The following is a 230686-nucleotide window of genomic DNA, read 5'->3' on the forward strand; positions in this document are numbered from 1 at the left end:
ATGCCGTGTGGCCGGCTCGCGCTCGCCGGCTCAGTCGTCGGTGAGCGTGAGCTGCACGCCGCCGACGAGGGCGGAGCAGATGTTGTAGAGGAAGGCCATGACCGTCGCGATGGCCGTCATCAGGATGATGTCGATGACGCCGATGACGATCGAGAGGGAGACAACCCGACCGAAGCCGACGTAGTCCTTGATGGAGAACGGGTCGGAGGTCGTCGACTGCAGCGACTGCAGCACGCCCTCGATGTCGGTGAAGACGTTCATCGTCGAGAGGATCATCCACAGCACGGCGGTCAGGACGACGCCGGCGATGCCGATGGCCACCGAGAGCAGGAAGCTCATCTTCATGACCGACCACGGGTCGACCCGAGCGACCGCCAGGCGCACCCGACGCGGCCCCTTGTGCTTGCGAGGCGCGGTGGTGGTCCGGGCAGCGGTCCCGGTGGCACTCGCGGCACCGGCACCGGACTGACCCGTCTGGCCGGTCTGGCCCGATGGACTGGACTGCCCCGTCTGGTTCGGCTGTCCGGGATTCACCCGCTGCGTCGGGGCGGTGCGGTTGGTGACCGCCCCGCGGGAGAGCGCCGTGCCCTTGTCGCCGCTGGTGGCGCCGGACGTGCTGCCGGACGCGTTGGCGGGGCTGTAGTACGAGCCGTTCTGGCCGCTGCCCTCGGGCTGGGACCCGGAGCTCGTGCGCGTCGACGTGCCGGACCCGCTCAGGGAGCCCTCGGGGCTGGTCGCGCTCATTCGTCACCTCCGTTGTCGGACTCCGACGAGCTCGCCTCGTCGGCCGACGTCTGCTCCGACGGTACGCCATCGGCGGCAGGAACCGCAGCCGGCGCTCCAGTACCGGACGGCTGGTCGACGGGGTGGCCCTCCTCGATCTCGGCCACGGCGATGGCGGACTCGGCGTTGCGGGCCACTGCGACGATCGAGTCGCCCTTGTCGGGGGTCGCGAACTTCACGCCCTGCGAGGAGCGGCCGGTGTGGCGCACCTCGTCGACGCGCGAGCGCACGATCTTGCCCTTCTCCATGACGACCATGACCTCGTCGGTGTCGATCACGGTCAGGGCGCCGACGAGGTCGCCGCCCTTGTCGGAGAGCTTGGCGACCTTGATGCCGAGGCCGCCGCGGCCCTGGAGGCGGTACTCCGAGACAGGGGTGCGCTTGGCGAGGCCGTTCTCGAAGACGACGAAGACGTCGGGGCTCTCGCCCTCCTCGACCACCGACATGGCGAGGAGGTCGTCGCCGTCGCGGAACTTCATGCCGGTGACGCCCGAGGTCGAGCGGCCCATCGGGCGCAGCGCCTCGTCGGTCGCGGTGAAGCGCACCGACTGTCCCTTGCGCGAGACGAGGAGCAGGTCGTCGCGGTTCGAGGCCAGGCCGGCCCCGACGAGCTCGTCGCCGTCGCGCAGGTTGATCGCGATGAGACCGCCGGACCGGTTGGAGTCGTAGTCGGCCAGGCGGGTCTTCTTGACCAGCCCGGCGCGGGTGGCGAGGACGAGGTAGTCGGCCGACTCGTAGTCGCGGATGGCGAGCACCTGGGCGATCTGCTCCCCGGGCTGGAAGGCCATCAGGTTGGCCACGTGCTGGCCCTTGCTGTCCCGCGAGCCCTCGGGCAGCTCGTAGGCCTTGGCACGGTAGACCCGGCCGAGGTTGGTGAAGAAGAGCAGCCAGTGGTGGGTCGTCGTGGTGAAGAAGTGCTCGACGACGTCCTCCCCGCGAAGGGTGGCACCGCGTACGCCCTTGCCGCCGCGCTTCTGCGAGCGGTACTGGTCGACCCGCGTGCGCTTGGCGTAGCCGCCCCGGGTGATCGTGACGACGACGTCCTCCTCGGGGATGAGGTCCTCCATCGACATGTCGCCGTCGAAGGGCACGATCGTCGTGCGGCGTTCGTCGCCGTAGCGTTCGACGATGTCGGCGAGCTCCTCGCTGACGATGCGGCGCTGGCGCTCCGGCGAGGCGAGGATCGCGTGGTACTCGTCGATGAGGGCCTGCAGCTCGTCGTGCGCCTCGATGAGCTTCTCCCGCTCGAGGGCGGCCAGGCGACGCAGCTGCATGTTGAGGATCGCGTTGGCCTGGATCTCGTCGATCTCGAGGAGCTCGATCAGGCCCTCGCGGGCGATGTCGACGGTGCGCGACCCGCGGATGAGGGCGATCACCTCGTCGAGCCGGTCGAGCGCCTTGAGCAGGCCGCGCAGGATGTGGATGTCGGCCTCGGCCTTGTTGAGGCGGAAGGTCGTGCGCCGGACGATGACCTCGATCTGGTGGTCTACCCAGTGCCGGATGAAGCCGTCGAGCGGCAGCGTGCGCGGCACCTCGTCGACCAGGGCGAGCATGTTGGCGCCGAACGTCGTCTGCAGCTGGGTGTGCTTGTAGAGGTTGTTGAGCACGACCTTGGCGACGGCGTCGCGCTTGAGCACGATGACGAGTCGCTGCCCCGTGCGGCCCGAGGTCTCGTCACGGATGTCGGCGATGCCCGAGATCTTGCCGTCCTTGACGAGGTCGGCGATCTTGAGCGCGAGCATGTCGGGGTTGACCTGGTAGGGCAGCTCGGTGACGACGAGGCACTGGCGGTTCTGGATCTCCTCGACCTCGACGACCGCCCGCATGATGATCGAGCCCCGGCCCGTGCGGTAGGCCTCCTCGATGCCCTTGTGCCCCATGATGAGCGCGCCGGTGGGGAAGTCCGGGCCCTTGATGATGCCGAGCAGCGCCTCGAGCAGGTCCTCGCGCGAGATCTCGGGGTGGTCGAGGTAGTACTGCGCACCGGCCGCGACCTCGCGCAGGTTGTGCGCCGGGATCTGCGTGGCCATGCCGACGGCGATGCCGGCCGAGCCGTTGACGAGCAGGTTGGGGAAGCGGCTCGGCAGCACGGCCGGCTGCATCGTCTTGCCGTCGTAGTTGGGGACGAAGTCGACGGTGTCCTGCTCGATGTCGCGGACCATCTCCATCGCGATCGAGGCCATCCGGCACTCGGTGTATCGCGGAGCGGCGGCCCCGTCGTTGCCGCGGGAGCCGAAGTTGCCCTGGCCGTCGACGAGCGGGTAGCGCAGCGACCAGTCCTGCACGAGGCGCACCAGGGCGTCGTAGATCGCCGAGTCGCCGTGCGGGTGGTAGTGGCCCATGACGTCGCCGACGACGCGCGCGCACTTGTTGTAGCCGCGGTCGGGACGGTAGCCGCCGTCGTACATCGCGTAGACGATGCGCCGGTGCACCGGCTTGAGACCGTCGCGCACGTCGGGCAGGGCACGGCTGACGATGACCGACATCGCGTACTCGATGTAGCTGCGCTGCATCTCGGTGTTGAGGTCGATCGGCTCGACCCGGTCGTGCTGGCCGATGTCGGCCGGCACGACGACCGCGGTCGCGTCGGGGTTGCCCTCGTCGTCACCGTCGTCGTCGGTGGCGGCCGGGTCGGGGCCGAGGATGTCGTCGATGCTCGGTTCGGGCGTCTCGCCGCCGCCGCCGGGCACCTCGTTGACGTCGTCTCCGTCGTTGGGAGGCAGGTCGCTCACGTCAGATCCCTTTGTCTCTCAGTCACGTTCAGGCAGTCAGGGGGCGTATGCCGGGTGGTGACGTTTCACGTGGAACGCCCGGGACGGCATACGGCAGCGGTCAGATGTCGAGGAACTTCACGTCGCGGGCGTTCTTCTGGATGAACGACCGGCGGGACTCGACGTCCTCGCCCATGAGGACGGCGAAGACCTCGTCGGCCTTGGCCGCGTCGTCGAGCGTCACCTGCAGCAGCGTGCGGCTGTTCTGGTCCATCGTCGTCTCGCCGAGCTCCTGGTAGTTCATCTCGCCGAGGCCCTTGTAGCGCTGGATCGGGTTGTCCTTCGGCAGGCGCCAGCCCTTGCTCTCACCGAGCAGCTTGAGGCCGTCGCGCTCGCGGTCGCTGTAGGCGAACTGGTGCTCGGCGTTGGACCAGCGCAGCCGGAACAGCGGCGGCTGGGCGAGGTAGACGTAGCCGGCCTCGATGAGCGGGCGCATGAAGCGGAAGAGCAGCGTCAGCAGCAGGGTGCGGATGTGCATGCCGTCGACGTCGGCGTCGGCCATCAGCACGATCTTGTGGTAGCGGGCCTTGTCGATGTCGAAGTCCTCGCCGATGCCCGTGCCGAACGCGGAGATCAGCGCCTGGACCTCGTTGTTGGCGAGGATCTTGTCGATGCGCGCCTTCTCGACGTTGAGGATCTTGCCGCGGATCGGCAGGATCGCCTGGGTGTAGGGGTCGCGGGCCTGCGTCGCGGAGCCGCCGGCGCTGTCGCCCTCGACGATGAAGACCTCGGAGATCGCGGGGTTTTTGCTCTGGCAGTCCTTGAGCTTGCCCGGCAGGCCGCCCGACTCGAGCAGGCCCTTGCGACGCGTGGCCTCGCGGGCCTTGCGCGCCGCCATGCGCGCGGCCGCGGCCTGCACCGACTTGCGGACGATGTCCTTGCCCTCGTTGGGGTGCGCCTCGAGCCAGTGGCCGAACTCGTCGGTCATGGCGCGCTGGACGAAGCCCTTGACCTCGGAGTTGCCGAGCTTGGTCTTGGTCTGGCCCTCGAACTGCGGCTCGGCGAGCTTGACCGAGATGACGGCGGTCAGGCCCTCGCGGATGTCGTCGCCGGTGAGGTTCTCGTCCTTGTCCTTGAGGAGGTTCTGCTTGCGCGCGAACTCGTTGACGAGCTTGGTCATCGCCGCGCGGAAACCCTCCTCGTGCGTGCCGCCCTCGTGGGTGTTGATCGCGTTGGCGTAGGTGTGCACGGACTCGCTGTAGGCGCTGGTCCACTGCATCGCGAGCTCGAGGCTCAGCGACTTCGCCTCGTCCTCGACCTCGATGCTGATCACCTCGGGGTGCACCGGCTCACTGCGCTTGGAGCCGTTGAGGTGGTTGACGTAGTCGATGAGGCCGTTGTCGTAGCGGTAGCTGACCTTCTTGGCCGTGACCGTCTTCTTCTCGCCGGCCTCGGCGCTCGGGTCCTGCTCGTCCTCGTCCTGCTCGACCTCGGTGAGGTCGGAGTCCATGTCGTCGAGGTCGAGGTCACCGGCCGCCTCCTCGGCGGGGGCGACCCGCTCGTCGACGAGGTTGATGGTCAGGCCCTTGTTGAGGAAGGCCATCTGCTGGAACCGGGCCCGCAGCGTCTCGAAGTCGTACTCGACCGTCTCGAAGATGCCGGGGTTGGCCCAGAAGGTGATCGTGGTGCCGGTCTCGTCGGTGGCCTCCTGCTGCTCGAGGGGCCCGTCGGGCACGCCGTCGGTGAAGCTCATCCGGAAGACGTGGCCCTTCTGGCGGACCGCGGCCTTCAGGCGCGTGGAGAGGGCGTTGACGACCGAGCTGCCGACGCCGTGCAGGCCGCCGGAGACCTTGTAGCCGCCGCCGCCGAACTTGCCGCCGGCGTGCAGCTGGGTGAGCACGAGCTCGACGGCGCTGATCTTCTCGACCGGGTGGATGTCGGTGGGGATGCCGCGACCGTTGTCCTTGACCCGCACCCCGCCGTCGGCCAGGAGCGTGACGTCGATGGTGTCGGCGTAGCCGGCGAGGGCCTCGTCGACGGCGTTGTCGACGATCTCGTAGACGAGGTGGTGCAGGCCACGCGGGCCCGTGGACCCGATGTACATGCCCGGGCGCTTGCGAACCGCCTCGAGGCCCTCGAGCACGGTGATCTGGCTGGCGTCGTAGTCGACCCCGTTGGGACGCGTGTCGGCCGGGGGAGCCAGGACCGGCGGGACGGTGTCGTTGGCCGGGGCCTCGCTCGCGGGGATCTCGACGGACGAACCGTCGGCGGTGCCCGGCTCGCTGCCCGGGGAGAGGTCGGCTGCTGCGGCGGAGTCGGGTCCGGTGGAACTGGCGGTGGTGCTGGTGGTGATCGGCTCGTCAGCGTCGGACACGTCTCTCCTCGGTGGTCAGACCTCATGCGGGCGGCTCGACGTGGACGTCGAGCCGCAACCACCACAGTCTAGCGGTCCGGCGAGCAGAACCCTGCCCCCAGACGCGCGGAACGGCCATTTTGCGGGCCGGGAACCCGTGGATCCGAGGGGAGGATCACGACCCGGGTCCCCAGCGCGCCTCAGGCGCCCTCACCCATCGCGTCCTGCGGCCGGCCGGCAGGGCCCTCGCGTGCTGCCCATTCTCCTCGTTCCGGACGCCTCGGGCGAGGCCCGTCCACAGGCGGGTCCGCACCAGCGAGTCGGCCGTCAGGGGCTCTCCCGACTCGGCAGAATCGCGCCAGCGCCGACGACAACCTTCGGGGGCACCCCGGCGTCTGGAGGGGTGCCGGCACGGACGGCCGAGCCGACGCTCGCTGGGACGCCGGGACGGGACAGGGGACGGACAGGGGACACGGCCATGGACGACGCGCAACGCAGGGCCGACTTCACGGCATACGTGATGGCACGCGAGCAGGCGCTGGCCCGACTCGCCTACCTGCTCACCGGCAACCGCGACGCCGCCGAGGACCTGGTGCAGAACGCGCTCGCGAAGGTCTACCGCAGCTGGCACCGGGTGCAGGCCAGCGAGCTGCCCGACGCCTACGTGCGCCGGATCATGGTCAACGAGAACAACTCGCGGTGGCGCAGCCTCCTGCGCCGGCACGAGAGCCCGAGCAGCCACGTGCTCGAGGTGCTCGACCCGCCGGTGGCTGCCGGCCTGGACCACGCCGCGTCCATGGATCTGTGGAACCACGTGCAGAGCCTCCCCGGACGGCAGCGGGCGGCGATCGTGCTCCGCTACTACGAGGATCTCTCCGAGGCGCAGACCGCCGAGGTCCTCGGCTGCTCCGTCGGCACCGTCAAGAGCCACACCAGCCGCGCGATCTCCGCGCTGCGCACCCGGATGAGCGAGGCCACCGCATGAGCGACGTCGACCCGAACCTCAGGGACCTGCTGGGCGAGCGTGCCGCGGGCGTACGCGTCGTCGCGGGCCTCGCCGAGCGGGCGATCGAGCGGGACCGGTCCAACCGGCGTCGCGAGCTCGGCGTCGCTGCCCTGGCCGCCGGACTGGTGCTCGCTGTGGCGGTGCCTGTCGGCTGGGCCTCGATGGGCTCGGGCGGCAACCGGCCTGTCCCCGCGGGACCCACCCTCTCCACCCGCATGCCGACCAGCGCACCGACGAGCACGCCGGGACAACCCACCACCCCACCGCGCCGGAGTGTGACGACGTCCACCACGCCGACGTCGATCCCGACCCTCCGGCCGACGGGCGCAGCGGATGCCGCCCAGTTGGCTCCCGCGACCGGCGCGCCGACGACCGCAACCGACGCCGGCTACGTCGCCGACGGGGTGTTCCACCGCGGCACGACGACGATCCAGCTCCCACAGGACCTGCGCACTCCGTCATTCGTCGCTCGGTTGGGGGACGGGCTCCTGGTGTCCGGTCCACAGGGCTGGACCGTCGTCAGGCGGGACGGTCGCAGGGGCCCGGTGATCACGGCGTCCCAGCAGTCGCCGCACGTTGCCGCCGACCTGCAGCACGTGCTGCTCAACGACCCGGGTGGGACGCTCATCTACGCGGACAGCACCGGCAAGACGCTCGCCACGCTCGCCCCGCGGTCGACCGACACCGGCTACTACGCCGCCGGCCTGGTCGGCACCACTGCGTATGCCGCACGACCCGACACCGGGACGTCCATCGCCTGGGACGTCGCGACGGGACGGGTCACGCCGGTCACCGGGGAGCTCTCGGCGGTGAACGCGGTCACGTCGACCGGTATCGCGTACCAGAAGACAGACGCGCGGCCCGACGGGTCCAACAGCTGCAGCGCCCTGGTCGACCTCGCCTCGGGCCGAGACCTGTGGCGGATGTGCGCGCCCCTGCGGTTCCTCGGCTTCTCGGACGACGGCGCCTACCTGATCGCGACCGGGCACGTCGATGGGCTCTCGCCCTGGCGCTTCCCGAGCCTGGTCGTCATCCGGGCCTCGGACGGAGCGATCGTCCTACAAGGGGACCCAGCGAAGGCGGATCCCGCCAACGGTGGCGTCGGCGCCCACCTGGGGGGCGACGAACGCCTCACCCTGCAGGTCGGGAACGGGCAGTCGGGCACCCTCCAGAGCTGCGGGCTCGACGGGAAGTGCGCAGTGGTCGGCAAAGCGCAGCAGCTGCCGACCGACCCCGCAACCCCCGGCCCGTACGTCGTCTCGACGAACTGAGCGCGGGGTTCAGCCCTCGCTGAGAGTGCGCTCGAAGAGGGAGTGGATGGCCTCGGGCAGGTGCGGCTCCTGGACGGTGATGTCGCAGCCGACCTCGTCGCACACGACCGAGTAGACGTAGGCGTCGGGGTGGGTGCGCTCGGTGGAGGCGGCGATGCGCTGCAGCGTGGGCGCGGCCAGCAGGTGCTGCCAGTCCTTCGCATCGCGCTCGGGCAGCTCGCCGATGGCTACACGTCGCTCACGGACCAGCCCGGCGAACCCGCCGGAGCGCCGGAGGACCACCTGCGTGTCGGCGCCTGGGGTGCTGCCGCTCCGACCCTCGGAGGAGGGCGCCGAGACACCACCAGCGGGCGACGTGCTGCCGCCAGCGCCGGCAGTCAGCACCCCCACCTGCTCCCAGGCGGTCTGCACGGCCGACTGCTCCTTGGACCCGTCACCGTGGAGGCGGCCCGCAGCCTCGACCGTGAGGCCGGCGAAGGTCGCGAAGTCGCAGTCCGCCTTGATCCCGTCGCCGGACACGACGGCGTACCAGATCGCGCCGGCGCCCTCCCAGGCGTTGCCGCCGATGGCCAGGGCGGCGAGCACGAACGCACGGTTGGGGATGCCGGAGTTGGTGTGCACCCCGCCGTTGTCGTCGGAGGTGTCGACGTAGTGAGCCATGTCGGCCGGCTGCGGGTCCTTGCCCAGGCGCGGGTCGTCGTAGGCGGTGCCGGGGTTGCGCATGTCGCGCAGCGCCCGGCCCTTGACCGTCGGGGCGAGCAGGTCGGCGCCGACCAGCCAGTCGGCCTCGGCCGCGCTCTGCCCGAGGTGCTTCTGCTTGACGAGCACCCCGAAGACGTCGGAGATCGACTCGTTCAGCGCACCTGACTGCCCCTGGTAGAGCAGGCCGGCGGTGTGCTCGGTGACGCCGTGGGCGAGCTCGTGGCCGATGACGTCGAGGCTCTTGGTGAAGCGCTGGAAGATGACGCCGTCACCGTCGCCGAAGACCATCTGCGAGCCGTCCCAGAAGGCGTTGTCGTAGTTCTGGCCGTAGTGGACGGTCGCCAGCAGCGGCATCCCCTTGCCGTCGAGCGAGTCGCGGGCGTATGCCGTCCACCACAGCTGCCAGGTCGCGCCGAGCCCGTCGTAGGCCTCGTCCGCCGCAGGGTCACCCGTGGCCTGCCCTCCCTCACGCCGCACCTCCGTGCCGGGGGTCGTCTGGCTGCCCTTGGTGTCGTAGATGGTGCGCTGCGGTCCGGCGCCGGACACCGACCCGGGCGCAGGAGTGTCTTCCCGCCGGGGTGCACGGCGACCCGTCGGGCGCGCCGTCGGGGTGCGGCGAGCGGCACGGAGGCGCTCGTCGTGGCGCAGGGCCGCGCGCGCCTGGGCAGCCAGGCCCGGCTCGTCGCTCGCCGCCAGCGCCTCGAGGATGTAGGGCGGCACGATCGTGCAGTGCGCCCCGTGGGACGCCGGTCCGGTGGTCGAGGTCTCGGTCGAGGTCATGAAGCCAGTCTGCGACCGGACACCGACACTCGCCCGCCGAGAGATTCCGGCCGGCTCGGTTGCCCTCGTGCCCATGCGCTACGAGCCACCCGACGTCGGGAGAGTGCACCTGGCCTGTGGATAAACGCACGAAACTGCCCACTCGACGTGGAGGGGGCGGGTGCGCGCCGGGGCGGGGAGGTGACGTGCGGCGTCAGCCGTAGGTGTCGCGCGGCCCGCGTGAGTCGGGGGAGCGCCGGCCGCCGCGGCTCCACGAGGGAGCACCGGGTCCTACCACCTTGAGCTCGGTGACCGCGCCGACGCCGATTTCCTCGTCGATCCGGGCCAGCAGCGACGACGCCAGCAGCCGCATCTGGGTGGCCCAGGCCGTGGAGTCGGCGCGCACGGTGAGGATGCCGTCGACGAAGGTGAGCGGCTCGACGTGTCCGGCGATGTCGGGCCCCACGATCTCGGGCCAGCGGCCCATGACCGAGCCGACGGCGACGTCGACCTTCCAGCCCCGGTCGATGAGCAGCCGGTCGAGCTGGTCACCGAGCAGCGCGGGGTCGCGCCCGTCCCGTGAGGAGCCGGACAGCACCGGGGCGTGGCCGATGGGGCGGCGGCGCTTCTTCGGCTTCATCCCCGGGCGCAGGCCCTTCTCGGCCGCGGCTGCCCTGGCTCGGGCGAGGGCCGACGCCGCCGCGTCGGCGATCCGGGTGTCCTCGTCGCTCGGCTCGGGCACCTCCGCCGGGTCGAGCTCCTCGTCAGCCACCGTCGGCCTCCTCGCTCACATCCTCACCCACATCCGCGGCGACCACCTCACCGGGCGCGGCCGGGTCGGCCTCGTCAGCGTGCCCTTCCGCGGCTGCGCCCCCGGGAAGGACGGGCGCAGGGCCGGCGAGGTGGACCTGGCCCAGCTCGACGGCATACGTGGTCCCGCTCTCCCGCAGCACGTCGGGGACGTCGGCGCCGACGGCCGCGGTGATGAGCACCTGCTCGCAGTCGGCGACGAGAGTCGCGAGGCGCTCGCGGCGGCCGGAGTCGAGCTCGGCGAAGACGTCGTCGAGCACGAGCACGGGGTCGTCGCCGAGGTCGCGACGCAGGAGGCGGTATGCCGCGAGCTTGAGTCCCAGCGCGAAGCTCCACGACTCACCGTGGCTGGCGTAGCCCTTGGCCGGGAGGTCGCCGAGCGAGAGCACGAGGTCGTCGCGGTGCGGACCTGCCAGGGAGACGCCGCGTTCGATCTCGTTGGACCGCACCTGCGCGAGCGTGTCGAGCATCCCGGCGCGGAGCTCGTCGATCTCGGGCACCTCACCGGCGGCGAGCCGCTTGGCGAGGTCCTCGTGCAGGGAGCTGCGGTAGGTGGCGCGGGCGTTGGACGACGCCGCACTCACGGCGTCGTAGCACTCCGCGAGGTCGGGGGCGAGGTCGCGCAGCAGCCGCAGGCGGGCGTAGAGGAGCTGCGCGCCGACGGTGGAGAGGTGGTCGTTCCACACGTCGAGCGTGTGCAACGCCGACTCACGCGCCTCGTCGAGCGGCAGGTCACCCTCACGTGGCCGCGGCGGGCGGCGGGCACCCTTGCGCAGCACCGGGGCGGCGGACTTCAGCAGGGCGTTGCGCTGCTTGAGGATCTTGTCGTAGTCCGAACGCACCCCAGACCAGCGCGGCTGGCGCTGTACCAGCAGCTCGTCGAGGAAACGGCGCCGCTCGGAGGGGTCACCCTTGACGAGGGCCAGGTCCTCCGGCGCGAAGAGCACCGTGCGCACCGTGCCGAGCACGTCGCGCGGGCGGGAGACCGGGGAACGCCCGAGCCGAGCCCGTTTGGCCCGGCCCGGGGTGATCTCGAGCTCGACCATGGTCTCGCGGTCGTCCCGCACGATCGCGCCGCGCACGATCGCCTGCGCGGCGCCGAACCGCACGAGCGGCTGGTCGGTGGCCACCCGGTGCGACCCCAGCGTCGCGAGGTAGCCCACCGCCTCCACGAGGTTGGTCTTGCCCTGCCCGTTGAGCCCCACGAGCGTGGTGACCCCCGGCGTCAACGCGAGCTCGGCGCTCGGGTAGCTCCGGAAGTCCTTGAGGGTCAGGTGGCGGACGTGCACGTCAGGGTTGCTGGTTCTCGAGAGGTCGACAACGGGGCGCGGCCGGCGGCTCGGCGCCGGCCGCAGGCGCCGGTGTCAGGACGAGGTGTCCTGGGTGCCGGACGTCGGCCCGCCACCGGGCGTGCCGCCGCCGGTGGAGCCGGTGCCGGAGGACGGGCCGGCGGTCGCGGCCGCGACGGCGGCCTGGCTCGGCTGGTCGGGGGTGGTGGCCTGCTCCTTGGCGGCGGCCGGAGCCGGGTGGGTGGACCCCTCGGCGCCGGTCTGGCGGCGCAGCTCCTCACCCTCGGCGATGGACATCACCTGGTGGCCGCCGAACTGGCCGCGCAGCGCCGCGACGGCCTGCATCGTGGGCGAGCTCTGCTGGCGCGAGGCGAACCGGGCGAAGAGGGAGGCCGAGATGACCGGCATCGGCACGCCGAGGGCGATGGCCTCCTCGACGGTCCAGCGGCCCTCGCCGGAGTCGTTGGTGTAGTCGGAGACGTCGTCGAGGTGCGGGTTCTCCTCGAGCGCCTTGACCATGAGGTCGAGCAGCCACGACCGGACGACGGTGCCGCGGCTCCACGCCTTGAAGGCGCCCGGGACGTCCTTGACGATGTCCTTCTTCTCGAGCAGCTCGTAGCCCTCGGCGTAGGCCGCCATCAGGCCGTACTCGATGCCGTTGTGGACCATCTTCGTGTAGTGCCCGGCGCCGACCTCGCCCGCGTGCACGAAGCCCTCCTCGCGCGGGCCCTCGGGGCGCAGCGCGTCGAAGATCGGCATGGCGCGCTCGACCCACTTCTCCTCGCCGCCGCACATCAGGCCGTAGCCGTTCTCGAGGCCCCAGATGCCTCCGCTGACGCCGCAGTCGACGTAGCCGATCTGCTTCGCGCCGAGCAGCTCGGCGTTCTCGAAGTCGTCGGTGAAGCGGGAGTTGCCGCCGTCGATGACGAGGTCGCCGGGCTCGAGCAGGTCGCCGAGCGCCTTGACGGTCTCTCGCGTGGGGTCGCCGGCCGGGACCATGACCCACACGACACGCGGTGCCTCGAGGGCCTGGACCAGCTCGGGGAGGGTGCCCACGTCCGCGACGTCGGGGTTGCGGTCGAAGCCGACGACCTCGTGTCCGGCGCGGCGCAACCGCTCGCGCATGTTGCCGCCCATCTTGCCGAGACCGATGAGACCGAGCTGCATGTCGCGTGCCTTTCTGCGGGGGAGCGTGCGGGGCTGTTCGAGGCTACGCCTGCCCGGCGGCATACGGCGCGGGCAGGGGTGCTGGCGGGTGGGGGCGCCCGCTGGGCTCAGCTGGCGAAGCGCACCGGCATGAGGACGTAGCGGTAGCTGCTGTCAGGCTGCGAGTCAGCCTCGGCCTGGCCGGTCAGCACGGCGGGGCGGCTCGGCTGCGTGAACGACAGGCGGCTCCACTGCGTGCCGACCGCGTGCAGGCCGTCGAGCAGGAACTGCGGGTTGAAGGCGATCTGGATCTCGGGGCCGTCGAGGGTCGCCTCGACCGCCTCGGAGGCCTGCGCGTCGTCGCCGGTGCCGGCCTCGATGGCGACCTGGCCGTCGGTGAACTTCAGCAGCACCGGGGTGTTGCGCTCGGCGACGAGCGCCACGCGCTTGACGGCCTCCTCGAGCGCCGCCGTCTCGACGACCGCCTCGGTGTCGACCGAGGTCGGGAAGATCGAGGTCACCTTGGGGTACTCCCCGTCGAGCAGTCGGGTGGTCGCGCGGCGGCGCCCCGCCTCGAAGCCGATGAGCCCGTCACCGCCCTGGCCGAGGGCGAGCTCGACGGAGCCGCTGGCGCCGAGCGCCCGGGCGGTGTCGGAGAGCTGGCGGGCCGGGATGAGGGCCACGTGGCTGGCGTCGGGCGCCGCGGGGCTCCACGTCAGCTCGCGCATCGCCAGGCGGTAGCGGTCGGTGGCAAGAAGGGTCACCTTGTCGCCGTCGATCTCCATGCGGACGCCCGTGAGGATGGGCAGCGTGTCGCCCTTGTCGGCGGCGACCGAGACCTGGGCGACCGCCTGCGTGAAGACGTCGCCGGCGATGGTTCCGCTCGCCTCGGGAGCGGCGGGGAGCGTCGGGTAGTCCGACACGGGCATCTCGCGCAGCGCGAACCGCGAGGACCCGCACGCCACGTTGACCTTCGTGCCGTCGGTGCTGACGTCGATCGGCTTGTTGGGCAGGTTGCGCGAGATGTCGGCGAGCAGGCGCCCGAGGACGAGCACCTGGCCGGCCTCGGCCACGTCGGCCGGGACGGTGATGCGCGCGGACATCTCGTAGTCGAACGCCGAGAGCGTCAGCGTGCCGTCCTCGTCGGCCTCGACGAGCACGCCCGCGAGGACCGGCACGGGCGGACGCGCCGGCAGGCCACGGGCCACCCAGGTCACGGCCTCGGCCAGGACGTCTCGCTCAACCCGAAACTTCACGGTGCACTCACTTCGACGGGGAAGGACATTGGGGATCAGACACTAGTGCCTGCCGGTGACCGGCACCACACACACTCCCGAATCGGGCAGGACGTCCCAATCGGCCTGAATCGGCCGTCGTCGGGCGGCCCGCGTCGTCCGGTCCCGCGAAGCCTCGTTGTCGGGGCTTCTCCCTGGTTAGAGGGTCTCGTCATAGTCATAGGTGCTGTGGATCCTGTGGACAACCCGCGTCGTCGCTGGTCACGCCCTCGATCGGCATGTGCACGACGTGTGGGGCGTGGACAGCCGCGACCCCGAGCGGCTGGGGACGGAGTTCCGGCGTGCACATCGTCCCCACAGCCGCGGCTCGGCTTGTCCGCAGCCTCCCGGTGCTCGTCCACAGATATCCACAGGCCGATGTGGAAACACGGAGGGCATATGCCCGCTTTGCCGTGCCAGCGGACTAGACAGCTGTGCAGAACCTGACGCCACGTTTTCCCCAGAGTTGTCCACAGCCGGTGGACAACCGGGGGGCCGGCGTCATCCCCGAGCGTCGCGGCCCCGTCGTCACGCGTGGGTCACGGTGTGCACACAGCTGTGGAGAAACCTGTGGACGGCTGTGGGCGCATGCCGCGGAGGCGCGGCCGCGTCCCGTCTGCCGGGCGGCGATGGACCAGCCCGCGACTAGTCACCGATCACGAAGGGGACTACGCCGGCGGCGCGATGATGCAGCGGCGCGAGACGCCGAGGAGGCACTCGAACAGTGCCGCGCCGTCGGGCAGCGGGCCGAGCTGAGCGAACACCTCGCTCGTGACGCCACCAAGGAGGAGCGTCCAGGCCGCCACACCCTGGGCGAGCGTTGCGGCGTCCAGACCCGTCTCGTCGAACATGGCGTCCTGCAGCAGGGGACCGGCCCCGGCGGCGGCGGCGTCCGGGTCAACCCCCAGGTGGCCTGCGTCGGCCAGGCGGCCGGCCGCCCGAATGTCGGCCAGCAGCCGCACGAGCAGCGCGAGCACTGCCGTGCCGGACTCGACGGTGCGCTCGGGAGGAGCCTCGTAGTCGGGAACGGGGGAGCCGTAGATCAGGGCGAAGTCGTGCGGACGCTCGAGCGCCCAGGTCCGGAGGGCGCGCCCGACTGCGTCCCACCGGGCCTCCAGTTCGTGGCGCGGCACGGCGTCGTGGGCGGTGCCCACGGCAGCAGCCAAGGAGGAGAAGGAGTCGACGATGAGCCGCGTCAAGAGCTCGTCCCGGCTGTCCACGTAGCGGTAGATGCCCGAGGAGACCATGCCGAGGTCGCGGGCGATGGCGCGCAGGCTCAGCGCCGCCGCTCCCTGGTGTGCGAGGTGCTCGCGGGCGACCCGGAGGATGTCTGCCTCGATGGCGCGCCGGTTCTGCGCCCGCTTTCCTCCAGGTCTCGGGACGCCGGCCCCGGGGGCTGTCGGTTCGGCGGCCGGCGGGGCACTCGATCTGTCCATGCCCCGAGCCTGCCACAGTTCGACGATCAAATGTGAGCAGTGCTCTTGTTTTTCTCGGGGGTCTCGTGCATGCTCGATATGTGAGCGGTGCTCACATCAGACCTCGATCCCAGGAGAGACCATGAGCCATCACCTCGTGCTCGGCGCCGGCGGCGTCGGCCGGTCCACCACCACCGAGCTCGTCGCGCTCGGTCACACCGTCACCGTGGCCTCACGCTCCGGACGCGTCACCGAGCGTCCGTGGGAGGCCCTGCACCCCGACGCCGTCGAGGTCGTCCGCGTCGACGCCGGTGACGCGTCCGCGGTGCGCGCGCTGGCCCGAGGCGCCACCAGCATCGTCAACGCCGTCAACCCGCCGAGCTACCTGACGTGGGACACCGACTGGCCGCCCGTGGCGGCCGCCACGCTCGCAGCAGCCGAGGCCACGGGCGCCGGCCTCGTCATCATCGGCAACCTCTACGGCTACGGCCGGGTGGACGGCCCGATGCACGAGGGCGACCCGATGCGGCCGGCCGGCCACAAGGGCGCGCTCCGCGCCGACATGTGGCACCAGGCCCTGGCCCGCCACGAGGCCGGGGCCCTTCGCGTCACCGAGCTGCGCTCGAGCGACTACTTCGGTCCGGGCACGACGCCGCGCACGAGCTACCTGAACGACATCGTCGTCGACGCGCTGCTCGCCGGGAGACCGCCGTTCGTCCCCGTGGGCCGACCGGACGCACCGCACTCGTGGACCTACGTCCCCGACGTCGGTCGGCTCGCCGCGCTGGTCGCGACCCGGGACGACGGGTGGGGCCGGCCCTGGCACGTGCCGACCGCGCCGGCGCGCACCTTCGAGGAGGCCGCCGCCGACGTCGCCCGCCTCGCCGGGGTCAAGGCCCGGCGGGTCCGGACGCTGCCCCGACCGATCGGCACCGCGGCCGGTCTCGTCGTGCCCTTCATGCGCGAGGTACGCGAGACCCGCCACCAGTTCGAGCGGCCGTTCGTGCTCGACTCGGACCTCACGCAGCGCACCTTCGACCTCGCGCCGACCCCGTGGGAGGAGGCGCTGGCGGTGACCATCGCAGCCCGGCGCCACGCGAAGCTCGCCACGACGGCCGCCGCCCTCTGAGTCCCACCCGGCCCCACGGCATACGGCAGGCCGAGAGGGAGAAGGCGGAGGCGCCGCTAGTGGGACTGCTGGCGGATCCGGTTGGTCAGCTCGGTGACCTGGTTGTAGATGGCGCGGCGCTCGCCCATCAGCTCACGGATCTTGCGGTCGGCGTGCATGACCGTGGTGTGGTCGCGGCCGCCGAAGTGCTGGCCGATCTTCGGCAGCGACAGGTCGGTCATCTCGCGGCACAGGTACATCGCGATCTGGCGGGCCGTGACGAGCTGCCGCGAGCGGGACGAGCCGCACAGGTCCTCGAGCGTCACCGCGTAGTACGCGGCCGTCACGGCCATGATGGTCGCCGCCGTCACCTGGTTGGGCGTCTCGTTGGGCAGCACGTCCTTGAGGACGATCTCGGCGAGCGGCAGGTCGACGGCCTGCCGGTTGAGGTTGCTGAACGCGGTGACGCGGATCAGCGCGCCCTCGAGCTCGCGGATGTTGGTGCTGAAGTTCGTCGCGATGTACTCGAGGACGTCGTCCGGCACCTTCATCCGGTCCTGGATCGCCTTCTTGCGCAGGATCGCGATGCGGGTCTCGAGGTCGGGCGGCTGCACGTCGGTCAGCAGGCCCGACTCGAAGCGCGTGCGCATCCGGTCCTCGAAGCCCGACAGCTCGCGCGGCGGCAGGTCGCTGGTGATGACGATCTGCTTGTTCGCGTTGTGCAGCGTGTTGAAGGTGTGGAAGAACTCCTCCTGGGTCTGCAGCTTGCCCTGGAGGAACTGGATGTCGTCGATGAGCAGCACGTCGACGCTGCGGTAGCGGTTCTGGAACGCGCTCGCCTTGTCGTCACGGATGCTGTTGATGAAGTCGTTGGTGAACTCCTCGGAGTTCACGTAGCGCACCCGGACGTTGGGGAACATCGTCCGGGCATAGTGCCCGATCGCGTGGAGCAGGTGCGTCTTGCCCAGTCCCGACTCGCCGTAGACGAAGAGCGGGTTGTACGCCTTGGCCGGGGCCTCGGCGACCGCGACGGCGGCCGCGTGGGCGAACCGGTTGCTCGCGCCGATGACGAAGGTGTCGAACGTGTACTTCGGGTTGAGGCGGGTGTCGCCGGGCGAGCTGGGCTCGGGGCGGTGCTGCAGGCGCAGCGGGCCGCTCTCGCCGCCGCTCAGCGGGTCGGGCCCGAGCTCCATCCGGGTCTGGCCCCCGGGGTATGCCGGCTGGCGCGGCTCGTCGAAGTCGGCACCGTTGAGCGCCGGTGCGCTCTCCTCCAGGTCGCGCAGCGGGTTGGCCACCGGGTTGGCCACCGGGTTGGACACCGGGGAGCCGTAGCCGCCATAACCGGCCGAGCCGTTGTGGGCCGGCGGCCTGGCCGGAACGCCGCGGGAGCCGTCGTGCACCGACGCCTGGCCGGTCGGCTCGTCGGTGACGAGGCCGAGGTCGGTCTCGAGGCTCTCGTCGACGGACACCGCCAGCTGGACCGGGTGCCCGAGCTCGCTGGCCAGGGCGGTGTGGATCTGCTCGCGGACGCGCTGCTCGAGGAAGTCCTTGGTGAAGGTGTTGGGGGCGCGCACCAGCGCGGTCTGGTCGAGCACCCCGACGAGACGGCACAGCCGGACGAACGCACGCTCCTGGTTGGACAGGCCGACCGAGTCGAGGGTGCCGAGCGTCTGTCGCCAGATCTGCGCGTAGTCGACGCCTGTCTCGCTCAACTGGACCCACCTACCCCTGATCTCTTCTGTGCACTTGCTGGCTTGTCGGCTCGACACGGGTCGAGCCGAGCTCGAAGCGTCGTGGTCCGTTCGATGTCGACGCCGAGGCCCCCATCGGTGTCCGCGGACTGGTGCCCGGCGAAACGATGCCCTGTTGTCCACACGTTTGTCCACAGCCTGTGCAGAAGGTGGCGAGGATCGTGAGAGTCGAAAACCTACAGTGACGACGGCGACAATGACAATCGAAGCGTCGACAGATCTTTCGCGGTTCCGGCGTGTCGGCTTGCAATCGTGCGCCGAGGTTCGAGGATTGGTGGTTTCGGCCGTCTCTCGCGCGGCCGCCTGCGCCGGTTTGACCCCCGTTCCGGCGCTCCCGTATCGTTGACCGAGCGTGTCTGCGACCTCTTTCGCATGCCCATGGCCCTTCGGGAGCCGGCCCGGCCGGATCCTGCCTCTCCATGGGCTTGCCGATTGCGGTCGCATCGGCCACCGCCAGCCCCACCCGGGCGCCGCGCCGACGTCCTGACGTCGAGCGGGCGCCGCAACCTACGGAGATCCACGTGAGCAAGCGCACCTTCCAGCCGAACAACCGTCGCCGCGCCAAGACGCACGGCTTCCGCCTGCGCATGCGCACGCGTGCCGGCCGTGCCATCCTCGCCGCCCGTCGTCGCAAGGGCCGCGCCGAGCTCTCGGCCTGAGCCGCCTGAGGCCGCGGCGTGCTGCCGGCACGTCACCGACTGCGTGAACGGTCGGACTTCACCTCGGCAGTACGCGGGCCTGGCGCCAGCAGAGCAGGCGGGCGACTCATCGTCGTGCATGCCAACCGGACCGATGCGCGTGCGGATCTTCCGCCGCGCGTCGGTTTTGTTGTGTCCAAGGCCGTCGGCAACGCCGTCGTGCGCAACCGCACCAAGCGCCGGCTGCGCGCCAGCGTCGCGAGCCGGCTGAACGGCATACCGACGGGTCTGGACCTCGTGGTCCGGGCCAACCCTGCGGCCGCCGACGCAGGTTGGGACGAGCTCGACCTCGCCGTGGCCCGCGGCCTCGAGAAGGCGTGCCGGCGATGAGCGCCACGCTGAACCAGGTGCTCGCCTCCCCGCTCGTGCTCGCCGTGCGCTTCTACCAGCGCTTCGTCTCCCCGCTCAGGCCACCGACCTGCCGCTTCTACCCCAGCTGTTCCGCGTATGCCGTCGAGGCGCTCACCCGGTTCGGTCCCGTGCGTGGGGGCTGGCTGACGATCCGCCGGCTCGGCCGGTGTCACCCCTGGACTCCCGGCGGCGTCGACCCCGTCCCGGAGACCTGGGCCTCGCGCGGCGACGTGCGACCCGAGGACTTCCGTCCCAACCCCTGACCCACCGGCATATCGTTGCCGACCAGTGGTGAGCGGCCCTCCAGCTCGAACACCCAGCTGGACCGGCCGGCCCACCAGACGACAGAGGAAACACGTTCATGGACTTCTTGCAGACCCTGCTCTACCCGATCAAGTTCGGTGAAGCGTGGGTCATGTACGCCTGGCACGGGCTCTTCGACGCGATCGGGATGTCCACCGGCTGGGCCTGGGCGATGTCGATCGTCGGCCTCACCGTCATCGTGCGCGTGATGCTCATCCCGCTCTTCGTGCGCCAGATCCACTCCTCCCGCCGGATGCAGCTCATCCAGCCGGAGATGCAGAAGATCCAGAAGAAGTACAAGGGCAAGCGCGACCCGGAGTCCCAGAAGGCGCAGCAGGCCGAGATCATGGATCTCTACCGGCGGACCGGGACCAACCCGTTCAGCAGCTGCCTGCCGATCCTGATCCAGAGCCCGTTCTTCTTCGCGCTCTTCCAGCTGCTCAACAACCTCAAGGCGCAGGCCGAGGGCAAGGCACCGCCCATCGGTCCGATCACCCAGCAGGTCGCCGGCCAGATCGAGAGCTCGACGATCTTCGGGGCCAAGCTCTCCGACAGCTTCACGCACGCGAACGGCAACCTGAACGTCCAGATCCTCACGGCGGTGCTCATCGTCCTGATGTCGGCGACGACCTTCACGACGCAGTACCAGCTGATGCGCAAGAACATGCCGGCCTCGGCGCTGGACAACCCCTTCGCCAAGCAGCAGAAGGTGCTGCTCTACCTGATGCCGATCTTCTTCGCGATCTCCGGCATCAACTTCCCCATCGGTGTGCTGCTCTACTGGCTGACCACCAACCTCTGGACCATGGGCCAGCAGTTCTACGTCATCCGCAACATGCCGGCCCCGGGCTCCGAGGCCGAGCGTGCACGCCGTGAGCGGCTCAAGCGCAGGGGCAAGGACGTCGAGGACTTCTCCGTGCCGGGGCTCGACGCGGGAGACGACACGGTGCCGGACGACGCCCCTAAGTCCGGACAGCGCCAGCAGCCCAAGGGCAAGAAGCGCGCCAAGACCCAGCCGAGCAAGAACCGCCGCTGAGGTTCGTCCACATACTTGTCCACACGTCTTCGGGCCGCTGACCTGCGCGGATGCACGTTGTCCACAGTTCGGCCCGGTGAACCTAGGAGTATCCATGAGCGACACGCAGTCCCCTGACATCGACACGACCACCACCGGCGAGCCCGTGGTCGCCACCACGGAGGGCGCCCTCGTTCCCGAGGTCGCCGAGGCGGCCGACGAGGCGCGGGCCGAGGCGTCCGGCGCCGGCGAGGCCGGCGAGGCCGATGCGGACGGGGCGGCCACGCACGCCGATTCCGGGAAGGCCGACAAGGGCACGCGCCTGCGCCAGCTCGAGCGTGAGGGCGAGGTCGCCGCCGACTTCCTCGAGACCCTGCTCGACATCGCCGACCTCGACGGGGACATCGACGTGGACGTCGACGGGGACCGCGCGGCCATCGCCATCGTCGACTCCGACGAGGGCCGCGTCCCCCGTCGCCTGGTGGGGACCGACGGCAAGGTGCTCGAGGCCCTGCAGGAGCTGACCCGGCTCGCGGTCCAGGTCCAGACCGGGGAGCGCAGCCGCCTGATGCTCGACATCGCCGGGCACCGTGCGCAGCGCCGGTCAGCCCTGGTCGAGCTCGCCCACGCCGCCATCGCGGAGGTCAAGGAGTCGGGGGAGAAGCGCTCGCTCGAGCCGATGTCGGCCTTCGAGCGCAAGGTCGTGCACGATGAGGTGTCGGCCGCGGGGCTCGTCTCGGAGTCCGAGGGCGTCGAGCCCAACCGCCACATCGTCATCCTCCCTGCCTGAAACGGCTCCCTCCGTTTCACGTGAAACGGCGCCAGCGCTGGTCGGCACTCGGCTGAGTGCCGCCCACGGCGCCACCGCAGTGACACGGGTCGCCGGCACACGGACTGTCTTCCGAGCTGACCGGAGGACGAGTCGGACCGCGGGCCGGCCGGGGTCGCCGGAGGGGCGGCTGCACCTGATGACTGCCACATCCAGAACGAGACCGAGGAGTGAGAGCGCGTGCCCGACGATGCTCTCGAGCCGTCTGCAGTCCCTACCACTCCCGTTGCGGCACAGGCTGTCTTCGGTGACCGCCTTCCGCTCGCCGAGGAGTTCGTCGCGATCCTCGCCGACACGGGCATCAGTCACGGGCTGATCGGCCCGCGGGAGGCGCCGCGCCTGTGGGGCCGGCACGTGCTCAACTGCGCCGTCGTCCACGAGCTGATTCCAGAGGCCGGCGACGGCCAGCAGGTGGTCGATGTCGGTTCAGGCGCAGGCCTACCCGGTCTGGCCCTGGCGATCGCTCGGCCGGACCTGCACCTGCACCTCGTCGAGCCACTGGCCCGACGCACCGGCTGGCTGAGCGGCTCCGTTGCGCAGCTCGGTCTCACCAATGTGACCGTCCACACCGCCCGGGCCGAAGCGTTGTGGGACCGCCTGCACGCCCCATGGGTCACGGCTCGGGCAGTGTCGCGCATCGTCCAGCTCGCCGAGTGGACTCTGCCGCTCCTCGAGTCGGGCGGAAGCCTCCTCGCGCTCAAGGGCAGCAGCGCCCAGGAGGAGCTCGACGAGGCGCGGACGGCGCTGGCGCGACTCGGGGTGGTGGACGCCGCGGTCGAGCGGGTGGGCGGCCATGCCCTGCCGGAGCCGACCATCGTGCTGCGGGCGACGATCGGCGAAGAGGTGGACCGCCGCAGGTTCCGCAGCCGTCAGCCGTCGAGCGCCGGATCCGCGCGCCGCCGTGCCGATCGGCCCCGAGGATCCCGACGCACCGGCACCGGTACGGGCGACCGTGGGCGTCGTCAGCCATGATCGTGTCCAGACCATTTCGCAGGACGGTCCACGCAGTGTCTCTCGTGGAGCCAGCCGCAACCCCGGAGGTGCACTCCCCGTGACGATGTCGACGAACCTGGGCTGGCCCAGTGACCCGGAGCCCGCCGCGGAGCACCGTCGTCTGGGGTGGCTTGGTCGCGCGCTTGCCGCCGTTTCACGTGAAACACCGTCCTCCGAGGTCGTGCGTCCGAGGCCCAGCGCAACCACGGCAGTCCCGGAGGCTCCCGGGGCTCGCCCCGATCCGGTGGAGTCCGCGCACGACGCCTTCACCGGCCTGACTCCGAGCCCACCGCCGACGGTCGCAGCCGCCGTGGCACAGCCGATCGGCGCTCCGTCCGTCGCGACAGCCGCTCCTGTGGACAAGGGGGTGGACAACGACGTGGTCGAGAGCCCCTCCGAACGGGAAACCGAGGCTGTTCCTCTTGGGGACAACGCTGTGGACAACTGGCAGCACGAGTCGCTCGCGGGCGCGAACGACGCGGACCGGGAGGCGCTCGCTGCCGCCATTCCCACTGCCGGCGAGGACACGCCGCTCGCCATGGAGCTGGCCGAGAACGCCCGCCGGCGGATCCAGCTCACCGGACGGAACTTCCCCAAGCCGGCGACCCCTCGGGTGCTCACCGTCGCCAACCAGAAGGGCGGAGTCGGGAAGACCACCACGACGGTCAACATCGCGGCGGCCCTGGCCCAGTCGGGGCTGCAGGTTCTCGTCATCGACCTCGACCCGCAGGGCAACGCGAGCACGGCGCTGGGCATCGACCACCACGCCGAGGTGCCCTCCATCTATGACGTCCTCGTGGACGGGACGCCGCTGCTCGACGTGGTGCAGCCGTGCCCGACCGTCGCCGACCTGCACTGCGCGCCCGCGACCATCGACCTCGCAGGCGCCGAGATCGAGCTGGTGTCACTCGTCGCCCGCGAGTCCCGTCTGCAGAAGGCCATCACGGCGGCCATCACGACCGGTCACTCCTTCGACTACATCCTCATCGACTGCCCGCCGAGCCTCGGACTGCTCACCGTGAACGCCATGGTGGCGGCGAGCGAGGTCTTCATCCCGATTCAGTGCGAGTACTACGCGCTCGAGGGGCTCTCGCAGCTGCTGAAGAACATCGAGCTCATCAAGCACCACCTCAACCCGTCGCTGCACGTCTCGACGATCCTGCTCACGATGTACGACGGACGCACGCGGCTCTCAGCCCAGGTCGCGGAGGAGGTCCGCGAGCACTTCCCCCAAGAGGTCCTGCGCACTTCCGTGCCGCGCTCCGTTCGCGTGTCAGAGGCCCCGAGCTTCGGTGAGACCGTGATGACCTACGACCCCGCGAGCAGTGGTGCCCTCGCGTACCTGGCGGCGGCGGGCGAGATCGCCGATCGCGGAGCCGCGCCCGTCGGGTAGTCGGCAACCCCGTCACGACCCGGCCCGTCCGCGATGTTCACGCCCGCCTGGCTGTCCTCGCGCCTGCTGGCCCGCGTGTTTCACGTGAAACACCGAACGGCAATGGGGACAGGAACGGCCTGGAGTGCGTGCACTCACCGTTTCACGTGAAACGTCGTACGTCGTCGATCGCGTTTCACGTGAAACCTCCGCAGGAGGGCGGCCTGGCGACACGCTGGGCGGCTGTCGGGGGACGCCGGCGGACCACCTAGACTGAGCGCCGGCGCGATGGCCGCGTCGCTTGGGAAAGGTTTGATGAATGGCGGAGAAGCGTCGCGCACTGGGTCGAGGCCTCGGAGCGCTCATCCCGAGCGCACCCAGCGGAGGGGCCGGGCGCCCGGTGGATGTCTTCTTCGCCGAGCAGAAGCAGCCGGAAGCGCCCTCTGCGGACGAGAGGGCCGACTCGCAGGACGCAGCGGCCCTGGCCGGCTCCGGCGACACAGGGACCCTCGCTGCTCCGGCCGCAGCACCCGCTGCGCTGGATGCGCCCGAAGAGGGCTCGGAGACGGAAGACGGCGCGGGTCGGGCATCGACCTCACCCGGTGGCGCGGCTCCGGTCGATGACGGACCGGCTCAGGGCAGCCTGGCCGTGGTCCCCGGCGCGGAGTTCGCCGAGCTGGACATCGAGAGCATCCGTCCCAACCCCCGCCAGCCCCGCACGGTCTTCGACGAGGACCACATGGGCGAGCTCGTGCACTCGATCCGCGAGATCGGGGTGCTGCAGCCGGTGGTCGTGCGCCGCATCCCGGCAGACCAGCTGGCCGAAGCCGATGGCAAGCGGTTCGAGCTCATCATGGGCGAACGGCGCTGGCGCGCGTCACAGGCTGCCGGCCTCGACGTCGTGCCCGCCATCATCAAGGAGACCAGCGACGACGACCTCCTGCGTGATGCGCTGCTGGAGAACCTGCACCGGAGCCAGCTCAACCCGCTGGAGGAGGCCGCCGCCTACCAGCAGCTGCTCGACGACTTCGGCTGCTCGCACGAGGAGCTCGCTTCTCGCATCGGGCGTTCCCGCCCGCAGATCTCCAACACGCTCCGCCTGCTGAGGCTGCCGCCCGTCGTGCAGCGCCGGGTCGCTGCCGGGGTGCTGAGCGCCGGGCACGCACGCGCGCTCCTGGGTATGGCCGACGGCGCCGCCATGGAGCGGATGGCGCAGCGCATCGTCGCCGAGGGCCTGTCGGTGCGCAACGTCGAGGAGCTCGTCTCGCTCGGTGAGGGCAACGACGCGCCCAAGGCCCGGCGTCCGCGTGCTGGAGGTCGCCACCCGCAGCTCGACGACCTCACGACCGGGCTGTCGGACCACCTCGAGACGCGGGTGGCGATCGCGCTGGGCCAGCGGAAGGGCAAGATCACGGTCGAGTTCGCCTCCATGGAGGACCTCCGACGCATTCTCGACCTGATGGGCATGTCGGCCCCCGCCCGGGAGTGACCGGCCGGCCGATGAGCTGACCAGCGGACCGACAACAGCCGTCGCGCCAGGCCGACGCGCGGTCTCTGCGCCGGCGGCCGCTGCCGCCGGCGCAGGAGCCTCGAGAGGAAGCCGGAGAGGAAGCCATGCCGGAGGGGCACACCATCCACGCGCTCGCCGAGCGACTCGAGCGTGCCTTCCGGGGTCACGTCGTCGAGGCGACGAGTCCCCAGGGCCGCTTCGCGGCCGATGCGGAACTGCTGGACGGTGGCGTGCTGGAGCGCGCCCAGGCCTGGGGCAAGCACCTCTTCGTCGGCATCGAGGACCTCACGCTGCACGTGCACCTCGGACTCATCGGCGCGTTTCACGTGAAACCGTTCGCCGGGGAAGCGCCGCCGGCGCCGGTCGGCGCGGTCCGGCTGCGCCTCGTCGGCCCGAACCACTGGGCCGACCTGCGTGGACCGATGATCTGCACGCTCGTGGACCGCGCGAGGCAGCGCGAGGTGATCGCGACTCTCGGTCCGGACCCGCTGCGCCGGGCGCAGGACCCTCAACTCGGTTTCGAGAGGGTGCACCGCAGTCGTCGGAGCATCGCCGAGCTGTTGATGGAGCAGTCGGTCGTCGCCGGCGTCGGCAACGTCTACCGCTGCGAGGTGCTGCACCGTGTGGCGGTGGACCCACTGACGCGGGGCACGGACCTGTCGGCGGAGACGTGGCAGGCCATCTGGGACGACCTCGTGCTGCTCATGCCACTCGGACGGGTCTTCGGCCAGATCATCACCGTGCCCGATCAGGTCGAGCAGGCCGGACGCCTGCGGCGCTCACCCAAGGCGCGTGAGATCACCCGGTCGCTGACCGGTGAGCGGCTGGGGGACACCTTCGAGCGGCGCTTCCTCGTCTACAAGCGCACGGGAGAGGCGTGTCCCCGCTGCGGGGGGACGGTCCAACAGCGTGAGCTCGGCGGTCGCCGGCTCTACTGGTGCCCGGCGTGCCAGGTTCGACGCTGACCGCTTCGACGCTGACCGAGGCAGCTGCAGCCGCGCCGCAGCAGCCGGTGGCCCGGGCGTCGGCCTAGGCTGTCTGCCGTGCCGCTCACCGGAACCCGTCCCGCACCGACCCACGTGCTGGCCCACCTGTCCGATCCACACCTGGTCGCGGGCGACGGTCTCCTGGCCGGCCGCATCGACACCCAGGAGCAGCTGCGCAACGCCTTGGCCCGCGTCGTGGCGTCGGGAGAGCAGATCGACGCCCTCGTGGTGTCCGGTGACGTGACCGACCAGGGTGACCCCGAGGCGTACGCCCTCTTCCTTGAGCTGGTGGGCCCCGTCGTCGAACGGCTGGGCTGCGCCCTCGTGGTCACGGGCGGCAACCACGACGAGCGGCGGCCGCTTGCCCGGGTGCTGCACGGCGTCGACTCCGACGAGCCCCAGGACCGCGTCACCGACGTCCGCGGCCTGCGGGTCATCGCCATGGACTCGGCCGTGCCCGGCTACCACCACGGCGGCTTCTCGGACGACCAATACGCTTGGCTCACAAAGGAACTCGCCGTCGCGGCTGAGCACGGGACCATCCTCGTCATGCATCATGCCCCCATCGCCTACCGGTCCCCGATCATGCAGTTGCTGGACTTCGACGACGTGGAGCGCCTGCGTGGCGTGGTCGAGGGCAGCGACATCCGAGCTGTCCTCAGCGGCCACCTGCACGTGACGAGCTTCGGAACCCTGGGCCGTGTGCCCGTCATGGTCGCCGGTGGGGTGTCGTACGTCGACGATGTCGGCGCGCCCCGCGAGCTGCTCATGGGGGTCGACGGGCCGCAGTCGTGGAACCTCGTGGAGGTGCACCGCGACCAGGTGGTGAGCACCGTCGTGCCCGTCGAGCAGCACGAGACCTGGCCGGCCCTCTCCGAGCCGGTGCGGCACTTCATGGCGACGGTTCCGGAGGCCGACCGGCGCGAGGTCTTCTCCCGCAAGCCCACGTGAGCCCGCTACGGACGCCGCCCGCCGGTTGGTCGCAAGATTGCTGTCGGGGGCTGTCGAGATCCGGCGCCGTCGATCGACGCAGTGACGAGGGCCCGATCCGCGGGCCGGCACGAAGGAGCACACGATGAGCGCAACGCAGCACGTCAGGTCGGCCGACGGGTCGACCATCGCGTACGAGGCCTACGGATCGGGGCCGGCGGTCGTCATCGTCGGTGGGGCGTTCTGCGACCGCGGTTCCTTCCGGGACGTCGCACAGGCTCTCGGGGAGCTCGGTCTCACCGGCGTGACCTATGACCGGCGGGGACGTGGGGACAGCGGCGACGCGTTGGCAGAGACCGACTCGCCCGAGTCGGTGCGTGACGAGGCACTCGCCAGGGAGATCGAGGACGTCACGGCCGTCGTCGCAGCAGCGAGCGAGAACCACTCTGCCGCAGGCCTTTTCGGGGTCTCCTCTGGCGGTGCGCTCGTCCTGCAGGCCATCGCAGCCGGTGTTCCCGTCGCCCGGGGCGCCGCGCTGGAGGTGCCGTACCGCACCGACGCGTGGCCTCCGCTGCCGGAGCGCTACATCGGGACGCTGGAGGACCTCGAGGCCGCCGGCGACCGGGCGGGGATCCTGCGCTACTTCAACACCGAGGTCGTCGGGATGCCGGCCGAGATGGTGGACGGCATGCGGGGAACCCCGATGTGGGAGCCGCTCCTGGCCCTGACCAACACCGTCAAGTACGACGGCCTGTGCCTCGGCGGCGACGACCAGCGGCTCCCGGTCGAGGTGCTCCAGCGGGTCACCGTGCCGTTCCTGGCGTTGTGCAGCTCCGGCACGGCCATGCCGTGGCTGCACGACTCGGCGAAGGTCCTGGCCGACGCACTCCCCGACGGCCACGCGGCCGAGCTCGACGGCGAGTTCCACCACGTGCCTGCGCCCGTGCTCGCCCCCGCGCTCGCGGAGTTCTTCAGGCACTGAACCGGCCGCACCGCCGGGTTCCCTTGCAGCGCAAGGGGACCCGGCGGCATACGTCCTCTGGCGTCAGCGGGCGAGGAGGGCGAGCACTGGGTTGTGCTCCGGCGGCACGACCTCGCGCGGCGGTCCGGGCGGGGTGCCGTCGCCGAAGGGGGAGCCGCCCAGCTCCTCGCGCCCGTGCGGCGTCGCCCAGTTCTCGAGCGCGGGCCCGAGGGGCACGACGCCGGTGGGATTGATGTCGCTGTGCACGATGTAGTAGTGCTGCTTGATGTGGGTGAAGTCGATGGTGTCGCCGAACCCGGGGGTCTGGAACAGGTCGCGGGCGTAGCCCCACAGGGCCGGCATCTCGATGAGCTTGTTGCGGTTGCACTTGAAGTGGCCGTGGTAGACGGGGTCGAAGCGCGCGAGCGTCGTGAAGAGGCGCACGTCGGCCTCGGTGATGTGGTCGCCCACGAGGTAGCGGCGGGTCGAGAGCCGCTCCTCGAGCAGGTCGAGGTGCTCCCAGAGCCGGCGGTAGGCCTTGTCGTAGGCCTCCTGGGTGCCGGCGAACCCGCACCGGTAGACGCCGTTGTTGACGTGGCGGTAGATCGGCTCGCTGACCGACTCGATCTCGTCGGCGAGGGCGTCCGGGTAGAGGTCGGGAGCGCCCTCCCGGTGGAACTCGCGCCACTGCGTCTCGAGGTCGACGGTGATCTGCTTGAAGTCGTTGGTCACGACGGCGCCGGTCGGGATGTCGACGATGGCCGGCACCGTGATGCCGCGCGGGTACTCGGGGTCGCGCTTGAAGTAGGCGTCCTGGATGCGGGGGATCTGCAGCACCGGGTCGAGACCGCCGGGGTCGAGGTCGAAGGTCCAGCTGCGCTTGTCGTGGGTCGGCCCGCAGATGCCCATCGACAGGGCGTCCTCGAGCCCGAGGAGGCGTCGGACGATGATGGCGCGGTTGGCCCACGGGCACGCCCTGGCCACGACGAGGCGGTAGCGGCCGGCCTCGACCGGGAACCCGTCGCGCCCGTCGGCGGTGATGCGGGTCGTGATGTAGTTGGTGTCGCGCTTGAAGCTCTTCTCGACGTAGGTGCCCGGCTCGCTCATGTGGCCACCCTACGTTCCGTATGCCGGGTGCCGCCCTTCCGCCGAGCCGCCGCCACGCGGGGCACGGCTCCGGTGTGGCGGTTCGGCCCGGCAGGGGGAGAATGCAGGAATGAGGCTCTCCGGGAGGCGCGATGCGTGAGCTGCGTCCGCTGACGCCCGACCGCGTCGGTGACCTCGTCGGCACCTGCGCGCCGTGCACGTTCTGGCAGACCGTTCCGCACAACGGGCACTCCGGTCCCCGTGAGCCCCTCGAGCTGCTCGCGGAGTGGGTCGAGGCGGTCGGCTCCGACTGGGGGAGCCCAGGACGCGTCGCCTACGTCGACGGACGGCCGGTCGGCCACGTGCTGCTGGCGCCGGCCCGGCACGTCCGCCGCCTGGCCGCCTTCCCCACGTCACCGTCCGAGCCCTCCACGCTGATGCTGCTCACCGCCGTGGCGACACCGGAGCACGCCGGGCTGCGCAAGACCCTCGTGCAGGCCGCCGCCAAGGACGCCCTGTCGCACCGCGCCCGCTCCCTCGAGGCCGTCGGGGCGCGGCCGCTCGCCGTCTCCCGGCACGACTGCGTCCTCGACGTGGGCTTCCTCGAGAAGGTGGGCTTCCGCGTGGAACGCGACCACCCGGCATACCCGCGGCTGCGGATCGACCTGCGCACCGTGGTGACGGTGCGCGACGAGGTCGCCGCGGCGCTCTCGCGAGCCCTGGCCCGGGTGCCCGGGGTGCACCCGGCGCCCGCGCCGCACCCGAACGGGACGGGCCACGCGAGCGTCGCCGACGCACCCGCGGAGCGTCAGGTCAGCCGGTAGTGCGGTCGGCCCCGGCGCCCGATGCGTGCGCCTGCTGCGCGCGCATGCTCTCGAGGTGGCGGCGGAGGTCGTCGAGGCGGAGCACGCCGGTGCGCGCGGTGTCGGCCTCGCCGAGGTAGACGCGCTGCAGGGCCACCACGACGGCCTCGGCGACGTGGTCGAGCGTCTGGGCGTCGGCCAGCGCGTCGGCGTCGCCGGCGTGGTCGAGGTAGCCGAAGTCGAGGCGGACGGCCGGCATGCGGGTGCGGCGCAGCAGCGGCCAGGTGCGGGCGTGGCTGCGGCAGTCGGTGAGGCCGGTGCGGGCGACGACCTCGCGCAGGAGCAGGTCGGCGAAGCTCTCACCGATGACCGACCAGTCGCCGCGGCCGGATGCGTCGGGGTGGCCGTAGAAGTAGGTGGCAGCCCCGTGCGCAGCGCCGGTGGCCGAGTGGTCGGTGTGCAGGGAGAGCACGAGGTCGGCGTCGCAGGAGTTGGCGAAGGCGGCGCGCTCCTCGTCACTGCCACCGTCGGTCGACTCGGTGCGCGTGAAGACGACGTTGACACCGTGGGCCGACAGGCGCCCCTCGATGCGGCGCGCGACGTCGAGGGCGAGCCGGGCCTCCACCAGGCCGCGGCCGCCACGGGCGCCGTCGTCGCCGCCGCCGTGGCCGGGGTCGAGCACGATGGTGCGGCCGCCGAGGCTGAACCCGCTGCGGCGGATCTGCTCGCGCTCGCGCAGGGCGTTCGCGGAGCCGCCGCTCACCGAGCGGCGCAGTCCTTGGAAGGCGCGCATCGTCTCGGGGCCGACGGTGCCGTCGGGCACGAGCCCCACAGCGGCCTGGAAGGCCTGCACGGCCGCATCAGTGGTCGGACCGTGCATGCCGTCGACCTTGCCCGGCCGGAAGCCCAGCTCGACGAGCCGCGCCTGGAGGGCGGCGACGTCGTCGCCCTCGAGGAAGTGCTCGGGCAGGTAGCGCAGCACCCGGTCGCCGAGCCCCCAGCGCGCGCCGTCGAGGACGGCATACGTGGTGCGGCCGACGATGCCGTCGACGATGAGGCCGCGGCGCTGCTGGAAGGACTTGACCGCCTGCTCCACGCGCTCGTCGAAGACCGCCTCCACGGCGGCGTCGGTGACGGACGGGTCCGTCGGGAGGTCCCCGGTGAGGACCAGGCGCTCGCAGACGGCGGCGACGGCCGGGCCGAAGTCGCCGCGCCGGAGCAGGACGGGCTGCGCTGGGGTCATCTCGGCTCCTTTCCTGGCACGACTCCGGAGGGGTGCGCGGTCTGTTGTGCGTCGGCTCGGGAGCGGTCGGGCGCCCCGAGCAGAGTAGTACGCGTAAGGGGTGGCACCGTTGACGACGGGGCCACCCCTTCCAGGTGCGAGGTCAGGCGATGAACTCCTCGAGCTCACGCAGCAGCTTGGGCTTCGGGTGCGCGCCCACGATGCTCTTGACGACCTCGCCCTTGACGTAGACGTTCAGCGTCGGGATGGAGACGACGCCGTAGCGGGCCGCCGTGTCGACGTTGGCGTCGGTGTCGAGCTTGACGATCTCGATCTTGTCGCCGTACTGCTCGTTGATCTCCTCGAGGATCGGCGCGACCTTGCGGCACGGGCCGCACCACGTCGCCCAGAAGTCGACGAGCACGGGCTTGTCGCTCATGAGGACGTCGTCGGCGAAGGTGGCGTCGGTCGTGTTCTTCAGTGCCATGGGGGCTCCTTCTCGGGTGTGCGGCGAGGTGCGGCGGTGTGTTGCGGGGTGGGACGGAGGTGGGGGTTCGGGTTGGCTGGAGGCTACGCGTCGGCGCCGACGCCAGCCCGCACGTCGGGGATCTCCCCGGCGTCGGTCTCGTCGATGACGGCGGCCTCGGCGGCGGCCTCGCTCGGTGTGGCGGTGTCCTCGAGGGCGGCGAGGTAGTGCTCGGCGTCGAGGGCGGCGGCGCAGCCGGAGCCAGCGGCGGTGATGGCCTGCCGGTAGGTGTGGTCGACGAGGTCACCGGAGGCGAAGACGCCGGGGACGTTGGTGCGCGTGGAGCGCCCGTCGACGAGGACGTAGCCGGCCTCGTCGGTGTCGACGACACCCGTGACGAGCTCGTTGCGCGGGTCGTGGCCGATGGCGACGAACAGGCCCGTGACGTCCAGGCGGCTGGTGTCACCGGTGATCGTGTCGCGCAGGGTGACGCCGGTGAGCTTGCCCTCCCCGTGGATCTCGGCGACCTCGGAGTTCCAGGCGAAGCGGATCTTGTCGTTGGAGTGCGCGCGCTCGGCCATGATCTTGCTCGCGCGCAGCGTGTCGCGGCGGTGGACGATCGTGACGGTGCGGGCGAACTTCGTCAGGAAGGTCGCCTCCTCGATCGCGGAGTCGCCGCCGCCGACCACGGCGATGTCCTGGTCGCGGAAGAAGAAGCCGTCACAGGTGGCGCACCAGGAGACGCCGTGGCCGGAGAGCTCCTTCTCGCGCGGCAGGCCGAGCTCGCGGTAGGCCGAGCCCATCGCGAGGATGACCGAGCGGGCGCGGTGCACGGTGCCGGCGCCGTCGGTGACGGTCTTGACCTCGCCCGTCAGGTCGACGGCCGTGACGTCGTCGGTGACGAGCTCGGCGCCGAAGCGCTCGGCCTGGGCACGCATGCCGTCCATGAGGTCGGGGCCCATGATCCCGTCCTTGAAGCCGGGGAAGTTCTCGACCTCGGTCGTGTTCATCAGCGCGCCGCCGGCGGTGACGGCGCCCTCGAACACCAGGGGTGCGAGGTTGGCGCGAGCCGCGTAGACCGCGGCGGTGTAGCCGGCCGGGCCGGAGCCGATGATGATGACGTTGCGGACGGTGTCCGTAGTGGACATGGTGGCGTGCTCCTCGTGGCGCTCTCGGGTCGTGCTCCGGCCGTCGATCCGCCCGGCGTCTTCACCGGCGAGGTGCCGGTGTGACCGCTGGGCTGGCCGTGTGGGCTACAACCGATCCTAGGTGGTGCTTGTTCCCGCGCACGGGGGCTCGCGGGCCGGGCCGTCAGGGGACCGGCGTGGCGCCCTTCAGCACTCCCGGGGAGCCCGTGGTGCAGCTGCGCGCGACCGCCCAGGCGGTGCTGGCACCTGCCCGGGTCACCACCAGGACCGCGGCTGGCTTGCCGTCGTACGTCGCGAGGTCGACGGAGACGGCGTCGAGTGTCGGGTGGGTTGCGTCGAGGGCACCGAGCGCCTCGAGGCAGGACTCGAGCCCGATCGGGGTCGCGATGGGTCCGATGGCCGGCGACTCGGCCGCGAGGTCGCGGACGGACGGCCCGGGGTGGTCGAGGAGGGCGCGGGCCTGTGCGGCGAGCGTGCCGGCGCCGTATGCCGTCCGGCTCAGCTGGACGTGCAGACCGTCCGACGTCGGGGGCTGGGTCGAGGGCGTCAAGGCGGTCGGGGTCGCCGGGGTCGCCGGGGTCGCCGGAGTCGTCGCAGGAGTCCGAGAGCTGTAGGCGTCGCCGATCGCTGCAGCCCCGTTGGGACGCTTGGTGACGTGCAGCGCCGAGGCGCCGCCAGCGACGACCAGCGCGGCGGCCGCCACGGCCGCCACGAGGTAGGCGGGCTTGGGACGGTTGGGCCGGTCCAAGCGCGACGGGAGGGGGAGCAGGGCACCGCCTGCGGTGAGGTGCGCAGCGGGGGTATCGGTCGCGGCGTCGGTGCGGCTGAGCGGTCCGGGGTCGACCCGCAGGCGGGCGGCCTCGAGCAGGGCTGCGGAGATGCGGTCGGAGACCTCGGCAGGCATCGGCCCGGGCTCCGGCTGGGCGGCGAGCAGGGCGCGTACGTGGCGGTCGGTCTCGGAGTCCGGCCCACCGTCGAGCGCACCGTCGAGCTCCTCATCCAGCTCCCCATCCAGCTCGCCATCGAACGAGGAGGTGACGTCCGGGAGTGCCGGGTCGCCGGGGCCGGACCCGGTCGGGGGGTCGGGGCGAGAGGGGTGCTCAGGGGTGTGCGCGGGCTCGTCCACGGATGTGGTCCTTCGGGCAGGGCGTGCGGTGGTCGTCAGGCAGGCAGGGGTGTGCCGGTCGCCGGGGTTTCGACGGGCTCCCGGGTCCCCGGGTTCCGCCGGATTCAACCATCCTCGGCTGAAGGCGCGACCGGGCTCGAAGGGCGCCGGCCACGGGCGCAGCAGCTGCCGGGAGGGCTCAGTGCGCCTCGACCGGCCGGGCACCCGGGGTCAGGCCCAGGTGCTGGGCCAGGGCCGCCCGGCCGCGCGCGCACCGGGACTTGATCGTCCCCTCGGCCACGCCGAGGATGAGCGCCGCCTCGGCGACGGGAACCGCGTGCATGTCGACGAGCACCAGCGCGGCGCGCTGGCCCTCCGGCAGCGCAGCGAGCGCCTCCTGGATGTCGAGGCGCACCTCGGTGGAGGCGTGGTGGTCGTGCCGGTCGGCGAGCTCGTACTCGGGCAGCTCCGCGGTGGGACGGCGACGCCGCAGCCGGTCGAGGCAGGCGTTGACGACGATCCGGTGCAGCCAGGTCGTGACGGCCGCGTCGCCACGGAAGGAGTCGGCCCGGCGGAACGCGGCGATGAAGCCGTCCTGGACGCAGTCGGCGGCGAGCTCCGGGTCGCGAACGGTGCGCAGCGCCACGGCCCACATCCGGTCCTTGTGGCGCCGGAACAGCTCGGCGAAGGCCTGGTCGTCGCCGGCGACGTGCAGTGCCAACAGGTCCCGGTCGCTCAGGTCGGCGACCGGTCCAGCTCCCCCTGAGCCCACCGTCAGCGCACCGTGACTTCGCTGACCTGTGCGCGGTAGCGGTTGCCCGACTCGGCGGGTGCGGCCTTGGTGACGAAGACGATGATCTTGCTCGCGGGCCGGAGCGGGCCGCTCGGCTTGATGGAGACGGTGCCGCTCGCGTCGGTGGCGGAGCCGACCATCTGGGCACCGTCCAGCGAGCTGGTCGAGCCGGAGTCCGTGGCGTAGACGGTGACGTCCTGGGCCTTGGGCAGCTCGAGGACGACCTCCTTGACCGACGTCGGTGCGTTGAGGTCGAGCAGGACGCCGACGCCGGGCTTGTTGCCGTTGAAGTTGGGGGTGCCGTACCAGCGTGACTGCCAGCCGCTCCCCGGGTTGCCGTCGAACACCTTCGCGACGTTCTGGTCGGACTCGGTCCCGTCCTGCGGGTCGAAGCCGGTGCCGCCCGTGATCGAGACCGGTGCAGCAGGCGGCGGCTGCGTCGTGGTGGGGGCCGGCGGTTGGGTGGTGCTCGGAGCCTGGGTCGCGCTCGGCGCCCGGGTCTTGGTGACCGTGACGGCGGTGGCCGGCCCGTCGTGCTGGCCGATCTTGGCGACGTTCTGGATGCCGATGACGAGGGCCACGACCACGAGCAGGCCGACGATGGCCAGCGCGATGCGGGCCTGCGCCCCGCTGGGGGCCTCGGGCGACTCGCCGTGCATGACCGGCAGGGGCGGCTCGAGCCGGGTCGTCGGCGCCTCGTCGAGGGCGTCGTCGAGCCCGATCTCCTCGCCGTCGAAGTCGTCGTGCGCGGCGCGTCGCTCGGCAGCACGGGCCGCCGCCTTGTCGGCCGCCGCGCGCGCGAAGGACCCGACGCGGTCGCCGATGGCGCCCGCGACCCCTCCTGCCGCGGCAGCGGCCGCGACCACACCGTCCGAGAGGCGCTTGGCGTGGTCGCCCGCGCCCTCGGTCACCTCCGTGCCCGCACCGGTCCCGGGAGCACCGACCCCCGTGCCGGCCTGCGTGCCGGTGGCCGCGCTGCCGCCGGCACGGCCGGCGGACACCCGGTCGAAGGCAACCGTGCTCGCCTGGCTGCCCGACGGCTCGCGGCCTCTCGAGGCCGAGCCCGCAGCGGCGCCGACGACCGCGGCGGAGCCCGAACCGGCCGCGACCGCAGGCATGACCCGCGTCGCTCCGGACGAGCCGCGCCCGCTCTGGCCGTGCAGGCCGATACCGGTGGCACCGTCGGAGGTCGCCTGGTGCGCCGGCCAGGGCGCGATCTGGAGCGCCAGGTCGCCGGGCGACACGGGGCCGCGGCCACCCTCGCCGAGGGTCATGCGGCAGATGAGGTCGAGATCGTTGGGCACCCCGACGGCGATCTCGGAGGGCGCGGCGACGCCGCCGACGATCGTCGGGGCCGGCTCGAGACCGACGGGCCGCCCTGCGGGGATCAGCCCGTCGTCGACGGCCACCATGGGCCAGCGGCCGGTGAGGCCGGCATACGCGAGCTTGACGAGGCCCACCGCGTCGGCCCGGGAGGCCCGCTCGTCGGAGAGCCCGTCGGTGTCGGTCAGCGCCGCCTCGGTGGCGAGCCCCCTGACCTTGACGGCGCCGTCGGGCATGCGCAGCAGCGAGCTGGGCGTGAGGGCGAGGTGGTGCAGGCCGCGGTGGGAAGCCTTGTCGAGCGCGGTGGCGGCCTCGCCGGTCAGGCGACGCACCTCGTCGGGGGCCAGGCCGCCGTTCTGCAGCAGGTGCGACAGCGGCACCGCCCCGGTGAGGGGCTCCTCGACGACGAACCCGACCGCCTGGTCGGTGCCGACGTCGAGGACGCGCACGAGGCGAGGGTCCTCGATGCCGGCTGCGCGACGTGCGGCGTCGAGGGCGGCCGCCGCGACGGATGACCGGGCGGCGAAGCACACCAGCACGACGTCGCGCTCGAGGGTGTGGTCGGTGGCGCGCCAGCGCTCGTGGTGGGTGCCCTCGGAGGTGCGCAGCGTGACCGCGTAGCGCCCGCCCAGGACCGTTCCGGGTCCGACTCCCTGCACGTGCGTCACCCTCCCCTCGTCCAGTGGTGCGTGGATGCGTGGCTGCGCCCCATCCTAGGCCGACTCACCTGTCATCCCCGTGGTTCGCATCGCCGAGCGACTGGTGCGCCGCGGTGATCGCCTCGATGTCGGCGATCTCGTCGACGCGCGAGGTGCCCTTGCGAACGGCCCGGATGACACCCGCGACGACGACGAGGCCGACGAGGACCCCGCCGACCCAGTAGATGGTGGCGTCGAGCGGGTTGGCGGCGACCGGGATCATGGCGGGGGAGCCGATGACCGTGCCGTCGACCGTCGTGAGGAACGCCCGGATCTGGGCCCGGCCGGCGGCGACGGCCGCCACCTCCACCGGCACGTTGGTGCGGGAGGAGGGCCCGATCGTGACGGGAGCGGGCTGCTCGACGACGCGGATCCGGGGGTTGTCGGGCACGAGCCGCAGGCGGATGTTCTCGACGGTGTAGTCGAGGCCGTTCTCCACCGTGATGCGCAGGGTGCCGTTCTCGGCGAGCAGGTTGATGGTGCTCGTGCGCGGCACGACGCGGATGGCGCTCGTGGCCGCGCGGACGTCGGCGGCGACGGAGGTGGCCAGCACCGGCCACGCGCGGGGCTCGTAGCGCCACCGCGCGCTCGTGAGGTGGTCGAGCACCTCGCGGTAGGTGCGCTCGAACTCCTCGCCGTCGCGCAGCACCGAGGAGACGCTGAGCAGGGTCTCGCGCTGCTCGGCGAGCTCGGACAGCCGTCGCGCGGTCAGGACCGGTGCGGGAGCGGTGCCCGGGGCCGTCGTCGACGCCGCGGTCTGCGGCTGTGCCTTGTCGCCGCCGCCGTCGGCGAGCAGCGAGGCGGCAGGGACGGTGTGCAGCCACGGGGCGCTCGAGGTCGCGGTGAGGAAGGAGGAGAGGGCCGCGGCGTCGGGGTCGTAGGTGCGCGGGGCGACCACGAGGACCGAACGCGGCGTGCCGGCGCGTTCGCCGAGCAGCACCAGCGTCTCGGCGAGGTAGCGCTGGGTGGAGAGGACCGGGCTGGGGTCTGTGCGCCGGGGCAGCAGCGCCGAGAGGCGGGTGTCGTACGCGAGCAGGCGGGTTCCCGAGCCCGTGACCCGCCGGGCGGTCGGGGTGTAGGCCGTCGTCTTCGTCACGGCGGCGGCGTCGACCACGATGCCGGCGGGCTTCTTCACCGAGGTGCCCGAGAGCAGCGTCCGGATGCCCGACTCGCGGCCCGGTGGCAGCAGCCCGTCCACCGGCCACACGACGTCGTCACGCGCCGGCTGCCCGAGGCGCGCGGTGAGTGTGCCGGCGCGGCTCACGAGGTCGCGCACGATGGTGCTGGCGGGATCGACGTCGGCGGTGGCCGCCACGTCGGCGTCGGCATACGGCAGGGCCCAGACGCTCCGGCCGTGCAGCCTCTCGGCGAGGGCGTCGCCCAGCGCCGCGATGGCCTGAGAGGTGGACGGCGCGCCGCTCGACGGGGCGCCCGGCGTGGACGACGACGGGGTCGGCGTGGGGGCCGGGGCCGAGGTGGGGGGCGTCGGGGTGGCGGGGGCAGTGCCGGCCGGGGTCGACGGGGCCGCTGGGGTGGGTGCCTTCGTGCCGGACGTCTGGGGCGTCGGGGTGGGCGACGAGGGGGAGCCGGCATCGCCCGGGGCCACCGGCGTCGGCCCCAGGACCGACGGGTCCACGGCGAGGTCGACCTGCGAGCCCTGCGTGCCCTCGACGATGCGCGACACCCGTGACGTGGGTCCGATGGCGGCCTGCCAGGCCTTGAGCCGGGTGTCGTCCTTGCGCGAGAAGAGGGACACGCCGGGGTCGAGGGTGACGGGCAGGACCGTCGCCACGTCGAGGGGGACGTACTCCTTGCGACTGTTCCAGGCCACGAAGGTGCGGGTCGAGCCGGTCGGCTCGGATGCGCCCTGCTGCATGACGTCGACGGCGATGGGAACCGCGGCGAAGGCCTCGGGGGATCGCAGCCGCTGCCAGGGCACGGTGGTCGTGAACGCCTGGGTGCGTCCGGCGGCCACCGTGGGCAGGCGGGTCGTCGAGACGGTGCGGCCCTGGGCCGTGGTGCGACCCGAGGCCCAGTCGTCGAGCGCGGAGCTCTGTCGGATGGGCGTGTCGCCACGGATCACCCGCAGCTCCGGCGCCGAGAGGGGACCGTCGCTGGGGGCGGTGACCGTGCCGGTGATCCGCACGTCGGTCCCCGGCTTCACCACGGCCGGCGTCAGTGTCTGCAGCACGATGACGGCGGTGTTCTTCGCGGGTACCACGGCCGGCACCACCGCCGGCACCACCGTCGGGCGGGCCCCGGAGGGCTCGGCGACGGGGAGGGACCCCGCGGCATACGTCCTCGCCGAGGCGGCGCCGTCGGCACCCGCGGCGAAGGTCGTGGCGCTGCCGGCCCCTGCGGCGACCGTGGCCCCCAGGGCGGCGAGGGTCGTCGCCGCGGCGGCCAGGCAGCGCACGAGGCGGGCCACGCGACGCCCGCTCGACCCCGGACGCCGCGACCCCGTGCGGGTCACGCCGTCCCCGCCAGCCGGTTCCACGCCGCCTGCGCGATGCGGCGCTCGTTGGGGAAGGTCAGCCGGCGGTGGACCTCGTCGAGCCGGATCCAGGCCACGTCGATGGCCTCGTGGTCGGGGTCGTTCTCGATGGAGAGCTCGCCGCCCGTGGCCTCGAGGAGGTAGTGGTGGACGAACTTGTGGACCCGCTTGTCGGAGGTGGCGAACCAGTAGTCGATGGTGCCGAGCTCGACGAGCACCCGACCGACGATGCCGGTCTCCTCGGCGACCTCGCGCGCCGCCGTCTCGACGAGCGTCTCGCCCGGCTCGACGTGACCCTTGGGCAGGCACCACTCGATGCGCCCGGCCCGGTTGCGGCGCGCGATGACGGCGATGAGCGCCAGACCCTCGCGCACGTCGACCACGATGCCGCCGGCGGAGCGCTCCTCGACCGCGGGCAGGCGCCTCCCCGGCACGGGGCTGGGGACGGGCTGGGCGCTCACATCGCCACCATAACGGGCCCGACAATGAGTGCCGCGGTCCTTCAGGCGGCGCCGCGGGGCCGTATGCGTGGGGTCGGGACGGCCTCGAGGGCTCACTAGGCTGGGGCGCGTGCCAGACCGACCCGACACGCCCGCACCCGACGGCAACCGGACCGCCGACGCGGGGCTGCCGCTGCTGCGCGCAGCCGTCGCCCGGCTCGCGCCCGTGCTGCCGATGCTCACCGAGCTGGGGGAGCGGTTCGAGGCGTCGGGGCACGAGCTGGCCCTGGTCGGCGGCCCGGTGCGCGACGCGTTCCTCGGTCGGGTCTCTCCCGACCTCGACCTGACGACCGACGCGCTGCCCGAGGAGATCCTCCGCGTCGTGACAGGGTGGGCCGACGCGCACTGGGACATCGGGCGTGACTTCGGGACCATCGGCCTGCGCAAGGGCTCGTTCGTCATCGAGATCACGACCTACCGTGCCGACACCTACGACCGGACCTCCCGCAAGCCCGAGGTGATGTTCGGCGACAGCCTCGAGGGCGACCTCGTGCGCCGGGACTTCACCGTCAACGCGATGGCCGTCCGGTTGCCGAGCCTCGAGTTCGTCGACATCCACGGCGGCCTGCCGGACCTCGTGCAGCAGCGCCTCATGACGCCGTCGGCGCCCGAGGAGTCCTTCGCCGACGACCCGCTGCGGATGATGCGCGCGGCGCGCTTCGCCTCCCAGCTCGGCTTCGAGGTGGCCCCGGAGGTGCGGGCGGCGATGACCGAGCGCGCCGGGACGCTGTCGATCATCTCGGCCGAGCGCATCCGCGACGAGTTCACCAAGCTGCTCCTCTCACCCGATCCGCGGCGCGGGCTGGCGCTGCTCGTCGACACCGGCCTGGCCGACGTCTTCCTGCCGGAGCTGCCGGCGCTGCGGCTCGAGCTCGACGAGCACCACCGGCACAAGGACGTCTACCACCACTCGCTCATCGTGCTGGAGCAGGCGATCGCCCTCGAGGGGCCGGCCGACGGACCGCCCGAGTCGGTTCCCGGGCCCGACCTCGTGCTGCGCCTCGCGGCCCTGCTCCACGACATCGGCAAGCCCGCGACCCGACGGTTCGAGGACGGCGGCGGCGTCTCGTTCCACCACCACGAGCTCGTCGGCGCCAAGCTGGCGAGCAAGCGCCTCAAGGCCATGCGCTTCGACAAGGAGACGACGAAGCAGGTAGCGCGGCTGGTCGAGCTGCACCTGCGCTTCCACGGCTACGGAGACGGGCAGTGGACCGACTCGGCCGTGCGCCGCTACGTCACCGACGCCGGCCCCCTGCTCTCCCGGCTGCACCGGCTGACGCGCTCGGACTGCACGACCCGCAACGCCCGCAAGGCCCAGCGGCTCTCCCGCGCCTACGACGACCTCGAGCAGCGGATCGAGCGGCTGGCCGCCGAGGAGGAGCTCGCGAGCGTGCGGCCCGAGCTCAACGGCAACGAGATCGCCGAGACGCTGGGCATCCGGCCCGGGCCGGTGCTGGGCGAGGCCTACGACTACCTCCTGTCGGTGCGGCTCGACGACGGGCCGATCGGCAAGGACGCCGCCCGCGAGAAGCTCCTCGCCTGGTGGACGAAGCGCGAGACCCCCGCCTGACGCATACGGCGATCCGGGTAGGCACCCCGTGGGCAGTCCTCCCCATCGCGCGGCCGGCGGGGCGGACGTACGCTCTGGCGCACGTCGTCCGGCCGCGCCATCCCGGACGTCGCGTCGCAGATCTGACACGGCCTGCCGTGAATGATTGACTGACCGCGCCGTCCCCTGAGCGTGCGGGAACGACCGAAAGGAACGAGCCATGACCACCCTCGCCTACCCGAGCGCGGACTTCCCGGGCCAGCCGGCGGTGACCCTCGACGTCCCGCAGGGGTGGGAGCCGGCGCACGCGCCCGGCACGACCATGGCGGCACGGCTGCCGCGCGAGGGGGCGTTCGCGCCCAACGTGGTCGTCGACATCGAGCAGTGCGGGCCGTCCTACCGCGTCGAGGAGGCCCTCGAGCAGGTCGCGGTCCTCGCCGCCTCGCGTGGCGGGTCCGTGTCCGAGCCGTATGCCGCCGACCTCGCGGGCGCCCACTTCGTCGGCTGCGACGCGACGTGGCCCGACGCCGACGTCGAGGTGGTGCTGCAGGCCAACCTCTTCCACCACGTCCCCTCGGGCGCGACCGGCGGCCACGTCGTCCAGCTGACCGGTGCCGTGGGCGGCCCCGACGCCGAGAGGGACTACGAGCTGGTCCGGCAGGTCCTGACCACGGCGCGGGTCGTCCCCTGGGGCGCCGGCGAGCGCACCGACGGCGCTGGGTCATGAGCGCGACGATGCCCGCCATCGCCGCCGGCGTGGCCACCGACGTCGGCCGGGTGCGCAAGCACAACGAGGACTCCGTACGCGTGCGGGGAACCGTGTTCGTCGTGGCCGACGGCATGGGTGGTCACGCGGCCGGCGAGGTGGCGAGCCGCATCGCGGCCGAGACCGTGGTCGAGCTCGCCGACCGCACCGTCCTGCAGGTGGGCGACATCGTCGAGCAGGTCGGCGAGGCGAACCGGCGCATCCTGGCCTCGGCCGCCCGCCACCCCGAGCAGACCGGCATGGGCACGACCGTCGCCGGGCTGGCCCTCGTCTCGGTCGGCGGCTCCAGGCACTGGGCCGTCTTCAACATCGGCGACTCGCGCGTCTACCGGCTCCTCGACGGGCAGCTGTCGCAGGTGACCGTCGACCACTCGGAGGTGTGGGAGCTCGTCGAGCGCGGGCTGATCACCCCCGAGCAGGCGCACCGCCACCCCGGCCGCAACATCGTCACGCGCTCGCTGGGCCGTGACCCCATGGGTGCCGTCGACACCTGGGTCTTCCCGCCCTACCCCGGCGAGGTCTTCGTCATCTGCTCCGACGGCCTGTCCAACGAGCTGAGCCTCGAGGAGATCCAGGCCGTCCTCCTCGAGCACCCCGACGCCGACGAGGCCGCCACCGCCCTGGTGCGCGCGGCCGTCGAGGCCGGTGGCCGCGACAACGTCACTGCTATCGTCGTCGCCGTGCAGGGGCACGGTGCCGAGTCCGACGTGGACGAGGACACCACCCCTCGCGAGACCGTGAACGGCTCATCAGGGGAGAGCAGGTCGTAGACGTGAGTGGCCCGTCCGATGTCCCGGCTGTCGTCGTCGAACGGGCCCCCGACGGGTGGACGCACATCGGGGGCCCCGGCATGCACCTGCTCATCGGCCTCGACGAGGAGGACGACCGCACCCTCACGGCGAGCGACGCCGCCGACGGCGGCGACCTCGACGACGTCATCGAGGTGCTGACCGCCGGAGGCATGCGCAAGGCGCACCACTTCGTCGGCGTGCACTGGCAGCCGCGCACCCGCGTCGTCGCCTTCGGTCCCGTGTCGGCGCTCGTCACCCTCCCGGACGGCAGCGAGCACGACGTACGCGCGACGAGCAGCCGCGTGTGGACCGACCTCGAGCTGCCCGAGCACCCCGAGCGGGTCGTGCTGCGGGTGCTCGAGGAGTCGGAGCGCTCGCAGCCGCAGCCGGCGCAGACCCTCGTGCCGGGACTGCCCCCGACGGGGGGAGCCGAGCCGTCGGACGCCCCGACGCGGACTGTGGCCGCGACAAGTGCCCCGGCCGTCGATGCCCCGGTCGTCGATGCCCCGGTCGTCGATGCCCCGGCCGTCGTGGCTCGGCCATCGACGGACCCGTCCGCGGAGAGCGCCGACATCCCCGGCACTCCAGCCGCTCCCGCCGTCGCAGACGCCCGGAAGAGCAGTACCTGGGACCGGAGCTGGGCCACGCCGTCGAGTGACGCGGCGTCGTCAGCGCCATCGCACCCACCTGCCGTCCCGCCGACTCCAGCGCCAGCTCCTCCCGCACTCCGCCCCTGGTCGTCGGTGAGGCCGCCGGCCCCGAGCCGGTCGAGCGAGACGACGGCAACGGTCGGGGCAGCCGAGGCTCCCGCTGCCGCCTCCACTCCCGCGGCGCCCTCCACTCCCGCGGCGCCCTCCACTCCCGCGGCGCCCTCCACTCCCGCGGCCGCCGGGGCTCCCGCTGCCGCAGCGCCGTCCGATCCGGCTCAGGCAGTGCCGGCCGCCGGGCTTCCGGCTGCGGACGACCTGCCCCTGATGCCCCCGGCGCCTCACCAGGACGTCGACTCGACCTGGGCTGCACGCCCCGTCCTCGAGCCCGATGCGGCTCCGGCGGCCACTCCGGCGACACCCGCGCACCGGCTCGCCGTGCCGGCGCCGACCGACGACGGGCCCGCGGACGCCGAGGAGCAGCCCGCGGTCCCCAGCTACGACTACCTCTTCGGGCACACCACCGCCGCCGACGAGCACCGCAAGGTGCTCGCGCAGCTCACCCGGTCGGACGAGGACGAGGAGGCCGGCGACGACGAGGTCCTGTCCGTACCGGCCGTCGCCGACACGAGCGACGCCCCGGTGACGAACCTCGCGCCACCGGCCGAGGTGCCGGCTGCGCCGATCCCGACCGTTCCCGACCTGCCCCCGGTGTCCGAGGGCGGCCTCATCTCGTCCGTGCCGTGGGCGAGCCCGACGCAGAACCCCGAGGTGCCGAAGCCCGAGCCCGCGGTGCCCACCTTCCCGGGCCGGCACACCCCCCCACCGCCGCCGAGCCTCCTGCCGCCGTCGAACACGCCCCCGCCGGGAGTCCGCGCTCCCGAGGCGACGCCGCTCATCTCGACCGCGCCACCCGCCTCGCCACCCACCGCACCACCGACCCCACCACCGACCGCACCACCGACTGCGGCACCGACCGCGACGTCCCCCGCACCGGGCGCACCCGCGGCGCAGACGGTCGGCACGGCATACCCGGCGGTCCCCGCGCCACAGACCCAGCAGCAGGCGGAACCGTCCTTCGACGTGCCGATCGCGCCGCCCCAGCCCATGGCGCCGACCCCGAGCGCCGAGGTCGACGACGACGACGACGACGCGGAGCTGACCGTCGACCGGAGCGCGCTGCTCGAGGCGCGCCACGCCGCCCAGAGCCAGGCCGTCTCCGGCCCCAGCGTCCTCGCGGTCCTGTGCTCGGCCGGCCACCCGACCCCGCCGCACAGCGACCGCTGCCGGGTGTGCGGGGCCGGCATCCCGCCGCAGGGTCCCTTCACGATGTCCCGCCCGCCGCTCGGCATCCTGCGCCTGTCGACCGGTGACGTGGTGACCCTCGACCGCAGCGTGCTCCTCGGCCGCGCGCCGAAGCTCGGTGACGGGCTGGCCGTCCACGACCGCCCGCACGTGGTCAAGGTGCCCAGCCCCGAGCGTGACATCTCGCGCAACCACGTCGAGGTGATCCTCGAGGGCTGGCACGTGCTGATCCGCGACCTGGGCACCACGAACGGCACCACCGTGGCCCTGCCCGGCGAGAGCCCGGTGCGCCTGCGCGCCAACGACCAGCAGGTCCTCGAGCCCGGCTCGCTCGTCTCCATGGCCGACGAGGTCTCCTTCACCTTCGAGACCGCGATCTGATGGCCTCGCGCAAGGGCACCCCGCCGAAGATCCCGGGGCTCGTGTTCGTGCAGCCGCTCGGGTCGGGCGGCTACGCCGACGTCTTCCTCTACGAGCAGCAGAGCCCGCGCATGCCGGTCGCGGTCAAGGTGCTCAAGTCCGAGGGCCTCACCGACGCGCTGCGCCAGCAGTTCGTCGAGGAGGCCGACACGATGGCGGCCCTCGGCGACCACCCCTACATCGTGCAGGTCTTCCGGTCCGGTACCTCCGACGACGGTCGCCCGTACCTCGTCATGAAGTACTACCCGCCGCCCAACCTCGCGATGCGGGCGCGGGCGGAGCGCTTCTCGGTCGAGGACGTGCTGCGCACCGGCATCCAGCTCGCGAGCGCCGTGGAGACAGCGCACCGCGCCCACATCACGCACCGCGACATCAAGCCGGCCAACGTCCTCGTCAGCGCCTACGGCGCCCCCGGGCTCACCGACTTCGGCATCGCGGGTCGCGGCGCCCGCGAGGGCGACGCCCCGACCGAGGCCACCGACGACGTCGGCGTCTCCGTGCCGTGGGCCCCGCCGGAGGTGCTCTACGGCCAGAGCAACGGCGACGAGCGCTCCGACGTCTACTCCCTCGCCGCCACGCTGTGGCAGCTGCTCGTGGGGCGCTCGCCGTTCGAGGTCCCGGGGGGCGACAACTCCGCGTACGCGTTGATGCCGCGCATCCGCAGCACCCCGCCGCCGCCGACCGGGCGCCAGGACGTCCCGCCCGGTCTCGAGCGCCTGCTCGCCCAGGCGATGGCGAAGGACCCCGCGCACCGGCCGGCCTCGGCCCTGGAGCTCGCCCGGGCCCTGCAGGCGGTCGAGCAGCAGCAGCGCCTCGGCCGCACCCCGATCGTCGTCCTGGACGAGCAGGGCCACACGACCCTGGTCAGCCAGACCTCCGGCTCGCCGACGGGCTCCGCGGTCGAGGACGAGGACCGCACCCGCATCAAGGCTCCCCAGACGGTCGTGGCCCAGCCGCTCGGGCCCTCGCCCCAGGCGCCGGACGACGAGACCCGCCGCCGGCCCGAGGCCGGTGGCGGGCGCTGGTCTCCGGCACCCGTGCCGGCGTCGGCCACGAGCCATGGGCGTATGCCGTCCGCCGGCCCCGTGCGGGCGGCCACCGTCACCGACCCCGTCCACAGCAGGACCGCCCCGCTCGAGCCGGACACCGCCGAGGAGGCGACGATCCGCCGTGCGGCCGGCACCTCGGGTGCGCAGCCCGATCCCGGCGCGCCAGGGGCGGCGGCGGCGTCCTCTCCGCTGTCGCGGCCGGCAGTGGCGTGGGGCCTGCTGGCCGGGGTGGTCGTGCTGGCTGCGCTCGCGCTCTTCCTCGTGCTCCGACCCGGTGGCGAGGAGCCGACCCCGGCAGTGGTGACGCCGCGCGCGAGCGTGTCGATGCCCGGCGACGACAGCGCGATCGGCGACGGGCTCTTCGATAAGCCGTCGCTCTCCGCGGTCTCGGGCCCGGGGAGCGTCCGTTTCACGTGGAACTACCCGCAGACGTCGAAGAAGGACGTCTACCGGCTCTCGCTCGGAGCCACCCCCGCCGACGCGGGCAACCCCACGCGAGCCAGGTTCGTCTCGGTGGCCACCCGCAGCTACACCGTCAAGGCACCCAAGGGCACCAAGGTGTGCGGCACGGTCCTGCTGACCCGGTCGGGCCAGGCCTCGCCGGGTTCGGCCATCCAGTGCGAGACCGCCCAGTGAGCAGGGCGGGCAGACGACTGAGTACGCCGGCGGGTGGACAGGGCGCTGTCCGGCAGGCACCCTCGACACGAAGACCACCAAACCACCACGAAACCACGTAACACCTCCTGTCCGCACCCTGTCGCACGGGCGCGGGCAGGTGCGCCACGTCGACAGGGATTAGGGGACCTGATCGTGATCCACAGCAAGGTGACCGTCGTGTTCTGCGGCGAGGAGCACTCCGTGTCACCCGACACCGGCCTGACCATCGGCCGCTCCGGGGACCTCGAGGTCGACGACAACCCCTACCTGCACCGAACCTTCCTGCGGGTCACGCACGAGGCCGGCTTCTGGTGGCTCACCAACACCGGCTCGACGCTGACGGCGACGGTCGCCGACGAGCAGGGCCTCTTCCAGGCCTTCCTCAACCCCGGCGCCCGGATCCCGCTCGCCATGAAGAAGCTCCTCGTCTGGTTCACCGCCGGGCCCACCACCTACGACTTCGAGATCCACGTCGCGAGCCCCGCCTTCAAGACGGTGACGGCCGAGGCCCCCGGCGGCGCCCACGCGGATGGCCCTGCCGACGGCGAGGACGTCGGAGCCGCCACGGTCGGCCGGGTCTCCCTGACGCCGGACCAGAAGCTGCTCATCGTCGCGCTGTGCGAGCCGTTCCTCCGGCGTCGTGAAGCGGGTACGAGCCAGATACCCTCCTCTGCCGCCGCAGCCGAGCGCCTCGGCTGGACCCTCACCCGCTTCAACCGCAAGCTCGACAACGTCTGCCAGAAGCTCGCCGACGCGGGGACGCGCGGCCTGCACGGCGGCGTCGGCAAGCTCGCCACGAACCGCAAGGCCCGCCTCGTCGAGCACGCGCTGTCGACCAAGATCGTCACCGAGGACGACCTCGCCCTCCTCGACGCGCCGGCCGACACCACCTCCACGTCCATCTCCGCCGCCGCAGCAGAAGAACGGGCCGCCGACCAGCTGGTCGCGGCCGAACAGGGGAATGCATGAGCACCGCCGCCACCAAGCGACGGATCGGGATCGCCTCCACCATCGTCGTCGCCCTCGTCGCGAGCCTGCTCGTCTGGCTCGCGACCCGAAGCGAGGGCGAGGTCGTGCGCAAGGCCGACCTCAACGACGGCGGCGTCTGGGTCACCAACGCCGAGCAGGCGCGCTTCGGCCGGATGAACAAGCCGGCCGGCCAGCTCGACGCCGGGGTGCTGTCCGACGGCTCGAGCGGTTCGGGCCTCGACGTCTTCCAGGACGGCCCGGAGATCGTCGGCTACTCCCGGGCCAGCAACCAGATCGTGCCGATCAACCCGGCCGAGGGCACGCTGGCCACCGAGCAGGCCGTCGTGGTGCCCAAGGCGAGCACCGCCACCGGCAACCGCGTCTTCACCGCGCCGCTCGTGGACCTGCGCGGCGGAACGATCGCGATGATCGCCCCCGCCACGGGCGAGCTGCGGGCCCAGCGAGTCGCCGATCCGTCGGGCATCAGCGGCCTCGACGGGCTGCAGACCCAGGCCAAGCCCTTGGCGAAGGTGGGCGGCAACGCCGCCGTTGCCGTCGGCGTCGACGGCTCGGTGTATGCCGTGTCGGGGACGCTCGGGACGGTCACCGTGCTGCGGCCGGAGGGCAACGCATACGCCAAGCCGGTGACGACGAAGCTCGGCTTCACCTCGAAGTCGGCGCAGGTCACGGCGGTCGGGCCGCACTGGGTCGTCTGGGACTCGGGCACCGGCAGGCTCTATTCCGACGCGCTGGAGCAGCCGCAGCAGCTCTCGGTCGGCAACGCCGAGCCGGGGAACCCCGCGTTCGCAGCCCTGCAGCAGCCCGGGCCCGATGCCTCGAGCGTGCTCATCCAGGACGAGACGCAGCTGAGCCAGGTGCCCCTGACGGGCGACAGCCCGAGCGTCGGCGGCGTGAAGCTGACCCAGGCAGCGCCCGGCCAGCGCCTCTTCCTGTCGGCCCCGGTCCGCCTCGCCGGCTGCGTCCACGCCGCGTGGGCCGGCGCGTCCAACGTCTACTACGGCCGCAACTGCGGCAGCCCCACCGACGCCGACACCGTCGACCTCGGCGCCATGAAGAAGGGTGTGCGCACCGACGGCGTGAAGCTGCGCGTCAACCGCGGCCTCATCGTGCTCAACGACCTCGACTCCGGCGACGTCTGGGACATCGACCGCAACAAGGTCAAGATCGACAACTGGAACTCGGTCATCCCGCCGCCCCAGACCGACAACAGGAACAAGAAGAAGGACGAGAACCTCGTCGACGACGAGGTGAGCCGCACCCCGCCGAAGGCGCAGCCCGACAACCTGCAGGTGCGCCCGGGTCGCACGTCGACGCTGCACGTCCTCGACAACGACTCCGACTCGCAGGGCTCGATCCTCGCCATCTCCCCCGGCGACGTCACCCAGCCCGACGCCCCGGGCATCTCGACCACCGCGTCGGCCGACGGCCAGACCGTGCAGGTCAGCGTGCCCGAGGAGGCCAGCGGCACGTTCTCCTTCCAGTACACCGTCAACAACGGCACGACGGCCAAGAACGGCCGCGCCTCGGCGAAGGTCACCGTCCGCATCGTCGGCCCCGACGTCAACACCGCCCCGAAGCTGCGGGCCGGCCAGGCCAAGCTCGCCCAGGCGAGATACCCCGTCGTCGCCGACGGCTCCGTGCGGGTGGGCGTCATCGCCGACTGGCGCGACGCCGAGAACGACCCGATCCAGGTCTCGGCGCTCGACCCGGCCACGACCGGCGTCGACGGCGCGGGCGCCCTGACGATCAAGGCCAGGGCCGACAAGGGCGACCAGGTCGTCGACTACCAGGTCGACGACGGCCGCGGGGGCACGCAGCAGGCATCCGTGACGCTCGCGGTGCTGAGCGAGCAGGACAGCAAGGCGGTCGCGCCCAAGACCCAGCCGGATGTCGCGCGGGCGGTCGTGGGCAAGCCCGTCCAGCTCCAGCCGCTCGGCAACGACATCGCCGGCGCCGACCCGACCGACCCGCAGGCACGGATGCGCCTGGCCCAGGCCGTCAAGGGCCCGGGGCAGCTGACGCTGGACACCAACCTCGACACCGGCGTGCTCACCGTGACCGGCCAGACGCCCGGCACCTCCACCGTGACGTATGCCGCCCAGGTCGGATCGGGGGTCAGCGTCGGCCGCATCCGCGTCGACATCCTGCCCAGCCCCTCGGCCGACCTCCCGCCCGTCGCGACACCGGACTCGGCCGTGCTGCGCGGCCAGACGCCCGTCATCGCCGACGTGCTGTCCAACGACTACAGCCCGCGCAGCGACGTCCTCGTGGTGCAGCGCGTCGCCACGACCGACGCATGGCTGCGCGTGTCGGTCGTGCAGGGCCGCTGGGTGCGCGTCGAGGCGACCGCGCCTCTCGACGCCGACAAGCCGCGGCGGGGCGTCGTCAGCTACACGATCAGCGACGGCACCAAGACGGCCGTCGGCGAGCTGTCGGTCGTGCAGAAGCCGGAACCCACCGTGAAGGTCCTGCCGACCGTCGTCGACGACGTGGCCACGGTCCGCATCGGCGACGCCGTCACCATCCCGGTGCTCGACAACGACTCGATGAGCGAGGGCATCCCGCTCAAGCTCGACCCCGCCAGCGTCAAGGTGGTCTCCGGCGGCGGCCAGGCCTTCGCCTCCGGCACCGTCGTGCGCTACGTCCCCGAGCAGGCCACCCTCAAGAGCCCGGCCTCGGCGATCCTCGAGTACGCCACCTACCCCGAGGGCCTGCGCGCCCGGGCCGTCACCGGCCGGGTCACCGTCACCGTCAACCCGCTGCCCGACGCCGTGAAGTACCCCGACCAGCCGCCGGCCGCCCGCAGCTTCTCGGCGAGCGTCACCGCAGGCGACACCCTCGCCATCACGGTGCCGACGAGTGGGGTCGACCCCGACGGCGACCTGACCTTCGTCAGCGGCATCGTCGGCGAGGACGGCAAGGCCGTCGACCTCGAGCTCGGACGCGTCCTCGGCTTCGGTGCCGCGACGATCCGCTACGAGGCCTACCCGCGCAGCGCCGGGACCGAGGTCATCCGCTACCAGCTGCGCGACCGATTCGGCCTGACGAGCGAGGGCTTCATCCGCGTCGGCGTCGTGCAGCCCGGCGACCCGCAGCCGCCGGTCGCCGTCGAGGACGACGTCGTGGCGGCGCCCGGCCGCACCGTTCGCGCCGACGTGCTCTCCAACGACCTCATCGCCGCCGGCGACTCCGTCTCCTTCGTCGACCTGTCGACGCTCAACGACGCCGACGTCCTCAAGCAGTTCACCCGGCAGAAGGACGACACGTTCAAGGTGGTGGCGCCCGAGGACGGCCCGGCGAAGGTGCTCACCTACGGCATCACCGACGGGCTCTTCGACCCGTCGAAGTCGACCTTGACCGTCCGGGGCCAGAAGAACTTCAACAACCCGCCCGTCGCGGTCGACGACACCGGCGTCGCCAAGCCGGGCGAGACCTCGATCCGCGTCGACGCCCTCGCGAACGACCGCGACATCGACGGCGACCAGGCGAGCCTGAAGATCACGAAGTTCGTCGGCGACGGCGTGACCCTCGAGGGGCGCAAGCTGCGCATCCAGCTGCGCCCGCAGGCGCGCGTCGTGCCCTACGTCATCGAGGACGCCGACGGCGCCTCCGCCATGGCCCTGGTCTACGTGCCGGCCGGCAGCAACGGCGCGCCCTACGTCGTCGACGGCAAGGTCATCAAGATGGGCGCCGACTCCACGGTGAAGGTCTCGCTCGGCGACTACGTCAGCGCCCCGCGTGGCGGCAAGGTCACCCTCACCTCGCCCGACACCCTCTCGACGTCCCCCCAGGAGAACCTCCAGTCCCAGGCCGGCTCGGGCACCGACCTCACCCTCACGTCCACCAACGGCTACGTGGGCCCGGCGGCCCTCATGCTCGAGGTCACCGACGCGACCGGGCCGGCGGACAAGGCCGCCCAGACGGCCTACGTCACGATCCCGGTCCAGATCGGCCCCGACGTGCCGGTCCTGCGCTGCCCCGACCACGAGGTCCAGCTCGTCGCCGACGGGCCGGCCCGCTCCTTCGACATCCCACGGCTGTGCCACGCCTGGGTGCCCACCGGCATGGACCCCGGCAACGCGCAGTACGCCGCGACCTGGGACCCGGCCATCGACCGCGTCGACCTGACGCAGTCCGGCGCCGGCGGACGCCAGGTGGTGCTGAAGGCCCAGGCAGCCGCCCAGCAGGGCGCCACGGGCGCCGTGTCGGTGAAGGCGAAGGGCGGTGCCGAGTCCTTCAAGGTCAAGGTCCGCGTGGTCAACGCGCCGCCGCTCGGCACCGTCCGTCCCGCTCGCATCGAGGGACTCATCGCCGGCACCAGCCGAGTGGTCAACATGGCCCAGTACCTCGACAGCCCGCTGGGCGCGCCGCAGTGCGCGATCCAGTCCGCCCGCGTGACCTCCGGCACCGGCGTCAGCGCCTCGCAGAGCGGTTGCCGCCTGACGGTGTCCGCCTCCGCGCAGGCTCGTGGGGACGCCCGGATCCTGGTCGCGCTCACGGACGCCCCGGGCCGGGCCGCAGTGACCGGTGAGGTGAGCGTCAGCGTCCGGAGCAAGCCGGACCCCATGGCCGCTCCCACCGCGGTCGCCGACCGGATCCTCGGCAGCAGCGCGCGGGTCGACTTCCGGCCGCCCGCCTACGACGGCGGCCTGCCGATCCAGGGCTACGAGGTCACCGTCAACGGTCCCGGTGGTGGCACCAGGGCCTGCTCCTCGTCGCCCTGCACGGTGACGGGCCTGACCAACGGTCAGGACTACTCCTTCACCGTGCGCAGCCGCAACCCCGTCGGGTGGTCGGACCCGAGCCCGCCGAGCAACACGGTGCGCCCCGACACCAAGCCCAAGGCCACCTCCGTCACCGACGTCACGCCGGGAGACCGACAGGTCACCGTGCGATGGGCCGAGCCGCCCAACGCCGGCAGCAAGGTGCTGCAGTACCGCGTCCAGTGGGTCGACATCGGTGGCAACGCCGGAACCGGCAACCAGACGCTCGTCGATGCCCCCGCCCTGACCAAGGTCGTCACCGGGCTCGTCAACAACGACGCCTACAACATCCGGGTGCAGGCCAGGAACGAGGCCGGCTGGGGCCCCTTCGGCCCCGACGTCAAGGTGCAGTCCTTCGGCACCCCCGCAGCCGTCCCCGCTCCGACGCTCTCGCCCCGGACGCCGACCCCCAGCGCCTCGAACGCCCAGGTCAGCGTGAGCTGGCCGGCGACCGACCCCAACGGTCCACCGATCACGCAGTACGACGTGTACCGCCGCACCGGCTCCGGTGGCGCCTGGCAGCTCATCGCCAGCGTGTCCGGCGGGGCCCAGCGGGTCGCGAGCGACTCGGTGCCCTACAACGGGCAGACGGTGCAGTACACCGTGACCGCCACCAACGGTGGGCCGAAGACCTCGGCCAAGGCGAACTTCTCGTCCTACAAGGCGGACGGCATCCCGCAGACGCCCACGCTGACTTCCGTCACCACCCCCAACGCCGACTACAACGCCAACGCGCGGTTCTCCCTGGGTGACTCGCGCTCGAGCGGCTACGACCGGGTGGTGTGGCGGACCACCGCGGGCCGCAGTGGCTCCTGGAGCTACAACGGCGGGCTCTCGGGCGGCACGGCCACGAACCTCGGCACGAGCCAGCAGTCGATGCAGATCCAGGCCTGCAACACGGCCGGCAACTGCTCGCCGTGGTCCAACTCGGTCGGGTTCCACCCCTACGGGCCGACCCAGGGGGTGCCCGACCTGCGCGTCTCGAGCAAGGACGGCAACAGCATCACCTTCAGCTGGGGCACGACCGCCAGCAACGGCCGCCCGATCACCGGCTACGAGATCGACGGCGACCGCAACCAGACGGTGGGCCCCGGCACGCACTCGACGACCTTCAACAACCTCGGTTACTCCACGACGAGGACGATCCGGGTGCGTGCCATCGCCCAGGACTCGGGCCCCGGCCCGTGGACGGCCAGGGTCTCGGGGACGACCGACCCGAAGCCGCCGCCGCCCGCGCCGAAGGTCACCGCGCTCTACCCGACGGGCAACGCCGGCTACACCGCCGGGTGCACGAGCGGGAACTGCCCGTTCATCGGCTATGACCTGTCCAACTTCCAGGGGAGCATCCGCTGCGTCTTCAACAGCGACCAAGGGCCGAACGCCTGGCCCAACAACGTCGACGACGGCACGAGCTACACCCACGAGCCGACGAACGGCAAGAACACGTCGACGAAGTACTACGGCTTCTCCAGGGGCTGGATCTCGGTGACCTGCACCGGGTCCAACGGGTCCGACTCGTTGAAGCGCAGTCCCTGGGGCGGCGGCACGTGAGCCGGCGGCCACCGGCAGTCTGCATCGACGCGGGCACCTGGCCCGCCCCGCACGTCGCCGGAGCCCCCGGCATACGAACGCCTTTCGCAATGGACACGACAGGAGCACGACACCCATGACGGCCACCCCCACCACCGGTCGGATCACGCAGGAGCAGGTCACGTGGTTCGCCCACACCTTCGACCAGCTCGTCGCCAACATCGAGAAGGCCGTCCTCGGCAAGCAGCACGTGACGCGGCTCGCCCTCACCTGCCTGCTCTCCGAGGGCCACATGCTCCTCGAGGACTTCCCCGGCACCGGCAAGACGCAGCTCGCCCGCGCCCTCTCGGCGACGGTGCAGGGCACGCACAGCCGCATCCAGTTCACGCCCGACCTGCTGCCGAGCGACGTCACCGGCGTGACGATCTACGAGCCGACCAAGCAGGCCTTCGAGTTCCACCCGGGCCCGATCTTCGCGACCATCGTGCTCGCCGACGAGATCAACCGTGCCTCGCCGAAGACCCAGTCGGCGCTGCTCGAGGTCATGGAGGAGGGCCGCGTCACGATCGACGGCAAGCCGCACTCGGTGGGTCAGCCGTTCATGGTCATCGCGACCCAGAACCCCATCGAGCAGGCCGGCACCTACCGCCTGCCCGAGGCGCAGCTGGACCGCTTCCTCATGAAGTCGAGCGTCGGCTACCCCGACCACGAGGCGACCATCGCGGTGCTCGCCGACGCGAAGACACGTGACCGGGCCAAGACGCTGAGCCCGCTGATCGCGAGCAACGTCATCGTCGAGATGAGCAAGCTCGCCGACGAGGTGCACGTCGACCCGGCCATCCTCGGCTACGTCAGCCGCATCGCGGAGGAGTCGCGCCGTCACCCGTCGCTCAAGCTCGGCCTGTCGGTGCGTGGCTGCCTCGCCTACGTCCGCTGCGCCAAGACGTGGGCGGCGAGCCAGGGCCGCACCTACGTCGTGCCCGACGACATCAAGATGCTCGCCGAGCCGGTCCTCAGCCACCGCCTGCTGCTGGGCGCCGAGGCGCAGTTCGCCGGCACGACGGTCGAGCAGGTCATCGACCAGATCCTCGACGACATCGCCCCGCCGGCCGAGCGCGCCTCGGCCTGACGCGCTCAGCAGGGCTCGCACGATCGATGGACCACGAGGGGACCGCATGACCCAGCAGGACCAGGAGGTCGCGCCGTCGCGTCGCGGCGGCCGCTTCCGTATGCCGTCACGCCCGGCAGCGCCCGCCGGTGCCGGCGCGCCCGTGGCGGGCTCACCCACCGGCCCGTCGGCGTCAGCGTCGGGCGCCCGCGCCCGTGCGGTGGCGGGCACGACGAGCCGCGGCATCCGCCAGGTCACCCAGCCGCTCACCCGCTCGATCGGACAGGTGGCCGGCCAGACCGAGGGCGTCTGGCGGCCGGTCGCGCGCGTCGTGGGATGGGTCTCGCCGCTGGGCTGGACGATCCTGGCCCTCGGGGTCGTCTGCTGGTTCGTCGGTGCCCGTTGGGGCTGGACCGAGCTGCTCATGGTGGCGGCCGCGGCCCTGGTCCTCTTCGCGATCTGCCTGCTGCTCGCGCTCGGCCGCACGAAGGTCCGCGTCCTCGCCGAGGTCGACCCGCGGCGCGTGACGGTGGGCGAGCCGGCCACCGGACGGATCCTCGTCACCAACGAGGCGCGCACGCCGATGCTGCCGATCCTCGTCGAGCTGCCCGTGGGCCTCTCGGCGGCCCGCTTCGTGCTGCCGGCGCTGACGCCGGGCAGGGCCCACGAGGAGCTCTTCGTCGTCCCGACCTCCCGCCGCGGCGTCATCCAGGTGGGGCCTGCGACGACCGTCCAGGGCGACCCGCTCGGCCTGATGCGGCGCACGCTGACGTGGACCGAGCGCACCGAGCTGTTCGTCCACCCGCGCACCGTCGCGCTCGAGTCCCTCGGCGCCGGCCTGCTGCGCGACCTCGAGGGCAGCACCACCGAGGACGTCTCGATGAGCGACCTCGCCTTCCACGCCCTGCGCGAGTACCAGCCGGGCGACGACCGCCGCTACATCCACTGGCGCAGCTCGGCCAAGGCCGGCAAGCTCCTCGTGCGCCAGTTCCTCGACACCCGCCGCTCGCACGTCACGGTCATCGTCGACCCCGACCCGGAGCAGTACCGCTCCGGCCACGGGCGCACGGGCCGGGCGGACCGCGACGTCGAGCGGGACGTCATGGCCGCCAACGCGCCGACCGCCACCCAGGCCGACGTCGAGACGGCGATCTCGGTCGGAAGCTCGATCATGGTCCGGGTCATGCTCGACGAGCAGGACTGCACCATCGTCTGCGGCAGCCACAAGGTCACCAAGTCGGTGCCGCAGGTGGGCCTGGACGCCATGTCGCGGGTCGAGCCGGGACCCGTCGACCTGCTCGCCGCCTCGCTCGGGGCCGCGGACCTCGCACCCGACACGAGCACCTGCTTCCTCGTCACCGGGCCGCACCGGCCGTTCGTCGAGCTGCAGCGCGCGGCCGCGCAGTTCCCGCCCGAGGTGACTCGCGTCGTCGTCGTCATCGACCCGCAGGCCGACCACGGCATCCGCCGCGGCGGGGGTCTGACCATCCTCACCCTCGCCCGGCTCGAGGACCTCCGCCCGCTCCTCGTGTCAGGGGTCGCCCGATGAGCTCGATCCCCGCCCCTCCACCGTCCGCCCTCGTGACGCCCCCGTCCGCGCGCGAGCGCCTGCGCGGGCAGCTGGTCCGCCTGCCCCCCACGACGGCGGACCTCGTCGACGCCGCGTCCTGCGCGGTCCTCGTGGGACTGGCCCTCGTGGGTTTCCGCACGACCTTCTTCGGCCTCGGCTGGCTCTGGGTCGGCCTTGCGGGACTCGTGCTCGGCCTGGTCGTCGCGCACGTGACGGCGACCTACCGCGCACCCGGGGTCGTCACGCTGCTCGCGGTGGCGGCGGCATACCTGCTCCTCGGCGGCCCGGTGGCCACGCGCGAGGACCTCATCGCCGGGTTCCTGCCCTCGGGCAGCACCTTCGGCACCCTCGCGCACATGGCGGTCCCCGGCTGGAAGGAGCTGCTGACGGCCCTGCCGCCGGTCGACTCCGAGGGGCCCTACATGGCCCTGCCGTTCCTGTTCACCCTGGTCGGCGCGGCCACGGCCTACGGGGTGGCTCGCCGCTGGACCGGTGCCGTCGTCGCGCTCGTCGCCCCGGTGCTCCTGCTCGTCGCCTCCATCGTCCTCGGCACGCTGACCCCCGCCGCGGTGCTGCTGCAGGGAGCCCTCTTCGCCCTCGTGGCGATCGGCTGGACGGCGCTGCGCAGCAACCGCCACCGCCCCGCCTTGCAGAACGGCGCCGGCCGCACGACTCGCGCCGTCACGACCGCAGCGCTCCTCGCGGTGGCCACCGTCGGCGGCTTCCTCCTCGGACCGCTGCTGCCGGGCGCGGACGACGCGGACCGCACCGTCTTCCGGTCGGCACTCGTGCCCCCGGCCGACGTCGCGCAGTACCCCTCGCCGCTGGCCGGCTTCCGCCAGTACACCGAGCCCAACGGTGCACAGCTCTTCGACAAGACGCTGCTCACGGTCAAGGGGCTGCCTGCGGGGGTGCCTGTGCGGATCGCCGCCCTCGACTCCTACGACAGCTTCGTGTGGGGCGCCGGCAACGTCGCCAACAAGGGGACCGGCCCCGAGGCCGATGGCGCGGCCTTCCGCAAGGTCGGCAGCCACATCGCCGCCGACGGCCCCGGCGACCCGGTGACCGCGACGGTCAGCGTCCCGGCCGGCGGCTACAGCGACGTCTGGCTGCCGACCTTCGGCACGGTCACGGGCCTCGACTTCGGCGGCTCCCGGGGGTCGCAGCTCGCCGACGACCTTCGCTTCAACGTCGACACCGACACCGGCGTGCTCCCCGAGAAGCTCCAGGCCGGCGACACCTACACGGTCAGTGCGTTCGCCCAGAAGGTCGACGCCGCCCTGCCCAAGGAGGTCGACGTCGCCGAGGGCACGCTCGTCGACGGCCAGAACCTCGCCTTCGTCGACGACAAGATCACGCCGTGGACCGAGCGGGTCGACGGCACGTGGCAGCAGGTCGTCGCCGTCGCCAAGGCCATGCAGGACGGCGCCTACACCGACGGCGGCGCGCCCGGCGACTACCAGAACATCTTCCTGCCGGGGCACAGCCTGCGCCGCATGACGCAGTTCATGAAGTCGCCGCAGCTCGCGGGCAACGACGAGCAGTACGCGTCCGCGCTGGCGCTCGCGGCCAACCGCCTCGGGGTGCCCGCCCGCGTCGTCCTCGGCGCCGAGCCCGAGCAGAGCGGCGCGATCAAGGGCAAGGACGTCCACGCCTGGGTCGAGGTCGCCCGCGCCGACGGCTCGTGGCAGCCGATCTACTGGAAGCAGTTCCTGCCCGAGCGCAACAGGAAGCCGCAGCAGCTGATCACCAAGTCCGAGGAGAAGAAGACCGGCGCGCAGGTGCCGCCGCCGGCGGCCAACAACCCGCCGAGCGTGCTGCAGGGTCCCGACCAGGCGCAGAACGCGACCCAGCTCAAGACGCCGTCCAAGGACGAGAAGAACCCGCTCGACCCGTCGACGTGGCCGGACTGGCTGCGCTTCCTGCTCTTCTACGTCGTCGTGCCGCTGCTCGTGCTCCTCGCCGTCTACGGCTCGATCCGCCTTGCGAAGGGACTGCGGCGCCGCCGCCGGCGCACCACCGGGGCGACCGCGAGCCGGGTGAGCGGGGGCTGGCGCGAGGTCGTCGACACCGCGCGCGACCTGCGGATGCCGCTTCCCACCAAGGGCACCCGCCTCGAGCAGGCGCGTGCCCTGGAGGAGCACGTCTACGGGCCGCCGCCCGTGAAGCCGAGCCCCGTCGTCGACGGCGCACTCATGGGCGCCCCGGTCCCCGTATCGGGTGCGTTCACCACGTCGAGTGGGCACTTCGGCCCAGTTGTCCACAACGGTGCGACGTCCGCGGAGGCGGCCGAAGTGCCCACTCGACCTGCGCCTGGTCTTGAACTCGTGCCCCTCGCCAAACGCGCCAACGGGCACGTCTTCGACCTGGCCGAGCCGACGGCCGAGGAGGTCGAGGCGTTCTGGGCCGACGTCGAGACCGCCCGCAGGCGACTGCGTGGACACCAGAGCTTCTGGCAGAAGCTGCGCGGCGACGTGTCACTGGCGACCTTCCGCGACAAGCTGCCGTCCGGCGCCGGCCTCGGCCCCGCCCGAGCACGCACCTCCCGCCGCCAGGGCCAGCCGCAGAAGCCAACCCGCCGTTCGAAGCCCAAGGCCACCACCACACGCGCGAAGGGTGACTCGTGAAGCTGAAGTTCGTCCTCCGGTCCGGGGACCGGGAGACCGACCTCGTCGCGACGACGGACTCGGCCACCACGGTCGGTGACCTCGCCGGCTACCTCGCCGCGGCCGACCCGCACCGCTCCAGCGCCCTCGGGGTCGGCCAGGCGATGACGCTCGCCCTGGTCGACCAGGAGATGCGCGGGCTCGACCCGCGCGCCACCGTCGCCGAGAGCGGCCTGCAGTCGGGTATGCGGGTGTCGGTGACCCGGGCCGGCGAGGGCTTCGTCGACCGCGGCCGTCCCGCCGCGGTCGCCTACATCCGCTCCGGCCCCGACGCGGGCCGCGAGGTCCCGCTGGCCCGCGGGACGGCATACGTCGGCCGGGGACGCGGCTGCGAGGTGCAGCTCTCGGACCAGTCGGTGTCGCGCAAGCACGCCAAGCTCGTCATCCAGGAGGTCGTCGAGGTCGTCGACCTCGGCTCGGCCAACGGCATCACCGCCGGGGGCCAGCAGGTGACCCGGGCGCACCTCAAGAGCGGCGACGTCGTGCGGCTCGGCGACACCGAGCTCGAGGTGCACCTGCACGGCGACGGCGTCGTCACCCGCCCAGGCAGCGGCGTCCTCTCGGGCGACGCGGGCACCGTGGCCTTCTCCCGCTCCCCGCGGGTCGCGCCGCTCTTCACCGGGCAGGAGTTCCAGGTCCCGGACCTGCCCGAGCGCCAGAAGACCAACCCCATGCCCGTCGTCGCGATGGTGGTGCCGCTGCTCATGGGCGCGGTCCTCTTCGCCGTCACGAGGAGCCCCTTCTCCATCGTCTTCATGCTGATGATGCCGGTGATGATGGCAGGCACCTACTACGAGGCCCGGCGCCAGCAGAAGAAGGACTTCGCGCAGGCGATGGCGGAGTTCCGCGAGGACCTCGGTCTGCTCTCGCAGCGCATCCGCGGCTCGCTCGAGGTCGAGGGCGAGACCCGGCGGGCCGAGCACCCGAGCGGCGCCGCGTGCCTGGCCGCCGTCCGCGACCGCAGCGCGCTGCTGTGGACCCGGCGCCGCGACGGCCAGGGCTTCGGCGAGCTGCGCCTCGGCGTCGGCACCCGCCCGTCGCGCTCCTCGATCAAGATGCCCGCGGTCGGCCGCTCCAAGGCGGAGGCCTGGTATGCCGTCTCCGAGGAGCTGGGCGGCCTCGAGGTCGTCCACGACGTCCCCGTCGTGGCCACGCCCCTCGCCGACGGCGCCATCGGCGTCGCCGGCCCGCGCGCCAACGCGCTCGGCGCGGCCCGGTCGCTCGTCGTGCAGGCCGCGGCGCTGCACTCGCCGGCCGAGCTCGCCGTCTGCTCCTTCGCCTCCGGCAGCTCCGCCCGCGACTGGGACTTCCTCAAGTGGCTCCCGCACACCTCCTCGCCGCACAGCCCCATCGGGGTCGACCACCTCGCGGCCAGCGCGCCCGGGTGCTCGGCCCTCGCCGATGCCCTCGAGGACCTCGTCGAGGCCCCCGCCTCGGCGTCGGCCGCGGAGACGGCCACCGAACGGCCGACGGTCCTCGTCCTCGTCGAGAGCGACGCCCCGATCGACCGCAGCCGGCTCGTCGCCATCGCCGAGCGCGGCCACGGCAAGGGCGTCGTCGTCGTCTGGGTCGCCGAGAGCCAGCAGCTGCTGCCCGCGGCATGCCACACCTTCCTCGTCGTCGAGGGAGACGAGTCCTCCCGCGCCGGCTACGTCCAGGCCGGTGAGGAGGTCCAGCCCGTCGCGGTCGACCGGGTCGCCTACGACGAGGCGCTCGCCTGCGCCCGCCAGCTCGCCCCGGTCGTCGACGCCGGCGTCCCCGTCGACGACGCGAGCGACCTCCCGCGGTCGGTGTCGCTGCTGACCCTGACCGGGACCGACCTCGCCAGCTCCGAGCAGGCGGTCATCGAGAAGTGGGGCGAGTCCCGCTCGATCCTCACCGGCCCGTACGCGCCGGCCGTGCTGCCGAGGCGTCCCGGCAACCTGCGCGCCGTCGTCGGCCAGTCGAGCCAGGGCACCTACTCGGTCGACATCCGCTCCGACGGGCCGCACGCCCTCGTCGGCGGCACCACCGGCGCCGGCAAGTCCGAGCTGCTCCAGGCCTGGATCCTCGGCATGGCCGCGGCGCACTCCCCGCAGCGCGTCACCTTCCTGCTCGTGGACTACAAGGGCGGCTCGGCGTTCCGCGACTGCGTCAAGCTCCCGCACACCGTCGGCCTCGTCACCGACCTCTCACCCCACCTCGTGCGCCGGGCGCTCGCCTCGCTGGCGGCCGAGCTGCACCACCGCGAGCGGCTGCTCGCGCGGCACAAGGCCAAGGACCTGCTCGAGCTCGAGCGCCGCGGGGAGGTCGAGACCCCGCCGTCGCTCATCATCGTCGTCGACGAGTTCGCGGCGCTCGTCCAGGAGGTGCCCGAGTTCGTCGACGGCGTCGTCAACGTCGCCCAGCGCGGCCGCTCGCTCGGGCTGCACCTCATCCTCGCCACGCAGCGCCCGGCGGGCGTCATCAAGGACAACCTGCGCGCCAACACGAACCTGCGCATGGCCCTGCGGATGGCCGACGAGAACGACTCCGACGACGTGCTCGGCTCGAAGGAGGCCGCCTTCTTCGACCCCGCCCTCCCGGGTCGCGCCGTCTCCAAGACGGGCCCGGGCCGGCTCGTCCCCTTCCAGACCGGGTATGCCGGCGGGTGGACCTCCGACGTCCCGCCACCACCCGACATGAAGGTCGAGACGCTGACCTTCGGCCGGGGCCTCGAGTGGGAGCCGCCGCAGTCCGACGTCGCCGACGACGTCGTCGACCTCGGCCCCACCGACATCCAGCGGCTCGTCGCGACCCTCGGACGGGCCGCCAAGGTGGCGCAGCTGCCCAGGCCGCGCAAGCCGTGGCTGCCCGAGCTGCGCCCCGTCTACGACCTCGCGACCCTGCCGACCCAGCGCCGCGACGACGAGCTCGTCTTCGGGGTGGCCGACGACCCCGACCGGCAGGCCCAGCCGGAGATCGCCTTCCGCCCCGACAAGGAGGGCAACATCGCGATCTACGGCACGTCCGGCTCGGGCAAGTCCGTCTTCCTGCGCTCGATGGCCGTCGCGGCCGGCTACACCGTCCGCGGCGGGCCCTGCCACGTCTACGGGCTCGACTTCGGCAACAGGGGGCTCGCCATGCTCGAGGCCCTGCCGCACGTCGGCTCCATCGTGCCCGGCGGCGACCACGAGCGCGTCACCCGTCTGCTGCGCACCCTGCGCGCGACGATCGACGAGCGCGCCACCCGCTACTCCGCCGTCAGCGCAGCGACCATCACCGACTACCGGCGCCTCGCGGGCCGGCCCGACGAGCCACGCGTCATCGTCCTCATCGACAACATGACCGCCTTCCGGCAGGCCTACGAGGTCGGCGGCCGGTTCCAGTGGCTCGACCTGCTGGCCGGGCTCGCGGCCGACGGGCGACCGGTCGGCGTCCACTTCGTCATCGCCTCCGACCAGCGCACCGGCCTGCCGACCAACCTCGCCGCCGCAGTCCAGGGCCGGATCATCCTGCGCATGAGCAACGCCGACGACTACTCCGTCTTCGGCGTGCCGGCCGACGTCCTGACGATGGCCTCCCCGGCCGGGCGGGGACTGATGGCCGGCTCGGAGGTGCAGGTCGCGGTCCTCGGCGGCTCCTCCGACGTCACGGTGCAGGCGGCCGCGATCGAGGCCTTCGCCGATGCCACCCGCAAGGCCGGCGTGAGCCAGGCCCCGCCCATCGAGAGCCTGGCCGAGGTCATCCCCCTCGGGGAGCTGCCCTCGGAGTCCCGCGGACGGCCGGTGCTCGGCGTCGCCTCCTCGACGCTGGAGCCGCACGGCTTCGACCCCAAGGGCACGTTCGTCATCACCGGGCCCTCCGGGTCGGGGCGCACGACGGCCCTGGCAGCCACCGCAGCCGCGCTCTTCCGGTTCAGCTCGGGCACGGCGCTCTACCTCATGACGCCACGACGCTCCTCCGAGCTGCTCGACCTCGGCATCTGGGCCGAGACCGCGGTCGGCGGCGAGGCGACGACCAAGCTCGCGGCGCGCCTGACGGCCGACCTCGAGCAGGGACGCACCAGCAGGCCCGTGGCGGTCTTCGTCGAGCGTGTCGACGACCTCGCCACCTCGGGCGCCGAGAACGCGCTCACCGCGCTCGCCAAGGCGTGCGTCGACGACGACCAGCTCGTCGTCGCCGAGGGCGAGGCGGCCTTCTTCAGCAGCAACTTCGGCCTGCAGGCGCTGCTCAAGACGTCCCGCTCGGGCCTGGCGCTGCACCCGGACGGCAACGAGGGGCTGTCCGTCTTCAAGGCCAACCTCCCCGCCCTCAACCGGGCAGAGCTGCCCCCGGGCCGGGGCTTCCTCGTCGAGAAGGGCCGGTTCGAGCTGCTCCAGGTGGCCCTGCCGTGAGGTGCGCGACTGCGCCGAAACCACTGCGGCACAGGGCCGCTCGGGCGACCCGGCGGCATACGGCGTCGGTGGCCGGCTGCGCGAGCAGGCCGTGGACAGGTCATGGGGAGCGCTCCCCATCGACACCCCGGCGGGGGTCCCATACGTTTCCTTCTGTCGACACAAGCCGCGTACGGGACGAACGCCCCGAGCCGGACGTCGAGGAGTGACATGAGCGGGCCTGCAACGGGTGGTCCGGAGAAGAAGAGCTTCCCGAATCTGTCGGGGGAACACAGGCAAAGGAGAAGGACATGACTTGGCTCGGCATGAACGACGACGAGGTCAACGCCCAGGGCAACGTGCTGCAGCAGCAGGCTGAGGCCATCCAGAAGCTCATCACGAAGGTCGACTCGGAGGTCGAGTCCCTCAAGCAGAACTGGCAGGGCGACGACTCCAAGCAGTTCGAGCAGGAGTGGACCGGCACGCACCGCCCGGAGCTGCAGAAGGCGCAGAAGCTGCTCACGGAGATGAAGTCGACGATCGACCGCGAGGTCGCGCAGCAGCGCAGCACCTCCTCGCAGTACTGACCGACTGACCGACCGCATCCCGCGACCGACATCCGACCCGTCCACTCACGCAGACTTTCGAAGGGGAACTGACATGGCTGTTTACAAGAAGGGCATGAACGCGGACGCGGTGTCCGCGTCCGGTGACAAGCTCGTCGGCTACAAGGGCGAGCTCGACGGCATCGTCGAGGCCGTCAACAGCGCCGTCTCGCAGATCAAGGGCAACTGGGGCGGCACCGACGCCGACCAGTTCCAGAGCGACTGGCACGGCCAGCGCCAGGTCGTGACGGCCGCCGGCGAGAAGCTCGACGCGATGGGCCGCAAGTGCAAGGCCAACGCCGAGTCGCAGAAGCAGACGTCGTCGCGCTGAGACCGGTGACCGCCTGAGCCTCGGCTCGGCGGGACCCACCCGAAGGGTGGTCGCTCCGACAGGGGAGAGCGACCACCCTTTCGGCATGCCTGGGGCCTTGGTGCAGTTTCTCCGTCACCGCAGAAAAGTGTGTCTCCTCACCCCCGAGCGCAACGAATTGGCGTTCAGCCGCCCCCAGCCCGTAGATTCTTCGTAACTGATGTGCACGTACGGAAGTTTCTCCAGGCAGGAGCCCCTCATGAGCCTGTTCCCCCTCGTCTCCGTCGTGGCCGAGCGCCCCGACCTCGTCACCGCCCTGAGCCGGCGTGGCTGCGTCCCCACCTCTGTAGCAGCCGCCGACGTCCTCGTCATCGAGGCCGCGCACGTCGGCGACGACCGGGTGCACGATGCGCTCGCCGCCGGCCGTGGCGTCGTCGTCCTCGGCGCCCCCGCGGCGGGGCTTGCCGGGGTGACCGCGCGCGAAGGCGCCGCCACCGATGGGTCGGCCGCGCGCCTCGAGGCTGCCGTACGCGTCGAGCGCGACACCGAGATCGGCGAGGACCTGCTCGCCCGCGTCGACCTGGGCGCCCTGCGGGCGACCGGCGCCCTGGCCGTCGAGGCCCCGGCCCGACCCGTCGTCGCCGCCGGCGGTGCACCCGTTGTTGCCACCACTACTGCCGCGAGCACGACCGAGTCCGGTCGCGCCGTGGTACTCGCCGTCGAGCCGGCCTCACCCGGTGGGGAGCCGTCCTTCTTCGAGCTCGTGCACAACGCCGTCTCGTTCGTCGCCCCGCGCCCGGTGCGGCACGCCGAGACCCCGGCCCACCCGCTCGTCACCTCCGACGCGTGGCTCGGCCTCAAGGCCGCCGTCACCGACCTGCGGGCGCTGCAGGCCAAGGACGGGTCCGTTCCCGAGGAGGCCGACCTCGCGGCGGCGGCGGCCCACGTCGGTCGCGTCGTCGCCGGCATCGAGGCGCTCGCCCCGTCGCTGCCGCACGACGCCGACTACCTCGAGGCGCTCGTCAAGGACTTCGGCCGCTGGGCCGACAGCGGCTTCGGCGTGCCCGACTTCTACGACTCGCTCGTCGCGTTCGAGCCGGCGCAGCACCGCGCCGACGGCCTGGTCCACCTCGTCGTCTTCCCGATGTACACGCAGAACGGCAACCCGGCCCGCCAGGTCGAGGCCGTCCTGCTCGAGGTCATCTGGCCTGACTTCGTCGCCGAGCTCGAGGCCGGCGACTACTCCAACAAGCTCTTCCTGCCGATCCGCTTCCTCGACTTCACGGCCGGCTACGACACGAACTCGGCCGTGCTCTTCCCCGAGACGGTCGCGATGCGCGAGATCCCGACGTTCACGTGGGGCGGCATCTTCGCCGACCGCGAGGCCGCCCGCTTCCGCCGCGTCGTCACCGAGGCGGCGTCGGTCACCCGGCTCTCGCTGCCGCCGGACGCCGCGCGCCTGCTCGCCGACCAGCAGCTCGCCGAGCGCGCCTTCGTCATGTGGGACCTGATCCACGACCGCACGCACATGCACGGTGACCTGCCGTTCGACCCGTTCATGATCAAGCAGCGGATGCCGTATTTCCTCTACTCGCTCGAGGAGCTGCGCTGCGACCTCACGGCCTTCCGCGAGGCGGTCGAGCTCGAGGGTGAGGGCCACCCGTACGCCCGGTTCGTGCAGTATGCCGTCCTCTTCGACCGCATCTTCCGCTTCGCCATCACGGGCGACCGCACCCGCAACTACGACGGCCTGGGCGGCCAGCTGCTCTTCGCGTGGCTGCACCAGAAGGGCGTGCTGCACTGGACCGACAACCGGCTCACGATCGAGTGGGACCGGGTCGCCGAGCCGGTGCTCGAGCTCGGCCGTGCCGTCGAGGACCTCTACTGGCGGTCGATCGACCGGCCGAAGGTGTCGCACTGGCTGGCCGCCTACGACCTCGTCGCCTCGGTGCTCACGCCGCACCCGATGTCGGCCTGGGCGCGCCACCGCGACGGTGACCTCGGCGCGCTGCCGCTCGACGGCCCGCCGAAGGGCCTGACCGACGCGGTGCTGCCCGACGAGTTCCCCCTGTCGATGTTCTACGAAGCCCTGTCCAAGAAGATGAAGGACGTCATCGAGTCGACGGCCGGCATCACCGGGGCCAGCGCGTGAGCACGGACGGCGCCGGAGCGAGCGCCCCGCGTGTCGTCGTCGTCACCGGAGCCACCGGGGCGACGGGCCGCGCCACGTGCGCGGCCCTGCTGGCCCGCGGTGAGCGCGTCGTCGCGGTCGGACGTGACGAGGCCACGCTGGCGACGCTCCGGGACGAGCTGCCCGGCTCGGGTAACGGGGTGCTCGACACCCGGGTCTGCGACCTGCTCGACGCCGAGGCCGTACGCGTGCTGGCCCGGGACGTCGTGTCCGCGCACGGTGGCGTCGACGCGCTCTTCCACCTCGTCGGTGGCTGGCGCGGTGGCAAGGCGTTCACCGAGTCGACGGACGACGACTGGCGCTGGCTCTCCGGCAACCTCGTCGACACGCTGCGCCACACCACCCTCGCCCTCCACGACGACCTGATCGCCTCGGGGCGAGGCCGGGTGGCGATCATCGGCGCCGCAGGTGCGGCGGCCCCGACGGCCGGCAACGCGGCGTACGCCAGCGCCAAGGCGGCGGCGCAGACGTGGGTGGAGGCGCTGGCCGACTCGTTCGGCTCGGCCGAGGCCACCCCGGGTTCGGCGGCGGCGGTCGGTGTGGTGAAGTGGATCGGGTCCGGTCGCACGGCCACGAGCCCCGCCCGGATCGCCGCCTGGCTGGTCGGGCTGCTCGATGCCGACGCCGCGGCCCTCAACGGCACGAGCGTCCCGCTGTACGACGTGCCCGACCCTGCCTGACGCCGCCGCGCACCCGCTCGGCGCCCGACCACCCACCCGAGTGAGGACTCCGTGACGACCCTGCACGACCGCGACCGGCGCGGTTTCGCGTCCGACAACTACGCCGGCCTGCACCCCGAGGTGCTCGATGCGCTCTCCGACGCCAACGGCGGCCACGAGATCGCCTACGGCGAGGACGCCTACACCGCGCGGCTGCAGGAGGTCGTGGCCGGCCATGTCGGCGAGGGTGCTGTGACCTGGCCCGTCTTCAACGGGACGGGCGCCAACGTCGTGGCGTTGCAGGCGCTACTGCCGCGCTGGGGGGCCGTGGTGTGTGCCGAGAGCGCCCACATCAACACCGACGAGGGTGGCGCTCCCGAGCGGATGGGCAGCATCAAGCTGCTCACCGTCCCGACGCCCGACGGCAAGCTGACGCCCGAGCTCGTCGACCGGCAGGCCTGGGGCTTCGGTGACGAGCACCGCGCCCAGCCGCTCGTCGTCTCGATCACCCAGACGACCGAGCTCGGCACCTGCTACACGCCGGACGAGGTCAGGGCCGTCGCCGACCACGCCCACTCGCTCGGCATGCGGGTCCACCTCGACGGCGCCCGTATCTCCAACGCGGCGGCCACCCTCGGCACCGACCTGTCCGCCTTCACGAGCGAGGCCGGCGTCGACGTCGTCAGCCTCGGCGGGACGAAGAACGGCGCCCTCGCGGCCGAGGCCGTCGTCGTCGTGAACCCCGAGCTCGCCGCCGACCCGACGCTGGGCCTGGTGCACGTGCGCAAGCTCTCGATGCAGCTGGCCTCGAAGATGCGCTTCGTGTCGGCGCAGCTCGTCGCGCTCTACGAGGGGGACCTGTGGCTGCGGTCCGCGTCGCACGCCAACGCCATGGCGACGCGCCTGGCTGCCGGGGTCGAGGCGCTCGACGGCGTGACGATCCAGCGTCCGGTCCAGGCCAACGCCGTCTTCGCGGTGCTCGACCGCGACGTCGCCAACGCCCTGCGCGAGAAGTTCCGCTTCTACGACTGGGACCCGGCCACCGGCGAGGTGCGGTGGATGTGCTCCTGGGACACCACCGAGGCCGACGTCGACGCCTTCGTCGCCGAGCTCACCCGCCTGCTCGGCGCCTGACCGGCTGTCCCGCCCGCCGCATGACGGGGGTGTCTGCCATGCTGCCCCGCATGGTGACTGAGGCAGCGGCCGACCACGACATCCCCGGCGGGTACGCCTCGGTGCGCGAGGCGTACGACACCGTCGCCGGCGACTACGCCGCCTACTTCCCTGACACGTGGGCCGAGACGTCGCTCGACCTCGCGATGGTCGATGCGTTCGCCGCGGCCGTCGGTCCCGGCAGCGAGGTGCTCGACGCCGGCTGCGGGGCGGGCCGGATGAGCCGCTACCTGGCCGACCGGGCTCTGAGGCCGCACGGGGTGGACCTCTCGCCGGGCATGGTGGCGATGGCGCGGCACGACCACCCGGACCTCGACTTCGGCGTCGCCTCGCTCGACGCGCTCCCCTTCGGTGACGAGTCGGTCGACGGGGTGCTGCTGTGGTACTCCGTCATCCACACGCCGCCGTCCGGGCTGCCTCAGCTGCTCGCGGAGGCCGTACGCGTGACCCGGCCGGGCGGCCACCTGCTCGTGGCCTCCCAGTCGGGACACGGCATACGCGACGTGGCGCCGAGCTACCGCCGTTTCGGGCACGACATCACGCTCGTGCGCCACCTCTACACCGCCGACGACCTCTCGGCCGGCCTGGCGGCCGCCGGGTCGAGCGAGGTGGCGCGAATGGTGCGCCGCGCCACCGGCAGTGAGCGTGACGACCAGGCCGTCGTGCTCGCCGTCCGCGCGTGAGCTCCCTCCCCGCTCAGGCGGGAGCGGTCGTGTAGCGCAGGTAGGGCTTGACCTCCTCGACGGCGCCCTCACCGAAGCGCTGGCGGGCGTCCTCGGTCGACACGGTCGGGGCGACGATGACCTTCTGGCCGTCGCGCCAGTCGGCGGGCGTGGAGAAAGGGCCCCGGTCGGTGAGCTGCAGCGCGTCGACGGCGCGCAGGATCTCGTCGAAGTTGCGCCCGACGCTCTTGGGGTAGGTCAGCGACAGCCGGACCTTGTTGCTCGGGTCGATGACGAAGACCGAGCGCACCCCGGAGGTGTCGCCCTCGCCCGGGTGGATCATGTCGTAGGCCTCGGAGACCTCGCGCGAGTCGTCGGCGATGATCGGGTAGGCGACGGTGGCGCCGCCGACCTCCTCGATGTCGCCCTTCCACGCCTCGTGCTGGTCGATCGGGTCGACCGAGACGGCAAGGACCTTGACGTCCCGCCTGGCCCACTCGTCGGACAGTGCCGCGACGCGACCCAGCTCGGTCGTGCACACCGGCGTGAAGTCGGCGGGGTGGCTGAACAGGACGGCCCAGCTGCCGCCCTTCCACTCATGGAACCGGATCGGGCCCTCGGTCGTGGTGGCCTCGAAGTCGGGGGCGGTCTCGCCCAGTCGCGGTGTTGCCATCGGCTCGTCCTTGCGCTCGGTCGTGGTGGGGCAGGTTCCCCGCGGTCTGCCGCCCATTGTGGCCGTGGACCATGCGCAAGCGTTATGGGTGTCCAAATGTCGTGACGCCATCCGGGGCATCGGTCGCTCGTTTCACAGAACGGGCACAGCCAGGACCCCGAGACTGGGAGGTAGGAGCCAGACGCACGCGGACGTGGCGCCGACCCCACCACCCGTCGCCCACCTGCCACAGACCCGAGGAGCCCGTCGTGAGCGCCCTGCTCGAGAACATCACCCACGAGGTCCTCAGCGCCCCGACCTGGCTCGTGCTGCTCGTCGTCGGGACGATCGTCTTCGTCGAGGACGCGATCTTCGTCGGCTTCGTCGTGCCGGGGGAGACCGTGGCCCTGCTCGGTGGCGTGGCGGCCTCGCTCGGGCACGTCCCGCTCGCCGCCGTGCTCGTCGTCGTGGTCGCCGCGGCGATCATCGGCGACACCGTCGGCTTCGAGGTCGGCCGTCACCTCGGCGGCCGGGTCGTGCGGCTGCGCGCCTTCGACCGGCACCGCGAGCGCATCGATCAGGCCCAGGACTTCCTCGGCCGGCGCGGGGGAGCCGCCGTCTTCCTCGGCCGCTGGACGGCCTTCCTCCGGGCCGTGATCCCCGCCCTCGCCGGGATGTCGAAGATGCACTACCCGACGTTCCTGCGGTGGAACGCCGCCGGCGGCATCGCCTGGGGCGTCGTCGTCGTCACGGCGGGCTACCTCGCCGGCCAGTCCTACGCCAAGGTCGAGACCTGGCTCGGGCGGGGCGCGGGGATCGCGGTCGCCGTGGTGGCCGTGGTGGCGTTCGTCGTGTGGCAGGTGCGCCGGCACCGCGCCGAGGGCTCGGAGGGCTCCCGGGCGCGCGAGGCAGAGACCTCGCAGACCCGCTGAGCCAGGGGCGGCCGGTGGCTCAGGCCCCCGTGACGCCTGACCGCATCGCCCCTTTCGTCCCGGTCGCGGCGCGCGCGTGGGATGCTCCTCGCCGTGACCCCCGAGCTACCGCCACCCAGCGGCCCTCCGCACCCTGCACCCGTCGCCGAGCTGCCTCACGCCGCCGCGACCGAGGCACAGGTCCCGACGCCGGTGACGCCGTATGCCGTCCCGCCCGGGCCGTTCGGGCAGCCAGACCCGGCGGCGCCCTTCGGGCAGCCGGGCCAGCCGGATGTGCCGCCGTCGTCGCGAGGCAGTGTCAATGGCCTTGCGATCGCCGCCCTGTGCTGTGGACTGGCTGCGTTCATCCCGCTCGTCGGCGTGCTCGCCGTCGTCCTCGGTGTCGTCGCCCTCCACCAGCTGCGGTCCGGCTTCCAACGCGGACGAGGGCGGGCGATCACCGGCATCGTCCTCGGGGCCCTCGGCACCCTCGGCTGGGCGGCGGTGGTGGTCGCCGCCGTGCTCGGGGGCGCCATGGACCAGCCGCAGCCGAGCGCGTCCGCACCCGTGACCGGTGGGTCGCAGGTGTTCGTCGACAAGCTGGCCGCCGGCGACTGCTTCTCCGGTGGCCGCACCGACTCGATCGACGTGGTCACCCGCATCCCGTGCACCTCGCCCCACGAGAGCCAGGTCGTGACCGCCATCGAGCTGCCGGGCGGCCCGTACCCGGGCGAGGCGAAGGTCACGGACGAGGCCGAGAGCGGGTGCAGCGACAAGGCCGACTCCCTGCTGACCGACCGCGCCGCCGCAGACCTGGACCCGTCCTACATCTACCCCGACGCCGACACCTGGCGCGGCGACCGGACCGTGCTCTGCCTCGTGGAGGCCCCGTCGGGCACGACGACGGGCTCGGCCCTGAAGTAGCCGGCTTCTCCCGCAGCAACGCGTGAGGCCCCCTCCCAGCCGTGAGGCCCCCTCCCGGCTGGGAGGGGGCCTCACGGCATACCGAGGTGGCCGGCCCTCAGGGCAGGGGGCCCTTGGGGCCGTGGTCCTTCTGGAACTGGACCGCCTGCTCGATGCGCTCGTCGGTGTCGGACCCGGACCCTGACACCGCTGTGGTGACCTTGTCGGTCGCCGTCCTGGCGGCATCGGCCACCTTGTCGGCCACGACCGGCGCCTGCTCGCGCACCATCCGAGCACCCTGCTGAGCCTTCTCCTGGACGCGCGGGTCGTCCTTCAGCTGGCCGATGGTGCGCATGAACTGCTCGTAGGGCTCCCGACCGGCCCGTGAGCCGAGGAGGAAGCCGATTGCGCCGGCGCCGAGGATGAGCATTCTCTTCATGGGGGCCTCCGTGGGTTCGTGCCGGCAGCCCTGAGTGGACGCCGACGATCTACCTGAGCCATACCCACCTCGTCCCGGATGCGGCCCGATGAGTCACGAGAGGCCCCCTCCCGGCTGGAAGGGGGCCTCACAGGTGATGCGGGTGGGTCAGCGCTCCTCGGTGCCCGCGATGAAGGCCTCGAGCTTGGCGCGACCGAGGTCGTCCGGGCGCTGCTCCGGCGGGGACTTCATCAGGTAGGACGAGGCGGACAGCAGGGCGCCGCCGATGCCGCGGTCCTTGGCGATCTTCGCCGCGCGGATGGCGTCGATGATGATGCCGGCCGAGTTGGGGGAGTCCCACACCTCGAGCTTGTACTCGAGGTTCAGCGGCACGTCACCGAAGGCGCGGCCCTCGAGGCGGACGTAGGCCCACTTGCGGTCGTCGAGCCACGCGACGTAGTCGGACGGGCCGATGTGGACGTTCTTGCTGTCGACGAGACCCGCCAGCGACCCGGTCAGGTTGCTCGTGACGGCCTGGGTCTTGGAGACCTTCTTGGACTCCAGGCGCTCGCGCTCGAGCATGTTCTTGAAGTCCATGTTGCCGCCGACGTTGAGCTGGTACGTCCGGTCGAGCGCGACACCGCGGTCCTCGAACAGCTTGGCCATGACGCGGTGCGTGATGGTCGCGCCGACCTGGCTCTTGATGTCGTCGCCGATGATCGGCACGCCGGCGGCCTCGAACTTCGCGGCCCACTCGGGGTCGGAGGCGATGAAGACCGGCAGGGCGTTGACGAAGGCGACCTTCGCGTCGATGGCGCACTGCGCGTAGAACTTGTCGGCCTGCTCGGAGCCCACCGGGAGGTAGGAGACGAGGACGTCGACCTTGCGGTCCTTGAGGACCTGCACGACGTCGACCGGCTCGGCGGCCGACTCGTCGATGGTCTGCTTGTAGTACTTGCCGAGGCCGTCGAGCGTGTGGCCGCGCATGACCTCGACGCCCGTGGTGGGCACGTCGGCGATCTTGATCGTGTTGTTCTCGGAGGCGTTGATGGCCTCGGAGAGGTCCTTGCTGACCTTCTTGTCGTCGACGTCGAACGCGGCGACGAACTCGACGTCACCGACGTGGTAGTCGCCGAACGTGACGTGCATGAGGCCGGGGACACCGGCGGTCGGGTCGGCGTCCTTGTAGTACTCGACGCCCTGCACGAGCGAGCTCGCGCAGTTGCCGACGCCGACGATGGCGACGCGTACGGATCCCATGGATCACTCCTTGTTGTTGGGGTTCGTGCTCTCGGTGGTCGTGCTCTGGGGGTTCTGGGGGACCGCGCCAGGCGGGTCGCCGGGCAGGTCGTCGTATGCCGCCGGTCCGGGGTCGAGGGCTGCGCGCCGTTCGGCGACGATGAGCTCCTCGAGCCAGCGCACCTCGCGCTCGGCCCGCTCCTCACCGTGCTGCTGCAGGGCCAGGGTGTAGGTGTCCATGCGCTCGCGGCGGGCCTGCGAGGCGTCGCGGATGTTGGCGAGGCGCTCCTCGAGGCGCGAGCGGCGACCCTCGAGGATGCGCAGGCGGACCTGGGCCTCGGTGCGGGAGAAGAAGGCGAAGCGCACGTCGAAGTCGTCGTCGTCCCAGGCGTCGGGCCCGCTGGCGGCCACGAGGTCCTGGAAGTGCTCCTTGCCCTCGGCGGTCAGCTCGTAGGTGATCCGGGGCCGCTTGCTGCCGGCGCCAGCGGTGCGGGTGCCCGCCTCGGCGGTGTGGGTGGTCTCGTGGATCCAGCCGGCGCCGACCAGGTGGCGCAGCGCCGGGTAGAGCGAGCCGTAGGACAGGGCCCGGAAGATGCCGAGCGCGGTGGTGAGGCGCTTGCGCAGCTCGTAGCCGTGCAGGGGGCCGTCGTGGAGCAGGCCGAGGACCGCGAACTCGAGCAGGGCGGCGCGGCGGCTCTGCGGACGGTCGGCGGACGGCATACCGCCATGCTACACGTGGATATATCGCTGCGATACATCACTCCGACACAATGGTGGAATCAGCCGGATCGAAACCCGCTCTCGCCTCCCAGGGGGCAGAACCGACGTTCGATCCGGCTGATCGCACCGCGAGCAGTCGGCGTCAGTGCTCGAGCGTGTAGAGGGCCAGGAACCCGGCGCCGTGGTCGGGCCGCGGGCCCACGGTCGTCACCGTCACCGTGTGGTCGGAGCCGTCGGGCACCGGGCTGGTGCCCCACGAGCCGTAGCCGTGGCCCTCGGTGCCACTCGGCAGGCCCGTCAGCCGGGTCCCGGAGTCGGCGGTCGCCGAGCTGCCTGTCAGGTTGTCGCCGGCGGAGCCCCAGGTGACCAGCGCCATCCCGGCGGGAACGCCCGTCGTCAGGTCGTGCCACGACGCCAGCGGGGCTGCCTCGATGCCGATGAGCTCGTAGCGGTAGCCCTGGTGCTCGACGACGTCCGGCAGTGACGCGACCGTGCGGCCTGTCGAGTCCACGACCGGCTGCTGCCTGCCCTGCTCGTAGACGGCTCCCGTCAGCTGGGCGCCCTCGACCGAGGCGGGCTTGCTCGTCTTCGCGTCGACGAGCTGGACGCGCAGGCGGGCGCTCCGGCCGACCGTCAGCTCCGTCCACCCCTGGCCCGGCTCGCCCGGCACGGCCCCTCCGGCAGGCAGGTCGCGCTCCGTCGGCCGCCCACCCTTGCACTGGCTGCCGAAGAAGCCGGCCCTGCCCTCCAGCCCGAGCGTCACGAGGTAGGCCGACGCCTCGTCCTGGGTCAGGTCGGGCAGGTAGCACTCGGCCCCGACGGACACGTGGACGGTGGTCGGCTCCCAGGCCAGCGAGAACTGCGCCTGGCCGGGGTCCCCGATGAAGCCGGCGGCGAGCGTGTCGTCGGCCACCTTGGCGCGGTAGCGCAGCCCGTCCCTGACGACGTCGCCGGGGGCATCCGGGACGGTCCGGTAAGGCATACCGTCGGAGCCGATCATGGGAGCGGTGCTGGTGGCGGTGCCCGAGGCTCTGCCGGCCGGCACCGCCGGAGCCTGCCGGCCGGTGGCACCCACGAGGCCGACGGCGAGGGCCGCCACGGCCAGGGTCGCCGCGCCCGCGGCCGTGGCCCGGCGCCGCTTCGTCCGGCGCACCCGGGCCGCGATGCCGGCGCGGAAGTCAGGAGCGGCGCCGAGGTCGTCGGCGTGGGTGGTCAGCTCATCGCGCAGGTCGGTGACGTTCATCGGGCGGGCTCCTCGTCGGCGGTCGGGCGCAGGCTGGGGTCGATGCGGAGCTTCGCGAGCGCCCGGCTCGCCTGGCTCTTCACGGTGCCGACCGAGCACTGCATGATCTCGGCGGTCTCGGCCTCCGACAGGTCCTCGTAGAAGCGGAGCACGACGACGGCCCGCTGCCGCTTGGGTAGTCGCTCGAGGGCGCGCCACAGGTCGGTGCGCTCGTCGACCCGGGCGTTCTCGGCGCCGTGGAGGCGGTGGGCGTCGCGCCGCTCGGGCAGCTCGGCCGTGGCCTCCTCGCCGTTCCAGCGCCGGCGCCACCAGCTCGAGTACGTGTTGACCATGACCCGGCGGACGTACGCCTCCGGCCGGCTCTCGATGCGCCCCCACGCGAACCACGCCTTGGCCAGCGACGCCTGCACGAGGTCCTCGGCGAGCGCGCGGTCGTGGGTGAGCAGGTATGCGGTCCGAAGCAGTCGCGTGGACCGGGTGGCCACGAAGTCGTCGAAGGACTCCCGCTCCAACGTCCGTCCCCCCGTCAGCGGCGCGGGCGACGTGCTGCTCGCCCCGGTGCCGGTCCCTGTCACTGTGGTCACACCCGGCTCGACCGGCTGGCCCTGCAGAAAGGTTGCACGTCGCACCCCGGTTGGGAAGCAACCTGTGGCGCCGTTGTGCCGCGTTTGTGAGGGACGTTCCGGATTTCGGCACCGGGGCGCCGGTCGGGTCATACTGAGTGGCGGCTCGGGACGGTTCCCGGGCCTCAACACCGAATGGAGCACGTTGTGACGCAGAGCAGGCGCGACATCCGCGCTGCCCAGCTGTCGGGCGCCCGGGGCGGGTCCCGGGACGGCGGCGGGGGCAGCGGCGGCCAGGGCCGCACCGGCTGGAGGAAGTGGCTCGTCGGCACCCTCAAGTGGGGCTCGATCGCGGCCGCCGTGCTGATCGTGCTCGGCGCCGTCGGCGTCTTCATCGCCTACCAGCAGACGTCCATCCCGCAGCCCAACCAGCTCGCCAACAAGCAGGTCTCGATCGTCTACTACAACGACGGCAAGACCGAGCTCGACCGCATCGCCGTCCAGAACGGCAACCGCGAGTCGGTGCCCCTGACCAAGGTGCCCAAGTTCGTCCAGGACGCGCACATCGCCGCGGAGGACCGCACCTTCTACCAGAACAACGGCATCTCCGTCGGCGGCATCCTGCGCGCCGTCAAGACGAGCATCACCGGCGAGGCGCAGGTCGGCGGCTCCACCATCACCCAGCAGTACGTCAAGAACTACTTCCTGACCCAGGACCGGACCGTCTCGCGCAAGGCCAAGGAGATCCTCATCTCCGTCAAGATCGACGGCCAGCTGCCCAAGTCCGAGATCCTCGAGAAGTACCTCAACACCATCTACTACGGCCGCGGCGCCTACGGCATCCAGAGCGCGGCCAAGGCGTACTTCGGCAAGGACGTCTCCCAGCTCACGGTCGGTGAGGGCGCCGTGCTCGCCGCCGTCATCAACGCGCCCTCGATGTACGACCCGGCGAACGGCGCGGCGGCCAAGGAGAACCTGACCCGGCGCTACGCGTACGTCCTCGACGGCATGGTGCAGGAGGGCTGGCTGAGCGCGGCCGAGCGCGCCAAGTTCGCGCAGCTGCCCAAGATCCAGCCCTACAGGAGCAACAGGTTCTCGTCGGGGCCCAACGGCTACATCACGGCCGAGGTCAAGAAGGAGCTGCTCTCGACGGGCCTGTCCGACCGCGACATCGACAACGGCGGCCTGCGCATCGTCACGACGATCGACAAGCGGTCCCAGGACGCCGCTGTCGCCGCCATGAAGAACGACCTGCCCCAGAAGGTGACGGGCGGGCTCGTCGCGGTCCGGCCCGGTGACGGCGCGGTGGTGGCGATGTACGGCGGCCCCGACTACTCGAAGTCGCAGTACAACACCTCGACGCAGGCCACCATGCAGGGCGGCTCCAACTTCAAGCCGTTCGGCGTCCTCGCCGCGGTCCGCAAGGGCATCTCGACGAAGACCAAGTTCGACGGCGACACGCCCCAGACCTTCGGCTCGACCACGATCAACAACTTCAACGACAGGTCCTACGGGCAGGTCGACATGCGACGGATGATCGGGCGCTCGATCAACACCGCGTTCGTCAACCTCAACCAGCAGATCGGTCCGGCCGAGACCAAGCAGGCCGCGATCGACGCGGGTATCCCGGCCGACACCAGCGGTCTCGGCACCGACCTGACGAACATCCTGGGCACCGCCTCACCGCACGTCATCGACATGGCCTCGGCGTACTCCACCATCGCCTCGCAGGGCGTGCGTTCCAAGCCCTACCTGGTGGCCAGGATCTCGTCGACGACGAGCGACTTCTCCTACCAGGCCAAGCCGGAGACCAAGCGTGCGTTCGACAAGGACGTCACCGCCGACACCACCGACGCGATGACCTACACGGTCAAGCCGGGAGGCACGGCGACCAAGATCGGCCGCGAGCTCGGCCGTCCCGCGGCCGGCAAGACCGGCACGTCCGAGAACAACCGCTCGAAGTGGTTCAGCGGGTTCATCCCGCAGCTCGCGGTGTCGGTCGGCATGTACAAGCCGAGCCCCGACGGCAAGTCGAGCCTGCCGCTGTCGGAGGAGGAGTCGGCGCTGCCCGACGGGTCGACGATCCCCGCGAACATCTGGCTCGACTTCATGAAGCCCGCCACGGCCAACATGGAGGTCCAGGACTTCCCGGCCCGCGCGGGCGTCGGCGACGACAAGGTCCCCACGCCGACCCCCACCTTCACGCCGGTGCCGACGCAGACGTCCACGCAGCCGCCGACGACCACGACGCAGCCGCCGACCACGACGACGACGCAGGCGCCGACCACGACGACGGAGCAGCCGACCAAGACCAGGGGCACGGGCAAGCCGAGCCCGAACACGACCACGCAACAGCCGACGATCACCGTCCCGCTTCCGGGCCGGAGCACCCAGGCGGGCGCCGGGTGACGAGCCGGGCCGCGGGTGCAGGACGTGGAGGCACGGTGACGCCCCGTTGAGCAGGACGGTGAGCAGGACGGCTGACGACGCCGTCGTGCGGGCGGCCTCCGAGGTCATCGGAGGTCCCCGGGGGCGGTATGCCGCCGGCCGTGAGCTCCCGTGGGTGCTCACGGCCGCCGTGCTGTCGGCCCTGACGGCCGTCACGGCCGGCCTGGCGGTGCTGCTCCGCGCTCCCTGCCTGCGGACCGGTTTCACCGGCGACACGCAGTTCTGGAGCGCCTGCTACGCCGACCTTCCCGCCGCGTACCGCGACGCGAACCTCAAGGCCGGCGTCGCGGCATACCTCCAGGGGGGCGACGGCGCGCCGGTCACGGGACAGCCGCCCCTGACCGGGCTGGTGCTGACGGCGGTCGCCAGCATCACGCCCGACGGTGGACCCCTGACATCGCGGGCCTCGTGGTACTTCGCGCTGTGGTCGGTGCTGCTGACCCTGCTGCTGCTCGTCATCGTCTGGCTCGTCGCGTCGTCGGCCGCGCGGCCCTTCTCGGCCGCCCACGTCGCCCTCTCGCCGGTGGTGGTGCTCGCCGGCTTCATCTCCGCCGACCTCCTCGGCGTGGCCCTCGCCAGCGCGGGCATGTGGGCGTGGTCGCGCCGCCACCGCACGCTCGCCGGGGTGCTGCTCGGCCTGGCCATCGGCGCCCGGTCCTACCCCGTACTCGTCCTCGTGGCCATCGTCCTGCTCGCCCTGCGGGCCGGGCGGGTGCGCGAGACCGGCCGCACCGTCGGCTACGCGCTGCTCACCGCCGGCGCGCTGCTCTCCGCGCTGTGGATGCTCAACCACGGTGCGGCCCTGTCGCCCTACGAGGGCTGGGTCTCGGCGTCGGCCGGCTACGGCTCGCCGTGGCTGCTGCCGCAGCTGGCCGGGCACCCGCTGCCCTCGGGGGCCGTGACCGCGCTCGCGGTCGTCGGCTGGCTCGTGGCCCTGCTCGTCGGGGCGGTGCTCGCGCTGTCGTCGGCCCGCAGGCCCACCCTCGCCGAGGTGTCGCTCGTGATGGTCGGGATCGTGCTGGTCACCGGCAAGTCCTTCACGGTCCAGAGCTCGGTGTGGCTGCTCCCGCTCATCGCGTGGTGCGCGATCCAGTGGCGCGATCACCTGATCTGGGCCGGCGCCGAGGCCCTCAACTTCGTCGCGGTGTGGCTCACCATCGCCGCGACCACTGTTCCCGACCGCGGGCTCCCGGCGCCCTGGTACGCCTTCTTCTCGATGCTGCGGGTCGTGGCGGTGCTGTGGCTCGTCGCGGTGGTGTGGCTGCGGGCGCGGGAGCGGCGTGGTGGCGGCGGTGCCGACGGTCACGGTGCGGGCGAGGTCGACGACCTGGCCGGGCCGCTGGCCGGGGCCGAGGACGGGCTGATCGTCCGGTTCTCGTGAGCCGCGATGCCGGCCACGACCCCGGAGGCGCCGCGATTTCTGCGTATGCCGTCCCGCCGGGTAGTCTTGCCCAGTTCACCGCGCGCCCGGTGGCCTGTGGATCGTCCCGACCGATGTCGGTGTGGTCTGCGAGGCTGGACCCGGCTGGAGAGAAGGCCGGGCCCCAAAGGCTCGCGGTGGGACGAATGCAACCCTCCTGTCACGAGAGAGACTCGTGACCGCCGAGACCAGAGGAGGTGGGTTAGAAGCATGCGTCAGTACGAACTCATGGTCATCCTCGACCCGGAGACCGAAGAGCGCACCGTCGGCACGACGATGGACAAGTTCCTCACCGTCGTGAAGAACGACGGGGGCAGCGTCGACAACGTCGACATCTGGGGCCGTCGCCGTCTCGCCTACGACATCAAGAAGAAGTCCGAGGGCATCTACGTCGTCGTCACGATGACGGCCGAGCCGGCCACCGCCCAGGAGCTCGACCGCCAGCTGAACCTCAGCGAGTCGGTCATGCGCACGAAGCTGCTGCGCCCCGGCGCCTGATCACGCACCAGCCACTGAACTGCTCGATCACCGGACGAAGGACTGAACGGAGCCACGTATGGCAGGCGACACCGTCATCACGATCATCGGCAACCTGACCGCCGACCCCGAGCTGCGTTTCACGCCGTCCGGTGCCGCGGTCGCGAACTTCACCGTGGCCTCGACGCCGCGGCAGTTCGACCGCCAGAGCAATGAGTGGAAGGACGGCGAGACGCTGTTCATGCGCTGTTCCGTGTGGCGCGACGCGGCGGAGAACGTCGCCGAGTCCTGCCAGCGAGGCATGCGCGTGATCGTGTCCGGCCGTCTGAAGTCTCGGTCCTACGAGACGAAGGAAGGCGAGAAGCGCACCGTCGTGGAGATGGACGTCGACGAGATCGGCCCGTCCCTGCGCAGTGCCACCGCGAAGGTCAACAAGACCCAGCGCGGCGGCGGCGGTGGCGGCTTCGGCGGCGGCCAGGGCAACCAGGGCGGCGGCTGGAGCGGCGGCGGTGGCCAGGCCGAGGACCCGTGGGCGACCGGCGGTTCCGCCGGGGGCCAGGGCGGCGGCCAGGGCGGCTGGGGACAGCCTGCCGGTGGTGCTCCGGCCGGCGGTTCGCCGCAGCCCGGTGGCCAGCAGGGTGGTGGCTGGGGTTCTGCCCCCAGCTACGACGAGCCCCCGTTCTGATCTCGCCTGACATCGCCTGATCGGCCGAGCCAGCTCGAGCAGGTCAGTTCCGTCGTCCGGTGAGCCAGCCGGACGGCATACCCAAGAAGTTCGTTTCCATCCCGGGGCACGAAACCCCGGGCTCTCATCAAGAAGGAGAGCACCACGATGGCAAAGCCCGTTGTGCGCAAGCCCAAGAAGAAGGCCAACCCGCTGAAGGCGGCGAAGGTCGAGAACATCGACTACAAGGACACCGCGCTGCTGCGCAAGTTCATCTCCGACCGCGGCAAGATCCGCGCGCGTCGGGTGACCGGTGTGTCCGTCCAGGAGCAGCGTCTCATCGCCACGGCCGTCAAGAACGCCCGTGAGATGGCCCTGCTGCCCTACTCGAGCTCGGCTCGCTGAGCCGGTTCGGGAACGAGGAGAACACCATGAAGCTCATTCTCACGCACGAGGTCAGCGGTCTCGGCGAGGCCGGCGACATCGTCGAGGTCAAGGACGGCTACGGCCGCAACTTCCTGCTCCCGCGCGGTCTCGCGACCCCGTGGACCAAGGGCGGCCAGAAGCAGGTCGACGCCCTGACCAAGGGCCGCGAGGTCCGCGCGATCAAGGACCTCGACCAGGCCAAGGGTGTCAAGGGCCAGCTCGAGGCGACGTCGGTGCAGGTGCCGGCGAAGTCCGGCCAGTCCGGCCGTCTCTTCGGCGCCGTCAGCAACGGCGACATCGCCGCGGCCGTCAAGGCTGCCGGTGGCCCCGAGCTCGACAAGCGCAAGATCGAGGTCAAGCAGGCCATCAAGACGCTCGGCTCCTACGAGGCGACCGTCCGTCTGCACCCCGAGGTCGCGGCGACCCTGAAGTTCGAGGTCGTCTCCGCCTGAGGCACGCCTCACGCACGGTCTAAGGGCCGGGACCCGCACCGCGGGTCCCGGCCCTTCGCCATGTCCGGCAGGTCCCCGTCACCCGACCCCGCCGTCCCTCCTGCCCCACGTCGAGTGGGCACTTCGCCCCAGTTGTCCACAGGGTGGATCAGCGGCTACCGACGACGATGACGGTTGCATCGAAGAGGTTCCACGGGGTGTTGCCCGCGGCGTCCGGCACCTCGAGGTAGCCGTGCAGCCAGGCCTGCCCGTGTCGCAGCGAAACAGCCGAAGCCGTGACCGTCCAAGAACGGGTTGTCCCGTCGCACGTCACGGCGACCGTGCCCGAGGTCGAGGCGCCCGAGCGCGAGACGAGCTCGACGCCGATCGTGCCGGGACCCGAGGCCCCCGCGGCGTCGGGCACGGTGCACGCGTACGTGCCGTGGACCGTCACGCCGTCGGTGCCGAGGCTTGCCAGCCGGTCGACACCCACGGTGCCGAGGTCGGGGGCGCCGCCGGCTGAGGCGGGCGTGACGGCGAGGGTCGTCACCGAGAGTGCGGCCGTGGCGGCCAGAGCGACGGTGGTGAGGCTGCGCGAGACGTTCATGGTTGGGATCCCCTTGTCTGTCGGGCTCCTCCTTGGAGCCGTGCCTACCAAGACGGCGGCGGGGCCGGCGAGGTTGTCATGTCGTGGTCGCGATCCTCGGGGCCCGCCCTCCGGGCCCGCACCGCCCCTCGACGTCGAGTGGGCACTTCCGTTCATCTGTCCACACCCCCGTCGCGAGCGACCCCCGCCATGCACAGGGGTCGTCCTCAGCTCGGCAACGAGCACGTATGCCGTCACCGTGGAGGCACGTGAAACGGCACTCGGGAGGGGTGGGGCATGGACGACGTCAGGGTCGCGCCATGGCTGGACCAGGAGGATCGACGGGTCAGCCAGAACATCAGGACGCACGGCTGCTCGATCGAGTACGTCTTCCTCTGCGAGGGGGACGAAGTCCCAACGCCGTTCTGCTACACGATCGGCCTCTCCGGGCTCGGCCATCCGGAGCTGCTGGTCTTCGGGCTCGAATACCCCAGTGCAGCAGGCCTGCTCAACCACGTGTTCGCGCTCGTGGCCGCCGGCCGCGACCTCGTACCGGGCGAGCCGCTCACCTTCGAGGGCCATGACGAGACGTACCTGATCGAGGACGTGCCCAACCCGGGCGAGATCATCTTCGCCGCCAACCGTTACTACGGGCGTCCTGCCCTGGCCTCCGTGCCCGCGTTCCCGAGGCCCGGTGACTTCTCGGCCGTCATCGATGACACGCGCGATGTCGGACCCTGCGGCTGCTGCTGAGCTCGAACTGCCCCACCTCGCCGGGCTGGAGGTGCCGGTGAGCCCCTTCCTCCGCCGTGACGCAGCGGCTCAGGACATACCTCAACGAGTGCTCGACTCGACGATGTTGGTCCGGCCGACACGCGGCGTGCGTTCCCTCCGCATGCCCCGGACGTGGGCCGAGCGGGCGCGCGGCGTGCTGCCCGTGCTGCCACCCGATGCCGCGTTCTCCCACGTCACGGCGGCCGCGCTGCTCGGACTGCCGCTGTCGTATGCCATGGAGGAGGACGGGCGGCTCCATGTGTCGAGTCGACTGGACACCAGGCGTATGCGGCGTCCCGGAGTGGTCGCTCACCGTTGCCTGCACCCCCGCAGCCGAGACACGGCTGAGGGCCTGCCCGTCGTGGGACTGGCCGACACCTGGATGGATCTCGGTGAGCTGGTGGGCCGTGGCAAGCCCGTGGGCCTGGACGACCTCATCGTCGTCGGCGACGCCATAGCGACGCGCCTCGAATCCGTCGGTCCGTTGCGCGAGGCCCTGATGCGACGCGTGCGCCCCCGCGGCAAGGTGACGTTGCTCGAGGCACTGCAGGAGATCCGCGTCGGATCAGCCTCGCCGCGCGAGACCCTCGCCCGCCTCATGCTGGTCCGTTGCGGCCTGCCTGAGCCTCTGCTGAACCACCCCGTGTGCGACGAGGCAGGCAATCTGCTCGGTTACGCCGACCTGCTGTGGAAGGAGCAGCGGGTCGCCGGTGAGTACCAGGGCGAGGAGTTCCACGCCGGCGAGGAGGAGCGTGCGCGCGACGAGCGGCGGCGACTCGGTTTCGAGCGCCGCGCCGGCCTGCAGGTCGAGGAGATATGGAAGGCCGACATGGCATCCCGATCCGAGCGCGAGGCGTGCGTGCTCCGTTTCGCGCGGGCGCTCGGCATCTCTCGGTCCGAGGTGGACGTAAGCAGGGCAGAACCGCGCTTCTTCTCGACGTATGCGATGGACCTGGCGGTGCAGCGCGAGATGCGTCGTAGCGCGAGGCGCTCGAGCTGACGGCCCAGGTCCAGGTGCCCACTCGATGGGGCGGGGGGTGTGGATGGGTGGTGGGAAGTGCCCACTCGACGGGGGGGCGGCAGGGTCAGGCGGAGTCGCGGATGACGAGGTGGGTGTCGAGGGTGGTCACTCTGGGCGGCGACTCGCCGGCGAGCAGACGCAGCAGGGTGTCCGCCATGGCCACGCCCATCTCCTGCGACGGCTGAGCCACGGTCGTCAGGCCGACCTTGCCGCGGGTGGCGTACTGGCTGTTGTCGAAGCCGACGACCGCGACGTCCTCGGGCACCCGCAGGCCCCTTTCCTCGAGGGCCAGGAGCGCGCCACTGGCCATGAGGTCGCTCGCCACGAAGATCGCATCGACGTCGGGGTAGGTGTCGACGAGCGTCAGCGCCGCCCGGATGCCGCCGGCCTCGGTGAAGTCGCCGTGCTCGACGCGGTGGTCGGCGAGGCCGGCTGCGCGCATCGCCTCGTGCCAGCCCTGCTCGCGGTCGACCGAGGCCGGCATGTCGGTGGGCCCCGTGATCGTGGCGATGGCCGTGCGGCCCCGGTCGACCAGGTGCTGCGTGGCGGTGACCGCGCCGAGCCGGTTGTCGACGTCGATGTAGTAGTCGCCCTCCTGCGCGATCTCCCCGATCGGCCGGCCACCGAAGACGACCGGCAGCGACTTGCCGAGCGAGGCGAGGAAGTGGTCGCCGGAGTGGTGCGACACGACGATGGCGCCGTCGACGTTGCCGCCGAGCAGGTAGCGGCGGGTCTTCTCCGACGGCGAGCTCGGGTGGGTCAGCTGCAGGTTGAGGACGTACTCGCTGTCGTCGAGCCGGTCGCTGATGCCCTGCACGACGTCGGCGAAGTAGGGGTCGCCGAAGAAGCGGTGCGCGTCCTCCGGGACGACCAGCGCGATCGACATCGTGGCCCGCGCGACGAGCGAGCGGGCCGCCCGGTTGGGCACGTAGTTGAGCTCCGCGATGGCCTTCTCGACGACGGCGAGCACGTCGGGGCTCACCTTGGGCGAGCCGTTGATGACGCGCGAGACCGTGGCCCGGGACACGCCGGCCACCCGGGCGACCTCCTCGAGGGTGGGTCGCCCGACGGGGGTGGCCAGCGTCCCGTCGCTCATGCCTGCAATTGTGCCGCTGGACCGGCCCCGCCGGGGCCGCGGTCCGCCGCGACACGGCCGGAGGCGTCCGCCGACGGCGCGGGGAGCTGCCGGGTGGCGATGATCCGCGCGTAGTCCAGGGCACTCGCCTTGGGCGTGCGGACCTGGGTCGCGTAGTCGACGCGGACGAGCCCGAACCGCTTCGCGTAGCCCCACGCCCACTCGAAGTTGTCCATCAGCGACCAGTAGAAGTAGCCGCGCACGGGCACTCCCGCCTCGATCGCGTCGAGGATCGCCCCGAGATGGGCGCGGACGTATGCCGTCCGGTCTCGGTCATCGACGAAGCCCTCCTCGTCGGGGGCGTCGTCGAAGGCGGCGCCGTTCTCGGTCACGTGCAGGGCGACACCGGCCGGCCCGGCATAGTCCCGCTGGAGCCGGACGAGCAGGCGGGTGAGACCGTCGGGCTGGATCTCCCAGTCCATCGCGGTGACCGGCAGGCCACGCGGGTGGCGGTACGCGTCGTCGGCGGCGGGGAACGGCGAGCGGGTGAACCGGCCGCCGTTGACGCTGTCGGACAGCGACGCCGCGGGCGGCTCGTGCCCGATCGCCTCGCCGTTGTAGTAGTTGACCCCGAGCACGTCGACCGGCGTCGAGATGACGTCCAGGTCACCGTCCAGGATGTGGTCCTCGAGGCCCAGATGGCGGACGTCGTCCAGCAGGTCGGCCGGGTACTCGCCGCGGAAGATGGGGTCGAGGAAGATCCGGTTCATCTGGGCGTCGATGCGCCGGGCGGCGTCCACGTCGCGCGGGTCGGAGGGGTCGAGCGGGTCGGCGACGGTGAAGTTGAGCGTCAGCCCGAGCTCGAGCGAGGCGTCGCGGGCGCGCAGCTCCTGCACGACCCGGCCGTGCGCGAGCAGCAGGTGGTGCGCGGCCGCGAGCCCGTCGGCCGGCGACGTGCGACCCGGTGCGTGCATGCCCGCGGTGTAGCCGAGGAACGCCGAGCAGAACGGCTCGTTGAGCGTCGTCCACGTGCGCACCCGGTCACCGAGCCGGTCGTGCATCGCCAGCGCGTACTCCACGAAGCGGTCGACCGTCTCGCGCGAGGTCCACCCGCCCCGGTCCTCCAACGCCTGTGGCAGGTCCCAGTGGTAGAGCGTCAGCCACGGCGCGATGCCGGCCCCGAGCAGCGAGTCGACGAGCCGCTCGTAGAAGTCGAGCCCCTTGGCGTTCACCGGGCCGCCGTCGGGGCACACCCGGTCCCACGAGGTCGAGAAGCGGTAGGACTGCATGCCGAGCGAGCGCATGAGCTGCACGTCGGCGGCATACCGGTGGTAGTGGTCGCACGCGACGTCGCCCGTGTCGCCGGCGACGACGGCGCCCGGTGTGTGCGCGAAGGTGTCCCAGATCGAGTCGGTGCGCCCGTCCTCGTGCCTGGCCCCCTCGATCTGGTACGCGGCCGTCGCAACGCCGAGGACGAAGTCCTGCGGAAGCGAACGCGGCTGCGCGACAACGAGATCGGGCGCCGACACGCTGGAGGGCTGGTGGGTACGCGTCTGGGCGGTCATCCCTTGACTGCTCCTTGCATGATGCCGGAGACGAGCTGCTTCCCGGCGAAGACGAACAGGACGATGAGGGGCAGCGCCATGAGCACGACCCCGTTGAGCACGAGCGAGTAGTCGACGAAGTAGGCGGCCTGCAGCTGCTGCAGCGCGACCGGCAGGGTGGGGTTGCCCGGGTCGAGGATGATGAACGGCCAGAAGAAGTTGGTCCACGTGGCGATGAAGGTGAACAGGCCGAGCATCGCCGCACCCGGGCGGGCGGCGGGCAGCGCGACGGACCAGAAGGTCCGCAGCGTCGAGGCGCCGTCGACGCGGGCCGCCTCGATGAGCTCGTCGGGCAGGGCTTCCTGGAGGTACTGCGTCATCCAGAAGACGCCGAACGCGCTGACGGCACTGGGCAGGATGACCGCCCACAGGCTGCCGATCCAGCCGAGCTTGCTCATGACGATGAAGAGCGGCACGATCCCGAGCTGCGTCGGCACCGCCATCGTGGCGATGACGAAGACGAGCAGCCCGTTGCGGCCGCGGAAGCGCAGCTTGGCGAAGGCGAAGCCGGCCATCGCGGAGAAGAGCACGACGAGCAGCGAGACCGTCGTGCTGACGAGGATGCTGTTGCCCAGCGCCTTCCAGAACGGGATGGTCGTGACGACCGTGCTCGCGTTCTGCAGGAAGTGCCCGCCCGGGATGAACGAGTACGGGTCCTGGACGATCGCGGCGGAGTCCTTGCTGCCGATGACGTAGGACCACCAGAGCGGGAACGCGGAGGCGAGCAGGACGACCGCGAGGAAGACGTATGCCGTCCGGCCGGCCTGGGTGCGCCGGACCACCTTGGTGGTGCGGCGGAGCGGGAGGGTGGTCATCGCGATCCCTTCGAGGCGATGCGGCGGGTGACGAGGAAGTTGACGACCGCGAAGAGCACGACGATGAGGAAGAGCATCCACGCGACGGCGGCGGCCCGGCCGAAGTTCTTCTGGGTCCAGCCGAGCTGGTAGAGGTAGAGCGTCAGGGTCTGCCACTGCCGGTCGGCGCCGCCGAGGCCGTACTGGTCGTACATCCGCGGCTCGTCGAAGATCTGCAGGCCGCCGATGGTCGAGGTGATGACGACGAAGATGATCGTCGCGCGCAGCTGCGGGATCGTGATCGAGAAGAAGGTGCGGATGCGCCCTGCCCCGTCGATCATCGCGGCCTCGTAGTAGTCGCGCGGGATCGCCTGCATGGCGGCGAGGAAGATCAGGGCGTTGTAGCCGGTCCACCGGAAGTTGACCATCGTGGCGATGGCGACGTGGCTCGGCAGCACCTCCTTGTGCCACTGGACCGGGTCGATGCCGACGAGGCCGAGCAGGTGGTTGACGAGGCCGAACTTGTCGCCGAACAGGTCGCTGAAGATGAGCGCGACGGCGACCGGGGCCACGACGTAGGGCAGCAGCACGCCCATCCGCCAGAAGGTCCGGGCCCGAAGGCCGCTGTCGAGTGCGGCGGCGATGAGCAGCGCCGCGATCACCTGCGGGACGCTCGAGAGCAGGAAGATGCTCAGCGTGTTCTTCAGGGCGTTCCAGAAGTAGGGCTGGGCCAGGACGTCGGTGTAGTTCTTGAGGCCGACGAAGGCGCCCTGCCCGCCGATGAGGCTCCACCTGTGCACAGAGACCCAGGCCGTGTAGAGCAGCGGGAAGAGCCCGACGATGCCGAAGAGGATGAAGAACGGGGAGACGTACGCGTAGGGCGAGCCCAGCTCGTCGAGCCTCGTCAGGCGGCGCCGCCACCTGGCCCGCGGCTGGACGGGCGAGCGTTCGGTGAAGGGGGCCGCCTCGGAAGGCGAGGTGGGGCGGGAGCCCCGGGGGGACGGCATACCCGTGGTGGAGGGGTCAGGGCCGGCGGGCTGCGCAGGAGGCTGCGCGGGGGACTGGACGGTCACGGCAGGTTCCGCTCGTCGGGCGGGCGGCCCGGTGCCAGGAGTCGGTCACCGGGCCACCCGCGGTTCGGTTGGGTCAGCCGAGGTGCGTCAGCCGAGGGCCTTGACGTCGCTGACCCACTTGTCCCAGGACTCCTGCGGCGAGGTGCCCTGCTCGACACGGGTGAGCGCCTGCTGCATCGCGTCGTTGATGGCGAAGTAGTGGGTGCCCTTGTAGGGGGAGAGCGTGACGGCCTTGGCCCGGTCGGCGAAGATCTGGCCGGTCGGTGCGTCGTTGAACGAGGCGACCTTGAAGGAGAGCAGGTCCGGGCTCTCGAGAGCCTGCTTCTGGCTCGGGAAGGTGCCGACCTTCTTGAACGCCTTGACCTGCTGCTCGGGCGCGGTCAGCCACGCAGCGAGCTCCTGGGCCTCCTTCGGGTGCTGGCTCTGCTTCGGGACGGTCAGGTAGCTGCCGCCCCAGTTGCCGCCGCCGCCGGGGAAGGTGTTGGCGACGTCCCAGCCCTTGACGCCCTTGGCGTTGCCCTCGATGACGCCGACCATCCAGCCGGGGCACAACATGGTGGCGAAGCCGTCCTTCTGGAACGAGGCGGTCCAGTCGTCGCCCCACTGCTGCAGCTTCGCGGAGAGGCCGTCGGTGATGCCGGCCTGGACGACCTGGTCGTAGACCTTCTTGACCTGGGCGTTCTCGGTCGCGGTGATGCTGTCGTCGGTGGGGTTCTCGTAGGCGGCGGGGAGCTGGTTGACCATGCCCTGGTACGTCGCGCCGATGCTGTCGAAGAAGGGGACCTTGGACTTGGCCTTGAACTGCTTGCCGGCGGCGAAGTAGCTCTCCCAGGTGTTGCCGAAGAGCTTGGCGACCGACTCGCGGTCGCTCGGCAGGCCGGCCTTCTTGAACAGGTCGCTGCGGTAGCAGATGGCCTCGGGGCCCGAGTCGGTGCCGTAGCCGATGAGGTGGCCGTCGGAGTCGGTGGCGGCCTTGGTCTTCCAGTCGAGCCAGCGTCCCTGGACGTCGGGGGAGTTGAGGTCGGTGAACTTGTCGGAGTACTGCAGCATCTCGGGGAGCCAGTCGACCTCGACGGCCTCGACGTCGGCCATGCCGCTGCCGGCCGAGAGCCGGGTGAAGAAGTTGTCGCGGGCCTCGTTGGAGGTCGCCGCCTTCTTGTGCTTCACCTTGATGTTGGGGTGCGTCTTCTCGAACTCGGGGATGAGGTCCTCGTAGCCGAACTGGTTGAAGGTCGCGAGGGTCAGCGTGACAGGCCCGCCCCCCGCAGCGCCGGTGCCGGCGGCCTGGGTGGCGGTGCCGCCGGAGTCACCCGAGCTGCACGCCGAGAGCGCCAGCAGGGAGACGGCCACGGTGGACAGGACGACGTGGCGCTTGCGTGCGCGGGGCGTGTAGGTACGGCTGGAACGGGATGTCATGGAGAGCTCCTTCGGTCTCATCCCCAGTGTGGGCGTGGGAGCGCTCTCCCCGCCTGAACCGCGGCCGTGAGAGCGCTCTCACGAGGAGGATGGGGCTCGGCGCGAGGATCGGTCAAGGGGCGTTACCATTCCGTGACCTCGGTGGGTCGTCTCGCCCGGCGCGTTAGCGTTGAGGTGCAGGCACCGCCGCCGAAACGGAGCGTCCATGGCTTCCACGACCCCCTACGACCTCGTCGCCATCGGGCGGGTCGGAGTCGACCTCTACCCGTTGCAACACGGGATCACGCTCGACGAGGCGCGCACCTTCGAGAAGTTCCTCGGGGGCAGCGCCGCGACCGTGACGGTCGGCGCCGCACGCCACGGCCGGCGAGCCGCGCTCGTCTCGGCCACGGCCGACGACGCCTTCGGCCGCTTCGTGCACCGGGAGCTGCTGCAGCTCGGCGTCGACGACGCCTACCTCCAGACCATCTCGGGCGGGCCGCCGACACCGGTGACCTTCTGCGAGTTCTTCCCGCCCGACCGCTTCCCGCGCTGGTTCTACCGCTACCCGACCGCGCCAGACCTGCTCATCACTCCGGAATCACTTCCCCTGCAGGCGATTCGAGAGGCCCGGGCCTTCTGGTCCACCCTGACCGGACTCAGTCAGCAGCCGAGTCGCGCCGCCCACGCCGCCGCACGTGAGGAGCGCGGCCGGACGCCGCTGACGATGCTCGACCTCGGCTACCTACCGGCCTTCTGGCTCGACCGGGACCACGATGCGGATGCTGCCCGCGCCGAGGCCCGCAGCCGGGCCTGGGAGGCGCTGCCCTATGCGACCGTCGCGGTCGGCAACCTCGAGGAGTGCGAGCTGGTCACCGGCGAGTCCGACCCCCGACGGGCCGCCCGTGCCCTGCTCGCCGCGGGCGTCGAGCTGGCCGTCGTCACGCAGGGGCGGCGAGGCGTGCTGGCCATGACACCGTCCGAGGAGGTCTTCGTCGACGGCTTCCCCGTGACGGTCGTCAACGGGCTCGGCGCCGGAGACGCGTTCCAGGCGGCGCTCGTGCACGGGCTGCTGGCCGGGTGGGACCTCGCACGTGTCACGCACTTCGCCAACGTGGCTGGAGCCCTGGTCGCCGGCCGGCTCGAGTGCTCGACGGCGATGCCGACGACCGCGGAGGTCCAGGCCCTGCTCTCGGACGTGGAGCTCGCCGACGGAGCGCTCTGACGCGCTGCCCTGCCCGGAAACGAGAAAACCCGCTCCTGCTGGTCACGTCGCCGAACTCGACCAGCAGGAGCGGGTGCCCTTTGACCCGGTGACCGACAGGGGAGGAGATCACCGAGTCGCACAGGAGCAACTCACGAGAACGACTATGACTCCCGGACCTTAAAGAAGGCTGGGAAACCCGTAGCAGTTGGCCGGACTCCTTCGGCCGGGTCATCCGGCGAGCGGTCGTCGGGCGAGGTCGTCCGGCGAGCGGTCGTCGGGCGAGGTCGTCCGGCGAGCGGGTATGGCCCCCATCGAACGGCCCAGCCGGCCACAGGCACGGGCTGCCGCACGGAAGACCACCATCTCTGGAGGGAGCCCCAGGTGCAGACGTTCGTGCCCTACGCCGACTTCGCCGAGACAGCGCGCGTGCTCGACACGAAGCGGTTGGGCAAGCAGCGGGTGGAGGTCATCCAGATCGTGCGCGCGCTCACGGTCCCCGGCTACGCGTGGGCCTCGCACCCTGCCGTGCTGATGTGGAAGGGCTACGAGGAGGCACTCGGCAGCTACGGGCTCGCGATGTGCGCGGAGTGGCTGCGGCGCGGTTTCGGCGACACGTGCGCCACCACGATCGCCGCCGACCTCGCGGCGGTCGGCGTGGACCGGCTGAGGAGCTATCCGGAGCTGGCGGAGGCCGGCGCCCTGCCGCCCTGGCTCTTCGACGAGTCCGTCCAGCACAGCCACCGGTCGGCGCTCGTGCGCAAGGACCCCGCGCAGTATGCCGGCACGTTCCCGGAGGTGACCCCCGACCTGCCGTACGTCTGGCCGGTCCGCTCCGAGGCGGTGCTCGAGCGTGAGCGCCGCTGCGAGGAGGCGTCCGTCCGGCGCGCGGAGGCTGCGGCCCGTCGCCTCCAGCGGGAGCAGGAGGCGAGTCGCCGGCGACGCAGCAGGGCCGCGAAGAAGGCCTGGGAGGCCAGGCGGAAGGCTGTCGCCGGGTCGCCCGGCGCGTCCGCGGGCCAGTCCGCCGGCCCCTCTACCATCCCGGTGACGGACACGGCGCCGCAGCCGCCGTCAGGCGCGTCCGGCGCTACCTGACCGTCATCCGAACGTCACGCGAACCCGCACGGGCTCAGCGGGCGCCGACGACCATCCAGTCGTCGCGGCGGGCGCGCCAGCCGAGGCCCGCACCGCGGATCACCATGAAGATCGTGAACGCGACCCAGAGCACGACCACGTCGCGGGTCGCCGAGCCGCTCGGGCCGGCGGCGCGCACCGCGAGGATCACCGGCAGGTAGGCCGCCAGGGTCAGCACCATGCCCCAGGCGAGCCAGCGGCCGTCGCCGGCGCCGATGAGGACCCCGTCGAGGACGAACACGTAGCCCGCGACAGCCTGCCCGAGCCCGACGACCACGAGCGCCGCGGCCAGCGCCTCCTGGACCGCGGGGTCGGGCGTGAAGAGCGACGGCAGGACCTGGTGCAGCGCCACCACGACGAGCCCGAGGCCGAGCCCGCCCCACACGCCCCAGCGGACCATCGTCCCCATCGCCACGCGAACGCCATCCCGGTCGCCGGCGCCGAGCGCCCGTCCGGTGATGGCCTGGCCGGCGATCGCGAGGGCATCGAGCGCGAAGGCGAGGAACGACCAGACGGTCATCGCCACCTGGTGCGCCGCGAGCGGGACGTCGCCGAGGGAGGCTGCCACCCACGTCGTCAGGAGCAGCGTCGCGCGCAGCGCGAGGGTCCGCACCAGCAGGGGTATGCCGGTGCGTGCAGCCGCGAGCACCCGCGCGGGATGCGGGCGCAGTCGCGCGTGGCGGGCGCCGGCCTTGACGAGCAGGACCGAGACGAGCGCGAGGGCCATCCCGGTCTGGGCGAGCACGGTGCCCCACGCGGAGCCGGCGATGCCCCAGTGCAAGCCGTAGACGAGGACCACGTTGAGCACGATGTTGGCGCCGAACCCGGCGACGGAGGCGACGAGTGGCGTGGTCGTGTCCTGCAGGCCGCGGAGCACCCCGGTGACGGCGAGGATGACGAGCATCGCGGGGATGCCGAGGGCGGAGATCCGCAGGTAGGTCGTGGCCTGCTCGAGGACCGCCGGCGAGGCGCCGAAGACGGCGCTGATCGGGCCCGCCCAGACGGCCACGACGGCCGCCGTGAGGGCCCCGAGCGCGAGGGCGAGCCAGAAGCCGTCGAGGCCCGCCCCGATGGCAGACCGCTCGTCACCCGCACCGAGGTGCCGGGCGACGACGCTCGTCGTGCCGTAGGCGAGGAAGACGAAGACGCCTGCGGCAGTGACGAGCGCGGCGCTGGCGATGCCGAGCCCGGCGAGCTCGGCGGTGCCGAGGTGGCCGATGATCGCCGAGTCGGCGAGCAGGAAGAGCGGCTCTGCGATGAGGGCGAGGAAGGCCGGGACCGCGAGCCGGACGATCTCGCGGCGGTGGCCGGCCGCGCGGGACGCGAGGGCGCTCATGCCGGCGACCCCAGGTGCTTGAGGGCCTCGCGGCGGGAGAGCCCGGAGAGGTCGGGGTGAGCCGCGACGAAGGTGCGCACCCACTCCGGGTCGGTGCGGGCGTGGTCGCGCAGCGCCCACCCGATCGCCTTGCGGCTGAAGAAGTCGGGGTCGGTGAGGTTGGGTTCGATGACGTCGGCGAGGAGGGCCTGGTCGAGCCGCGGGCCGGCTCCGACCTGGCTGAGGACCGCCGCCCGCCGCACCCACAGCGAGTCCGAGGCGGCCCACTCACGCAGCCGCAGCCGCTCGACGTCGGGGTGGGCCAGCAGCGTGTCGCGCACGAGGTGCGTCGCGATGTCGTCGACGACGTCCCACCAGGCGCCGGATCGGATCAGCCTCTCCCACAAGGGCATGGCGTCGCTGTCGAGCCACGTGCGGTACGGGCGGTGCCGCGCGAGGGCGATGGCGGCATACCACTGCTCGCGGTGCGTCGCGCCGTCCCAGAGGGCGCGGATGGTCGCCTCCCACTGCGCTCGCGACTGCATGGCGAGCCCGGGGTCGCGCAGCAACGGCGTCAGTGCCGCCTTGAGCCGCGGCGAGGTCAGGCCGAAGTACGGCATGGCCGACTTCATGTAGCGCTGCTGCCCGGCCGCACGCTCGGGATCGGCGCGCTCGGACAGCGCCGCGGTGACCGCGGCGACGAGCTCCTGGTGCGCGCCGTCCGACATGGCTGCCAAGGTAGTGGCCGGTGGTGACCGCGCGTGAGGCGGCTCAGGCCTTGCGGGCGCGGCCGAGGTAGACGTAGACGAAGGGCCGCATGACCGCGGCCGTCGAGGCGTACTCGCGCTCGACCGACTCGAGGACGAGGCCCGACTCCTCGACGAGCCGGTCGATCGGGCGCGTGAGGTGGCAGCCGGCGAAGGCCCTCTTCTGGAAGGGCTCGAGCCGGTGCTGCCAGCGCCGCACCCCCTCGTCGGGGGCGAGGCCGTGCTCGAGGAAGTGCAGGCGACCGCCCGGCCGGAGCACACGCCGCACCTCGGCGAGCGCTCTCGGGAGGTCGGGGATGGTGCACAGGGTCAGCGTCGACAGGACCGCGTCGGCGCTCGCGTCCTCGAGGCTGAGCGCCTGGCCGTCGAGGTCGCCGCGGACGACCGGGACGGGGCTGCGGGCGCGGCGGTCGGCGCCGAGGTCCCACGCCACGTCCGACGGCTCGACGGCGATGACGCGGGTGACCTCGCGCGGGTAGAGGCCGAGGTTGGGCCCGCTGCCGAAGCCGAGCTCGACGACCTCGCCTCGCAGCCCCTCGCAGGCCCGGACCCGCAACGCGCGGACCCTCTCGCTCTCCCCCGCCGCGACGAGTCGTGGCGTGACCCGCTCGGCCCAGACACCCACGGGAAGGCCGGCCCGACCTCAGGCCGGGGTGCCGAAGCGGACGGCGTTGCGCTCGCGCGCCCTCTGGCGCTCGATGTCGCGGTCCTTCGGCGGCGCGCTCGTGGTCAGGTGCTCGAGCAGGTGCTGCGTCGCGTGGGCGATGGCCTCGACCGCCTCGTCGAACGCGGCCTGGTTGGCCTGGCTCGGCTTCGTGCTGCCGCTGACCTTGCGGACGTACTGCAGAGCGGCGGCCCGGACCTCGTCGCTCGTGGCCGGCGGCTCGAAGTTGTGGAGCTGGCGGATGTTGCGGCACATGCCTCGACTGTAGGCCGCGGCGGACCGCGGAAGGGTCGTCGCGCGGCGCGGAAGTCGGCGTCCTCCGTCGCCTCCCGCAGGTGGGCGAGCTGCTGCAGTATGCGGGCGGCTGCGCTCCCGTGGGTGTGCGCGGTGAGAGGGTGGGCGCATGGAGGTCCTCGTCCTGCCCACGTCCGCCGACGTCGCCCGCCGTGCCGCCGAGGTCGTGCTCGAGGGGCTGGCCGCAGCGCGAGGGGCCGGTCCGGTCCTCGGCCTGGCGACGGGGTCCTCGCCCTTGGGGCTCTACGCGGAGCTGGCGGGGGCGGTGCGGGCCGGACGCCTCGACCTGTCGGCGGCCACGGGTTTCGCCCTGGACGAGTACGTGGGCCTGCCCGCCGGACACCCGCAGACCTACCGGGAGGTGCTGCTGCGCGAGGTGTGTGCCCCGCTGGGCCTGGCGCCCGAGCGCCTGCACGTGCCCGACGGGTCGGGGCGCACCGAGCAGGAGCTGGTCGCGGCGGCCGCGGAGTACGAACGGCTCATCACCGAGGCGGGCGGTGTCGACGTGCAGATCCTCGGCATCGGCGCCAACGGCCACCTGGGCTTCAACGAGCCGGGGTCCTCGCTGTCGTCGCGGACCCGGGTCAAGCGCCTGTCGGACCGCACCCGGCACGACAACGCCCGCTTCTTCGACGGGCCCGACGACGTTCCGACGCACTGCGTCACCCAGGGCCTCGGCACGGTGCTGGACGCGCGCCGGCTGGTCCTCGTCGCCTCGGGACCCACCAAGGCGGCGGCGATCGCTGCTGCGCTGGAGGGGCCGCTGTCGGCCTCGTGCCCGGCCTCCGTGCTCCAGTGGCACCCCGACGCCACGGCGGTCCTCGACGAGGCGGCCGCCACCCAGCTGCGCAACCGCGACTACTACGACGCCTCGGCTGCCGGCCTGTGAGTGGCCGGCACCCGGCATACGCCGTCGGGGTACGGCGTCGGTGGATAGGTGCTCAGGGACATTTCGGACACGTCTGTGGACGACGCACAGGGCTGGGGAACTTCTCCTCCACACGCAGTGGACGCGCATCTGTGCAGGTCAGCGCCTTGCTGGGCCTGTGACCGGGGCCACATTCCCACACTGTCCACACACCTTGTCCACACCTGTTGACGGCGTGTCGCGGTCGGCCGTCCACCGGTTGTCCACAGGCGGTGCATGACCGGCGGGCTCTCAGGTTGGTGGTGGTGGAGTGGCGCACCTACGGTGGGGCGGGTCCTCCTGGAGGAGGAGCCGACGGGCTCGGGTAGGGCCCGTCGCGACCCGCGGCACAGCACTGTCAGAGCTGCGATGTTCACTGAGGTGGACCGGGTTGCACCGATGTCATTCACCATGCAGGGGAAGGGGAGCACGTGTCGCTCGATGAGCTGAGCACGAGCGCGTTCGCGTCGTCGTCCACCCGTGACGGTGGTCCCCCCGACGACCGGCTCCCCCCGCAGGACGTCGGCGCCGAGCAGTCCGTCCTCGGCGGCATGCTGCTGTCGAAGGACGCCATCGCCGACTGCGTGGAGCAGCTCAAGGGCACCGACTTCTACCGGCCCGCGCACGAGCTCATCTACGACGCGATCCTCGACCTCTACGGCCGCGGCGAGCCGGCCGACGCGATCACCGTCAGCGACGAGCTGACCAAGCGCGGCGACCTGACGCGCGTCGGCGGGCAGGCCTACCTGCACCAGCTCATCGCGTCGGTGCCCACGGCGGCCAACGCCGGCTACTACGCCCAGATCGTCGCCGAGCGGGCCGTGCTGCGCCGGCTCGTCGAGGCCGGCACGCGCATCGTGCAGCTCGGCTACGCCCAGGGTGGCGGCGACGTCGAGGACATCGTCAACGCCGCCCAGGCCGAGGTCTACGCCGTCGCCGACAAGCGCGGTGGCGAGGACTACCACGCCATCGGCGACATCATCGAGGCCACCGTCGACGAGATCGAGGTCGCCTCCGGCCGCTCGGGCGAGATGACCGGCGTGCCGACCGGCTTCACCGACTTCGACGCCCTCACCAACGGCCTGCACCCCGGCCAGATGATCGTGATCGCCGCGAGGCCGGCGATGGGAAAATCGACCATAGGCCTAGATATAGTGCGTTCGGCCGCGATCAAGCACAAGATGGCGGCCGTCGTCTTCTCGCTCGAGATGAGCCGCACCGAGATCACGATGCGTCTGCTCTCGGCCGAGGCCGGCATCCAGCTCCAGCACATGCGCAAGGGCACGATGCGTGAGGAGGACTGGACCCGACTCGCCTCCACGATGGGCCGCGTCTCCGACGCACCCCTCTTCATCGACGACTCGCCCAACATGTCGCTGATGGAGATCCGCGCCAAGTGCCGCCGCCTCAAGCAGCGCGAGAACCTCAAGCTCGTCGTCATCGACTACCTCCAGCTGATGAGCTCGGGCAAGCGCGTCGAGTCGCGCCAGCAGGAGGTCTCGGAGTTCTCGCGTGCCCTGAAGCTGCTGGCCAAGGAGCTCGAGGTCCCGGTCATCGCGATCTCGCAGCTCAACCGTGGTCCCGAGCAGCGCACCGACAAGAAGCCTGCGATGAGCGACCTTCGAGAATCCGGCTGTCTCACGGCCGAGAGCCGCGTCATGCGCGCCGACACCGGTGCCGAGGTCTCCCTCGGCCAGCTGTATGCGGAGGGCGCCGAGGACGTCCCGGTCTGGGCGCTCGACGAGAAGCTCCGCTACGTCACGCGCCACCTGACGCACGTGTTTCCCACCGGCACCAAGCCGGTCTTCAAGCTCACGCTCGCATCCGGCAAGACGGTTCGGGCCACGGAGAACCACCCCTTCCTCGCGTACGAGGGGTGGACCGCCCTCGGTGATCTCCGCACCGGCGACCGGGTGGCCGTCCCGCGGCACGTTCCCGCCCCGGAACGGCACGAGCCGTGGGAGGACTCGCGGGTCATCCTGCTCGCGCACATGCTCGGTGACGGCTCGATGCTCGCCCGTCAGCCGATCCGCTACGCCAGCATCGACGAGGCCAACCTCGAGGCCGTGACGAAGGCCGCGCTCACGTTCGGCGTGGCCGCGGTTCGCGACGACTACGCCGCCGCCCGGGTCAGCACGCTGCGCCTGAGGGCGCCCTTCCGCCTCACCCACGGCAAGCGCAACCCGATCGCGGAGTGGCTCGACGGCCTCGGCCTCTTCGACAAGCGCAGCCACGAGAAGTTCGTTCCGGAGTCGCTCTTCTACGCGTCCAAGCGGCAGATCGCGCTCTTCCTGCGCCACATCTGGGCGACCGACGGATCGGTCACCGTCAACAAGAACAGTCGAGGCGGCCGCATCTACTACGCCTCGACGTCCCGCCGACTCGTCGACGACCTGTCCCGGCTTCTCCTCCGCTTCGGCATCTCGACCAGGCTTCGCACCGTACGGAAGTCGGGATACCGTCCCGGCTACACCCTCGATATCTCCGGCAGCGACAGCCAGCGGCGCTTCCTGCAGGAGATCGGCGTCCACGGCGATCGGGGCGTCCAGGCAGAGCGCTTGCTCGAGATCATTCGTGAGACGAAGGCCAACACCAACGTCGACACCGCGCCGGTCGGCATCTGGGACACGGTGCGCGAGGTCATGTCCGATAAGGGCATGACGACGCGGGCGTTCCAGGCTGCTCTCGGTGTCGAGTACAACGGGTCCGCGCTCTACCGGAGCGCCCCGTCGCGGGAGCGACTGGCGCGCGTCGCTGCTGTGCTCGACAGCGCCGAGCTCGAGCTGTACGCCGTAAACGACGTCCTCTGGGACAGCGTCGTGTCCATCGAGCCGGACGGGGTCGAGGAGGTCTTCGACGCGACGGTGCTCGGAACGCACAACTTCATCGCCAACGGCATCGCGGTCCACAACTCGATCGAGCAGGACGCCGACATGGTGGTGCTGCTCCACCGTGAGGCCGCCTACGAGAAGGACTCGCCGCGTGAGGGCGAGGCCGACCTGATCGTGGCCAAGCACCGTAACGGCCCGACCGACACGATCGTCGTTGCCTTCCAAGGCCACTTCAGCCGCTTCACCAACATGGCCAACAACTTCTGACCTGCTCCTGCCGGGCAAGGAGGCCGCGCGGGGTCCGGTCTCCCCGCCCGCAGGCACTGCTGGTTCGCCCGTCAGACGACTTTTCGAATGCCCGGGACGCGCGTGAGCAGGTGCCCCAGGACGAACGAGACCGCCACGCCGAGGGCGGTCACGGCGGCATACGACACCTCGGGCGGCCAGCCGAGCCGGTGGGACGCGAGGACCAGCGCGACGAGCACGCCCTGGTGCACGAGGAACGCCCCGTAGGCCGCTCGGCTGAGAGCCCGGCCGCGCGGGCCGTGCGCATCGAACCTGCGCCCGAACAGGTCCACGACCCAGAGCGAGGCGAAGACCACGAGCAGGCCCTCGATGACCGCGATGACGGCCGACTGCCACGAGCCGCCGCCGAGGAGCAGCCGGAGGTCCATGCCGGTGGCCGTCGCGAGGACGAAGACCCCGACGCCGGCTGCCAGAGCCGACCAGGCGGTCCACCGGATCCGGCGGCCCAGGCTCGGCTCGAGGGGCAGCCATCCCCGTTCCCTCGCGGCGACACCGAGCGCGAAGCCGGCCAGCCACGCCGGCGACTGGGCCACCGCGAGACGCCAGACCTCCTGGCCCAGCGGGGCGACCGTCATGATCGGGAACGCCGCCACGGCGACGACGACGGCCAGCAGCACGAGGCGCCCGAACCCCGGCACCGACCGAGGCTCGGCACGAGCCGGCACCGCCGCGCGCAGCACGCCGTAGCCGACCGAGAACACGAACAGCACGCCGAGGAACCACGTCGGTCCGGGGGCGGGCGGCCACAGCACGTGCGGCACGAACTCCCGGAAGCCGCCGGTCCACCCCGCGTTCTCGGGGTCCACGAACTCGATCGGCGCACTCAGCAGCAGCACGTACGCCAGCATCGGCACGAGGAGCCGAACCGCGCGATCCCCGACGAATCGGCCGAATCCCTTGCGCGACAGCGACTTCGGCGTGAAGTAGCCGGCAACGAGGAAGAACAGTGGCATGCCGAAGAGTGACACGATCGCGGTCACCAGGGTCAGAACCGACAGCAGCGGCTCCCGGACGAGTGGCTCCTCGAACACCCAGTTGCCGACATGGGTCCACGCCATGGTCGTGTGCGCGACGATGACGCCGGAGACGAGCACGACCTTGAGGTTGTCCGCCCAAGGGGCCCGCCGCCGGCCGGCGTCGCCGGCTGCCGGGTGGGCGACGGGTGCCGGCCTCGTACGCATGGCGCACCTCCAAAGGGCTGCCGCGGCCCGGCGCGGATGACCGCCGCAGGCCCGCGTCTTCCCCCTCCAGCGTAGGAGCCCTCGTCTCGCCGGCGCGGCGGCTGTGACGCGGCCGACGCGCACGACGCCGCCCGCGCCGGACGGCCCGCGCCCGACCGGGACCTTCGACCCTGACCGGCGCCCGGCGGCTGGGAGCATCGTGGACCTCGAGGTGCGACACCACCGCCGCTCCGCAGGGGAGGAAACCACGATGGAACCGATCAAGGATGCCGCAGCCGACTTCCTCAGGCAGCAGCGCGTCGCCGTGACGGGCGTGTCCCGGAATGCAGGCTCCCACGGCAGCAACGCCGTCTACCGGCGGCTTAAGGAGCGCGGCTACGCCGTCTACGCGGTCAACCCCCACACCGAGCAGGTCGAGGGCGACACCGCCTATCCGGACCTGAAATCCATTCCCGGGGGTGTGGACGCGGTCGTCATCGGCACCCGACCCGAGCGCGCCCAGGCGACACTGGAGGAGTGTGCAGGGCTGGGGATCAAGCACGTGTGGATGCACCGCGGGCCTGGAGGCGGCAGTGTCTCCGAGGAGGCGGCCGACTGGGGCCGCGCGCACGGCATCCGCGTCATCCCCGGTGGCTGCCCGCTGATGTTCGACCCGACGTCGGACCCCGGCCACAAGTTCATGCGCTGGATGTTCAGCCTCAACGGCAACGTGCCGCACAACGTCTGAACCGCGGCCGGAGGGACCGGCGACCGTGATCCTTCCACCCGTCGCCGACCCGCGGCTCACCACCATCCGCCGCGGCGGCACCCTGACCGACGACCACCACCACCAGCTCGCCCTGTGGGCGGCGACGTGCGCGGAGCACGTCCTCGCCCTGTTCGAGAGCGAGCAACCGGGCGATCTGCGGCCACGGACCGCCGTCGAGCACGCGCGTGCCTGGGTGCGCGGTGACGTCCGGATGATGACGGCGCGCGCCGCAGGTGGACACGCCATGGGCGCCGCGCGACCGCTCCGGGGCGCGCCCCGCTTCGCCGCGTATGCCGCCGGGCAGGCAGCGTGCGTGGCCCACGTCGCCGCGCACGACCTCGGCGCCGCGGCATACGCCATCAAGGCGGTGCGCGCCGCCGCGCCGGCGGGTGGGGCCGACGAGGCCGCGCGAGGCGAGTGCCGCTGGCAGCGCGAGCAGCTGCCCGAGGAGGTCCGCGACCTCGTCCTCGACGACCAGCAGCGACGAAACGCCCTGTGCTGGAGCGTCTTCGACTGCTGAGTGAACGCGCCCTCAGACCGCGTGCTCGATGCGGCGGATGTCGGTCCACCCGGTCCAGCCGCGCTCCTCGAGCAGCCCGAGCAGCCGCCTCGCGCACGGGAAGGACTCGAGGAAGGCTGTGTCGAGCAGCTCCACGAGCTCCGGGCTGACGGGAGGGTAGGTCTCGCGCTCGGCGATGCCCTCCGCCTCCGCGGCCGCCGCCTCGATGAAGGCGGTCACCCGGTCGGCGAGCTCGGTTAGCGCGGGTCGTCGGGCGTGCAGTCGGCGAGGTCGCCGAGGTCGAGGTAGAGCCGGCGCAGCACCGGGTCCTCGATCTGCTGGTGCTTGATCGCCATGAGGACGGGCACCTGCTCGGGCATCTGCGCCGCGATGAGGATCCAGCTGTCGCGCTCCACCTCGACGAGGCGGTCGTGGAAGCCGAGCTGGCGCATCCGGGCCAGGTAGGCGACGGCCTCGGGAGGCAGCGCGAGGCTGTCCCCGGCCGCCAGCTGGGCGATGCGTTCGCGGTGGCGCTGGCGCTCGCGGATCTCCGCCCGCAGGCGGCGGTCGATGTCCTCGACCGCCGCCGCGAACTCCGCGTCGCCGGCCGCGAGCAGCTCCTGCGCGCGGGAGAGCGGCACGCCGGCGTCCGCGAGGACGCGGATGCGCACGAGCGCCACGACCGCCGCGGCGTCGTAGCGCCGGTAGCCGGACGCGTCCCGCTGCGGCTCGGGCAGCAGGCCCTTCGCGTGGTAGTGGCGGACCGCACGCACGGTCACCCCGGCGTACGCCGCGAGCTGGCCGATCGTCAGCATGAGCCCATTCTCCTGTTCGCCGTCGTGGACGGCGGTCGAGCGGTCAGCGGATCTTCCGGCGGAAGGTGCGCACTGCGAGAACGTAGGCCACGACGAGGAGCCCGACGCACCACCCGACCGCCACCCAGCCCTGGCCTCCCACCGGCAGCCCCGCGAAGAGGTCGCGGATCGTGTCGACGATCGGCGTGACCGGCTGGTGATCGGCGAACCAGCGCACCGGACCCGGCATGCCCTCCGTGGGCACGAAGGCCGAGCTGATGAACGGCAGGAAGATGAGCGGGTAGGAGAAGCCGCTCACCCCGTCCACCGACGTCGCGGTGAGCCCGGGGATGACGGCCAGCCACGTCAGGGCGAGCGTGAAGAGCACGAGGATCCCCGCCACCGCGAGCCACGCGAGCACGCCAGCCCCCGAGCGGAAGCCCATGAGCAGGGCGACGAGGACGACGAGCACGAGTGACACGAGGTTCGCCACGACCGAGGTCAGCACGTGGCCCCACAGCACCGCCGAGCGGGCGATCGGCATGGACGCGAACCGGTCGAAGACACCGCTCGAGACGTCGGTGAAGAGCCGGAAGGCGGTGTACGCGATGCCGGACGCCACGGTGATGAGCAGGATCCCCGGCAGCAGGTAGTCGACGTAGCTGCCGCCGACGTGGATCGCGCCGCCGAAGACGTAGACGAAGAGCAGGAGCATCGCGATCGGGGTGACGGCAGTCGTGATGATCGTGTCGGGGCTGCGCAGGACGTGGCGCAGGGACCGCTTGGTCAGCACACGGGTCTCGTCGAGGGCGTGGGTGGTCATCGGGGGGCTCCTTCGCGGGCTGTGGTGTCCGAGGTCGGGGTGGCGGCTGGGGTGGCGGCTGGGGTGGCGGCTGAGGTGGCGTCCCCGCCGCCCCCACGGCGGGGTATGCCGTCGCCGACGATCGCGAGGAAGACCTCCTCGAGCGTGGGCTGCTTCTCGACGTACTCGACGGTGGTGGGCGGGAAGAGCTGCTTCAGCTCGGCGAGGGTGCCGTCGGCGATGATGCGTCCCTCGTGGAGGATCGCGATGCGGTCGGCGAGCTGCTCGGCCTCCTCGAGGTACTGCGTCGTCAGCAGCACGGTGGTGCCCTGTCCGGCCAGCTGGCGGACCGTCTTCCAGACCTCGTTGCGAGACTGGGGGTCGAGCCCGGTGGTGGGCTCGTCGAGGAAGAGGACCGGCGGGTCGCCGACGAGGCTCATCGCGATGTCGAGGCGACGCCGCATGCCACCGGAGTACGTGCCGGCCCGGCGGCCGCCGGCGTCGGTCAGGTCGAACCGCGCCAGCAGGTCGTCGGCGACGCGACCAGGCCGCTCGACACGGCGCAGCTCGGCGACCATGACGAGGTTCTCGCGTCCGGTGAGGACCTCGTCGACGGCGGCGAACTGCCCGGTCAGGCTGATCGAGGCGCGGACCTGCGCCGGCTCGGTGGCGACGTCGTGGCCGCCCACGAGGGCGGTGCCGCCGTCTGCCTTGAGCAGCGTGGACAGGATCCTCACGGCCGTCGTCTTGCCGGCGCCGTTCGACCCGAGCAGGGCCTGGACGGTGCCGCGCGGGACGGTCAGGTCGACGCCCTTGAGCACCGACTGGTCGCCGTAGGACTTGGTGAGCGCAACGAGCTCGATGGCGTTGTTCGTGGTCATGCAACGAGGGTCCAACCCTGACGCAGCGTCAAGGTCAAGCGTCATTTCCGACGCGTTCCCGACAGGTGGCCGTGAGAACCGGCTGCCCCGTCAGCCGATGCGCTCGGCGAGCGCCACCGTGATGCCCTCGGGTCCGCGGACGTAGGCCATGCGCCACACGCCGTCGTACTCCCCGATGCCGCCGACCAGTCCGTAGCCGTCGGCGCCGAGCCGCTCGACCATCGACTGCAGGTCATCCACCTCGAAGGCGATGCTCCGCAGTCCGAGCTCGTTGGCCATCGCCGACGGCGAGCCCGGGACGTGCTCGGGCCGCTCGAAGCTCGAGAGCTCCACGCAGGTTCCGCCCCCCGGCGGCTGCAGCATCACGATCTGCGTGGCCGAGTCCGGGATGCCGGTCACCGTGTCGATGAAGTCGCCCTCGACGGTCGCCGAGCCCTGGATCTCCATCCCGAGGCGGACGAAGAACTCGGTCGCGGCCTCGAGGTCGGCGACGGTGATGCCCACGTGGTCGAAGTGTCGAACGGCCATGGCCCATCGTCACATCGCACGGTCGCGGGAAGGGAGTGAAGGGCGCGAAGCCGCGCTCGCTGCGGTCAGCGAGCGTGGTCGAGGACGCGCTGACGCACCGCGCGCAGCGCAGCCGCCGCCTGCGGGGTCACGCGCTCCGGGTCGGTGAACCAGTCCAGAAGGGCGCTGTCGTCGCGGGTGACCCCGGCGAGCTGGTCCGCGACCGCCGCAGCCACCAGGGCGCCGGTGTGCGGCACCAGAAGGGAGTCGCCCAGCGCCTCCGCGGCCCAGTGCTCGGCCGCCCGGACCAGGTCGTCGTCGACGTGCTGCCGACGCGCGTGTGCCAGGGCGTTCGCCGCTGCGGGGAGGGCGCCGACCGCCTCCTCGCCCGCCACCGAACGCACCTCCGCCACCAGCGCGTCGAGGTGGGTCTCGAGCAGCCACGACGGCATGCCGCGAGCGGCCAGGACCCGCGAGAGCCACTCGACCTGGCGGATGGCGCGGCCCTCGCCGAGGCCGGCCAGGGAGATGAGCCACGCCGAGTCGGTCGTCGCGAAGCGCGAGCCGCGCTCGCCGTAGCGGGCGCCGTAGTACGGCATCGCGTCGATCGAGCCCTGTGCCGCCCGGACGGCAGCGCGCAGAAGCGTCGCGTCCGTCGTGATGTCGTAGCCGCCGGATGCGGGGTTGACCACCGCGGCGTCGACCGACTGTCCCGAGGCGCGCCGGATGAGGCCGGCCGTCACGTGGGCCTCGCTCTCGGCGACGAGGGCGGCCACCACCTCCGGGTCGGTGCCCGCGACGGGCTCGCCGGCCAGGGCTGCGCGCAGGATGGCCTCGTCGGTCGAGCCGGTGGCGACCACGAGCCGCTCGACACCGACGACGGCGGCGACCACGGCCGGGTCCTCGAGCCGACCGGTCAGCGTGCGGTCGGCGTGGTCGAGGAGGAGCTGGTGAGCCTCATCCGGGCCCGGGGCGGCAGTCATGACCTTCATTCTCGCGCGCCCGCAGGGCTCGCCCTGCAGGTGCCCGCGTCGCCCACGGGACGGCATACGCTCCCGGATTCGCGGGTAGCGTCGGAGACGTGGTCGAGAAGCTGGGTTACGACGTGGTGCGTCGCTACGACGAGTTCGAGCTGCGGCGCTACGCCCCGCACGTCGTCGCCGAGGTCGTCGTCCGGGCGCCCTTCGAGGAGGCCGGCAACCTCGCCTTTCGGACGCTCGTGGGCTACATCGGCGGCCAGAACCGCTCGAAGACCAAGGTCGCGATGACGGCACCCGTCCTGCAGCAGCCGTCCGAACGCATCGCGATGACCGCGCCCGTCGAGCAGCGCGAGACGTCCCAGGGGGAGTATGCCGTCGCCTTCGTGCTGCCCTCCTCGCTCACTCTCGAGAGCGCACCCGTACCGACCGACCCGGACGTCCATCTGTCGCAACGACCGGGCGTCCTCGCGGCCGCGCGCCGCTACCGCGGCGGGTGGGGCAGGGGCGCCTTCGAGCAGCACCGCGGCGAGCTCGACCAGGCGGTGCGGGCGGCCGGGCTGACGCCGGTCGGACCGGTGAGGTGGGCCCGCTTCGACCCGCCGATCATGCCGGCTTTCCTGCGCCGCAACGAGATCGTGCAGGACGTCGTCGAGGGTGCAGGCGCGGCCCAGCCGCCCGGGTAGCCGGCGCCGGCACGCCGTCGTCGGGTTCGGTCGAGGGGTCCCGGGTCACCCCTCCACGAGCAAACCCGGGACCCCACGGTGAGGGCCGCACTCTGCAGCGCGGCTCTCGACGCTGACGTACCCACGAGCCGCGCCGACTGACCACTTCCTCCCGATTTGTCCGGCTGTCATGTCCAGTCGCTGCAGCGACAGCCTTCGCCCGGGGAATGGGCCATCGCCTGTCGCTGTTCACGAGACGGAGCGCATACCCACCGGGGGTATGCCGGGCGGTCGCCTCGGACGACCCGGGCGCCCTCGAGGAAGGAGAGGCCATGAGCGACACGCAGCACCAGCACCATGCCGGACACGAGATGCAGGACGGTCCCGGGAAGCACGCCGGTCACGGCGGCGGTCTCGGCTCCATGGCCGCCAGCGCCACGCTGCACTGCCTCACCGGCTGTGCGGTCGGCGAGATCCTCGGCCTCATGGTCGGCACGGCGGTCGGCCTGGGGTCCGGTGCCACCATCGCGCTCTCGATCGCGCTCGCCTTCGTGTTCGGCTACACGCTCTCGAGCCTGCCCCTGCTCCGCGGCGGCCTCACCTTCGGCGCCGCGCTCAGGCTCGTCCTGGCCGCGGACACCGTCTCCATCCTGACGATGGAGGTCGTCGACAACCTCGTCATGGCCGTGATCCCGGGCGCGATGAACGCGGGCCTCGTCAACGCGGTCTTCTGGGTCAGCATGTCGATCTCGCTGGCTGCCGCCTTCCTCGCGGCCTACCCGGTCAACCGCTACCTCCTCTCGCGCGGCAGGGGCCACGCGCTGACCCACGAGCACCACGGCGCCAACGGCCCGGTCACGGGCGCGCGACGGCTCATCCCCGTGATCTCGACCTCGACCATGGCGGCGGCCATCGCGGCCTTCATGCTCGGCGGCTTCGTGGTCTCCGTCGCGGACGGGATCGCGAGCCCGACCACGTCCGGGCAGTCCTCCTCGTCGCCGGCGCCCGCACACGCGGCGCCCACCGGCTCCCGCTGAAGCCCCCGCACTGTCGCCGCCCGGCCCTACGCTTCCGTCAACCGCAACAGGGAGCGAGGACCGGGATGGCCGACGAGACGTACGACGACCGGCAGGGTGAGCGGTTCGAGCGGGCGCGCCTGACGGGCGCGACCTTCGAGGACGTCTACCTCGACGGCGCCCGGTTCCACGACGTCGTCCTCAGCGGCGCGTCGCTGCGCATGGTCGACCTGCGCGGCCTCCGGGCGCGCGACGTGTGGCTCGAGGACGTCGAGATCACCGGCGACATCGGCAACCTGACGATCAACGGCGTCGACGTGGCGCCGCTCGTCGAGGCCGAGCTCGACCGCAGGCACCCCGACCGGCCCAAGATGCGGCCCACCGACGCGGCCGGCTACCGCGAGGGCTGGGACGTCGTCGAGCGGCTCTGGGCGCAGACGGTGCAGCGCGCCCGCACCTTCCCGCCCGAGCTGCTGCACGAGCGGGTCGACGGGGAGTGGTCGTTCATCGAGACGCTGCGCCACCTCGTCTTCGCCACCGACGCGTGGGTGCGCCGAGCCCTGCTCGGCGACCCGGAGCCGTGGCACCCGCTCGACCTGCCGCACGACGACATGCCCGACAGTCCACCCGTGCCGCGCGACCGGGAGGCCCGACCCGGTCTCGACGAGGTGCTGGCCCTGCGCGCCGACCGCATGGCCACGGTGCGACGGGTCGTCGACGAGCTGACCGACGAGGCGCTCGCCGGATCCACCGAGCCCGTCCTCGAGCCGGGCTATCCCGAGCCGGAGTCCTTCCCCGTGTCACGGGTCCTCGGGACCATCCTCAACGAGGAGTGGCAGCACCGGCTCTACGCCGAGCGGGACCTCGACGTGCTCGCGGCGCGGACGACCGGCTGAGCCCTCATCGTCGCTGACGAGGCGGGGCGGCTCGCTCCGCGGTCCCGAGCGGCCGGCTATCTCGGGGTGAGGCCGAGTGCCTGCTCCGCCTCGTCCAGGAAGGCCTGGTCCGCCCGGGCCCGCCGCAGCCCGAACAGGGCAGTGAGCAGCCGAGGGTCGCGCGGCGGGCGGTCATCGGTGTCGGGGTCGACTCCCCGATCCGTCAGGATCTGCAGGCAATGAGCCTCGGACTGCTCGGCCCGGGCTCGCCAGTCCCTGACGAGACGACCGGCGAGGTCGACCGGCCCGTGAGCGGCGAAGAACAGCTGCAGCTGCTGCGGATGGCGCGGTCGCTCGCTGATCTCCAGGCCGTCGAGCCACTCGGTGAAGGCCTCGCGCCCGGCTTGGGTCACGGCGTAGACCCGCTTGTCGGGAAGCCCCTTCTGGACGACCGCGCTGCTCGACACGAAGCCACGACTCTCGAGGCGCGGCAGCTCGGCGTAGAGCGCCGAGCGCGTCACCGGCCAGAAGTGCGCGACGCTGCGTTCGGCGCGCCGCCACAGGTCGTAGCCACTGGCCGGGCTGTCGAGGAGCAGCCCGAGCGCCAGCCAGCCCGCCATCCCGCGGTCCGTGGTCCTCGTCGCCATCCCTGTCCCCCTTGCTGGTTGCCGTGCTGGAGCCTAGCATCCAATCAGGACTAGTCCTGATTGGACTATCACATTGGCCCAACCACGCCACGGTGAGTCCCGCCACGGTCCGCGCGGCATCCGCGCGGACGGACCGCGACAGCAAGGAGACCCCATGACCCCCTTCACCCTGCAACAGCTGGTCGCTGCCGCTCGGGCCGGACTCGACGAGGCAGAGCAGCGAGGAGTGCCGTCGGGGCTGTGCCTCGTCGACGACGGTGGACACGTCCTGGTTCAGCTGCGCCACCCCGACGCGCCGGTGGGCGCCGGCGACAGCGCCCTCACCAAGGCGCGCACCGCCGCGTGGCTCGGGTTCGACACCGGCGCGCTGCCGCCGACCTCGCCCGTGGTGCCGGCCATGACCTCCGGCGTCCCGTGGTCGGTGGCCGTCTTCCCTGGCGGGCTGGTGCTGCGCCAGCACGGTCGGATCGTGGGGGCGGTGGGGGTGGGTGGGAGCACTGACCCCTCCGACGACGTGGCCGCGGCCCGAGCCGCGGCTGCGCTCCTGACCGCCGCCGCCACTCCAGCAGCCACCCAGTAGCCACCTCAGGCGCCACCTCCTCAGGAGCGCCGACCGGATGACGCGGGTGCTGCCGGCCGCCGCCAGCACCGCGACCGAGGTCTCAGCCGGCCGGAACCATTCATGGAACAGTCCGTGACTCACAGGCGGATCCCGGCCTGCTCCCAGCCAGTGGTTCTATCGTGAGCCCTTCCATCGAGTGTCGCGGGGGCCCGGCTCGGCCGACCCGCCGATCCCAGGAGGGTGCCATGGCCGATCTCGGGTGGCCGGAACTGGCCATCATCGCCCTCGCCGTCGTGCTGCTCTTCGGCTGGAAGCGGATGCCCGACATGGCCCGCAGCCTCGGCCGTTCCGCCCGCATCTTCAAGTCGGAGATGGACCAGATGCACCGTCCCGACCCGGCCGTCGAGGCCGAGGAGCGCGCCGCCGCCGCCGAGGCGGAGTTCAAGCGCCTGCGCGACGAACTGGAGGCGCGACGCCACCAGGCGTGACCGAGCCCGGCGGACGGCATACGCCCTCTCCGCCGGCGCACCTGCCCGACGACGTGTGCCGGGTGCCGGCGCAGCCGGTCAGGCGACGGTGTGGATCGGGTCGCGCGGCAGCTTGCGCACCTTCGCCCGGCGCCGGCGCCGCTCCGGGATCATCGAGCGCATCTCCTCGAGCCTGCCGAAGCACAGCAGCCGGTCCTCGGCCTCGAGCACCACGCGGCGCCGCGGGTTGGGGATGACGCTCGCGCCGCGGTGCAGCGTCAGCACCTGCAGGTCGCGCTCCTCGAGCCCGGAGTCACCGATGGTCTTGCCGATGATGTCGGCGCCGGCGTGCACGACGAGCTCGGCGACGCCGTAGCCGGTCGAGACGGTGAGCCGCTGGCGCACGTCGATCTCGGGGAAGGCAACCTGGCCGGCGATGTAGTCGACGATCGCCCCGGCCACGTCGAGCTTGGTGGCCATCTCGATGCCCTCGAGCCCGGGGGAGGAGTTGACCTCCATGACGAGCGGGCCCTCGTTGCCCTCGAGCATGTCGACGCCGGCCACCCGCAGGCCCATGATCTGCGCCGAGCGCACGGCAGCCTGCTCGTACTCGGGGCTCAGCTCCGCCGGCTCGACGGTGCCGCCGCGGTGGACGTTCGAGCGGAACTCGTCGCCCTTGGCGCGCCGGCGCATCGCCGCCACGACCCGGTCGCCGACGACGAGGGCGCGGATGTCACGGCCCTTGCTCTCGCTGACGAAGCTCTGGATGAGCACGTTCTGGTTCGTGCTGTGCAGCGTCTCGATGATCGCCTCGGCGATCTTGATCTCCGGCGCGAGGATGACCCCGATGCCCTGCGTGCCCTCGAGCAGCTTGATGACGACGGGCGCGCCGCCGACGCGCTCGATGGCGGGCATCACGTCGGCGCGGTTGCGCACGAAGGTCGTCGCCGGCATGCCGATGTTGTGCCGGGATAGGATCTGCGCCGCGCGGAGCTTGTCGCGGGCGTTGGAGATGCCGTTGGCGATGTTGGGCGTGTAGACGTCCATCTGCTCGAACTGCCGCACGACCGCGGTGCCGAAGTAGGTGATCGAGCTGCCGATGCGCGGCAGGATCGCGTCGTAGTCCGAGATCGGCCGCCCCCGGAACTGCAGGTCCGGTTCCGGACCCGAGAGGTCGATCGCGAAGCGCAGCGTGTTGAGCACCCGCACCTGGTGCCCGCGGTCGAGCGCGGCGGTGCGCAGGCGTTGCGTGGAGTACGCACGCGGCGCGCGCGAGAGGATCGCGAGTTTCATGCAGGGTCCTGCCAAGATGGGCGGGTGTCGGGGCCGGCCTATTCAAGCACTGCCGTCGGGTGGCGGGAATGGGCCGGTATGCCCGGGATCGGGCTGCCCTGGGTCAAGGCCAAGATCGACACCGGAGCCCGCACCTCGTCCCTCCATGCGGAGCACGTCGAGGAGTTCGAGCGCGACGGCCGGCCGTGGGTGCGGTTCACCGTCCACCCGTGGCAGGACTCCGACGCCGACCCGCAGACGGTCGAGTGCCCGGTCCACGACCGCCGCCGCGTCCGCAGCTCGTCCGGGCACGTCACGAGGCGGCTCGTCGTCCGGGTGGACCTCACCCTCGCCGGTCGCACCGTCCCCGCCGAGGTGACGCTGAGCAAGCGCGACCGGATGGGCTTCAGGATGCTCGTCGGCCGTGAGGCGCTGCGCCAGGGCTACGTCGTCGACCCCTCCCGGTCGTATGCCGGGGGCCGGCCGCCCAAGGAGATCCGCCGCCGCAACCGCGGCCGCTGACCACCACGGCGCTGCCGACGCTCGACGCCACCGGGGCGTCAGCCGGCGCCGGCCTCGTGCAGTGCCAGCAGACGCTCCTCGGCGGCCGAGTCCATCGGACTGCCGGCGCGGTTGTTCGGCCGCTCTGGCAGCCCCTCACGTTGCAACCACGCCCACGTGTCGGCGACCGTCTCGGACATCGGGCGGCAGCGCAGGCCCGCCGCCGCAGCGGCTGCCGTGTCGAGGGCGTGCAGGCCGGCCGCCTCACCGGTCGGCGGGACCCAGATCGGCAGTTCGGTCCACGGCTCGACGCCCGCCGCCTCGACCGTCGACGGGTCGACCCAGACCAGCTCGGCCTCGCTGCCGGTCACGTTCCGGGCCTCCTCGAGCAGCGCGCCCATGGTCGTGTGCCCGGGCCGGCTCACGGTGTTGTAGGTGCCTACCGGCTGCGAGCCGAGCACCCAGTCGGCGATGTCGCGGCAGTCGACGAACTGCAGCGGCCGGTCACGTGGACCTGGCGCCGGCACCCGGCCGCCGGCCGCGATGCGGCGGAGCCAGAACGGCATCCGGCCGACGATCTCGTAGGGCCCGAGGATGAGGCCGGCGCGGGCGATCGCGACGTCACCGTCGAACTCGGCGAGGGCCGCGAGCTCGCCTCCGCGCTTGGCGGCCGCGTAGTCGGTGCTCTCGGTCGACGACGGGTCGCCCTCGTCGACCGGGGCGCTCTCGTCGGAGCCCAAGGCGATCGGCCAGGTGTAGACGGAGCATGACGAGATGTAGGTGTAGTGCCGTGCACGCCCACTGAGCAGGCGGGCGGACGTCTGCACCGCGACCGGCGCGGCCGACCACGTGTCGACGACGGCGTCCCACTCGTCGCCGGCCAGGGCCGCGCGCATCGCCTCGGGGTCCAGCCGGTCGGCGTGCCGCGCCTGCGCGCCCGGGACCGGGGTCCCGGTGAGCCCGCGCGTCACCGTGGTGACCTCGTCGCCGCGGGCGAGGGCCGTCTCGACGAACGCGCGGCCGACGTGGTGGGTGCCTCCGAGGACGAGCAGTCTCATGCGCTGATCCTCACCGCCGGACGGCGCACAGCCAAGCAGATTCGCCGAGAACGGAACCGCCGTGGGTCCGACCAGCCGCCCGGAGGTCTGGCAGGGTGCTCGCGTGGGAGCCACACACGACTGGAGCACGAGCGTCGACGCCGAGCACCTGGACGAGGTCCGCCGCGACCGGGCGGCGCTGGCGCCCGGCGGGTTGCCGCACCTGCTCCTGGAGGTCCTGGCCTACCCCGTCGACGAGGCGCGGGAAGGCACGACCAGTCAGGTGCGCGTCGTGCTGCACGCCGACGGGTCCGTCTCCGTGTCCGACGACGGTCGCGGCACCGAGACGCGGGTCGACGCGGACGGCGTGGCACGGGTCAAGCCCGTCATGGCGACGAGGGACCTGCGCTTCTACGGCCGGTCCGACGCGCCGCTGCTGCCCGACGGCCACCGCCGGTCCGGCATCTCGGTCGTGGCCGCCCTCAGCGAGTGGCTCGTGCACACCAACCGCCGGGCGGAGGGCAGCTGGCGCCGACGTTTCGAGCACGGGCTGCCGGTCGGAGAGCTGGAGACGCTGCCGGCCCAGCACGCGTCGGGCACCGTCGTGCACTTCCGCCCCGACCCCGATCTGGTCGACTCAGCCGTGTCGGTCTCGGAGCTGCTCGAGGCGACGAGGGCGTATGCCGCCGTCGTGCCGGTCGAGGTCGTGGACGAGCGTGGGTGAAGGGGCGCCGTACCGGGGACCCCGCTTCGGCCGATGACCGGGCGACCCGGCATACGATGCGAGGATCCCCAGCCCACGAAGGAGTGGCCCGTGCCCCGCGACCTCGCCCCCGACCTCGTCGAGCGCCTCACGAAGGCGTTCGAGGCCGACCCCACCGCCCGCATGCTGCAGAACGCCGTCACGACGACGTCGGTCGACGACATCGCCCTCGACCGCCGGGTCGTCACGAGCATCGACCACTCCGTGTCGCACCTGCTCGACGACTGGGCCGCGACGTCGCAGGAGAAGAGCGGCCGCTGTTGGCTCTTCGCCGGCACCAACCTGCTGCGCGCCGGCGCCCGCCAGAAGCTCGGCGTCAAGGACTTCGAGTTCTCCCAGAACCACCTGCTCTTCTGGGACAAGTTCGAGAAGGCCAACCACTGGCTCGAGTCGATCATCGCCACGGCAGACCGCGACGTCGACGACCGCACGGTTGCGCACCTGCTCGCCACGCCGGCCGAGGACGGCGGGCAGTGGAACATGTTCGTCGCGCTCGTGGTCAAGCACGGGCTCGTTCCCAAGGTCGCGATGCCGGAGACGAAGAGCTCGAGCAACACCCGCCTGATGAACCGCGACATCGGCACGATCCTGCGCCAGGGCGCCCGCGACCTGCGGGCGCGCGCCGCGGAGGGCGCTGACGCCGACGAGCTGCGCGAGGCCAAGGAGCAGGTGCTCACCTCGGTGCACCGCCTGCTGTGCATCCACCTCGGCACACCGCCCGAGACGTTCGTCTGGCAGTGGAAGGACAAGGACGGCGGCTTCCACCGGGACGGTGCGATGACGCCGCTCGACTTCGCCGAGCGCTACGTCACGATCCCGCTCGAGGACTACGTCTGCCTCGTCAACGACCCCCGTCCGGGCAGCCCGTACGGCCGCACGTTCACCGTCGAGCACCTCGGCAACGTCGTCGGGGCGCCCCCCGTCACCTACCTCAACGTCGAGGCCGACCTCATGAAGTCGCTCGCGGCCACGGCGATCGTCGGCGGCGAGCCGGTGTGGTTCGGCTGCGACACCGGGCAGATGTCGCACGCCGACCTGGGCCTGTGGGACGCCGGCCTCTACGACCACGCCTCGGTCTACGGCACCGAGCCGAGCCTCGGCAAGGCCGACCGGCTGTTGCACCACGAGTCGCTCATGACCCATGCGATGCTCTTCACCGGCGTCGACCTGCACGACGACGTCCCGCGGCGCTGGCGCGTCGAGAACAGCTGGGGCACCGAGCGTGGCGACAAGGGCTTCATGACGATGAACGACAGCTGGTTCGCCGAGTTCGTCTTCGAGGTCGCCGTACGCCGTGACGCCCTCCCCGCGGAGCTGCAGGAGGCCCTCGGCCAGGACCCGATCGTCCTGCCCGCCTGGGACCCCATGGGCGCCCTCGCCCGTTGACGGAGGGGACGACGCCCGGGCCGGTGACGGATGCCGACGTGCCGGCATACGTCGCCGCGCTCGGGCTGCCGGGGCTCGCGGACATCCACGTGCACTTCCTGCCCGAGTCGATGCAGCGCAAGGTGTGGGGCTACTTCGACGAGGCGGAGGCGCACTACGGCGCTCCGTGGCCGGTGACCTACCGGTTCGACGAGCAGCGGCGGCTCGAGACGCTGCGGGCGTTCGGGCTCAAGGCGATTCCCGCGCTGGCCTACCCGCACAAGCTCGGCATGGCCCAGTGGCTCAACGAGTGGTGCGCCGACTTCGCGGACCGCGTGCCGGACGCCGTGCGCTGCGCGACGTTCTACCCCGAGCCGGGGGTCGGCGACTACGTCGCCGAGGCGCTCGACGCGGGTGCTCGCCTGTTCAAGATGCACGTGCAGGTCGGCGATTTCACCCCGGACGACGAGCGGCTCGAGCCGGCCTGGGCGCGTCTCGAGGCGGCCGGTGTGCCGGTGGTCGTGCACGCCGGCTCCGCGCCGTTGCAGGGGCGGCACACGGGTCCGCGCGCGGTGCGTGAGGTGCTGCGCCGGCACCCGGACCTCGTGCTCGTCATCGCCCACCTCGGCATGCCGGAGTACCACGAGTTCGCCGACCTCGCCGACGAGTTCGCGGGTGTGCACCTCGACACGACGATGAACGGAACGGACTTCACCAACCGCTTCGCGCCCTTCCCCGACGGCTACGTCGAACGGCTGGAGGCGCTCCGGGACCGGGTCGTGCTCGGCTCGGACTTCCCGAGCATCCCGTACCCGTACGCGCACCAGCTCGAGGCGCTCGCCCGACTCGGTCTCGGCGACGAGTGGATGCGAGCGGTCCTGTGGCACAACGGCGCCCGCCTGCTGCGACTGGCCCCGAGCTGAGCCGTCAACGCAGGTAAGTCGCCAGGAACGCCTCGGTGCGGCGGATCGACGTGTCCCACTGGGGCGAGGCCAGCGTGTGCCGGCCACCGGGGTAGACGTCGAGCTGCACCGACTTGCCCCTGGCCTTCAGGGCGGCGACCGTCTCGCGGGACCAGTCGAGCGGGCACTCCTCGTCGGCCGTGCCGTGGTGGATGAGCAGTGGCTCGGTGATGCGGCCGAAGTACGTGCGCGGGCTCGTCGCCGCCCACCTCGCCGGCTGCGCCTCCGGCGTGCCGAGTCGCGCGATCACGGCCCGGGCCGCGCTCGCCCGCGAGGCGTCCCGGCGCACCCACTTGTCGAAGTTGTCGACGGTGTCCGAGCTGACCGGCGCGTACGCCACCGCCGCGCGGAAGAGCCCCGGCCGTGCGACGAGCGCGTTGTAGACGACGCCACCGCCCATCGACCGGCCGACCAGCGCGATGCGGCCACGTGCGACGAACGGCGCCTTGTCGAGCGCCAGCCCGGCGTTGATCGCATCGACCGTGTAGCCGGTCCGCAGGTCGGCGTCGTTGCTCGGGTCCGTGTCGGACTGGGCGTGGTTGCGGTAGTCGATGTGCAGCGTGACGTAGCCGCGCCGGGCCAGGTGGTCGCGCTCGCGGAGCATCGTCTGCCCGTTCGTGTACGCCGCCGGGTCGACGTAGCCGTGCGCCAGCACGACGGCCGGGAAGGGGCCGGTGCCCCGGGGGATGTTGATCCGACCGGAGATCGTCAGCCCGTTGCTCTGGTAGGTCACGAAGTACTGGCGGTAGGCGTCGGTGCTGCCGCCCTCGCGCCCCAGCCGCAGGGGGCCGGCGTCGTAGCGCATCGCGATGAGCGCCGGGATCGACGCCGGATCCGGTCTCGCCGCCGGTGCGGTCGTCGTCGCGCTCGGCGAGGACGGCGCGGGGGCGGAGGCGCTGGGGCTCGCCGACCTCGCGGTGCCGGCGGCCGCTGTCCGGCTCTGCGTCTGCGAGCTGCCACCCCGAGCGTCGATGGCCGCACCGCTCGTGCAGGCGCCGAGCAGCAGCCCCGCGCTCAGGGCAGCGGCGACGGCGGCGGTCGGCGACGGCATACTCCAGTCTCTCCCGGGATCGAGGACAGCCCGTCAGGCCAGGGTGGCCGCGGCCTCGAGGATCGTCCAGGCCTGCAGCTGCGGCGACAGCTCGAGCGGCGGCCGCGGGGCCGACCCGCCGGGCTCGAGCGGGAACACCGCCACCGTGCTCGCGGTGCCCACTGGCACGCTCGACCGCCCTGCCCACAGCGCCTCGGCGGTGTCAAGGACGAGCCGCCGCGCCGTGCCGCGCACCTCGTCGCCGAGGCGGGACCCGGGAGCGGCCGCCAGCGCGAGGTAGCGCACGAGGATCCCGGTGAAGAGCCCGCCGTCGCCCCCGCCGTGGGTCCGCAGCGCTCGGATCCCGTCGACCTCGACCGTCAGCCCGGCGTCGACGGCCGCGACCAGCGCTGCCGCGCGCGCCAGGCTCTCGTCGTCGCCCAACGTGACGAGCGCGCCGAGCACGGTGCCCTGGTTGTAGGTCCAGACGCCCGGCACGAGCACCTCCTCGGCGCCCTGCAGCCGTATGCCGTCGAGCACGAGGCCGCTCTCCGGCGACCACAGGCGGTCGTAGAGCCAGCCGACGAGCCGGTGCGCCTCGTCCGTCTCGCCGAGCCGGGCCAGGTGCAGCGCGGCCGGTCCGGTGGCCGGGCTGTTCTTGAAGTCGCGGTCGCGGTTCCAGAAGAGCCCGCCGCCGAGGTCGTCGGTGTGCGCCGAGCGCAGCTGCGCCGTCAGGTGACGACCCGCCGAGCGCAGGCGGCGCAGCCTGTCACTGCGCCCGATCTCGGCGTGCAGGCCCTCGAGCCGCCATGAGGCCAGCGCCAGCCAGGCCATGTCGTCGTAGAAGGCGTTGGTCCACCTGAACCCGTTGCGCAGCCGAATGGTCGCGAGGACTCGATCCCCTTGACGGGCGTGCTCGCTCGCGCCCTGCGCGTCACCGCACCGGAGCGCGCGGAGCCCCGCGTCGACGATGGCGTCGAGGTAGTGCGCCTGCCACCAGTAGTTCCACGAGCCCGCCACGCCCACGAACCGGCGAGGGCCGCCGCCCCGTGAGCGCGTGACGCGCGCGAGGTGCGTCAGCGGCACACCCAGGAGCCGCCCGGCGAAGAGCGCGCTGACGGAGCGTTCGGCCTCCGCGGCCCGCTCGTCGAGCGCCGTCGCGGGGCGTGGTGGGAGGGACTGTGGGGCGGGGCCGACGGTCACGCGAGCGACGCTACCGCCGCCGGCGGTCGGTCCCTCCGTCCCCGACCCCGCCTCAGCTGACGGATGCCGCCTTGACCTTGAGCTCCTCCGCGGCCTTCTCGTAGGCGGCGTGGGTGGCTTCGTCGATCTCCTCGGGATACGCCCCGATGAAGATCATGTTGAGGTCGACGTCACCGACGGCCGTCGCGACCTGGGTGCCCTCGAAGCCGTCGAGCGCACCACCCTGCGCGGTGATCCGGAACGCCACGGCGTCCTTGCTCGCGTCGGGGGCCCGGACGCTGCGCACGGCCATGGTCGAGCGCCCCTCGGGGAGGCGCATGGTGACCTTCGGGCACGCCGCGACGGCGGCGCGGAGCGTCTGGTGGAAGGCCGAGACGTGGGCTGCGGTGCCCAGGGCGTCGAGCGACTGGTCGACGAACGGACCGTCCTGGCCGCCGGAGAACGACGTCTGCGCGGTGGCCATCGAGCCGGGAGCGTGGTCGGCGTTCATGATGTCGACGAGGGGCTTGCAGCGCGGGTCGGAGGACGAGATGTTCGCGCTGCCGGAGGAGCCGTCGGGCGGCTCGACCGAGTAGCCCGAGGGCAGGTCGTCGAGGACGAGCAGCGCCTTCTGCAGGCTCGCCTTCGTCCGCTTGGGGGCGGCAGCCGCGGGCGCGGTGGTCGTGGCGCTGGGGGTCGTCTCGACGGACGTCATGGTCGGCGTGGCGGTGCTCGCCGCCTTGCTGGCCGTCCCGGACGTCGCACCGGCGCTCGTGCCGGCCGGGGTGGACGCCGGCCCGGAGGTGCAGGCGGCGAGGAGGACGACGACGGGCAGGGCGAGCAGGGGCCGGGTGAGGCGGCGACGGGAGGGCATGGGCGCGAGGCTATAGCCCGGCGAAGCGCCAAATGTCCCAATCCATGGCGATGTGTCCGATCGGTGACCTGGCCGCTCAGGCGGCCCGAGGGCCCGCGCGTCCGCAGTCTGCGGGACCCGGGCGCGTGACCTCTGGCAGGACCGGCTCGTTGACCGACGAGCCCGTTCCCGGACGAAGGAGTCCTCGTGCCCCGAATCTCGCGAACCACCCGCCTCGCCCGCAGCGCCGTCGCGCTCGTCGCGGGCCTCGGTGCGACGGCTGCCCTGACGGCAGGGACCCCGTCCGTCGCAGCAGCGGCGGCCAGGCAGCCCCAGGTCGTCCAGCTCGGCGACTCCTACTCGGCCGGCAACGGCACCGGCACCTACGAGGAGCGCGACTGCTACCGCTCCGCGGACAACTACGGCTCGCAGGTCGCCGCCTCGATCGGCGCCACCTACGTCGACGCGGCGTGCAGCGGCGGCGTGGTCCCCGACATCCTCAACCCCCGCGCGCTCGGCAACGCCTCCACCAAGAGCGCCACCTACTCGATCGACCCGGCGACCTACCCCGACCAGAAGGGCGAGTGGATGCGGCGCGCGCAGACCGAGCGCCTCTGCGGGGTCCCGGCCCAGCCGGACTTCTCCTACACCTACACGTTCGTCACCGGGGCCGGCGTCGGCAGTCTCTACACCGGCACGGTGTCCTGCCAGCTGATGACGAGGGCGCAGATCGACTCGGTCACCCCCGACACCGACTACGTCTTCGTCACCATCGGCGGCAACGACATCGGCTTCTCCACGATCGTCGTCGACTGCCTGACCCTGCGCGACCCGACGAGCTGCAAGCAGGCGCTCGATGCGGCCACCGCCAAGGCGCCCACGATGGTCGAGCGCACCAAGGCCGCTCTGCGCGCGGTCGAGCAGAGGTCGGGCGGCCACGCGCAGGTCTACCTGCTCAGCTACCCGTTCCTGATCAACCAGGAGAGCTACGGCATCCCGGAGGCCGCGCCGGTCTACGACGCCGGCAAGGCGCTCAATGACCTGCAGCGGCTCGGCGACCAGCTCCAGGCTCGCGGCATCGCCGAGCTCAACGCCGAGCCCGGGGCCGACAACTACCACTTCGTCGACACGGTCAAGCAGGCCTGGGGCGGGCGCGTCCACGGGCTCGACCCGCGCGTCGTGGCCGACAACTCGAACGCCTGGCTCGTGCCGGTGGGCACGCCGGGGCGCGACACGGCCGAGTTCGTCCACCCGACCCAGCCCGGCTGGAACGCCACCGCCGGAGCCCTGCGGACCGCCGTGGGCAGCTGACCACCCCGCTGCGCTGGGTGGAGGTATGCCGTCGCGCCGGGTCGCGACGGCATACCTCCATCGCGTCGGCGCACCCCGCAACAGGTCAGAGCTCGAGGGTCATGAAGGTGCTGTGCGGGTCGAGGCGGTAGCTGCCGAACGGGCCGCACTCGGTGAAGCCGTGCGCGGCGTAGAGGGCCCGGGCGGGGGCGAAGAAGTCGTCGGACCCGGTCTCGAGGCTGATGCGAGCCAGGCCCCGGCGGCGGCCCTCGGCGAGGATCTCGGCGAGCACCGCTCGGGCGACGCCGCGGCGCCGGGCGCCCGGGGCGGTGCGCATGGACTTGACCTCGCCGTGACCCGGCTCGATCTCGGTCAGGGCGCCGCAGCCGAGCACCGCGTCACCGTCGCGGGCGACCCACACGGTGACGCCCGGCGCCCGCAGGCCCTCGAGGTCGAGGGCGTGCGTGCTCTCCGGCGGCGAGATGGACCGCAGCTGCGAGACGTGCCCGTCGAGCAGCTCGACGACGGCGGGATCGGTGAGGTCGTCCACCGTGATCTGCATGGCCACATCGTCCGGCATGGCGTCAGCAGACGTGGATGCGGGTCGGTCAGGCCCAGATGGCGGCCGGGATGCCGTCGGAGAAGACTTCCGGCGGGTCGGGCAGCGACCGGGCCCGACCGTTCGCGTGCCGGGCGGCCGACCACGCGACGGCGCAGGCGTCGAGGACGTCGTCGGCGGCATACCCCTGGCCCTGGAGGACTGACGGACGGGCGATGCCAGCGGCGGCGAGAGCCTCGAGGCGGAACCTCCGGCCCTCGTCGGTCTTCTTGCTCGCGAGGATCGGCGCGCCGGTCATGGTCGTGAAGGACAGCTCGGGGTGGATCTCGAGGACGGTCACGGTGGGGCGGGTGCGCAGCCACGCGTCGACCTCGACGATCTTGTCGCGCAGGGCGAACGCCTGGGCGCCGACACCCTGACCGACGAGCTCGCGGTTGACGGCGTCCGCCTCGAGACGGGTGGCGGACGCATACGCCGAGCGGGTGAGCGTCGAGAAGATGGACGACGCCTTGCCCGGCAGCGCGCGGCGGGCGAGGACGTCGGCCTGACGGATCGTGCTGTCCGGCAGGCCGATCGGGATGTCGATCCCCACCACCCGGATGCCGGTCGACTCGCGCACCATGGCGACGAGCTCGGCGATGGTCGGCGCGACGACCACCCTGGGCCGCGGTGCTCCCGGCTCCAGCAGCGCGCCCACCCAGCCGGCGGAGCAGCCGTCGACCCCCAGGACCGGAACGAGGACCTCCACCGGGGCGGGGCGACCCGACGTCGTCGCGCCAGGCACATCGGTCGCATCGAGCGCGTCGGCAAGACGGCTCAGCGCCGCGACGGCGTCCGCGACGGCCCGACGCACCGGGTCGGTCGCGTCCCCGGCAACACCGTGTCCGCCCGTCAGCTCGGTCGCGAGCTCGGCGGCGAAGGCGCGCGCCCGGTCACGCCACTGCTCGGTGTCCATGGCACCACCCAACCGCATGCCCGAACCGCAGCCGAACGGCCGACGTCCCGCAGGTCAGGCGTCGCGGGCGGGGTGACCCTCGAGTGCCGGCAGGTCGGCGGGCAGGTCGAGGAGCTTGTCTGCGGTCACCGGCAGGTCTCGCACCCGGATGCCGGTCGCGTGCCAGGCGGCGTTCGCGACCGCCGCGGCGGCCCCGACGATGCCGATCTCACCGATGCCGCGCGAGCCCATCGGGTTGGTCAGCGGGTCGGACTCGTCGAGCCACATCGCCTCGATCGCGGGCACGTCGGCGTGCGAGGCGACGTGGTACGTCGCGAGGTCCTGCGTGACGACGTGCCCGAAGCGCGGGTCGCGGACCGACTCCTCGAGCAGGCCGGAGCCCAGGCCCATGACCATGCCGCCGATGAGCTGCGACCGGGCAGTGGTCGGGTTGATGATCCGGCCGGCGGAGAAGACGCCGAGCATCCGGCGCAGGCGGGGCTCGCCGGTCCACACGTTGACGCCGAGCTCGACGAAGTGGGCGCCGAAGGAGTGCAGCGAGTGGGTGTCCATGGCCGGGTTGTCGGGCGGCGTGCCCGTGCTGACGTCGCCGACGGCGGGTGAGGCGCCGTGCTCGTCGCGGAACGCCCGCGCAGCCCCGACGATGGCCGACCCCCACGACGCCGTTCCGGCGGACCCGCCCGCGACCGTGGCCTGGGGCAGGCTGCTGTCCCCGAGGTGCACATCGATGTCGCCGACCTCCACGCCGAGCGCGTCGGCGGCGATCTGCCCGAGGACGGTGAGCGCCCCGGTGCCGATGTCGGCGGCGCCGATGCTGACGGCATACCGTCCACCCCCGAGCGCCTCGATGCGCGCGGTGTTGGCCGGCTGGCGGTAGTAGGGGTACGTCGCCGCGGCGACGCCCGTCCCGACGAGCCAGTCCCCGTCGAGGCGGGCGCCCGGACGCGGGTCCCGGTCGGCCCAGCCGAAGCGCTCGGCTCCGGTGCGCAGACACTCGACGAGCTTGCGGTGGCCGAACGGCTGCCCCGACTCTGGGTCCACCTCCGGCTCGTTGCGCACGCGCAGCTCGACCGGGTCGAGACCGCAGGCCACGGCCAGCTCGTCCATCGCCATCTCGTGCGCCGCCATCCCGGGCATCTCCCCGGGCGCTCGCATCCACGAGGGCACGGCGACGTCGAGCGCGACGAGGCGGTGGCTCGTGCGGCGGTTCGGGGCGGCATACATGTGCCGTGTCGCGACGGCGGTCTGCTCCGCGAACTCCTTGAGCGCCGAGGTCTGCTCGAGCACCGCGTGCTCGATCCCGAGCAGGGTGCCGTCGGCCCCGGCGGCGAGCCGGAAGCGCTGGATGGTCGCCGTCCGGTAGCCCGCGAGGGCGAACATCTGCTGCCGGGTCAGCGCCAGCCGCACCGGCCTTCCCGGGTGGGCGCGTGCCGCGAGCGCCGCCACGACGTCGTGCGCGTGCGGCAGCCCCTTGCTGCCGAACCCGCCCCCGACGTAGGGGGAGCGGACGCGCAGCTCGTCCGGCTCGAGCCCGAGGATCGGAGCGAGCTCCGAGACGACCCCGTGCACGCTCTGGGTCGACGCGTCGAGCACGAGACGGGGACCGTCGGTCTCGCCCTCGGCTGCCCAGCGGGCCGTCGTCGCGTGCGGCTCCATCGGGTTGTTGTGCTCGAAGGGCGTCGTGTAGGTCTCGTCCACGACGACCGCCGCAGCCTCGAGCGCGCGGTCCAGGTGGCCGACGGCCGTGTCGGTGGGGAAGGCCGGGTTCACCTGCTCGGGGGCGTACGCGTCGGGGTCGCCCGGGCGCAGCTCGGCCCGGTGCTCCTGCACGTCGTAGTCCACGCGCACCAGCCGCGCGCCCTCGCGTGCCGCCTCGGGCGACTCCGCCACGACGACGGCTACGACCTGACCGCGGAACGCGACGTCGGCCGTCTGCAGCACCTGCAGCTCGGCGTTCTCGCCGCTCTCGAGCCGGGGCGCGTCGGTGTGGTCGAGGACGGCCACGACGCCCTCGTGGGCCAGTGCCGCCTCGGCGTCGACGGAGCGCACGCTGCCCTTGGCCACCGTCGACTGCACGAGGTGCAGGAAGAGCGGGTCGTCAGCCGGCGCCTCGTAGGCGTACGTCGCCGCTCCGCGGACCTTGAGCGGTCCCTCGGTGCGGGCCACCCGGCTGCCCATCGCGACGGCCTCGAGCTGGTCCTGGCCGGCCTGGTCGGTGGTCATGCGCTCGCCTCCGTCGTGCCGGTCGGGCCCGTCGCCAGCCGGTGCAGCACCATGGTCGTGGCGCGTCGCACGATCGGGACCTTGTATGCCGTGTCGTCCGTCGTCGAGGCCGCCGCCAGCTCCGCGTCGAGTGCGCTGCGGACGGCCTCCGGGGTGAGCGGGACGCCACGCAGCGCTGCCTCGGCCCGGGTGGCCCGCCACGGCTTGTGGGCGACGCCGCCCCAGGCGATGCGGACGTCGACGACCCGAGGGCCGTCGCTGCTGCCGGGCGCGTCGTCGAGGTCGAGGACGACGGCGACCGAGACGAGGGCGAACGCGTACGACGCGCGGTCGCGGGCCTTGTAGTACGTCGAGACCGCCGAGCTCGGGAGCGGCGGCAGCTCGACGGCCGTGACCAGCTCGCCGTGCGCCAGCGTCGTGTCGTGCTGGGGCTCGTCGCCGGGCAGCCGGTGGAACTCGGAGAACGGGATGCGCCGCTCGCCGTCCGGACCGAGGACGACGACTGTGGCGTCGAGGGCCGCCATGGCGACCGCCATGTCGGACGGGTGCACCGCGACGCACTCGGGCGACTGGCCGAGGATCGCGTTGTAGCGGCCGTAGCCCTCGATCGCCGAGCACCCGGTGCCGGGCTCACGCTTGTTGCACGGCGTCGTCACGTCCTGGAAGTAGACGCAGCGGGTGCGCTGGAGCAGGTTGCCGGCCGTCGTGGCCTGGTTGCGGATCTGGCCCGAGGCACCGGAGAGCAGGGCGCGGGACAGGACGGCATACCGCTGGCGGACGACGGGGTGCGCCGCGAGGTCGCTGTTGCGGACGTTGGCGCCGACGCGGAGGCCTCCGCCTGGGAGATCGGTGATGTCGGTGAGCGGGAGGCGACTGACGTCGACGAGCCGGCTCGGTGTCGCGACCCCGAGCTTGAGGTGGTCGACGAGGTTGCTGCCGCCGGCGATGAACCGGGCGTCCGGGTCACCGCTCACGGCGGCGACGGCGGACTCGGCGTCGCGGGCGAGCTCGTGCACGAAGGCCTTCACGCGCCCGCCGCCTCTCGGATCGCGTCGACGATGTTGGGGTAGGCGCCGCAGCGGCACAGGTTGCCGCTCATCCGCTCGCGGATCTCGTCGTCGGTCAGCTCGACGTCGCCGGTGAGGTCGTCGGTGACGTGGCTGGGGTGGCCCTGCTTGGCCTCGTCGAGCATGCCGACGGCCGAGCAGACCTGGCCGGGGGTGCAGTAGCCGCACTGGAAACCGTCCCGGGCGAGGAACGCGTCCTGCACCGGGTGGAGCGCGCCCTCGCCGCCGCCGAGCCCCTCGGCCGTCGTGACCTCCGCGCCGTCGTGCGCGACGGCCAGCGTGAGGCAGGACAGGTGCCGGCGGCCGTCGAGCAGCACCGTGCACGAGCCGCACTGGCCGTGGTCGCAGCCCTTCTTCGGCGCGGTCACCGCGAGGCGGTCGCGAAGCGCGTCCAGCAGCGTGGTGCGGTGGTCGACGACGACGTCGTGCGCCGTGCCGTCGACCGTCAGCGTGATCCGGGATTCCATCTCTCACCGTCCTCGGGCTCACCCGTCCTGGCGTGGTCGTCGCGAGCGAACGACCGGTGAGGTCGTACCCGTCAGGGCGGTGCCCGCGTCGTGGACCGCTCGGAATGCCGCCGTCGCGCCGGAGGTTGTCGTCCTCATGGACACGAAGGCGGACACGAAGGCAACGATCGGCGTCACCGGCCTCGCGACGATGGGGCGCAACCTGGCCCGCAACATCGCCCGCCACGGCCACACGGTGGCCGTGCACAACCGCACGACCGCGCGCATGACCAGCCTCATCGAGCAGTTCGGCGACGAGGGCAGCTTCGTCGGTGCGGAGACCGTCGAGGACTTCGTCGCGGCGATCGAGCGGCCCCGGGCGGTCATCGTCATGGTCAAGGCCGGCGCCCCGACCGACGCGGTCATCGACGAGCTCGTCCCGTTGCTCGACGAGGGCGACATCGTCGTCGATGCCGGCAACGCGCACTACGCCGACACGCTCCGCCGCGAGAAGGCGCTGGCCGACAAGGGGATCCACTTCGTCGGCATGGGCGTCTCCGGTGGCGAGGAGGGTGCGCTCAACGGGCCCTCGATCATGGTCGGCGGCTCGGACCACGCCTACGAGCGGCTCAAGCCGGTCGTGGAGTCCATCGCCGCCCAGGTCGACGGCACGCCGTGCGCGGCGCACCTCGGGCCGGACGCCGCGGGTCACTTCGTCAAGATGGTGCACAACGGCATCGAGTACGCCGACATGCAGCTCATCGCCGAGTCCTTCGACCTGCTCCGCAGCGTGCTGGGGCTCGAGCCGGCCGAGATCGCCGACGTCTTCCGCGAGTGGAACGAGGGCGACCTCGAGTCCTTCCTCATCGAGCTGACCGCCGACGTGCTGGCCCACACCGACGCCTCCACCGGCAAGCCGTTCGTCGACGTCGTCGGCGACGCCGCCGAGCAGAAGGGCACCGGCCGCTGGACCGTGCAGAGCGCCCTCGACCTCGGCATACCGGTCACCGGCATCGCGGAGGCCACCTTCGCCCGCAGCCTCTCGGGCCACACGAGCCAGCGCGCCGCCGTGCGCCGGACGTTCGCCGACCTGGGCGACCTCGACGAGGCCGCGCAGCGCCAGGTCGAGCGCGACGCCTTCGTCGACGACGTCCGGGCCGCGCTGTACGCGTCGAAGATCGTCGCGTACGCCCAGGGCTTCGACCAGCTCGCCGCCGGCTCGAAGGAGTACGGCTGGGACCTCGACCTCGGCGAGGTCGCCACGATCTGGCGGGGCGGCTGCATCATCCGCGCCCGCTTCCTCGACCGGATCCGGGAGGCGTATGCCGCCGACGACGTCCTCGAGAGCCTGCTGACGGCGCCGTGGTTCGCCGAGGCGATCGGCAACGGCGTGCAGGCGTGGCGCCGGGTCGTCGCCGTCGCGGCCGAGCGCGGCGTGCCCGCCCCGGCGTTCGCGTCGTCCCTCGCCTACTTCGACGCCCTGCGCCGCGACCGGCTGCCCGCCGCGCTCATCCAGGCCCTGCGCGACAACTTCGGCGCGCACACCTACCTTCGGATCGACCGCGAGGGCTCCTTCCACACCAACTGGGCGGGCGACCGCGCGGAGAGCTCGATCGTCTGACTCGCTGCCCGAGGCGGCCCGTGCGCGGCCGCGCTGCCCACGACACTGTTGCGCTGGGCGCAACAGTGTCGCAGGCGCTGACCGCTCGGCCACGCGACCCGGACCTTGCGCGCTGCCGCACCCTTCGACAGTGTCGGCCGTCGGACGTAGCGTGAGGCAATGAGCCAACCCGACACCGGTCGTGCCACCAACCTCGGCGACCTGCGCGCCTCCGGGCACGTCTACCGCAGCGTCAAGAGCGAGATCCGAGAGAACCTCCTGGCGCGCCTGCGGGCCGGCGAGGACGCGTTCCCGGGGATGGTGGGCTTCGACGAGACGGTGCTCCCCGAGCTCGAGACCGCCCTGCTCGCCGGGCACGACCTCGTGCTGCTCGGCGAACGCGGCCAGGGCAAGACCCGCCTCATGCGCACCCTCGCCGGCCTGCTCGACGAGTGGAGCCCGGTCGTCGAGGGCTGCGAGATCGGCGACGACCCACACCACCCGTCGTGCACCCGGTGCCGGCGGATGAGCGCCGAGCTGGGCGAGGACCTGCCCGTCGTGTGGCGCCACCGCAGCGAGCGCTACACCGAGAAGCTCGCGACGCCCGACACGAGCGTCGGTGACCTCGTCGGCGACGTCGACCCGGTCAAGGTGGCGCAGGGCCGCACGCTCGGCGACCCCGAGACGGTGCACTACGGCCTCGTCCCCCGCAGCAACCGCGGCATCTTCGGCCTCAACGAGCTGCCCGACCTGGCCGAGCGGATCCAGGTGGCCCTCTTCAACGTGCTCGAGGAGCGCGACATCCAGATCCGCGGCTACTCGCTGCGGCTGCCGCTCGACCTGCTCCTGGTGGCCACGGCCAACCCCGAGGACTACACCAACCGCGGCCGCATCATCACCCCGCTCAAGGACCGCTTCGGCGCCGAGATCCGCACCCACTACCCGACCGAGGTCAGCGACGAGGTCTCCCTCATCGCCCAGGAGTCCAACCTCGTGGCCGAGGTCCCCGAGCACCTGCTCGAGGTCGTCGCCCGGTTCACCCGCGCCCTGCGCGAGTCGTCGGCCGTCGACCAACGCTCCGGGGTGTCGGCGCGGTTCGCCATCGCCGGCGCCGAGGGCGTGGCGGGGTCGGCGCTGCGCCGCGCCGCACGCACGGGGGAGGCGTATGCCGTCGCCCGCGTGTGCGACGTCCCGACCGTCGTGCCCACCCTCCTCGGCAAGGTCGAGTTCGAGATGGGTGAGGAGGGCCGGGAGCGTGACGTGCTCACGCACCTGCTGCGGCTCGCCGTCGCCGAGACCTACCGCTCGCGGCTCTCGGGGCTCGACCTCTCCGGCTTCACCAACCTGTTCGCCGAGGGTGCCGTCGTCGAGACCGGCGAGCTCGTGCCGGGCTCCGACCTGCTCTCCCAGGTCGGACCCGTCTCCGGCCTGTCGAAGGTGCTCGACCGCCTGGGCCACGGCGACGACGCGACACCCGGCGAGGTGGCGGCGGCCGTCGAGTTCGTGCTCGAGGGCCTGCACCTGACCCGCCGCATCGACAAGGACTCCGTGGCCGGGCGCACCGTCTACGGGGCCTAGGAGACCGGGATGACCACAGGGACGACCACTGGGATGACCCCCGGGATGACCTGGAGCCTGCGATGAGCCCGCGCGACGGCGGCCGTGGAGGCGGTGACGTGCACGGTCGGTTCCGCTACACGCCGTGGCACGGCGGGCCCGACCCCCTCGCGCCGCCCTTCGACGTGCGCTCGGCCCTCGACGAGATCGGCCAGGACGTCCTCGCCGGTGGCTCCCTGCGGGAGTCGCTGCGCGAGCTGCTGCGCCGCGGCATGGACGGCCGCCGTGGCCTCGACGACCTCGCCGAACGCGTACGCCGTCTTCGTGAGGCCGCGCGGCGGCGCGGTGACCTCGGGGGCACGCTGGACCAGGTGGGGGCGATGCTCGACCAGGCGCTCGCCGAGGAGCGCGACACCCTCGCGGGGGAGCCCGGGGACGACGCCCGGCTCGCCGAGATGGACCTCGCGACGATCCCCGACGACGTCGCCGGGGCGGTGCGCGCCCTGGGCGACTACGAGTGGCACTCGCCCGAGGCGAGGGCGACGTACCAGCAGATCCAGCAGATGCTGCAGCGCGAGGTGGTCGGCGCGCAGTTCGAGGGGCTCAAGCAGGCGCTCTCGGGCAACGACGCCCAGTCACGCGAGGCGATGCAGGCGGTCAAGGACATGCTCGCCGACCTCAACCAGCTCCTCGCCGCCCATGCGCGCGGCGAGGACACCGAGGACCAGTTCCGCGAGTTCATGGACAAGCACGGCGACCTCTTCCCCGAGCGGCCGGAGAACGTCGACGAGCTCATCGACGCACTGGCCCGGCGCCAAGCCGCGGCCGAGCGGCTCATGGCGTCCCTCAGCCCCGAGCAGCGCGACCAGCTGAGCCGCCTCATGTCCGAGGCCATGGGCTCCGACCCCGACCTCGCCTCGCAGATGGCGCAGCTGTCCGACAACCTCCGCGCCCTGCGCCCGGGCCTCGACCGGCGCAGCCCCGTCCAGCAGGGCCAGGGCGGCGAGCCGATGGGTTACGGCGACGCCGTCGGCGCCGTGGCCGAGCTGGCCGACCTCGAGCAGCTCGGCGAGCAGCTCGGTCAGGGCTACTTCGGCGCGACCCTCGACGACGTCGACGTGGAGCGGCTCGAGCAGTACCTCGGCGCCGACGCGGCCCGCGACATGGAGGCGCTGCGCCAGCTCGAGCGCGAGCTCGAACGCCAGGGCTACGTCTCGCGCGGCGACGACGGGCTGCGCCTGACGCCCCGTGCGGTCCGCCGCCTCGGCGAGACCGCCCTCAAGCGGGTCTTCGAACGGGTCGACGCCGCCGGCCGCGGTGACCACGACGACCGCGCCGCAGGCCAGGCCGACGAGCTGACCGGGCTGAGCCGCCAGTGGGAGTTCGGTGACGAGCTGCCCATCGACACCGTCCGCACCGTCTCGAACGCCCTGCAGCGCACCGCCCGGGCAGCCCGGACGCGGGAGAGTGCCCACTCGACGGGTGCGGTGGAGCTGCTCGTCGAGGACTTCGAGGTGGCCGAGACCGAGCGGCGCTCGGTGGCCGCGGTCGCGCTGTGCGTCGACATGTCGTTCTCGATGCTGCAGGAGGGGCGCTGGGGGCCGATGAAGCAGACGGCGCTCGCGCTCTCGCACCTCGTGCAGACCCGGTTCCGGCACGACGCGCTGCAGATCATCGGCTTCAACCTCGCCGCGCGGCGGCTGACCCCGACCGAGCTGACCGAGGCCGAGCCCGAGTGGGTCCAGGGCACCAACCTCCAGCACGCCTTGATGCTCGCGGCTCGGCACCTGCGGCGGCACCCCGACGCCGAGCCGGTCGTCCTCGTCGTCACCGACGGCGAGCCGACGGCCCACCTCGAGGCCGACGGCCGGCCGACGTTCCACTGGCCGGCGACCCAGACCACGATCCGCGCGACCGTCGCCCAGGTCGACGAGCTGCGCCGGTCCGGGGCGCAGCTCAACGTCTTCATGCTCGGCGAGGACCCGGGCCTGGCCCGGTTCGTCGACGCGGTCGCGCGCCGGGCCGGCGGACGGGTCTTCACACCCGACGTCTCACGGCTGGGCGAGTACGTCGTCGCCGACTACCTCCGCACGCGGCGGGGTCGCCGCTGACGGCCGACCGGCAAATACGGTCGCTCCAGCACAGCGGCGGCTGTCAAGGTGGCGCCATGCGAGCTCACGACGCGCGGCTGGACCGCATCGAGGCGTACTACGACTGCGTGCCGCGTGCCGTGTCGAGCACCGAGGAGGTCGGCCCCTTCACGCTCTTCGTCGCCGACGAGGGCACCGGGTGGCAGTTCTACGCGCGGCCGCGCCTCGGCGGGACGGCTGGGTTCACCGCCGAGGACGTATGCCGGGTGCTCGAGCGCCAGCAGGCCCTCGGGGTGCCGCGCGCCGTCGAGTGGGTCGACGAGGTGACCCCCTCGCTGCTGCCTGCGGTGCGCGCGGCGGGCCACGAGCCGCGCTGCTACCCGCTGCTCGCCCTGTCGGCGGACGTGCCGGTCTCCACGGACCCGCGCGCCCGGACTCTGCAGCCGGCCGAGCCCCACCTGTCGCTGGCGCTCGGCTCGGTCTCGGCGGGCTTCGCGGGGCGCGACGAGGTCTCGCCCAAGGAACCCGGCCGCCACCCGGAGCTCATGGAGGACGGCAAGCTCGTCGTCGTCGCCTCGTTCGAGGGTGACCGCCTCTGCGGCGCCGGCTCGGCCGCCCCTCGCGGCGACGTCGCCGAGCTGATGGGGATCGCGGTGCCGCCGCGACACCGGGGTCGGGGGCACGGGACGGCGATCACTCGGACGCTGGTCGCCGCGTGCCGCGAGCGGGGTGTCGACCTCGTCTTCCTCTCGGCAGGGTCGGATGCTGCAGCCGACATCTACCGCCGGGTGGGCTTCGTCGACATCGCGACGGCGTGCATCCTCGAGCTCGAGGACTGACGCACACGGCTGGGCCTCCGGCAGGCGCCGTGGGTCAGTGAGTCGCGTCGCGACTCACTGACGCAACCACGGAGATCACCATCAGACCTTGGCGGGGCGGAAGCCGGCCGCCTCGGCATCGCTCATCGTCGCGAAGCACTGCTCGGGCTTCGTCACGTCGTAGTACCGGTCGCCCGGCTCGTGGGCGATCATCGAGCTCTCGTTGCCCTTGACGGGCCTGGCCTGCGGGCACGGGTACCTGTCCCCGGGCGCGGGCCACGCACCCGAGATACCGCTGCCCGTCGTACCGCCGGCGGTGCTCGCGGCGCTGCTGCCCGAGGTCGCTCCCGCACGCGCATCGGCGCAGGCCGCCTTGGGGCTCGCCGCGTCCGCGCGGACGTATGCCGTCTCGCGGGCGTGGGCGCCGTAGCCGTCCCTCGAGTCGTAGCGGGCCACGGCATACCCCTGCTTGATCTGGCGCAGGCCCGCGTCGACGCCGTTCACGTCGACGTAGCGAAGCAGTCGGCCGTAGCGGTCGAGGTCGGTCTGGGCGCCGGGGGTGAGGGTGACGCGCTGGCCGCCGATGATGGCGCGCAGGTTGCGCGAGGCCTCGGCGAAGCCGCACTGCCCGACCTCGGGGGTGTCGATGCCGATGAGCCGGACCTTGACTCGCTCCGCGCCGCGGGCCGCCCAGATGGTGTCGCCGTCGACGACCTTCGTCACCTCCCAGGTCGCCGCCTGAGCCTGGGCCGCGGCCGCCTTCGCGGCAGCAGCCTTGGCAGCAGCAGCCTTGTCAGCAGCTTCCTTGGCGGCGGCCGTCCTGTCTGCGGCAGCCTTGGCGTCGGCAGCCTGCTGCTGGGCCTCGGGATCCTCGGTCGGCACCGGGCTCGAGGGATCAGCGAAGCCGGGCGTGTAGGTGGCCGACGCGGTCGCGCCAGCCCCGAAGGGCGCGACCTGCTCCGTCCCTCGTGCGGCGTTGCCGCCGACCGCGGCGAGCCCGACCAGGGCCGCGACCGCGACGAGTCCGTTGGTCGTGCGCCTGCGCATGCCGTTCCCCTGATCGATGTTCCCCTGGTGACCGGTTCACCGTAGGACCACGCCGGTGACCTGTCCGGAGAATCGGACAGGTCACCGGCGGCAGCCAAGGGCGCGACTAGTCGGTGACGGTGACCCCGTGCCAGAACGCGACGCGGTCCTGGATCTGGGAGGCCGCCTTCTTCGGGGCCGGGTAGTACCAGGCGGCGTCACGGTTGGTCTCGCCGTCGACGGTCAGGGAGTAGTAGGACGCCTGGCCCTTCCACGGGCACGTCGTGTGGGTCTCGCTGTCGACGAGCACGCTCTCCTCGACCGACTCGCGGGGGAAGTAGTGGTTGCCCTCGACGACCACGGTGTCGTCACTCTCGGCGATGACCTTGCCGTTCCAGATCGCGCGCACGCTGGACTCCTCCTCGTTCGGGCCCCGGGGTGGGGCGTCTGGAGGGAAAACGGTCGAGCGGCCGGATTCCTTCCTCGGGAGCGGGGTCGCGCTGCCTAGGCTGGGCTCATGCCGAAGCCGCCACGCGTGCCCAGCGGGAAGTGGTCGATCGCCTCCCGCGACTCGTTCCTGTCGATCGGCTCGACCGGGTCGATCCTCTCGATCGGGAGCATCGGGTCGGTGCTCTCGATCGGCAGCGTGGGCTCGTTCGCCTCGTTCCTGTCGGTCGGCTCGTCGATGAGCGCGGCCTCGCTGCTGTCGACCATGTCGCGGCTGTCGGTGCTGTCGTACCAGAGCGACGGGTCCATCATGTCCGCGCAGTCGAAGCGGGCGGTGCGCGGCTTCCGCGTCAACGGCACGCTGGGACAGCGCCGCCGTCAGTCGTCCTGACCGCCAAGGGGTCGGTAGACGAGCCAGAGGGCGCCGCTCGGTGTCGGGGTCGCGCTCTGCAGGGTGAGCCGCTGCAGCCCGGGGAGCCCGTCGAAGAGGCGTCGACCCTCCGGGTCGAGGACGGGGGCGACGGCGAGGTGCAGCTCGTCGACGAGGCCCTCGGCCAGCAGGGACCGGGCCAGCTGGATGCTGCCGTGCACGCCGATGTCTCGGCCCGGGAGGGCCTTGAGCGTGCGGACGATGTCGGCGAGCGGGCCCGACACGACCTCGACGTCGCCCCACGCGGTGGTGAGCGGTGACGAGGTGACGACGTACTTCTTCACCGTGTTGATGAAGTCGGCGAAGGGCTGCTCCGTCGAGGTCGGCCAGTAGCGCGACCACTGGTCGTACATGCCCCGGCCGAGGAGCACCGCGTCCTGCGCGCCGATGAGGTCGGCCTCCCGGGCGATGAGCACGTCGTCGAAGGTCGGCGGCTGTGGCTTGTCGGGGTCGACCTCGGGCGGGAAGGAGCGCGTCGGGTCGTCGACGGCCCCGTCGAGGGAGGTGATGGCATACAGCACGATCCTGCGCACGGTGTTCTCCTGTGGTTTGTCTAGGGGGCGGCCGGGCCGCTCAGGGTGAGCCCGAGCCACGCAGCCAGGTCGGCGATCTCGCGGTGGACGTCGTCGCGTACGCGCTTGGTGAACGGAACGTCCTCGTGGACGGCATCGACGACCAGCGTCCCGGCCTTGCGGTCGGCCCGGGCGTCGAGCTTCCCGACGAGCCGGTCGTGGTGCAGGATCGGCAGGGCGAAGTAGCCCCAGCGGCGCTGCTGCGCGGGCTTGTACATCTCGAGGATGTACTCGAAGCCGAACAGCTGCTCGGCGCGGGAGCGGTCGTGGACGAGCCGGTCGAAGGGCGACAGCAGCGCGGTGCGTCCCTCGAACCGTTCGGGCACGTCGAGGTAGGCCGGATCGACCCGCCACGTGCCCGGCACGCCCTCGACCTCGGCGGGCTCGCCGGCGTCGGCGGCGTAGGAGTGCTCGCCCGGCATGACGGTGCCGGTGGGGCGTGCGATGCCGAGGGCGGCGAGGCGCCGCTCGTTGCGGTGCCGGACGGCCTCCTCGAGGGTGAGCGTCGGCAGGCCGGGTGGGTAGACGCGCTCGGGCAGGTCGAAGTAGCGCTGCCGGCCCTTGCGCCCGGCGATGGCGACCTGGCCGCGCAGCGCGAGCGCCTCGAGCATCTTGGTGAGGTTGCGGTTGTTGGTCCAGCCGCTCGAGGGCCACGGGACGACGCTCGTGTCGGGGATGTCGCGCGACAGCAGCGGGCCGTCGGCCTCGAGCCTGGCGAGGATGTCGCGCCGGAAGGAGTCGTTGTCGGCGAGCCACTGCGCCATGAACGGGTAGGGATCGGTCTCGCGTGCCTCGGCGATGACGGCCGGGACGTCGCGCGGGGAGCGGATGTAGGCGACGGTCTCGACGAGGGTCCGGTCGTGCTCGAGCGCCCGGGTCAGCTGGGCCGGGTCGTAGCTGTTGCCGAGCCGGCTCCACAGCACCAGGTCGGCGCTCGGCGCGATGGCGGCGGTCGGGTCGATCTGCAGGAACGTCAGGCGCTCGACGGTGGCGACGAGGTCGGTCGGGCGCGGGCGGTCGAGCAGCTGCGCGTGCACGGCGATGCGCCGCGCCTGCTCGACGGTGAGCTGGTGGACCGACATGCGCCGACCCTAGCCAGCGCCACCGACAAAGCGCATCAAACCGGCGCGGCGTCCTTGACAAGATCCGGTGAAGTCGGGACGAGCCGCCTCCCGGGGCGGTACTAAAGGGTATGCCGTCCGCCTCCGTCGGGACCCTCGTGCGCCAGCGCCTGGCTGAGCTGCGCGATGCCCTCCGCGCCGCCGAGGCCGCCGCGCGGGGCGGTGAGGAGTCGGGCGTGCACGACCTGCGGGTCGCGATGCGCCGGTTGCGGTCGCTGCTCGCCACCTTCCGGCCCGTCCTCGACCCGTCGGTCACCGAGCCGGTGCGCACCGAGCTCGAGCACGCCCTGCGCGAGCTCGGGCAGTCGCGCGACGCCGAGGTGGCCGTCGAGACCGTCGACCGGCTGCTCGACGACACCGGGCTCGACGGGCTCGACGGGCTGGACGGGCTCGACGAGGCGGTTGTCGGGCTGCGCGCCCGGCTGCGCCTCGACGCCAGCGCCACGGGTGACGACGTCGTCGAGACGCTGGGGTCCACGCGCTGGGCCGCGCTCGTCGTCCTCGTCGAGGAGCTCGTCTCGCACCCGCCGCTGACCGAGAAGGCCCGGGGCGACGCGCGCTCGGTGGCTCGCAAGCGCGTCCGCCGCGAGGGCCGCCGCGTCAGCGACCGGGTGGTGGCGGCGAGGGGTGCCGCCGGACCGGACGAGCTGGCCGCGCGGTTGCACGAGGTGCGAACCGCGGCCCGGCGGCTGCGGTATGCCACCGAGACGGCGGCACCGCTGGAGGACAAGCGCATCCACCGGATCGGCTCGCGCGCCAAGGCGGTCCAGTCCACGGCGGGCCTTCACCACGACGCGGTCGTCACGCGCGCCACGCTGCGGCACCTCGCGCTCGACGAGGCCGTCGGTGAGGGCGCGGCCTTCCTCCTCGGTCACCTCGACGCCGACGAGCAGCGCGCGCTCATGTTGCTCGAGAAGGAGGCGTGGAGCGCCATCGAGGAGCTCGAGGAGCAGCTGCGCCGGCTCTGAGCAGGCACTCGCCGACGTGTGCGATGTGCGACCCACGCCGTGTCTCCGCTCCTCAGCCCGCGGCTTATCCCGTTGCCCGCGGAGTGCACCGGTCCGTAGGTTGCGCCGCATGCCTCTTCGTGTGCCGTACCGGCCCCTGCCCGTCGACCAGTCCGACGTGGTCTACGAGCACGGGCCCGACTCGCGGCCGCGCGACGACGTGCCCACCGGCGACACCGTGGAGCTGCGACTCGCCGACAGCGTCACCTACCCCGGCACGTCCCGGACGGTGTGGGTCCACGTGCCGGCGGCGTACGTGCCGGGCGAACCCGCCTCGGTCATGGTCTTCAACGACGGCTGGTGGTACCTCGACCCGGAGGGCGAGGTCAGGGCCGGGATCGTCCTCGACAACCTGGTGCACGCCGGCGACATCCCCGTGACGATCGGCGTCTTCGTCGATCCCGGCGTCTTCGAGCAGTGCGATGACCCGGACGAGCGCAAGAACCGCAACGTCGAGTACGACGCGTTCGACGACCGCTACGTCACCTTCCTGCTCGAGGAGGTGGTGCCGCTCGTCCAGCAGCACTGCGCGCTGACGGACGACCCGGACCGGTGGGCCATCTGCGGCGGCAGCAGCGGTGGCAACGCCGCCTTCACGGCCGCGTGGCTGCGCCCCGACCGGTTCCGGCGGGTCGTCGCCTTCCTCTCCAGCTTCGCGCAGATGCCGGGCGGCAACCCCTACCCGGCCCTGCTGCCGACCGTTCCCCGCAAGCCGCTGCGGGTGTTCCTCCAGGCCGGTCACCGTGACCTCAACTGGAACGAGCCGGAGCACAACTGGCTCGCCGAGAACCTGCGCACGGCCGCAGCGCTCGCCGAGGCCGGGTATGCCGTCCGGCTCGTCCTCGGCGACGGCGGGCACAGTGCCAACCACGGTGGTGTGCTGCTGCCCGACGCGCTGCGCTGGGTCTGCGCGTCCGGTCCTGCGGACCCTCGGCGGTGATCGCGGAGGAGAGGTCCGCGCACCGGGTCGACCACGCACCCGCCCTCGGTCGGCGCGGGCTCTGACGACTCGGGCCCGCGCCGTGGAGCGCGACCATATGCTCGGAATCGGGGCGTCCCCGCGGCCGGGGCCGCCGGCCGGGGCCGGGAGGGAGGCACGCGTGGACGCAGCCGACTCGAAGCAGCCGGACCCCTCTGCCGCCGACGCGTCCGCTGCCGAGGCGAGGCGGATGCGGCGCGCAGCCCGGGCGGCGCGCGAGGCCCAGGCGCCGACCGACCCCGCCGTGGCCGGGCGCCGGCTGCTCGACCGGTTCGACCTCGTCCTGCTGCTCGTCCTGGCCGTCATCGCCATCCAGTCGCTCGTCGACACGAGCGGCTCCGTCTGGGGGTCGTTCGTGACCCACTCGGTGACGGGGCTGGCGCTCATCGTCGCCACGCGCGCCTCCGCGGTCCGGCCGCGGGCCTGCCGTGTCTTCGACCTGCTCGTTCTCGTGACGGTGGTCGGCAACCTCGTGCTCGTCGTGGGGTCCAGCCGCGGCGGCCGGTCGTCGGGCAGCACCGTCCAGGCAGAGGGGATCTGGCTCGTCGCGGAGCTCATCCTGCCGGTCGTCATCGGCCGGCGGGTGCTGAAGCACCGGGTCGTCGGGGTGCAGACGGTGCTCGGCGCCGTCGCGGCCTACCTGCAGATCGCCGTCACCTACGCCACGCTCTTCCAGACCATCGACGCCCTGTCGCTGCAACCGTTCTTCGGCCAGCCGGTCCCCACGACCGTCTACACCTACTTCAGCCTCGTGACCATCTCGACGGTCGGCTACGGCGACTTCGTGGCGGTCACCAACCTCGCCCGCCTGGCTGCGACGAGCGAGGCCGTCATCGGGCAGGTGTTCCTCGTGACGTTCGTGGCCTTCATCGTGTCGCGCTTCGCTGCCGGGCCCGGACGCCGCCGGGACCAGGAGGACGAGGACGCGGCGCCGTAGCATCGCCGCATGCCCGACCCGATCGACCGGCTCGTGCGCGACGCGACCGCCGCCGATGCCGCGGCGTGCGCCGCCATCTACGCGCCCTACGTCACCGGCACGACGGTCACCTTCGAGACCGAGCCGCCCGACGCCCACGAGATGGCGCGCCGGATCGCGAAGGCGCAGGCGCGCCACGCCTTCCTCGTGCTCGAGGAGGACGGCGAGGTCGGCGGCTACACGTATGCCGGCCCGTTCAAGGAGCGCGCCGCCTACCGCTGGTCGTGCGAGGTGTCGGTCTACCTCTCGCCGGACCGTCACGGTCGCGGCGCCGGCCGCCTGCTCTATGCCGCGTTGCTCGACCGGCTCGCCGCCCGCGGGTACCGGATGGCGGCCGCGGGGATGACCCAGCCCAACGAGGCGAGCGGCCGGCTGCACGCCGCGATGGGCTTCGAGCCCGTCGGCACCTACCGCGGGATCGGCTGGAAGTTCGGCGCCGCGCGCGACGTCACGTGGGTGCAGCGGGCCCTGGGCCAGCCGTTCGCAGGGCCGGGCGACCCGCCCGAGCCCGGCTGACGCATACGGCAGTGCCCACCCGACGCGGGGTCGGGTGGGCACGCCGTCACCACGGCCGTACGTCGTATGCCGTGTGGCCGGGCTCGGGGTTCGGGGCTCAGGGGAGGGCGGGGTAGTCCGTGTAGCCCTCGGCGCCGCCGCCGTAGAAGGTGTCCGGGTTCGGCTCGTTGAGCGGGGCGCCCTCGCGCCAGCGCCGCACGAGGTCCGGGTTGGCGAGGAACTCACGCCCGACGGCGACGAGGTCGCCGAGGTCGCGCTCGAGGATGTCCTCGACGTCGGCCAGCTGGGTCACCGAGCCGAAGCCCGAGTTGAGGATGACCGGACCGCCGAAGCGCTTGCGCAGGTCGCGCACGATGTCGGACTCCGGGTCGCCGAGGATGCTGAGGTAGGCTAGGCCGAGCGGCGCGATGCCCTCGACGAGCGCCTCGTAGGTCGCGGCGGTGTCGGCCTCGTCCTCCTCGAGCACGCCCTGGATGTTGTGGGCGGGCGAGATGCGGATGCCGACGCGGTCGGCGCCGATGGCCTCGGCCACGGCCCTGGTGATCTCGACGGTCAGGCGCGCCCGGTTCTCCGGCGAGCCGCCGTAGGCGTCCGTACGCTGGTTGCTCGACGGGGCGAGGAACTGGTGCGGCAGGTAGCCGTTGGCGGCGTGGACCTCGACGCCGTCGAGACCCGCGGCGACCGCCTGGCGCGCGGCGTGGACGTACTCGGCGACGAGCCCGGGGATCTCCTCGGTCTCGAGCGCCCGCGGGACGACGTACGGCTGCTGGCCCTTGGCGGTCACGATCTCGCCGGGGGCGGCGATGGCGCTCGGGGCGACGCTCTCGAGGCCGCCCTTGTTGTCGGGGTGCGCGATGCGGCCGGCGTGCATGAGCTGCACGACGACGTGCCCGCCGCCCTGGTGCACGGCGTCGGCGACGAGGCGCCAGCCGGCGACCTGCTCGTCGGAGTGGATGCCGGGGGTGTCGAGGTAGCCCTGTCCGACGGCGCTGGGCTGGGTGCCCTCGGTGATGATGAGACCGGCGCTCGCGCGCTGGCCGTAGTACTCGGCGTTGAGCTCGGTCGGTGCCTGGCCCTCGCCGGCGCGGTTGCGCGTCAGCGGTGCCATGACGAAGCGCTGGGGGAGGTCCCAGCGGCCGATGCGGATGCTCTCGAAAGCCGTGCTCACAGGCCTGCTCCTCAAGGTGGGGGACTGTCGGATCCGTCGAGGCCCACCCGTTCGGTGGAGCCTTCAACTACCTAGGCGACAAGGAGCAGGGCCGGCCGATCATTCCCGTTTGCCCGCAGTGTGGGCCATGTCGCAGGAAGCGTCCGATGGACATGCAGAAGGGGAGGGCGCCCGAAGGCACCCTCCCCTTGCCGACAGCCGCGTCAGCGAGCTGCTCGGCTCACGGTGCGTAGATGAACGACATGCCGCCGCTCAGGGTGACCGTGCGCGTGTCGTAGTTGTACGGGCCGGCGGTGGCGTTCATCTCGATGATCGTCACCTGGTTGCCGTTGACGGCCGTGACCCAGCCGACGTGGCCGACGCTCGAGGAGCCGGCGACACCGGGCTGCATCACGATGATCGAACGCGTACGCGGGGTGCTGCTCACGGTGTAGCCCGCGGAGCGCGCGCCCGAGGCCCAGGCCATCGCGTTGCCGGTCCAGCCGCCGGGGTAGTAGCCCTCGGACTGGTACCACTGGTTGAGGGCGCCCCACGTGCACTGGCCGGCGGTGGCCCAGTTGTGGGAGGCCCGCATGCCGGCCGAGGCGCCGGGGGTGTAGCCGTTGCTGCCCGACTTCGTGGTCGAGGTGCTGTTGGTCAGCGTGCTCCGGGTCAGGTCGCGCGAGGCGCGCTGGGCAGCGGCCTGGCGCTCGGCGGCAGCCTTGGCAGCGGCAGCCTTGGCGGCCGCAGCCTGCGCGGCGGCGCGCTGCGCCTGCAGCTGCACGTCCTGGATGACCTGCGGCTTCGACGTGGCCACGCGCTGGGCGGTGGCCTGCTGCGCTGCCGGCGCGAAGCCGATCTTGGACAGGGCCGTCGAGGCGGCCGGGGCGGCGGCGGCGGCCGGGCCGACGGCGGCCGGAGCGCCCTGCGGGGCGACGGCCGCGTTGGCGCCGGCGGCCTTGGCCGCGGCCGGGGACAGGGAGTCGGCGCTCGCGGGGTTGGCGAACCCGGCGACGAGGCCGCCGGTGGCGGCCACGAGGGCGCCTGCCTTCAGGGCCGGCTGGGCCGACTCGCGGGCGAGGAGCTTGAGCTCGCTCAGGGGGTTGTGGCGTCCGGGCGCGCGGTGGCGCCCACGGGTGGTGTCGTTGATCACGGCTGTGCCTCTCCGCGCCTACGAAGTTAGCTGTCGGGTTCGGGCGGAAAGGTGCCCGGTCACGGACCCGACGGACGAGACTTCGTCGCGCGGGGGCCGTGGCTTAACCCCAAGGACGTCCGGAGTCGTTGCGCCGGACGCCCGGAGAAACGTGTGGTTCCTCCGCTCCTGTCACAAGGTTTGGTTCTTCTCGCAAGGTGGTGACAGGACTAGGCGGTCCACCACGCGAGAGCCCGACCTGTTGGACGGACCACCGAAGACTAGATGAGTCGAAAGGTAAAAGTCACGCCGCGGTAACGGAGCCGCGCCGCTTCTGTCGCCGTATGTCCGTGTTTTCGGCTCGAATGAGCGCCCAACGGGCAAAAGGTGAGACGCAGATCACACCGGAGTCGCGCCCACCAGGTGGAGGCCGCGGGTAGCCGGGCCCGTCCGGACGTCAGCTCTTGGGGCTCTCGGACACGTCGGCGCGGCGGGCGAGGCACAGCCGGGCGATCTCACCGACCAGCTCGAGGGGGACCGGCCGGCTGACCGGGAAGCGCACGGTGTCCTTCGCGCGCCGGTAGGGCGCGATGGCCTCCTCGAACTCCGGGCTCCCGGTCGGCACCGGGTAGAGGCCCACGTGGTTCTTCCAGCCGGCGTAGTAGACGAGCGGCTTGCCGTCGACCGTGAAGGTGGCCATGCCGTAGCTGATCTTCTCGGCAGCGTGCGGCGCGACCTTCTTGATGGCCCGTCTCACCCCGGCAAGCTGCGCCCGCGTCTCCTCCGGGTAGGACGCGATGTAGTCATCGACTGACGCAAATCTAGGGGCCAATCCTGGTCCTCACTTCGGTGTCGGACCGGTCATGGAGGGGATACTCCCGACTGTATTGCGCGAAACGGACCTCCGCAAAAGCAAGGTCACCCCGTGGAAGGGGTGCTGCGCCCGTGCGCGTGCGGCCGCTCAGACCTCGACCCACTCCTCGCCGGCGAGCACCCGACCGACGGCGCCGACGCTCGCTCGGCCGAGCAGCGTCGCGGCGGTGAAGTCGGCGGCCAGCCCGTCGAAGACCTCGTGCCGGCGCAGCATCGCGTGCTTGCCGCCCGTCACGGTGACGTAGCCGACGTGGTCGGCCGTCCGGGCGAGGTCGCGTGCGACCGACGCGGAGTTGCGCGGCCGGGCCACCCGGTCCTCGTCGCCGTGGACGATGAGCACGTTGCGGCCCGAGAGGTTCGTGCGTTGTCCTTCGTCGGGGTAGACCCACGGGTTGAGCGCGACGGCGCTGACGACCGGGTGCTCGCGCGCGGCGAGCAGCGCGGCCCGACCGCCGAGCGAGTGCCCGACGAGCGTGACGGGCAGCCCGGGCCCGAACCGCTCGGCGACCTGGCCCAGCGCCCAGTGGACGTCGTCGACGGGGGTGTGGGTCGCGTCCCAGCCCCGGGTCGAGTTGAGCAGGCGCAGCACGGCGACCTCACCGTTGACGGCGCGGGCGATGCGTGCGGCGATCGGCACCATCCGCAGCACCGAGAGCTGGGTCGGGCTCACGCGCGCCGTGCCGCGTCGGGCCGCGCCGCCGTGGAGCACGAGGGCGATGCCCTGCGGCGCCTCGGGTGCAGCCGTGTCGAGTAGGCGGGCGTGCGTCACCTCGTGCTCCGTCTCTGTCGCAGGGTCGAGGGCGTATGCCGGGAGCTGCCAGCCAGCGCGCGGGCCGGGTCGCGTGGGTGCTCGGGTCGCGTGCTCACTCGCGGGGTTCGGAGCCGCGGCGCCGTCGGCTTGGTCGGGTCGGCATCAGGGCCGCAGGAGGACCTTGATGGCGCGGCGCTCGTCCATGGCCTTGTAGCCCTCGGCGACCTCGTCGAGCGGGAGCGTCAGGTCGAAGACCTTGCCGGGGTCGATGCGGCGGTCGAGGACGCGGCCCAGCAGGTCGGGCAGGTAGGTGCGGACGGGCGCCATGCCACCGGCGAGGCCGACGTTGCGCACGAACATCTGACGGACGGGCAGCTCGACACCGTGCGGGGCGCCGACGAAGCCGACGCTCGAGCCGGGGCGGGCGATGCGGAAGGCCGTCTTCATCGACTGGTCGGTGCCGACGCACTCGAGCACCGAGTCGGCGCCGACGCCGCCGGTCAGCTCGAGGATGGCCTCGACACCGGCGTCGTCGCGCTCGGCCACGACGTCGGTGGCACCGAACTCGCGGGCCAGCTGCTGGCGCGGCTCGTGGCGCGACATCGCGACGATGCGCTCGGCGCCGAGCTCCTTGGCGGCGATGACGCCGCACAGGCCGACCGCGCCGTCGCCGATGACGACGGCGGTGCCGCCGGGGCTCACGCGCGAGGAGACGGCGGCGTGCCAGCCCGTGGCCATGACGTCGGCGAGGGTCAGCAGGGACGGGATGAGCGCGTCGTCGGGCATGCCGTCGGTCTTGACGAGGCTGCCGTCGGCCTGGTTGACGCGGACGAGCTCGGCCTGGCCGCTCTCGGTCCAGCCCTGGTGGTCGCAGACCGAGGTCATGCCGGCCCGGCAGTGCGGGCACGTGTTGTCGCAGTGGACGAACGGGATGACGACGAAGTCGCCCTTGCGGAAGTCGCGCACGTCGGCGCCGGTCTCCTGGACGACACCGACCGCCTCGTGGCCGATGGTCGAGCCGGCGGTGATCGGGTTGGCGCCCCGGTAGGGCCACAGGTCCGAGCCGCAGATGCAGCCGGCGACGACGCGCACGATCGCGTCGGTCGGCTCCTCGATCGTCGGGTCGGGGACCTCGGAGAGTCGGATGTCGCCGGGGGCATGGATCGTCGTCGCGCGCATGGACCAATGCTTACCCCACCCGCCCGGATGCTCCCTCCTCGGTGTCCAGCCTTGGGGGTCTGGGGGCGCTCGTGGCCCGGGCGCGCTCCCGCTCACCCCCTCACGTCGAGTGGGCACTTTGTCGCTACTTCTCCACAGCCGCACGTCCCGTTCCCTGTGGACAAACGCGTGGAAGTGCCCACTCGACGTGTGGAGGTGTCAGCCGCGGGGGCGGAGGCGGAGGTTGGGGAGCTCGGGGGCGGGGAGGGTGTGGTGCCAGGCATCGGGGAAGGTGCCGTAGCGGGAGTCGGGCGGCGCGGCGGCATACGACCCCTGCTCGCGGGCCTCGCGCTCGCGCTGCCAGTCCTCGCGGAAGCCGACGACCTCGTCGTGGCTGCGGCCGATGAAGTTCCACCACATGACGATCTGCTCGCCGAAGGGCGTGCCGCCGAGGACCAGGAAGCGCGTCGGCTCGTCGGCGCCCGCCTCGACGGTGATGCGCTCGGCCCCGGTCGGCTGGAAGACGATCTCGCCGGGCTTGGCGGTCGCGTCGCCGACGCCGAGCGTGCCGGTGTCGCAGAGCAGCCCGTGCTCGTGGGTGGGGTCGACCTCGATGGTGAGGGTCGCGCCGGGCGGCAGGGTGACCTCGGCACCGACGAGGTCGGAGAACATCGTCACGGGCGAGGTCTGCCCGAAGAGGGTGCCGAGGAAGACGAGGACGCGGGCACCGTCGACCTCGGTGACCGGCGGCACATAGTGCTCGAACCCCGGCGTCGTGAAGCGGTCGGCCTCCGGGAGCGCGACCCACAGCTGCGCGCCGTGCAGGACGGTGGTCCCGGGGGTGGAGTACTCCGAGTGGGCGATTCCCGAGCCGGCGGTCATGATGTTGAGCTCGCCCGGCCGCACGAACGCGTGCGCGCCCGTGGTGTCACGGTGCTCGACCTCGCCGGAGAAGAGCCACGAGACGGTCTGCAGCCCGGTGTGCGGGTGGCCGGGGACGACCATGCCGCCGGTCTGCGACACGTCGTCGGGGCCGTAGTGGTCGACGAAGCACCAGGCCCCGATGAGGCTGCGCTCGCGCTGGGGCAGGCTGCGGCGGACCGGCATCGCCCGGGGACCGCCGAGCGGGACCTCGCGGTAGGGCAGCACGGTGACTCCGGGCTCGGGCGCATCGGCCCCGCAGACGACCTCGGCGGGATGGCGGTCGGGGTTGCTCACGGATCAAGGCTAGGCCCGTGCGTGCAGGTGCGGTTGCTACGTTGCGGCCATGAGCGATCCCGCGCGCAGGACGGCCGCCGCCGAGACGAGCGACCACGTTCCGGGACGCTGGTCGGCCTGGCGCGTCGTGTGGTGGTTCGGCTTCGTCAGCCTCGCGGCCGACATGGTCTACGAGGGCGCGCGCTCGATGTACGGGCCGTTGCTCGCCTCGCTCGGCGCGAGCGCGCTCGTGGTCGGTCTCGTCACCGGTGCCGGGGAGGCGATGGCGCTGGTCCTGCGGCTCGTGTTCGGGCCGCTGGCCGACCGGACCGGTCGCTACTGGGGCCTGACGATCCTCGGCTACGGCCTCACCGCCGTCTGCGTCCCGCTGCTGGCCGTGACGCCCTTCGTCGGCGGGTTCGGGCTCGTCCTCGCGGCCGTCCTCATCCTGCTCGAGCGCTCGGGCAAGGCGGTCCGCAGCCCGTCGAAGTCGGCGCTGCTCGCGCACGTCGCCTCGGCGGTCGGGCGTGGCCGCGGGTTCGGTCTGCACAAGGCGCTCGACCAGATCGGCGCGCTCACCGGTCCGCTCGTCGTCGCGGGAGTCGTCGCGGCGACCGGTGTCATCTGGCCCGGCATGGCGGTCCTCGCGGTCCCCGGTGCGGCGGCGATGCTGCTGCTCGCCGTGATCCGCTCCCGGGTGCCGGACCCGTCGGTCTACGACCCGCCCGGCTCCCCGGAGGTCGCTGCGGCGCCGGGGGCCCCGGCCCGCCGGGGGCTGCGCGGCTGGTTCGCCGACGCCGTCGGGTCCGGGCTGCCGCGCGAGTTCTTCGGCTACGCGTTCGCCGCGGGCCTCACCACCGGCGGCCTCGTCACCTTCGGCATCATCGGCTACCACCTGACCGTCAACCACGTCGTCCCCGTCGCGGCCGTCCCGGTCGTGTATGCCGGCGCGATGGGCGTGGAGGCGCTCGCGGCCGTCGGTGTGGGGCTCGTCTACGACCGCCGCGGCGGCTCCGTGCTGTATGCCGTGCCGGTGCTCGTCGCGCTCGTGCCCCCGCTGGCCCTGTCGGGCACCGTCTGGCTCGCCCTGGTCGGGGTCGCCGTGTGGGGCCTGGCCTACGGCGTGCAGGACTCGACGGTGAAGGCGCTGGTCGCGGAGGTCGTGGAGGCGCCGAGGCGCGCGACGGCATACGGCGTCTTCGCCGGGGTGCAGGGCGCGTTCGCGATCGTCGGCGGCCTCGTGGCCGGGTGGCTCTACGACCGGTCGCTGCCAGCGCTGGTCGTCGTCGTCGCGGTGAGCCAGCTCGTCGCGCTCATCCTGCTCGTGCGCACGGTCCGCACCCTGCACCACCGGCCCTGAGCCAGTCCCGCCGCACACGAGTGAGCGCCCCGCCCCACGCGTTCGTGGGACGGGGCGCTCAGTGGTGGTGATGGTGGTGGTGCGAGCTCAGCTCACGGCGTCGAGGGCGTCGACGACACCCTCACCGAAGAAGCTGTTGTCCTCGACCGGGCCGACGCAGGCCGGGCCGCCGGTGGCGGCGCTGCAGGCCTGGTCGTCGGCCTGCTGGCGCAGCTTCTCGATCATCTGCGCGGGCGTCCACGTCGGGTGGACCGACTTCATGAGCGCGAGCACACCGGCGACGTGCGGCGAGGCCATCGACGTGCCGCTCTTGGTGCCGTAGCCGTTGTTCGTCACGATCGTCGACAGGATGCGCGAGCCGGGGGCGGCGACGTCGATCTTGCCGAGGCCACGGTTGCTGAACGAGGAGAGCCGGCTCTGCAGCGTGCCCGCCGGGTAGCGCTCGAGCGAGGAGACGGTGACGACGCCGTCGAGCTCGGTCGGGATGTCCTCGCAGCCGCTGTTGAGCGTGCGCGAGACCTGGCCGGCCTTGGGCTGGTCGTCGGGGCTCGTCGTGTCCTTGAACGACGACTTGTCGGCGAGGTCGTGGGCCGAGTTGCCGGCTGCCGCCGCGTGGACGACCCCCTGCTTCGTCGACCACTCGACGGCGCGGCGCACGGCCTCCTTGGCGGCGTGCTGGTCGGGCTGGTCGTCGCAGTAGAACTCGAACGGGTCGACGTAGTAGCTGTTGTTCGTGACGTCCATGTGCTTCAGGCCCGCCCAGACGAACCCGCACACGGCGTACTCCGGGTAGATGTAGCCGGCGTCGTTGACGACCTTGACCGCGGCCATCCGCACGTTGGGCGCGACGCCGACGATGCCGACACCGTTGCGGGCGGCGGCGATCGTGCCGGCCACGTGGGTGCCGTGGTCGCTCGTGGTCGGGTACCACCCGGTGGCCGAGAGGTCGGGGCGGCCGGCGTCGGTGCAGTTGACCGAGTCGGCGACGTCGATGTTGGCGGCGAGGTCGGGGTGGTCGGGGTCGATGCCCGAGTCGAGGACGCCGACGAGGACGTTGCGGGAGCCGTCGGTGATCTTGTGGGCCTGGTCGGCCTTGATCATCTGCAGGTCCCACTGCTCGCTCTCACGCGGGTCGGTCGTCGCCGCCGGGGTGGTGTCGGACTCGACGTCGCCGTTGGCGTCCTTCTTCGCGCCCTGCTTGTAGCCGGAGGCGCCGCGACCCCAGGCCGCCCCGGCGCCCTCGGGTGTGCCTTCTGAGACCTCGACGGTGCGGCTGGCGCCGACCGACTCGACCGTGTTGCCGCCCTTGGCGACGACGTCGGCGCGGAAGGTCGAGACCTTCGAGTGGGCGATGACGACGCCGATCTGCGGCCACGACTGGACGACGACGCCGCCGGCCTCCGTGACGGCCTTCTCGACCAGGCGGGTCTGGCCGGGGTTGGCGATGCGCGCGTTGACGATGTAGCTCATGAGCTGGCCGTCGGGCGTGTTGATGGTGACCGGCGTCGAGGCCGGCTCGGCCTGCGTGGCGGCGGTCGCGGCGGTGGCGAGGCCGCCGAGGGCGGCCGTGGAGGCCAGGGCGAGCGACGCGACGGCGATCGCGCCGCGTCGGGTCAGGCTGGGGTGACGCATGTGTGAGCTCCCGTGGGGTGGGGGACGGTGCTTCTCGCCCTGGTGTGGGCGACAGGCCTCATCCTCGGGGGCTACCGGGCGGTTGGTCGGTCACGCGATCTTCAAGATTCGGCAAGGTTTCAGTCCGACGCCGTACGCGTCAGGGGGGCGAGGGCAATGAGGAGCAGGAGCGCTCCGAGCGGGACCAGGCCCCAGGGCAGGAGCAGCACCCCGGCGGCCAGGGCAGCCAGTGCGAGGGAGCCGGCGGGCAGGCGGCCCTCGACGGTGAGCGCGACGAGGACGACGCCGAGCGCGGCGGCGGTGAGCGCCGGGCCTCCCCACGTCAGGGCAGCCGGCAGGTCCGTGCCGAGCAGGCCGGAGACGTGCCCCAGCCAGACCGCGGCTGTCGCTCCGGCGCCGAAGGCGGCCAGCAGGGCGGTCGGCACCGCGACAGGCAGGTGCTCGAGGCGTCGGCCGAGCGCCGCTGTCAGCCAAGCGAATCCGCCCACCGAGGCGACGAGGAGTATGCCGGCCGCGACGGTCAGTGCGCCCGGCTCGCGGGCGCTGGCGATGCCACCCAGGCCACCGAGCTCGACGAGCTCCCCCGGCTTGCCCAGCTGGTCGAGGCCGTCGACCCAGTCGACGATGCCGTGGGCGAAGAGCACGAGCGGGACGAGCAGTGCGAGCAGCGGTGCCCGGTCGAGGACGTCCGACGTCGTGGTCGTCGCCGCGCCGGCGGGGGCCACTGTGGTGGCTGTCGTGCCTGCGGGCCGAGCCGGGGAGAGCGTGCTGGTCGTCATGGGATCAGCCTTCCGGTGCTGACGGGCGGTGCCCATCGGGGTCGACCCCCAACCGGCCCCGAACCGTCCCTGAGTGAAGACCCGAGTGCCGACCCTGAGCGTCGACCCAGACAGTCGGCCACGTGCCGACCTATACGAGCGCGGTCGGATTTGTCCATTTCGCTGACTTTGACCGTGTGCGGGCGTACGTTGTGCTCGTCAGCCGCGCTCGGGGCCGGCTGCGCGTGAACGGTCGATCGGGGTGTGAGACATGTCGGTTCGGTTCAACGCTCCTCCTGGGTGGCCCGCGCCGCCCGAGGCCTGGGCGCCGCACGACGACTGGATGCCCGACCCCGGCTGGCCCACTCCGCCGCGCGGGTGGACGTTCTGGACCCTCGCCGACGAGGCGACGGAGCCCGTGGCCGCGACGGTCGGCGACGCATACGGGACCGACCGGGGGAGCTGGCTGGCGAGCCTGCGAGCCCGCGCGTCCTCGAGCGCAACCCAGCCTGCCGCTCTTGCCGAGGCTCCGGCGGGGGTCTCGGCGGGGGCCCCATCGGGGGCTTCCGGTGAAGCCTCGGACGCGGCGGACGCTCCCCACGGCGAGTGGGCACTCGACGGACTCCTCACCTCGGTCGGCCGGGTGGAACCCTGACATGGACCTCCCGCTGAGGGTCGCACCCGGGGTGCGGCTCCGCTCGTCGGCGTCCGGCCTGCGTGCCGTGATCGACGACGCCACCCGGGGAGCCGGGGGACCGGGAGCGCTCGGCGTCGGCGCGCGCCCCCACTCGGCCGGTGACGCGAAGGACGGCCGAGGCGCGCGGGCACAACAGCTCGTCGACCTCGAGCGCCGGGCCCGCGCCGCCCAGGAGGCGGAGGACCTCCACGGGCTGCAGTCGGTCGAGGGGACCCTGACCTCGCTGCACCTGGACAACCACCCTCTGCGACGGCGCCCCGACTCATCGACCTCGACGACGTTGCCGGCCAAGGAGCGGGCGATGCTGGAGCGCAAGGCTCTTCGCGCCGCGCAGCCAGAGGTCTCGGTCTTCAAGCGCGCCGCCCGGGCGAAGGCCAAGGCTCAGGCCGAGACCGAGGCCGACCACTTCGTGCGGACGCTCGACGTGGCGCGCTCCGTGATCACGCAGCACCGGGCCGCCGTCGTCGACGACCAGTGGCACGCGCTCGCCGACCACGAGCCGCACACCGTGATCGCCGAGCTGGAGGCGGAGTTCGCGGCCGCCGAGAGCTCGTGCACCTGCGTCGACGCGGGCCGGCACCCCGACACGTCGCGTGCCTACGTCACGGTCGTGGTCCGCTACCCGACGCTCGACGTCGTCGCGGAGCGCGGACCCGGTGCCTCGTCGAGCGGCCGCGGAATGCTGCGCCGACGCACCCCGAGCGAGCGGAACGCCCTCTACCTCAGTGCGATCGGCTCGTTCGCGCTCGCGACGGTGAAGCGGGTCATCAGCGTGGCCGTCGCCACGGACGACGTGCACCTGGTCGTCGTGCGCACACCGGACGCGGGCGCGGGGCTCGAGCCCGTCTACGTCGGCACCCTGACTCGTGAGGACGTGACGCTGCGGCCCCTGCTCTCGGACGGGGCGCCCCTGGTGCTGGCCTCGGCCGTGCGTCCCACCAGGTTCGAGGGGCCGGCGAAGGACCTCGTGGCGCTGGACGCGGATCCGGCCGTCCTCGCCCTGGTCGCGCGCTGCGTCGAGGCGCTCGAGGACCACGAGCTCGACGCCGTCCTCGAGGGCGCCGCCGACTGACCGAGCCGGCCCGAGCCCTCGGTCAGAGGTCTTGCCGGACGAGGCGCCCCAGCGCCAGCTGGGCCAGCGGCCGGTAGCCGAGCACGACGACCGGCGGCCCGTCGATGACGAGGCCGGTCGAGCAGCCGCCCGGAGCCGGCCGGACGGTGTGCTCGAGGGTGGCCCGCACCGGGCCGTACCGCACGTGCCAGCGCCACTCCATCGCCTCGGCGTCCACGTCGAGCACCTCGAACGGCACGCGCACGCCGAGCGGTCCGACGACGAGCCCCGTCAGCCCGGTCGCGAGCGTCGGCGAGGCCGCGATGACGTCGGAGATCTGCGGTGACCAGGTCTTCCAGAGCGAGAGCGTCTCGTAGCGGCTCCAGGCCAGCGCGGCATCGGCGTCACCGGTGACCGTGATCGACGACCGCACGGGGTTGCCCGGCCCCTCAGGCCTCGTCGGCGGGCGCCGGCCCGTCGACGTTGACCGTCGGGGTGCCCGACCCGCAGCGCACGATGACGGCCCGCGAGGTGCCGTCGCCCGGGTTCGACTCGCGGTGCACGGCCCCCGCCGGGACGCGCAGGAAGTCACCCGGCCCGGCCTCGGCGACGACCGACCCGCCCGGCCCGGACTCGAGCCGCATCCGGCCCGACACGACGTAGAGCGTCGTGTCGTGGTCGCCGTGGTGGTGCCACCCGGAGACGGCGCCGGCCTCGGTGTCGACGGTGCCCGACCACATCGTCTCGGTCTGCAGGGCGACCTGCCGGCTCATCCCCGGCGTCGGGTCGGCGGGGCTGAGCGCGTCGCCCGGCACGACGGTGCACGGCTGCGCCGCGGTCGACGGCTGGGCTGGGTCCGGGTGCTGCGTCATGGACCCATCAAAGCGCGTTCGACGGGCGAGCGGGAGGTCGTCACGGGCCGCGCTCTTTGGCAGGGTGGGTCGCATGAGGACCGACCACTTCATCCTTTTCGAGCACGTCGACTCCGTCGAGCAGACCGAGCGCGGGCTGCTCGCCCGCCTGCACGGCGAGCTGCTCCGGGTGGAGCCCGTCCGCCCCGACGTCGTGCGCCTCCAGCTGAGCCGCGGGGGAGCGTTCGACGAGCAGCCGACGTATGCCGTGTGCGTCGACCCGCTCGGCCCCGACGGTGGCGAGGGGGTGGCCTGGCAGGCGCAGGAGTCGGACGGCGCGTGGAAGCTGGTGACGGACGAGCTGGTCGTGACGCTGTGGCTCGACCCGTTCCGGGTCGACGTGCACCGCACCGACGGCTCCGTGGTGCTCGAGTCGGCGGCCGACGCCGAGGGCCGCTACTGGACCTACGCCACCCTCAACGACGCGTGGACGACGCGGCGGCGCATCGGGCGTCACGACGCGATCTACGGCCTCGGCGAGAAGGGCGGCCGGCACAACCGGCGCGGGCGCGATTTCACGCTGTGGAACACCGACGTCCTCAACGAGCACTCGACGGCCGAATTCCGCGCCGGCCTCGACCCGGACGACCCGCGCGCCGACATGTCGAGCACCGAGTTCGACCCGTACTACGTCAGCATCCCGTTCTTCTACCGGCGCGACGCCGAGACCGGGGCGGCGATGGGCTCGTTCGTCGACAACGGCTACCGCGGGTCCTACGAGTTCAGCGGCGACGACGAGTACCGCGTCTCCTTCCACGGCGGCCAGTGGACGGAGTACGTCTTCGCCGGGCCGTCGATGGCGAGCATCCTCGAGCGCTACACGTGGCTGACCGGGCGGGCGTCGCTGCCGCCGATCTGGTCGCTCGGCTACCACCACTGCCGCTGGCACGCCTACAAGCAGCAGGACATCGAGGTCATCGCCAGGCGCTACCGCGACGACGAGTTCCCGTGCGACGCGATCTGGCTCGACATCGACTACATGGACGGCTACCGCGTCTTCACGTGGGACTCGGAGCGCTACCCCGACCCGGCCGGGATGCTCAAGGGCCTGGCCAACCAGGGCTTCCGGACCATCTCGATCGTCGACCCGGGCGTCAAGCACGACCCGGGCTACGAGGTCTACGACGACGGCCTCGCCAAGGACGTCTTCTGCCGCACCGAGGGCGGCGACACCTACATCGGGCAGGTCTGGCCGGGCAACACCGCCTTCCCGGACTTCGCCACCCCGGAGGCGCGGGCGTGGTGGGGCGACCTCAACGCCAAGCACGTCGAGTCGGGTCTGGCCGGCATCTGGAACGACATGAACGAGCCGGCGACGGGCGAGATCCCTCCGGAGCGGATGCTCTTCGACAAGGGCCGCGCCTCGCACGAGCGCTACCACAACCAGTACGCGCTGCTCATGGCGATGGGCACGATCGAGGGCCTGCGCGCGGCCCGGCCCGAGGCGCGCACGTTCATCCTGTCGCGGGCGGGCTTCGCCGGCATCCAGCGCTACGCCGCGAACTGGATGGGCGACAACCAGGCCCGCTGGGACCACCTGTGGGTCAGCATGCCGATGGCGTGCGGCTTCGGCCTGTCGGGCCAGCCGTTCGTCGGCGCCGACATCGGCGGCTTCCAGGGCGACACCAACCCGGAGCTGTTCCTGCGCTGGTTCCAAATGGGGGTGCTCACGCCGTTCTGCCGCAACCACTCCGAGACGGGCAACATCGACCAGTACCCGTGGTCGTTCGGCCCCGAGATCCACGAGCTGACCCGGCAGGCGGTGGGCCTGCGCTACCGGCTCATGCCCTACATCTACTCGGCCTTCGTGCGGGCGTCCGAGACGGGCGAGCCGGTCCAGCGGCCGCTGGTGCTCGACTTCCAGGACGACCCGCAGGTCGTCGACGTCGACGACCAGTACCTCTTCGGCCGCGACCTGCTCGTCGCCCCCGTCACCGAGGCCGGGATGACGTCCCGCTCGGTCTACCTGCCCGCCGGCGACTGGTACGACTGGTACACCGGCCAGCTGCACCCGGGTGGCCAGCGGATCACGGTGGAGACGCCGCGCGAGCGCATCCCTCTCTTCGCCCGCGCCGGCGCCGGGATCCCGATGTGGACCGAGGTCCCCGCGTCGACCGACGGCTACCGGCCCGAGAGCATCGAGCTGCACGTCTTCGACCCGGTCGTCGACGGCCGCTGGGAGTCGCTCCTCGTCGAGGACGACGGCCTCACGGTCACGCACGACGACGCTGCCGGTGAGCCCGAGCGGCTCACGACGCGCGTCGTCGTGACGCGCTCCGGCGGCGAGGTGTCCGTCGAGCACGAGACCTCGGGACGGGGGTATGCCGGCCACGCGCGGACCCGCTTCGACGTCGTGCGCCACGCGCCCGAGTGAGCGGGCTGCGGTAGACGGTGCTGCGCTGGGTGCGCGGGTGACCCGGGGAGGCAGCGAACGGCATACGCCCTCTCCGGGTATGCGGCGTGTGCCGCTCGAGCGCCTCTTGAGCGGGTGACCCCCGAGCGGAAGACTGCGATGCATGGCTGACACGGCGAAGGACGAGCAGGGCCAGCAGGGCGAGAGCCTCCTCACCGTGATCGTCGCGTTGGTCGCCAACGCGCTCATCGCTCTGGCGAAGTCGATCGTCGCGGTCATCACCGGGTCGGCCTCGATGGTCGCGGAGGCGGCGCACTCGTGGGCGGACGCGGGCAACGAGATCTTCCTGCTCATCGCCGAGCGGCGCGCCGGCAAGCCGCGGGACGCGTCGCACCCGTTCGGCTACGGGCGCGAGGCGTACGTGTGGTCGATGTTCGCGGCGTTCGGGCTCTTCGGGGCCGGCGCCGTCGTGTCGGTGTGGCACGGGATCACGGCGCTCACCCACGAGGAGGGCGAGACGTCGTACTTCTGGGCGTACGTCGTGCTCGGCGTCGCCTTCGTGCTCGAGGGGGTGTCGTTCTTCCAGGCGTCGCGGCAGACCCGGGCGGAGGCGCGCCGGCGGGGGCTGCACCCGCTGCGGTTCGTCGCCAACACCTCGAACCCGACGCTGCGGGCGGTCTTCGCCGAGGACGCCGCCGCGCTGGTCGGTCTGGTGATCGCGGGGCTCGGCATCTTCCTGCACCAGGTGACCGGGAACGCGGTCTACGACGCGGCCGGCTCGATCCTCGTCGGGCTGCTGCTCGGGGTGGTGGCGATCTTCCTCATCGGGCGCAACCGCGACTTCCTCGTGGGGCAGGCCGTGCGGCCGGAGCTGTGGCGGCAGGCGTACGACGACCTGCAGGGCAGCGGCGAGGTCGAGCGGGTGACGTTCCTGCACCTCGAGTTCGTGGGACCGGGCCGGGTGTTCCTCGTGGCGGCGGTGGACCTCACCGGCGACGACACGGAGACGACGGTCGCGAACCGGCTGGCCGCGCTCGGGCACGGGATCGAGGAGCGCGAGCTCGTCGAGCTGGCGATGATCACGCTGTCGAGGACGGACGCCCCGGCCCTCGACCCGGACGAGGTCGCCGCGCTGGCGACCTGAACGTCGTCGCCCTTCGGGGCCGAGCAACTTTCCTGTCGCCAGGCTTCCGCCGCGCGGGACCTCGGGTTCGAGCTGCTCAGGTCACCAGTCTTCGGCGGTCTTGCGTTCGGCGAGGCGGTCGTCCGCCTCGCCGGGGCCGACGAAGTCGCACGAGCCCTCGTGGCCGTGGTGCTTGATGCACATGGACCCCGTCGGCAGGTGCACCTGTGCGCACGCACCCTGCAGCGCGGCGTCCTCGTCGACAGAGGCGTTGTGGAGCTCGGACGCCGTCTGGCTACTGGAGTCGGAGGCGGTCGTGCCGGGTGAGAGGGAATCCATCGCAGCAGTCCAGCTAACTCCCCTCGCGGGCGAGGGGGCATGTGCCCCGAGGTGAGGCTGTGCCCACCGTAGCCCGGATCGTCCGGGTCGGAGCGGGTTGCCTGGCTTGCATGGTGCTAGAGGTCGGCCATCTGTCGAACGTACGTCGACCACCGACAGTGCTGTGCCGACGGATAGACGCCACGATCAACCCGGAAAAAGCCAAGCGCGCAGCAACGCTCATTTCCGATCAGTTCTGTGCAACAGTGCAAGCGTGCGTTACGCGCGGCATCGTGCAATCACGGATGTGCTACGAGACGGAGCGGTCTCGGTGCAGGACCTTGTCGCGCGCTTCGGGGTGTCCCCGGCCACCATCCGGCGTGACCTCGCCGAGCTGTCGGATGCCGGTCTCGTCATGCGTGTCCACGGCGGCGCAGCGCCGCTGACGGACGTCGAGATCGACCGCCCGTACGAGGTGGTCGCCGACGAGTCGGCTGCCGAGAAGCGAGCCATCGCCAGGCGTGCGGCCGCGCTCGTGCGCGACGGCGACACAGTCCTCCTCGACATCGGCACGACGACCGGTGCGCTGGCGCGCGAGCTGAGGGGCCGGTCGATCACCGTCATCACGCCCAGCCTCGCCGTGCTCGACATCCTGAGAGCGGACCCGGTGGTCGACCTCGTCCTCGTCGGCGGATCGGTACGCCGGGCGTACCACTCCCTCGTCGGACCGCTCACGGAGGAGGCGCTCAGGCGCGTCCACGCCGCGACCGTCTTCCTGGGGACCAGCGGGATCGACCCGCACGGCTGGATCCTCGACACGACGTCGGTCGAGGTGCCCACCAAGCGGCTGCTGCTCGACGTGGGCGGACGCGTCGTCCTCCTCGCCGACCACACGAAGTTCCCGGGGCAGGGGTCCATCCGGGTCTGCGACCTCTCCGCTGTCTCGACCCTGATCACCACCACGCCCGAGGACCACCCGACCCTTCAACTCGCCCGGTCGCGCGGCACCGAGGTGCTCATCGCCTGAACGTCGCCTGAAACACCACCTCTGACCCACCAGAGAAGGAGCCGATCGATGAATCCCACGACACCACGAGCGTCCGCAGCCGGCCCGCGCACGGCGTACTCCGCAGCTCACCGCACTTCCCGGCGGACGGTCCTGGCCGTCCTCGTGTCGAGCCTGGCCATCGTCGGCGCGGCAGCCTGCGACCGCTCCTCCACCGCGAGCAGCCCGTCGCAGAACGCCGGCGCCAAGGACGTGACGCTGACGATCACCTCGAACTCGATCGCCGGCGGCAAGAACGCGGACGAGGCCGACTGGTACGCCAACTACGTCATCCCCCAGTTCACCAAGCAGCAGAAGGCCAAGGGCGTCAACGTCAAGGTCACCTTCCAGCCGTCCGGTGTGGACGACGAGCAGTACAAGACCAAGGTCGCCCTCGACCTCAAGAGCCGCGCGGGCGCGGACGTCATGGCGCTGGACGGCATCTGGGTCGGTGAGTTCGCCCAAGCCGGCTACCTCAAGCCGCTCAGCGACGTCGCGGGGGCGAACGTCACGTCGTGGGAGGGCTGGTCGCAGATTCCCAAGGCCGTGCAGGCGAACGTGTCCTTCGAGGACAAGGTCTACGGCATCCCGGCCGGCACCGACGGCCGCGTCCTCTACTTCAACAAGAAGCTCTTCGCCCAGGCGGGGCTGCCCGCCGACTGGCAGCCCAAGTCGTGGCAGGACATCGTCGACGCCGGTGCCAAGCTCAAGTCGATCCAGGGCGTCGACCCGGTCCAGATCAATGCCGGTACCGCGATGGGTGAGGCCACGACGATGCAGGGCGTGCTGCCGCTGCTCGCCGGGGCCGGCGCCGAGATCTACTCCGACGGCAAGTGGCAGGGCGACACCAAGGCCGTCCGGGAGGTCCTGACCTTCTACAAGCAGCTGCTCGACCAGGGTCTGGAGGACAAGAACTTCCAGCAGGCCGCCAAGGGACGGGACCAGTCCTTCGCGGCCTTCGCCGACGGCAAGGTCGGCATCCTCCTCGAGGGCGACTACTTCTGGCGCTCGGTCATCAACCCCGACAAGGGCGATGACCCGATGGCCTCGCGCAACACGGACGTCGGGTGGGCCTTCATCCCGGCTCGTGAGCCGGGAAGCGGGGTCGGCGGCACCGACCAGGTCTCGATGTCCGGCGGTGGCGGCTACTTCCTCAACCCCAACACCAAGTTCCCCCAGCAGGCCTGGGAGCTCATGCAGTTCATCGGCTCGGCCGACGCGATCAACGCCCTCCTGCACGGCTCGGCCAAGGTGACGGCCCGCCAGGACGTCAACGCGAAGGTGCTGGCCAAGGACCCGCTGCTGTCGTTCATCTCCGAGAAGGTGCTGCCGGTCACGCACTACCGCCCGGGCCTGGCCGTCTACCCGCAGGTCTCCCAGGCGCTGCAGCAGGCGACGGCCGACATCGTCTCCGGCAAGAGCGTGGAGGAGGCGGCCAAGGCGTACGGCGCAGCGGTCGAGAAGGCCGTCGGCGGAGCGGACAAGGTGGCCTCCTCATGAGGATCATCGGGTGCCCGCCTCGGCTGGGGGAGGCGGGCACCCGGTGACCACGTCGCTCTCCTCCGGCTCGGGCGCGTCGTCCGAGGCGGCCCTGTCCTCGGACGCGCTCCCCGCAGGGAGGGCGCCGCGCCCGCCGGGACCGCGGCGCTCGGCCACGAGCGGTGACGCGGCGGGCCTCGGACGCCACCGCGCCGCCCTGTTCGTCGCGCCCGCGCTGATCCTCGTGGTGGCCTTCCTCGTGGTGCCGGCGGTCTGGACGGTCTACCTCGGCGCGACCGACTACCGCCTGACCGGCCTGCAGGCGGCATCGCCGCAGCTGGTGGGACTGGACAACTTCCGCGAGGCGATCGCCGACCCGGACTTCCGCAACTCGCTGTGGCTGACGATGCTCTTCGTCCTCGGGTCGGCGGTCATCGGCCAGACCTGCGCCGGCTTCGCGCTGGCCTGGACGATGCGCAGCGTCCCGAAGCTGGTGCGGGCCGGCATCGAGACCCTCGTGCTGCTGGCGTGGATCCTGCCGAGCTCGATCGTCGCGTTCCTCTGGGTCGCCTACCTGTCCGGCCAGGGCGGCACGCTCAACGCCCTGCTGCACACGCCGGGGACCGAGTGGCTGCTCGAGCACCCGATGGGCTCGATCATCGTCTTCAACACCTGGCGTGGCACGGCCTTCTCGATGCTGCTCTTCTCCGCCGCGCTCGGGGCGGTGCCGCCCTCGCAGCTGGAGTCCGCGCGCCTGGCCGGGGCCGGCACGTTCGCCCAGCTGCGCGACGTGGTCCTGCCGCACATCCGCGGCCACGTGCTGACCAACACCCTGCTGATCAGCCTCTGGACGTTCAACGACTTCTCGCCCTACCTGCTGACCGCCGGTGGGCCGAACCACGAGAGCGAGACGCTGCCCGTCTTCATCTACAACAAGGCCCTCTACGGCGGCCAGCTCGGCTACGGCTCGGCCATCTCGTTCATCATGCTCGTCATCAACCTCGTCATCGCGCTGTTCTACGTCCGCCTGCTCCGGGAGCGCCGATGAGCACCCGCACCCTGCAGAGACTCCAGGGCCCCCCGCGCCCGCGGAGGCCCAGGAGCGCCCGGTCCGTCGTCGGTCGCCTCGCGCTCGTGGCGTTCCTCGCCGTCGTCATCGCCTTCTGGGCGCTCCCGATGCTGTGGCTCGTCACCGCCCCGTTCGACTCGAGGCCGGGGCTCAACGTCAGCTGGCCCGACTGGACGCTGGACAACTTCCGCAAGCTCTCGGAGAACCCGTACGCCTTCTCCTCCCTCGAGAACTCCGTCTACCTGGCGGTGGGCACGATGCTCGGGGTGACAGCGCTCGCGGCGCTCGCGGCATACGCCCTCTCGCGGGTGCGCATCCCGGGCCGCAACGGGATCCTCTACGGGCTGCTGCTGCTCAGCTCGATCGTCACCGGGACCGCGGCGATGGTGCCGATCTTCCAGCTGATGTTCCAGCTCAACCTCATCGACGACCGCTCCGGCGTGGTGCTCGTGCTGACCGGTGGCCTGCTGCCGGCGGCGATCTTCATCCTCAAGGACTTCATGGACGGCACGCCCAAGTCGTACGAGGAGAGCGCACGCGTGTTCGGGGCGAGCCCCACCCAGGTGCTGCGCCACGTCGTGCTGCCGGTCGTGCGCCCGGGTCTCGCGACGATCGCGGTGTGGGCGCTCGTCAACGTGTGGAGCGACTTCCTGACCTCCTACATCCTGCTGCGCGACCCGGCGAAGATCCCGGCCGGTGTCGTGATGTACACGTTCTACTCCGAGGGCGGGCAGGCGAATCTCCCTCTCATCTCGGCGTTCTCGCTCGTCTACGCGCTGCCGGTGGTGGCGCTCTACCTGTTCGTCAGCCGGCGCTACGGGTTCCGGTTCCACGGAGGGATCAAGAGCTGATGGCCAGCATCCGCATCGACGCCCTGAGCAAGGTCTACCCGGGAGACGTGACCGCCATCGACGGCCTGGACCTGACGATCGAGGACGGGTCGTTCTTCGCCCTGCTCGGCCCGTCGGGGTGCGGCAAGACGACGCTGCTGCGCACCATCGCCGGCCTCGAGGACGCGACGGGCGGGAGCATCGGCATCGGCGACCGCGACGTCACCTCGCTCTCCCCTGGGGATCGCAACGTGGCGATGGTCTTCCAGGACTACGCCCTCTTCCCGCACATGTCGGTGACCGACAACATCGCCTACCCGCTGCGGATCAAGAAGGTCCCGCGGACCGAACGCACCGCCAAGGCGACCGAGACGGGTGACGGCCTGGGCCTCTCGGGGCTGATGGACCGGCGGCCGGGCGAGCTCTCGGGCGGCCAGCAGCAGCGGGTGGCGCTGGCGCGGGCGATGGCGTGCCAGCCGAGCGTCTTCCTGCTCGACGAGCCGCTGTCCAACCTCGACGCCCGGCTGCGGCTCGAGGCGCGCACCTTCCTCAAGCGGCTGCAGCGCGACCTCGGCGTCACGACGGTCTTCGTCACGCACGACCAGAGCGAGGCGCTCGCGATGGCCGACCAGATCGCCGTCATGGAGGCCGGGCGGATCCGGCAGCTCGGCACGCCGTCGGAGATCTTCCGTCGCCCGGCCAACACGTTCGTCGCCAACTTCATCGGGTCCACGCCGATGAACATGCTCGTGGGCAAGCTCCTCGGCGGCCGGCTGCACGTCGGCGCCCTCGAGGCGGTCGACGCCGTGGCCGCGGGCTGGGCCCCGGCCGACGCGCCCGACGGCGTCGTGACCGTGGCCTTCCGGCCGGAGTACGCCCGGACGGACGCCGACGGGCCGCTCGTCTTCGAGGGGGAGGTGGAGACCTCCGAGAACCTCGGCGCCAGCGTCCTCGTCACCGCGCAAACGAGGGACGGCCAGCGGGTGCAGGCGGTCGTCCCCGAGGGGGCGGAGCCGGAGGCCGGCGCCGCGGTGCGCGTGGCCCCCGTCGCGGGGCGGGTGCTCGTCTACGACGAGGAGGGTGAGCTGCTCTCGCCATGACCTCCGTGACCTCCACGACCCTGCTGCACCTGGTTCAGCAGTGGCGCCCGGCCGACCGGGCGGAGCAGCAGATCCGCGCGCTCTCCTTCGACGTACCGCGCGAGGTCGGCGCCATCCAGGTCGAGCTTGCGTATGCCGCCCAGCCGGGTTGCGTGCTCGACCTCGGTCTCGAGGGGCCGCAGGGATACGTGGGGTGGTCGGGCGGGGCACGTAGCCGCGTCGTCGTCTCTCAGGGGTGGGCGACGCCGGGCTACGTGCCCCAGCCGGTCGAGGCCGGGACGTGGTCGGTGCTCATCGGGCTGCACCGGGTCCCCGCGGAGGGCGTGACGATGGAGGTCACGGTGTCGGTGGTCGGTGGCTCGGTGGTCGAGGAGCACCGGCGGGCCGAGCCGGAGGAGCCGCCGCCGGCCGACGCAGGAACAGGCGGCTCCCAGGTGCGGCGGGCGTCAGCGGGACGCGCCGAGCTGCCGTCGGTGGACGGGATGGCCTGGCTGGCCGGCGACTTCCACTCCCACACCGTCCACTCCGACGGGTCGCTGCCCGTCGGCGGTCTCGCCGCCCTGGCCGCGTCGCGCGGCCTCGACTTCCTCGCGGTGACCGACCACAACACGACGAGCCACCACCCCCACCTGCCCACGGCGGGGCGCCGGCACGGCATCGTGCTCGTCCCGGGCCAGGAGGTGACCCGGGACGTGGGGCACGCGAACGTCCTCGGCGACGTCGGCCTCGTCGACTTCCGCAGCCCGCCCGAGACCTGGGGCGAGCGGGCGAGGGCGCGCGGCGGGGTCATGTCGGTCAACCACCCGCTCGGAGGCGACTGCGCCTGGCTGCTGCCGGTGGACTCGCCGCCGGTGGCCGAGGTGTGGCACTCGTCCTGGGCGCAGGTGCCGACGTGGGGAGCGCCGCTGGCGTGGTGGCTGCTCACCCCGGAAACGGTCCCGATCGGCGGCAGCGACTTCCACCGGCACGGCTGCGACGACCTGCCCGGCTCGCCGACGACGTGGGTGCTCGCCGAGGGCGACGACGTCGTGGGGGCGGTGCGCGCCGGGCGCACGGCGGTCAGTGCCGGCGTGGACGGACCGCTGCTGCTGCGCGACGGGGACCGGCTGGTGGCGCTGGACGCCGAGGGGCTGATGCTGACCGGTCCCGGGCAGCCGCGCCGACGCATCATCGGGGACCGCGTCTCGGTGGCTGCGGAGCCGGGCCCGCGCTGGCTCGAGGACGACAGCCGCGTGGTGCACGCCCTCTGCCGCTGAGGCTCCGGCGTCACGCACGGTCGCCCACGCGGGCCGCGGTAGCGGCCGCGCGCCCACTCAGCGTGTCAGCGGCGCGGCCACGTCGACGCGTACGGCGGCGATCTCCCACGGCCGCAGCGGGATCCGGGCCGCGCCCTCTGCGGTGGGCAGCTGCTCGAGCTCGCGGCCGAGACCGTCGACGCGGGCAGCGGACCGGACCGGCACGGCGTCGGAGCCGAGCGCTGCGACGGTCGGCTGGTCGGAGGTGTTGACGAGACGCACCTCGACGGCCGTGTCGGTGTCAGAACGGCGCCGCAGCGACACGAGCTGGACGCCGGCCCCGACGAGGCTGAGGCCCTCGACCGACGGCAGCGGCCCACCCGCGGCTCCCGCCCCGCGGGTCACGACGACGGGGTGCAGGTAGGCCTCGGCCGCCTCCGCGACCTCCGCCGCGGCCCACGAGCCCCGGTGCGGCATCACGGCCAGCGACAGGTGGCAGGGGCCGACCGCCTGCGCGTCAGGCGTCGGCAGCTGGGGGCCGGCCGGCTCGCTCCGGTAGGGGTGGACGTTGCGGCTGAGGTAGCCGATCGAGCGCAGCGCCGTCACGGCGATCTCGGTGCCGCCGTCCGGGGAGTCGACGACCTCGTACTCGACCGTCCGGCCCAGGAGGACCGCGACTCCGCCGGCGTCGACGAAGCGCTCAGCGGGGAAGGTCGGGATCGGGTACTCGCCGACCGGACCGGCCTCGGCAGTGCGGCCGCGCTGCACGACGGCGAGCTGGCCCTGGGCGTGCGACACGGTGGCCGGCTCGGCGGTCGGCACGTGGAGCCGCAGCCGGTGGTCGCGGGTGACGTTGAGCCAGTCGAGCCGCAGCCGGACGAAGGGCTCGCCGGCGCGCAGCTCGACGTGCATGGACACCGCGGTGGGCTCGGTCGTGTGGGAGCGGCCGGCGAGGCTGCTCGCAGTCGGCAGCTCGTAGCGGCGGTCGACGCGCAGCGCCCCGGTGACGGGACCCTCGCTGCCGAGGGGCGCCACCGACACCGCCGTCGGCGTGCTGACGAGGACATCCCCCGACGGCGGGGCGTAGTTGTAGGAGTCGCCGGGGTCACCGCCGTCCACCAGCCGCCCCACCCCGCGGAGGGTGACGCCGTCGGCCGTGACGGTCAGCGTGCCGTCGTCGTCGACGCGGACCTGCAACAGACCGTTGTCGAGGACGCGTTCGCCCTGGCGTATGCCGGGTCGCCCGGTCGCGCTCGCCGGCCCGGCCGCGTCCGCGGGTGCGGTCGGAGCCGTCGGGGTCGTCGCGGTCAGCTGCGCGACGCGGACCGAGGTCCAGCCGAGTGGCGGGACGGGCACGGCGGCGGCCAGGCGCCGCCGCGGCTCGTCCGCGGTGACGACCTTCCACATCGCACCCGGCCCATCGGTCTCCGCAGCCTCGGCGGCTTCCTGCAGGCGGGCCTCGGCGGCGATGGCGTCGAAGTCGGGGTCGCCGTGGTCGGCGAGCCGGAAGGTCACGCGACGTCCGGGGGCATCGATCTCGATGTCGCGGACCTGCAGCCCGAAGAGCTCGCGGTCGTGGACGCGGTGCATGAGCCGGGGCAGGTCCGCGGACCGGACCGCTTCGCGGGCCAGCTGCGTCGCCGGCCGGGAGATCTCCTGGGCCGCCACCAGCCGGCCGCCGGGCAGCTCGAAGCCGACCGCGCCCCAGTGCTCGGGCACCGGCACCGTCACGTCGACGACGTCGTCGCGCTCGGTCGGGAGCGGGTTGGCGACGACGAGCGAGCCGGCCGGGGCGGTGGCCGCTGCCAGCGTGAGGGCGCGGTCGCGCACGGCCTGGGCGGCGTGCTCTCCCTCCTGCAGCCGGGCGAGGACCTGGACGGCCGTCTCGTCGACGCCGCAGCCGGTGACCGAGTCGTGGCAGGAGGAGTCGATGACCCGCCGCCACGCCATCGAGAGGTAGTGGGAGGGCAGGGTGGGCAGGTAGAGGGCGGCGAAGGGCTCGGCCCAACGCGTCAGCAGGCGCTCGGTGCGGGCCATAGCCTCCTTCAGCTGCCAGCGCACCGACAGCACGCCGGGCAGGATGTTGGCGCGGCCGTGGCTGCGCAGCTCGCCGTCGACCGTGCGCAGCTGCTCCTGCGGTGTGCGGGGCTCGGCGAGGTACTCGCTTAGGGTGGCGACGGTGACCCGCGGGCCGGCCTCGACCGCCTGCAGCTCCGCGACCTCGGCCATGAGGGAGGGGAGGGGTGCGGCGTGGTCGGTGCCGTACATCGCGAGGAAGTCGGCGGCATACGCACTCGACTGGGTGCGCAGGCGCGCCTCGAGACGGGCGCCGGCGGCTCCGCTGCCGAAGACGTCGGCGGCGTTGCCGTAGCTGTTGGCGAGGAACTCGGTGCGGATGCCGGTGCCGTCGGGGGAGCGCCACCAGAACTCGTGGTGGTCGACCTCGGCGGGGACGCCGCGGTAGACGACGGCCTGCTCGATGCCGACGTGGCGCAGGATCTGCGGCATCTGGGCACAGTGGCCGAACATGTCGGGGAGGTAGCCGATCGGCATGACCGGCCCGAGGCGGCAGGCGTCGGCCATCCCGACCTCGAGGTTGCGGATCATCGTCTCGCCGGAGCAGAGGAACTCGTCCATGAGGACGCGCCACGGGCCGATGGCGAGCTGCCCGCGGGCGACGAGGGCGCGCACGCGCTCGGTCTGCTCGGGCCGCACCTCGAGGTAGTCGTTGACCGCGGCCATCTGGCCGTCCATGGTGAAGCGGAAGTCGGGCTCGGCCTCGGCGCGGGCGACGACGTCGTCCATCAGGTCGACGAGCCGGAGGCGGAAGCGCTGGAACGGCTCGTACCACTCCCGGTCCCAGTGCGTGTGGGGGACGAGCCACACCGTCGTGGTCATGGCTCACGATCCTGTCAGCCCGGGACTCGGTGCGGGGGCTACGACCTCACCCTTCCGCGACGCTCCGAAAAGTGCTATCCCGGTGCTATCACTTTCTTTGTCCAGGAGGGGTCATGAGCTCCGTTCCCGTCGGTCACCAGGGTGCGCGCGTCGACATCACGCAGCGTCCCGCGCTCGCTCTCAACGGCTGGTTCGGCGTCATCGTCGTCGCCGTCTGCGCGGCCGCCATCGCCTACCTCGTCACGCACGGCACCGGGTGGCTCTGGCTGCCGATCCTCGTGGCCGCGCTCGTGCTCAGCGCGCTCGTCGTCGTGCCGCCGGGGCAGACGCAGGTCGTGCAGTTCTTCGGCCGCTACGTCGGCACGGTGAGCCGCTCCGGCTTCTGGTGGGTGCTGCCGCTGACGATCCGGCGCCAGGTCAGCATCCGCGTGCGCAACTTCGAGACGAACCGGCTCAAGGTCAACGACGCGGACGGCAACCCGCTCGACATCTCCGCGATCGTCGTGTGGCAGGTGGCCGACACGGCCCGCTCGACGTATGCCGTCGACGACTACGTCAACTTCGTCACCGTCCAGGCCGAGTCGGCGCTTCGGCACGTCGCCAACACGCATCCCTATGACGCCGCCGAGGGTGAGGGCACCTCGCTGCGCGGGTCCACCGACGTCGTGGCCGGCGAGCTGGCGGCCGAGGTCGCCCAGCGCGTCGCGGTGGCGGGGGTCGAGATCGTCGAAGTGCGCATCTCGCACCTGGCGTATGCGCAGGAGATCGCCCAGGCGATGCTGCGGCGCCAGCAGGCCAACGCGGTCGTCGCGGCGCGCAGCCGGATCGTCGAGGGGGCGGTCGGCATGGTCGAGATGGCGCTCGCGCGGCTCGCCGAGCACGACATCGTGGACCTCGACGAGGAGCGCAAGGCCGCGATGGTCAGCAACCTGCTCGTCGTGCTGTGCGGCGACCAGCCGCCGTCGCCGGTCGTCAACGCCGGGTCGCTCTACTCGTGAGCCGTCGCCAGGTGCTGCTCCGCCTCGACCCCGCGGTGCACGACGCGCTGGTGCGCTGGGCCGACGACGAGCTGCGCAGCGTCAACGCCCAGGCCGAGCTGGTCCTCCGGCGCGCGCTCACCGAGGCCGGACGGATGCCCAAGCACGCCGGCCCGCTGCCCCGGAGGGGCCGTCCTCGCCGTTCGACGGAGGACGCGGGGGCGGGCGACTGACGCCGACTCCTCAGACGAGCGAGCGGATCGAGCCGCGGCCCTGCAGCGGCATGTCGACGAGGTGCTCGCCGGTCGCCGCCTCCGGGTCCAGCAGCAGCTCCAGGGCCTGCCGCCCCATCTCCTGGTAGGGCAGCCGCGCGGTCGTGAGCCCCGGCCGCAGGTAGGAGGCGAGCTCGTCGTCGTCGAAGGAGGCGATGGAGACGTCGTCGGGCACGCGCAGCCCGCGCTCGGTCAGCGCCTGGTGGGCGCCGAACGCGACGCGGTCGTTGAGGCAGAGCAGCCCGGTCACCGGCGCGCCGGACTCGAGGACGCGCCTGGTCGCGTCGTAGCCGTTCCACGGCTCCCACTTCTCGATGTCCTCCACGGCGACCGGCGTGACGCCCGCCTCCCGCAGCGCCCGCTCGATCCCGTCGAAGCGGCGGCTGATCGTCACCGAGACCCGCGGGTCGCTCCGCGCGACGGGTGCGTTGCCGATGATCCCGAGCCCCGCGCCGTGGCCGGCGTCGAGCAGCCGGCGGGTGACGGCATACCCGGCAGCGTCCTCGTCGGGCAGCACGGCGACGGGAACCTCGGGGTTGACGCAGTTGACGGTGACGGCGCGCATGCCGTCGGGCAGCGGCGGCAGGTCGATGAGGCGGGCGGCCAGGGCCCCGAAGACGAGCCCGTCGACCTGGCGGTCGGCCATGGCCTCCATCGCCTTGCGCAGCTGCTTGGGGTGCTGGAACGTCTCGGCGATGAGCACGCCGCGGTCGCGCTCGTCGGCCGCGTCGAGCAGCCCGCGGATCATCGCCGAGGCGAAGCGGGTGACGGTGACGTCGTCGGAGATGAAGCCGATGGTGCCCGTCGTGCCGAGCCGCAGTGAGCGGGCCTGCGCGTTGGGGCGGTAGCCGAGCTCGCTCGCGGCCGCGTGGATGCGCGCCACCGCGTCGGCCGAGAGGCGTGACCCCGGGCGGTCGTTGAGCACGAGGCTGACGGCCGTCTTCGACAGGCCGGCCCGCGCGGCGACGTCGGCGAGGGTGGGCCGCTTCGTCACGTGCCCCTCCTCGCGTCGTCGACGGCGTATGCCGGGTGCCCGCCTCCGTGACGAGCCCGCCGGAAGCGTACCGCAGAGTAGCCGACGGCAGTCGCGTCTCCGCAGGTGAAAAGGATTTAGCAAACCCTTGCGCGGCGCGGTGAGGCCCCGCTACCTTCGGCGCTGAAAGGTTTTAGCAGCGGTGCTGACCTGACCCCCCCGGAGGAACCGATGAAGCTCACCTCGACCACCACGCGCCTTGCCGTCGGCCTGCTCGCGGCCGCGCTCCCCCTCTCCCTGGCCGCCTGCAGCAAGGGCGGCAGCAGCTCGAGCGCCTCCGGCGGCGGGGAGCTGACGATGTGGACGCACAACGCCGGCAACAAGGGCGAGCTCGCCGCGATCACCAGGATCGTCAACGACTACAACGCGAGCCAGAGCAAGTACAAGGTCAAGGTCCAGGCCTTCCCGCAGGACTCCTACAACCAGTCCGTCGTGGCTGCCGCGGCGAGCAAGAAGCTGCCGTGCATCCTCGACATCGACGGTCCCAACGTGCCGAACTGGGCCTGGGCCGGCTACCTCGCGCCGCTCGACGGCATGGACGAGACGCTGTCGAAGTTCCTGCCGAGCGTGCTCGGCAAGGTCGACGGCAAGACCTACTCCTACGGCTACTACGACGTCGCGCTCGTGATGGTCACCCGCAAGACGATCCTCGACAAGTACGGCATCCGCGTCCCGACGGTCGACAAGCCGTGGACCAGGGACGAGTTCACCGCGGCCCTGAAGAAGATCAAGGCCTCCGGCGACTTCCAGAACCCGCTCGACATCGCGACGAGCTTCACCGGCGAGTGGTGGCCCTACGCGTACTCCCCGATGCTGCAGAGCTTCGGCGGCGACCTCATCGACCGCAAGGACTACAAGTCCGCCGAGGGAGTCCTCAACGGCCCCAAGGCGGTCGAGTGGGCCACCTGGTTCCGCAGCCTCGTCACCAACGGGCTCGTCCCGCTCAAGTCGGGCGCCGACCCGGCCAAGGACTTCATCAACGGCAAGTCGGCGATCCTCTACAACGGCACGTGGACCGCGGTCGACGCCCGCAAGGCCTTCGGCAAGGACACGCTCTTCCTCCCGCCGCCGGACCTCGGCACCGGCCCGAAGATCGGTGGCGGCTCGTGGCAGTGGGGCATCAGCCAGAACTGCTCCGACCGGGCCGGGGCGCTCGACTACATGAAGTTCGCCGCGCAGGACAAGTACGTCGCCAGCGTCGCCCGCGACACCAACAACATCCCGGCGACCGACGCGGCCGCAGCGCAGGTCAAGGGCTTCGAGAAGGGCGGGGAGAACCGGCTCTTCCTCGACTACGCCAAGAAGTTCGCCGTGCTGCGACCGGTCACACCGGGCTACCCGTTCATCGCGACGGAGTTCACCAAGACCGCGCAAGACATCCTCAACGGCGCGGACCCGAAGCAGGCGCTGGACCAGGCGGTCAAGGACATCGACGCCAACCAGAAGTCCAACAACTACTTCCAGTGAGCCACTGACATGACGACCATCACTGCAGCCGAGCGCAGCTCGACCGGCGCGCCGGGGCCGCAGTCGCCCTCGCGGTCACGCTCACGGCGCCGGGAGCGTATGCCGTCCCGCGGGAGCCGCTCGTCCACCACGGTGGCGCTGCTCATGCTGGCGCCGGCGGCGGTCCTGCTCGTGACCTTCCTGCTCGTCCCGATCGGGCTGACCTTCGGCCTGGCGTTCACGAACGCCCGGCTCATCTCGCCGCGGCCGGCGCAGTTCGTCGGCGTCGACAACTTCGTGCGGCTCTTCGAGGACGAGACGTTCTGGGCGTCGCTGCGCAACACGATCATCTTCGCGGCGGTCATCGTGCCGGTGCAGTCGGCGTGCGCCCTCGGGCTCGCGCTGCTCGTCAACGTGAAGATGCGCGGGGTCAACTTCTTCCGGACGGTCTACTTCCTGCCGGTCGTGACCTCGATGGTCGTCGTGTCGATGCTGTGGCTGTTCATGTACCAGAAGAACGGGCTCATCAACCAGGTGCTGCTCAAGTTCGGCATCGAGGGCCCGGACTGGCTCGGCGACCCGAAGACGGCGCTGCTCGCGATCATCCTCATGTCGGCGTGGCAGGCGATGGGCTTCCACATGGTCATCTGGCTCTCCGGGCTGCAGACGATCCCGGGCGAGCTCTACGAGGCGGCCGAGCTCGACGGCGCCGGCGCGTGGGAGAAGTTCCGCTACGTCACGTGGCCGGGGCTGCGGGCGACGCGGACCTTCATCCTCATCACGATCACGATCTCGGCGTTCGCGCTCTTCACGCAGGTCAACATCATGACCCAGGGCGGCCCGCTCGACTCGACCTCGACGGTCGTGCTCATGGCGGTGCGCACCGGCTTCCAGCAGCAGCAGACCGGCTACGCGTCGGCGATCTCGCTCGCCTTCTTCGTGCTGGTCCTGGCCGTCACCCTCGTCCAGCGCTTCCTCACCCGAGACAAGGACGCCCGATGAGCACCACGACCGCCCTCGACCCGACCGCGACCGCTCTCGACCCCGCCCCGACGGCACCGCGCCGGCCCCGCGACGGGCGACACGGCATACGCCCTCTGCTGGGGCTGGTGCTGCGGCTCGTGCTGTGCCTCGTCTTCGGGCTGCCGCTGCTCTTCATGTTCGTCAGCAGCTTCAAGCCGGACCTGCAGATCTTCGGCGACCTCGGCAGCTGGAAGGCGTTCGCGCCGATCGGGGACCTGTCGCTCGACAACTACAGCGGGGTCTTCGGGCGGGTGCCGTTCGCGCAGTTCATGACGAACTCGGTGGTCATCACGGTGACGACGGTGGTGCTCGGGGTCGTGATCAACTCGATGGCGGCGTTCGCCCTGTCGCGCATCGGCTTCCGCGGCGCGGGCATCGTGCTCGCGGTCATCCTCGCGACGCTCATCGTGCCCTTCGAGACGCTCGCGCTGCCGCTGCTGTGGTGGGTCAACAAGCTGCCCTTCTTGGGGCCGGACGGCTTCTCGGAGGGGTGGCTCGACACCTACCAGGTGCAGATCGTGCCGTTCGTCGCGAACGCCTTCTCGATCTTCCTCTTCTACCAGTACTTCGACTCGATCCCGAAGGAGCTGGACGAGGCGGCGAAGGTCGACGGCGCGGGGTGGTTCCGGATCTACCGCAGCATCGTCATGCCGCTGTCGGGGCCGGCCGTCGCGACGGTCGCGATCCTCACCTTCCTGCCGACGTGGAACCAGTACCTATGGCCGCTGATGTCGGTGCAGTCGGAGGAGCTGCGGCCGGTCATGGTGGGGATCGACTACTTCAAGCAGCTCAACACCTCGTGGGGGCAGATCATGGCGTATGCGTCGATGATCACCGCGCCCGTGCTGGTCCTCTTCATCGCCTTCCAGCGATCGTTCATCAACTCCATCGCCTCATCCGGCGTGAAAGGCTGACTCGTGTTCAAGCTTCCCGAGGCGTGGGTGTGGGACTTCTGGACCGTCGACGACGGCGAGCTCTACCACCTGTTCTTCCTCTACGCGTCGCGGGCGCTGCACGACCCGCACGCCCGGCACTACCGGGCCTCGGTCGGGCACGCGGTCTCGCGCGACCTGGTCAAGTGGGAGCGGGTCACCGACGCGCTCGTGCGCTCGGACGCGCCGGCGTTCGACGACCTCGCGACGTGGACCGGGTCGGTCGTGCGGCACCCGGACGGGCGCTGGTTCATGTTCTACACCGGCTCGACGCTCGTGCCGGAGACGGGCGCCAACCGCCAGTCCATCGGGTATGCCGTGTCGACCGACCTCCACGAGTGGCACAAGGCGCCCGGGCCGGTGCTGCAGGCGGACGGGGAGCTCTACGAGACGTATGCGCCGCCGCCGGAGGGCAACTGGCACGACGAGGCGTTCCGCGACCCGTTGGTGCTGGCTGATCCTTCTGGGGATGGGTGGCACATGCTGATCACGGCGCGTTCGGTCGATGGTCCGGCTGGAGATCCTGCCGACCGGGTGGACCGCGGGGTCGTTGGGCACGCGTGGTCTGCTGATCTGGAGACGTGGGAGCTGCGGCCGCCACTAAGCTCTCCGGGGCAGGGCTTCGGCCAGCTCGAGGTGATGCAGCCGTTCGTCGTGGACGGCCGGCAGGTGCTGCTCTTCAACTGCCTCGTCGGGGACATGCCGGAAGCGGCTCGCTCCGGCGGCGTGACGGGCGGGGTGTGGATCGCGCCGGCGGAGGGGCCGCTCGGGCCGTACGACATCGTCGGCGCCCAGGTCATCGAGGACCCGTCGCTCTACGTCGGGAAGTTCGTCACCGACCGGGAGAGGGGGAAGACGAAGTTCCTCGCGTTCGTCCACGACCGCGACGGCGCCTTCGTCGGCGAGATCACCGACCCGTATGCCGTCACCTGGGACGGCGACCACCTGGCCCTCATCTCAGGACGGCCCGCGGCTGACCTCGGCTGAGTCGAGTTCAACGGCAAGCCGGTTCGCTGGACGCTTGGTGAAGCCGTCACGCATCACGCAACGGACACACCAAGGATCCCGGCCACTACCTCCGCCAGTTGCAGCGAGAGGTAGGGCGGCACCGCGTTCCCCACCTGGTGATATTGCTGAGTCCGGTTGCCCCAGAAGAAGTAGTCGTCGGGGAAGGTCTGCAGCCGGGCGGCTTCTCGCACCGTCAGGCTGCGCATCTGCCCGGGATCTGGGTGAATGTAGTAGTGGCCGTCCTTCGAAATATGGGACGTCACCGTTGTGCTAGGTGAAGTCCACGTCTGGACCCGGAACCTGTCGCTGAAGGGCGCGTCGATGCGTCTGGCGTTGGCGTGCTCAGGCACCAAGGCCTCGGGCAACTGCCCGAGCTTCACAGCCTCGCCAGTCATGGCCTTCGCCGACAGGTAGGCATAACGCATCAGGTCTAAGACCATGTGGCCGCGAGCCTCGTGTTGCACCACGGTCTCGACCTCGGCGCGCGTCAGCCACTGCTCGAGAGACCCCTCGACGTGCCCGAGTGCAGGCCCGCCTCGCGCCCAGCCGGTCTCGGCCAGCGGCGGCCGGTGACCCCGGATCACCTTGGCCATGCGGAGCCCCTTGTCTCGCACTTGCTTCCATGTGTCCAGTCGGTCGTCGCGAGCGGGGCTGATGCGGGATCGCACTCGGGGCAGGTGGCCGATAGCTTGCTCGACAGTCGCCGTTGGGGATGGCCGCAGCACCTTCGAACGCGTGGCGGAGATGTCGCTGCGCACACCGAGGAGGATCACCCGGTGACGTCTCTGCGGTACACCGTACTGCTCCGCCCTGATGACGTAGTCGCTTGGCCTCAAGCCGGGAAAGAGTGCTGTGCTGTCGTCGCTCACGGCGAAGGAACGGACCTCGTATCCGTCGCCGGCGTTGGCTAGGTCGTCCAAGATCCTCGAGAAGAGTCGTTCGCCGCGGTGCGTGTGGGAAAGGAGCCCCTTGACGTTTTCCATCACGAAGACGGGGGGGCGGTGCGCGGTGATGATGTCGAGGTACTCCTTGAAGAGGAAGTGCTTGACGTCGTCTTCGAAGTTCGGGTCATTGGTTCGCCGCGCTCGCCCCACTAGTGAGTAGGCCTGGCAGGGCGGCCCACCGATGAGGACCCACATGCCGCCCGCGGCGGACCTCTCGCTGAGTGCCGTCCGGATGAGCTTGGAAGCCTCCTCGCGCTGATCCGGTCCGAGTTCCAGCTCGTGGACTTCCTTCTCGGCCGCGTCGAGAGCTGTTCGAACTTCGGTGTCAGTCGAGAAGCTCTCCCACGAAAGCTCTCCGCGCAGGAAGGATTTGTACCGCCCGAGAGCATGCTGGGAACCTCGAAGGCGTCGTACAGCGGCGCGCAACCGCAGAGTGCTGCACGCGACCGGGTCCATCTCGATGGAAGCTGCCGTCGAGAAGACGGCCGCGCCGTCAGGTCGCAAGAGGCTGCAGAAGCCCTCATTGAGTCCCCCTGGGCCCGCAAAGAGGTCGATGACCGGAATGGAGTCCACTCGCTGCTCCTGGACGACGGGGTTGTTGGTGCCAGGCTAGCAGGGTGCACGCCGGGAGTGACAGTTGGTAGACACAGACAGGGTTGGCGACCAAGAGCCGGATCGCATCCCCCCCGATGCAAGTCTGAGCGCGAGGTTCTCCGCGCAGGCGCGGGAATCTACCAAGCCGGAACGGGCGCTACGCCAAGAACTCCACCGGCGCGGTTTCCGGTACAGGGTCCAGTACCGGGTGCCGGGGCTGCCGCGGCGACGCGTAGATGTCGCCTTCACGAGACGGCGTTTGGCTGTGTTCGTCGATGGTTGTTTCTGGCACGCCTGCCCGGAGCATTGCGTTCTCCCGAAGGCCAATCGCGAGTGGTGGGAGTGGAAGTTTGACTCCAACCGGCAGCGGGACGCCGACACCGACGCGCGGCTACGCGACTTGGGTTGGCGCGTCCTCAGGTTGTGGGAGCACGAAAGCCCTGCCTCGATGTGCGAGGAGGTCGAGCGAGCTCTGGCAGTAGAGCTTTGACCGGGACATCTGCCGACTGCACGACACAGAGCCCATCCAAACCGACTCCTCCCCGACCACGTTGAACAGCCGGGAGGAAGAGGGGTGCACTCCTAACTGGCGGGGCTCCATTTGTGGCCATCGCCCAGTGCGCCGACCAGTTCGTCCAAGTCGTGGTCCGACAGGACGTCCAAGAGCAGGGGGCCCGTGACGAAGGTCGCCCTCTTCGCTAGCTCACGTGCGAACTCCATCCTCCGGGGGCCCGCGTGGTTGATGATCCGACGCGCCAAGGCGATCACGAGCCGCCGATTGCGTGCCAGCGACGTCCTCTCGGTGAGCTGGACCAGCTCATCCTCATTCAACTTTTCGGCGCCGTGTCCGTCGAGGTCAGCAAGCACGTCGTAGCGGTGCCAGGCCCGTCGAAGAACATTCCGGGCGCCTCCTAGGGCCCGTTCATCTTTGGGGTCGGGAAAGCGCGCCCAGACGAGATCAGGGAACACCATTAGGGACAGGAAGTTCCACGTTGACCGGTGCGCTGCGTCGCTGCGCACGATGTCCAGCTCGTTGTGCAGAGAGCGTCCCAGCAGCCAGTCGAAGTCCTGAAATCCTCCACGTACGCGACCCTGCTCGTCCAAGAGCGGGAAGACGTCATCGGCGACGCGCTCGCGAAGGTGGCGCAGTTTTGCCACGCCAGCAACGGAACCGCCGGTGGGCACAGGCGCTGCCCGATCGTGCTCGAGCCCTACCATCGCCCGGAGCCCGAGGGGGTTCGTGTTCGCCTCGCGGAGCGTCGCGAGTCGGATCAGGGACTCGGCGTCGCCGAGTCGCGGGTAGACGAGTGCGGCCATCAGCTCACGTCCTCCAGGAACTCCACACCAGCTTGGGCTCTGCGCTCGAACCGCCCCGGATCGTCACGAGCGAGCTGGACGGCGGAAGCCAAATCCATAGAGAGGAACGTCGCGCACAGGGCCTCGAGACCCGCTCGCAGGCTTCCATCCCCCTCCTCGTCGGGCGCGCGCTCGCGCAGGTCCACGCCGTGATCGAGGGCGACGGTCATCACCAGTTGGCGCACTACGTCTAGCCGCAGGAACGAGTGGAGGGGCTTGGATCCAGATTCCCCCACGTCTAGGAGCGCCGCAGCGGCCGGGTGGTCGGTGTTCACCAACAGCCGGACCGAGCCCACGAAACTGTCGTCGAGGCTCGCGTACTCCACTCGCAGCGTCCAAGCGGCGGGCTCCAGCCTGAGGTCCTTGAAACTCACTGCTTCAGTCGGGAAGCGGTGACCGTCTCCCTCGAGGACGACACCCTTGGTGGGGGACTCGGCCAGTCTCGAGCTGGGGCGCGCGGCCCGGAGACCGTCAGGCTCAAGAGGCCGCCTAAGCACGACGTGCGCGGAGAGGCGAACCTGACTCGCAAGCACCCCTACCGGCACGTCCACCATCAGTGGCGGCGACCCGTCGAGGTCTTGCAAGCTGGCGCTTTTGTGGTACCGCGCGCCCGAACTAGGACAGTCGACGAGCACGACCACGTCGAGGTCTGTGGCAGGGCAACCGGCTGACGCCTCCAGCGCGTCGCAGTCCACGACGTCGACCGTGAGGCCGAAACTGATTGGGGTGGCGTAGTCCCACGAGTCGACCCGATCCTCGACACGTTCCGGCGCACCGCCATGGCGGGACACCAACCAGTTCCCCCAAGACAGGCTCTCCTCGGCCAAGCGCCTGTGAGGGAAGACGCGAGCCTTGGTCACGGCTTCTCCTTGCTGATCCGAATGTCGATGTCCGCGAGCAAGTCGTCCGTCACCTCGGCAACGAACCATGCCGCCTGGCCTGGCTCGAGAAGTGGCGCCGCGAGTTCCAGGTCGAGCTGCGGACCCTCAAGATCCGGTCGATGATCCGTCCATCCCAAGGCCCGCACCTCCTCGCTGGCCTCTGCGACGCCTCCCTCAACGCCTACGCGGACGTCGGCAGTGACACGGTGAGCCTCTCCGTCGCATTGGAGTGTGCACTCCAGCGCGATGAGTCGATGTCCGTCCGCGGCCGATCCCAAAATCTGCTCACCGACCACAACTCTGGGTTCGGCTCTTCGAGCTAAGTGCCTCGACGATGTTCGGCGGCCGTCGGGTGCGCTACCTGACACAGGGCCCATGAGGCTGGCGAGCGAGTCCGCCAACTCGGCAACCGAGGGCGCTCCCTGGCCGGTTCCCTCGATCGTCGGCGGGTCCGGGGCGAGCATTTCGTTCACGTGCTCGCGGATGCGTCGCAGGGCCACATTCACAACTTGCCTTAAACCCTTGTCCTTGACTGAGCTCGTGACCCAGTCGTCATGTGACGGTGGCTCGGACAGAGCAAAGGCATCATCGGCGTCCAGCGCGGGCTTGAAGACAGCGCACCATTGCAGTGATGGAGAGTTGAGAGTGGGGCGCTCCCAGTACCGCACCAGGAGTTCGGCGTCGTGCCGCATCAGCGCGACGTGAGAGACCGGTTCATTCAGAGGCACGATCTCCTTGGCCGTGGCTTCCCACTCGACCTTCGGGAAGCGAGTCACAGCCAAGTGACCCAAGGTGCGGATGGGCTTCAGCATCTCGATGGCGATGACCTCCGTCGGGTTCACCGGCTCAGGACCCCCTTCACCTTGGGCGCGCCGCACTGCCGACAATGCGTCGACGAACGCGGAGAGGACTGGGTGGGCGGCGGGCTCGGGGATGCGCAGCGGTCGGCCGTTGAGCTGGACTGAGATGCGCATGCGGTCGCGACCGCGTGAAGGGTCCACCAGCTTGGGCCACAGGTGCCAGAGGGCGGCCTCGACCAGCGAGTTCGCGTCGCTCTCACGATCGTCACCCCCGAGAACGGGGTCCAGGATGAGAAGGCTCGTTCCGGTCTCCTCGCCGTGAAAGTGACGCGCGAACAGGTTCTCCCCCAGAGCGGCGGCCTCTTTGCCCACTAAGGGCTCGACCCGATCGCGGCCGGCCGGGACCTCGCCCCACCAGTGCCGGCCCGTGTAACGCAAGCCGTCCTTCTCGAAGCTCGGTCCGAATGCCGATGCGATGAGTCGGTGCTGTGGCGCACCCTCGTGTTCCGTTCGGGACCAGAGCAGCACGGTGCCGACACCACTCGTCGTGTAGGCGATGGTTTTGCCGAAGCCGTACGTGCCCGCACCTAAGTGCACATCGCGGGGGGAGCCGATGTTGAGCACGAGGTCGATGAAGTCCGTCCGCTGCCCCTCCGGGATCGCGAGGTCGTTCCGGACTGGACCTCCGAGACCTTTGGCCCCACGATCGGAGACCTCGAGTGCCCACGTCTCCCCGCGGTCGAGCGTGGCTGCCACGGGAATGGGACCTGCGTCGCTTGTGAAGACCCGTTCCCGCAGGATCTGAATCTCGTCTGGCGTCAGCAACCGCAAGTTCATGGTGAACTCCAGTTCCTGACCCCGTAGACGAGCGTCCCAGCTGTTCTGTGCGGTCTCTCGGACCAGCACTGACACGGGTGCCAGATCTGGCGTCCCCAGCAGTCGCTGCGCTCCCTCACCGTCGATGTCGCCGACGCCGAATCGCTTGGGGAACCACGTCAGTCTCGTGGTGGACTGCAGTTCCGGTGCAGGAGTGTGGACCGTGGGCTGAAGGCGCGCGTGCGCTGCGTCCGTCTGGTCGTAAGCAACGGCAGTGGCTGGAGCCGCGTGAACCGCGGACCGCTGCTTGATCGTGTTACCGGCGGACACATCGGTCTGCGTGTGGGGCGTCTCTCCCGATGCCGGGGGCTCAGCCTCGACAGGCTTCCCACCAACCAGCAGAACCGCGTCCGTGAACGTCTCGCCCGAGTCGACGGCGAACTTTGCGACCTGCCACGTCTGTCCGCTCGGTTGAAGTCCGGCTGCACGGAGATGAGCGGAGAGAACGGTGTTGACGTTGACGTTCGCCCCGTAGAAGTGTTTACGTACGGGTTCCAAGGCCCGTTCGAGCTCCGCCTCCGTCAGCTGTGACACCACGTCGCCAGCACCTCCTCCATTTCGGTGACCTCCATGGGGTTCGGGGCTGCCGCCAAGGACAGTTCGTAGGTCACCCGGCTTATCGCTGCGCGACGTCCCGTTGGGATGTCACTTGCGCGCAGGCCCGGAAAGTGGTCGTCCACGGACCACAGGCGCAATGACCTCACGATGAAGCGCTGAGCCCTCTGGCCGGACTCGAAGACGTAGCCCCACTTGGCGACTGCCTTGATTAGGGCAGTGCGCGAGAATCCCGCGTACACCAGAGCACGGATCCGGTCGTCGAGGGACGGCGCTGAGTCGTCGGGTGCGCAGTGCACGACCAAGAGGTGCAGTCCCCCGGCAGCCGTGGACGGATCCAACTGATCGAGGTTGCTCACCCGTACAAACTGGCCATCGACCGAGCTCGTTGTCTTGACTTCGAGCCGCCGCCCCGAAGCCGAGAAGTCGTGGGTCGAGCGCTCTGGTCCCGTCCAGCTGCCCAATGCTGCCGCTGGGTCTTGTACCCCGAGCAATCGAAGAGCCTCGAGCTCCCCGGCGAGGCCCAGCGCCACCTCGCGACTCACTGCGTCACCAGCGGTGCGCATCAGGTCGCGCCATTCATGCATTGCCTCGAGACAAGAGCGCCCCGGCGAGGTCGGGTCTGAGACCACCCGCTCAACGACGTCGGCCACCAAGTGCTCGAAGACAAGTTCGAGCTGTGAGTCCGTGCACTCGAGATCAGCGAATCGCGTGAGGCCGCCATCCACCTCCAGCTCCCGCGTCTGCAGCCGCACCGCTGCTGTGGCGTCGGCCACCTCAACCTGCCCGGACTCGAGCGGAAACAGAGCGTGCTTGTGCCCGCGGTAGTCAAGGGCGACCCGGAAGGGGCCGGAGGGCAGCACGAGATCCGTCTTGCGTGACACGAGGTGGGTGTCATCAGGAAGCTCGGCTTCGTTGCGAACGTAAACGAATTCCTGTCCTAGATCGATCACGACTCTGTCCTCATCAGCTCTTCCGCATCGACGGTGTTCGATTTTTCGTCGTCTTCCGGGATTTCCTCGATCTCCTCGTCAACACGCGGAGTCCAGGTAGGTGTGACGGCGATGAACTCGCCGTCCGCGGCCCGCCCCTCTTCTGCCAGCTCTGGGAAGATGATGCCCAGCCCGATGACCGGAACCTCCGCTTGCATCTCGCGCCGCGACTTGGCTTGGGCCGCCCGAAGCGGGACGGATCGGTTGGAGACCGCGTACACGATGAGGGTTCCCGTGTCGGGTGCCGTGGTTGCTCGGATGTCCGGGAAGCTGATCCCGTTGCTTCTGTGATGTGCCACGACGTCGGGATCGAGGTCCGCAACCCAGTCCTGCGCAGAGAGCAGCGCCTTGATGTTGGCTCGGTTAGTCCCGCCGTCTCGCAGAGGGGCGCGGTTCACCATTGGCATCGGGGCATCGAAACCCAGGTCAACCTTGCCGAGATCCACTTGGCCACGGCCCTCAACCACGTGCTTCGTCTCCGTTCCGATGAAGACGACGTTCCACGGGAGTTGCCTCGCGTGCCGTTCGATCCAGTCCACGACGTGCCCCGACCGGAGTCCTTGGGTCGGGTGGAATCGGAAGCCGCGCAAGAAATCGCAGACATCGGTGACGTCCACATTAAGGAATTGCCTCCGAGACGGCGTCTGGATTCCGACCTCAGCCGCGTCCTGGCACCTGTTGGCGAGGCGCCGTGCGGCGGCGATGTTCTCCTCCAGCACCTCCGTCTCTCTCTCGTGCAGGATGAACGTCTGGTGCCGTTGGCCGGCGAAGGACAGCTGTACGACCTTCGCGTGGTGCATTTTGTCCGGGCTCGTGATGGACAGTCGACCCGCATGGGCGCGAACGCGGATACCCATTTCCCGGGGTGTGACACCCAAGGTCGCGAGGCGGCGGATCTCGACCCTCAACTCCTCCTCCACAGTTGCGAGGAAGGCGAAGTCCGCATTCAGCTCATCGGTCATCCAGATCCGCGGTAGGTCCTCGTATCCGGGCCGGTACCCGAACCAGCGACCCATTTGAAGCAGGGTGTCGTAGGTGTTGGTGGTGCGGGTGAAGTATGAAACGCACAGGCCCTCGAGCGTCAGGCCCCGAGAAAGCGTCCCACCACCCACAGCGATCACCGTTTCGTGGATAGCTTGACCCGATTCCGTGCGCCGCCCGTAATCCAGACGATCAGTTGAACGGCCGTTGTCCACGACGACACGGACCTCCTCCAAGACGTCGACGAGAACCGCCGCGACCTCATCCCATGCAGGGGCAGGGTGTTCGTTGACCCCCGTGACCCGGTGCACCTCGCGCAAGAAGGACGCCTCGAATTCGGACAGGTCGCCCTCGTTGAAGGCTCGGCGCAGCTGGAAGAGGTAGCCCTCGATTTTGGATGCCAAAGCGAAGTGGGGAGCGACGTAAGACGTGGTGTGGACGAGCATCGAGCTGTGGCCGTTGTCGCCGCGCAGGCGGCGGATCGACGTCGCTATAAGGAACCAGACGACCGCGTCGACCAAGCTGTCGGTGAGGGGCGGATCGTATGACTGGCGCTTCTCAGCGGAGTGTGGTGGCCGGAGGGTCTCGGCTTCATCGAGAGGGATCGAACGGATCATGTCGAGCCCCGGCTCCGGGTCGGCGGCGTCGGCCACGGTTTGGCGCCCGAAGATGCGCTCCGCGCCGAAGTACTCCGGCGACCGTGGCAGGTCGAGGATGAAGTCGGAGGGGTACAGCTCGAGCTCGTCGTTCGGGTCCATGAAGATGTTCGCAAAAGGCGTGGCCGTGTAACCCACGTATGAACCCGTCGGTATCTCAGACCAGATTTCCCTAATCAAGGCGTTGATCCTGGACAACTCTTGTCGGGCGGCCAGCGAGTTCGGGGTTGCCTGATCCGCCTCGTCGTCGAGGAGCAGGATGGGGGCTTGAGCTCTCACCGTCGGGTCGATGTTCTTCAACCAGTCCCTCAGCCTCTGGAGCCGCACCGGGTTCTTCTTGACGACTGCGAGGGTGCGCATCTGCGGATTCTGCAGCAGGGCTTGACCGTGGAGGACCTCGCCGAAGTCACGGTCGTCGGTTGTGAGCGCGGCCCAGTTCGACACGCCGAGGTCCCGGTTCAGGCGAACTTGGGTCTGTCGACGGAGATTGTTGTGTAGCCCGCTCATGACGATGCACAGGCGATACCCCGCGTCCGCCGCCTTGGCTGCCACGGCGGCGTAGTTGGCAGTCTTGCCCGACTGTACGTATCCGAGCACCAGTCCCTTTTTCTTGAGCCTGCGCACACCCGGATCCGCGAAGTGCGCGACCACCTTGGACGAGGCAGCGTCGATCTCGGGTAGGACCGGCGCCAAGCTGCTCGCCTCTAGGCCGCGCCGCAGGTGTCCCCAATAGCGATCGGAATCACGAGGTCCGGTGTACCAGTGCAGCTCCCGGGCATCTGAGGTCTTGGCCTCGCGGTACGCGGCAGCCTCCACACCGCCCGGCACCTTCAACGACTCGAGGCGCCTGGCCTCCTCGCGCATCTGAGCCACCGCCAAGTCGACAGGGCTGCGGTCGCTCAGTCCCAAGCCCATCACCAGAGCGTCGGCGGCTTCGTCCAAAGAAACGTTCCGTTGACGCTGGTCGTTGATAATTAGGTGCTTAATGTACTCAGGTTTCACATCGACCTTCAGTGCTCAGTTAGTTCATCGACGACTTTGGAAAATCATCGGCGATTGTGGGTGTAACGTATCTAGGACCAATAGACGGCTAACGTATTCGGATTCGGGCGCGTCGTGGGCAGGGGGGACGACTCGCCAGCTGCGCCGTTCGTGTCGGTCCTCGGAATCAGCGCCGCCGGCCAACGATGGTGCGCAGGTCGCCGCTTCCTGAGCGAAGTTTCCAGAACTTCCGACCGTTGGTATTCACGGTCTCGGGTTGTCCTGGGGCCTGAGAAACCACAGCCTCCGCTGCTGCGGTGGGGGAGGGAAAGACCTTGCCTGACCAAGGAGCTGAAGTGATGCGGACCTCGAGACTGGCAGGGTTGAACTCGGCTTCGAAAGTCTGTCCCTTGTACACGCGATAGACGTGGATCCACCGCGCTCCGCCGGCGACCGGCGGCTGCTCCGACTGGCTGACCTCTGGCGCTGACGCGGTACTCGAAGATCTGGGAAGGGAAGAGCTAGCGTCATCGTCGAGGCGTGAGATCAGCAGAGCAACTACCTCACCGGGCGAGCAACCCATGAGGGTCGCTGAGAAGCGCAGCTTCTCGTACGTGGATTGATCCACGCTCACGTTGCCCACTGAGGCTCCCCACTCGTTCGAATCGAAAGTGCCACTCAGGGTCGCACAACCGGGGTCATTGCGGGTCAATTTGGGCGGTCCAGATCTGTGCTGCGTCAGAGCCGAGCGACGTGGCAGCGGCGAGTCCCTGCTACCTTCCACCGATGGGTGGAAGGTAGCAGGATGCGAATGCGGGTCGGCGGGTGACCCTCTCGTGGCCGCCAAGGCGAGGCGTTCAAGCCTCCACGATCCCTGACGGCCAACCGAGCGCTTGCACCAGGTCGGAGGGCGGCTCCTGGCGGATGCCGCGCGCCAGGGCGCCTTGGCGCCCGGAGCCGACCAGTAGCTTCCAACTCGCAAAGCTGCGAAGCTCAGCGCATGCCTAACAAATCAGCCTTGGAGCCTTGGATCGTTGAAGCTCTGAAGGAGCACGGCGGTTCAGCGGACCTACTTGACGTGTGCAAGACCGTTTGGCGTAGGCATGAAGGTGACCTGCGCTCGGCGGGGGACCTCTTCTACACGTGGCAGTACGACATCCGTTGGGCGGGCACCAAGCTTCGACAGCGAGGAGTGCTTGTCCCTGCAGCGCGCGAGAAAGCACGAGAACCGTGGCGGTTGGCCTAGGTCGCTGTCGCAATCCCCTGTGAGGCCAGCCAGGTAGTGACGGCTGTGTCGACGCGCGAATCCCCGGCAGTCGCAGCCTTGCGCTTAGGCGCTAACGAGGGGAGCAAGCGGATGGTTAGGTCGTTCCCAGAGCAGCAATTGCACCAGCGGCACCACCAGCAGCCACGCGTCCAAGGCATTTGTGTCGTGGTGCTGCGTCAGCACCTCACGCGCGTCGTGGGTCAGGATGTCGTCGCGAAGGCTCGTCGGCCGCGAGCTGCCACTGCACGGCCAGCGCCGCTTGGCCGGCCAACGCGCCAACCGGGCGCCGCGGTCGACCGCAACCCGTCACATGATTTCTTAGCGTCTCCTCGAAGACGCGGTCGGCGAAGAGCCCCGCAAACAGGTTGACCGTCAGTGCCCGGCTAGACGTCATGACCGCCGTGCACCAGCAGCATCGACTCCCCACCCTTGGCCTCTGCGTGCGGCAAGTAGCCGCCGCCTCGGTGAAACTGACTTCAGCCCAGCCACTACATCGCCCGATGCCTATTCGAAGCCGGCGGCTTCAGACCCCGACTCCTACACCCTGGATCGTGAAGCGCCCCCTTGCGTCGCGTAATCTAAGCCGGAGCGCCAGCGACGCGCCGTGCAGCCTCAATGAGGCGCTGCGCCTCCTGACCGGTGGGGGCCAACTCGAACGCATGGTGGTGGCATGCGCGAGACAGCCCTGCCCACGAATACTCGGCGTCGTCGATGAGGCGGGGGTCATCGCCGAAAGCGACCTCGAAGCAGGTCAGCAGGCTGCGCATTGATCCGCCGCCTGGGGGCCGGCCGCGTTGGCGCAAACGGTCACGCACTGCCTCCTCAAGGGCTGCCCGGGCGATCCAGCAGGCGATACGGTTCTTGCCGGAGGTGGCGCCCTCGAGTACGGCTTGAGCTTGGTCAAGCAGCGAGAGAGCGCTCACTGTTTGTTCCCTGCACGAAGATCCTTCACCAAGTCTTCGACGGCGCGACAGGCGGAAATCCCATCGGCCGCATTCCTTAACCCTTCATGCATGCCGGATGTGGCCACGCCCATCCCGAATCTGCGGTATGACCGGACCAGCCACGCATCGAGACTCCGCACCTCGTCATACAGCGCGAGGCTGACCCGCTGTCGCGTTGCGTGGGCGCTCGACCACACCTCTTCGACGTCGGCCAAAGCATCCCCACGGGCCAGGCGGCGCTCGAACAGCGCGTCACGTGCCGCCGCCTCAATCGCGAATCGAAGCATCCCTGGAAGAGTGTGACGCAGTGATTCCTCTGGGAGGCCCTCGTCGCGCGTCAGTGCGAATGCGTCCCTCAGGTACCGCTGCGCCGGATCGATGCTTGTCGAAATCGTGACGGTAGAGTGTGTGCCCCGGGAGACTTCAAGCACCCTCGCGCCGACTCGGGCGCGACGAGCGGCGGCCGGGAGTCGGTCATCGTGAGACAGCACAATCACCTGCCGGGACTTCGCGAGCTCCGCGAGCAGCTGCACCAGCCCCTCGACCTTGGCTGGGTCCATTGCCTGCACCGGGTCATCCAAGACGACAAAGCGGAAAGGCGACTCAGGTAGGGATGCTCGGGGAAGGAAGAGGGCAAGGGCGAGGGCGTGTAGCTCACCTTGACTCATCACCGCGAGCGCTCCGGCGTGCTGCCCATCAACAGTGGACTCGATGCTGACCCGCCGACGGGTCGCCGTTCCCTCCAGGGTGAGCGCGCCAAGATCGACGTTACTCTCCTGCCGAAGAAGCGCCCAGGCTGAGCGGGCGGCATCGCTGATTGGAATTAGGCGTTCATTTTTCAGGCGGGTGTCGTTAGCCTTGAGCCATTTCACCGCCGAAGCGAGATCATCGACTGTCGCCTTCCTCGCCATCCAATCCCCATAGGTGTCACAGAACGCGACGACTCGGGTCGCGATAGGTGCCCACACGTCATGTCGAGACTGCAACTGTTCGGCCGACGCGGCACGCAGGCCAGCAACGGCCGCGTCGAGGTCCTGCCAGTACAGCTCGAGGTGCTCCGCGAGCTCAAGATCCCCGCTTGGCGCTGCCGCCCAGGCGTCCCATGCATGCCTCGCATCAGTCACGATCGTGGACAGCTCAGAAACGGGCTCTCGGTCCAAACACGCCGGTCGCGGCATGAGTAAGCGTCGGGCGGCCATCCGAGCTCGCTCGAGGTCGTCGCGGGCCAACTGGAGCTCAGCGAGGTGACGGGATCGCCGCTGAATGTCGTCCCGCGCCGCCTCCGCCCACGCGTGATCCAAATGCGTCCCGGCGCAAACGGGGCAAGTCATATCTCCAAATTGCTCGTGCACCCGCAGGGCTTGCCGGCGGACATCAAGTCGTGCTGCATCACGTGCTAGTTCCGCCTCTCCCGCCCGTGCCATGCCGGCTACGGCGCGCTTCAGAGCGCCGGCGGCATTCTGGACCTCCGCTTCAGCCGGGGCGCGCAGCCCTTCGAGAGTTCTGAGCTGGCGCAGCGGGCCGTCCTCGGAGACGAGAAGGCCAGTGGCGAGACCTCGAAGGGCCGCGACGTCAGGCTGAGTCTTCTTCAGCAAGGTAGCAACGCTGACAGCTCGCTCGTCGTCCACGGCGGATGCGTCGGTATACAGGGACTTGCGCGTTGCCGCCAGCGCATCGCCCGGCGCCTTCAGCGCCTTATGCTGCACCTCCAGCCGCCGTATAGCGTCGCTGATCTGCTCGACTCCCAAAGCGCGCGAGAGAGCGTCATATAAAGCGCTGGGTGCCGCCTCCAACATCCCGCCCAGTTCGTCATACGACATCATCGGCCGGAAGGTCTCCAAGGCTGCTGACCAACCCAGAACAGCCGTTCCTGGCACACGCTTGCTCCCCGGGCGCTGCACCCACGCCAAGGGCTCATTGACGTCAGTTACGCCCTCCGGCCACGAGCAGCCAATAGCGCTTTCACCTCGGCCCTCTTCGACCACCTGCACCACGATCCGAGAATCACCGGAGTGGTGCAGGTTCCGCCAATGTTCCTTCCACTGAAGCGACTTGTTTTTCCACCGGTATGTCGAACCTGTCAGCGCGACCTCCAGTGCCTCCGCCAAGCTCGACTTCCCCGACCCATTCCGACCGGCAATGATCGTCAGTCCCGGTTGCGGCGATAACCGTACGGTGGAGGTGCTCCCGACGCCACGGAAACCTTCCACTTCGACTGACTTGAGGAACACTCCGGCGGGCACTGGGCCGTCCGGACTCTCTCTGGACTCGTCTTGCGAGAGCTGGGGTCGTTCGGTGGAAGTGCCGGCGAGCTGGTCAGCCAACGCGGCGTCCCCTTCCAACGCTGCCAAAATGATCAAGCCGACCTCTTCAGTCAACGTGGCGTCAGCATCGATCCGATCAGCCACCCACTGGACCAAGTTATGCGTCATGATTTGAACCTATACGTCGGCGGCCGCACGAAGACGTCACACTAAGATCTAGGTGGGTCCTCGCAGCAGTGGGCTCAGTGCCTCCCATCGCAGAAGCGTCGATGGAGCCGAAGGTCCACAGGAGAATGATGAGTCAATTCCCAGGCGTTCTGGAGGCCACACTCGAGGCGCTTGTCCAGGCCTTCGAGAGGGCCCTGCCTGAGCTAGCGCACCCGCCTACGAATGACCCGAGCGCGTTCGAGCGCATCACCCAGGCGGCGCGGATGAGCAATGTACGGACTCAACAGCGCCCTCACGTGCCGCCTTGGGAAACCGAAGCCGCCGTCGAGGAAAAGCTGCGCGAACTAATCGGCGTCCTTCCCCTTGTCCCCGCGCATGCTCCCGCGCAGATCCGCACGATCGGCGGCAACACGTACGAGCTGCTGCTCAGCGACATGACGCCCGCACAAAGGGAATGTGTCAGGGACTCCGTGACCCAGAGCATCATCGCTGGGCAACCCCCGTTGCCAGATGCACCCTCACTTGCTTTCCTCCTTCGAATGCTCACTCTGGGCGACGAAGCCTTCCCACATGGCTTAGTGCCTCCAGCTCCGCTTTGGCCCGACGCCATCGCGACGCTCGACGGGGGTATGGCCGCGGCAGATGAGGCCTACATCGATTTGCACCATCACGGCTGGGCCACGGCAGAGAGACACTTCCTGCAGCTGCGCCCTGCCAGTCTCGCCGACGCTCGTCGCCTGCGCGACGCTCGCATCGCCTTCGCCGATTGCGCCGTTGGAGCCACCGAGGCCGCCACGGTCCGCGAGGGATGGAGGACCTACCTCCTCTATCAGGTTGGCCCCGGCATCGCTGCAGAGGAGCTTGGCCACTCCGGCTCTTGGAGCGACGGCAGCGACTTCGCCTACGCGAACGACATCCTCAAAAGGTCCATCTCAGCCGACGACTGGACCTTAGCCCATCGCATCAATGAAGAGATGCTCGCATGGGAAGGTGAGGTCGACCCTGACCAGCGCTCCTCCTTCGAATACCGATCGCGACGAGTGTCGAAGAAGTTCGGCACAGCAGAACGCAGCGCGAAGGTGACGCGCCCGAAGGATGCGCGCCCGATTCGCAACGCTGCCCCCATCGCCCCCAAGCGCCCCACCTCGGCTGAATCCGTAGTCCACGAGGCGCCTAGCGGGACCGACGACCGCACCCGCCAATTCATGCACGCCCTCGCCGCCAACAACCCCCACAGGTGCGTCGAACTCCTCAGCGAGATGGCTAATGGAGGGACTATCGGTCACCTTTGGCTGCTGTACGAGCTGGACAACCCATGGGCCAACGGCCAAATCCTCAAACACCCGGCACTCGACGATGAGCTGCAGACCTGGATTCTTCGGCGCGCCCGCCACGGAAAGAACGCGCGACCCGCATTGAGCAGGTACGTCCACCTCTTCGTCCGCCAACGAATCGAATTCGCCGCCCAGGTCCTCGAGCACGCCGAGGACGAGGCATCGATCCTCCTTGCCCTGGCCGAACACGGCCCGGACCTAGGGCCGGGCATCGCTGTCGCTTTGGCGAAACGCACACTATCCATGCCTGCCAAGCTCGCAACCTCGATCACCACCGCCATCACCAAACACATGGCCGACCGCCTACCGCAAGAAGTTCTTGATGTGGTAGTAGCGGCCCAAGAGAGCGCCAGCAGCGACCGCAAACCAAGCGCAGCGCTGTATGCGTCCCTCGACCAAGCCCAACAACGGCACCCGATCGTGATACCGGCCGCGCTCGAGGAACAGTCCGCCTCACAGTTCATCGAGCTACTCGGGCAGGTCGATGACCCCGGACGTGTCGAGGACCTCCTCCACAGGTGGCGCGGTGAACTTCCGTGGTCGGACCTCATGCGAGCCATCGACGATGGTGAGCTTGCCAGCGAAGTGGTTCGCCGGGTGGGCCGGCGAATCGGCGCACCACAGGAGATCGTGCGCCGTGCCGTACAGCTGGGGGCTATACCGATGAATGCCACGACCCAAGAGTCCCTTCGCTGGCTAGAGGCATTACTAGACATGCCCCCTTCGGGCGATGACGAGTTGCGCTCGGCGCGAGTCCTCCTCGCAAGCAAGCTCGTACTAACAGACCGCGGGGATCTAAGGAGCCGCCTGCCAGCGGCAGAATGGAAGGAGGCTGCCACGCTCAGCCTCCTCAACACCCTTGGCGATCAAGTACTGGGCCATCGCTACCGCGTGGACGACGTGGACCCGCGAATCTTCGAACTGGGAGGGCAGTGGATCCGGGAGGACGCCGTCAACGTTGATCACCTCATCGGCGTTCTGCCTCTGCCGACGGCGTGTCGTCTATGGTTCAGTGCCTACCCGAACGACGACGAGGGAACGATGTCGAACGCGCTTGGCGAGCCCGTGCCGGCAGCGCTCGAGGATTGGCTAACGGGCAGATTGGCAGACCCAACGCTCGGCTTAGAACCAGGCGACGTTGCGGACGCGTATTCGGCGATTGTGGGCTGGCAGGAGTCGCTGCGCGATCTAGTTGTTTACGCAGGCGAATTCCAGGATCGTCAGGAATTGGAGTAGGAGGCTAAGCGGCCTGAGCGCGGGCGTCGCCGCCTGCCCTCCTCTCCGCTCGGCGCGGTCGAGGCGATTTGCCTACAACAGAAGGCCGTCATCGCGAGATCTTCTCCGGTCGATGGGATGACCTGCTTGCTGCTCTCTTCAACGGCTGGGCCCGTGTTCTGCATCCCACGCCCGTGGAAGGGGTGGCACGATTTAGGCTGGGCGGCGAAAGTGCACCCGGTACACATTCGAGGCTGCCTCTCGAGCCTGGTTGTCAAAAGGCTCAGCGCTGTATTCTAGGTGGATGAGTTGAGGCTTGGGCCCAAGGTGCCATTCCCAGCTGCACGTCGCATTGCGCGCGTATGCGGTTCATCGATGCCGTCGCGCGGCGCCGGGTTCGGTAGGTCGTGAAGCTCGGATGCGAGTGCTGCAAAGGTCGCCGTCGAGGTTGCCGTCGCCTCGCGCGTGCAGCTGATTCAGCGTCGTCGCGACCTGCCGCCAAGGAGCTGCCATATCCGCGCCTATCGGCTCGGCGCTCGGCGCTCGGCGGATGCGCGGAGCGAGTCGAGCGGCGCTGTCGCAAAGACCGCGGCAATACGCCGCGAGTCGGCGGACGTGGGAGCCCAAGTAGGCGGCCGGAAGCCACGCTGATGTCCGAGGCGTCCTTTCATCATGTCTCCCGGGTCAAGAGGCGCGACCGTCACCCACCTTGGAGGGGTCGCCCGGCAACCGGTCCGCCCCGGTGCCGTCCAAGGAAGACCCGGCCGCGCCGGCATCCGTCGGCTCCGCCAGAGCGGGCCTCGGTTCAGGGGCTCCTTGGACCGAAAGGGGCTGTGGATGCACCCATCCCTGCTTCCCGAGCTTCGCCCGCAGACTCCGCTGGTCGTCCTCGTCGACGACACACGCGCCTTTCGAGACCGGCGATCCCACCTCCAAGTTCGCCGCGGCCACGATGCGGTCGAACTCCTTCGTGCCGTCGGGGACCGGCAGATCGACGAACTCTGGCTCGACTACGAGCTCCTCGGCGGGACGACGTCCGTCGCGGCGGTCGACCATCTCGTTGCTCGAGCAGAGCGCGGTAACCGTCTGGGCGTCGACGTGATCGAGGTCCATTCCGCACGAGTCCCTGAGGCGCTCCACATCACCCAGCGTCTGCAGCGCGCTGGGTATCGCGCCCGGCGGTGCTACGTGCAGGGCATCTGGACCCGATTCGACCCGGCGACCCACGACGAATGGCGTCCCGATGCCAGCGCCGGCATCGCTGAGCACCCCACTTCGAGGCGCGCGGATGCCAGCGGACCCGCCGACGTCACGGAGGGTTTCCGCGCATGATTCGCGACGCCTGTCTCTCGGTGCAACTGCGTCTGCACCTGCCGGCTGGACTCGTCGTCATCGAAAGTGGCGAGTCGGGGCAGCGGCCGGCGACGCACCCGCGCAGGCGGTCCACATCGTCACGGCATACAACCCGCACGGCCGGCCGGCCACGGAGTCGGACAACCGTCGCGCGCAGCGCGCCCTGGTCGCGCAGCCGGACGCCAGGAACGCGGCGTACCACCCGGCGGCCGGGGCCGACCCGGCGTGGCTGCACGTCGAACCGAGCGTTGCGATCGTCGGCCTGACGCGGCAGGAGGCTGTCGACCTCGGGTGGCGGTTCAAGCAGGACGCCATCTTCGAGTGGACGGCTGACGCGTTGACTGTCGTCTCCTGCACGGATGGCGCGACAGTGGCGCTCGGCTGGCGCCAGATCACGCCTGACGCGCGGGCCACCGGCGCCGACCGGGCGTGGCGGGAGCTCGGCCTGGCATCTCCGTACGTGTCGATCGCCGCCGCGAACACGGCGCTGAACCGCGCGCTCGAGGCGGTAGACGACCAGCGGGCCGCGGTGCTGAACTACGTTTTCCTCGACTTCGCCGCGGACTACTGGGCGCCGCGTGTCGAGGCGGAGCGGATGCGCGAGTCCCGACGCAAGGAGCAACCGCACGAGGCAGATCGGGCAGCCGCGGCGGCGGCGCGCCGAGCCCAGGAGCGACGTGAGAAGCTTCGCGCTCGTCAGTCGGAGGCACGCAGACGCCATGCCGCCGAGCACCGCGAGCACGTCGAAGCCGGGTGGCCCCAGGCGTGGCATCCGCAGCACGTCTACAAGTGGCTGAACCTCGGTGGTGACCTCGAGGGAGCCCGTCGCTGGCCAGACGAGGGCTTGACGCCGTCGGCCGTCCTCTCGGCAGCCGGGGCCATTGGGAATGCACTGGCTCTGCCTATTGCCGTCAGCGACCCTGCGGAGGTGGCGTGGTGGGGCGACACCTTGACCGACATCGCGGAAGGTACGTGGCCGCAGGTGCCGGCCTCCACACGCATCTCCGTCAAGCGGACGTTCCGGGACGGCAGACGGGAGCGCTGGTTCGTGCTGTCGGAAGCGGATGGTGGGGTCCGGGTCGAGCGCTGGCAAGCCTCGGCGGCGTCGCGTCCAGCTGCGCCGGATTGGACGCGCACCGTCGTCGGCGTCTTTCCGACGACCGAGGCTGCATTGGAGGCAGTTCCCGAACTGTCGACCGTCAGCCCCGACGTCGTCGGCGAGATCAACGCGGCGCGAGACAACGGCGTCGACCTGCTCGAGCACTTGCGCATACCGCGAGCCGTTGACGAGCACGATCAAGGGCTGGGGGTGGAGGAAGGGGCTGCACAGGCGGCCCGGCTCGAGCGGGACGAGGTCGCGCGCCTCGTCGAGGGGGTGCCATCACACCTCGTCTACTGCACCGTCGATGGTTTGCCTGTCGTCGCAGTGCAAACCGCCCATGAATGGCGGCGGCTCACGGTGGGCGTCGACGGGATCGAGAAAGGCGGGCTCGTCGCCGAGGACGTGGTCCAGTCCCGGTGGTCCAGCGAGTCGGGCGAGGAGCCAATCGTTTGCCATGGAGGCGGATCGATCAAGGTCGTCGCTCCCGGGCTCGCAGTCGTCCGGCAGTGGGGCGACCAGGGCGATGGCAGTGAGTTCGTGGCTTGGCCGACGGCCGTAAGGGGCCGGGCTGGCGTGGTAGCCCGCTGGATCGCGGAGTCCGACCTCCAGACCGTGGCGGCGATCCTGCTCGAACCGTGGCCGGACGACGAGCAGTGGCTCGTCTGGTACGACAACCCGATAGCGCTCGACCTCGCCCTCGACGACGAGACACGCGACGCGCTCCGAGGATGCCTGGCCAGTGACCCTGAGTACGCGAGGGCACGCGAGGCCGTCCACGACCCAGGAAGCAGGGCCGGTCGCGCCCTGGCGTCAGCTCTCGAGCGAGCGTCGGAGACTCGTTTCACCGGCGACCTGTACCGGCTGAGGTGGCTGTCCGACGACGAGGAGGCAACGCGATGAGCGAGCTGACGGACGGCCGCCAGGAGGAGGTCCCGGACGATGTACTCACCGAACTGGCCGAGCGCCTGGGCGAGCGGCCGGCGACCTCGGGGCACCCCGAGGGGACCGGCCCGTGGCGTAGCCACCTCGTCGGGGTCTGCATGGGGTGGGACAACTACTACACGCTGTGCGAGAACTGCCTCCACAGGGACGGTCCCTTCCTAGACCCGTTCGAGGCAGAACAGGCCGTCCTGCAACACCAGTGGCTGACCCGGCAGCCAGAGCAGGGAGACACGTTCCGCGGCTTCGACGGTTGCGTCTGATCCGGCTCGCGCCCGCCGAGGCCCAAGGAGCCGGGCGGGCAATCTCAGGCATAGAGGATTACCGACCGCGCAGGTGGCTGTGTACGCCGCCTCGTCCAAAGGCCAGAGAACCGAGACAGGGAGGGACACCAGGCCGCAGTACAGGGTCCTCGAGCTTCGTGAGGGACTCATCGGCGGGAAGATGTTCCGGTGACAATCTCGAGAAGTTGCTCAACGAGAACGGCTCCAAAGGCCGGTCTCTGAAGGCCATTACGTCCGTGGACGTCAAGGGCCGCATCGGCCCTGGCGGCGTAAGCGGAGTAAGCGGCATCCTGGTCACCTTCGATAGGGCTTGAGGCGCACGAGAGCCGGACAGCCGTATGCCGTCGGGGCGGACCCGGCGGCATACGACTGTCATCGTCGCCGCGGGCGCTTGATGTCGCGTTCAGCCGTCCAAATGGGCACAGTCGATCAAGAGAACGGCCGATGCTGCAGGCAACGCTGGCAAGTTGACTGGGATGGAGCCGATGCTGTGCTCTCGCTTGGACTCGGAGCTACCTCACGGAGCCGCGCCCAACCGCTGGCGTCGAGTCTTGAAGGAGCTCATCGAGCGCGGCAACGTCAGCCCATCCGTTGATGCTGACTTCCCCGGTCGGACTGACGCGTACCTCTAGACGGTCCGCCAGCCCGGGCAGCCGCGACCGCAGATGCAGATATCGGTCAGTCAGGAAGTGGAACCGCTGGTTGCGTGACCCGACCCAAGGGCGCGCGTGATCGAGCTGGTCAGCGAGGTAAGGGCCGTCCACGAGTAGATCTGTTGCAGCGAGCAGCGCGGCGAAGGAAGGAGGTGCGTCGGGTCCTCGCAGGTCTTCTAGGTAGTGCCCCGTGAACGTCATGACACTGAGGCCACCATCACGCACTGTCCGTGCGAACGTGGCAAAGCCGTCCGCTTGGTCAAAGGGTTCGCCGCCAAGGAGTGTGACGCCCTCGGCTCCCGAAGCAAGCGCCTGCTGGGCGAGCTCGTCCGGACCGGTTGGCCGGCCGCCCGCTGCGCCCCACAGGTGCGGGTTGAAGCATCCATCGCAGCGGATCGAGCATCCTTGCGCCCATACGGCAAAGCGCTTACCGGGTCCCTCCACCTCGGTTAGCGGTGAGATAGCCGCGATCCGAAGGGGAAGTGCACTGTCAGTAGTCAAGAATGCGTCCGCTTCGCGGCTCGGCCGTGGGGGGACGATGCTCGGGGGATGAGTTGGTCGGGGGCACCGTGCCGGCCCGGAAAGGTCCGAAGGTGACGCTTCCACGCACCCTGACCAGTTCATGGGGTTGAAGGTTCGCAGCCACGACGAGATCCTCCAGGTCCCGAAACCCTCGCCGTTGATCCCGCGCCCGGATCACGCGCTCGGCACTGGCTAGGTTGAGCCCAGTAGCCGAGGCCAGAGCGGCCGCATCGCCCGAGTTCACATCCACCGCTGCAGGGTCGGTGGCGCTCGGCGCCCCGTACCCAGCAGGGGCGAGAGGGGGGCTTGAGATCGTCGGCTGCGGCGTGTAGTGCTCTTGGCCGTCGACGTTGAACGGGTAAGCCGTCTCACGGCGGACAGAAGGCGATGGAGCCTGAGTCGTCGCTGCCGGAGGGGGCGCGAGGCGCGCATCTACGCCTGATGCGGCGGGCTGGTTGTACCAAGCATTCGCTTTTGTTTGGCCAGCCCTCCAGCGGAGGTAATCCCGGTTGACGGTGATCCCATAGATGATCAGCCCGACCCATAGCGCGAGCATGTAGCCAACTGCTAAGTCACTCCCAGGTCCGGCTGCCTTCGCTCCCTTCTCGCCTTCGGAGAAAAGGGACATCAATACAATGGCGATGGCGGACAGAACTGCCGTCACGCCCGCGATGCGCCACCACTTCGCGTTCCGTATGCGTATGGCGCAATACAGAAATCCGATGAACGAGAACACCCCGAATCCCAAAATCGGGGCCAGTAGCCATGCGCTGTGGCGTAGACGCCAGGGGCGATTGGCGAGCCGATTGCTCGCGCTAGCGCTGGTGTAGTTCATCGTTCACCTCAGTCGTCGATGCGGTACTGGTCTCGGTGTACTCAGACGTGAAGGCGCTCGACTGAGCCGTCGCGTCGAGAAGGCTCTCCAGAAGCTCAATGCTGTCCAGGCATTTCGGCCCTTTGATGCCCTTGGTCTCAGCATGCACCGAGCCGTCCGCGGTGACGCGCACGATGATCTGCTCGCCGGTCGTCATGCGCTATTCCTCACATCCAGAACGAGTGTCACGCTGTCGTCGTCCTCAACCGTCTCGGAGGCGACGAACATACCGGCCGCCGGCGCTCGATCTCGCAGTTTGGCCAACACCGCCTGCTGGACTTGACGTCCGTACGCCGCATCGACGGCGGCCACGATGGCGGCCGCACCGCCGACGTCCACGTTCCCGGTGAAGTTCGCTTGCCAGATGCCTTGAGCATCACGGCGGAACTCTGCCTCAACGCCCTGCCACCGGGCGACCAACTTGTCTGTTGATGCACTGACGTCGGCCTGAGTGTCCCGCAATGCAGCCCCGAGAAGCTCCTGATCCTTCATCCGAGTTTGCACTTGGCACACCGTGCGGCCTTCGGCATCAGTGTCCTGATGGCTCGCCTGCCATGCACTGACGGCGGCGACGGCGAGCGGAAGCAGAACGATAGAGATGCTCATCAGAAGTCCACCAACCGTCCGCCTCGTGACAACGACTCCGCCGCGTGGGCCGCGGGCGCCGCTCCCGGTGACGGCGGAGTGGGAGCGGCGGGTGCCGTGCTCCGATAGCTCGAACGGTCATCTGCTGCAGTCGCCGCGACTGCCCGTGTGGCTGCCCAACTTCTCACAGCTGCAATCTCCTCTGCTTGGGTGACACTGAGCGGGACCATGTTCCGGATCGATCGGACGAGGTCGTCATCCTTGAGCTGCCGCCTGTCGGCGAACGCATCGAAGAGAGCTGCTACAACTGCCTGCTCGATCTCGGCCCCCGCGTACCCCTCGGTGACATCGGCCAGTGTGTCAAGCAGACTCTCGGAGATGTCGAGGTTTGCCGCTTTGCTTCGCTGCAACCGCTTCGACAGGTGAAGCGACCAGATGTCGCGTCGTTCCAGCCGAGTGGGGAGGTCGACAAAGAAGATCTCGTCGAAGCGACCCTTGCGCAGGAACTCGGGCGGGAGCCGGTCAACCTTGTTCGCCGTGGCGATCACAAAGACTGGCGTGGTCTTCTCCTGCATCCAGGTGAGGAAGGAGCCGAAAACGCGGCTTGACGTGCCGGAGTCTCCGTCGCCTGACAGGCCCGAGAACCCCTTCTCAATCTCATCGAGCCAGAGGATGCAGGGCGCCGCCGCTTCCGCCGTACGAATCGCGGACCGCATGTTCTGCTCGCTCGAGCCCACAAGCCCCGCGAAGACCTTGCCGATGTCGAGGCGAAGAAGTGGAAGCTCCCACGCCGCCGCGACCGCCTTTGCCGTCAGCGACTTGCCACAGCCTGGTATTCCTGTCATCAGCACGCCCTTGGGTGCTGGAATCCCATACTCGGCGGCCTCGGCCAGCCAGGAGTTGTTCCGCTTACTCAGCCACCTCTTCAGGTTTTGGAGGCCGCCAACGTCGTCCAAGTCGAGATCGACGTCAACGAACTCGAGAAGCCCAGCCTTCCGGACCGTCTGCTTCTTCTCCTCCATGATGACGTGGACGTCGTCGTTGGAGAGCACGCCGTCATCGACCATGGCTCGCGCGAAGGCATTGGTCGCTTCGTTGAGGGTGAGCCCGAGAGCCGCCTTCGCGAGACGTTCGCGCCCAACGGAGTCAACCTCCACCCGGATTCGCCCATTGCTCGAAGTGTTGGCGGAGATCATGTCGTCAAGGACCGCTCTGATCTCTCGCTCGTCCGGCAACGGGAAATCGATCAGGGTGATGTCCTTCTCCAGCTCACTCGGGATCCTCAGGGTCGGAGCGACAATGACGAGGACGCGTGCAGAGGAGCCAACGTGGAAGTTGCCGGCAGCATCACGCAGGGCCCGGATCAATGCCGGATCTGCGGGGCGCCGGTCGTCTCCCAAATGGGAGTGAAGATCCAGCATGACGAAGACTCCCGCGCCCTCCTGCTGCAACATCCAGTCGACGGCCTGCTTGGGATCGGTCGTGCCAGCGTGCGTCGCTCCGTTGGGTTCAACAAACCCTCGCGTGGCACTCCAGGTGTACATGGGGCGGACCGTGCGCATCACGCTCGCGTCCCGGGCGACGGAATCTATCTCAGCGAGAACGCGAGTCTCCTCGAACGACTCGATGTAGATGACGGGAAACCTGGCGCGGAAGAGCAGGGCAAGGTTGTCGCGGAACGACCTATTTGCAGGTGCAGGCACTGGTGTTCCTCTGGCTGGGCGGTTCATGAATTCGGGCTGTGGTTATTCTGGTCCATGTCGCCGCGAGGTAGTGGCTTCCAAGGCATAGGACCGTGGCCAAGAATGACGTCATCCGCGCTGCGTCCCGCATTGAGACGAGCACTACGTCATTGGCAAGGCCGCTGGCGCCCTTGCCTAACGAGCCGAACCAGCAGAGCTGCATCGCGGCGGACCAGACCGAGCGGCGCGTCAGCCCGCGCCACTGGCCACTGCCTGCCGGACGGCCGGGCTCGTGAGCCGCGACCAATGACGGCCCCGGCTGCTCAGGCATCCGCGAAGTTTGCAGGAGGAGGCCCGAACGCCTTTCGTGCGGCGGCGACGTTGGCGCGACCGATCAGGAAGTTGGCGCCACCGCCGATGGCAATACCGATCCCAAACGGCACTGCCTTGCCGAGAACGAGCACGCCCTGCTTCGTGCCGTACTTCGTGACGAAGTTGCGGCCGAGGACTTGGTTGACCTTCTTGATCGACTCCATGGGTACGGCCTGGACGATCTTCTTGGCCCAGTGCTTGCCGGTCGTCTCAGCTACCTTGCCGACTGCGTCGCTCCCTGTCTGACCCAGAAGCACGGCCAGCAGCAGCGTCCTGCGCCGTTCGAGATCAGTCAGGGCAACGCCATGCACGTCTGCAACGGCCAAGAGGTAGAGCATCGTGGCGTTCAGTGATGCGACGATCTCTCCACCGGCAAGAGCAATTGTGACCGGGGTGCTGATGCCGGGGGCCACGGCGGACGCCCCCACTGCTGCACCCGAGCCGCTGACGGTCGCCAAGTACTGCTTCTCAAGGGACCTGATGACGTCGCCTGGGGTGCCATTCGGGTGCCAACCGCGGACCTTCAGAACATGACTCGACACCATCGGCTGCTGGAGCCTGACGGCCTTGTCCAGCCCAGCGGTCAACATGGAGACGATCCGCTGCTGGCTCTGCTCGCCAAGACCGTAGGTGGAAGTATCGGCTGGCATAGAGAAGCCCCCTCGTGCGTAGGTGATGCGGGGCGCCCAGAATGTCATTCGATCCCGACATTCATGACCAAACACCCAAACACGTCGACGCGTGCTGCGGCAGATCGAGCTCGACTACGGGGGTTCCGCTCCCCGCACAGGGCGTCAGTCGCAGTTCGCGCAGGCTCCCGACAGCGGCATTTCCATGAAGCACGTCGGGCAGACCGCCCCTCGGCGCTCCTCCTGCGCCGCCGCGCGTGGGGTGCGCTCGCGCACCTCACGGGTCCTCGTGACCAAGGTCGGCTGCGCATCGGCAGGGACGTTGGCTCCCCAGTGTCGGTAGCACTCGAGACGTGAGGCGGCTGCGTGGGTTTCCCTCTCGAGCTGGTCCTGGATCCGCGCATGGCCGTACACCCGCAGCACCTCGTCGTAGCCGGTGCCGACCTGGCCGTCGTCCTTGTGGACCACGAGTGAGGTCAGCGGCGGCTCGTGGCGCACGTGATTGACCTTGACGAGGTCGGCGAGCAGGCCGCCGATCCAGTTGCGCATCGCAGACCTGGTGTGCAGCGACGACCGCCGCTGCACCTCCTCTGCCAGCTCGGAGTAGGTGATGACCGCGTTGTAGCGACCTGCCGTCTCGACCAGCACCTCGTAGGCGTGCTTGGCCCAGTAGGGCTGTGCCACCTTCGGTGTCACGTACGTCTCGTGGTCAGACACGGCAGGCTCTTCCGTTCCTCGGGTTCGCGGACACGCAACAGTCTCCACCCGCCCCACCGGCCGCTCTCAAGCGGTCAGCCCGCGGCCGAGCGGCTTCCTCCCTGTGGAAAACGCCGAAGCGGATCCGTGCGTCTGCGGTTGGGTCGGCAGGTGACGCCAGCCGAACGAACGGGACATCCCATGCCGAAGATGCGACACGTTGCCCTGCTCCTCAGCTCGCTGGCCGCCGTGGTCGGGATGTCGAGTGGGTGCGGCGCCACCCAGGCCGCTGGCTCGACGTGGCCCACTGCGGCCGGTCCGACGGCGAGCGCCACGCCCGCGCACACCTCGCGGCCGTCCCCGCCGACCGCGAGCCGGTCGAGCCCGAGCGCGTCTGCGGTCGCCCGGCTGTCGCGCGAGCCCGGGCCCGACCTCTGGCACGACCACAGCCCCGCAGGGGCGGAGGCCTACGTCGAGGACTACCTCACCCGTCTCAATGCCGCGTGGACCACACCGAAGGCGTCGCTCCTCGACAACCGGGCGACCAACGCTTGCGGCACGTGCACCAACTTCCGCGACGCCGCGGCGCACCTCGCCCGAGTCGGCCAGCGCCACGAGGATCCGATGCTGACCGTGAGCGACGTGTCCCTGGTCGTCTGGCGAAGCGGCGTGCGCGTCACCGCCGACACGCGCCAGACCGACCACGACATCGTCGACCGGTCCGGCCACACGGTCAGGAAGGTGGAAGGTGGCCGCGCGTTCCTCTACGTCGAGCTGACCTACCGCGGCCGCTGGTGGATCACGGGTGTGGGCATCGATCCCGTGAACGACGACGGCACCCACCGGGAGCGGTAGACGTCTCCATCCCGCGTCGGCCGGTCAGCGGTCGAGCTGCCTGACCTGCTCCCAGAAGTGGTCACGCAGCAGGAAGCGCAGCTGGTCCTCGACGTCGTAGCGGTCGAGCCGCGCGGCGAGGTCGAGCAGGAGCGCCCGGTCCAGGTCGCCGGGGATGAACGGCTTCCGGCTCATCAGGCGGGTGCGGTCGGCGGCGCTCGCGGTGATGGACCACGTGGCGATCACCCCACGGCATACGTCGTCGATGGCTTCCAGTTCGCGCGGACCGACCACCGGGGCGCCGGCGGCGCGGTCCGCCCCGCCGACCCCCTCGCTCGCGCTCGACCAGACGAGCCGACCGGGAGCGGCGGCGGCGGGCGCCGCCGCAGGCTGCGGCACCTTGTTGCCCGCCAGCACCGCCGGGGTCGGACGGGGCGCGGCAGCCGCCGCCGGCTTCGGCTCCGCCGGCGCCGGGCTCGCCGCGACCCGCGGTCCCGGGAGCGGCACCTCCACACCCGCGGCGGCCGCCGACACCGGGACCTCCGTCTCGGGCTGGAGCCGGCGCACGTGCACCGTCTCGTCGATGACCGAGCCGTCGAGCACGATGAGGTCGTCGGACTCGCGGATCAGGTGGCGCGAGACGGCATGCGGCTTGCCCGACCGGCCCGGCACCGCCATCAGCACCACCTGCATCCCGTGGCTCTGCGCCTCCTCGACGGCCTCGCACAGGTCGTCGTCGCCCGAGAGCAGGTAGATGACGTCGACCGAGCGGTTGCGGCCGTGGGCCGCGAGGTCCAGGCCGATGCGCAGGTCGACGCCCTTCTGCTCACCCTGCGGAGACGTGCGCCCCAGCCGCAGCTTGACCCGCGGCAGCATGCCGATGGCCTCCTGCGCCGGGTCCGGGTTGGCCCCGGGTCGGTTGCCCGAGTCGTACCAGTGCAGCCGCAGCAGCGGCAGCCCGCTCGCCTTCTCGGCGTCCGCGATCAGGCGCGTCACGAGGTCGGGGTAGGACACGACGACGCCCTTGCGCAGCGACGTGCCGGTCACCCGGGTGGCGGCCGCAGCCAGGAGGTAGCCGACGTCGACGTACAGCGCGCAGTAGGACCTCATGAGGCAGGCTCCCACACCAGGCAGTGACTCACCCGGCGGCGCGAGCCCCCGCGCACGAGTCCTCGGCCGCGTAGGGTCGGACGACCGAGACACAGGGAGGGAAACACCATGCCGCAGTACAAGGTCGTCGAGCTTCGCGAAGGACTCCTCGGCGGGAAGATGTCCGGCGAGAAGCTCGAGAAGGTGCTCAACGAGTACGGCTCGAAGGGATGGGCGCTCAAGGCCATCACCTCCGTCGACGTCAAGGGCCGAGTCGGCCCCGGCGGCGTGAGCGGCGTCCTCGTCACCTTCGAGAAGCCCTGAACCCGGCCCGTCGAAGGGCGTACGCCGTCAGTCCAGCGGGTCGCGGGTGGCGGCCCACAGCGCGGCGACGCTGACGGCAGCGACCAGCGCCCACAGCACCGCCGAGCCAGCCCAGCGCTGACCGGCCTCGGACGGGAAGACGTCGACCCACCGCTGCAGCGGGTGCGCGACGGTCAGGGTGAGCACCAGCCCGAGGAGGCCGCCCGCCACCACCTCGCCCGGCTCGGCCAAGCGCCGGCGCAGAGCCGCCGCGGCCGCGACAGCCGCGAGCGTCAGACCCGTCAGCTGCACCGTGATCGCGGCCTTGGCGCCACTACCCCCGCGCAGCGCCACCCCGACCAGCGCCAGCGCGCCGAGCGCCACGACCCCTGCCGCGACGACGAGCCGTGCGACGCTCCGCGCCCGCAGCGACGTCGGGACCGCCGCCACCGCCTCGCCGGCCGCCTCGTCGAGGACGTATGCCGTCCCGCCGGCCAGCACCGGGACGCCCACCGTCACAGCCGTCGCCGACACCGACGTGCCGGTCCAGACCGCGCCGACGAGGAGCAGACCGAGGCCACCGCTCGTGAGCACCGCGACCGGCCGCCACGGGACTCCCGTGGCGGGTCCGAGGGCGCGCGGCACGTTCATCGCGTCACCAGGACGACGCTGTGGCCGTCGGGGAAGGTGCGCACCACATGGCTGAGGCCGCCACCGACGGCCAGGCCGTAGGCCAGCACCGAGAGGGCCAACATGACGGCACCGACCCGGACCACCCGCCGACGGGTGGCACCCTCCGAGCGCCACAGCAGCGCTGCCACGACGGCGAGCGCGCACAGCGTCAGCAGCCACACGGCATACCACCGGGGTGAGCCGGTGAGGCTGACCACTGAGCTGTTGTCGGCCGTGGTGGAGCTGAAGTAGCCGAAGGGCACCAAGAGGCGGACCCAGCGGAACCACTCGGGCGGGGCGTCGTCGCCGCTGCTGAAGAAGCCGAGCACGCCGACGGTCCACGCATCGACGGCCAGCAGCAGCACCGCGGAGGCGCCGCGGAAGCTCCACCACCGTCCCGCGGCGACGCCGAGCAGCGTGGCGCCGACCGCGGAGATGACCGAGTGGCCGACGAGCACCGCGGCGATGTCGGCGTGCGAGAACATGCCGTACATCCACTCGGGGGCATCCACCTTCGCCGGCCTCGCCCCGTAGTAGAGGACGAACCAGACCGAGGCGACCAGGGCGGGCACGACCGCGGTCAGGCAGAGCGCACCCGTCCGTGCGGTCGTCGACGTCGGGGAGGCCTCGACGATCTCGTCGGCCCGGTGGAACGAGCGCGTGAGGTAGAAGGCGGCCAGCATCGAGCCGAGGCCGACGCTCGTCGCCACGAGGGGGAGCCCCAGGGCGTCGGTCGACACCTGCGTCGAGTTGTCGGTCAGCACCTGCACCGTGAGGAGGACCCCGATGCCCGTGGCCGCCAGAAGGACGGGGTGCCGGGCGAGGCGGACCGCCTCGAGCAGGGCGAGCGCGCCGAGGACGGGACGGTGCTCTCGACGGTGCTTGGGACGGGAGGCGACAGCCGCCCTCGTCGCCGGGGTCGTGGCCTGCTGCGACGCGCTGGTCATCACGCCACCTCCGCCGAGGACTCTGGCTCCACGGACGCGACGGACACGACGCCCGCAGCGCCGCGCAGCAGCAGGTACGCGTCCTCCAGGCTGGGGGCGACCAGCGCGGCGTCCGGCGGAACTCGCTCACCGACGTTGCGGTAGAGGCCCGTCGCCGTGCGCCACGACGCCTGCGCGGCGCCATCGGGCTCGTCGGCCATCCACACCTTGCCGGCTGCGAGTGAGACGAGCTCGGGCACCGTCCCGTCGAAGTGGACGTGCCCCGCGTCGAGGACGACGACCCGGTTGCAGAGGGCGGCGACGTCCTCGGTCTGGTGCGTCGAGATGACCATGGTGCAGGTGGCCGCGATGTCGGCGAGCACGCCTCGCAGCGAGGCCCGCTGCTCGGGGTCGAGGCCGGTCGTCGGCTCGTCGAGGACGAGCAGCTCGGGCGTGCCGAGCAGCGCCTGGGCCAGGGCGACCCGTCGGCGCTGGCCTCCGGAGAGGCGGCTGATCCGCTTCGTCGCGACGTCCCCGAGGCTGACCAGGTCGAGCACCCGCCGCACCTCGGTGGTGCGGGGGCCGCGGTCGGCCCACTCCTTGAGGACGGCCATGTAGTTGACGAACGCCATCGCGGAGAAGCCGCGCGGGAAGCCGAGCTCCTGCGGCTGGTAGCCGAGCCGCCGCCGGATCTCGGTGCGGGCGTCCGGGTCGCCCGGGTCGCGCCCGAGCAGGCGCACCCGACCCTCGTCGGGCCGCAGCACGGTGGCCATCACCCGCAGCATCGTCGTCTTGCCGGCCCCGTTGGGCCCGAGCAGCCCGGTGATGCCGGGCTCGAGGTCGAGGTCCACCGCGTCGAGGGCGGCCTCGGAGTGGTAGCGCTTGGTGACGCCGCGCAGCGAGACCGTGGGAGAGCTGGGTGCGGTCATGACCGGATCCTTCCGATGGTGCCGAGGCGCCTCGCCCGCAGCACGAGGACCGGCGGGCCGATGGCGAGCATGAGGAGGTAGAGCACGAGGTAGCGCGGCGCGAAGACCGCCCAGATCGTGTCGAGCCGGGTGGCCACGGCGGTGCCGACGAGCCACAGGGTGGTGATCACGGTGGCCGGCCACCACGGGCCGAACCACGGCGAGAGGGCGAGCACGGCGGCGGTGAAGCCCAGGGCCGGCAGGAGCCAGACCCACGCCGCCGCCTCGGGGAAGACGAGCTGGCCGAGCAGCACGACCGGCAGTGCCGCGAGCAGAACGGCGGCCGCGCGCAGCAGGACGAGCCGCACGAGCGGGTAGGGCGCCGCGCTCTCCTGCTCCAGCGCCGCGGCGCCCACGTCCGGTCCGAACGCCGTCGCCACCCCGAGCACCGGCACGAGCGGCGCGACGGTGAGGAACACGGTGACACCGCCGTTCCGGGCCGCCAGTGCGCCTCCGACGGCGAAGGCGACGGCGAGCGCGACGGCGCAGATCCACGAGCCGCGCAGCGCCGGGGCAGCGGAGACGAGCATCGCGTCACCCGGCGGCAGGCCCAGGCGGACGAGGAGCCGCTCGAGGGCCGACGGCCGCGGCAGCCCGATCTCGTCGCGCACCGCACCCCAGACCGCGTCGAGGTCGGGCAGCGAGCCACCGCGGGAAGGCGCCCGGCCGGCGGGGCCCGGCGGGACGGCATACGCCCTCGGTGCCGGAGCATCGCCCGCGGCGTCGGCCACGGCGTCGGCCACGGCGGCCTGGCACTGCGGGCACGCGACGACGTGCTGCTCGACCGAGAGGGACACCAGGCCGTCGGCCTCCCCGAGCACCCATGCCCGCAGGTCGCCGGGTCGTACGTGAGGCGTGCTCATTATCGGTGTCCTTCCACGAGGCTGGCCCGCAGGTGCGCCTTCGCGCGGTGCACCCGCGTCTTGACGGTGCCCTGCGGGATGTGGAGCAGGCTGGCGGCCTCCCGGGTGGTGAGCCCGTCGAGCACGGTGGCCTGGATGACGGCGCGCATCTCGGGGGAGAGCGACGCCATGGCGCGGCCGAGGTCGCCGTACTCCACCCCCTGCAGCAGCTCGTCCTCGACCGCCACCGAGGTGGCGCCCCGCGCGGACAGGTCCGGGACGAGCACGACGTCGCGACGGGTGCGCAGCCGGCTGACGAGCCGCCGGATCGCGATGCCCCAGATCCAAGCGCCGACCTCGCCGCTGCCCTGGAAGCGCCCGGCGCCCTGCCACACGGCGACGAAGGTGTCCTGCAGGCAGTCGGCGACGACCTCGCGGTCGTTGCACCGGCGGGCCAGCCGCACCGAGAGCCACGGGGCGTGCCGGTCGTAGAGCTCCCGCAGGGCGCCGAGGTCGCCGTCGGCCAGGGCCTCGAGGAGGGTCCGGTCGTCGGGGGCGGCGAGCGCTGCCATACCTCCACTGTCGCCCTGCGACCCTGCAACGGTTCCCGGTTCGTCGCGCGGGCCGGGTTCACATGTCCTGGTCGGGGGTCTCCTCCGTCGCGATGACGTGCATGACCGCGTTGATCAGGGCCAGGTGGGTGAACGCCTGCGGGAAGTTGCCGAGGTGCCGCCCGGTGTGGACGTCGATCTCCTCGGCGTAGAGGTCGAGTGGCCCGGCGAAGCTCAGCAGCTTGGCGCACAGCTCGTGCGCGCGCTGGTGCTCGCCGATCTCGCAGAGCGCCGACACGAGCCAGAACGAGCAGATCGTGAAGGTGCCCTCCGTGCCGGAGAACCCGTCGTCGGTCTCGTCGACCCGATACCTGAGCACCAGCCCGTCGACCGTCAGCTCGTCGGCGATCGCCAGCACGGTCGCCTTGAGCCGCGGGTCGTCCCGCGGCAGGAACCGCACGAGCGGCGCCAGCAGCAGCGACGCGTCCAGGGCGTCGGTCCCGTAGTGCTGCACGAGCACCCCGCGCGAGTCGACGCCGTTGGCGAGGATGTCCTCGCGGATCTCCTCGGCGGCCAGCTGCCACTCGGCGGCCTGCGCCTCCTCGCCGATCATCGACGCCAGCCGCGCGCCGCGGTCCACGGCCACCCAGCACATGATCTTCGAGGAGGTGAAGTGCTGCAGCTCTCCGCGCACCTCCCAGATGCCGGCGTCCGGCTCGCGCCAGTGCTTCAGCGCCGCCTCGACCTGCTTGCCGAGGATCGGCCAGATCCGCCCGTCCAGGTGGTCGGCCACCTTCGAGTGGAGGTAGACCGAGTCGAGCAGCGCGCCCCACACGTCGTGCTGGACCTGGCAGTGCGCGGCGTTGCCGATGCGCACCGGCCGCGACCCGGCATACCCCTGCAGGTGGTCCAGCGTCGACTCCGGGAGGTCACGCTCCCCGCCGATCCCGTACATGATCTGCAGGTCCTCGTCCCGCTCGGCCACGTCGGCGATGAACGAGAAGAAGTCCACGGCCTCCCAGTCGAAGCCGAGCGAGTACATCCCCCACAGCGCGAACGTCGCGTCACGGATCCACGTGTAGCGGTAGTCGTAGTTGCGCGCCCCGCCGAGCGTCTCCGGCAGTGACGTCGTCGCGGCCGCTGCGATCGCGCCGCTCGGCGAGTACGTCAGACCCTTGAGGGTCAAGGCACTTCGCTGCAGGTAGGCGCGCCACGGGTGGTCGGGGAAGCGCCCGCGCGCGAGCCAGTGCTGCCAGTGGTGCGCCGTCCACTCGAGCCGGTCGTGCGCCTCCTGGCTCGTCGTCGGTGGCGGCACCGCCCCCCATGACAGGGCGACGAACCGCTCATCGCCCTCCTTGAGCAGCGTCCGCGCCGTCGCCTGCGCGCCCTCGAAGCCGATTCGGAAGTCGGTCGTCAGGGTCAGCCTCAGGTCGAACCCCTCGGCCTGCCCGACGCCCTGGTGGTAGCCGCGGTCGGTGTAGTCCCAGTGCAGCGTCCGGCGCCCGTAGTCGAGGCACGGCTCGCACGCCATCACCGTCTGCACCTCACCCGACACGCACCGCACCGTCCGCAGCAGCGTGTGCTCCGCGTCGTAGTCCATCGGCGTGCGCCGGTGCTTCGGCGAGATCCCCTCGTCGTGGTGCCACGGCCCGATGAGCAGCACGTCGCGCACGATGATCCAGCCGGTCGACGTCCCCCAGCTCGTCTCGAGGATGTTCGTGCCCGGCAGGTAGCGCCGCGCCGTCGGCACGCCGATATCCGAGGGTCCCAGCTGGAACCGTCCCGCGTGCCGACCCAGCAGCGAGCCGAAGACGCTCGGCGAGTCCATGCGTGGCAGGCACATCCAGTCGATGTCGCCGCCGGGCGCGACGAGCGCCGTCACCTCACCGTCCGCCAGGAACCCGTAGTCCGCGATCGGCACCGTCTTCACGTGACCGACCGGCGGCGGGGGCGTCGGCGCCTCCACTGATCCACCCATGAGCACAGAGTCCCCCCGTGCGCGGTCGCGGACAAGGGGCGCGTATGCCGTCCCTGCCGTATGCCGTCCCGCGCGCCGGCTGCTCGGCCACCTCAGGTCCTCTGCAAGATCTCCGCAAGGGTCGGCGATTTGCCACGACTCGTCCGTGTCACGGGCGTGCACTGGAAATGGTCGTCCGGATGAGGACGCAGACTTCGGCGGTTGGCCCGTTGTGGTACGTGAACCGCCACCGGGGCCCGAGCTCGCATCGCGAGGCGGGCCCCTTCGCCACCCCTTCGCGAGCTGGGGCCCTGGCTCGGGTGCAGCTGGCTCGACCGTTCCACGGGGGGCCACCTCCGCCCGGAAGCGTCCCCAGCAGCCCTCCCGCGTCACCGAGCCGGTCGCCCGGAGACCGGTGAGGAAGCAGGGTGTCGAGGGTGATCAGGGGTGGGCCGGTGCCGGTTGTTCTGAAATGGACTACTGGTGCTGGGATGCCGTCTGGGTGGACGTGAGTCCAAGCTGAGCCATCATTGATCCGGTGTCGAAGTACGTCTTCTGACTGTGGACCTTGCCGTCCTTGAACTCCATGACGTCACATAGTTGCAGGGTCAGGGAGCGCCCGGTTGCTGGGATCTCGCCCATGCTGGTCGCCAAGGTTCCCGTGTGGGTGCCCCGGCCGGTGAACTCGACGACGACGTAGTTGCCCGACTCGATCACTCGGTCGACCGTGACCTGGCCGTCCGGGAACCCCTGAGCCCACATCGTGTTGTACGCGCGAGAGCCTTCGGGGCCTTCGAAGGTGTCACCGGAGCCGACGATCGTGATCCTTCCCTCGGCCGCGGTTGCCTCGGCGATCTCGTCAAAATTTCGCTCGTTCCAGGCCTCGTGAATCCTGCGCGCGAGGGTTGCGTTCTCTGCCATGTGAGCCTCCGCTCTGGCACCTGCCCACCCTGTCGACGCTAGTACTGGGCCCGCCGGAGGGGCAACGGGCCGAGACTGGTGCAACTCGGCGTGATGTACGAGGATTCGCTCAAAGGGACGAGGTGGTGTGTGATGTTCGGTTCCCGATTCATGCCCTGTCAGGAGTGCGGCGCGTCCGTGGATCGGACCGTTCAGGGGGACCACGAGTGCGCACCCGAGCGCCGGGCCGACTACCAAATGTTCGGGCTGCGCGAGGAGGTCGCGCAGCTGGAGGCCGGGATTCACCGCTACCTCATGACAGCAGCAGGGCGCTTCGAGTCGTGGCTTGCCGCCAGCGAGGTCCGCGGCCAGAGCTGAGGCCGCCGCCCCTGAAGCAGTGAACACACCGGCCCACCCGGCCTCGGGTGTCGAGCCGCTACGGCTGCAACCGCGGCCAGCGCCCCGGGAGCCGTTCGGGCGTCTGCACGAGCGACCCGTCGGCCGAGGCGTAGGCGACGAAGCAGGCCGGCAGTGCCTCGCAGTGCTCGAAGAGGATCACCCCGCCGGGCGTCCACGACGGGTGCACGGCCGCGGCGGGGGACCGGTAGTGCGTCACCTCGTGCAGGCCGGTGCCGTCCGGCCTGACGGTCCAGAGGTTGCGGTCCGCGTCGCCGTCCACGATGTGCGGGTCGTTGGTGGCGAAGACGATGAGGTCGCTCCGCCAGCTCCAGTCCGGGTGGCTGCCGGGCACGGTCGCCGCGAGGACCCGAGGGACCTGTGTCGGCGGTTGCGCCAGGTCCACGACGGCGATCCGCGGCGAGCGGGCAGCCGGCGTGGCCGACGAGGCGGACGCAGCCGGCCGGACCGTGATCTGCACGACGAGCCGGCGCCCGTCGGGCGACCAGCGGGGCCACGCCAGCTCGTCGTCCGGGTCCGTCGTCTCCGTCACGACGTGCCGCCGGCCCGACGCCACGGCGACGACCTCGATGGCGCTGCGCGCGGGCTTCGCCGTCGTGCCCAGCTCGCTCACGGCATACGCGATCCGGTCGCCGTCGGGCGACCAGGCGCCCAGCCCGGCCCGCTGGCACGGGCTGACGCAGCGCACGAGCTCGCGCGCTGCGTCGCCGTTGCTCGCCGCCACCCACAGTGAGGACCGGACCGGCTCGGGGTCGTGGTGCACGCGCGTGAACGTCAGCCTCCTGCCGTCGGGCGACCAGTCGCCGGCCATCACGACGTCCGAGTCCTCCGGCACGTCGACGGTCGGCACGGCGATCCGGACGCCTGACCCGTCGAGGTGAATGATCCGCAGGTGCCCCCCGACGACGGCAAGGACGTATGCCGTCGCCGGGACGAGCGCCGCCCCTGCGGACGCCGGGCGGCTCGCGTGCACGACGGGCGCTCCCGTGGCTGCCGGGGACCTGGTCGCGGCCGTCGCCGGGCCGCCTTCGAAGGCCTCGGGGCGCGGGGCCGACGAAGGACCGTGAAGGGTGGTGCAGCCGACGAGCACGGCCGTGGCGAGTGCCACGACGGCGACGATCGTGCGCGACTGGACGGCTGCTGCGGCCACGACACCTCCCGGGTCGTGAGGGTGCCCGTCGTCCAGTGTCCTCCCGGGACCCCGCGCGCGTCAGCGGGTCGGCGTCAGGCGACGGCGATGTCGACGAGCAGCTCGGTCGCGAGCCGCTCGAGGTCCGCGCGCAGCGCCGCGGTGTCCGAGCCGAGCGGCACCCGTACGACGACGTGCGCCTCGAAGAGCAGCCCGCCGGCCATCGGCGCCTCACGCGTCTGCGTCGTCATCGTCTCGATCGACAGCTCGTGCCGGTTCAGCACCGACGACACCTCCCGGACGATGCCGGGGTTGTCGTTGCCGAGCAGGTCGACGGTCAGCCGCTGGGCGCCGGAGTCGTCGGCCACGACGGTCGCCTCGGCGCCCGGGTGCGTCGTCACCTCGAGCAGGCCGTCGAGGTCCTGCAGCGCCGTGGTCAGCTCGTCGGCGCGCTCGGCCGGGACCCCGACGACGACGATGCCGGCGAACTTGCCCGCCAGCTCGGCCAGCTGGCTGTCCTCCCAGTTGCCGTCGTGCGCGGTGACGACGTCCGCGAGAGCACTGACGAGGCCGGCGCGGTCGTCGCCGATGACGGTGAGCACGAGTCGAGGCACGCTCGCAGCCTACTGACCCAGCCCCCGCGCGTCCCGCGCTCGACCCCGGACGCGACTCGGCGGCATACGGAAGAGTCCGTATGCCGCCGAGCAGGTCAGTGGGTGGTCAGCAGCCCGTGGCCGGTGCCCGGAAGCCCGGGAACGGGTTGAGGTCGCCCATGAAGGTGTAGCGGCCACCAGAGGTGTACTGGTTCGCCTCGGAGCCCGTCGCGTCGGACGGCAGCCGCAGGAACCAGGGCAGGATCGCCTCGTCCTCGGGGTGGTAGTAGCCGTCGGCACTCTGCGAGCCGTCCGGGTTCGTGCCCTGGAGGTAGGTGTTCGTGCCCTTGGCGAAGCCGATCGACACGACGGGGTCACCGGTCTCGAGGACGCCCGTGCAGCCGTACTGCGGCGCCGTCGGCGTCACCCACGGGTTCACCGTGTTGTTGACGAACGGGTCGTCCGCCCACTCGGCGATCTCGTGGCTGATCGCGTGGATGTCCTGCAGCGCCCAGTTGGCGCCTCCGTTGGGCCGCGAGTAGAAGCCGGGACGGACGTACGAGGCCCACGCGAACGTCTGGACCGCAGCGTTGCCCTGGCTGTTCGTGCTGCCGCCCCCGTTGCCCACGGCGCGCGTGCCGTGGTAGCCGATGATGCAGCAGTCGGAGAGCGACTTCCCGGAGTGCAGGAAGATGTTGTCCGTCAGGTAGAGCGGCAGGTGCGTCGCGTCCGCGCTCTGCTCGAGGTTGTTGATCTGCGAGGACCACCAGCCCACGTCGATGCTCGCGCCGACCACGCCGCGGCCGCTCTGGATCAGGCCGCCCTGGTTGCTCGGGACGGTGATGGTCACCGCCGGGTGGACGACCGGGTTCAGACGCAGGTGGTAGCTGCTCGACCCGTTCTTGGCGAACTGCGCCCGCATCGTCGCGTCCTGCAGCTGCAGCGGCACGCCGGCATCGGCCTGCGAGAGCGCTCCGCCGGCACCCCGAGCGAACTTGTTGTTCGTCGCGGCGGTCGTGCTGCCGTAGTCGTTGTCGGCGAACTGCGGCGACTTCAGGGTCGGCGCGACCACGCCCTGGCCGTCGAAGGTCTGGCCCGCGATCTTCACGACGATCGGCGTGATGTCGACGGGGATGGTCACGTCACAGGCAGCGCCCGAGCAGGTGTGCGGGTTGGCGCCGACCATGTTGTAGCCGTAGGTCACGCCGTTGGACGGGTCCTTCGTCTGGCCGAACCAGTGCGTGATGGTCCGGGTCGTCGGCAGGACCGTGGCCCCGCCCATGGTGATCGACTGGGCCTTCAGGTCCTCGTCGTGGATCAGCTGCGGCTCGGTCGCGGTGGTGGTCGTCGAGCCGGTGGTGGTGCTGTGCGTGCTGGCAGTGGCTGCGCCGCCCGCCGCCAGGACCAAGGCGCCGGCAGCGAACGCTGCCGTCGTCAGGGTGCGGATCGTCATTGACATTGCTCCGTCCAATGGGTGTGTGGAACTGGCCCCCGATGGCCGGAAATGTAGACCGAATGACTCTCATTTCGAGCCATGTCGGACGACGGAACTTTGTGCGGCTCAGCCCCTCTGAGCACGGCTCTCAGGGGATTCACATGCTCTTGGCATGGAGCGATCAGGTGGCCTTGGCCAGCCCTTGACGATCGGGCGGCGACGCGGGCGCGACGAGAGGGTGGCCGGACCGGGTGTGCCCGCTTCTTGAGTCCACCCGGCCCGGCCGAAGGGATGGCCGCCGGTCAGCTGGCGGCCAGGTCCCCGACTCGCTGACCACGCTCGTCGGGGTGTCTGGGGGAGCCGTCGTCGTCAGGCTCGTCGTCAGGGGTGTCCGACGGACGGCGCTCGGCCAGGCCCGCCATGCCCCACCGGACGGCGGCCGTGCCGAGGTGGCCGAGCGGGCGCGCCACGAGGGCCGCCACGACGTCGGGCACCGGCAGGCCGAGCATCTCGCGGGCCCACCCGGGCAGCAGCGAGACGCCGCCCGAGGCGAGCGTGCCGTAGCCGGGCCGGGCGTAGAAGGGCAGCGGCGGGTCGAGCAGCAGGAAGCGCGCCGCCTCGGCGGCAGCAGGCGTGGCCTCGAGCTCGGGACGGTAGGAGTCGAGGACCTCCGCCAGCTCGGCCACCGACTGCGGCGGACTCGGGACGCCGAGCAGCGCCGCCGGGATGCCGGCCTGCCGCACGTAGACGTCGGCCTCCTCGTCGGTCAATGGCGTGTCACCGAAGGTCTGGTAGCCGCGCAGGAACGAGTCGATCTCGGCCGCGTGCACCCACATCAGCAGGTGCGGGTCGCTCGCGCGGTAGGGCCGGCCGAGGTGGTCCTTGCCGCGCACCCGCTCGTGGATCGAGCGGACCGTCGCGATGGCCTCCTCGGCGTGCTCGACCGTGCCGAAGGTCGTCGTCGCGAGGTAGTGGCTCGTGCGCTGCAGCCGACCCCACGGGTCGCTCTTGTAGCCGCTGTGCCCGGCCACCCCGGCCATCGCCATCGGGTGGAGCATCTGCAGCAGCAGCGAGGTGATGCCGGCCGGGAACATGGAGGCGTCGGCGTGCACCCGCCACACCGGGTCCTGCGGCGTGAACCACCGCTCTCCCTGGGCACCCCAGATCCGCTGCGCGCGCGCCGGGGCGTCCTCACCGGCCACCTTGCTGCGCAGCATCCTCCCGAGCTGGCGTTGCACCAGCCGGGCTCCTGCTGGGGGGCTCATGCTTGAAAAGGTAAGGGGAGTGCACGCCAACCGAGAAACATTCTGTCCAAGGTTGGGACAGGCGCTGTCGAGTCTCAGTCGAGGGTGATGCGGATGCCCGCCCGGGGCGTCCGGCGCCGCACGCGGTCGGTCACCGCGGCGAGCGCGTCGCCGAGCCTGGCCATGACGTACTTGCGCCCGATGGCGCGTTTGACGGCCGCGACGCCCTCCGGGCTGCGGTCGACGACGGCCGTGCCGGCATACGCGGGCGCTCCGTCGGGCACCCGACCCCGCATGTCACACGGGCGCAGCTCCACGCGCGGGTCGTGGGCGAGGCGCTTGAGCTTGCCGCTCGGGTCGACGGTGACGACGACGAGCTCGTCCCCGTCGCGGGCGACCCACACCGGGGTGGACACCGGCTCGCCGGAGCGGCGGAACGTCGTCAGCGACACGTAGCGGTGGGCGGCGACGACGTCGAGGTCGCCGGGAGTGCGCGGAGGGGCCATGGGCGTCAGCGTAGGCGCCGCGCGGGCGGCGCCCTCATGTCCAGAATGGGCCATGGCGCTCGCCCTCTGCCTGCTCCTCGACCGCAGGTCCGACCGTCTCGTGCGCTCGCTGTGGGAGCGGCTCGAGGCCAGCGGCATACCGACGCTGCTGACCCACACCCACGGGCAGCACGTCGCCCACCTGTCGTATGCCGTCCTGCTGACCTGGGACGAGGAGGCGGTCCGTGACGCGGTGGCGGGGCTCGGCGACGGCGGGCCGGTCGACGTCTCGGTGCAGGGGACGGTGATCTTCCCGCGCGGTCGGGCGGCGCTCGCCGGCTCGGCCACCGTCGACCTGGTCGCCCGGCACACGCGCGCCGTCGAGGCGTTGCGACGGACCGGAGCGACCATCCACCGGCACTACGAGCCGGGCCACTGGACGCCGCACGTCTCGGCCACGACCGGTGTCCCGGGCGCCCGGCTGCAGGCCGTCGTCGACGCGGTGTCGGACCGGCTGCCGATGACGCTGCGCCTCGACCGCGCGGCGCTCATCGACACGACGTACGGGACGACGTGGGAGCTGCCGGTCGTGCCCTGACGAACCGGACGCGACCGAAACAGAGGGATTTTTCCCGTTTTCCGAACAATCGCCACATCGGCGTGGCAACCTTTCCGAGGTGCCGGACCCGAGGACACTCGTCGTGTCAGAGGTCAGGACACAAGCTTCGGCGGTTGGCCCGTTGTGGTACGTGAACCGTCACTGGTAGCCCGGACTCGCGCTCGCGAGCCGGGCTCCATCATTTTCCGGGGGGTTTCGGCGCACGCCGCCTCGCGGCGCTGCGGATTCGACTGTGGCGCAAACCCGCCCGGACTACCGTGGATGCCATGAGGCGCGTCGTCGAACCGGTGGTCCGCGGCGCCGCCCTGTCCGCGGCGGCCATGACGGTCGTGACGCTGCGGTGGTCGGCCCTGCACTGGGGAGCCACCACGGAGGAGACGCGCGAGAAGCTGCCCGGCGACGAGATCCTGCGCGACCCGGGTCTCGTCGCGACTCGCGCCATCACCGTCGAGGCCCCGCCCGAGGCGGTGTGGCCGTGGGTCGTCCAGCTCGGCGCCGGCCGGGGCGGCTTCTACAGCTACGACCGGCTCGAGAACCTCGCCGGCTGCCAGGTCGACAGCGCCGAGACCGTCGTCGAGGCCTGGCAGCACCTCGAGCCCGGCGACCTCGTGCACCTGCACCCCAAGGTCGCCCTGTCCGTCGCCTCCGTGGACCCCGGCCGCTCGCTCGTGCTGCACGCCGCGCCGGCCATGGCCGCCGGCTCGTCGGCGGACGCGTCGTCAGGAGTGCCGGCCGCCGCCGCGCCCTACGACTTCACGTGGGCGTTCGTGCTGCGCCGCCACCCGCACCTCGCGACGCGGCTCATCGTGCGCGAGCGCTTCGACTACCTGCACGCCTGGTCGTTCCTGCTCGTCGAGCCGCTTTGTGCCGCGAGCTCGGTGATGAGCCGGGAGATGCTCCGCGGCATCCGCGACCGGGCGGAGCGGGCCTCACGGTTCCAGTGAGTGCTCAGCCGGGGTCGAGTCGGCCACGGACGAGGTCAGGCTCGCGCCGGACGACAGGCCCAGTCCCTTGCGGCCGCGCGCGAAGTAGGTGAGCGGGCCGACCCAGTTGATCGCGATGACCGCGGCCCACTTGGCCTTGCTTCCATCGACCTGCTCCGCCGGTCGCCGGGCGAGGTCCACCCACGCGGCTACCGCGAGCGAGAGCTGCACGGCCCCGGTGGCGATCACCACCGCCCGCTGACGGCTGGTCAGGTCCGACCACTTCCTCTGCTGCCTGCGCTTCCTCGGCATGGTTCCTCCTGTGACAGTTGGGTCGGGCCCGACGGCATACGCCCCCGGGGAGCGCTAGTGCAGGACCGCGCGCAGGGCGTCGAGCAGGATGCCGATCTCGACCTCGGTCACGACGAGCGGGGGAGCGATGCGGATCGTCGAGCCGTGCGTGTCCTTGACGAGGACGCCCTGCTCGAGGAGGCGGTGCGAGGCCTCGTGCCCGGTCATCAGGTCGGGCCGGATGTCCACGCCGGCCCACAGGCCGCGGCAGCGGACCGCCTCGACGCCGTGCCCGACGAGCTCGCGCAGCCCCGACTCGAGCACCGCGCCGAGCCGCCGCGCCCGCGCCTGGAACTCGCCCGTCGAGAGCAGCTCGACGACCGCCTGGCCGATGGCGGCCGCGAGCGGGTTGCCGCCGAAGGTCGAGCCGTGGCTGCCCGGCGTGAAGACGCCGAGCACGTCACGGTTCGCGACGACGGCCGAGACCGGGACGATCCCGCCGCCCAGGGCCTTGCCGAGGACGTAGATGTCGGGGACGACGCCCTCGAGGTCGCACGCGAAGGTCGTGCCGGTGCGGCCCAGGCCCGACTGGATCTCGTCGGCCACCATGAGGACGCCGCGCCGGCGGGTCAGCTCGCGCACCTCGCGCAGCCACCCGTCCGGCGGGATGATGACGCCGCCCTCGCCCTGGATCGGCTCGAGCAGCACCGCGACCGTCTCGTCGGTGATCGCCGCCTCGAGCGCCTCGAGGTCGCCGAACGGCACCGTGTCGAAGCCCGGCGTGTAGGGCCCGTAGTGGTCGTGCGCGATCGGGTCGTCGGAGAAGCTGACGATCGTCGTCGTGCGGCCGTGGAAGTTCCCGGCCATGACGACGATCCGGGCCCGGCCGTCCGGCACGCCCTTGACCTCGTAGCCCCACCGCCGGCTCACCTTGATCGCCGTCTCGACGGCCTCGGCGCCGGTGTTCATCGGCAGGACGAGGTCCTTGCCCGCGAGCGTCGCCAGGTCCCGGCAGAACGGGCCGAGCCGGTCGCTGTGGAAGGCGCGGCTCGTCAGGGTCAGCCGGTCGAGCTGGGCGCGCGCGGCCGCGACGAGCGTCGGGTTCAGGTGCCCGAAGTTCAGGGCCGAGTAGCCGGCGAGCGCGTCGAGGTAGCGGCGGCCCTCGACATCGGTGACCCACGCGCCCTCGGCGTGCGCGATGACCACCTCGAGCGGGCTGTAGTTGCGCGCCACCCACTGCTCGGCGAGGGAGACGTGCTCCGAGGTGGTGCGGGGTGTCGTCGGCGCGCCGGGGCGCGCAGCTGTGTCGCTCACCCCTCGATCGTGGCACCGGGCCCGGGAGCGGGCAGCCGATTGTGAGGTGAACCCCAGGTGATCCCTCTCTCGAACCGCGGACGCCCCCACAGGCCCGGTGGGAGACTCGAAGTGGCGGGTCCCGCAGCCAGGACTACCCGCGATGGGGTGTGTCGGTCACGTCGTGGGCCCAGCCGCGGAGATGGCCATGAGCGCACAGCCCAGCACCGACCGCACCGGAGCAGACCGCCCCGGAGGCGAGCGCACGCGCGTCGTCATCCTCGGTGCGGCCGGCCGCGACTTCCACGACTTCAACGTGGTCTTCCGGGACGCCCCCGGGGCCGAGGTCATCGCCTTCACCGCGACGCAGATCCCCGACATCGACGGGCGGCGCTACCCGCCCGAGCTGGCGGGTCCCCTTTATCCGCAAGGCATTCCGATCGTCGACGAGTCCGAGCTCACCGCCCTCGTCGAGCGTGAGCACGTCGACGTCGTCGTCTTCGCCTACTCCGACGTGCGGCACGAGCACGTCATGCACCTGGCCGAGCGCTGCATCGCCGCCGGCGCCGACTTCCGCCTCCACAGCGCCCGGCGCACCATGCTCGCGAGCACCAAGTCGGTCGTCGCCGTGACGGCCGTGCGCACCGGTGTCGGCAAGAGCCAGACCACCCGCTACCTCGCCCGGCTCCTGACCGGCCTCGGCCTGCGCGTCGTCGCCGTCCGCCACCCGATGCCCTACGGCGACCTCGCCGCGCAGGCCTGCCAGCGGTTCGGCAGCTACGCCGACCTCGACCGCTACGACTGCACCATCGAGGAGCGCGAGGAGTACGAGCCGCACCTCGACGCCGGGGTCGTCGTCTACGCCGGCGTCGACTACGAGCGGATCCTGCGCGAGGCCGAGCAGGAGGCCGACGTCGTCCTGTGGGACGGCGGCAACAACGACCTGCCGTTCTACGTCCCCGACCTGCACGTCGTGCTCGCCGACCCGCTGCGCCCGGGCGACGAGGCGGCATACCACCCCGGCGAGGCCAACGTCCGGATGGCCGACGTCGTCATCATCGCCAAGTGCGACTCGGCGCGCAGCGCCGACATCGAGGCCGTCGAGGCGTCGGTGCGCTCGCTCAACCCGACCGCGACGGTGCTGCGCGCGGACAGCCCTGTCACCGTTGACGATCCGGCCGCCGTCGACGGCCGCCGCGTGCTCGTCGTCGAGGACGGCCCGACCCTGACCCACGGCTCCATGACGTACGGCGCCGGCGTCGTCGGGGCCCGCAGCGCCGGCGCCGCGCAGATCGTCGACCCGACGCCGTATGCCGTGGGGTCGCTCGCCGCGACCTACCTGAAGTACCCGAACGCGCGCGGTGTCCTGCCCGCCATGGGCTACGGCACCGAGCAGGTGCGTGACCTGGAGGCGACCATCCGCGCGGCCATCGACGTCGGCGCGTGCGACGCCGTCGTCAGCGGCACGCCCATCGACCTGACCCGCGTCCTCACCGTGCCCGCGCCGCTCGTGCGGGCCCGCTACGAGCTGCGCGAGGTCGTCCCGGGCGGCCTGGCCGCCGCGGTCAGAGCCGCCCTGCCGCTCGAGACCCTCGGCGCCGACACCGGCGCCCTCACCGCAGGGAGTGCACCATGACCGTCCCCACCGAACCCCACCCACCGGACCACCGCCCAGCGGACGACCGCCCACCGGACCCCGGTCAGCAGCACGCCGTCGGCCGGCCGACCGGCCCCGCCCGCACCCGCGGACGGCGCGCCGGCTATGCCGGGTCCGTCGTCGTCAACCTCATCCTGCTGTGGCTCATCAACGGCTGGCCCGGCTGGGACGCCGTGCCGTTCCTGACCGCCAGCACGGTGCTCGTCATCGGCGCCGTCAACGCCTCGATCATCGCCCGCATCGTGGCCGACGCCGTCAACCTCGTCCTGGACCTGCCGCGAGTGCGGGCCCTCGGCGACATCGTCTCCATCGGCTTCGGCCTCTTCGCGCTCCTGCGGATCTGGCAGGTCTTCCCGCTCGACGTCACCGGCGGGTGGGAGATCCTCGCACGGATCGTCCTCGTGGTCGGCTTCGTCGGCAGCGCCATCGGGATCGTCGAAGCCCTCAGCCGGCTCGTCACCGGCCGCTTCCCGAGGATGTGATTCCCGTGACCTCCACCACCGTCGTCCCCGCCGACCGGCGCCAACCGGCCGGCCGGCACCTCGCAGCACTCATCATCGGGTGCCTGCTCATCCTGCCCGGTGTGGGCCTGCTCCTCGGCGGGGGCGCGATCAGCATCGCGTATGCCGTCGGGCGCGACTCCGCCGGCTTCCTCTCCCTGACCTACCCCGTCGTCTCGAGCTCCTCGCCGGCGATCACGGTCGGTGACGCCGTCGTCCAGACCGCTCCCGACGCGCCGTCCTGGGTGCTCGACCGCCTCGCCCTCGAGATCCGCTTGAGCGCGCAGCCGCTCGAGTCGGGCAAGGCCATCTTCCTCGGCGTCGCCCCGACGAGCCAGCTGAACGCATACCTCAGCGGTGTCGCGCACGAGCAGGTCGTCGGCGCCACCGCGCCCACCGCGAACAACCCCCGCACGCCCGTCATGCGCGCCATCCCCGGCGCGGACCGCGCCCCCGCGCCGACGGGCCAGAAGTTCTGGGCCGCCTCCGCCACCGGCACGGGGAGCCAGGCGCTGACCTGGAAGGTCAGCGAGGGCCGGTGGAGCGCCGTGCTCATGAACGCCGACGGCAGCCCCGGCGTCGCCGTCTCGGCCACCACGGGCGTCAAGGCCGGGTTCCTGCTGCCGCTCGCCCTCCTGATGCTCGGGATCGGCCTCGTCGTCACCGGCATCGCCGTCTTCCTCATCGTCCGCGGCGCCAGCGGCAGCCGGCCCGCGAGCTACACCCAGACGCCCGGTGCCCCCGCCGGCTACGTCGAGCCGACCGGCGAGCCGGTGCAGTCGGCGCCGGCGCCCCCGCCGCCCTCGGCGTGGCACTCACACCCCCGGGCGATGAGCCCCGTGGCCCTGGACGCCCGCCTCGACGAGCCGCTCTCGCGGTGGCTGTGGCTGGTCAAGTGGTTCCTCGCCATCCCGCACTTCATCGTGCTCGGGGTGCTGTGGGTCGCGTTCTTCGTCGTCTGCGTCATCGCCTTCTTCGCGATCCTCTTCACCGGGCGCTACCCGCGCAGCCTCTTCGACTTCAACCGCGGGGTGCTGCAGTGGAACTGGCGCGTCAGCTACTACTGCGCCAACGGAGGGCTCGGCACCGACCGCTACCCGCCGTTCAGCCTCGGCCCCGAGCCGGACTACCCGGCGCGCCTCGACATCGCCTACCCGACGCGGCTCTCACGCGGCTTGGTCCTCGTGAAGTGGTGGCTGCTCGCGATCCCGCACTACCTGATCCTCGCGTTGCTGCTGGGCGGAGGCGGATGGGCGTGGAGCCAGGCCACCGACAACGGCTACCGGTTCGACGCGTACGGCTGGGGCGTCCTCGGCCTGCTCGTCGCGATCGCCGGGTTCTCGCTGCTCTTCACCGGGCGCTACCCGCGGGCGCTGTTCGACCTCGTCATCGGGCTCAACCGCTGGGTCTACCGCGTCGTCGCCTACGCCACCCTGATGACCGACGTCTACCCGCCGTTCCAGCTCGACGAGGGCGGTCCGGAGGTGCCGCTGCCGCCGCCCGTGCCGGCCGGTCGGCTCGAGCCGCCGGGCCAGGTCGGCCGCTGAGCCCATGAGGAAGTGAGCACTCGACCGGAAGGTCCGGTCGAGTGCCCACTTCCCTCTGGTCGGGTGCTCAGCTCTCGGCGGTCGCGGGGAAGTGGGCGTCGAGCCAGTTGACCATCTCGACCTCGACCTCGTCGCGGTTGGTCTCGTTGAGGATCTCGTGCCGGGCCTCCGGCCACAGCGTCATCGTCACGTCCTCGACCCCGAGACGGCGGAGCTGGTCGGCGACCTTGCGCACGCCCTTGCCGTTGGCGCCGACCGGGTCCATCTCGCCCGACGCGATGTGGACCGGCAGGTCCTTGGGGATGCGTGCGGCGACCGTGTCGCTGTTGACGCTCTCGAGGCCACGGATCAGGTCGGCGAAGCCGCCCGCGCTGAAGACGAAGCCGCAGTCCGGGTCGTTGATGTACTTGTCGACCTCTGCCGGATCCCTTGACAGCCAGTCGAACTGGGTCCGGGTCGGCTTGAAGGCGTTGTTGTACTGACCGAAGGTCAGGGTGTTGAGCAGCCCGCTCGCGTGGGTGTGGCCGCGCAGCCGGGCCTGCGTCGAGGCGAGGAAGAGCCCCACCCTGCTGATCGCACCCGCGCCTCCGGAGGTGCCCGAGAGGACCAGGCCGGCGAGCTCGTGACCGAACTGCGCGGCATACCCCCTCGCGAGGAACGAGCCCATGCTGTGGCCGAGCAGGAAGACCGGCAGTCCCGGCTGCTCCTCGCGTGCGCGATCGGTCACCGCGTGCAGGTCGTCGATGACCGTCTGCCAACCGCTTTGCGCCGCAAAGGAACCGCGCGCGCCGGACGTCTTGCCGTGCCCGCGGTGGTCGGAGCCGTAGACGGCATACCCGTGGTCGGTGAGGCGTTGTGCGAACCGGGCGTAGCGGCTCGAGTGCTCCGCGAGCCCGTGCGCGATCTGCACGACCGCCTTCGCCTCCCCGTCGGGGAGCCAGCGGTTGACGAACACCTCGGTGCCGTCGGGGGCCGTCAGCGTGAACGTGCTGCTCTGCATGGCCGAACTGTATGCCGCGGCCGCTCCGCCCGCGCGGCAACGCGCGACCGCTTCGGGTGCCCGGTTCGCGCCGTTGCGGGCCCGAAACCACAAAAACGGGTGCCCGAATCTCTTTACATGAGTCCGGACCGGTGGTTTCCTTGATCCAACGGCCCGACGAGGGACCGGGGACACGACCAGGACGAGGGAGTCCGATGTACGCAGCGGAGCGGCAGCAGCGCATCATCGCCGAGGCACGGCGTGCCGGCCGCGTCGAGGTCACCGCCCTGGCCGACACCCTCGGCGTCGCCGCCGAGACCGTCCGCCGCGACCTGACCGCCCTCGAGCGCCGCGGCTCCCTGCGCCGGGTCCACGGCGGCGCCATCCCCGTCGAGCGCCTCGAGGTCGAGCCCACGCTCGCCACGCGCTCCGGGCGCCTCACCGACGTCAAGCGCCGCATCGCCGCCCGCGCCCTCGACGAGCTCCCCAGCGGCGGCAGCATCATCCTCGACGCCGGCTCGACCACCCTCGCCGTCGCCGAGCTGCTCCCGCCCGACCTCGACCTCACGGTCCTGACCAACAGCCTCGCCGCCGCCAGCGTCCTCTCGACGCACCCGGGCATCCGGCTCTACCTGCTCGGCGGCCGGGTCCGTGGCACGACCGGCGCCGCCGTCGGCGACTGGGCCACCGGCGCCCTCGCCGACGTCGTCGTGGACGTCGCGATCATCGGCACCAACGGGCTCTCCGTCGCCCGCGGCCTCACGACCCCCGACCAGTCCGAGGCGCTCGTCAAGCGCGCCATGGTCGCCGCCGCCCGCAAGTGCGTGGTCCTCACCGACTCGAGCAAGACGGGTGACGACCACCTCCACCGATTCGCCCAGGTCGCCGACGTCGACGTCGTCATCACCGACACCGACCTCGACGACGACGTCGCCGCCGAGATCCGCGCGGCCGGACCGGAAGTGGTGACCGCATGATCGTCACGCTCACGCCCAACCCGAGCATCGACCGGGCCGTCCTCATCCCGTCGCTCCACCGCGGCGAGGTGCACCGCGCCAGCACGAGCCGCATCGACCCGGGCGGCAAGGGTGTCAACGTCTCGCGCGCCCTCTCCGCCCAGGGCGACGCCACCCTGGCCGTCCTGCCGAGCGGCGGGCCCGAGGGCCACCTGCTCGAGGAGCTGCTCGACGCCGCAGGCGTACGGCACGCGTCGGTCCCCGTCCGCGGCTCGGTCCGGATGAACATCAGCGTCCTCGAGCCCGACGGCACGACGACCAAGCTCAACGAGCCCGGCCCGCAGCTGTCCGCCGCCGAGGTCGACGCGCTGCTCGACGCGACCGTCGCGCACGCAGACGGCGCCTCCTGGGTCGTGGGCTGCGGCAGCCTCCCGCCCGGCGCCCCCACCGACCTGTATGCCGTCCTCACCGCCCGGGCCCGCGAGCGCGGCGCCCGCGTCGCCATCGACTCCTCCGGCGCCCCCTTCGCGGCCGCCGTCGCGGCACGGCCCCACCTCGTCAAGCCCAACCACGAGGAGCTCGCCGAGCTGGTCGGCCATGACCTGCCCACCCTCGCGGACGTCCGTGACGCCGCCCGGGACCTCGTCTCCGGCGGCATCGAGGTCGTCGCCGTCAGCCTCGGCGGGGACGGCGCCCTGCTCGTCACCGCCGACGAGTGCGCCCACGCCCGGGCCACCATCACCAGCCCCCTCTCGACCGTGGGCGCCGGCGACTGCATGCTCGCCGGCCTGCTCCACGGCCTGTCCACCGGCAGCGCCCCGACCGAGGCGCTCGTCGCCGGGGTCACGTGGGGCGCCGCCGCCGTCACCCTCCCGGGAAGCCGGGTGCCCGCACCCGCCGACCTGGACGGCATACGCCCCGAGCTCACTCGCAACCCCGACTTCGACCGTGTCCTCACCTGACACGCCACCCACACAGACGCCGAAGAACCGCCTGGCCATCCCCTCCTCGAAAGGAACCGCAATGTCCCTCATCACCGAAGAGCAGGTCGTCCTCGACCTCGCCGGTGCCGACCGCCACGAGGCCACGCGAAGGCTCGGCGAGCGACTCGTCGCCTCCGGTCGCTGCACCGACCTCGACACCTTCCTGAACGACGTGCGCAAGCGCGAGGAGACGATGGCGACCGGCCTGCCCGGCGGCATCGGCATCCCGCACGCCCGCAGCGCCGCCATCACCGAGCCCTCGCTCGTCTTCGGCCGCGCCGGCGACGGCATCGACTGGGGCGCCAAGGACGGGCCCGCCACGCTCGTCTTCCTCATCGCGGCCCCCGAGGGCGGTGGCGACGCGCACATGCAGATGCTGCCCAAGCTCGCCCGCGCCCTGATGAAGAAGGACTTCAAGGCGGCGCTGGCCGCCGCGACCACCGAGGCCGAGGTCGTGCGCATCGTCAGCGCCGAGGTCGAGCTCGACCAGCCCAAGCCGGCCGCTGCCGGTGCGACCGCCACCGCCAGCGCCAGCACCGCGGCAGCCGACTCCGGCTCCGACCGCACCGGTGCGGCTGCCCCGACCGCCGTCGCGACCGCCGAGCCGCCCGCCAAGCGCACGCTCAAGCTCGTCGGCGTCACCTCCTGCCCCACCGGCATCGCCCACACCTACATGGCGGCCGAGGGCCTCGAGCACGCCGCGAAGGCCGCCGGCCACACCATCGCCGTCGAGACCCAGGGCTCGGCCGGTTCCCACCCCCTCCTCGCCGAGCAGATCGCCGAGGCCGACGCCGTCATCTTCGCCCACGACCTCCCGGTCAAGGACGCCGGCCGCTTCGCCGGCAAGCCGCTCGTCGACGTCGGCGTCAAGAAGGGCATCTCCGACGGCCCGGCCCTGGTCTCCCAGGCCGAGCAGCTCGTCGCCGAGTGGGACGCCGACCCGAGCAAGCGGGAGGCCGCTGTTGCTGCCGCAGCCACGGCCGGAGCCTCCGGCGGGCTGACCTCGAAGGTCGAGGAGGGCGCCGGCACCGGCACGAAAATCCGCCAGTGGCTGATGACCGGTGTGTCCTACATGATCCCGTTCGTCGCTGCGGGCGGCATCCTCATCGCCCTGTCCTTCATGCTCGCCCAGGTCGCGATGGGCTCCAACGGCGCCATCGAGATCGTCAAGTACAACCTCAAGCCCGGCGACCCGCTCAACATCGCCACGACGTTCGACATCACGAGCCTCACCTCGTGGGCGGCGCTGCTCTTCGTCATCGGTGGTGCGGCCTTCGGCTTCCTCGTGCCGATCCTCTCGGGCTTCATCGCCTACGCGATCGCCGACCGTCCCGGCCTCGTGCCCGGCATCGTCGGTGGCTCCATCGCCGCGACCATGGGCGCCGGCTTCCTCGGCGGCCTCGTCACCGGCCTGCTCGGCGGCCTCGTCGCCCGGTGGGTATCCGGCTGGAACGTCGCCAAGGGGGTCCGGGGCGTCATGCCGGTGGTCGTCATCCCGCTCGTGTCCACGCTGATCACGGTCGGACTGTTCATCACGGTGCTCGGCCGGCCGATCACCGCCCTCACCAACGGCCTCAACAGCTGGCTGACGAGCATGTCCGGCGCCAGCGCCCTGCTCCTCGGCGCCATCCTCGGCGCCATGATGGGCTTCGACCTCGGCGGCCCGGTCAACAAGGTCGCCTACGCCTTCGCCACCACCGGCCTGGCCGCGGCCGGCGCCGCGACCAACGCGCCGCAGCTGAAGATCATGGCCGCGGTCATGGCCGCCGGCATGGTGGCCCCACTGGCGCTGGCGCTCGCCACGACGCTGCGCCCGAAGCTCTTCTCCGAGCCGGAGCGCGAGAACGGCAAGGCCGCCTGGCTGCTGGGCTTCTCGTTCATCTCCGAGGGCGCCATCCCGTTCGCCGCCGCCGACCCGGTGCGCGTCATGGCCAGCTCGGTCGTCGGCTCCGCCGTCACCGGCGCGCTGGTCATGGGCCTCGGTGCCACGCTGCGAGCGCCCCACGGAGGCATCTGGGTGCTGCCGCTCATCGGCAACTTCGCGTACTTCATCCTCGCCCTCCTCGCCGGCATCGCCGTGATGACCACGATCTTCATCACCCTGCGGTCGCGTGAAGCGAACCTTGCGCAGGTCGAGGCCACCGCTACCGTCTGACCAGGACGTGAGAGCCGTCTGATCCCCACCCGTCAGCACGACCACCCGCATCCAACGAAGGAGCACCCCCCATGGCAACCCGCACCGTCACCATCGCCTCGTCGGTGGGCCTGCACGCCCGCCCCGCCGCCCTCTTCGTCGAGGCCGCGAGCAGCTCGGGACTCGACGTCGAGATCGCCAAGCCCGGCGAGGACCCGGTCGACGCGACGAGCATCCTCGGCGTGATGGCCCTCGGAGCCAAGCACGGCGAGGAGGTCGTCCTGACCGCCGAGGGCGACGGCGCCGACGCCACGCTCGACTCGCTCGTCGCCCTGCTCTCCCGCGACCTCGACGCGGAGTAACGAGCATGACCGACTCGAACCCGCCCCAGACCTCGCCTGTGTCCTCGCCTGGGTCTTCGCCGGAGACCAGGCACGGCATCGGCGTCAGCCCCGGCACGGCATACGGACCGGTGGTGCGCGTGGCACCGCCGGTCCGGCCCCCGGCCGGCGAGCCGGCGGCCGAGGGTGCCGAGGAGCAGAAGGCGGCGCTCGCCGACGTGCGGGCGGCGTTCGAGTCGGTGGCCGTGTCGCTCGAGGAGCGCGCGACCCGCGTCGACGACACGGCCCAGCAGATCCTCAAGGCGACGGCCCTCATCGCCCGCGACAAGGGGCTGGTCAAGGCCGCCGCCAAGGAGCTCGCCGCCGGCCACGGCCGGGCGCACTCCATCGAGAACGCGGTCGAGACGTATGCCGCCCAGTTCGAGGCGCTCGGCGGCTACTTCGCCGAGCGGGTGGCCGACCTGCGTGACGTCGGCTCGCGCGCCATCGCCGCGGTGCTCGGGGTGCCGGCCCCCGGCGTACCCCCGTTCGACGAGCCGAGCGTCATCGTCGCCGAGGACCTCGCGCCCGCCGAGACGGCGACCCTCGACCGGCGGCTCGTCGTCGGCATCATCACCGAGGCCGGCGGGCGCACCAGCCACACGGCGATCCTCGCCGCCCAGATGGGGATCCCCGCCGTCGTGCAGCTCCCCGGGGCCATGCGGATCGCGGCCGGCACGCCCGTCGCGCTCGACGGCGACACCGGCGAGGTCACGGTCGACCCCGACCCGACCCTCGTCGCCGCGCAGCGGGAGCGGGCGGCGCGCCGCGCCGAGGCCCTGGCGAAGCTGTCGGGTCCCGGACGCACCGCGGACGGGGCCGAGGTGGCCCTGCTCGCCAACATCGGCGGCGTCGAGGACGCCGTCGCGGCCGGGGCACAGGACCTCGAGGGGGTGGGCCTCTTCCGCACCGAGTTCGTCTACCTCTCCGCCACCAAGGCCCCGACCGTCGAGGAGCAGACCGAGATCTACCGCGGCGTCTTCGCCCCCTTCGAGGGCCGGCGCGTCGTCGTGCGCACCCTCGACGCCGGCGCCGACAAGCCGCTGAAGTTCGCCGACCTCGGCCCGGAGGAGAACCCGGCCCTCGGGCGCCGCGGCCTGCGCCTGTCGGCCGAGCGGCCCGACCTGCTCGACGCCCAGCTCGAGGCGCTCTCGATCGCCGCGCGCGAGACGGGCGCCGACGTCCGCGTCATGGCACCCATGGTCGCCACGGCCGAGGAGGCGGCGTGGTTCGCCCGCCGCGTCCACGAGAACGGCCTGCCCAAGGCGGGCGTCATGATCGAGGTGCCCGGCGCCGCGCTGCGGGCCCACCACGTGCTCGGCGAGGTGGAGTTCGGCTCGCTCGGCACCAACGACCTGGCGCAGTACACGATGGCCGCCGACCGCATGGAGGGCGCGCTGTCCGACCTGCTCGACCCGTGGCAGCCCGGCGTGCTCGACGTCGTGGGCCTCGCCTGCGACGGCGCCGCCCGCGCGGACCGCCCGATCGGCGTGTGCGGCGAGTCCGCCGGCGACCCGCTGCTCGCGCTCGTCCTCGTGGGCCTCGGCGTCTCGTCGCTGTCGATGGCGCCGAGCAAGGTGCCGGTCGTGCGCCTCGCCCTCTCGCTGCACACGCTGGCCGACTGCCAGCAGCTCGCCGAGGCCGCCCGCGGCGCGCGCACCGCCGTCGACGCCCTCACCGCCGTCCGGGAGGCCGCGCGGAGCGAGCTCATCGATCTGCTCTAGTCCTGCGCGGGGCCGGCGCCCCGGACGAGACCATCGCCGCGCTCGGCCTGCCTAGCCACGGCGGCACCTGAGCCGCCACTGCCGAGCACGTATGCCGCCGGGCGGGGTCACGCGACCCCGCCCGGCGGCATACGTACTCGGGTGGGCTCCGCTCCGTGCCCGTTTGGCGGCATCTGCCCGGTGACCTCTCTCATACGGCGAAACCGGCTGCGGCGCAGGCTCGCTCGATACACTCCGGGTGAGCGCCGGCAGTGGAGCGGGCGCGGTGAGGAGCTCAGCATGAGCACGACCAGCGCTTTCATGGACCGGGTCCGTCTCGAGGACGGCTACCACGAGGACGACCTCCACTTCATCGAGCACAGCCTGACCCAGCTCTTCACGCAGCTGGAGCGGTTCGACCCCTCCAAGGTCCACATCGGGCTGCGCGTCAAGGACCGTGGCCGTCCCGGCATGCACACGTCGGTCGAGGTGCACGTGGACGGGCTGCCGACCGTCGTCGGTGTCTCGAGCCTGACCGACACCAAGGCCGCGCTCAACGACGCCGAGTCGAAGGTCGTCGCCCAGCTGCGCGAGGCGGCGGACCGGCACCACGACCGCCGGCCGCGCGCCGCTCGCCACTGACCGGGCGGCACTGACCCGCGCGGCGCCGCCCGCAGGCGACGCAGCCGCGCGCGTCGCTCAGTCGGAGCCCGCGGACAGCACGTCGGCCAGGTCGTAGCTGACCGGCTCCTCGAGCTGCTCGAAGGTGCAGGACTCGGGCGTGCGGTCCTCGCGCCACCGCACGAACTGGGCGGTGTGCCGGAACCGGGTGCCCTCCATGTGGTCGTAGCGCACCTCGACGACCCGCTCCGGGCGCAGCGGCACGAACGACAGGTCCTTCTGGTTGTTCCACCGGGAGAACTCGGAGGAGCGCGGGGTGCGGACGCCGCCCTCCTCCTCGGACGGCGCTCCCCAGTTCCACGGGTGCTCGTCCCACTCGGCAACGAGCGGCTGCAGCTCCGTGAAGAGCTGGCGACGGCGAGCCATCGGCAGGGCGCCGATGACCCCGACGGATGCCAGCCGGCCGTCCTCGCCGTAGAGCCCGAGCAGCAGCGAGCCGATCGCCTCCGCGTCGTTCTTGTGCGGGCGGTAGCCGGCGACGACGCAGTCGGCCGTGCGCTCGTGCTTGATCTTGAACATCAGGCGCTTGTCCGGCTCGTAGGCGATGTCGACCGGCTTGGCGATGACGCCGTCGAGCCCGGCGCCCTCGAACTGGGTGAACCACCCCCTGGCGACGTCGCGGTCGGCCGTCGCCGCGGTGAGGTGGATGGGGGCCTCGGCGCCGGCCAGCGCCTTCTCGAGCGCGGCCCGCCGCTCGGCGAACGGCCGGTCGAGGTAGGACTCGTCGCCGAGGGCGAGCAGGTCGAAGGCCACGAAGGACGCCCGCGTCTCGGCCGCGAGCTTCTTGACGCGGGAGGCGGCCGGGTGGATGCGCTGCTGGAGGAGGTCGAAGTCGAGCCGGTCGCCCGAGTCGGGGGAGACGACGATGATCTCGCCGTCGATGACGCACCGATCGGGGAAGTTGGCCTTGACGGCCTCGACGACCTCGGGGAAGTAGCGGGTCATCGGCTTCTCGTTGCGCGAGCCGATCTCGACGAGGTCGCCGGAGCGGAAGATGATTGAGCGGAAGCCGTCCCACTTCGGCTCGTAGAGCACCTCGCCCTTGACCGCCCCGAAGTCCTTGACCGGCTTGGCGAGCATCGGCGACACCGGCGGCACGACCGGCATGCCCCACGTCGTGCGGTGCTCGGCATCGCGTTCGGCCTTGGGTGCCATGTAGTCCCCGTCCGTCTTGTCCTGGCGCCGCTTGCTCGGCTGCACGCGGGGCGGCTCACCCGGCATCTTCGGGTAGTCCGGCGGGAAGTTGAGCTCGCCGAGGCCCCGCTCGCTCACGTCGCGGTCCCACAGCGCGATGGCTGCCGCGACGTCGCCGACCGCGTCGTCGATGCCCGCCCACGCGTCGCCGCGGTCGGCCAGGAGACCCGGCACGGTGCGTACGGTCAGCTGCTTCGGGTCGACCGACCCGAGCTCGTCCCACGTCACCGGCGTCGACACCGGCGCTCCCGGCAGCGGCCGGGGCGAGTAGGCGGAGGCGATGGTGCGGTCGCGGCAGGCCTGGTTGAAGTCTACGAAGACCTTCTCGCCGCGCTCCTCCTTCCACCAGGAGGTCGTCACGAGGTCGGGCAGGCGCCGCTCGAGCTCTCGGGCGATCCCGATGACGCCGTGGCGCACGTCGAGGAACTCGTGGGTCGGGGCGATGCGGGCGTAGACGTGCACGCCGCGGTTGCCCGACGTCTTGGCCCAGGCTGTCAGGCCGATCTCGGCCATCACCTCGCGCAGGGCGACCGCGGCCTCCACGGCGTCGGCGAACCCGCGCCCCGGCTGCGGGTCGAGGTCGATGCGCAGCTCGTCGGGCCGGTCGACGTCGGCGGTGCGCACCGGCCACGGGTGGAAGGTCACAGTGTTCATCTGCGCGGCCCACACGGCGTCGGCGACCTCGTCGACGACGAGCTGCGGGTGGCGGCGACCCGACGGATAGGTGCACATGACGGTGTGCGTCCACTCGGGCACGCCCTTCGGCGGGTTCTTGGAGAAGAACTCCTCACCGTCGATGCCCTCAGGGAAGCGCTGGAGCGTCACCGGGCGGTCACCGAGCGCGCGCAGCAGCGGGTCGGTGACGGCCACGAGGTACTCGGCGAGGTCGAGCTTGGTCACCGGCCGGCCGTCGGCCATGCCCGCAGCCGGCCACATGACCCGGTCGGGGCTGGAGACGCGGACCTCCCGCTCGCCCGACGGGCTCGACGGGCTGGGCGCTGCGACGACGGCGGGCTTGGCGCTCACCCGCCGATCGTAGCCACGAGGTGCGACACGGCCCCTCGGGCGCGCGGTGGGGGTTTCGGGTCACCCGGTGACCCAATGCACAGCGCCCGATCCGCCCCGGTCTGCCTACGCGGGCGGGCGAGCGGGTATCTCCTCCCCATGACGATGGCCCCCACCCTCCACAACCTCGGCGGCGAACGCTTCGTGCTGCTGACGACCTACCGCCGTTCCGGCGAGCCGGTCGCGACACCGGTCTGGGTCCTGCCCGACGCGGGCGCCGCCCTCGTCAGCACCCCCGAGGGCTCCGGCAAGCTCAAGCGGCTGCGCCACGACCCGCGCGTCACCATCCAGCCCTGCGACCGTCGCGGCAACGCCGAGCCCGGTGCCCCGGTCGTCGAGGGCCGCGCCGAGATCATCCGCGACGACGCCGCCACCGAGGCCGTGGGCCGGCGGCTCGCCCGCAAGTACGGCATCGAGTACCACCTCTTCATGGCCGCCGAGTGGCTCCTGCGCCGCGGCAACCCCCAGCGCGCCATCGTGCGCATCATGCCCACCGCCTGACCGAGACCCCTCCGCCCACCCCGGCGGGTCAGCTGCGCAGGACGAGGCTGACGACGTTCGCGAGCGCGATCAGCACCGCCGCCACGAACGGCAGGCGCCCGCGCGCCACGACCGCGACCACGGCGAGCCCGACGCAGCCGAGCAGCAGCGCCAGCCCCGTCGCGTCGAGCGAGCCGCCACCTGGGCCGTATGCCGCCACGACCGACCCCGCCAGCAGCACCGCGGGTGCCAGCCACCGCACGACCCGTGTCCCGAGCCGGTGCGGCAGGCCCCGCACCCCCGTCGCCTCGTCGTCGGCGAGGTCGGGCAGCACGTTGAGCAGGTGCGCGCCGACGCCGAGCAGCGCACCGGTGACGAGCACCCACGCCGGCGGCCAGGCCGGAGAGGGCAGGGCG

General features: G+C 71.4%; 205 protein-coding genes and 2 riboswitches (1 of these 207 cut by a window edge). Of the genes, 103 read left to right on the plus strand and 102 right to left on the minus strand.

The features are described from left to right. Positions 1–30: 30 nt before the first annotated feature. From ABD241_RS09530 to gyrB, 3 genes are all read right to left on the minus strand, one after another. Positions 31–744, minus strand: coding sequence for a DUF3566 domain-containing protein (locus ABD241_RS09530; protein WP_344061136.1), 714 nt, complete (start codon positions 742–744; stop codon positions 31–33). Next, complete coding sequence (gene gyrA / locus ABD241_RS09535; RefSeq protein WP_425580768.1) at positions 741–3296, minus strand: DNA gyrase subunit A; 2556 nt, start codon at positions 3294–3296, stop codon at positions 741–743. Before gyrA ends, ABD241_RS09530 begins: the two co-directional genes overlap by 4 nt. Before the next feature lie 319 nt (positions 3297–3615). Beyond that, positions 3616–5697, minus strand: coding sequence for a DNA topoisomerase (ATP-hydrolyzing) subunit B (gene gyrB, locus ABD241_RS09540; RefSeq protein WP_344063470.1), 2082 nt, complete (start codon positions 5695–5697; stop codon positions 3616–3618). Positions 5698–6325: 628 nt separating this feature from the next. On the opposite strand from gyrB, the gene ABD241_RS09545 reads away from it, so the two are divergent. Beyond that, positions 6326–6832 (plus strand): SigE family RNA polymerase sigma factor, encoded by a 507-nt coding sequence (locus ABD241_RS09545; RefSeq protein ID WP_344061139.1) that lies wholly within the window; start codon positions 6326–6328, stop codon positions 6830–6832. Further along, the gene (locus ABD241_RS09550) at positions 6829–8124 is read left to right on the plus strand and encodes a hypothetical protein (protein ID WP_344061142.1); all 1296 of its coding nucleotides are present in this window, start codon (positions 6829–6831) and stop codon (positions 8122–8124) included. Before ABD241_RS09545 ends, ABD241_RS09550 begins: the two co-directional genes overlap by 4 nt. A gap of 9 nt (positions 8125–8133) precedes the next feature. Here the strand turns inward: ABD241_RS09550 and ABD241_RS09555 are convergent, their stop codons facing one another. The 6 genes from ABD241_RS09555 to ABD241_RS09580 form a co-directional block, all read right to left on the minus strand. Then, positions 8134–9606: a protealysin inhibitor emfourin gene (locus tag ABD241_RS09555; RefSeq protein ID WP_344061145.1), complete on the minus strand. Its 1473-nt coding sequence runs from the start codon at positions 9604–9606 to the stop codon at positions 8134–8136. A gap of 193 nt (positions 9607–9799) precedes the next feature. Next, positions 9800–10357: a DciA family protein gene (locus ABD241_RS09560; protein WP_344061148.1), complete on the minus strand. Its 558-nt coding sequence runs from the start codon at positions 10355–10357 to the stop codon at positions 9800–9802. Continuing rightward, on the minus strand, positions 10350–11684 hold the full coding sequence (recF, locus tag ABD241_RS09565) for a DNA replication/repair protein RecF (RefSeq protein ID WP_344061151.1): 1335 nt from the start codon (positions 11682–11684) through the stop codon (positions 10350–10352). The genes ABD241_RS09560 and recF overlap by 8 nt, the downstream gene beginning before the upstream one ends. 75 nt (positions 11685–11759) lie before the next feature. Then, a complete protein-coding gene (gene gnd / locus ABD241_RS09570) occupies positions 11760–12851 on the minus strand; it encodes a phosphogluconate dehydrogenase (NAD(+)-dependent, decarboxylating) (protein ID WP_425580731.1) in 1092 nt (363 codons plus the stop codon). Between the two features lie 107 nt (positions 12852–12958). Further along, complete coding sequence (gene dnaN / locus ABD241_RS09575) at positions 12959–14086, minus strand: DNA polymerase III subunit beta (protein ID WP_344061156.1); 1128 nt, start codon at positions 14084–14086, stop codon at positions 12959–12961. A gap of 686 nt (positions 14087–14772) precedes the next feature. Beyond that, complete coding sequence (locus ABD241_RS09580; protein ID WP_344061159.1) at positions 14773–15540, minus strand: TetR/AcrR family transcriptional regulator; 768 nt, start codon at positions 15538–15540, stop codon at positions 14773–14775. Between the two features lie 121 nt (positions 15541–15661). Here ABD241_RS09580 and ABD241_RS09585 point away from each other — a divergent pair, with 121 nt between their 5' ends. Beyond that, positions 15662–16648, plus strand: a complete 987-nt coding sequence (locus tag ABD241_RS09585; protein ID WP_344061162.1) for an NAD-dependent epimerase/dehydratase family protein — start codon at positions 15662–15664, stop codon at positions 16646–16648. 56 nt (positions 16649–16704) lie between these two features. Here the strand turns inward: ABD241_RS09585 and dnaA are convergent, their stop codons facing one another. Continuing rightward, a complete protein-coding gene (gene dnaA, locus ABD241_RS09590; protein WP_344061165.1) occupies positions 16705–18339 on the minus strand; it encodes a chromosomal replication initiator protein DnaA in 1635 nt (544 codons plus the stop codon). A gap of 560 nt (positions 18340–18899) precedes the next feature. Here dnaA and rpmH point away from each other — a divergent pair. The 11 genes from rpmH to ABD241_RS09645 all read left to right on the plus strand — a co-directional run bounded on the left by rpmH (position 18900) and on the right by ABD241_RS09645 (position 28347). Next, positions 18900–19037, plus strand: a complete 138-nt coding sequence (gene rpmH / locus ABD241_RS09595; protein WP_010849920.1) for a 50S ribosomal protein L34 — start codon at positions 18900–18902, stop codon at positions 19035–19037. A gap of 18 nt (positions 19038–19055) precedes the next feature. Beyond that, entirely contained in the window at positions 19056–19406 is a 351-nt protein-coding gene (gene rnpA / locus ABD241_RS09600; protein WP_142219874.1) for a ribonuclease P protein component, read from the plus strand. Further along, complete coding sequence (gene yidD, locus ABD241_RS09605) at positions 19403–19690, plus strand: membrane protein insertion efficiency factor YidD (RefSeq protein ID WP_344061170.1); 288 nt, start codon at positions 19403–19405, stop codon at positions 19688–19690. The genes rnpA and yidD overlap by 4 nt, the downstream gene beginning before the upstream one ends. A gap of 98 nt (positions 19691–19788) precedes the next feature. After that, a complete protein-coding gene (yidC, locus tag ABD241_RS09610; RefSeq protein WP_344061172.1) occupies positions 19789–20766 on the plus strand; it encodes a membrane protein insertase YidC in 978 nt (325 codons plus the stop codon). Between the two features lie 94 nt (positions 20767–20860). Further along, positions 20861–21535, plus strand: a complete 675-nt coding sequence (locus ABD241_RS09615) for a Jag family protein (protein ID WP_344061174.1) — start codon at positions 20861–20863, stop codon at positions 21533–21535. Between the two features lie 219 nt (positions 21536–21754). Further along, positions 21755–22546 carry a 16S rRNA (guanine(527)-N(7))-methyltransferase RsmG gene (gene rsmG, locus ABD241_RS09620; RefSeq protein ID WP_344061177.1) on the plus strand — a complete coding sequence of 264 codons (792 nt, stop codon included), beginning with the start codon at positions 21755–21757 and terminating at the stop codon, positions 22544–22546. Positions 22547–23003: 457 nt separating this feature from the next. Continuing rightward, a complete protein-coding gene (locus ABD241_RS09625; protein ID WP_425580732.1) occupies positions 23004–23960 on the plus strand; it encodes a ParA family protein in 957 nt (318 codons plus the stop codon). A 298-nt stretch (positions 23961–24258) separates the two neighbouring features. Continuing rightward, positions 24259–25428 (plus strand): ParB/RepB/Spo0J family partition protein, encoded by a 1170-nt coding sequence (locus tag ABD241_RS09630; RefSeq protein WP_344061180.1) that lies wholly within the window; start codon positions 24259–24261, stop codon positions 25426–25428. A gap of 125 nt (positions 25429–25553) precedes the next feature. Beyond that, on the plus strand, positions 25554–26414 hold the full coding sequence (locus tag ABD241_RS09635) for an Fpg/Nei family DNA glycosylase (RefSeq protein ID WP_344061183.1): 861 nt from the start codon (positions 25554–25556) through the stop codon (positions 26412–26414). Between the two features lie 78 nt (positions 26415–26492). Continuing rightward, on the plus strand, positions 26493–27386 hold the full coding sequence (locus ABD241_RS09640) for a metallophosphoesterase (RefSeq protein ID WP_344061186.1): 894 nt from the start codon (positions 26493–26495) through the stop codon (positions 27384–27386). A 124-nt stretch (positions 27387–27510) separates the two neighbouring features. After that, positions 27511–28347 (plus strand): alpha/beta hydrolase, encoded by an 837-nt coding sequence (locus ABD241_RS09645; RefSeq protein WP_344061189.1) that lies wholly within the window; start codon positions 27511–27513, stop codon positions 28345–28347. Positions 28348–28410: 63 nt separating this feature from the next. On the opposite strand, the gene ABD241_RS09650 is transcribed toward ABD241_RS09645, so the two are convergent. Then, positions 28411–29433 carry a glutathione S-transferase family protein gene (locus tag ABD241_RS09650; protein ID WP_344061192.1) on the minus strand — a complete coding sequence of 341 codons (1023 nt, stop codon included), beginning with the start codon at positions 29431–29433 and terminating at the stop codon, positions 28411–28413. A gap of 131 nt (positions 29434–29564) precedes the next feature. Here ABD241_RS09650 and ABD241_RS09655 point away from each other — a divergent pair, with 131 nt between their 5' ends. Further along, the gene (locus ABD241_RS09655) at positions 29565–30236 is read left to right on the plus strand and encodes an N-acetyltransferase (RefSeq protein ID WP_344061195.1); all 672 of its coding nucleotides are present in this window, start codon (positions 29565–29567) and stop codon (positions 30234–30236) included. Here ABD241_RS09655 and ABD241_RS09660 read toward each other — a convergent pair. From ABD241_RS09660 to ABD241_RS09695, 8 genes are all read right to left on the minus strand, one after another. Further along, a complete protein-coding gene (locus ABD241_RS09660; RefSeq protein ID WP_344061199.1) occupies positions 30226–31458 on the minus strand; it encodes an N-acetylmuramoyl-L-alanine amidase in 1233 nt (410 codons plus the stop codon). The two genes, ABD241_RS09655 and ABD241_RS09660, sit on opposite strands and share 11 nt — an antisense overlap. A gap of 142 nt (positions 31459–31600) precedes the next feature. After that, the gene (gene trxA / locus ABD241_RS09665) at positions 31601–31924 is read right to left on the minus strand and encodes a thioredoxin (RefSeq protein WP_344061202.1); all 324 of its coding nucleotides are present in this window, start codon (positions 31922–31924) and stop codon (positions 31601–31603) included. A gap of 83 nt (positions 31925–32007) precedes the next feature. Beyond that, positions 32008–33051, minus strand: a complete 1044-nt coding sequence (gene trxB / locus ABD241_RS09670) for a thioredoxin-disulfide reductase (protein ID WP_344061205.1) — start codon at positions 33049–33051, stop codon at positions 32008–32010. Positions 33052–33214: 163 nt separating this feature from the next. Beyond that, positions 33215–34177, minus strand: a complete 963-nt coding sequence (locus ABD241_RS09675; RefSeq protein ID WP_344061208.1) for a hypothetical protein — start codon at positions 34175–34177, stop codon at positions 33215–33217. Between the two features lie 178 nt (positions 34178–34355). Beyond that, positions 34356–34928, minus strand: a complete 573-nt coding sequence (gene sigM / locus ABD241_RS09680; protein ID WP_344061211.1) for an RNA polymerase sigma factor SigM — start codon at positions 34926–34928, stop codon at positions 34356–34358. Positions 34929–34930: 2 nt separating this feature from the next. Next, the gene (locus ABD241_RS09685; protein WP_344061214.1) at positions 34931–36931 is read right to left on the minus strand and encodes a protein kinase family protein; all 2001 of its coding nucleotides are present in this window, start codon (positions 36929–36931) and stop codon (positions 34931–34933) included. A gap of 64 nt (positions 36932–36995) precedes the next feature. Continuing rightward, positions 36996–39398, minus strand: a complete 2403-nt coding sequence (locus ABD241_RS09690; protein ID WP_344061216.1) for a DUF6049 family protein — start codon at positions 39396–39398, stop codon at positions 36996–36998. A 41-nt stretch (positions 39399–39439) separates the two neighbouring features. Next, entirely contained in the window at positions 39440–39925 is a 486-nt protein-coding gene (locus ABD241_RS09695; protein ID WP_142180550.1) for an NUDIX domain-containing protein, read from the minus strand. Between the two features lie 109 nt (positions 39926–40034). On the opposite strand from ABD241_RS09695, the gene ABD241_RS09700 reads away from it, so the two are divergent. From ABD241_RS09700 to ABD241_RS09780, 17 genes are all read left to right on the plus strand, one after another. Next, a complete protein-coding gene (locus tag ABD241_RS09700; protein ID WP_344061224.1) occupies positions 40035–41534 on the plus strand; it encodes a CCA tRNA nucleotidyltransferase in 1500 nt (499 codons plus the stop codon). A gap of 199 nt (positions 41535–41733) precedes the next feature. Continuing rightward, on the plus strand, positions 41734–42240 hold the full coding sequence (locus ABD241_RS09705) for a hypothetical protein (protein ID WP_344061227.1): 507 nt from the start codon (positions 41734–41736) through the stop codon (positions 42238–42240). Further along, a complete protein-coding gene (locus ABD241_RS09710; RefSeq protein WP_344061230.1) occupies positions 42237–43049 on the plus strand; it encodes a PP2C family protein-serine/threonine phosphatase in 813 nt (270 codons plus the stop codon). The genes ABD241_RS09705 and ABD241_RS09710 overlap by 4 nt, the downstream gene beginning before the upstream one ends. A 2-nt stretch (positions 43050–43051) precedes the next feature. Continuing rightward, positions 43052–45403 (plus strand): FHA domain-containing protein, encoded by a 2352-nt coding sequence (locus tag ABD241_RS09715; RefSeq protein WP_344061233.1) that lies wholly within the window; start codon positions 43052–43054, stop codon positions 45401–45403. Beyond that, on the plus strand, positions 45403–47127 hold the full coding sequence (locus tag ABD241_RS09720) for a serine/threonine-protein kinase (RefSeq protein ID WP_344061236.1): 1725 nt from the start codon (positions 45403–45405) through the stop codon (positions 47125–47127). Before ABD241_RS09715 ends, ABD241_RS09720 begins: the two co-directional genes overlap by 1 nt. Before the next feature lie 174 nt (positions 47128–47301). Further along, on the plus strand, positions 47302–48117 hold the full coding sequence (locus tag ABD241_RS09725; RefSeq protein ID WP_425580733.1) for an FHA domain-containing protein: 816 nt from the start codon (positions 47302–47304) through the stop codon (positions 48115–48117). Further along, positions 48114–54452, plus strand: coding sequence for an Ig-like domain-containing protein (locus ABD241_RS09730; RefSeq protein WP_344061240.1), 6339 nt, complete (start codon positions 48114–48116; stop codon positions 54450–54452). The genes ABD241_RS09725 and ABD241_RS09730 overlap by 4 nt, the downstream gene beginning before the upstream one ends. 115 nt (positions 54453–54567) lie before the next feature. Then, positions 54568–55560: an AAA family ATPase gene (locus tag ABD241_RS09735; protein WP_142180557.1), complete on the plus strand. Its 993-nt coding sequence runs from the start codon at positions 54568–54570 to the stop codon at positions 55558–55560. A gap of 46 nt (positions 55561–55606) precedes the next feature. Beyond that, on the plus strand, positions 55607–57088 hold the full coding sequence (locus ABD241_RS09740; RefSeq protein ID WP_344061243.1) for a DUF58 domain-containing protein: 1482 nt from the start codon (positions 55607–55609) through the stop codon (positions 57086–57088). Further along, entirely contained in the window at positions 57085–59736 is a 2652-nt protein-coding gene (locus ABD241_RS09745; RefSeq protein ID WP_344061246.1) for a transglutaminaseTgpA domain-containing protein, read from the plus strand. Before ABD241_RS09740 ends, ABD241_RS09745 begins: the two co-directional genes overlap by 4 nt. Then, complete coding sequence (locus tag ABD241_RS09750; RefSeq protein WP_344061249.1) at positions 59733–64130, plus strand: type VII secretion EssC family protein; 4398 nt, start codon at positions 59733–59735, stop codon at positions 64128–64130. Before ABD241_RS09745 ends, ABD241_RS09750 begins: the two co-directional genes overlap by 4 nt. A 290-nt stretch (positions 64131–64420) precedes the next feature. Continuing rightward, positions 64421–64696 carry a WXG100 family type VII secretion target gene (locus tag ABD241_RS09755; RefSeq protein WP_142180561.1) on the plus strand — a complete coding sequence of 92 codons (276 nt, stop codon included), beginning with the start codon at positions 64421–64423 and terminating at the stop codon, positions 64694–64696. A gap of 73 nt (positions 64697–64769) precedes the next feature. Next, positions 64770–65045: a WXG100 family type VII secretion target gene (locus tag ABD241_RS09760; protein WP_142180562.1), complete on the plus strand. Its 276-nt coding sequence runs from the start codon at positions 64770–64772 to the stop codon at positions 65043–65045. 778 nt (positions 65046–65823) lie between these two features. Beyond that, positions 65824–67176 carry a DUF6421 family protein gene (locus ABD241_RS09765; protein WP_344063478.1) on the plus strand — a complete coding sequence of 451 codons (1353 nt, stop codon included), beginning with the start codon at positions 65824–65826 and terminating at the stop codon, positions 67174–67176. Further along, positions 67173–67895 carry an SDR family NAD(P)-dependent oxidoreductase gene (locus tag ABD241_RS09770; RefSeq protein WP_344061255.1) on the plus strand — a complete coding sequence of 241 codons (723 nt, stop codon included), beginning with the start codon at positions 67173–67175 and terminating at the stop codon, positions 67893–67895. Before ABD241_RS09765 ends, ABD241_RS09770 begins: the two co-directional genes overlap by 4 nt. Before the next feature lie 51 nt (positions 67896–67946). After that, positions 67947–69008: a threonine aldolase family protein gene (locus tag ABD241_RS09775; protein ID WP_344061258.1), complete on the plus strand. Its 1062-nt coding sequence runs from the start codon at positions 67947–67949 to the stop codon at positions 69006–69008. A gap of 50 nt (positions 69009–69058) precedes the next feature. Beyond that, positions 69059–69730, plus strand: a complete 672-nt coding sequence (locus ABD241_RS09780) for a class I SAM-dependent methyltransferase (protein WP_344061261.1) — start codon at positions 69059–69061, stop codon at positions 69728–69730. A 13-nt stretch (positions 69731–69743) separates the two neighbouring features. Here the strand turns inward: ABD241_RS09780 and ABD241_RS09785 are convergent, their stop codons facing one another. Then, positions 69744–70382, minus strand: coding sequence for a peroxiredoxin (locus tag ABD241_RS09785; protein ID WP_344061264.1), 639 nt, complete (start codon positions 70380–70382; stop codon positions 69744–69746). Positions 70383–70630: 248 nt separating this feature from the next. Here ABD241_RS09785 and ABD241_RS09790 point away from each other — a divergent pair, with 248 nt between their 5' ends. Further along, on the plus strand, positions 70631–71293 hold the full coding sequence (locus ABD241_RS09790; RefSeq protein ID WP_344061267.1) for a DedA family protein: 663 nt from the start codon (positions 70631–70633) through the stop codon (positions 71291–71293). Between the two features lie 93 nt (positions 71294–71386). Beyond that, positions 71387–72196 (plus strand): DUF4190 domain-containing protein, encoded by an 810-nt coding sequence (locus ABD241_RS09795; RefSeq protein ID WP_344061271.1) that lies wholly within the window; start codon positions 71387–71389, stop codon positions 72194–72196. Between the two features lie 97 nt (positions 72197–72293). On the opposite strand, the gene ABD241_RS09800 is transcribed toward ABD241_RS09795, so the two are convergent. The 5 genes from ABD241_RS09800 to ABD241_RS09820 form a co-directional block, all read right to left on the minus strand. Then, on the minus strand, positions 72294–72614 hold the full coding sequence (locus ABD241_RS09800; protein ID WP_344061272.1) for a YtxH domain-containing protein: 321 nt from the start codon (positions 72612–72614) through the stop codon (positions 72294–72296). 147 nt (positions 72615–72761) lie between these two features. Beyond that, positions 72762–73853 (minus strand): inositol-3-phosphate synthase, encoded by a 1092-nt coding sequence (locus ABD241_RS09805; RefSeq protein ID WP_344061274.1) that lies wholly within the window; start codon positions 73851–73853, stop codon positions 72762–72764. Positions 73854–73856: 3 nt separating this feature from the next. Beyond that, complete coding sequence (locus ABD241_RS09810) at positions 73857–74552, minus strand: PadR family transcriptional regulator (RefSeq protein ID WP_344061277.1); 696 nt, start codon at positions 74550–74552, stop codon at positions 73857–73859. 142 nt (positions 74553–74694) lie between these two features. Further along, complete coding sequence (locus ABD241_RS09815; RefSeq protein ID WP_344061280.1) at positions 74695–75795, minus strand: hypothetical protein; 1101 nt, start codon at positions 75793–75795, stop codon at positions 74695–74697. Next, the gene (locus ABD241_RS09820; RefSeq protein WP_344061283.1) at positions 75792–76379 is read right to left on the minus strand and encodes a SigE family RNA polymerase sigma factor; all 588 of its coding nucleotides are present in this window, start codon (positions 76377–76379) and stop codon (positions 75792–75794) included. The genes ABD241_RS09815 and ABD241_RS09820 overlap by 4 nt, the downstream gene beginning before the upstream one ends. Before the next feature lie 186 nt (positions 76380–76565). On the opposite strand from ABD241_RS09820, the gene ABD241_RS09825 reads away from it, so the two are divergent. From ABD241_RS09825 to rplI, 6 genes are all read left to right on the plus strand, one after another. Then, positions 76566–78767 carry a transglycosylase domain-containing protein gene (locus tag ABD241_RS09825; protein ID WP_344061286.1) on the plus strand — a complete coding sequence of 734 codons (2202 nt, stop codon included), beginning with the start codon at positions 76566–76568 and terminating at the stop codon, positions 78765–78767. A gap of 58 nt (positions 78768–78825) precedes the next feature. Continuing rightward, the gene (locus ABD241_RS09830; protein WP_344061289.1) at positions 78826–80187 is read left to right on the plus strand and encodes a hypothetical protein; all 1362 of its coding nucleotides are present in this window, start codon (positions 78826–78828) and stop codon (positions 80185–80187) included. Positions 80188–80436: 249 nt separating this feature from the next. Further along, the gene (gene rpsF / locus ABD241_RS09835; protein ID WP_344061292.1) at positions 80437–80724 is read left to right on the plus strand and encodes a 30S ribosomal protein S6; all 288 of its coding nucleotides are present in this window, start codon (positions 80437–80439) and stop codon (positions 80722–80724) included. Positions 80725–80782: 58 nt separating this feature from the next. Next, positions 80783–81388, plus strand: coding sequence for a single-stranded DNA-binding protein (locus ABD241_RS09840; protein ID WP_344061295.1), 606 nt, complete (start codon positions 80783–80785; stop codon positions 81386–81388). Between the two features lie 147 nt (positions 81389–81535). Continuing rightward, positions 81536–81772, plus strand: a complete 237-nt coding sequence (gene rpsR / locus ABD241_RS09845) for a 30S ribosomal protein S18 (RefSeq protein ID WP_013494395.1) — start codon at positions 81536–81538, stop codon at positions 81770–81772. 26 nt (positions 81773–81798) lie between these two features. Further along, positions 81799–82245, plus strand: coding sequence for a 50S ribosomal protein L9 (gene rplI, locus ABD241_RS09850; protein WP_344061298.1), 447 nt, complete (start codon positions 81799–81801; stop codon positions 82243–82245). Positions 82246–82393: 148 nt separating this feature from the next. Here the strand turns inward: rplI and ABD241_RS09855 are convergent, their stop codons facing one another. Then, entirely contained in the window at positions 82394–82831 is a 438-nt protein-coding gene (locus ABD241_RS09855; RefSeq protein ID WP_344061301.1) for a hypothetical protein, read from the minus strand. 276 nt (positions 82832–83107) lie between these two features. Between ABD241_RS09855 and ABD241_RS09860 the strand changes: the two genes are divergently transcribed. Further along, complete coding sequence (locus tag ABD241_RS09860) at positions 83108–83563, plus strand: DUF4262 domain-containing protein (RefSeq protein ID WP_344061304.1); 456 nt, start codon at positions 83108–83110, stop codon at positions 83561–83563. A 142-nt stretch (positions 83564–83705) separates the two neighbouring features. Beyond that, a complete protein-coding gene (locus ABD241_RS09865) occupies positions 83706–84584 on the plus strand; it encodes a hypothetical protein (RefSeq protein ID WP_344061307.1) in 879 nt (292 codons plus the stop codon). A gap of 85 nt (positions 84585–84669) precedes the next feature. On the opposite strand, the gene ABD241_RS09870 is transcribed toward ABD241_RS09865, so the two are convergent. From ABD241_RS09870 to ABD241_RS09890, 5 genes are all read right to left on the minus strand, one after another. Continuing rightward, positions 84670–85701, minus strand: coding sequence for a LacI family DNA-binding transcriptional regulator (locus ABD241_RS09870; protein WP_344061310.1), 1032 nt, complete (start codon positions 85699–85701; stop codon positions 84670–84672). Next, positions 85698–87245: a GH1 family beta-glucosidase gene (locus ABD241_RS09875; protein WP_344061313.1), complete on the minus strand. Its 1548-nt coding sequence runs from the start codon at positions 87243–87245 to the stop codon at positions 85698–85700. The genes ABD241_RS09870 and ABD241_RS09875 overlap by 4 nt, the downstream gene beginning before the upstream one ends. Continuing rightward, positions 87242–88099, minus strand: coding sequence for a carbohydrate ABC transporter permease (locus ABD241_RS09880; RefSeq protein WP_344061316.1), 858 nt, complete (start codon positions 88097–88099; stop codon positions 87242–87244). Before ABD241_RS09880 ends, ABD241_RS09875 begins: the two co-directional genes overlap by 4 nt. Beyond that, entirely contained in the window at positions 88096–89085 is a 990-nt protein-coding gene (locus ABD241_RS09885) for a carbohydrate ABC transporter permease (RefSeq protein ID WP_344061319.1), read from the minus strand. Before ABD241_RS09885 ends, ABD241_RS09880 begins: the two co-directional genes overlap by 4 nt. 153 nt (positions 89086–89238) lie before the next feature. Beyond that, complete coding sequence (locus ABD241_RS09890) at positions 89239–90567, minus strand: ABC transporter substrate-binding protein (RefSeq protein ID WP_344061322.1); 1329 nt, start codon at positions 90565–90567, stop codon at positions 89239–89241. A 205-nt stretch (positions 90568–90772) separates the two neighbouring features. Between ABD241_RS09890 and iolC the strand changes: the two genes are divergently transcribed. Next, positions 90773–91771, plus strand: a complete 999-nt coding sequence (gene iolC / locus ABD241_RS09895; protein ID WP_344061325.1) for a 5-dehydro-2-deoxygluconokinase — start codon at positions 90773–90775, stop codon at positions 91769–91771. 363 nt (positions 91772–92134) lie between these two features. Then, positions 92135–92845: an MSMEG_6728 family protein gene (locus ABD241_RS09900; RefSeq protein WP_344061327.1), complete on the plus strand. Its 711-nt coding sequence runs from the start codon at positions 92135–92137 to the stop codon at positions 92843–92845. Between the two features lie 34 nt (positions 92846–92879). On the opposite strand, the gene ABD241_RS09905 is transcribed toward ABD241_RS09900, so the two are convergent. Genes ABD241_RS09905 through ABD241_RS09920 form a run of 4 tightly spaced genes read right to left on the minus strand, consistent with a single transcriptional unit; the run spans position 92880 to position 95885 of the window. Next, complete coding sequence (locus ABD241_RS09905; RefSeq protein ID WP_344061330.1) at positions 92880–94220, minus strand: MATE family efflux transporter; 1341 nt, start codon at positions 94218–94220, stop codon at positions 92880–92882. Further along, on the minus strand, positions 94217–94927 hold the full coding sequence (locus tag ABD241_RS09910; protein ID WP_344061333.1) for a DNA alkylation repair protein: 711 nt from the start codon (positions 94925–94927) through the stop codon (positions 94217–94219). The genes ABD241_RS09905 and ABD241_RS09910 overlap by 4 nt, the downstream gene beginning before the upstream one ends. Positions 94928–94970: 43 nt before the next feature. Beyond that, a complete protein-coding gene (locus ABD241_RS09915; RefSeq protein WP_344061337.1) occupies positions 94971–95591 on the minus strand; it encodes a class I SAM-dependent methyltransferase in 621 nt (206 codons plus the stop codon). An 18-nt stretch (positions 95592–95609) separates the two neighbouring features. Then, positions 95610–95885, minus strand: coding sequence for a DUF2277 domain-containing protein (locus ABD241_RS09920; RefSeq protein WP_344061340.1), 276 nt, complete (start codon positions 95883–95885; stop codon positions 95610–95612). 148 nt (positions 95886–96033) lie between these two features. Here ABD241_RS09920 and ABD241_RS09925 point away from each other — a divergent pair, with 148 nt between their 5' ends. Beyond that, positions 96034–96813, plus strand: a complete 780-nt coding sequence (locus ABD241_RS09925; RefSeq protein ID WP_344061343.1) for a glucosamine-6-phosphate deaminase — start codon at positions 96034–96036, stop codon at positions 96811–96813. Between the two features lie 449 nt (positions 96814–97262). Further along, the gene (locus ABD241_RS09930) at positions 97263–99929 is read left to right on the plus strand and encodes a replicative DNA helicase (protein WP_425580735.1); all 2667 of its coding nucleotides are present in this window, start codon (positions 97263–97265) and stop codon (positions 99927–99929) included. A 71-nt stretch (positions 99930–100000) separates the two neighbouring features. Here the strand turns inward: ABD241_RS09930 and ABD241_RS09935 are convergent, their stop codons facing one another. Next, positions 100001–101149: an acyltransferase family protein gene (locus ABD241_RS09935; protein ID WP_344061346.1), complete on the minus strand. Its 1149-nt coding sequence runs from the start codon at positions 101147–101149 to the stop codon at positions 100001–100003. Between the two features lie 250 nt (positions 101150–101399). On the opposite strand from ABD241_RS09935, the gene ABD241_RS09940 reads away from it, so the two are divergent. Continuing rightward, complete coding sequence (locus ABD241_RS09940; RefSeq protein ID WP_344061349.1) at positions 101400–101876, plus strand: CoA-binding protein; 477 nt, start codon at positions 101400–101402, stop codon at positions 101874–101876. A gap of 25 nt (positions 101877–101901) precedes the next feature. Beyond that, entirely contained in the window at positions 101902–102417 is a 516-nt protein-coding gene (locus ABD241_RS09945) for a putative immunity protein (RefSeq protein WP_344061352.1), read from the plus strand. 12 nt (positions 102418–102429) lie between these two features. Here ABD241_RS09945 and ABD241_RS09950 read toward each other — a convergent pair whose 3' ends face one another. The 6 genes from ABD241_RS09950 to ABD241_RS09975 all read right to left on the minus strand — a co-directional run bounded on the left by ABD241_RS09950 (position 102430) and on the right by ABD241_RS09975 (position 106363). Further along, entirely contained in the window at positions 102430–102636 is a 207-nt protein-coding gene (locus ABD241_RS09950) for a hypothetical protein (RefSeq protein ID WP_344061354.1), read from the minus strand. A gap of 17 nt (positions 102637–102653) precedes the next feature. Beyond that, complete coding sequence (locus ABD241_RS09955) at positions 102654–103211, minus strand: MerR family transcriptional regulator (protein WP_344061357.1); 558 nt, start codon at positions 103209–103211, stop codon at positions 102654–102656. Positions 103212–103254: 43 nt separating this feature from the next. Beyond that, a complete protein-coding gene (locus tag ABD241_RS09960; protein ID WP_344061360.1) occupies positions 103255–104013 on the minus strand; it encodes an ABC transporter permease in 759 nt (252 codons plus the stop codon). Continuing rightward, the gene (locus tag ABD241_RS09965) at positions 104010–104873 is read right to left on the minus strand and encodes an ABC transporter ATP-binding protein (RefSeq protein ID WP_344061364.1); all 864 of its coding nucleotides are present in this window, start codon (positions 104871–104873) and stop codon (positions 104010–104012) included. Before ABD241_RS09965 ends, ABD241_RS09960 begins: the two co-directional genes overlap by 4 nt. A 90-nt stretch (positions 104874–104963) precedes the next feature. Continuing rightward, on the minus strand, positions 104964–105401 hold the full coding sequence (locus ABD241_RS09970; protein WP_344061367.1) for a VOC family protein: 438 nt from the start codon (positions 105399–105401) through the stop codon (positions 104964–104966). A 65-nt stretch (positions 105402–105466) separates the two neighbouring features. Next, entirely contained in the window at positions 105467–106363 is an 897-nt protein-coding gene (locus ABD241_RS09975; RefSeq protein WP_344061370.1) for a hypothetical protein, read from the minus strand. 98 nt (positions 106364–106461) lie between these two features. Between ABD241_RS09975 and ABD241_RS09980 the strand changes: the two genes are divergently transcribed. From ABD241_RS09980 to ABD241_RS09990, 3 genes are all read left to right on the plus strand, one after another. Further along, positions 106462–107043 (plus strand): SOUL family heme-binding protein, encoded by a 582-nt coding sequence (locus ABD241_RS09980; protein WP_344061373.1) that lies wholly within the window; start codon positions 106462–106464, stop codon positions 107041–107043. A 311-nt stretch (positions 107044–107354) separates the two neighbouring features. Next, on the plus strand, positions 107355–108059 hold the full coding sequence (locus ABD241_RS09985) for a DUF4396 domain-containing protein (protein ID WP_344061376.1): 705 nt from the start codon (positions 107355–107357) through the stop codon (positions 108057–108059). A 65-nt stretch (positions 108060–108124) separates the two neighbouring features. Then, on the plus strand, positions 108125–108934 hold the full coding sequence (locus ABD241_RS09990) for a DinB family protein (RefSeq protein WP_344061379.1): 810 nt from the start codon (positions 108125–108127) through the stop codon (positions 108932–108934). 56 nt (positions 108935–108990) lie between these two features. On the opposite strand, the gene ABD241_RS09995 is transcribed toward ABD241_RS09990, so the two are convergent. Beyond that, positions 108991–109560 carry a PadR family transcriptional regulator gene (locus ABD241_RS09995; RefSeq protein WP_344061382.1) on the minus strand — a complete coding sequence of 190 codons (570 nt, stop codon included), beginning with the start codon at positions 109558–109560 and terminating at the stop codon, positions 108991–108993. Positions 109561–109714: 154 nt separating this feature from the next. Between ABD241_RS09995 and ABD241_RS10000 the strand changes: the two genes are divergently transcribed. Further along, positions 109715–110140: a GlcG/HbpS family heme-binding protein gene (locus ABD241_RS10000; RefSeq protein ID WP_344061385.1), complete on the plus strand. Its 426-nt coding sequence runs from the start codon at positions 109715–109717 to the stop codon at positions 110138–110140. A gap of 227 nt (positions 110141–110367) precedes the next feature. Beyond that, entirely contained in the window at positions 110368–110610 is a 243-nt protein-coding gene (gene tatA / locus ABD241_RS10005; protein WP_344061388.1) for a Sec-independent protein translocase subunit TatA, read from the plus strand. Positions 110611–110688: 78 nt separating this feature from the next. Here tatA and ABD241_RS10010 read toward each other — a convergent pair whose 3' ends face one another. Further along, on the minus strand, positions 110689–111882 hold the full coding sequence (locus ABD241_RS10010; RefSeq protein WP_344061391.1) for a RimK family alpha-L-glutamate ligase: 1194 nt from the start codon (positions 111880–111882) through the stop codon (positions 110689–110691). Between the two features lie 24 nt (positions 111883–111906). On the opposite strand from ABD241_RS10010, the gene ABD241_RS10015 reads away from it, so the two are divergent. After that, positions 111907–112383 carry a putative ATP-dependent zinc protease gene (locus ABD241_RS10015; RefSeq protein ID WP_142180598.1) on the plus strand — a complete coding sequence of 159 codons (477 nt, stop codon included), beginning with the start codon at positions 111907–111909 and terminating at the stop codon, positions 112381–112383. Between the two features lie 38 nt (positions 112384–112421). On the opposite strand, the gene ABD241_RS10020 is transcribed toward ABD241_RS10015, so the two are convergent. Then, entirely contained in the window at positions 112422–113420 is a 999-nt protein-coding gene (locus ABD241_RS10020; RefSeq protein WP_344061395.1) for an NAD-dependent epimerase/dehydratase family protein, read from the minus strand. A 103-nt stretch (positions 113421–113523) separates the two neighbouring features. Here ABD241_RS10020 and ABD241_RS10025 point away from each other — a divergent pair, with 103 nt between their 5' ends. The 3 genes from ABD241_RS10025 to ABD241_RS10035 all read left to right on the plus strand — a co-directional run bounded on the left by ABD241_RS10025 (position 113524) and on the right by ABD241_RS10035 (position 116450). Then, positions 113524–114123 (plus strand): ATP-binding protein, encoded by a 600-nt coding sequence (locus ABD241_RS10025; protein ID WP_344061398.1) that lies wholly within the window; start codon positions 113524–113526, stop codon positions 114121–114123. 90 nt (positions 114124–114213) lie between these two features. After that, complete coding sequence (locus ABD241_RS10030) at positions 114214–115548, plus strand: C1 family peptidase (RefSeq protein WP_344061401.1); 1335 nt, start codon at positions 114214–114216, stop codon at positions 115546–115548. A 23-nt stretch (positions 115549–115571) separates the two neighbouring features. Beyond that, entirely contained in the window at positions 115572–116450 is an 879-nt protein-coding gene (locus tag ABD241_RS10035; protein WP_344061404.1) for an amidohydrolase family protein, read from the plus strand. Positions 116451–116454: 4 nt separating this feature from the next. On the opposite strand, the gene ABD241_RS10040 is transcribed toward ABD241_RS10035, so the two are convergent. Genes ABD241_RS10040 through ABD241_RS10050 form a run of 3 tightly spaced genes read right to left on the minus strand, consistent with a single transcriptional unit; the run spans position 116455 to position 119575 of the window. Further along, positions 116455–117540 (minus strand): alpha/beta hydrolase family protein, encoded by a 1086-nt coding sequence (locus tag ABD241_RS10040; RefSeq protein ID WP_344061407.1) that lies wholly within the window; start codon positions 117538–117540, stop codon positions 116455–116457. A gap of 33 nt (positions 117541–117573) precedes the next feature. Next, a complete protein-coding gene (locus ABD241_RS10045) occupies positions 117574–118722 on the minus strand; it encodes a glycoside hydrolase family 76 protein (protein ID WP_344061410.1) in 1149 nt (382 codons plus the stop codon). Positions 118723–118774: 52 nt separating this feature from the next. Then, on the minus strand, positions 118775–119575 hold the full coding sequence (locus ABD241_RS10050) for a hypothetical protein (protein ID WP_344061413.1): 801 nt from the start codon (positions 119573–119575) through the stop codon (positions 118775–118777). Between the two features lie 186 nt (positions 119576–119761). Between ABD241_RS10050 and ABD241_RS10055 the strand changes: the two genes are divergently transcribed. Further along, positions 119762–120865, plus strand: coding sequence for an SGNH/GDSL hydrolase family protein (locus tag ABD241_RS10055; protein ID WP_344061416.1), 1104 nt, complete (start codon positions 119762–119764; stop codon positions 120863–120865). Between the two features lie 85 nt (positions 120866–120950). Here ABD241_RS10055 and ABD241_RS10060 read toward each other — a convergent pair whose 3' ends face one another. The 5 genes from ABD241_RS10060 to ABD241_RS10080 are packed head-to-tail and all read right to left on the minus strand — an operon-like array spanning position 120951 to position 126115. Beyond that, a complete protein-coding gene (locus ABD241_RS10060; protein WP_344061419.1) occupies positions 120951–121424 on the minus strand; it encodes a GNAT family N-acetyltransferase in 474 nt (157 codons plus the stop codon). A gap of 28 nt (positions 121425–121452) precedes the next feature. Next, the gene (locus ABD241_RS10065) at positions 121453–122358 is read right to left on the minus strand and encodes a DUF429 domain-containing protein (protein WP_344061422.1); all 906 of its coding nucleotides are present in this window, start codon (positions 122356–122358) and stop codon (positions 121453–121455) included. A gap of 54 nt (positions 122359–122412) precedes the next feature. Continuing rightward, positions 122413–124581, minus strand: coding sequence for a xanthine dehydrogenase family protein molybdopterin-binding subunit (locus ABD241_RS10070; RefSeq protein ID WP_344061425.1), 2169 nt, complete (start codon positions 124579–124581; stop codon positions 122413–122415). After that, positions 124578–125609: an FAD binding domain-containing protein gene (locus ABD241_RS10075; RefSeq protein WP_344061428.1), complete on the minus strand. Its 1032-nt coding sequence runs from the start codon at positions 125607–125609 to the stop codon at positions 124578–124580. Before ABD241_RS10075 ends, ABD241_RS10070 begins: the two co-directional genes overlap by 4 nt. Continuing rightward, positions 125606–126115, minus strand: coding sequence for a 2Fe-2S iron-sulfur cluster-binding protein (locus tag ABD241_RS10080; protein ID WP_344061431.1), 510 nt, complete (start codon positions 126113–126115; stop codon positions 125606–125608). The genes ABD241_RS10075 and ABD241_RS10080 overlap by 4 nt, the downstream gene beginning before the upstream one ends. Positions 126116–126251: 136 nt before the next feature. On the opposite strand from ABD241_RS10080, the gene gndA reads away from it, so the two are divergent. From gndA to ABD241_RS10100, 4 genes are all read left to right on the plus strand, one after another. Then, complete coding sequence (gene gndA / locus ABD241_RS10085) at positions 126252–127715, plus strand: NADP-dependent phosphogluconate dehydrogenase (protein WP_344061434.1); 1464 nt, start codon at positions 126252–126254, stop codon at positions 127713–127715. 159 nt (positions 127716–127874) lie between these two features. Continuing rightward, positions 127875–129272 carry a sigma 54-interacting transcriptional regulator gene (locus ABD241_RS10090; protein ID WP_344061437.1) on the plus strand — a complete coding sequence of 466 codons (1398 nt, stop codon included), beginning with the start codon at positions 127875–127877 and terminating at the stop codon, positions 129270–129272. A gap of 62 nt (positions 129273–129334) precedes the next feature. Beyond that, entirely contained in the window at positions 129335–131362 is a 2028-nt protein-coding gene (locus tag ABD241_RS10095; RefSeq protein WP_344061440.1) for a VWA domain-containing protein, read from the plus strand. 56 nt (positions 131363–131418) lie between these two features. Beyond that, a complete protein-coding gene (locus ABD241_RS10100) occupies positions 131419–132180 on the plus strand; it encodes a GNAT family N-acetyltransferase (RefSeq protein ID WP_344061443.1) in 762 nt (253 codons plus the stop codon). Positions 132181–132261: 81 nt separating this feature from the next. Here ABD241_RS10100 and ABD241_RS10105 read toward each other — a convergent pair whose 3' ends face one another. Together ABD241_RS10105 and ABD241_RS10110 are read right to left on the minus strand one after the other, a co-directional pair. Further along, complete coding sequence (locus ABD241_RS10105) at positions 132262–133206, minus strand: thermonuclease family protein (protein ID WP_344061446.1); 945 nt, start codon at positions 133204–133206, stop codon at positions 132262–132264. A 106-nt stretch (positions 133207–133312) separates the two neighbouring features. After that, entirely contained in the window at positions 133313–133594 is a 282-nt protein-coding gene (locus tag ABD241_RS10110; protein ID WP_344061449.1) for a DUF427 domain-containing protein, read from the minus strand. 108 nt (positions 133595–133702) lie between these two features. On the opposite strand from ABD241_RS10110, the gene ABD241_RS10115 reads away from it, so the two are divergent. After that, positions 133703–134023: a hypothetical protein gene (locus ABD241_RS10115; RefSeq protein WP_344061452.1), complete on the plus strand. Its 321-nt coding sequence runs from the start codon at positions 133703–133705 to the stop codon at positions 134021–134023. Here ABD241_RS10115 and ABD241_RS10120 read toward each other — a convergent pair. Together ABD241_RS10120 and ABD241_RS10125 are read right to left on the minus strand one after the other, a co-directional pair. After that, entirely contained in the window at positions 134011–134595 is a 585-nt protein-coding gene (locus tag ABD241_RS10120; RefSeq protein ID WP_344061454.1) for a dihydrofolate reductase family protein, read from the minus strand. The two genes, ABD241_RS10115 and ABD241_RS10120, sit on opposite strands and share 13 nt — an antisense overlap. A 20-nt stretch (positions 134596–134615) precedes the next feature. Next, positions 134616–135716: a DNA glycosylase AlkZ-like family protein gene (locus ABD241_RS10125; RefSeq protein ID WP_344061456.1), complete on the minus strand. Its 1101-nt coding sequence runs from the start codon at positions 135714–135716 to the stop codon at positions 134616–134618. 110 nt (positions 135717–135826) lie between these two features. On the opposite strand from ABD241_RS10125, the gene ABD241_RS10130 reads away from it, so the two are divergent. The 4 genes from ABD241_RS10130 to ABD241_RS10145 all read left to right on the plus strand — a co-directional run bounded on the left by ABD241_RS10130 (position 135827) and on the right by ABD241_RS10145 (position 139233). Further along, complete coding sequence (locus ABD241_RS10130; protein ID WP_344061458.1) at positions 135827–136723, plus strand: CHAD domain-containing protein; 897 nt, start codon at positions 135827–135829, stop codon at positions 136721–136723. A 109-nt stretch (positions 136724–136832) separates the two neighbouring features. Continuing rightward, complete coding sequence (locus ABD241_RS10135; RefSeq protein ID WP_344061461.1) at positions 136833–137702, plus strand: alpha/beta hydrolase; 870 nt, start codon at positions 136833–136835, stop codon at positions 137700–137702. A gap of 160 nt (positions 137703–137862) precedes the next feature. Beyond that, positions 137863–138678, plus strand: coding sequence for a potassium channel family protein (locus ABD241_RS10140; RefSeq protein ID WP_344061465.1), 816 nt, complete (start codon positions 137863–137865; stop codon positions 138676–138678). A 9-nt stretch (positions 138679–138687) separates the two neighbouring features. Further along, complete coding sequence (locus ABD241_RS10145; RefSeq protein WP_344061468.1) at positions 138688–139233, plus strand: GNAT family N-acetyltransferase; 546 nt, start codon at positions 138688–138690, stop codon at positions 139231–139233. Between the two features lie 97 nt (positions 139234–139330). Here ABD241_RS10145 and ABD241_RS10150 read toward each other — a convergent pair whose 3' ends face one another. The 6 genes from ABD241_RS10150 to ABD241_RS10175 all read right to left on the minus strand — a co-directional run bounded on the left by ABD241_RS10150 (position 139331) and on the right by ABD241_RS10175 (position 145512). Further along, the gene (locus ABD241_RS10150; protein WP_344061471.1) at positions 139331–140401 is read right to left on the minus strand and encodes an alkene reductase; all 1071 of its coding nucleotides are present in this window, start codon (positions 140399–140401) and stop codon (positions 139331–139333) included. A 220-nt stretch (positions 140402–140621) separates the two neighbouring features. Continuing rightward, positions 140622–141533: a CHAP domain-containing protein gene (locus ABD241_RS10155; RefSeq protein WP_344061474.1), complete on the minus strand. Its 912-nt coding sequence runs from the start codon at positions 141531–141533 to the stop codon at positions 140622–140624. 3 nt (positions 141534–141536) lie between these two features. Further along, positions 141537–141729: riboswitch (cyclic di-AMP (ydaO/yuaA leader) on the minus strand. A 240-nt stretch (positions 141730–141969) separates the two neighbouring features. After that, positions 141970–142344 carry an iron chaperone gene (locus ABD241_RS10160; RefSeq protein ID WP_344061477.1) on the minus strand — a complete coding sequence of 125 codons (375 nt, stop codon included), beginning with the start codon at positions 142342–142344 and terminating at the stop codon, positions 141970–141972. 129 nt (positions 142345–142473) lie between these two features. Further along, on the minus strand, positions 142474–143154 hold the full coding sequence (locus tag ABD241_RS10165; RefSeq protein WP_344061480.1) for an alpha/beta hydrolase: 681 nt from the start codon (positions 143152–143154) through the stop codon (positions 142474–142476). 144 nt (positions 143155–143298) lie between these two features. Beyond that, positions 143299–144315: a zinc-dependent alcohol dehydrogenase family protein gene (locus ABD241_RS10170; protein WP_344061483.1), complete on the minus strand. Its 1017-nt coding sequence runs from the start codon at positions 144313–144315 to the stop codon at positions 143299–143301. Positions 144316–144513: 198 nt separating this feature from the next. After that, positions 144514–145512, minus strand: a complete 999-nt coding sequence (locus ABD241_RS10175) for a pirin family protein (protein ID WP_344061486.1) — start codon at positions 145510–145512, stop codon at positions 144514–144516. A 49-nt stretch (positions 145513–145561) separates the two neighbouring features. On the opposite strand from ABD241_RS10175, the gene ABD241_RS10180 reads away from it, so the two are divergent. After that, positions 145562–146851 (plus strand): MFS transporter, encoded by a 1290-nt coding sequence (locus tag ABD241_RS10180; protein ID WP_344061489.1) that lies wholly within the window; start codon positions 145562–145564, stop codon positions 146849–146851. 87 nt (positions 146852–146938) lie between these two features. On the opposite strand, the gene ABD241_RS10185 is transcribed toward ABD241_RS10180, so the two are convergent. Together ABD241_RS10185 and ABD241_RS10190 are read right to left on the minus strand one after the other, a co-directional pair. After that, positions 146939–148483 carry a S8 family peptidase gene (locus ABD241_RS10185; RefSeq protein ID WP_344061492.1) on the minus strand — a complete coding sequence of 515 codons (1545 nt, stop codon included), beginning with the start codon at positions 148481–148483 and terminating at the stop codon, positions 146939–146941. Positions 148484–148602: 119 nt separating this feature from the next. Next, positions 148603–149262, minus strand: a complete 660-nt coding sequence (locus tag ABD241_RS10190) for a hypothetical protein (protein WP_344061495.1) — start codon at positions 149260–149262, stop codon at positions 148603–148605. A gap of 635 nt (positions 149263–149897) precedes the next feature. On the opposite strand from ABD241_RS10190, the gene ABD241_RS10195 reads away from it, so the two are divergent. Next, positions 149898–151010 carry a hypothetical protein gene (locus ABD241_RS10195; protein WP_344061498.1) on the plus strand — a complete coding sequence of 371 codons (1113 nt, stop codon included), beginning with the start codon at positions 149898–149900 and terminating at the stop codon, positions 151008–151010. Between the two features lie 22 nt (positions 151011–151032). Here the strand turns inward: ABD241_RS10195 and ABD241_RS10200 are convergent, their stop codons facing one another. Together ABD241_RS10200 and ABD241_RS10205 are read right to left on the minus strand one after the other, a co-directional pair. Beyond that, a complete protein-coding gene (locus tag ABD241_RS10200; protein WP_344061501.1) occupies positions 151033–151422 on the minus strand; it encodes an SRPBCC family protein in 390 nt (129 codons plus the stop codon). 16 nt (positions 151423–151438) lie between these two features. Further along, a complete protein-coding gene (locus tag ABD241_RS10205) occupies positions 151439–151861 on the minus strand; it encodes a cupin domain-containing protein (RefSeq protein ID WP_142219779.1) in 423 nt (140 codons plus the stop codon). Between the two features lie 73 nt (positions 151862–151934). Between ABD241_RS10205 and ABD241_RS10210 the strand changes: the two genes are divergently transcribed. Together ABD241_RS10210 and ABD241_RS10215 are read left to right on the plus strand one after the other, a co-directional pair. After that, positions 151935–154274 carry a glycoside hydrolase family 31 protein gene (locus ABD241_RS10210; protein ID WP_344061507.1) on the plus strand — a complete coding sequence of 780 codons (2340 nt, stop codon included), beginning with the start codon at positions 151935–151937 and terminating at the stop codon, positions 154272–154274. A gap of 142 nt (positions 154275–154416) precedes the next feature. Next, positions 154417–155397: a cation diffusion facilitator family transporter gene (locus ABD241_RS10215; RefSeq protein WP_344061510.1), complete on the plus strand. Its 981-nt coding sequence runs from the start codon at positions 154417–154419 to the stop codon at positions 155395–155397. A gap of 81 nt (positions 155398–155478) precedes the next feature. On the opposite strand, the gene ABD241_RS10220 is transcribed toward ABD241_RS10215, so the two are convergent. Then, positions 155479–155715: a hypothetical protein gene (locus ABD241_RS10220; protein WP_344061513.1), complete on the minus strand. Its 237-nt coding sequence runs from the start codon at positions 155713–155715 to the stop codon at positions 155479–155481. A gap of 253 nt (positions 155716–155968) precedes the next feature. On the opposite strand from ABD241_RS10220, the gene ABD241_RS10225 reads away from it, so the two are divergent. The 6 genes from ABD241_RS10225 to ABD241_RS10250 are packed head-to-tail and all read left to right on the plus strand — an operon-like array spanning position 155969 to position 162473. Further along, entirely contained in the window at positions 155969–156721 is a 753-nt protein-coding gene (locus ABD241_RS10225; RefSeq protein WP_344061516.1) for a DeoR/GlpR family DNA-binding transcription regulator, read from the plus strand. Between the two features lie 48 nt (positions 156722–156769). Next, complete coding sequence (locus ABD241_RS10230; protein ID WP_344061519.1) at positions 156770–158239, plus strand: extracellular solute-binding protein; 1470 nt, start codon at positions 156770–156772, stop codon at positions 158237–158239. 43 nt (positions 158240–158282) lie between these two features. Further along, positions 158283–159266, plus strand: a complete 984-nt coding sequence (locus ABD241_RS10235; protein WP_344061522.1) for a carbohydrate ABC transporter permease — start codon at positions 158283–158285, stop codon at positions 159264–159266. Beyond that, complete coding sequence (locus ABD241_RS10240) at positions 159263–160138, plus strand: ABC transporter permease subunit (RefSeq protein ID WP_344061525.1); 876 nt, start codon at positions 159263–159265, stop codon at positions 160136–160138. The genes ABD241_RS10235 and ABD241_RS10240 overlap by 4 nt, the downstream gene beginning before the upstream one ends. Further along, positions 160138–161217, plus strand: a complete 1080-nt coding sequence (locus ABD241_RS10245; protein ID WP_344061528.1) for an ABC transporter ATP-binding protein — start codon at positions 160138–160140, stop codon at positions 161215–161217. Before ABD241_RS10240 ends, ABD241_RS10245 begins: the two co-directional genes overlap by 1 nt. Then, positions 161214–162473, plus strand: coding sequence for a CehA/McbA family metallohydrolase (locus ABD241_RS10250; protein WP_344061531.1), 1260 nt, complete (start codon positions 161214–161216; stop codon positions 162471–162473). The genes ABD241_RS10245 and ABD241_RS10250 overlap by 4 nt, the downstream gene beginning before the upstream one ends. A 57-nt stretch (positions 162474–162530) precedes the next feature. Here the strand turns inward: ABD241_RS10250 and ABD241_RS10255 are convergent, their stop codons facing one another. Then, the gene (locus tag ABD241_RS10255) at positions 162531–165350 is read right to left on the minus strand and encodes a glycoside hydrolase family 38 N-terminal domain-containing protein (protein ID WP_344061534.1); all 2820 of its coding nucleotides are present in this window, start codon (positions 165348–165350) and stop codon (positions 162531–162533) included. Positions 165351–165463: 113 nt separating this feature from the next. Here ABD241_RS10255 and ABD241_RS10260 point away from each other — a divergent pair, with 113 nt between their 5' ends. Beyond that, positions 165464–166348 carry an SPFH domain-containing protein gene (locus ABD241_RS10260; RefSeq protein ID WP_344061537.1) on the plus strand — a complete coding sequence of 295 codons (885 nt, stop codon included), beginning with the start codon at positions 165464–165466 and terminating at the stop codon, positions 166346–166348. Beyond that, the gene (locus tag ABD241_RS10265; protein WP_344061540.1) at positions 166345–166560 is read left to right on the plus strand and encodes a type II toxin-antitoxin system antitoxin; all 216 of its coding nucleotides are present in this window, start codon (positions 166345–166347) and stop codon (positions 166558–166560) included. Before ABD241_RS10260 ends, ABD241_RS10265 begins: the two co-directional genes overlap by 4 nt. Before the next feature lie 10 nt (positions 166561–166570). Here the strand turns inward: ABD241_RS10265 and ABD241_RS10270 are convergent, their stop codons facing one another. After that, the gene (locus tag ABD241_RS10270) at positions 166571–167593 is read right to left on the minus strand and encodes a LacI family DNA-binding transcriptional regulator (protein ID WP_344061545.1); all 1023 of its coding nucleotides are present in this window, start codon (positions 167591–167593) and stop codon (positions 166571–166573) included. Positions 167594–167803: 210 nt separating this feature from the next. Between ABD241_RS10270 and ABD241_RS10275 the strand changes: the two genes are divergently transcribed. Genes ABD241_RS10275 through ABD241_RS10290 form a run of 4 tightly spaced genes read left to right on the plus strand, consistent with a single transcriptional unit; the run spans position 167804 to position 172020 of the window. Then, complete coding sequence (locus ABD241_RS10275) at positions 167804–169099, plus strand: ABC transporter substrate-binding protein (protein ID WP_344061548.1); 1296 nt, start codon at positions 167804–167806, stop codon at positions 169097–169099. Between the two features lie 9 nt (positions 169100–169108). Next, a complete protein-coding gene (locus ABD241_RS10280) occupies positions 169109–170080 on the plus strand; it encodes a carbohydrate ABC transporter permease (RefSeq protein WP_425580739.1) in 972 nt (323 codons plus the stop codon). After that, complete coding sequence (locus ABD241_RS10285; RefSeq protein ID WP_344061551.1) at positions 170077–171015, plus strand: carbohydrate ABC transporter permease; 939 nt, start codon at positions 170077–170079, stop codon at positions 171013–171015. The genes ABD241_RS10280 and ABD241_RS10285 overlap by 4 nt, the downstream gene beginning before the upstream one ends. A 3-nt stretch (positions 171016–171018) precedes the next feature. Then, the gene (locus ABD241_RS10290; RefSeq protein ID WP_344061554.1) at positions 171019–172020 is read left to right on the plus strand and encodes a glycoside hydrolase family 68 protein; all 1002 of its coding nucleotides are present in this window, start codon (positions 171019–171021) and stop codon (positions 172018–172020) included. 53 nt (positions 172021–172073) lie between these two features. Here ABD241_RS10290 and ABD241_RS10295 read toward each other — a convergent pair whose 3' ends face one another. Beyond that, entirely contained in the window at positions 172074–173558 is a 1485-nt protein-coding gene (locus ABD241_RS10295) for a DNA cytosine methyltransferase (protein ID WP_344061557.1), read from the minus strand. Between the two features lie 64 nt (positions 173559–173622). Between ABD241_RS10295 and ABD241_RS10300 the strand changes: the two genes are divergently transcribed. Next, positions 173623–174069 (plus strand): very short patch repair endonuclease, encoded by a 447-nt coding sequence (locus tag ABD241_RS10300; protein WP_344061560.1) that lies wholly within the window; start codon positions 173623–173625, stop codon positions 174067–174069. A 92-nt stretch (positions 174070–174161) separates the two neighbouring features. Here the strand turns inward: ABD241_RS10300 and ABD241_RS10305 are convergent, their stop codons facing one another. From ABD241_RS10305 to ABD241_RS10330, 6 genes are all read right to left on the minus strand, one after another. Next, positions 174162–174896: a DUF6339 family protein gene (locus ABD241_RS10305; RefSeq protein ID WP_344061563.1), complete on the minus strand. Its 735-nt coding sequence runs from the start codon at positions 174894–174896 to the stop codon at positions 174162–174164. After that, positions 174896–175795: a hypothetical protein gene (locus ABD241_RS10310; protein WP_344061566.1), complete on the minus strand. Its 900-nt coding sequence runs from the start codon at positions 175793–175795 to the stop codon at positions 174896–174898. The genes ABD241_RS10305 and ABD241_RS10310 overlap by 1 nt, the downstream gene beginning before the upstream one ends. Next, complete coding sequence (locus ABD241_RS10315) at positions 175792–178029, minus strand: hypothetical protein (protein ID WP_344061569.1); 2238 nt, start codon at positions 178027–178029, stop codon at positions 175792–175794. The genes ABD241_RS10310 and ABD241_RS10315 overlap by 4 nt, the downstream gene beginning before the upstream one ends. Continuing rightward, positions 178014–179000, minus strand: coding sequence for a PD-(D/E)XK motif protein (locus tag ABD241_RS10320; protein WP_344061572.1), 987 nt, complete (start codon positions 178998–179000; stop codon positions 178014–178016). Before ABD241_RS10320 ends, ABD241_RS10315 begins: the two co-directional genes overlap by 16 nt. Next, positions 178997–181678, minus strand: coding sequence for a Z1 domain-containing protein (locus ABD241_RS10325; RefSeq protein ID WP_344061575.1), 2682 nt, complete (start codon positions 181676–181678; stop codon positions 178997–178999). Before ABD241_RS10325 ends, ABD241_RS10320 begins: the two co-directional genes overlap by 4 nt. A gap of 2165 nt (positions 181679–183843) precedes the next feature. After that, positions 183844–186300 carry an AAA family ATPase gene (locus ABD241_RS10330; protein WP_344061578.1) on the minus strand — a complete coding sequence of 819 codons (2457 nt, stop codon included), beginning with the start codon at positions 186298–186300 and terminating at the stop codon, positions 183844–183846. A gap of 101 nt (positions 186301–186401) precedes the next feature. Here ABD241_RS10330 and ABD241_RS10335 point away from each other — a divergent pair, with 101 nt between their 5' ends. The 4 genes from ABD241_RS10335 to ABD241_RS10350 all read left to right on the plus strand — a co-directional run bounded on the left by ABD241_RS10335 (position 186402) and on the right by ABD241_RS10350 (position 192506). Continuing rightward, the gene (locus tag ABD241_RS10335) at positions 186402–188870 is read left to right on the plus strand and encodes a hypothetical protein (protein ID WP_344061581.1); all 2469 of its coding nucleotides are present in this window, start codon (positions 186402–186404) and stop codon (positions 188868–188870) included. A 661-nt stretch (positions 188871–189531) separates the two neighbouring features. Beyond that, positions 189532–189649, plus strand: a riboswitch (SAM riboswitch). A gap of 37 nt (positions 189650–189686) precedes the next feature. Continuing rightward, positions 189687–190181: a cyclic-phosphate processing receiver domain-containing protein gene (locus ABD241_RS10340; protein WP_344061584.1), complete on the plus strand. Its 495-nt coding sequence runs from the start codon at positions 189687–189689 to the stop codon at positions 190179–190181. Then, positions 190138–192204 carry a DUF3293 domain-containing protein gene (locus ABD241_RS10345; protein ID WP_344061587.1) on the plus strand — a complete coding sequence of 689 codons (2067 nt, stop codon included), beginning with the start codon at positions 190138–190140 and terminating at the stop codon, positions 192202–192204. The genes ABD241_RS10340 and ABD241_RS10345 overlap by 44 nt, the downstream gene beginning before the upstream one ends. After that, the gene (locus tag ABD241_RS10350; RefSeq protein ID WP_344061589.1) at positions 192201–192506 is read left to right on the plus strand and encodes a hypothetical protein; all 306 of its coding nucleotides are present in this window, start codon (positions 192201–192203) and stop codon (positions 192504–192506) included. The genes ABD241_RS10345 and ABD241_RS10350 overlap by 4 nt, the downstream gene beginning before the upstream one ends. Positions 192507–193039: 533 nt before the next feature. Here the strand turns inward: ABD241_RS10350 and ABD241_RS10355 are convergent. The 7 genes from ABD241_RS10355 to ABD241_RS10385 form a co-directional block, all read right to left on the minus strand. Then, entirely contained in the window at positions 193040–193786 is a 747-nt protein-coding gene (locus tag ABD241_RS10355; RefSeq protein ID WP_344061592.1) for a 4Fe-4S single cluster domain-containing protein, read from the minus strand. After that, entirely contained in the window at positions 193671–194537 is an 867-nt protein-coding gene (locus tag ABD241_RS10360; RefSeq protein WP_344061596.1) for a ComEA family DNA-binding protein, read from the minus strand. Before ABD241_RS10360 ends, ABD241_RS10355 begins: the two co-directional genes overlap by 116 nt. Further along, on the minus strand, positions 194518–194733 hold the full coding sequence (locus ABD241_RS10365; RefSeq protein WP_344061599.1) for a DUF2997 domain-containing protein: 216 nt from the start codon (positions 194731–194733) through the stop codon (positions 194518–194520). Before ABD241_RS10365 ends, ABD241_RS10360 begins: the two co-directional genes overlap by 20 nt. Beyond that, positions 194730–195182, minus strand: a complete 453-nt coding sequence (locus ABD241_RS10370; protein ID WP_344061602.1) for a hypothetical protein — start codon at positions 195180–195182, stop codon at positions 194730–194732. The genes ABD241_RS10365 and ABD241_RS10370 overlap by 4 nt, the downstream gene beginning before the upstream one ends. Then, a complete protein-coding gene (locus ABD241_RS10375) occupies positions 195182–196891 on the minus strand; it encodes an AAA family ATPase (protein ID WP_344061604.1) in 1710 nt (569 codons plus the stop codon). Before ABD241_RS10375 ends, ABD241_RS10370 begins: the two co-directional genes overlap by 1 nt. Before the next feature lie 275 nt (positions 196892–197166). Continuing rightward, positions 197167–197913: a hypothetical protein gene (locus ABD241_RS10380; RefSeq protein WP_344061607.1), complete on the minus strand. Its 747-nt coding sequence runs from the start codon at positions 197911–197913 to the stop codon at positions 197167–197169. A 96-nt stretch (positions 197914–198009) separates the two neighbouring features. Then, positions 198010–198561, minus strand: coding sequence for a hypothetical protein (locus tag ABD241_RS10385; protein ID WP_344061610.1), 552 nt, complete (start codon positions 198559–198561; stop codon positions 198010–198012). A gap of 180 nt (positions 198562–198741) precedes the next feature. Here ABD241_RS10385 and ABD241_RS10390 point away from each other — a divergent pair, with 180 nt between their 5' ends. After that, the gene (locus ABD241_RS10390; RefSeq protein WP_344061613.1) at positions 198742–199395 is read left to right on the plus strand and encodes a hypothetical protein; all 654 of its coding nucleotides are present in this window, start codon (positions 198742–198744) and stop codon (positions 199393–199395) included. Between the two features lie 24 nt (positions 199396–199419). Here the strand turns inward: ABD241_RS10390 and ABD241_RS10395 are convergent, their stop codons facing one another. Next, positions 199420–200484 carry an NYN domain-containing protein gene (locus ABD241_RS10395; protein WP_344061616.1) on the minus strand — a complete coding sequence of 355 codons (1065 nt, stop codon included), beginning with the start codon at positions 200482–200484 and terminating at the stop codon, positions 199420–199422. 108 nt (positions 200485–200592) lie between these two features. Here ABD241_RS10395 and ABD241_RS10400 point away from each other — a divergent pair, with 108 nt between their 5' ends. Further along, the gene (locus ABD241_RS10400; RefSeq protein ID WP_344061619.1) at positions 200593–200787 is read left to right on the plus strand and encodes a DUF4177 domain-containing protein; all 195 of its coding nucleotides are present in this window, start codon (positions 200593–200595) and stop codon (positions 200785–200787) included. Between the two features lie 27 nt (positions 200788–200814). Here ABD241_RS10400 and ABD241_RS10405 read toward each other — a convergent pair whose 3' ends face one another. The 7 genes from ABD241_RS10405 to ABD241_RS10435 all read right to left on the minus strand — a co-directional run bounded on the left by ABD241_RS10405 (position 200815) and on the right by ABD241_RS10435 (position 207603). Continuing rightward, positions 200815–201417, minus strand: coding sequence for a hypothetical protein (locus tag ABD241_RS10405; RefSeq protein ID WP_344061622.1), 603 nt, complete (start codon positions 201415–201417; stop codon positions 200815–200817). After that, the gene (locus ABD241_RS10410; protein WP_344061626.1) at positions 201414–202385 is read right to left on the minus strand and encodes a hypothetical protein; all 972 of its coding nucleotides are present in this window, start codon (positions 202383–202385) and stop codon (positions 201414–201416) included. Before ABD241_RS10410 ends, ABD241_RS10405 begins: the two co-directional genes overlap by 4 nt. Then, positions 202385–203293 (minus strand): ATP-binding cassette domain-containing protein, encoded by a 909-nt coding sequence (locus ABD241_RS10415; RefSeq protein WP_344061629.1) that lies wholly within the window; start codon positions 203291–203293, stop codon positions 202385–202387. Before ABD241_RS10415 ends, ABD241_RS10410 begins: the two co-directional genes overlap by 1 nt. Further along, positions 203290–204195 (minus strand): hypothetical protein, encoded by a 906-nt coding sequence (locus ABD241_RS10420; protein WP_344061632.1) that lies wholly within the window; start codon positions 204193–204195, stop codon positions 203290–203292. Before ABD241_RS10420 ends, ABD241_RS10415 begins: the two co-directional genes overlap by 4 nt. After that, the gene (locus ABD241_RS10425; protein ID WP_344061635.1) at positions 204195–204746 is read right to left on the minus strand and encodes an RNA polymerase sigma factor; all 552 of its coding nucleotides are present in this window, start codon (positions 204744–204746) and stop codon (positions 204195–204197) included. The genes ABD241_RS10420 and ABD241_RS10425 overlap by 1 nt, the downstream gene beginning before the upstream one ends. 58 nt (positions 204747–204804) lie before the next feature. Continuing rightward, entirely contained in the window at positions 204805–206703 is a 1899-nt protein-coding gene (locus ABD241_RS10430; protein WP_344061638.1) for a glycoside hydrolase family 15 protein, read from the minus strand. A gap of 456 nt (positions 206704–207159) precedes the next feature. Next, positions 207160–207603 carry an ester cyclase gene (locus ABD241_RS10435; protein WP_344061641.1) on the minus strand — a complete coding sequence of 148 codons (444 nt, stop codon included), beginning with the start codon at positions 207601–207603 and terminating at the stop codon, positions 207160–207162. Between the two features lie 177 nt (positions 207604–207780). Between ABD241_RS10435 and ABD241_RS10440 the strand changes: the two genes are divergently transcribed. Then, positions 207781–207960: a hypothetical protein gene (locus ABD241_RS10440; RefSeq protein WP_344061644.1), complete on the plus strand. Its 180-nt coding sequence runs from the start codon at positions 207781–207783 to the stop codon at positions 207958–207960. A gap of 58 nt (positions 207961–208018) precedes the next feature. On the opposite strand, the gene ABD241_RS10445 is transcribed toward ABD241_RS10440, so the two are convergent. From ABD241_RS10445 to ABD241_RS10465, 5 genes are all read right to left on the minus strand, one after another. Continuing rightward, entirely contained in the window at positions 208019–209149 is a 1131-nt protein-coding gene (locus ABD241_RS10445) for a TolB family protein (protein WP_344061648.1), read from the minus strand. A 74-nt stretch (positions 209150–209223) separates the two neighbouring features. Further along, on the minus strand, positions 209224–209742 hold the full coding sequence (locus ABD241_RS10450; RefSeq protein ID WP_344061651.1) for a glycine cleavage system transcriptional repressor: 519 nt from the start codon (positions 209740–209742) through the stop codon (positions 209224–209226). Between the two features lie 106 nt (positions 209743–209848). Further along, positions 209849–211174 (minus strand): hypothetical protein, encoded by a 1326-nt coding sequence (locus tag ABD241_RS10455; protein ID WP_344061654.1) that lies wholly within the window; start codon positions 211172–211174, stop codon positions 209849–209851. A gap of 284 nt (positions 211175–211458) precedes the next feature. Then, positions 211459–212421 carry an oxygenase MpaB family protein gene (locus tag ABD241_RS10460; protein ID WP_344061657.1) on the minus strand — a complete coding sequence of 321 codons (963 nt, stop codon included), beginning with the start codon at positions 212419–212421 and terminating at the stop codon, positions 211459–211461. Between the two features lie 74 nt (positions 212422–212495). Next, positions 212496–212906, minus strand: coding sequence for a PPOX class F420-dependent oxidoreductase (locus ABD241_RS10465; RefSeq protein ID WP_344061660.1), 411 nt, complete (start codon positions 212904–212906; stop codon positions 212496–212498). A 52-nt stretch (positions 212907–212958) separates the two neighbouring features. Here ABD241_RS10465 and ABD241_RS10470 point away from each other — a divergent pair, with 52 nt between their 5' ends. Next, on the plus strand, positions 212959–213483 hold the full coding sequence (locus tag ABD241_RS10470; RefSeq protein ID WP_344061663.1) for a 2'-5' RNA ligase family protein: 525 nt from the start codon (positions 212959–212961) through the stop codon (positions 213481–213483). Positions 213484–213770: 287 nt separating this feature from the next. Next, entirely contained in the window at positions 213771–214448 is a 678-nt protein-coding gene (locus tag ABD241_RS10475) for an SRPBCC family protein (RefSeq protein WP_344061666.1), read from the plus strand. Here ABD241_RS10475 and ABD241_RS10480 read toward each other — a convergent pair. Together ABD241_RS10480 and rocD are read right to left on the minus strand one after the other, a co-directional pair. Then, complete coding sequence (locus ABD241_RS10480) at positions 214434–214739, minus strand: PLD nuclease N-terminal domain-containing protein (protein ID WP_344061669.1); 306 nt, start codon at positions 214737–214739, stop codon at positions 214434–214436. The genes ABD241_RS10475 and ABD241_RS10480 overlap by 15 nt on opposite strands. Before the next feature lie 54 nt (positions 214740–214793). Beyond that, positions 214794–216032: an ornithine--oxo-acid transaminase gene (rocD, locus tag ABD241_RS10485; protein WP_344061673.1), complete on the minus strand. Its 1239-nt coding sequence runs from the start codon at positions 216030–216032 to the stop codon at positions 214794–214796. Between the two features lie 187 nt (positions 216033–216219). Here rocD and ABD241_RS10490 point away from each other — a divergent pair, with 187 nt between their 5' ends. From ABD241_RS10490 to ABD241_RS10500, 3 genes are read left to right on the plus strand one after another with little or no spacing between them, the layout of a single operon-like run. Then, positions 216220–217647 (plus strand): cyclic 2,3-diphosphoglycerate synthase, encoded by a 1428-nt coding sequence (locus tag ABD241_RS10490; protein ID WP_344061676.1) that lies wholly within the window; start codon positions 216220–216222, stop codon positions 217645–217647. Then, positions 217644–218150 (plus strand): hypothetical protein, encoded by a 507-nt coding sequence (locus ABD241_RS10495; RefSeq protein ID WP_344061679.1) that lies wholly within the window; start codon positions 217644–217646, stop codon positions 218148–218150. The genes ABD241_RS10490 and ABD241_RS10495 overlap by 4 nt, the downstream gene beginning before the upstream one ends. A 5-nt stretch (positions 218151–218155) precedes the next feature. Continuing rightward, positions 218156–219715: a DUF4389 domain-containing protein gene (locus ABD241_RS10500; protein ID WP_344061682.1), complete on the plus strand. Its 1560-nt coding sequence runs from the start codon at positions 218156–218158 to the stop codon at positions 219713–219715. A gap of 67 nt (positions 219716–219782) precedes the next feature. On the opposite strand, the gene ABD241_RS10505 is transcribed toward ABD241_RS10500, so the two are convergent. Further along, entirely contained in the window at positions 219783–220715 is a 933-nt protein-coding gene (locus tag ABD241_RS10505) for an alpha/beta hydrolase (RefSeq protein WP_344061685.1), read from the minus strand. Positions 220716–220909: 194 nt separating this feature from the next. Between ABD241_RS10505 and ABD241_RS10510 the strand changes: the two genes are divergently transcribed. The 6 genes from ABD241_RS10510 (at position 220910) to ABD241_RS10535 (ending at position 227492) form a co-directional block, all read left to right on the plus strand. Next, entirely contained in the window at positions 220910–221671 is a 762-nt protein-coding gene (locus ABD241_RS10510) for a DeoR/GlpR family DNA-binding transcription regulator (RefSeq protein ID WP_344061689.1), read from the plus strand. After that, complete coding sequence (gene pfkB / locus ABD241_RS10515; protein ID WP_344061692.1) at positions 221668–222612, plus strand: 1-phosphofructokinase; 945 nt, start codon at positions 221668–221670, stop codon at positions 222610–222612. Before ABD241_RS10510 ends, pfkB begins: the two co-directional genes overlap by 4 nt. A gap of 61 nt (positions 222613–222673) precedes the next feature. Beyond that, a complete protein-coding gene (locus ABD241_RS10520) occupies positions 222674–224788 on the plus strand; it encodes a PTS fructose transporter subunit IIABC (protein ID WP_344061695.1) in 2115 nt (704 codons plus the stop codon). A gap of 71 nt (positions 224789–224859) precedes the next feature. Beyond that, positions 224860–225129 (plus strand): HPr family phosphocarrier protein, encoded by a 270-nt coding sequence (locus tag ABD241_RS10525; RefSeq protein ID WP_142203496.1) that lies wholly within the window; start codon positions 224860–224862, stop codon positions 225127–225129. 5 nt (positions 225130–225134) lie between these two features. Further along, complete coding sequence (gene ptsP / locus ABD241_RS10530; RefSeq protein WP_344061700.1) at positions 225135–226871, plus strand: phosphoenolpyruvate--protein phosphotransferase; 1737 nt, start codon at positions 225135–225137, stop codon at positions 226869–226871. Positions 226872–227150: 279 nt separating this feature from the next. Further along, complete coding sequence (locus ABD241_RS10535; RefSeq protein ID WP_344061704.1) at positions 227151–227492, plus strand: hypothetical protein; 342 nt, start codon at positions 227151–227153, stop codon at positions 227490–227492. A gap of 57 nt (positions 227493–227549) precedes the next feature. Here ABD241_RS10535 and ABD241_RS10540 read toward each other — a convergent pair whose 3' ends face one another. Next, entirely contained in the window at positions 227550–229751 is a 2202-nt protein-coding gene (locus ABD241_RS10540) for an ATP-dependent DNA ligase (RefSeq protein ID WP_344061707.1), read from the minus strand. 138 nt (positions 229752–229889) lie between these two features. On the opposite strand from ABD241_RS10540, the gene ABD241_RS10545 reads away from it, so the two are divergent. Continuing rightward, a complete protein-coding gene (locus ABD241_RS10545) occupies positions 229890–230291 on the plus strand; it encodes a PPOX class F420-dependent oxidoreductase (RefSeq protein ID WP_344061710.1) in 402 nt (133 codons plus the stop codon). Between the two features lie 28 nt (positions 230292–230319). Here ABD241_RS10545 and ABD241_RS10550 read toward each other — a convergent pair whose 3' ends face one another. Next, positions 230320–230686 carry the final stretch of a UbiA family prenyltransferase gene (locus ABD241_RS10550; RefSeq protein WP_344061714.1) on the minus strand. Its footprint extends 461 nt past the window's final position, so 367 of the gene's 828 nt are visible here — the last part of the coding sequence; the start codon falls outside the window, past its right edge; its stop codon occupies positions 230320–230322.

Source organism: Terrabacter lapilli (assembly GCF_039531305.1).
GTDB classification, from domain to species: domain Bacteria; phylum Actinomycetota; class Actinomycetes; order Actinomycetales; family Dermatophilaceae; genus Terrabacter; species Terrabacter lapilli.

Coding starts and splice junctions, on each gene's coding strand:
- ABD241_RS09530 (WP_344061136.1), bottom strand. CDS start 744: ATGAGCGCGACCAGCCCCGAGGGCTCCCTGAGCGGGTCCGGCACGTCG.
- gyrA (WP_425580768.1), bottom strand. CDS start 3,296: ATGCAGCGCAGCTACATCGAGTACGCGATGTCGGTCATCGTCAGCCGT.
- ABD241_RS09545 (WP_344061139.1), top strand. CDS start 6,326: ATGGACGACGCGCAACGCAGGGCCGACTTCACGGCATACGTGATGGCA.
- ABD241_RS09550 (WP_344061142.1), top strand. CDS start 6,829: ATGAGCGACGTCGACCCGAACCTCAGGGACCTGCTGGGCGAGCGTGCC.
- ABD241_RS09555 (WP_344061145.1), bottom strand. CDS start 9,606: ATGACCTCGACCGAGACCTCGACCACCGGACCGGCGTCCCACGGGGCG.
- gnd (WP_425580731.1), bottom strand. CDS start 12,851: ATGCAGCTCGGTCTCATCGGTCTCGGCAAGATGGGCGGCAACATGCGC.
- ABD241_RS09580 (WP_344061159.1), bottom strand. CDS start 15,540: ATGGACAGATCGAGTGCCCCGCCGGCCGCCGAACCGACAGCCCCCGGG.
- ABD241_RS09585 (WP_344061162.1), top strand. CDS start 15,662: ATGAGCCATCACCTCGTGCTCGGCGCCGGCGGCGTCGGCCGGTCCACC.
- yidD (WP_344061170.1), top strand. CDS start 19,403: ATGAGCGCCACGCTGAACCAGGTGCTCGCCTCCCCGCTCGTGCTCGCC.
- yidC (WP_344061172.1), top strand. CDS start 19,789: ATGGACTTCTTGCAGACCCTGCTCTACCCGATCAAGTTCGGTGAAGCG.
- ABD241_RS09615 (WP_344061174.1), top strand. CDS start 20,861: ATGAGCGACACGCAGTCCCCTGACATCGACACGACCACCACCGGCGAG.
- ABD241_RS09630 (WP_344061180.1), top strand. CDS start 24,259: ATGGCGGAGAAGCGTCGCGCACTGGGTCGAGGCCTCGGAGCGCTCATC.
- ABD241_RS09635 (WP_344061183.1), top strand. CDS start 25,554: ATGCCGGAGGGGCACACCATCCACGCGCTCGCCGAGCGACTCGAGCGT.
- ABD241_RS09645 (WP_344061189.1), top strand. CDS start 27,511: ATGAGCGCAACGCAGCACGTCAGGTCGGCCGACGGGTCGACCATCGCG.
- ABD241_RS09650 (WP_344061192.1), bottom strand. CDS start 29,433: ATGAGCGAGCCGGGCACCTACGTCGAGAAGAGCTTCAAGCGCGACACC.
- ABD241_RS09655 (WP_344061195.1), top strand. CDS start 29,565: ATGCGTGAGCTGCGTCCGCTGACGCCCGACCGCGTCGGTGACCTCGTC.
- ABD241_RS09660 (WP_344061199.1), bottom strand. CDS start 31,458: ATGACCCCAGCGCAGCCCGTCCTGCTCCGGCGCGGCGACTTCGGCCCG.
- trxA (WP_344061202.1), bottom strand. CDS start 31,924: ATGGCACTGAAGAACACGACCGACGCCACCTTCGCCGACGACGTCCTC.
- trxB (WP_344061205.1), bottom strand. CDS start 33,051: ATGTCCACTACGGACACCGTCCGCAACGTCATCATCATCGGCTCCGGC.
- ABD241_RS09705 (WP_344061227.1), top strand. CDS start 41,734: ATGACCACCCTCGCCTACCCGAGCGCGGACTTCCCGGGCCAGCCGGCG.
- ABD241_RS09710 (WP_344061230.1), top strand. CDS start 42,237: ATGAGCGCGACGATGCCCGCCATCGCCGCCGGCGTGGCCACCGACGTC.
- ABD241_RS09720 (WP_344061236.1), top strand. CDS start 45,403: ATGGCCTCGCGCAAGGGCACCCCGCCGAAGATCCCGGGGCTCGTGTTC.
- ABD241_RS09730 (WP_344061240.1), top strand. CDS start 48,114: ATGAGCACCGCCGCCACCAAGCGACGGATCGGGATCGCCTCCACCATC.
- ABD241_RS09735 (WP_142180557.1), top strand. CDS start 54,568: ATGACGGCCACCCCCACCACCGGTCGGATCACGCAGGAGCAGGTCACG.
- ABD241_RS09740 (WP_344061243.1), top strand. CDS start 55,607: ATGACCCAGCAGGACCAGGAGGTCGCGCCGTCGCGTCGCGGCGGCCGC.
- ABD241_RS09745 (WP_344061246.1), top strand. CDS start 57,085: ATGAGCTCGATCCCCGCCCCTCCACCGTCCGCCCTCGTGACGCCCCCG.
- ABD241_RS09755 (WP_142180561.1), top strand. CDS start 64,421: ATGACTTGGCTCGGCATGAACGACGACGAGGTCAACGCCCAGGGCAAC.
- ABD241_RS09760 (WP_142180562.1), top strand. CDS start 64,770: ATGGCTGTTTACAAGAAGGGCATGAACGCGGACGCGGTGTCCGCGTCC.
- ABD241_RS09780 (WP_344061261.1), top strand. CDS start 69,059: ATGGTGACTGAGGCAGCGGCCGACCACGACATCCCCGGCGGGTACGCC.
- ABD241_RS09785 (WP_344061264.1), bottom strand. CDS start 70,382: ATGGCAACACCGCGACTGGGCGAGACCGCCCCCGACTTCGAGGCCACC.
- ABD241_RS09800 (WP_344061272.1), bottom strand. CDS start 72,614: ATGAAGAGAATGCTCATCCTCGGCGCCGGCGCAATCGGCTTCCTCCTC.
- ABD241_RS09805 (WP_344061274.1), bottom strand. CDS start 73,853: ATGGGATCCGTACGCGTCGCCATCGTCGGCGTCGGCAACTGCGCGAGC.
- ABD241_RS09810 (WP_344061277.1), bottom strand. CDS start 74,552: ATGCCGTCCGCCGACCGTCCGCAGAGCCGCCGCGCCGCCCTGCTCGAG.
- ABD241_RS09815 (WP_344061280.1), bottom strand. CDS start 75,795: ATGAACGTCACCGACCTGCGCGATGAGCTGACCACCCACGCCGACGAC.
- rpsF (WP_344061292.1), top strand. CDS start 80,437: ATGCGTCAGTACGAACTCATGGTCATCCTCGACCCGGAGACCGAAGAG.
- ABD241_RS09840 (WP_344061295.1), top strand. CDS start 80,783: ATGGCAGGCGACACCGTCATCACGATCATCGGCAACCTGACCGCCGAC.
- rpsR (WP_013494395.1), top strand. CDS start 81,536: ATGGCAAAGCCCGTTGTGCGCAAGCCCAAGAAGAAGGCCAACCCGCTG.
- rplI (WP_344061298.1), top strand. CDS start 81,799: ATGAAGCTCATTCTCACGCACGAGGTCAGCGGTCTCGGCGAGGCCGGC.
- ABD241_RS09855 (WP_344061301.1), bottom strand. CDS start 82,831: ATGAACGTCTCGCGCAGCCTCACCACCGTCGCTCTGGCCGCCACGGCC.
- ABD241_RS09860 (WP_344061304.1), top strand. CDS start 83,108: ATGGACGACGTCAGGGTCGCGCCATGGCTGGACCAGGAGGATCGACGG.
- ABD241_RS09865 (WP_344061307.1), top strand. CDS start 83,706: ATGCCCCGGACGTGGGCCGAGCGGGCGCGCGGCGTGCTGCCCGTGCTG.
- ABD241_RS09870 (WP_344061310.1), bottom strand. CDS start 85,701: ATGAGCGACGGGACGCTGGCCACCCCCGTCGGGCGACCCACCCTCGAG.
- ABD241_RS09875 (WP_344061313.1), bottom strand. CDS start 87,245: ATGACCGCCCAGACGCGTACCCACCAGCCCTCCAGCGTGTCGGCGCCC.
- ABD241_RS09880 (WP_344061316.1), bottom strand. CDS start 88,099: ATGACCACCCTCCCGCTCCGCCGCACCACCAAGGTGGTCCGGCGCACC.
- ABD241_RS09885 (WP_344061319.1), bottom strand. CDS start 89,085: ATGCCGTCCCCCCGGGGCTCCCGCCCCACCTCGCCTTCCGAGGCGGCC.
- ABD241_RS09890 (WP_344061322.1), bottom strand. CDS start 90,567: ATGACATCCCGTTCCAGCCGTACCTACACGCCCCGCGCACGCAAGCGC.
- iolC (WP_344061325.1), top strand. CDS start 90,773: ATGGCTTCCACGACCCCCTACGACCTCGTCGCCATCGGGCGGGTCGGA.
- ABD241_RS09905 (WP_344061330.1), bottom strand. CDS start 94,220: ATGAGCGCCCTCGCGTCCCGCGCGGCCGGCCACCGCCGCGAGATCGTC.
- ABD241_RS09910 (WP_344061333.1), bottom strand. CDS start 94,927: ATGTCGGACGGCGCGCACCAGGAGCTCGTCGCCGCGGTCACCGCGGCG.
- ABD241_RS09920 (WP_344061340.1), bottom strand. CDS start 95,885: ATGTGCCGCAACATCCGCCAGCTCCACAACTTCGAGCCGCCGGCCACG.
- ABD241_RS09925 (WP_344061343.1), top strand. CDS start 96,034: ATGGAGGTCCTCGTCCTGCCCACGTCCGCCGACGTCGCCCGCCGTGCC.
- ABD241_RS09935 (WP_344061346.1), bottom strand. CDS start 101,149: ATGCGTACGAGGCCGGCACCCGTCGCCCACCCGGCAGCCGGCGACGCC.
- ABD241_RS09940 (WP_344061349.1), top strand. CDS start 101,400: ATGGAACCGATCAAGGATGCCGCAGCCGACTTCCTCAGGCAGCAGCGC.
- ABD241_RS09955 (WP_344061357.1), bottom strand. CDS start 103,211: ATGCTGACGATCGGCCAGCTCGCGGCGTACGCCGGGGTGACCGTGCGT.
- ABD241_RS09960 (WP_344061360.1), bottom strand. CDS start 104,013: ATGACCACCCACGCCCTCGACGAGACCCGTGTGCTGACCAAGCGGTCC.
- ABD241_RS09965 (WP_344061364.1), bottom strand. CDS start 104,873: ATGACCACGAACAACGCCATCGAGCTCGTTGCGCTCACCAAGTCCTAC.
- ABD241_RS09970 (WP_344061367.1), bottom strand. CDS start 105,401: ATGGCCGTTCGACACTTCGACCACGTGGGCATCACCGTCGCCGACCTC.
- ABD241_RS09975 (WP_344061370.1), bottom strand. CDS start 106,363: ATGACTGCCGCCCCGGGCCCGGATGAGGCTCACCAGCTCCTCCTCGAC.
- ABD241_RS09985 (WP_344061376.1), top strand. CDS start 107,355: ATGAGCGACACGCAGCACCAGCACCATGCCGGACACGAGATGCAGGAC.
- ABD241_RS09990 (WP_344061379.1), top strand. CDS start 108,125: ATGGCCGACGAGACGTACGACGACCGGCAGGGTGAGCGGTTCGAGCGG.
- ABD241_RS09995 (WP_344061382.1), bottom strand. CDS start 109,560: ATGGCGACGAGGACCACGGACCGCGGGATGGCGGGCTGGCTGGCGCTC.
- ABD241_RS10000 (WP_344061385.1), top strand. CDS start 109,715: ATGACCCCCTTCACCCTGCAACAGCTGGTCGCTGCCGCTCGGGCCGGA.
- tatA (WP_344061388.1), top strand. CDS start 110,368: ATGGCCGATCTCGGGTGGCCGGAACTGGCCATCATCGCCCTCGCCGTC.
- ABD241_RS10010 (WP_344061391.1), bottom strand. CDS start 111,882: ATGAAACTCGCGATCCTCTCGCGCGCGCCGCGTGCGTACTCCACGCAA.
- ABD241_RS10020 (WP_344061395.1), bottom strand. CDS start 113,420: ATGAGACTGCTCGTCCTCGGAGGCACCCACCACGTCGGCCGCGCGTTC.
- ABD241_RS10040 (WP_344061407.1), bottom strand. CDS start 117,540: ATGCCGTCGCCGACCGCCGCCGTCGCCGCTGCCCTGAGCGCGGGGCTG.
- ABD241_RS10050 (WP_344061413.1), bottom strand. CDS start 119,575: ATGCCCTCCCGTCGCCGCCTCACCCGGCCCCTGCTCGCCCTGCCCGTC.
- ABD241_RS10060 (WP_344061419.1), bottom strand. CDS start 121,424: ATGCCGGACGATGTGGCCATGCAGATCACGGTGGACGACCTCACCGAT.
- ABD241_RS10065 (WP_344061422.1), bottom strand. CDS start 122,358: ATGGACACCGAGCAGTGGCGTGACCGGGCGCGCGCCTTCGCCGCCGAG.
- ABD241_RS10070 (WP_344061425.1), bottom strand. CDS start 124,581: ATGACCACCGACCAGGCCGGCCAGGACCAGCTCGAGGCCGTCGCGATG.
- ABD241_RS10080 (WP_344061431.1), bottom strand. CDS start 126,115: ATGGAATCCCGGATCACGCTGACGGTCGACGGCACGGCGCACGACGTC.
- gndA (WP_344061434.1), top strand. CDS start 126,252: ATGGACACGAAGGCGGACACGAAGGCAACGATCGGCGTCACCGGCCTC.
- ABD241_RS10090 (WP_344061437.1), top strand. CDS start 127,875: ATGAGCCAACCCGACACCGGTCGTGCCACCAACCTCGGCGACCTGCGC.
- ABD241_RS10095 (WP_344061440.1), top strand. CDS start 129,335: ATGAGCCCGCGCGACGGCGGCCGTGGAGGCGGTGACGTGCACGGTCGG.
- ABD241_RS10100 (WP_344061443.1), top strand. CDS start 131,419: ATGCGAGCTCACGACGCGCGGCTGGACCGCATCGAGGCGTACTACGAC.
- ABD241_RS10105 (WP_344061446.1), bottom strand. CDS start 133,206: ATGCGCAGGCGCACGACCAACGGACTCGTCGCGGTCGCGGCCCTGGTC.
- ABD241_RS10115 (WP_344061452.1), top strand. CDS start 133,703: ATGCCGAAGCCGCCACGCGTGCCCAGCGGGAAGTGGTCGATCGCCTCC.
- ABD241_RS10125 (WP_344061456.1), bottom strand. CDS start 135,716: ATGTCGGTCCACCAGCTCACCGTCGAGCAGGCGCGGCGCATCGCCGTG.
- ABD241_RS10130 (WP_344061458.1), top strand. CDS start 135,827: ATGCCGTCCGCCTCCGTCGGGACCCTCGTGCGCCAGCGCCTGGCTGAG.
- ABD241_RS10135 (WP_344061461.1), top strand. CDS start 136,833: ATGCCTCTTCGTGTGCCGTACCGGCCCCTGCCCGTCGACCAGTCCGAC.
- ABD241_RS10145 (WP_344061468.1), top strand. CDS start 138,688: ATGCCCGACCCGATCGACCGGCTCGTGCGCGACGCGACCGCCGCCGAT.
- ABD241_RS10170 (WP_344061483.1), bottom strand. CDS start 144,315: ATGCGCGCGACGACGATCCATGCCCCCGGCGACATCCGACTCTCCGAG.
- ABD241_RS10180 (WP_344061489.1), top strand. CDS start 145,562: ATGAGCGATCCCGCGCGCAGGACGGCCGCCGCCGAGACGAGCGACCAC.
- ABD241_RS10185 (WP_344061492.1), bottom strand. CDS start 148,483: ATGCGTCACCCCAGCCTGACCCGACGCGGCGCGATCGCCGTCGCGTCG.
- ABD241_RS10190 (WP_344061495.1), bottom strand. CDS start 149,262: ATGACGACCAGCACGCTCTCCCCGGCTCGGCCCGCAGGCACGACAGCC.
- ABD241_RS10195 (WP_344061498.1), top strand. CDS start 149,898: ATGGACCTCCCGCTGAGGGTCGCACCCGGGGTGCGGCTCCGCTCGTCG.
- ABD241_RS10205 (WP_142219779.1), bottom strand. CDS start 151,861: ATGACGCAGCACCCGGACCCAGCCCAGCCGTCGACCGCGGCGCAGCCG.
- ABD241_RS10210 (WP_344061507.1), top strand. CDS start 151,935: ATGAGGACCGACCACTTCATCCTTTTCGAGCACGTCGACTCCGTCGAG.
- ABD241_RS10215 (WP_344061510.1), top strand. CDS start 154,417: ATGGCTGACACGGCGAAGGACGAGCAGGGCCAGCAGGGCGAGAGCCTC.
- ABD241_RS10220 (WP_344061513.1), bottom strand. CDS start 155,715: ATGGATTCCCTCTCACCCGGCACGACCGCCTCCGACTCCAGTAGCCAG.
- ABD241_RS10230 (WP_344061519.1), top strand. CDS start 156,770: ATGAATCCCACGACACCACGAGCGTCCGCAGCCGGCCCGCGCACGGCG.
- ABD241_RS10240 (WP_344061525.1), top strand. CDS start 159,263: ATGAGCACCCGCACCCTGCAGAGACTCCAGGGCCCCCCGCGCCCGCGG.
- ABD241_RS10245 (WP_344061528.1), top strand. CDS start 160,138: ATGGCCAGCATCCGCATCGACGCCCTGAGCAAGGTCTACCCGGGAGAC.
- ABD241_RS10250 (WP_344061531.1), top strand. CDS start 161,214: ATGACCTCCGTGACCTCCACGACCCTGCTGCACCTGGTTCAGCAGTGG.
- ABD241_RS10255 (WP_344061534.1), bottom strand. CDS start 165,350: ATGACCACGACGGTGTGGCTCGTCCCCCACACGCACTGGGACCGGGAG.
- ABD241_RS10260 (WP_344061537.1), top strand. CDS start 165,464: ATGAGCTCCGTTCCCGTCGGTCACCAGGGTGCGCGCGTCGACATCACG.
- ABD241_RS10275 (WP_344061548.1), top strand. CDS start 167,804: ATGAAGCTCACCTCGACCACCACGCGCCTTGCCGTCGGCCTGCTCGCG.
- ABD241_RS10280 (WP_425580739.1), top strand. CDS start 169,109: ATGACGACCATCACTGCAGCCGAGCGCAGCTCGACCGGCGCGCCGGGG.
- ABD241_RS10285 (WP_344061551.1), top strand. CDS start 170,077: ATGAGCACCACGACCGCCCTCGACCCGACCGCGACCGCTCTCGACCCC.
- ABD241_RS10305 (WP_344061563.1), bottom strand. CDS start 174,896: ATGGCCGCACTCGTCTACCCGCGACTCGGCGACGCCGAGTCCCTGATC.
- ABD241_RS10330 (WP_344061578.1), bottom strand. CDS start 186,300: ATGACGCATAACTTGGTCCAGTGGGTGGCTGATCGGATCGATGCTGAC.
- ABD241_RS10335 (WP_344061581.1), top strand. CDS start 186,402: ATGGAGCCGAAGGTCCACAGGAGAATGATGAGTCAATTCCCAGGCGTT.
- ABD241_RS10340 (WP_344061584.1), top strand. CDS start 189,687: ATGCACCCATCCCTGCTTCCCGAGCTTCGCCCGCAGACTCCGCTGGTC.
- ABD241_RS10345 (WP_344061587.1), top strand. CDS start 190,138: ATGCCAGCGGACCCGCCGACGTCACGGAGGGTTTCCGCGCATGATTCG.
- ABD241_RS10350 (WP_344061589.1), top strand. CDS start 192,201: ATGAGCGAGCTGACGGACGGCCGCCAGGAGGAGGTCCCGGACGATGTA.
- ABD241_RS10360 (WP_344061596.1), bottom strand. CDS start 194,537: ATGAACTACACCAGCGCTAGCGCGAGCAATCGGCTCGCCAATCGCCCC.
- ABD241_RS10365 (WP_344061599.1), bottom strand. CDS start 194,733: ATGACGACCGGCGAGCAGATCATCGTGCGCGTCACCGCGGACGGCTCG.
- ABD241_RS10370 (WP_344061602.1), bottom strand. CDS start 195,182: ATGAGCATCTCTATCGTTCTGCTTCCGCTCGCCGTCGCCGCCGTCAGT.
- ABD241_RS10375 (WP_344061604.1), bottom strand. CDS start 196,891: ATGAACCGCCCAGCCAGAGGAACACCAGTGCCTGCACCTGCAAATAGG.
- ABD241_RS10380 (WP_344061607.1), bottom strand. CDS start 197,913: ATGACATTCTGGGCGCCCCGCATCACCTACGCACGAGGGGGCTTCTCT.
- ABD241_RS10390 (WP_344061613.1), top strand. CDS start 198,742: ATGCCGAAGATGCGACACGTTGCCCTGCTCCTCAGCTCGCTGGCCGCC.
- ABD241_RS10395 (WP_344061616.1), bottom strand. CDS start 200,484: ATGAGGTCCTACTGCGCGCTGTACGTCGACGTCGGCTACCTCCTGGCT.
- ABD241_RS10400 (WP_344061619.1), top strand. CDS start 200,593: ATGCCGCAGTACAAGGTCGTCGAGCTTCGCGAAGGACTCCTCGGCGGG.
- ABD241_RS10405 (WP_344061622.1), bottom strand. CDS start 201,417: ATGAACGTGCCGCGCGCCCTCGGACCCGCCACGGGAGTCCCGTGGCGG.
- ABD241_RS10410 (WP_344061626.1), bottom strand. CDS start 202,385: ATGACCAGCGCGTCGCAGCAGGCCACGACCCCGGCGACGAGGGCGGCT.
- ABD241_RS10415 (WP_344061629.1), bottom strand. CDS start 203,293: ATGACCGCACCCAGCTCTCCCACGGTCTCGCTGCGCGGCGTCACCAAG.
- ABD241_RS10420 (WP_344061632.1), bottom strand. CDS start 204,195: ATGAGCACGCCTCACGTACGACCCGGCGACCTGCGGGCATGGGTGCTC.
- ABD241_RS10425 (WP_344061635.1), bottom strand. CDS start 204,746: ATGGCAGCGCTCGCCGCCCCCGACGACCGGACCCTCCTCGAGGCCCTG.
- ABD241_RS10430 (WP_344061638.1), bottom strand. CDS start 206,703: ATGGGTGGATCAGTGGAGGCGCCGACGCCCCCGCCGCCGGTCGGTCAC.
- ABD241_RS10435 (WP_344061641.1), bottom strand. CDS start 207,603: ATGGCAGAGAACGCAACCCTCGCGCGCAGGATTCACGAGGCCTGGAAC.
- ABD241_RS10455 (WP_344061654.1), bottom strand. CDS start 211,174: ATGACGATCCGCACCCTGACGACGGCAGCGTTCGCTGCCGGCGCCTTG.
- ABD241_RS10460 (WP_344061657.1), bottom strand. CDS start 212,421: ATGAGCCCCCCAGCAGGAGCCCGGCTGGTGCAACGCCAGCTCGGGAGG.
- ABD241_RS10465 (WP_344061660.1), bottom strand. CDS start 212,906: ATGGCCCCTCCGCGCACTCCCGGCGACCTCGACGTCGTCGCCGCCCAC.
- ABD241_RS10470 (WP_344061663.1), top strand. CDS start 212,959: ATGGCGCTCGCCCTCTGCCTGCTCCTCGACCGCAGGTCCGACCGTCTC.
- ABD241_RS10475 (WP_344061666.1), top strand. CDS start 213,771: ATGAGGCGCGTCGTCGAACCGGTGGTCCGCGGCGCCGCCCTGTCCGCG.
- ABD241_RS10480 (WP_344061669.1), bottom strand. CDS start 214,739: ATGCCGAGGAAGCGCAGGCAGCAGAGGAAGTGGTCGGACCTGACCAGC.
- ABD241_RS10490 (WP_344061676.1), top strand. CDS start 216,220: ATGAGCGCACAGCCCAGCACCGACCGCACCGGAGCAGACCGCCCCGGA.
- ABD241_RS10495 (WP_344061679.1), top strand. CDS start 217,644: ATGACCGTCCCCACCGAACCCCACCCACCGGACCACCGCCCAGCGGAC.
- ABD241_RS10505 (WP_344061685.1), bottom strand. CDS start 220,715: ATGCAGAGCAGCACGTTCACGCTGACGGCCCCCGACGGCACCGAGGTG.
- ABD241_RS10510 (WP_344061689.1), top strand. CDS start 220,910: ATGTACGCAGCGGAGCGGCAGCAGCGCATCATCGCCGAGGCACGGCGT.
- pfkB (WP_344061692.1), top strand. CDS start 221,668: ATGATCGTCACGCTCACGCCCAACCCGAGCATCGACCGGGCCGTCCTC.
- ABD241_RS10520 (WP_344061695.1), top strand. CDS start 222,674: ATGTCCCTCATCACCGAAGAGCAGGTCGTCCTCGACCTCGCCGGTGCC.
- ABD241_RS10525 (WP_142203496.1), top strand. CDS start 224,860: ATGGCAACCCGCACCGTCACCATCGCCTCGTCGGTGGGCCTGCACGCC.
- ptsP (WP_344061700.1), top strand. CDS start 225,135: ATGACCGACTCGAACCCGCCCCAGACCTCGCCTGTGTCCTCGCCTGGG.
- ABD241_RS10535 (WP_344061704.1), top strand. CDS start 227,151: ATGAGCACGACCAGCGCTTTCATGGACCGGGTCCGTCTCGAGGACGGC.
- ABD241_RS10545 (WP_344061710.1), top strand. CDS start 229,890: ATGACGATGGCCCCCACCCTCCACAACCTCGGCGGCGAACGCTTCGTG.